We start from the raw sequence: 221,913 nt of genomic DNA, 5'->3' as shown, positions 1-221,913 counted from the left end.
GCCGCTTCCGGCTGCTGCAGGGCCGGGGCCTCAATCCCGACCAAACGTGTGGTCGGAACAACGAGGGTATGTGTCTCTTTCCATGGAGGCCTGAGAACGACGGTCCCCGGGGATCCGTGCTGCCCCAAGTTGACTTGGACGCAGGGCAGAGAAACATTGAGCGCCCGCTTGGCGGCAACGCATGTCTCCACCACGCGCCACAGGGCTCCTCGCGATGGGTCGCTCGCAAACGTCCTGCGAGCGATGAAGACAGTTGCAAGACACGCAAGAGATAGCCACAGGGCTTGTTTCAGGGACATGCACCGGAGATGGTCGATCCGACGTCCATGGCAATACAACGAATGGGCGATGGCGGCGGCAGGCGCCGCCTCCCGGCGCCGAGGCCTCCCCGGACGCGCCGATGTCCTGCTTCCTCTTGACCCTCCCCTATCGACAGAAAGGTTTTGTCATGACGCCTCTGCCTATGGCCACCCTCACGGACGTCTTCACCGAACCCAGCAACGTCGATCCGGAAACGCTCAATAATCTGGGTCCCCTGCGGCGACTGGCGGGGCGCTGGCGCGCACGCAAGGGTGTGGATCTCAACCCCAAGGCGGAAGGCCCGGAGCGGCGCGTGTTCATCGAGACCATCGATTTTCAGGCGATCGACCCGCAGACAAACGGGCCGCAACTGCTCTACGGCCTGCGCTACCACATCCACATCACGACCGAGGAGGAGGACATCACCTTTCACGATCAGGTCGGCTACTGGCTCTGGGAGCCGGCCAGCGGCCTCGTCATGCAGACCATCGCCATCCCGCGCGGCCAGGTCGCCATCGCGGCTGGCCAGGCAAGCCCCGACGCCGACGAGATCGTCGTGACGGCAACCCGTGGGCAGACCGACTATGGCATCTGCTCGACAACCTTTCTGGAGCAGGCGTTCCGCACCGACCACTACCGGATCACGATCACCTTTCATCCGGACGGGAGCTGGAGCTACGTGACCGATACCGAGTTGCTGGTGCATGGCCGGGACATGCCTTTTGCCCATCAGGACCGGAACACGCTCCAGCGAGTCGGTGAAGCCAAGCCCAATCCCTTGGCGCTCATTTTGTCCAAACGAAAGGCAGGTTGAGCGGAGCAGCCTAACGAACGTCGCTCGAGCTTGAAATCCGCCGGCAGCGTTGCATCGGTCGACTTGAGATCGATCACAGTCGCGCCCGCATGATCCGGGCGCGACCATCCGAACCGAACAAGTCCTCAGCCAACCATCGAAGGCCTGCGGCAGATGAAGAAGTGCACCTAGACGATGTTCCAGTAGTTCATGGCTGCCGCCGTCCCCGCATTGGCAATGACAATGCCGATCTCGAATGTGCCGTCCTCATCCTGGTCCGAGAAGATATAGCCCGTGTTCGCGACGCTGTTGTAGAGAAACGCATGCGTGATCGTCCCGCTGGCAAAGACGCTCTGCGCATCGAGAAGGGCAGCTTCGATCGTCGTCGCGCCGGTAGCGGCCTCACCATAGTTCGAAGCCGTTCCGTCGACGCCGAGGTCGATCCGGTCAGCCGACACGCTCCAGTCGGCGATCGTGCTGACCAGCGCGGAGGTCGTTCCCGACGAGGATGGCCCGAAGCTGAACGTGTCCGCCCCTCCGCCGCCGATCATCCAGTCGGTTCCGCGAGCGCTGCCCAAGGTGTCGTTGCCGTTCCCGCCTTCCAGCGTGTTGCGCCCGTCCCCGCCATCGAGCCGGTCATTGCCGGCCGAGCCATACAGGTGATCATTGCCGCCCGATCCCGCGACGGTATCGTTGCCCGTCCCGCCGATCACGGTATCGTCGCCGACATTGCCGTTCAGGAAATCATCTCCGCCGGCACCCATCAGACGATCATTGCCATATCCACCGGACAGGTTGTTGGCCTTGCGATCGCCCGTCAGCCTGTCATCGTACAATGAGCCGACGACAATCTCGATCCCGAAGAGACGATCCGACCCTTGGCCAAAGGCGATATTGCGACCGAGATCCACCGTCACGGCGGGGTCAAATGAAAAATCAGCCGTGTCGATGCCTGCTCCGCCATTCAGCATGTCGTCTCCGGGTCCTCCGTACAGCGTGTCGTTGCCGGCCAAGCCGTTGAGGATGTCGGAGAAGTCCGTTCCATTGAGAGGGTCTTCCTTAGGTGTTCCAATGCGAATCGCCATTGCTCGCCTCCGCAGGCTCTGGTCGGCCGAAGTCGTTTGTCGGTGAAGTGGTGCGCCACGGTCCTAATGGCCGGGAAATGACCGTGCTGAATCTTCTACAATCGTGACGGAAACTTTCACGTGAAATGATATCTTCGAGTAATGACATGTCGAACGAGGAGCTTCACCGTAGCCCGGTTCTCGGGATTCGGGCAGACGTTCAGAAGAGGTACGCTCTTCTACCTCCACTGTCTTGCGGTCGTTTTGGAACGTATGGGCTTGATGTTCATTATCGCGTTCCTGACGGGCGAGCCTCGATCCGCCGCAAGTCGGCCGGCAAGCTTTCTCCTGCGGCTCGTGCCGGTCTGCCGGGAGAATCAATGGAAGGGCCTATGCTGAAGTGCGTTTCCGGACAATTTGGAGCGCTCACGCCCGATGACGGACCGGTGCTCATCTCTCCTCTGGCAGGCCCATGCCAGATGCGTGTCGCGTTCAGCAGGCTGCATGATCCCATCGGCTGCAAGCTGCGAAACATCGGGCGACGGGGACCACAGCCGTTGCGGAGCGGATGCGGTGAGCAAAGCTGTCGCTTCACTCCTGCGGCGGTGCCATCTCGGAATAGGCCGCCTCTGGCGGAGACACCTGAAACACCACCACTTTCGCCACGTCCTGGCCCGGATTGCTGGCGCGCATCACGGTGTTGGCGGGCTCCAGGAAAGCCTCCCCGGCCTTGAACTGAGATATTCCTTGTCCCTTGATCTCGATCGCAACGACTCCATCGATGACATAGCCCACGATAGGCGTCGGATGGCTGTGCCACATGGCGTCGACCATGCCGGGTCGAACCGTGAAGGGACGCACCCGCGCCTCGAGCCGATCCGCCTTCGGAAGGTCCGGCATCGCCCCCTTGAAGAGGCCTTGAGACGGGACTGCCTCGAACCGGATCGCCTGACCCTGCTGCTGCGCCTGAGCAGGAAGCACCCAACACAGACATGCCAGCAGGAGATCGAGGTTTTTCATCGGACACCGCCTCTCGAAGCGAAGGCGGAACAGTAACACGCCCCAAGAGACGCGACAGCCTCCTCGGAGGAGTAAGATCGTTGTGGTCCGGGGCGACTGATCACAAGCGATGCGACTGGCGATCAGCGCAGCCGGTCCGGCCATCACGCCCCGCGGCTCTCCAGATAGGTCCTGGCCGCCTTGACGGCGGCGTCGCACTGGGTGGACGTGCCACTGAGGATCTCTTCGGGCTTTGTGCGGCCGGTCCAGACATCGAGCGCCGCCGTGACGACCCAGAGCGGTTCGGCCATGGCCCGGTCGGCGAGCTTCGGCAAGGAGGATGCGGCGCAAGTCCGCATTTCGGTGATGACGGCCTGAGGCGCGCGGACCTGGGACAGGCGTTCGTTCATCTCCGCCTGAAGCGGATCGACGATCAGCACGCCGACGACGGCTGCCAAAAGATCTTGAAGCATTCTCACCTCTGTGCCGGCGGTCGGATCGGGGGAGATCCGACATCACGCAGCGGCCGGCATGGCTTGCGTCAGAGGGGCCCGGATCGGGGTCATCCGGGATGTAGGAAGAGGCCGGCCGAGGTTCAAGGATGGGCCGTTTGCCCCCTCGTCCGTCCGGGTCGGCACGAGCCCCGCGGCGCCGCGGGACGCCCGGGTCTTGAGAGTAAATTCCGCTGCGACCAAACGTACTTACGCAATAGAGTGTCCGGGCCTCAAAGTTGCCTGGATTGACCCTGTATCACCGGACCTGCGTCGAAAGTGATTTGCGGATCGGATCATCAGTCTTATGAGCAGCCCGCCTCAGCCCCGAAGTGACTTCACCTTCCCCTGGTCCGTCGATCATCAGCCGCAAAGCGGACTCATCGAAAAGCTCGAATCATTCCAGAGGCTCTGCCTCCTGCGCTGGCAGTTCATCGAGACCTGCCGCGCGATGGCGCGCCCGGCGCTCGGGCGTGCCGGCACCATGGTCGACCAGACCGTTCTCGCCACGGCGCTGATCGTCATGCCCAGGGTGTTCGCCGGCTGGGACGCGCTGCGCCCCGCCCTGCTCTCGCAGACCCGGACGCTTCTACCCTTCGTGCCGCTGCCCAGCCCCGAGGACGAAGCGATCGGGTCCGATCCGGCCTGGGAGCTTCTGGCCGAGTTCCAGGCGCTCGCGCCCGACCAGCAGGACAAGGCGGCCAAGAATCTCGCGCTCCTGTGGGACCATTTCGAGCATCTGTTCGGGGGATTGAGCGGCTTCCTGTCGGAATCCCCGGTCGAGCGATCTCTTTACCTCGACAAGCTGGCGACGGCGTCACGACGGATGAGGCTCGCCCGCGGATCCGAGGTCGCCTTTCACTATGTGACGGTCGAGCTGATGCGGCTCTACGTGCATGGTCTCCAGCTCGGACGGAAAGACCGGGCCGCGCTGGCGCTCGCGTCCGCCGTATCCGACCTGATCAACCGGGGACGCATGATGACGCCGGCGCTCACCGTGGAGGTGGAATCGAGCCGGCCGCGGCACGCGGAGGCAGCCTGAGCCGATTGCACGCTCCAGGGACGCAACGATGCCCGGGAGCCGGCAGGCCACCCGGGCATGGGTCGAAAGTGTCGCCGTTTTAGCGTTAGCGGCAGCGGCGGACGCGGCGGGTCACGATGTCGCCGTCGGGCTCTTCCTCGCGGATCACCACGGTGCGGCAGCGCTCGACGCTTCCGGTGGACAGGTCGTCGCGGTCATAGACGCGACGGCGCTCGTAGCGGCGTTCATAGCGATCATTGTCCGGGCCGACGCGGACGCTCGGGCCATCGGGGCCGATGCCGAACTGCACCTGAGCCGACGAAGGCGTCGAAACGACGACGCTCGAGCCAATTAACGCGGCTGCCACGAGCCAAGCTGACTTCTTCATCATTCCATCTCCACGTATTGACGTGTATTGCGATTTGATCGTCAACGCGTTACTTCGATTTACGTTTCATGGAATGAGACGACGAAATTCGTTGCCCTCGCAGAGCATGACTGCGCGAGGAGATGGCGAGAAACAACTACAAACAACCATCGGGACATCGAGCGAATACGCAACAGGGCCGGAGCTAGCGCGCCGCCGCCTCGATCTCGCTCTGCTCGACGATGCGCTCGATCAGCTCCGCCTGGCTCTTGATGCAGTAGAGCGGCACGCCGCCTGCCGTGGATGGCAGGAGGCGCAGAACCCGGAACAGATCGTTCGGAAGGCTGTGGCAGCTGGCTCTGGGCCGCACCGCCTGGCCGACTTTGAACGCATGCTCGATCATGGCACCCTCCAGGGACCTGGGACGAAGCCATCATAGCAGGCCCGCGCCCGCGCCGTGAGGCTTCGCCGACGACGAGCGCGATTCTCGCCGGACAGGCCCTGCGGTCAGATCGGGCCTCTCGGGATGTCGTGCCAGTAATCCCGCATCTCCTGCTCGCGCTTGCGGTCCGGCCAGATCCGGTCATCGCCGTAGAAGGCGGGAGCCGCCTGCACCTGGGCCTCGGTCACGTCGGTGCGATAGCCCTCGAGTTCCCTGTCGTAGGCGAGCTTGTCCCAGGGAACCGTATGATGGTGCACGCCGATCCCCAGGAAGCCGCCGAAGGTCACATCCACATAGAGAACCCGCCCGCTCACCTTCTCGATCAGCAGGCGCTTGATGGTGCCGATCTGCGTTCCGTCCGGACCGTAGACGGCCGTGCCTTCCACCCGATCGCTCTGGATCACCGGGTGCCATTCGGTCGGCCGTTCGACCGGTCCCCAGAGATAGAACCCGTTCTCGATGATCCCGGCCGCTACCACCGCCCGGCTGACATTGAGAACCCACTCGTCATCGGGACTGATCCGCCGGTCGAGGGCCCAGGGCCCATGCTCGGCGGGCAGCGTCTCGCCCGTGGCGCTCTCCGTAAAGCCGCGCAGATCGGGCGTCCGCTCGGACTGGAACACGTAATACGTTCTCATGGGCGCCTCCCATGCGATAGGTCGATCGCTCCGCACCCCTTCCCTCGTGACGGCCGACGAACTCCATGCGCGTTCAGCGAGGTGATTGGAAGTTCAACCTCAAGCTCGTGAGGGCGGTTCCTCGCACCTGCGAAAATGTGCGCTGCCTGCTGTGCTGCGCCATGCGCTTTGCGGCGTTGGACCGCGCGCCTTTCGGTGCTAGGCTCCCCAAAGGCAAGCCTTCTGAGTTCAGGGACGGAACAAGTGGTCGCAGACTTGGCAATATCCTTGCTCGTCGTCCTGGCCGGCGCCGTCGGGATGCTCCTGCTGCTCCTCACGTGGTTCGGCGGCAGAACCATCACGCCTGAAATCGAGGATGATCTCGACCCGATCCTGGGTGCGCGGGATCCCATGGCCATCTACGAATCCCATGGCCCGTTCATCCCGATGCCGGGTCATTTGAAAACCAGCGATCAGATGGTGGAGTGGATGACCAAGGAGCTTCCCAAGCTCACGGCGGAAATCGCCAACCCGCGAGCCTGAGAAGCAGGTCGAATCAACAGGTGGGAATCGGGAGCGTCATCAATCGCAGCGACGGACCCGCCGCTCGACCGTGCGGCCCCATTCGTTCTCCTCGCGAATGATGATGTTGCGGCAGCGGCTCTCGTAGCCGTAACGGCGCTCGTCACGCATCGCATCCCGGCGGCCGGCCTCATAGGCGCGGGCGCGCTCCTCCTCACGGCGCTCGCGCCAGCGTTCCCGGCGTTCGTAACGCTCCTGCTGAGGATCGCGCACGCCGAACTGCGGACGCCCATCGGGTCCGATGCCGAGTTGGAGCTGAGGCTGAGCGAGAGAAGGCGAAGCGCTCCAGAGACCTGCGCCCATGGCAAGAGCGGACAGAAGAATGATTTTTCGCATCGGAAAAGTCCTGTTCAACAATCGCTGTCCAACGTCCGCTTTCAAGGACGGTTCCACGACAGGCCGCCGCCATCGCCGGTCGATGGCTCCATGAACAGGGATACGATCAGGACCACATCAGGGAAACATGAGGGCCGACGCCAGCACGCTCACCGCATAGGCCAGTCCGATCAGAAGCGGGACGAGCATCGCGGCTGATGCCAGCAGGAAGACCGACAGGCTGAGGCTGCGCATGATGGGGCTCCTTCAATCGCGACGCCTGCAGCCTAACCGGAACCTGGGCCGTAACATGGCACAACCTGGGCCAAAGGGCAGAAGCCCGGCATCGTCGCGCCCGGCCACGGGCTTACCGAGTGGCGATGAACGGACGCAGATCCTATCGCTCGCAAGCATCGGGCTCTGGGACATCGGGTCTGCCGCGCGGTCTCGGACGCGTGGCGATGTACAGGGCGACGCTTCCCATGATCGCCCCGAGAATCAACGGCAGGATGCGGCTTTCGGCAAGATGCAGAATCACCGCGTATGACAGGGCGAGCATCGTCAGGGCGCAGATTTTGGCCTGGAGCGGAATGGCCTTCTGATCGCGCCATGCGGTGAGCAGCGGACCGAAGCGAGGATGATTGTAGAGTTTTGCGGCCAGGGCCGGGTTCGATCGTGTGAAACACCAGGCTGCCAGGAGCACGAAAGGGGTGGTCGGCAAGACCGGCAGGAAGATGCCGGCTATCCCGAGCGCGAGGCTCGCATAGCCGAGGCAGAGGTAAAGGCGATGCATCATCCCGCTTCTCGCAAGCATCTTTCCGGAGCGGGCATAACGCTTCATTTCACGATCCTGTGCCGTGGTCAGGAGTCCGACGCCAGCACCGCCTCGACGCTCGCGGCGATGTCCAGCAGCCTCTGGTCCTGGCCGTGCCGGGCCACCAGCATGAGGCCAACGGGCCTCTCGGTGCGGGGAAGCGGCAGAGAGATCGCGGTCAGGTCGAACTGGTTCCCGAACATGGTGTTGCGCAGGATCAGCGCATCGGTCCTGTTGTAGAGCTTGTCGTCGGCTTCCAGCGGCGCGGTCAGCGGAGCCGCGATGGCGGTGGCCGGCAGCGCCAGCACGTCGATGGAAGACAACCGCGCGTCCATGGCGGCGGCGAGCGCACGCCGGCGGCGCAGCATGCGGATGTAGATCGGCGCCGGCACCGTGCCGCTGCGGGCGATCCACCAGCGCACCCGCGGGTCCATCTCGGCCGCCTTTGCGTCGAGCCAGTCCGCATGAACCTCGGATGCCTCGATGGACGCGATGGAGGCCGCGACCGTCGTGTCGGCCATGGCGTCGAGCAGATCCTCGATGGCGTGATCGGCGACCCTTGCGCCGGCCCGCGACAGGACCGCCAATGACGCCTCGAACGCCCGGTCCACCATCGGCTCGGACTGCGCGAACAGGCGTCCCCGCGGAACGCCGATCCGCAATCCGGCCAGGGGATGCGGAGCCAGCACGCGCGGCTCCTCGCCGGCCATAACCGCATCCGCGAAGGCGCAGTCCTGCACGGTACGGGCGAGCGGCCCGATGGAATCGAGGCTGGGCGAGAGCGGGAGGGTGCCGTCCAGCGGCACGCGATGCGCCGTGGGCTTGAAGCCGACGACGCCGTTGAGCGCGGCCGGAATGCGCACGGAGCCGCCGGTATCGGTGCCGATAGCGATCTCGCTCGTGCCCTCGGCCACCGAGACGCCGGCGCCCGAGGACGATCCGCCAGGAATGCGCGAGGGATCCGCCGCGTTGCCCGGCGTGCCGTAATGCGGATTGAGGCCCAACCCCGAGAAGGCGAACTCCACCATGTTGGTCCTGCCCACGATGACGGCGCCAGCCTGGCGGATGCGGCGAACGACCACCGCGTCCCTGGCGGCGGGCGGTGCATCGCGCAGGGCGATCGAGCCTGCGAGCGTGGTCTCGCCCGCCACGTCGAACAGGTCCTTGATCGACACGATCGTCCCGTCGAGCGGTCCGAGCGAAAGGCCCGCGCGACGGCGTGCATCGGCGGCATCGGCCGCAACGCGCGCCGCGTCCTCGTAGACGCGCAGGAACACCCGCTCGTCGGCCGCACGGCCGGCCAGGCGCGTCAGAATGGTTTCAAGCTTGTCTCTGATCGAGGTCATGAAGGTACCGGGTGAATGGCCAAAGGCGTGGAGCAACCTGGACGAATGGAGCGGCACCTCTCACGTCATCACCGGCCTCGTGCCGGTGATCCCGATGATGAAAAGCACATTGCTTCTCCGGATCGGGATGGCCCGGACAAGCCCGCCTTTGACGAGGAGAGCCTGTTCCCCATCGTTCTTTCAGATCGCTCCACCCTATCAGAGGGTGAGAACGAATGCTGCGGCCACGTCATCGTCGTCACGAGGCATAGCGCTCGCGCGATTCCTCCGCGTCGCTCTGATCGGGACTCATCGTCGAAAGCGGGAAGGTGATGACGCAGCGGATTCCCGCCGGGGCGAAATCGAGCTTGATCTCTCCGCCGAGCTGCTGCGCCAGGCCGCGCTGGATGAGCTTCGATCCGAAGCCCTGGCGCTCGGGCTTCTTGACGGTCGGACCGCCGCTCTCGACCCATTCCACGAGCAGCGCGGACTGGCTTGAGCCCGCAGTGAGGGCCCACATCACATGCACCTTGCCGTCCGGAACCGAAAGGGACCCGTACTTGACGGCGTTCGTCGCGAGCTCATGAACGGCCAGCCCCAGGGCGAGGACGGCGCCCGGCTGAAGATTGACCTTCGGACCCCGCAGACGGATGCGCTGGCACATGCCGTCCTGGTAGGGCTCCAGCTCGTTTTTGAGCACGTCCTCCAGAAGAGCGCCCTGCCACTGGGTCGCCGTGAGAAGGTCATGAGTCTTGGCCATGCCATGCAGGCGATCCATGAAGGCGCTCCACGCCGCAGGATCGCTGCTCGCCGCGGAGCGTCGCGTCAGGGAGGCCACGGACTGAACCGTCGCCAGCGTGTTCTTGACCCGGTGGTTGAGCTCGTGCAGCAGAAGCGCCTGCCGGTCTTCGGCGAGGCGGCGCTCGGTCACGTCCTGGGACACGCCGACCATGGACACCTGCCCGTCCGGCCCGATTCGCATCCGGCCGCTGATCCGGATCCAGTGTTCGCTGCCGTCGGGCCAGATTGCGCGATATTCCACGTGCAGGTCCGTGCGGGTCGCAAGGGCCCGGGCCATGGCCTCCGCCTGCATGGCCCGGTCGTCGGGATGGATCGACTCGATCAGGTCCGCATAGGTGAAAGGCTCGTCGGCGTCACGGCCGAAATTGGCCCGGCACAGGGCCGACGTGGTGAAGGCGCCCGTGGACGGAACGAACTCCCAGGAGCCGAGATGTCCCGCCGTGAGGGCCATGCGCAGGCGCGCCTCGCTCTCGGCCATGTGGGCGAGAACCTCCTCCCGCTCCCGCTCGTGCCTGCGGAGGCCGGTCGAGGCCTCCACGAGCGCCTTCTTGATCGTGTCGAATTCCAGCACCCGGGTGGTCGTCGGAGCCGACACCTCATGGCCGCGTCCGAGGGTCTGGGCCGCCGCCACGAGCTGGTCGACCGGTTTGGCGATGGCGCGGGAGAGCAGGACCGCCAGGAGAATGCCGCCCAGGATGACAGCACCCAGAACCGCCAGCCAGAAGAGGGAGCGCTGGGCCGACCGTGCTAGCTCCGTTTCCGGGATGCTGAGCACGAAGGACCAGCCGTAAGCCGGCGACTGACTGAAATAGGTGCGCACCGGAATGCCCTCGAGCGTCACGCTCTGGAGGCGTCCTTCCCGCGAGGCCGCGAGGGCCTCCTGAACGTTGGGACTGGCGGATTGGCCGACGAACCGCTCCGGGGCGCGGGAGCGGGCCACGATGGTCCGGCTGCGGTCGAGCACCGCGGCGTTCCACCCGCTGTCGATCCGCTGGTCGCGGATGATGGCCTGAAAGACGTCCGGCGTGATCGCGAGCGACAGGATGTAGACGACCTGCTCGTCGAGAATGACCGGGACGTCGATGGTGATCAGGCGCTGCCGGGTCAATGACCCCACATAGAGGTCGGACACATGGGGCTTGCGGGTTTCCTGAACGAGCCGCAGCGCCTCCGGACGGTTGCTGTTCGGCAAGGCGACGCCGTAAGGCACACGGGTGTTGAACAGAACGCGGCCGCCGGGTTCGAAGAGCGCGATCCACGACGGGTCGGCCAGTCCGGTGTTTTTCGTCCGCTGGTAGAATTCCTCGAGGTCGCCCTTGGCGAGGCTGGACGATTGGGCGAGCACCTGCAGGCCGACCACCGACTTCTCGATCTCGCGGTCGAGCAGCAGGCTCAGGGCACGGGCGGTTTCCTGCATGCGCAGGTCGATCGCCTGCTGCTCGGCCCGGTAGCCCGAATAGAGGCCAGCCGCCGCCACCAGAATAGTCGGCAGGGCGAGAACGAAGACCAGTCCCCACAACACCTGCCGCAGCGACGTGCGGACCCCGGCGGGACGGCCGCGATTCGCTTGTTCGGCCCTGTCTTTCGCTGCGGATCGTCGGCCCGTCATGCTAGCTGTCCTGAACCGGCATCAGGACACGCACGAGCGTGGCTGGTTCTTCCCGGGGCCAATCGACATGGGCGTCGAGCTGGCGCGCCAGGGCCTTCAGGATGGTGCCGGAGGCGCTCGTCCGCGCGGCCTCCTTCTCCTCGGGGCTGAAGGCGTCGTCGGAGATCTCGAAGAGCAGGGCCCCGTCCCGCACCTGGAGCCGGAGCTTCAGCTTTCCCTTCCGCTCCTTGTAGGCGTGGGTCAGGGCGTTGACCACGATCTCGTTGAACAGGAGCGCCATCGGGGCTGCCTTCGCGGCCTCGACCTCCACGGTCTCGATCTCGAATTCCGGCGTGATCCGCACGTCCGGAAGCGCCGCGGTCAGTTCATGGCACAAGCCCTTGGCGAAGCTCGACGCGTCGAACCGCGTCGATCCCTGCCCGTCATAGAGATCGCGATGCGCGGCGGCGAGCGCCTGCATGCGCTCCTTCACGCGCCCGAGCACGTGACGCACCTGGTCGTCCTCGGACTGGCGGATCTCGATGCCGATGAGGGAGAGCAGCAGCTGGAGATTGTTCTTCACCCGGTGGTCGAGCTCGTGCAGAAGCGCCGTTCGCTCGTCGAGCATCTGCTGCAGGGCATCCTGCGCCCGCTTCTTCTCGGCGCGCTCGCCGGCTTCGGCCAGGGCGCGCAGGATCGTGGCGGGCAGCCGGTCGAGCTTCTCCTTCAGGACGTAATCCGTCGCGCCGCGCTTCAGGGCCTCGACGGCGACCTCCTCGCCGAGGGCGCCCGACACGAACACGAAAGGCGTGGCGGGAACGATCTCCCGGGCGATCTCGAGGGCGTTCAGGCCGTTGAAGGCCGGCAGAAGGTAATCGGCCAGGATGAGGTCCCATCTCCCGTCCCGGACCGCCGCCGTGAACTCGGCGGCCGACACCACGCGCTCGATCGCGGCGGACAGGCCGGCATCGGCCAGGGCTTCCGTCATCAATTCAGCATCGAGGGCGCTGTCCTCCAGCAGGAGGATGCGCAGCCTCTGATCCGACGAGATGGCGGATGCCCGATCCATGGAGGCTCTCAGGTTCCGTTGCGCCGCGGCGGCGGCTCGTTCAGGATCGCCCAGAACACCCCGAGGTCCTGGATCGCATCGAAGAACTCGCGGAAGCCCACGGGCTTCACCACGAAGGCGTTCACCCCGAGCTCGTAGCTGCGCACCAGGTCGCTCTCCTCCCGCGACGAGGTGAGCATGACGACCGGCGTCTGCCTCAGGCGCGGGTCTGCCTTGACCTTCTCCAGCACCTCGAGCCCGTCGATCTTCGGCAGCTTGAGATCGAGCAGGACGACGGCCGGGTCGCTGGTGTTGCGGCTCTCATGGGGCCCGCGGCGGTAGAGGAAATCGAGCGCCTCCTCGCCGTCGCGCACCACGACGACCTCGTTGGCGAGCTGGCTCTGCTCGAGAGCCGCCAGGGTCAGTTCGAGATCCTTCGGGTTGTCCTCAACCAGCAGGATCGGTTTCAATTCCGGCATTCACGCCGCTCCTTCATCATGATCAGGCAGGGCGACGGAGAAGGTCGCGCCCCGGTCGAGCGCCCCTTCGGCCCAGGCCCTGCCTCCGTGCCGCTCGACGATCCGGCGAACATTGGCGAGCCCGATCCCCGTGCCTTCGAACTCTTCCATCCGGTGCAGGCGCTGGAAGACGCCGAACAGCTTGTCGATGTACTTCATATCGAACCCGACGCCGTTGTCGCGCACGAAATAGACCGTCTCCCCATTCTTTCGGCTGGAGCCGATCTCGATGCGCGCCTTCTCCCGGGTGCGGGTGTACTTTACCGCATTGTCGAGGAGGTTTTCAAAGACCAGCCGGATCAGGACCGGATCCGCGTTCACGGGAAGCAGGTCCCCGACGACCCATTGGATCCGGCGGTCGGCATGCTCGGCGGACAGCTTGTGCCTGATCTCGCCGACCAGGCCGGCCACGTCCACAGTCCGGGGCTTCAGGGCCGTTCGGCCCATCTGCGAGAAGCGCAGCAGGTTGTCGACGAGGGTTCCGGCCGTGTAGGCGGATTCGATGATGGTGTCCACGTAGCGCCGGCCCTTCTCGGACAGATCGCTCGCCTCTTTCTTCAGCAGTTCGGAATAGCCCACGATGTGGCGGAACGGGGCCCGCAGGTCGTGGGACACCGAATAGGAGAAGGCCTCCAGCTCCTTGTTGCTGCGGCGCAGCTCCTCCGACAGCGAGGCCAGTTCCTCGGCCCGGCGCAGGACGATGCCCACGATGGCGTTGCGCAGCTCCTTGACCGCCTCGATCTCGCTCCGGTCCCAGGCCAGGGAGCGGCTGCGCACCGTCTCCTTCCAGGTCTCGAAGGAGCGCCGGGGATGAAGCCTCAAGGAGCCCGCCTCCTCCTGAACGGGCTTTTGCGGATTGCCGCCCCACTTCACGGTCTGCACGACCTCGGGGCGGAACCAGAGCACGTAGCTCGAATGCACCTTGGAAATCGAGATCGAGAGCAGGCCGCTCGCCTTGTCGGCGAAGGCCTCCGCCGCCGGATAGATCGCCGCCAGGTGGTCGGTGGCGAACACGTCCTCCTGATGGTTGTCGGACAGCCAGTCGAACAGCGCCCGGACCTGATCCATTGTAGGTGCCTCGCCCAGGCACCAGCAATGGTCCTGCGTCAGGACGGCGGCGCCCTGCGCGCCGGAGAGCATCATCAGGTCGTCGGGATGGTTCACGAGGCCCGCGATGAAACGCTCCTCGGCGGCCATGTGGGCGAGAAGCCTCGTCTGCACGGCGCCGAGACGCACCCGGTTCTCGGCCAGCGTCGTGTTCTCGCGCGCCTCGAGCTGCAGGGAGAAGATCTGCGTCAGGAAATCGCAGGCGTTGCGCACCTGGAGCGAGACCCGCTTGGGCTCCTTGTTGTGGCAGGAGATCAGGCCCCACAGCTGGCCGTCGCGCAGGATCGAGATCGACATGGAGGCGAGGGTCCCCATGTTGCGCATGTATTCGAGATGGACCGGCGAGACGCTGCGCAGCACCGAGTCGCTCAGATCCAGCGGCGCGGGATCGCGCGACTGAATGGGAACCGGCGTGTAATCGGCATCGGGAATGATGCGCAGGCGGTTGCGGCGGTAGAGCTCCCGCGCCTGGGCCGGGATGTCGGAGGCGGGAAAGCGCAGGTCGAGATAGGACGGCAGGACCTCATTGCGGTCCTCGGCGATGACGGTGCCGTTCCACTGCTCGTCGAACTGATAGATCAGGACCCGGTCGAACCCGGTCATGCGGCGGATGTCCTGCGCGGCAAGATGGCAGAGGGTTTCGATCGTGGAGGCGCCCTGCAGCTGCTCGACGAACCGGCGCAGGGTGGGATAGAGCGCGTCGATGCTGGAGATCCCGCCCTGCGGCGGCTCCTCCAGCTCGAGGATCGCGCAATCGCCGGACCGGGAGACGGCCGTCTCGAAGAACCGCTCCTGCTGGGCGGTGTGGACCTGGATGGTCCGGACGAACCGGGCGTTCCCTGCCGCCGGGGGATCGTCGAGCTGCGCGGCGAATTCGGCGCTCAGGGCGGGCATCACCTCGTCGAAGGGCCGGCCGAGGGCATCGGCCGGATCGAACCCGAAGATTTCGGCCGTGTTGGCGCTGGCATAGGCGATCGTCCGGTCGGACAGCCGGATCGCGAGAAGGATCCCGTGCGGCTGGATGCTGCCGGGAATGTGGATCGGCTCCCGCTCGCAGGCGGTGAGATCGAGATCGTGCGTCTGTTGGGTCATGGGGTCTCGCACAGCCAATCGTGCATCACGGTGAAGGTATCCTGCGCGGCCCCGACGATGAGATCGTCTGCTTCCGGCGACGATGCTTCCTGAAGCATCGCTCCGAACGACTTCCACATGGCCGCGACATGGCGTCCATAGCTGCGGAAATAGGCGCAGCCCGTGTCCGCGGTGAATCCCAGTCGATGCTCCACCTGGCGCGCGATGATCGCGCCGCCGAGCGTCGAGCCCTCGACCACATACATGCTTCCCAGCACCGCCTCCGGGGCCGGCAGAGGCATCAGAGGCCGGCATTGTGGCAAACGAATGATGTCGCCGGATTTCAATCCTAGGGCCTCCAGGTCTCTGGCGAGCAGGTCCGTCTTGCGACGGCTGTCGAAGAAGGCCCGGTCGGGCGCGCGCTCGGCGGCCTCGCTCTCCCAGGCCTTGTGGAACCCGTAGAAGCGGATCAGCAGGTCCCTGTAAGCCTCCCGCGACGCGATCCGGCGATCGAGATCGATGGCGGTCTCGATCCGGTCGTGCGCCTGGCGGGTTTCGATCTTCAGTCGTTCGAGCAGTGTCATGCAACCTCGTCCACAGGGCGGCCCAGCCGTCTCGCGACAGCCCGTTCCGCCAGCCCCATTCCGTCGTGGATCAGAACCGCCAGGAGCGCAACCACCAACCCGCCCTGCAGCACGAAGGCCACGTTGTTGGACTGAAGGCCCGCGATGATGACCTCGCCCAATCCCTTGGCCGCCACCGTCGACCCGATGGTGGCGGTGCCGAGGCTGATGATCACCGAGAGGCGAATGCCGGCGAGAATCACCGGAAGAGCGAGCGGCAGCTCCACCTGGACCAGGCGCTGGCGCGGATTCATCCCCATGCCCTTCGCGGCTTCGAGGGTCTGCGGCGACACGTCCATCAGGCCCGTGAGCGTGTTCTCGAAGATCGGCAGGAGACCGTAGAGGAACAGCGCGATGAAGGTCGGCTTCTCGCCGAAGCCCACGAGCGGCACCGCGATGGCCAGAACGGCGATCGGCGGGAAGGTCTGGCCGATATTCACGAGGCTTCGCGACAGCGGCAGGAACTCGGCGCCCGACGGCCGCGTGACGAAGATGCCGAGCCCCACGGCCAGGATCGTGCTGGCGAGCGTCGCCAGGACCACGATGCGCAGATGCGACAGGGTGAGGGCGAGAAGGCTGCCCTGGTTGTAGATGGCCGGCGCGCCGTTCACGGTCAGGGGCCTGAACGCGAACGCGAAAAGCCCCGGGGCCGTGACGAAGAGCACGAGCAGGAGCAGCGCCGCCGCGCGCAGGACGAAGGCTCGTGCGCTCATGCGATGGAGCGCCCATGCGCCAGGATGCCCCGCACGCTGACGCGTCCGAGGGCGGCGCCCGTTGCATCGACCACGGGCAGGGTCTCGCGCCCGACCCAGATCAGACGCGAAAGCGCGTCGCGCAGCGACTCGGTCACGAGGATGGGTTCGCCCTCGGCGGCACCCGGCTCGAGCGCCGCCTGCACGCGCGTCAGAGAGAGAAGCCGGAAGGGCCGTTCGGCCGTTCCCACGAGCTGCTCGACGAAAGCTTCCGCCGGATGCATCAGCAGCCGGGCTGGCGTGTCGTATTGCAGGAGCCGCGCCTGATCCATCACGGCGATGCGATCGCCGAGCTGAAATGCCTCGTTCATGTCGTGCGTGACCAGCACGATGGTGGTCCCGAGGCGGCGCTGGATCGCCACGAGATCGTCCTGCGCCTTGCTGCGGATGACCGGATCGAGCGCGCCGAAGGGCTCGTCCATCAGGAGAAGGCCGGGCTTTGCCGCAAGCGCCCGGGCGACGCCCACGCGCTGCTGCTGTCCGCCCGACAGTTCATGCGGGAATTTCGTGGCGAAGTCCGCCGGATCGAGCTGGAACAGATCGAGCAGCTCCTCCACCCGGGTGGCGATCCTCCGTTTGTCCCAGCCGAGAAGGCGCGGCACCGTGGCGATGTTCTCGGCCACGGTGCGATGGGGAAACAGCCCGTAGCCCTGGATCACGTAGCCGATCCGGTGCCGCAGCTCGTCTTCCGGAATCGCCATCGTGTCCTGGCCGTCGATGAGCACGCGGCCGGCGCTCGGCTCGACGAGGCGGTTGATCATGCGCAGCAGGGTCGACTTGCCCGCCCCCGACGTGCCGACGACCACCGCGATGGTGCCCTCGTCGATCCGGAAGGACACGTCCTCGACGACGGTCGTCGCGCCATAGCGCTTGGTGAGATGCTCGATCTCGATCATCTAAGTGCCCCGCCTGGTCAGATCGATGATGGCATCGAGGGTGATGGCGGCGACGAACGCCAGGGCCACGGTGGGAATGGCGCCGAGCAGCACGAGGTCGATCGCCGTCTGGCCGATGCCCTGGAACACGAAGGTGCCGAAGCCCCCTCCCCCGATCAGCGCCGCCACGGTGGCCAGGCCGAGATTCTGGACCAGCACGATGCGGATCCCGGCCAGGATGACGGGAAGCGCCAGGGGCAGTTCGACCTGCCACAGGCGCTGGCGCACGGACAATCCCATGCCGCGGGCCGCGTCGGACACCGCGGCCGGCACCTGGTTCAGTCCGGTGACCGTATTGGCCACCACGGGCAGCAGGGAATAGAGGAAGAGTGCGATGAAGGCCGGCGCGGCCCCGATGCCGTGGATGCCCAGGGCGGCCGCCAGGGGCACGTGGGCGGACAGGTATCCCAGCGGCGCGATCAGGATGCCGAAGAGCGCGATGCTCGGGATCGTCTGGACGATGTTGAGCACCTGCAGGATCGCCGTTCGCAAAGGCCGGACGCGATGGGCCAGGATGCCGAGGGGCAGCCCGACCAGGCAGGCGGCTATCATGGAGCCCAGGGCGAGCCACAGGTGCTGGCCCGCCTCGCGCCAGAAGGTGTCCTGGCGGTTCGCATATTCCTTGAGCAGGGAAAGACCGTCCCAAGCTCCGGAGACGAGCAGAAGGGCGACCGCGCCCGCCGCAACCGCCACGGCGGCGATCCGCGCCCAGGGTCCCAGACGCAGGCGCGTCAGCGCATCGGCGGCCAGCAACGCGAAGGAGAGGGCGAGGAGCCAGAAGCCCAGGGACGGCGACACGCGCGCAAACGTGTTGCCGGGCGGCGTGACGAAACCGGCCGACCATCCGACTGCCGGAAAGATCACGCCGAGGCCCACGGACGCGGCCGCGAGGCGGATCAGCGGGCCACGGACCAATGCCGCGCACAGCGCGACGGCGAGCGCCGCGATCACCACGGTCAGCGCGCCCGGGACGGGCAACGCATCCGTCAGCATCCGCCCCTCGCCCGCCACGATGCGGTTGGCCCGGTAGATGACGAACGGACCGGCAAAGAGCGCGACGCCGATCAGGACGGCGATCACGCTCCCGAGCCGATCGAGGGACAGAGTTGGACGCAACGATGGCATGCCGGGCGCGGTCGTTCGGGAGGAGATCGTGTTCAAAAACTTCCGGCCCTTGTCGCGCCGCCTGTCGTCCCTGAAGCCGGGACTTCAGATCATTTCAGAAATCCCTTGGACTTCAAATAGTCCGTGGCCACCGCCTTCGCGGGCTCGCCGCCCACCTGGACACGGGCGTTCAGCCCCTGGAGCGTGGCGAGGTCGAGGGACGCGAAGACCGGCTTCAGGATCTCGGCGATCTTCGGGTTCTCCTTCAGGGCGGTCTCGCGGATGATCGGCGCCGGCGCGTAGACCGGCTGCACGTTCTTGTTGTCCTCCATCACCACGAGGCCCGACGGGGCGATGCCGCCATCGGTGCCGTAGACCATGGCGGCGTTGGCCCCGTTGGTCTGCTCGGCCGCCGCCTTGATGGTAGCCGCCGTGTCGCCGCCGGACAGCACAATGAGCTGTTCCGGCTTCATCTTGAAGTCATAGGTCTTCTGGAAGGCCGGCAGGGCCGCGTCCGAATTCACGAACTCGGCGGAGGCCGCCAGCACCACCTTGCCGCCCTTCGTCACCCACTGGCCGAAATCGGCGAGCGTTTTCAGCTTGTTGGAATCGGCCACGTCCTTGCGCAGCGCGATGGCCCAGGTGTTGTTGGCGGGCGCGGCATCGAGCCAGACGATCTTGTTGGCGTCGTAATCGAGCTTCTTGGCCGTCTCGAAACCCTTGGCCGCATCCTTCCAGACCGGATCGTCCGCCTTGTTGAAGAAAAAGCCCGCATTACCGGTGTACTCGGGGTAGATGTCGATCTCGCCGGCCGTGATGGCCTTGCGCACCACCGGGGTCGCCCCGAGCTGGATCCGGTCCTGGGTCTTGATGCCGTTGGCATTGAGCGCGAGCAGGATGATGTTGCCCAGCACGGAGCCTTCCGTGTCGATCTTCGACGAAACGACCACGTCGGCCCGGGCGGCCCCGGCAGCCGCCAGGGCCAGGGCAGCAGCCAATGTCAGCGACTTGAGGACGGTCTTCATGCGAACCCCCTAGAGAAACAGCGCCTTGCTCTTTCTAGGACAGTCGGGCCGTTTAGGCAGGGGGGAGGCTCCCGAAGAATGATCCGGGAAGTTAAAAACTTCGTGTGGCGGCAAAAGATCCCACCGCAAAGATCCCGCCGCAAAAGATCCCGCCGAAGGAACCATCGTCCTCCGGCGGGGCGACCGCTGCGAGCGCCTCGCGGGGCCTCGTCAGGCGCTCAGGGTCGACGGAGGCTCCTGGGCAATGGTGAACCGCACCTGCGCCTGGGGACGGTGATCCTCGGAGAGCGTGCGCCAGGTGCGCTCGGCATCCATGCGGCTCTCGAAAGGACCGACCACCCGCTCGGTGCCTTGGACGATGGTTTCGCAGTCGCAGGAGGTGTACTCGCCGCCGACCACCCAGAAACGGGACTTCATCATGATCGATCTCCATTGGTGACAAAGGTTAGGGGGCTGAATTGGGACTTGGTTGATCTCATTCGGCCGCTTGGAGCTTGGCCGGGCTCTGGAACTGCGCGGTCTCGGTCGATTCCGCCATCGCCGTCGTGGAGGACTTGCCGCCAGTGATGACCACCGAGACCTGGTCGAAGTAGCCGGTGCCGACCTCGCGCTGGTGCCGGGTGGCCGTGTAGCCGTCGGTCTCGGCGGCGAATTCGCGCACCTGCAGGTCGGAATAGGCGCCCATGCCACGGTCGCGGTAGCCGCTCGCCAGCTCGAACATGCCGTAGTTGAGCTGGTGGAAGCCCGCCAGGGTGACGAACTGGAACCGGTACCCCATGGCGCCGAGCTCGCGCTGGAACTTGGCGATGGTGGCGTCGTCGAGCTTCTTCTTCCAGTTGAAGGAAGGCGAGCAGTTATAGGCCAGCAGCTTGCCCGGATGGCGCTTGTGGATCGCTTCCGCGAACCGGCGCGCATCGTCGAGATCCGGGTGCGAGGTCTCCCACCACAGGAGGTCGGCGAGCTCCGCATAGGCCAGGCCCCGGGCGATGCAATGGTCGAGGCCGGTGCCGTCCTTCAGGCGGTAGAAGCCTTCCGGGGTGCGGCTGTCGGGCTCGATGAAGGGCCGGTCGCGCTCGTCCACGTCCGACGTGATGAGCTTGGCCGATTCCGCGTCCGTGCGGGCCATGATCAGGGTCGAGGTGCCCATCACGTCGGCCGCGAGCCGGGCGGCGATCAGGTTGCGCTCATGGGCCGAGGTCGGGATCAGCACCTTGCCGCCGAGATGGCCGCACTTCTTTTCCGACGCCAGCTGGTCCTCGAAATGCACCCCGGCGGCGCCGGCCTCGATATAGGCCTTCATGATCTCGAAGGTGTTGAGCGGTCCGCCGAAGCCCGCCTCCGCGTCGGCCACGATGGGCAGGAACCAGTCGCGTTTGGCGCCGCCCTCCGCATGCTCGATCTGGTCGGCGCGCTGGAAGGTGCGGTTGATGCGCCGGCACAGCTCGGGGCCGGAATTGGCCGGGTAGAGCGACTGGTCCGGATACATGGCGCCCGCCACGTTCGAATCCGCCGCCACCTGCCAGCCGGAGAGGTAGATCGCCTCCAATCCCGCCCGGGCCATCTGCATGGCCTGGTTGCCCGTCATGGCGCCGAGCGAATGGACGTAGGGACGCTCCTGCAGGAGCCGCCACAGGCGCTGTGCGCCGCGCTCGGCGAGCGTGTGGGCGATCGGGAAGGATCCGCGCAGCCGGGTCACGTCCTCGGCTGAATAAGGCCTGCGGATACCGTCGAAGCGCCCCTCGGGAGCGGCGGAGATCAGGTCTTGCAGCGGGCCCTGATTCGGCTGATGGGTCATGGGGATCGGTCCTTTTACATTTCTTGACAAAACCATCCCGCAGTCCAGAATTATTGCAGAGCAGCAGGACGTCTTGATTGAATAATCCGCGAAGAAGCGATTGTTTCAACGAGGGATTTCAAAAGAAAAGTCGCCCTGTAAAGCTTTGACTCGACGGGTCGTGTAAACTTGTAAAAAGATTTACAACATGGATGAGAGCAGAAAGCTTTTCGTGGGCCCCCGTCTCAAGAGGCTGCGGCGCGAGCTCAACATGAGCCAGTCGCGCATGGCCGAGGAGCTCGGGCTGTCCCCGAGCTACCTGAACCTGATGGAGCGCAACCAGCGGCCGATCACCGCCCAGGTGCTGATCCGCCTCGCCCACGCCTATTCCCTCGACCCGCGCGAATTCGCCAACGACGATCACGAGCGCACCGTGTCGGAGCTCGAGGAGGTCTTCGCCGATCCGCTCTTCCGCGCCACCCCGGTGGCGCGGCTCGAGCTGCGCGAGACCGTGGAGAGCGCCCCCTCCCTGGTCGACGCCGTCAACCGTCTCTACCGGGCCTATCAGGCCCTGCGCGGCGCCCGCGAGGCGGTCATGCCGAGCCCCAGCGACCGCGACCGGGCGGAGGACGCGTCCCAGGTCAATCCGGTCGACCGGGTGCGGGAGCTGATCCACGAGGCGAAGAACCATTTCGCCGAACTGGACGAGGCCGCCGAGACCCTGGCGTCCGACCTCTCCCTGACGGGCCACGAGCCCTTCTTCGCCATCGCCGAGCGCCTGCACGCCCGGCACGGGATCCGGGTGCGCATCATGCCGGTCGACGTGATGCCGGACAGCTTGCGCCGCTACGACCATCACCGGCGCCAGCTCCTGATCTCCGAACTGGTGGATCCTTCCGGAAGGACCTTCCAGGCTGCCTACCAATTGGCCTTCGCCGAGATGCGCGAGACCATCGACGCGCTCGCCGCCCGGCTCGAGCCCACCGACGGACCGGCGCGGCGGCTGCTGCGCGTCTCCTTCGGCAACTACTTCGCCGGCGCCCTCATGATGCCCTATGGCCGGTTCCACGCGGCCGCGGAGGCGCTCGGCTACGACGTGGAGGTGCTGGGCGCCCGCTTCGGCGCGAGCTTCGAGCAGGTGGCGCACCGGCTCACCACGCTGGCCCGCCCGGGCGCGCGGGGAATTCCGTTCTTCCTGGTGCGGGTGGATTCCGCCGGCAACGTGTCGAAGCGCTTCTCCTCGGGCCGGTTCCCGTTCTCGCAGTTCGGCGGCACCTGCCCGCTCTGGAACCTGCACTCCACCTTCCGGATCCCCGGCCAAGTGGCGACCCAGATCGTCGAGCTGCCGGATTCCTCGCGCTGGTTCTCCATCGCCCGCACGGTCAGGCGCGCCTTCAACCCATGGGGAGCGCCCGATCCGCAATTCGTCGTGGGCCTCGGCTGCGAGCTGAAATACGCCCACCGCCTCGTCTATGCCCGCGGCCTCGACCCGGCTTCCGCGGACGCGACGCCGATCGGGGTCAATTGCCGCCTGTGCGAGCGCGCCGCCTGCCCGCAGCGCGCCGCCCCGCCCCTGATGCACGCGCTTATCGTCGACGAGATGAAGCGCGGGATCTCGCCCTTCGAATTCGACGCGACCTGAATTTCAGGCCCGCAGGCGCTTCGGCAGCGGGTCGTCGAGCCAGTGATCCAGAAACCGGTCGAGCCAGCGCGAGACATGCGGGTCGTGCTGGAAGCGTCCGGCGAGCTGCCGGACCCGATCCTGCGCGCCCGGCATGGCGAGCCGCTCCGCGGCACGGACGGTCCAGCGGCACAGCATGGCGTGGGTGACCTCCGGGTGGAACTGGAGGCCGAAGGCCCGCTCGCCGACCCGGATCGCCTGGGTGGGAAAGTCGTCGCCCGTCGCCAGGGTCTCGGCCCCATGCGGGCAGTCGAATCCTTCCCGGTGCCAGTGATAGACATGGCTCGGCCAGGGAACGCCCCAGTCGCCGCTGAGGGCCTCCCCGGCAGGGGTCGGCAGCAGCGGGTAATAGCCGATCTCGGCCCGGCCTTCCGGATGGGCCCAGACCCGGGCGCCGAGATGCCTGGCCATCATCTGGGCTCCGAGGCAGAGGCCGAGAACAGGCTTGTTCTCCTTAAGCGGAACCTCGATCCAGTCGATCTCGGTCTTCACGAAATCGTCAGGATCGTTGGCGCTCATCGGACCGCCGAAGATGACGGCTCCCGTGTGTTCCGCGAGGGTCTCCGGAAGCGGGTCGCCGAACCGGGGACGGCGGATGTCGAGGGGGTAGCCGCGTTCGACGAGCAGACGCCCGACCCGACCGGGGGTCGAGTGCTCCTGGTGCAGAACGATGAGAACGGGTGCCCTGGACCGCCGCCTAGGCATGGATTTGATCCGATCCGGGAGCATTCATGGGCCGATACAGGCAATCACGCGGGGACATGGTTCGATTATTCGAGCCGGGCGGCGTTCTCCGCAAGGCCCCCAAAGGACGATCAGCCATGCTTCATCCGGATAACCGTCTAGCCGGGGATCTAGGCAGGGGCAGGGGAACGCCCTAAGATCATACCGTAACATTATCATGGGTTATGGCGGTTCTGCCCGGTTTTTGCTTGGATCTGCAAAAATGATAGAAGCGTCTGATTCTCCAGGCTTGAAGTCCAGACCATCCTGCGCATCTTGTTCCGTGCCCTGCTGAGCCATCGGCGGGCGCCCCAGCGTGAAAGAAAGTAAACCCGTGACTGACAGCGTAACCAGCGACGGCGATCTCAACGGCCTGCGCATTCTCGTCGTCGAGGACGAAGCCGCGATCTCCCTGCTCCTGGAAGACATGCTTCTCGACTTCGGCTGCGAGGTGATCGGCCCGGCCGCACGCCTGTCAGCCGCCCTGGACGCCGTGGCGCGCGAACAGGTCGATCTGGCGATCCTCGACGTGAATGTCGCCGGCGAGCCGATCTACCCGGTCGCCGAAGCCCTGGCACAGCGGTCGATCCCGTTCGTCTTCTCGACGGGCTATGGCAGCGCGGGCATCCGGGACGCCTTCCGTGACCGCCCGGTTCTGCAGAAACCCTTTGCCCAGAACGATCTGAAGCAGAAGCTGCTGATGGCACGCGGCAAGTCGGCCTGAAATCGCATCCCGCGGTCATTCCCCTCCCACCTGTTGCGGGAATGCCGCAATCGTTCACCCTGTGCTGCAAAACACATCGTCCGTGATGTGAATCGGCTTTGTTCCTGAGCGTATCCTGCTAAGTTCCAGTAACGTTAGAGCAGGTAACCTTTCGATCGAGCCGACCCTCCATGTCTTTCCGTTCCCTCAGGTTTCTGGCCGCTGCAAGCGTCCTGGCGCTGTCCCTTGCCGATGCTCAGGCGCAGGAGCCCGTGGCGCGCCAAGCCCCCGCTGCGGGCGCCATCGTGGCGGCCAAGGGCGGCGAGGAGATGCGCTTCGTGCGCGAGGACCTCTGGCGCGCCGCCCAGCTCCAGCAGAGCCTCGTGGGCGGCGACACCCTGCGCACCAACGCCATCGGCAATCTGGCGATCCTGTTCAAGGACCAGACCCAGATCCGCGTCGGCCGCAACTCGACCCTGACCGTCAACGACGTGGCCGGCGGCGGCGACGCGAACACCCAGCTCAGCCTCCAGGCCGGCAACATCTGGGCCCGCGCCGCCCGCGGCGGCTCGGGCGTCGACGTCAAGACGCCTGCCGCGGTGGCGGCGATCCGCGGCACCGACTGGTCCCTGTCGGTTGACGGCGCGGGCAAGACCTCCCTGGTGGTGCTGGAAGGCGTCGTCGAGCTCAAGAATCCGCAGGGCGCGGTGACGGTGCGTCAGGGCGAAGGCGCGGTGGCGGCCGTCGGTCAGGCGCCGACGAAATTCGTCCTCGTCAGCCCCAATGACCGCGAGCAGATGCTCTTCTACATGACGATGCGCGAGGTGTTCATCAACCTGCCGACCACGACCTTGGAGACCAGGCAGTTCAAGGCCGAAGGCGCGCGGATCCAGGCTCTACCGGCCGAAGCCCGCACGGCGGAGGATTGGCTCACCCTTGCCGAAAGCCTCATGAATTCCGGCGACAGGCGTGCGGCGGCGGCCCCCCTGGCGGAGGCCCGCAGCCGCCCGATGACTCGGGCGCAGCGTGCCCGCGCCGACTACCTGGAGGCCCTCATGGCCGGTGCAGACCGCCGCTGGCAGGACGCGATCAGGCTCTTCGAGCGCGCCAAGCCCGGTCTGGACTCCCGGCGCCGCGGCTGGGCCGAGTATGGCCGCTACGCGGCGGCCTCCCTGGCGGATCCGAAGCGGGTCCAGCCGGTCCCGAAGGTCCCGGTCAAGGATCCCAGAACGGCGGAGATCAGTGCCTATCTCACCGGTTTCCGCCAGGATCTCAAAGCCGCCGCCGCCGAGGCGGCGGCCGCCGAAAAGGCATTTCCGAACGATGCCGGCCTTGCCATTCTTTCCGCGTCCCTGGCCCAGGATCTCGACCATCGCGAGGACATGTACGCGGCCTATGAACGGGCCAAGGGCGCCGATCCGACCGATCCGAACGTGGTCGCGTTCGGGGCGACGATCAAGGCGGATTACGCCCGCGACATCGACGGCGCCCTGGCCGACCTCTACGCGGTCGTGAAGACGGAACCGAATTTCTCGCTCCTGAACCAGATCGGCCTGCTCGAACAGGGCCGCGGCGCCTTCGTCGAGGCCGAGGCCGCCTTCCGGCGCGCGCTCGCGATGGAGCCGCAGAACCCGATCCCCTATGTCAACCTGGCCCTTCTCCTCCTCGACCAGAGCCGGGTGGACGAGGCGGGCGCTCTCATCGACAAGGCGCTGGCGCTCGACCCGACCACCGCGTACACGGCCCGTGGACGCTATCTGCTGCAGAAAGGCAGGATGGCCGAAGCGATCGAGTTCATGCTGGCCGGCTCCGCCGTCAATCCGGCTCTCGCCAACGACCAGGTCACCCTGGCCGATGGCTTTTTCCAGAACGGCGATTACGAGCTCGCCTGGCAGACCCTCGACAATGCCGACAGGCTCGATCCGAGATCTCCCATCATCCCCATCCTGCGCACGGCCTTTGCCCTCGACCTTTATCTTGCCGACGAGGCGATCCTGGCCGCGCGCGAGGCCCTGAAGCGCTACCGGGACCGGGGCGGCGATTATGCCGGGATCTCGGTCAGCAAGCAGACCGGCTCCTATCCGGTCGAAGCCTATCGCTTTATCAATCTGCACGATTGGGCGCGCTTCTACGCCGACCGCACCTTCGATCCCTTCGAAGCCCAAGGCTATTTCGATCAGGCGATCGTCAGCCGCCCCGGCCTGTTCGCCACCGAACCGACGCTCGATACTGCGGAAGGCACGGACCTCAACAGCGCCGCCCTGAACCTCTCGATCCAGGGATTGCTTCTCGATCCCCTGGCCGTCGCTGGGCGCATCGGGCGCTACGATCCGATCCGCCGCCCTTTTCTCGATACGGAAATCGGCGGCGGGGCGATCGTGCGCGGCGGCCAGGTCGGCTATCAATCGGGCGTGTTGGTCAACGGCTTCGTCAACGAGCCGCTGCCCACGAGCTTCAGCCTCTCCGCGAGCGCCAACGAGGCCCGCGGCGATCTGACCGCCGACAACGAGAGGGGACGGGGCATTACCTTCAGCCTCGGCACCGCACCCAGCGCCGCTGATCGCTTCCTGTTCATGGGCTGGGCGAACGAGGGACAGCCGGGCCTGACCGATATCAACCGGATCGACCTCACACAGCATATCGAGCGGGACACGACCAACCTGTTCGGAATGGCCGGCTGGAGCCACACCTTCGGGTACCGGAACGTGCTTTCGGCCGCCGTGTTCGCGAGCCGGAACGACACGCTCGACCGCGGTGAGGTCTGGGATTACGGGTTCTACCCCGAACTCGGCAATCCCTATGCCATCCACACCCTCTGGAGCCAGAAGCAGCGCGTCGACGGCGTGGTCGGCGCCGTCAGCCACGCCATCGGGATCGGCGACTTCAACTTGCGCTACGGGCTGGAGGCGCAGGCCGGTCAATTGCGCGACAGAGGCGTCAGCAACAGCGATCTCTACTACTTCAGCGGTATCGGCAGCGACAGCGACAGCGTCGCGTCCGAGAGCCCGTTCCGCGGAGGCCGCGCGTATGCGGACGTCCTGTGGCGTCCGAACGACTGGTTCGAGGCCGAGGCCGGGATCCATCGCACCTTCCTCGACGTCAAATACGACAGGCCCGATGTCTGGGTCTCGCCCCGCTTCGGCATCGGCATCTCGCCGCTGGAAGGGCAATGGCTCCGCGCCGCCTATGTGGAGAACGCCGACACGTTCCTGAGCTACACGCTCGCGCCGACCACGACGGTCGGGTTGATCCCCAACGATACGCCCGCCAGCGGGCCGACCAAGAGCCTCGTGCTGCGCTGGGATGCGGAATGGACGCCGCGAGTCTTCACGGCCCTGGAATATCAGCGGCAGACCGTGAACGATCTCAACGTTCCCAGAATCAACACGCTGAGCAGCTTCGAGGACATCGAGGAGGCCCGCGCCGAATGGCTCGCCGCCACGATCAATGTCTGGCTCGGTCACGGGATCGGCGTCTTCGGCACCGTGGGCGGAGCGACGTCGAAGATTTTGGAAAGCTCGCGGACGGATGAGCCCACAGGCATCGGCGAGCCGGTTCCCTACATTCCGGAGCGCTTTGCCCGCTTCGGGATGACCTTCGTCCATCCGAGCCGCCTGCGGTTCACCCTGACCCAGAATTTCATCGGCGAGCGCTCGGGCTCCTACGGGAACGACCGGCTCGATTCGTACTGGACGACCGACGCCGCCCTGACCTGGGAAACGCCGGACCGGCGCTTCCAGGTCGGCGTGACGGCGCTGAACCTGTTCGACCAGAGATACGATTTCGGGTTCGACATCCCGGCTCCGGGCCGCACCGTGGCGGCGAGCGTGAAGGCGCGGTTCTGAGTGAGCGGCGGAGGATCGACAGCGAGAGACCACGCAGGAGAGCCCCTCTGGCGTCACTTCGCCATGGCCGGGCTGATCGCCGCTCTGCTGATCCCGGTTCTCGCCTTCCCGCCTTTTCGCCTGGTCGAGGCGCGGCTCTACGACATTCTCTCCGTCATCGCGCCGCCCCTGCCGGCGCAGCCGGGCGCCGTGGTGGTGGCCATCGACGAGCCGTCCATCGGCGAAGTCGGCCAGCGCTGGCCCTGGTCGCGGGAGCTTCACGCCAGGCTGGTCGAGAACCTGCGGGCCGCCGGCGCGAAGGTGATCGCCTTCGACATCATCTTCGCCGACCCGACCACAGAGGTGGCCGACACGGCCTTCGCAGGGGCGCTCGGACCGGACGTGGTGCTGGCCGCCGACGACGTGACTACGCCGCTGGCCCAGGGCGTTCAGGTCACCCGGGTCATGCCTCTCGATCCGTTCCTCGATGCCGGCGCGGCCATCGGCGTGGCGTCCGTGGATCTCGACGGCGACGCCTATCTGCGGCGCATGCCGCCATTGAACGACAGCCTGGCGGCCGAAGTGCTTCGCCTGAAGGGCGAACCGCAGGGGCCCGCCCCGGACGGCGCCCTGATCCAGTATTTCGGGCCGGCCCGCTCCTATCCGACCGTCTCCTATTACCAGGCCCTGAAGCCGGACGAGTTCCTGCCGCCCGGATTCTTCAAGGACCAAGTCGTGCTGGTGGGCCTGAGCCTGAAGCAGGCGACCTCCGCCGAGATCGGCGCGCCCGATACCTTCCCGACGCCCTATACGCTTACGGAAGGGACGCTCACGGCGGGCGTGGAGGTCCAGGCCACGATCCTCGACAATCTCAGGCACAATCTCTACGTGCTGCCCGTGCCCCGGCTCGTCATGGCGCTTCTCGTGATCGCCGGAGCCCTCCTGGCCGCCGCCTTCTCCACCCGGGGCGTGTCCTGGCGGACCGGGCTCGCGGCGGCGTTCCTGGTCGCGTTCTTCTTCGTCGGGGCATGGGCCATGCTGCGCCTCGGCCGCGTCTGGGCCCCGCCGGCCCTGCCGGCCGCCGCGGCGCTCGCCGTCTTCGGCGCGCGGTTCGGGCTCGATTACGCCCGGGAGCGCCATCTGCGCCGCACCGTGTCGGAAGCCTTCTCGCGCTACCTCTCGCCGGATCTTGTCGCTCAGCTCGCCCGTGATCCGAGCGCCCTCAAGCTCGGCGGCGAACGCCGCGAACTCTCGATCCTGTTCTGCGACGTGCGCGGCTTCACGACCCTGTCCGAGAAGCTGAAGGACGAGCCGGAGCGGCTGACCGCTCTCATCAATCGCCTGCTCGATCCGCTCTCCGAAGCGGTGCTCGCGGAAGGCGGAACCATCGACAAATACATCGGCGATTGCGTGATGGCGTTCTGGAACGCGCCGCTGCCGAGCCCGAACCATCCGCTGCGCGCGGCTAGGGCGGCCATGCGCATGCTGGAGGCGGTCGAAATCCTGAACGCCGAGCTGAGCCGGGAACAGGGCGAGGACGCGCCGCGCTTCGCCATCGGGGTGGGCATCAACACCGGCGATTGCGTGGTCGGCAACGTGGGATCGCGCTGGCGCTACGATTACTCGGTTCTCGGCGACACGGTGAACCTCGCCTCGCGCCTGGAGAGCCTGTCGAAGGAATACGGCGTTTCCATCGTGCTCGGGCCCGCGACGGCGAGCGCCCTGCAGGAGCATTTCGTGCTGATCGAACTCGACCGGATCGCCGTGAAAGGCCGCGCCGAGAAGACGGCCATCTTCACCATCCTGGCGCCCGCAACCCAACCTCAGGATCCGGCGCTGGCCGAATTGATCGAGCTGCATCCGACGGTTCTCGACACCATCGGGGCCGGACGGCGGGTGGAAGCCCTCGCGCTCGTCCGGCACTGCCAGACGCTCGCCCCTTCCCTGTCGCGCTATTACGGCAAGCTCCTGCTGAAGGCGACGGCTCTCCCGGAGTGACCCGCCGCCGGCTTCCGGCACCCGGGATCGCACCTTCGTTCTGCGCGACCAGGTCCGACGTCCGGACAAAACGTCTTTTCGAAGACCTGACTTTGCGAACGAATTGCAAGTAAAAACAAAGTGTTGCGCTTGGGAAAACAGCCTCTATAAGGTCGCCTCGTTTCCCGCAGAACTCTCTCGTCAAGCATCGCGCCATGGACAAGATTCAAAAACTTGCCCTGGGCAGCATTTTCGTCGGAACGGTTGTTCTCGTTCTGAAATATGCCGCCTACTACATTACGGGCAGCATTGCGCTTTATTCGGATGCGCTGGAAAGCATCATCAATGTGGTGACCGCGTTGGCGGCCTTCATGGCGGTGCGCCTGAGCGCTGCCCCGGCGGACGCCAACCATCCCTACGGACACCACAAGGTGGAGTATTTTTCCGCCGTCCTCGAAGGCGTTCTGATCATCGTGGCCGCGCTGGCGATCCTGCGGGAGGCCTATTTCGGCTTCCTGTCGCCGAAGATGATCGACGCCCCCATGGAGGGCCTGGCGATCAATGCCTTCGCGGGCGTCATCAACGCCTTCTGGTCCTGGCTGCTGATCAGCCGCGGACGGCGCATGCGCTCCCCGGCGCTTGTGGCCGACGGGCGCCATCTCCTGACCGATGTGATGACCTCGGCGGGAGTCCTGATCGGCCTTCTGCTGGTTCCCATCACGGGCTGGTACTGGCTCGACTCCGCCCTTGCGGCTCTGGTGGCCGTCAACATCCTCTGGTCCGGCTGGGGGCTGATGAAGGAAAGCATCGGCGGCCTCATGGACGAGGCCCTGCCGGAGGCGACGCTCGCCCGCGTGCGCGAGGTCATCGCGGTCAACGCGGAAGGCGCCATCGAAGCGCACGACCTGCGCACGCGCCATGCGGGCCGGATGACCTTCATCGATTTCCATCTCGTGGTGCCCGGCCACATGAGCGTGACCGACGCCCACGACATCTGCGACCGCCTGGAACGGGCGCTCAAGGCCGCCGTGCAGGACGCGCTCATCACGATCCATGTCGAGCCCGACAACAAGGCCAAGCACGCCGGCATCGTGGTTCTCTGACGCCCCGCGTGGCTTGCGCGGACACATCGCCCGTGGCATTCATCCGCGCATGACCGATCGTGCGACCCCGGCCGCAACCCTTTGGTGGCGCTCCTGACAGGAGCGGCACGTCGTCATGTTTTTCGCCACGACCATAGCCGCCACGTGTGGCAGGCATCGTTCGTGATCCGATCAGGCCCTCCCTCATGGCGGCTCTCATCCGGAGAAGCCCCATGTCTACAGCGATCCACGCCCCGTCATCCTGACTGGAAACCGCACGACCGGCCCGCTCCATCTCGGCCATCATGCCGGATCCCTGCGGAACCCCGTCGCCCTTCAGCACAGCCACAGGCAGTATCTGCTGCTCGCCGACAGTCAAGCGCTCACGGACAATGCGTCCGATCCCGCCAAGGTGCGCCGCAACGTTCTGGAAGTTGCCTTCGATTACCTGGCCGTCGGCATCGATCCGGCGCAGACGACGATCTGCATGCAGTCCGGCCTGCCGGCTCTGGCCGAACTCACCCTTGAGCAGCCTGGGATCGGCATCCCGTGATGCAGCGTCGAACGGAGCCGCTCCCTGGCGTCATTCGACCAGCGCTGCCGGAAGCCGGGCTTGCGGATCGGAGCCGAGGAACACGTCACACCCGCGTCGATGCCGGGAATCGGCTCGCAAAGCCGATCTCAACGAAGATTAACATAAAGTAAAAGTTCAGATCTATACTAAAATCTAGCGCGGTTTACCCTCGCTGTTGCCCGGTCTCGCATCTTACTAAGTAATATTCCGTAATGTGCGATGCAGCATGGAACGATTATAAACAAGACACCTGTTGCAAGCGCGTCGCGGGGGCGTGCGCCTCCCGCGGCGATGCGGGCAGGTCATCGAAGGACTATGCGTTTTCTCAATAACCTGAAGCTGATCGTCAAGTTAGCTATTCCCACCTTTATTCTCGTCGCCGTCAGCATTGGCCTGATCGTCATGGCCGATCGCGGTTTGAACAATATTGCCGATGACACCAGAGATCTGGTCGAGCACGACGTGGCCCGTCTGACGGTCATCCTCCAGATGAATGCCGAGGTGAACGAGGCGAGCATCCAGGAGAAGAACCTCATCCTCCTCAATTCCGGCCAGCAGGATCGCCTGAAGAGCGGCGAGACAGTCTACCAGGACTACAAGAAGCTGGCCCTGCAACACGCCAAGGAGCTCGTTGAGCTCTCGAATACGGCGGAACGGCGCAAGATCAACGAAGAGATCCAGACGACCCTGAACGCCTATTTCGACTTCATGGACAAGAGTGTCGCCTTTGCCATGCAGGACAACGACCCGGCAGCCTTGGCGATCTCCAACGGCGAAGGCCGCGACGTTCGCAAGAAGGCCCGTGAACTGCTCACCGCGCGGATCGACGCGAACAAGAAGGCTCTGGCCGAGTCGGCTGACGATGGCGCAGAGCTTGCCGATGAGACATCGACAACGCTCATCGCATCGGCGGTCGTCGGCATTCTGTCGGCTCTCGGGTTGCTCGGTGCGATCGTGATCGTCGGCATTACCCGCCCGCTCGGTGCAATGGCCGGCGCCATGGGCCGGCTGGCGGATGGCGACCTGTCGGTCGAGGTGACCGGCGTGGAGCGCAAGGACGAGGTCGGGGCGCTCGCCCGCTCGCTGCAGGTGTTCAAGGACAACGCCGTCGAGGCACGCCGCCTCGCGGCCGCCCAGGAGGCGGAGAACCAGGCCAAGATGCGCCGGGCCGAGCTGCTCGACCAGTTGACCAAGCGCTTCGAGATGAACGTCTCGGCCCTGACGCAGGGGCTGTCCTCGGCGGCCACCGAGATGGAGGCCACGGCCCAGTCCATGACGTCGATCGCCGGCCAGACCACGCAGCAATCGGTCACCGTCTCGTCGGCCGCCCAGCAGACCTCGTCGAACGTGCAGACGGTGGCGGCCGCCACCGAGGAGCTGTCGATCTCGATCCGTGAGATCGCCAGCCAGGTGGCGCAGTCCTCGCAGATCGCCGACCGGGCCGTGCAGGGCGCGCGCCGCACCGATGCGGCCGTGCAGGATCTCGCCACCACGGCGGCCAAGATCGGCGACGTGGTGCAGCTGATCAACACGATTGCGGGCCAGACCAACCTGCTGGCGCTCAACGCCACCATCGAGGCGGCGCGCGCCGGGGAAGCCGGCAAGGGCTTCGCCGTCGTCGCCACTGAGGTCAAGGAGCTGGCGAGCCAGACCGCCCGGGCCACCGAGGAGATCTCGCAGCAGATCTCGTCGGTCCAGCAGGCCACGCAGCAGACGGTCTCCGCCATCCAGGAGATCGCCCGCACGATCACCGAGATGAGCCAGATCTCGACCTCGATCGCGGCTGCGATGGAGGAGCAGGGCGCAGCCACGGCCGAGATCGCCCGCAACGTCCAGGAGGCAGCGCGCGGCACGGAAGCCGTGACCGGCAGCATCGCGGACGTGCAGCAGGGCGCCGGCGAGACCGGGGCCGCCGCCAGCCAGGTTCTGGGAGCGGCCCAGGAGCTGTCGCGCCACTCCCACGATCTCGGCCGCGAAGTCTCGACCTTCCTGCAGGACGTCAAGGCCGCCTGACACAGCCGCCACGGCATCGATCAAGGCAAGGGCCGCTGCTCCGCAGCGGCCTTATTCATTCTCGTCCCGCAAGAGGATCAAGCGTCCGCCAAGCACCTCAGGAGCAAGCACCTCAGGAGACTGACGACTGCACGGGGGAACGCCATTGTTAGCCAGCACATCATTCGGGGTCGTCGCCAAGCCTGACGCAAGCTCCAGGAGCTAATTCCTGCAGGCCTGCAAATTCCTGCGCGTCGTGGCACGCGTGCACCGTCCGCCCGAACGCGGACCGCATATCGAGACGACCATGAAAGCTCTCAACAATCTCAAGCTGATCACCAAGCTCGCCATCCCGGTGGCGCTGTTCATCGCCGTGACGATCGGGCTGATCGTCTTCGCCAAATCCAGCCTCGACATGCTGGCGAGCGAGACGCACCAGATCGTCGACGTCCATGCGGCGCGGCGCAGCACGGCGCTCAGCGCCAAGGCCAATGTCAACGACGCTGCGATCCAGGAGAAGAACCTGATCATCGAGACGCGCGTCGAGCAGATCCTGGTCTACGACAAGCGGTTCAAGGATGCGAAAGAGGCTGCTCTCAAGGACTTCGACACGCTGATTGCCCTGTCCGACTCGCCTGAGATCCGCCGCTCCAACGAGGATTTGAAGAAGGCCGTCGAAGATTACTTCGCGGTCATGGGCCGGAGCATCGCCCATACGCAGCTCAACGAGAGCGAGGAAGCCTTCAAGCTGTCGACCGGCGAGGGGCAGGCTCTGCGCGACAAGGCCATGCAGGCGCTCGATCAGAGGATCGAGGCCAACCTCCAGTCCCTGAACCAGGAAAAAGCCGAGTCGGCCGAGGTTGCCTCGAGCACGTCCATGCATCTGATGACGGCGTCCGTCGTCGGCCTGGCTCTCGCCATCGGCCTCCTGGCATCCATCATGATCTATGGGGTCGCGCGTCCCCTGAACGGCGTTGCCGGCGCCATGGGCCGGCTGGCGGACGGCGACCTGTCGGTCGAGGTGACCGGCACGGAGCGCAAGGACGAGGTCGGGGCGCTCGCCCGCTCGCTGCAGGTGTTCAAGGACAACGCCGTCGAGGCACGCCGCCTCGCGGCCGCCCAGGAGGCGGAGAACCAAGCCAAGATGCGCCGGGCCGAGCTGCTCGACCAGCTCACCAAGCGCTTCGAGATGAACGTCTCGGCCCTGACGCAGGGGCTGTCCTCGGCGGCCACCGAGATGGAGGCCACGGCCCAGTCCATGACGTCGATCGCCGGCCAGACGACCAGCCAGTCCCTCGCCGTAGCGTCCGTCGCTCAGCAGACCTCGGCCAACGTGCAGACGGTGGCGGCCGCCACCGAGGAGCTGTCGATCTCGATCCGCGAGATCGCCAGCCAGGTGGCGCAGTCCTCGCAGATCGCCGAGCGCGCGGTCGAAGGCGCTCAGCGCACCAACGGAACGGTTCAGGAACTGGCCACGATGGCCGACAAGATCGGCGACGTGGTGCAGCTGATCAACACGATTGCGGGCCAGACCAACCTGCTGGCGCTCAACGCCACCATCGAGGCGGCGCGCGCCGGCGAGGCCGGCAAGGGCTTCGCCGTCGTCGCCACTGAGGTCAAGGAGCTGGCGAGCCAGACCGCCCGGGCCACCGAGGAGATCTCGCAGCAGATCTCGTCGGTCCAGCAGGCGACCGGCCAGACAGTCTCCGCCATCCAGGAGATCGCCCGCACCATCACCGAGATGTCGCAGATTTCCGTATCCATCGCGGCCGCCATGGAGGAGCAAGGCGCCGCGACCGCCGAGATCGCCCGCAACGTCCAGGAAGCGGCGCGGGGCACCGAGCGGGTGACCGGCAACATCGTCGATGTGCAGAACGGAGCCGGAGAAACCGGTTCGGCGGCGTCCCAGGTTCTGGGAGCGGCCCAGGAACTGTCGCGCCACTCGCACGATCTCGGCCGCGAAGTCTCGACTTTCCTCCAGGACGTCAAGGCCGCCTGACACGGCCGTTCAGCGCGACGACAGGTGAGATGATCGTGGCCCAGCACTCGTTAGCCGGGCCACTTTCTTTTCCGCCACGCTGAAACAAGCCGCATGCTGAACGCTTTGTATCTCTGACGGGACGTGATCTCGCTCCTGGAGAAGAGCCCGTCGCGCAGAGCGGAGCGGCATGCTTGTTCGAGCGGGTTCCTGACCGACGCCTGCTCCGCAATATCGATGAACCGGGCACCCGCCCCGGCTTGAACGGATGGAGGCTCGCATAGCGATTTCGCCTGGGCTGAAGACCCCCTCCGCGTCGAAACGTTGAGCGCCGGAGACATCCTTCAGCTCGACATCTTGAGATTAAATGACCGGTTTACCCGGATGAACGTCGATGACGTGTGACTCAGAGTCACCGCGGGCCCTGCTCCATCCCTGGACGGGGCCCGTTTGTCTGAGCGAGGGCCTATGAACACGAAAGGCGCCCGGAGGCGCCTTGTCGATAAATGTCCCTGTTCGAAGGAACTGGAGCGGGCGAAGGGATTCGAACCCTCGACCCCAACCTTGGCAAGGTTGTGCTCTACCCCTGAGCTACACCCGCACGCTCCGTTTTCAGATCAGATTGGTGGAGCCGAGCGGGATCGAACCGCTGACCTCGTGAATGCCATTCACGCGCTCTCCCAACTGAGCTACGACCCCAGTCTGATCTGCACTGGCCTTTCGACCAATCCTTCTCTCCTCACCGTGGCGACCTGATGGGCACCGGGCGAGGTGGCAGGTCTTTAAGACCTTGCCGGACCAACCGTCAACCCCTTGGTTTTCAGGGAGAATGGATGGTGCCGCAAGAGGGATTCGAACCCCCGACCCCCTCATTACGAATGAGGTGCTCTACCAGCTGAGCTATTGCGGCATCGCAAGGTTGCGATCCGAGAGGCCGCCCTCTTACCCCCTCCCCTGCTGGTTGGCAAGGGAGGGAAAGGTCGGAATGGCTCACCAGACCGAAAAAGCGCTGCGACGTGCGGACGCCTGCTCCTTCGGCTTCGGCACGTCGGGCGGCGTGGCCGGGAAGACCACTGGTCCGGACGGTGGGGGCGGCGTTTCCGCCCGCATCTCTTCCTTGAGCGGTTCGGCGATGACGGCCTCGGTCCGAACGTCGTTCTCCGCCGGCGCGGGCCCCGGCGCAGGGACGGGTGCGCTGGAAGGAGGCTGAGAAACGGGCTCTTCGGCAGGCGCCACGGGCAGGGCCCTGACCTCGTCGTCGAGATCCGCCGTCACGTCGTCGTGCAGGGTGAGTTCGGGGGCGATCAGCACGTCGGGCGGCGCCTGCCAGACGAAAGCGTCGAGGCGGCCGGTCACGGGCGAGATCGGCGCCCAGTGATCGGACACGACCCCGTCGGCGATCCAGGCCGGATCCCGCGGCGCCCGGGTGGCGCGGGCCAGCCATTCGCGCCCCTTGCCCGTGGAGCCGTGCTCGGCCTGCTCCAGGTCGGACATGAGGAGGCAGACCCGCATGGTCGGCCGGTCCCGCAGCAGGGGCTCGAGGGCGTCACGGGCCCGGTCGAACTCGCGGGCCTCAAGGGCCGAACGCGCCACCGCGAGGCGTCCTTCCGGTGCTCCGTTGGAGAGCCGCGAGAGCGTTTCCGCGCGTTTGAGGCGATCGAGACCCGAATCGCCCGGACGGAGGTTGAGGTAGACCTCCGCCAGATCCGGATGCGGCAGGCTGCGCCAAGCGGTCTCGACCACCTTGGCGGCCCGGCGCAGATCCCCTTTCCGCGACAGGAGACGCCCGGCCAGCGCCGCGGCCGGCACGAGGTCGGGCGCGAGCTTCACCGCATCCTGGGCGCTCCTGAGTGCTCCCTCCGGATCCCGGTCGATCCGCTCCAGGGCGTCGGCCGTGAGCAGGACGGCCCGGTGGCGTCTTGCCGTCTTCTTGTCGAGGAGGCCAAGCGAGGTCCGCCGCTCGACGGTTTCGAGCGCCCCGCGCCAGTCCCGTTCGGCGCAGCGCGCTTCGAGCACCGCATCGCTTGCCCAGGCGGCCGCCGGCGCCAGGCGCACGGCCTCGGTGGCGTATTCGTGCGCCGATTCCGCGTCCCCCCGGCGGCGCGCCTCGACGAAGAGGCCGCGCAGGCCGAGGACCCGCGTCTCGTCCTCGTCCATCATTTGCCGGAAAGCGGCTTCGGCGACCTCCCGGTTGCCGGACACCTGGGCGGCCTGCGCCTTGAGCAGGAGCGTCAGGGGCTCCTTGCCCAGCAGGCGCTCGGCCTCGTTGGCGTAGCGGCGGGCCGCGATGGTGTCGCCGGCGCCGACCGCCACCATCCCTCGCGAAACGGCCTGATAGCCACGGGAGCGGCGGCGCGCCCGCGACGCGAAGGTCAGGCGGGTCGGCAGCTGGATGAGGCCGGTGACCAGGGACCAGAGCAGCGCCAGGGCCAGGGCGAGGCCGGCCAGGGAGATCGCAGCCACCGCCACCGACATCTGGATTTCATAGCCGCCGAAGGTGATCAGGACCGTGCCCGGCCGGTCGGCCAGCCAGACCGCGCCGAAGGCCGCGACGCAGAGAAGTCCGATGAAAACGAGAGCGCGCCACATGCGGGGCAGATCCTTTTATTGCGTCGTACGGTTGAGGGTGGCGAGGGCGTCGGAGCTGATCGCCTGCGCGGCCTGGCGCGCCTCGGCGACCGCCTTGACCTGCCGGCCCCAGTCCTCGGAGAGCCGCCGCGACGGCTCGGGCAGGGCCTCCCAGGAGGCGGCGGCCTCCGCCACGTCGCCGTGCTCCAGAGCTTGCCGGATGCGGGCGACGAGGCCCGGAACGCCCGCGGAGCCCGGGTCGTTCACGGGCCTGACCGTCACCACCCGGTCGGCCATGCGCAGCAACCGGTCGGTCCAGCCCTCGGCCGGGCCGCGGTTCTCGCGCAGGATCGCTGTCTCGACCGGCTCGAAGCTGCGGGTGAGCGTCTCCGCGGTCGGTGCCCCCTGCTGGGCGAAGGGCTCCAGGGGCGCCACGCGGCTCGCGTCGGCTCCGGCCTTCCTGACGCTGTCGAGTACGTCCGCATAGGGCGTCCCGCTCGTCAGCGCGTCGTTCAGGCGCCCGGCGAGCACGACCTTGGTCCCGGATTGGCCGGCCGCCTCCGCGGTGCGGGCGTTCTGCGCCGCCTGCTGGGACAGGGCCGCAAGACGCTGCTCCTGTTCGGCGAACCGCCGGTCGGTGTCCGTGAAGCGGCGATCCGTCTCGGAGAAACGCCTCTCGGCCTCGCCGAACCGACGGTCCTGGTCGGCGAGGCGCCGGTCCAGGTCCGCGATGCGGCGGTCGAGCTCCTGCGTGGCGGTCGCGGCCTTGGCCGCGGCATCGGTCGCCGCCTGGGCGTTCGCCCGGACCTGCTCGTCGAGGGCCGACAGGCGGTTCCCCAGATCGGCAAGCGCGGCCTCGTTCTGCGGCGCCGGCTGCGGAGCCTCGGGCGCGGGGCGGTTCAAGGCCTCCTGCGCCTGGCTCGCCGCCTGCTGGGCCGTGTCCTGAATGGCCTGGAGCCGCTGATCCAGATCGCCTCGGGCGGTTTCGAGCGCCTGAAGGCGGCCCTCCAGCGCCTGCGTGGCGGCCTGGGGCTGTCCGGACGGGGCCGGCTGCTGCCGCAGGGCGTTCACCCGCTGCTCCAGTTGCGCGAGCCGCGGGTCGTCCTGAGCGGGAGAGCCCTGCCAGGCCTGCAATCCGTAGAGGAGGCCCGCTCCGATCAGGCCGCCGAGCAGCCCCGAACCGAGGAGAGCGCCGGCGGAGCTGCGCCGCTCCGGAGCAGCCTGGGGAGGAGGCACGGCATCGTCCTGCCCCCGCGCCGCGGAAGATTCCTGGGGCGTGGGAGATTCCTGACTGGGAGATTCCTGGAAGGAGCTTTCAGACGACCTGGTATCCGGCTTCCAGGGCTCCTCGACGGAGGCTCCGGCCGGGAGCGTATCGGTGCCGGCTCCCGAATCGAGCGTGGCCTCCGGCGAGGCCACCACATCCTCGGCCAGAGGCGTGCTGCCGCTCGGGATGGTGTCGTCGAGAATCACCTCCGGGGCCGCGCCTGCGGCAATCGTCGTCTCGGAGGCCCCCTCCCCGACGGGGGATTCCGGGACAGGGGTGCCGGGACCAAGGGTCTCGGGACCAAGAGTGTCCAGCCCGAGGGTGTCTGGTCCGAGAGTGTCCGGCCCGACCGTATCCCGGGCGGCACCGGCATGGGCTATGCCGTCGTCGATCACGGTCGCCTTCAGGTCGAGGGTCGCCGGCTCGCGCGAAGGCTTCTTGCGGGACGATTTCGGACGTCGGGGATCAGATGAATCGGTCACGGGTCACTCTTGCATGGGTCTTGCAGGGGTCGCTTCAGGCGCGAGATCTTCGAATGGTCAGTATGAAAGGCAATTGAGGCAAGCTTGGGCGGAGCGTTTCGTTCCCTCGTTCTGTCCTCCTGGCGGTACGATCCTCGAAAACGGGCGGGCCCATCGGACCACGATCCTCCTCGTATGGCAAAGCTTCCCAACGGCAGCATCACCGGCGATGCGGCGGAGGCGGACCGAGGAGACCGAGAAGCGCGTCCTCGGACGGGTCCCCGGCCACGCGTGTCGCCGCGCCGGCGGCCGCGAGGGGCGCGGCCACGTCGGCCGACAGGCAGAGATGGGAAACGGCCCGGAGGTTCGAAGCCAGTCCCGCCTCCTCGGCCAGCCGGACGACGAGATCCGCGCTCCGCCGTGAATAATGGAGCGCGGCGCCGATTTGGCCAGTGCGCAGGGCCGCGGCGGCGGCTTCGGGCAGCGTCTCGACCGCTTTCGCCTCGTAGGCCTCCCAGGACAGGACGCGAAATCCGCCCGCATGGAGCGAGGCGGCCGGCTCGTCCTTGTGGTGGCGGCCGGTCACGTGGAGCAGAACGAGGCCCGGCGGCAGGGTTTCGCGAATCAGCCGCGCCAGCGACACCGCGTCCCCGTCCGCCACGGACACGCGGGCGAAGCCCTGGGCCCGCACCGCATCGGCCGTGCGCGCCCCGACGGCGAAGACGGGCCTGTCCCGGTCGAGGCCCGTCAGGGCATCGGCCGCGTGGGCGCTGGTCACGATGAGCCCGTCCCAGAGCGCGTCCGGCTCGGGGTCGCCGGTCGGGACGATCCGGGTCACGGGGGCGAGGCAGGCCGCATGGCCCAGGGCGGCGAGCTTCTCCGCCGTGCGCCCGGCATCCTCGGGCGATCGGGTGACGAGGACCTGCATCAGGCTTTCAGGAAATCGGCCGGCATGCGGGCGCGCAGCTCCGCCCCGGCCTCGCGCCCGAGGGCGGCTGCATCCTCCGGCGCGCCGCGGCGCACGGCCTCCAGGCTCTCCGACCCGTCGGGACGCAGCACGAGGCCGCGGATCTCGAGTTCGGGCCCGATGAGCCGGGCATGGCCGGCGATCGGGGTGCGGCAGGAGCCGTCGAGGATGGTGAGAAAGGCCCGCTCGGCGGCGAGCGCCTGCCCGGTCGGCCCATCGAGGATGGGCGCCAGCGCCTGCCGCACCCGCTCGTCCTCGGCCCGGATCGCCACCGCGATGGCCCCCTGCCCCACGGCCGGGAGGAAGTCGTCCGTCTCGAGCACGGTGGTCACGTGGCCGGTGAGCCCGAGCCGGCGCAGGCCCGCCATGGCGAGCAGGGTCGCGTCGACCTCGCCGCGTTCAAGTTTCGCCAACCGCGTCTGCACGTTGCCGCGCAAGAGTGTCACCTGAAGGTCGGGCCGCAGGCGGCGGACCTGAGCCTGCCGCCGCAGCGATGCGGAGCCCACCACGGCGCCGCGCGGAAGATCGTCCAGGCTCCGGAAGCGGTGGCTGATGAAGGCGTCGCGCACGTCCTCGCGCGGCAGGAAGCCCGCGATGGCGATGCCCTCCGGCAGGGCCGTCGGCAGGTCCTTGGCGGAATGGACCGCGAGATCGATGGAGCCCTCGAGGAGCGCGATGTCGAGTTCCTTGGTGAACAGGCCCTTGCCGCCGGCCTCGGACAGGGGCCGGTCCTGGATGGCGTCGCCCGTGGTCTTGATGATCGACAGGGGCAGGTGCTCCACGGTCCAGCCGGCCCCGGTTGAACCATGGGCAGCGACCAGCCTGTCTTGCGTCTCGTGGGCCTGGGCGAGCGCCAGGGGGCTGCCTCGCGTACCGATGACCAGGGTGGGTGAAGAGGCCATTCTGCCTGAGGTCTCCTGTCTTGAACGATCGGGTTTGATTTGATGCGGCGCGGCGGACTATAGGGGGAGGAGCGCCGGGCCGGAAGCCCGGACAACACCGGAATTGAGCAGCCCCGCCCATGCGCATCCTTGGCATCGAGACCACCTGCGACGAGACCGCGGCCGCCGTGGTCGGAATCGGCTTCGACGGACGCGGCGAGATCCTCTCCAACGAGGTGCTGAGCCAGATCGCCGAGCATGCCCGCTACGGCGGCGTCGTGCCGGAGATCGCCGCCCGCGCCCATGTGGAGGTGATCGACCGGCTCGTGGCCCGGGCGCTGAAAAGCGCCAACTGCTCCGTGAAGGACGTCAACGGCATCGCGGTGGCGGCGGGCCCCGGGCTGATCGGCGGCGTGCTCGTGGGGCTGACCACCGCCAAGGCGATCTCGCTCGTGACCCGCAAGCCCCTGATGGCGGTGAACCACCTGGAGGCCCACGCGCTCACCGCGCGGCTCACCGACGGCATCGGCTTCCCCTACCTGCTGCTGCTCGCCTCCGGGGGCCACACCCAGCTCGTGGCGGTGCGCGGCGTCGGCGACTACGTGCGCCTCGGCACCACCATCGACGACGCCATCGGCGAGGCCTTCGACAAGGTCGCCAAGATGCTGGGCCTGCCCTATCCGGGCGGCCCGCACGTGGAGCAGGAGGCCCTGAAGGGCAATCCGGAGCGCTTCTCGTTCCCGCGCCCCATGCAGGGCCGGGCGGAACCCAATTTCTCCCTGTCGGGGCTCAAGACCGCCGTGCGCATCGAGGCGGAGAGGATCGCCCCGCTCACCGCCAGCGACATCGCCGATCTCTGCGCCGGCTTCCAGGCCGCCATCGTGGACGTGGTGGTCGACCGCACCCGCGTGGGCCTGCGCGCCTTCCGGGACATCGCCGGCCACCCGACCGCCCTCGTGGTGGCGGGCGGCGTCGCGGCCAACCAGGGCATGCGCCAGGGCCTGCAGCGGCTCGCCGTGGAGGCCGGACTCAAGCTCGTCGCCCCGCCGCTGGCCCTGTGCGGCGACAACGGCGCCATGATCGCCTGGGCCGGCCTGGAGCGCATGCGGCTCGGCCTCATCGACGACATCGCGGCCCCGGCCCGCGCCCGCTGGCCCCTCGACACGAGCCGCGACGAGGCCGGGGCGAAGGCCTGACATGGCCGGGCAGGCCCCTACCATCGGCATCGCCGGCGCGGGCGCCTGGGGGACGGCGCTCGCCAATGCGGCGGCCAATGCCGGCAACGACGTGGTGCTCTGGATGCGCTCGCCCGAGCACGCGGCGGCCCTGGCGGCGACGCGCGCCAACGAGCGCTTCCTGCCGGGCGTGGCGCTGCACGAGCGCATTCGCCCGACCGCGGCCCTCGCCGATCTGGCCGGCGTCCGGGCCGTTCTCCTCGTCACGCCGGCGCAGACCACGCGCGAGATGAGCGCGGCGCTCGCCGGCGCGCTGCCGCGGGCGACCCCGCTGGTGCTCTGCGCCAAGGGGATCGAGCGCGCGAGCGGATCCTTTCTCTGCGACGTGGTGGAGGAGGTGCGCCCCGGGGCGCCCGTGGGCGTGCTCTCGGGCCCGAGCTTCGCCGACGACGTGGCCCGCGGCCTGCCCACCGCCGTGACGCTCGCCTGCCGGGACGCGGCCCTCGCGCAAGACCTCGCGACCGCCCTGTCCGGCCCGACCCTGCGCGTCTATCACCGGGGCGACGTGCGCGGCGTCGAGATCGGAGGCGCGGCCAAGAACGTGCTCGCCATCGCGTGCGGGGCCGTGGCCGGCCGGGGCCTGGGCGAGAGCGCCAAGGCGGCGCTGATCGCCCGCGGCTTCGCCGAGCTCCTGCGCTTCGCCCGCGCCTATGGCGGCGACCCGGAAACCCTGATGGGGCTGTCGGGCCTGGGCGATCTGGTGCTCACCTGCTCGTCGGCCCATTCCCGCAACTTCGCCTTCGGCCAGCGCCTCGGCCAGGGCATGAGCGTCGCCGAGGCCGCCGGCGGCAAGCTGGTGGAGGGCGCCGCGACCGCGAGCGCCCTCGTGGCGCTGGCGCGGGCAAAGACCATCGACATGCCGATCGCGGAGGCCGTCGAGCAGATCCTGTCCGGCGCATGGAGTCTCGATCAGGCGGTCGATGCGCTCATGAACCGTCCCGTCAAATCCGAACAGTAAGAGTAAGCGTCGATGGCCCACTGGCTCTACAAGTCCGAACCCTCCGTCTGGTCCTGGGACAGCCAGGTCGCCGAGGGGGCGAAAGGCACGCACTGGAACGGGGTGCGCAACCACGTGGCCAAGCAGAACCTGATGGCCATGAAAAAGGGCGAGCAGGGCTTCTTCTACCATTCAAACGAGGGCAAGGCGGTGGTCGGCATCGTCGAGGTGATCCGGGAATACTACCCGGACCACACGGACGAGACGGGCCGGTTCGGCATGGTCGACATCAAGGCGGTCAAACCCTTCAAGCGCCCGGTCACCCTCGAGGCGATCAAGAAGGAGCCCGGCCTCGACACGATGATCCTGGTCAACAATTCCCGCCTCTCGGTGCAGCCGGTCACCGACGAGGAATGGGCGATCATCTGCCGGATGGGCGGCGTGTGAGGGGTTCCCTGTCGCCCCCTCCCGTCATGGCCGGGCCTGTCCCGGCCATCCCGATACCGAAAGGCGCGGTGCTTCAAGCAAGCGGGATCACCGGCACAAGGCCGGTGATGACGGGGCAGGGTGAGCGTCCGGTTCGCGCTGCCCTTTCCCGTCATGGCCGGAAGCCCAGGCCAGGGGATGCGATCTACGCTCTCTCTTTGGTCTTCACGCCCCTGAGATCGAACGGGTCGTGCGGCGCCACGGGATCGTAGGGATAGACCGGCTGCGCCAGAAGCATGTGCGCCAGGGCGACCTGCCTGCGGCAGCGCTGCAAGCGCTGCTGATGCTCCACCCGGAGCGGGCCCACACGACGGCTTGCCAAGGCGCTGATTTCAAAACATTTGTCCAAAACGGGATCACTCATCGGGCGACAGTTGCACGTTCCCAGGCGGCTCGCCTTCAACCAAGTTAAGGGGACGCGCGCCGATCAGGGAACCGCCCGTGATCCGGTCCACGAGCGGCTGGGTTTGATCCAGCAGCTTCTTGGCCCGCGCTATGGCGTCCCACGACATGCGAAGAAGCGCGGCGTCGTACATGACGGACGGAATTCGATCTTGGGGCAGTCCATCTTGGGAATTGTCGGCCATGACGGCGCTCCTCGGCCCTGCAGGCGGGAGCGCACGTCTCTCTCAGCCACCGGCGCCTACGGATTCGTGACCGGCCGGTGATGACGGATATATGGGGCTCATCGGGCGAAAGTCCAAGCGGGGCGATTCAGATCCAATGATCGGGACGCGTGAACAAAGATGGTCGCCGATCGTTAAGGCTCGTCGGCGGGCACGGGGGTAGGCAGTGCGAGCGTTTCCATTCGATCAGGCCGCGGATTACCGCAGGCGGGCTCACGACGCCCGGGAAATGGCCGCCTGGATCTCGTTGAACGATGCCAGGCGACAGCTTCTGGAATACGCGCAGCACATGGATGCCCTGGCGACGGCCGAGGAGCAAAAGGCCCTCCAGATCGCGCCCATCCAGGTGTCTGGAGCGGAAACGTAGGGTTACAGGCCGACTCTTGTGGCCGAGCTCCGGGCCGTGGCGACGTCATCCAGGATGATCCTTCGCCGGACGTGCCACTGCTCCACGAGAGCCTCCAGCTGCCCGAGCAGGTCCTGGGCTTCGGTCGTGTCGCGGCCCGTCTCGACCATCCGCTCGATCTGGGCGATCTGCGCGGAGATCCGCAGATCCGCCTCGACGATGCATTCCTGGATCCTGGCGATGTCTGTCTGAGGGTCGGACATGAGACGATCATACTCCGGATCGACGGATCAGCCCATGTTTATCCCGCAGGCCGGACCGACGTTGCCGGCGCCCGCGCTGCTCCGGAAGGAGCAGAGACCAAAGTCCGATCCCGGCCCCGCTTGCCCGACCCCTCTCTTCTTCCGTAAACCTAGCGCTAATTTCATCGAGGATGCGTTCGGGAGAAGCGCCATGGACGAGAAGATCTACGACGTGCCGGCCGAGTGGACCCACCGTGCCTATCTGGACGACGCGGGCTACCGGGCCAAGTACGAGGCCTCGATCCGGGATCCGGAGGGCTTCTGGAGCGAGGAGGCCAAGCGCATCGACTGGTTCAAGGCGCCGACCCGGATCAAGAACACCAATTTCGGCCCCGACAACGTGGCGATCCGCTGGTTCGAGGACGGGGTCACCAACGTGGCCTATAACTGCGTCGACCGGCACCTCCACACCCGGGGCGACCAGGTCGCCATCATCTGGGAGGGCGACGACCCGTCGGAATCGAAGCAGATCACCTACCGCGAGCTGCACGCCCAGGTCTGCCGCATGGCCAACATCATGCGCAACCGCGGCGTGGAGAAGGGCGATCGCGTCACGATCTACATGCCGATGATCCCGGAGGCCGCCTACGCGATGCTCGCCTGTGCGCGGCTCGGCGCCATCCATTCCGTGGTGTTCGGCGGCTTCTCGCCCGATTCGCTCGCGAGCCGCATCCAGGACGCCAAGTCCGCCTTCATCGTCACGGCGGACGAAGGCCTGCGCGGCGGCCGCAAGGTGCCGCTCAAGGTGAACGTGGACGCGGCCATCGAGCGTGTCGGCGCCGGCGTGGTCGACCACGTGCTGGTGGTGCGCCGCACGGGCTCGGCGCTCAACATGGTGCCGGGCCGGGACGTGTACTACGACGAGGCGGCCGAACTCGTCTCCGACGAGTGCCCCGTTGAGGAGATGAATGCCGAGGATCCGCTGTTCATCCTCTACACGTCGGGGAGCACCGGAACCCCGAAGGGCGTGCTGCACACCACGGGCGGCTATCTCGTCTATGCGGCGATGACGCACCAATACGTGTTCGACTACCACGACGGCGACATCTACTGGTGCACGGCCGACGTGGGCTGGGTCACGGGCCATTCCTACATCCTGTACGGGCCGCTGGCGAACGGCGCCACCACGCTGATGTTCGAGGGCGTGCCCACCTATCCGACGATCTCCCGGTTCTGGGACGTGATCGACAAGCACCAGGTCAACATCTTCTACACCGCCCCGACCGCGATCCGCTCGCTCATGCAGGCCGGCGAGGAGCCGGTGAAGACGACCTCGCGCCGGTCGCTGCGCCTGCTGGGCTCGGTCGGCGAGCCGATCAACCCGGAGGCCTGGGAATGGTACCACCGGGTGGTCGGCGACGGCCGCTGCCCGATCGTCGACACCTGGTGGCAGACCGAGACCGGCGGCATCCTGATCACGCCGCTGCCCGGCGCGACGAAGCTCAAGCCCGGCTCGGCCACCCGGCCCTTCTTCGGCGTGAAGCCGCAGATCGTCGATGCGGACGGCAAGGTGCTGGAGGGCGCCACCGAGGGCAACCTGGTGATCGCCGATTCCTGGCCCGGCCAGATGCGCACGGTCTACGGCGACCACGAGCGCTTCGTGCAGACCTATTTCTCCACCTATCCGGGCAAGTACTTCACGGGTGACGGCTGCCGGCGCGACCAGGACGGCTATTACTGGATCACCGGCCGCGTGGACGACGTGATCAACGTGTCCGGCCACCGCATGGGCACGGCGGAAGTCGAGTCGGCGCTGGTGGCGCACCCGAAGGTGTCCGAGGCCGCCGTGGTGGGCTATCCGCACGACATCAAGGGCCAGGGCATCTACGCCTACGTGACCCTGATGGCCGGCGAGGAGCCGTCCGAGGAGCTGCGCAAGGAGCTCGTCGCCTGGGTGCGCAAGGAGATCGGCCCGATCGCGTCGCCCGACCTGATCCAGTTCGCCCCCGGCCTGCCCAAGACCCGCTCGGGCAAGATCATGCGCCGCATCCTGCGCAAGATCGCCGAGGACGAGTACGGCGCGCTCGGCGACACCTCGACGCTCGCCGACCCGGCCGTGGTCGACGACCTGATCACCAACCGGCAGAACAAGCGCACGCAGGCCGCGTGAGCCTCGCCGGCATCATGGCCGGGTCATTGGCCCGGCCATGAGTTTGGGCCATGGCTCGTCCGATGTTCGCCGCGTGACGGAGCGCACAGCTTGGCGGCAGCAAGGCCGTTGAGCTCCCTCCGGTCCGGGCGTAGGCTTCTGGCTCGTTCATCCAGGAGCCCGTCCGGAGTCCATGCCATGTCCCTGAAGCGCCTGTTCACCGAACATCCGGACTCCGTCGGCGAGAGCTATTTCGAGCACATGGCCGTCGCGCTCAGCTTCGCCGGCCCCCTGCTCATGGCCGGCCTCGCGGCCCTGGTCCATGCGGTCCTGCCCTTCCTGTGCCTCACCACGGCGAGCCGCATTGTGAAGCGGCTGCACGCCCGCATGACGAGCCGCCATCCGCACCCGGGATCGCACGATTCGCGCGAGCGCATGCTGGCCTGGGACCCGGTGATCTGAGCGGGGGGATCTGAGCAGGCTCCGGCGGACCGCGCGGGAACCTTAGCCTTATCTTTCGCGTCTCACCCTCACGGTTTCCCGGGAGGGTTCGAGACATGAGCATCCGCGCCGCCTTCGCCATCGCCGCCCTGGCCGGCCTCACCGTGACGGCCACGGCCGCCTCCGCCCGCGAGGTCGTGCCCTTCGAGGGGCGGGTCTCGCCCGGAACCGTCGTGATCCGGACGGCCGAGCGGAAGCTCTATTACGTGCGCGGCGACGGCACGGCCCTGCGCTACCGGGTGGCGGTGGGCAAGCCCGGCAAGCAATGGTTCGGCGAGGCCCGGATCGACGGCAAATACGTCCGCCCGGCCTGGTCGCCGCCGGACGAGGTCAAGCGCGACAATCCCCGCCTGCCCGACGTGATCCCCGGCGGGGCGCCCAACAACCCCATGGGGGCCAGGGCGCTCACCCTCGATCTCGACGAATACGCCATCCACGGCACCAACCGCCCGGGCTCCATCGGCACCTACGCGTCCTACGGGTGCATCCGCATGCTCAACGAGGACATCGTCGATCTCTACGACCAGGTGAGCGTCGGCACCCGGGTGGTGGTGGTGCCGTAGTGACATTCCCGAGCCTCCACGTCATCACCGGCCTTGTGCCGGTGATCCCGATGATGAAGAGCGCCACGCTTCAAACGATCGGGATGGCCGGGACAAGCCCGGCCATGACGGGAAGGGGGTCCGACTACAGCGGCTGATACAGATCCGCCCGGCTCGACGGCAGGCCCGACGGCCCGCGGGTGCGCTTGGAGGCGAGCGTCTGGTTCACGCCCACGGCCGCGCGTTCGAAGGCGAGCGAGCAGCCGGCGAGATAGAGCAGCCACATGCGGGTCTTCTCCGGCCCGACGAGAGCCTCGGCCTCCTGGCGGCGGGCGGCCAGGCTGTCCCACCACAGGCGCGTGGTGCGCTGGTAATGCTCGCGCCAGGCTTCCACATCGTGCACCTCGAAGCCGTAGCGTTCGAGATTGGCGATCGACATGCCCAGGTGATCGAGCTCTCCGCCGGGGAAGATGTAGCGGGTCAGCGCCTTGTATTCGGGCTTGAGCTTTTGGAACGCCTTGTCGCTGCGCTTGGCGCGCCGGGCGATGGTGTGATGCAGATAGAGCCCGCGCGGGCGCAGCAGCCGATGCACGGCGCTGAAATAGCCGGGATAGTTGGCGATCCCCACCTGCTCGAACATGCCGATGGAGGAAATCTTGTCGAACTCACCCTCGATCTGCGTGAAATCCTGCAGCAGAACCTCGACCCGGTCCTGCAGGCCGAGCCGGGCGATCTTCTCCCTGGCCAGCGCCGCCTGCTCCTCGGCGAGCGTCACGCCGGTGGCCTTGACGCCGTAATGCTGCGCCGCGTGGCAGATGAGTGCGCCCCAGCCGCAGCCGATGTCGAGCAGGCGCTCGCCGGGTCTGAGCCGCAGCTTGCGGCAGATCATGTCGAGCTTGTCCCGCTGCGCGCGGGCGAGGTCGTCGTGCCAGTCCGGCTGGAAATACGCGCAGGTATAGACCATCTCCGGGTCGAGGAAGAGCCGGTAGAACGCGTTCGACACGTCGTAATGGTAGGCAACGTTGCGCTTGTTGGTCTGAGGCTTGCCGTCACGGGCATCCGGCTTGTCTTCGACACGGTCGAGCGGGCGCGGCATGTCGGCGGGCGCGCGCAGGAAGTGATAGGCGACCTTCAGAGCCTTCAGCTTGCTCACGGCCTTCAGGCGCCGTCCCACCTTCTGCGGGCGCTGGGCGGCGAGGTCGAAGATCGTGCCGTTCTTGAGGTCGAGGAGCCCGGCCACATAGGCGTTGAGCGCCGTGTCGAGATTGGGCCGGCGCATCAGGGCCGCGACCACGCTCTCGCGCCGGATGACGAGCCGCATGGCGTAGGACGGCAGGTCGGCGGGAATCGTGGAGCCGTCCCACAATTCGAACCCGAACGGGAGGTCGAGCGCGCGGTGCGCGTCGCCCAACAGATCCCGGAACATCCCCAATCGCGCCGTCTCGCCCGCCCCAGCCATGAGCCTTCCCCTTTGGCCGGCAGGGTAGCGGGAGGGCGGCGTGCGGACAACCGGGGCTTTCGCCGGGCCCGCATGCCCTCGAGGTTCAGCTCGCCAGGCCGGACAGGTGTCCTAGCTTTTCCGGGTTTCGCACGATGTAGACCCCGACGATACGGCCGTCCTCGATGTCGAGGGTCGTGGTCTGGACCAGGCCGTCCGGCTCGAGGGTGACGATGCCGGGCAATCCGTTGATCAGCCCCCTGTAGAGGATCGGCGGCCGTCCGCCCCCGGTCTTGCGCGCGATGCCCAGGAACAGACCCGCCACCCGGCGCAGGCCGAAGAGCGGGTTGAGGGCCGCATTGCGGATGCCGCCGCCATCCGTATAGGCCACCACGTTCTCCGCCAGGAGGGTGCGCAACGCGGTCACGTCGCCGCTGCGCGAGGCGGCGAAGAACGCATCGGTCATGCGCTCGCCCTCCTCCCGGTCGATGGCGTAGCGCGGCCGGTCGGCGCGCACGTTCTTGCGCGCCCGTGCGGCGAGCTGGCGGCAGGCCGCGGGATCCCGGTCGAGGGTGGCGGAGACCTCGTCGAAGCCGAGCCCGAACACGTCGTGCAGGAGGAAGGCCGCGCGCTCCAGGGGCGAAAGCCGCTCCAGGGCCATCATGAGAGTGAGCGACAGATCCTCGCTCATGGCGTCCTCCTGGTCCTGGTCCAGGACCGGCTCGGGCAGCCAGGGCCCGATATAGGTCTCGCGCTTCACCCGGGCCGACTTGAGGATGTCGAGGCACAGGCGCGTCACCGTCTTCGACAGGAAGGCCCCGGGCTCGCGCACGGACGAGCGGTCCGCCTGGTGCCAGCGGATATAGGCCTCCTGCACCACGTCCTCGGCTTCCGCGATCGAGCCGAGCATGCGGTAGGCGAGGCGGACCAGCCCCGGCCTGAGGGGCTGGAACTGATCCGCCGCGGTGCCGTCAGGCGGCCGCACTTTTCGCCTCGACCGGATGGACGGACCGGAACCCGATGGCCAGGCGGTTCCAGGCGTTGATGGCGCCGATCAGCAGGGTCAGGTTGACCTGCTCGGCCGGGGTGAAGTGCCGGCTCAGCTCCTCGTAATCCTCGTCGGGCGCATGGGTCTCGGCCACGAGCGTCAGGGCCTCGGTCCAGGCGAGCGCGGCGCGCTCACGCTCGCTGTAGAGGGGGGATTCGCGCCAGGCGTTCAGAAGGTAGAGCCGCTCCTCGGTCTCGCCGGCCGAGCGGGCATCCTTGGTGTGCATGTGGATGCAGTAGGCGCAGCCGTTGATCTGCGAGGCGCGGGTCTTCACCAGCTCGATCAGGCCGTGCTCCAGGCCGCTGTTCTTGAGGGTCTTTTCCAGCTCGATCATCGGCTTCAGGGCGCCGGGAGCGACGTCGTAGGGGATCAACCGGGCTTTCATCGTCTTGGTCCTTCGTCTGTCGTGTTGCTGACGATGCTAAGACGAGACGATGATGCCCGATGTGACATGGGGCGAGAACTTTTTTCGCTTCCTTTGTCCCGGCGCGGTCAGAAGCCCAGGAACAGAACATCGAGCGCCCGCTTGACGGCGTCCTGGTCGGACGCGATGGAGCCCACGGGGCGCTGCAGCTCGCGGACGGGAACGGAGGCCAGAAGCGGGATCATCACGACGAGATCCTGCCCTTCGAGGCGGACCTGCGGGGTCAGGTCGGTGAGGATCGGAGCTTCGTCGCGCTGGAACAGGGGCGCGACGATGCGGGTGGCGAGTGGGTCCAGGATGTCGGATTGCAGATCGACCACGAGCCGGTTCGACCGGCCGATGCCGGCATAGACGTCGAACTGGCCCATCAGAACTGCCGGAACTGGTCCAAAGGCAGTTCGTCCCGCTCGACCATCCGGTTATAGGCCTCGATGGCATCCCTGTTGTCCGCGAGCCAGCGAGCCTGCCGGGCCTGCGCCACTGAGCGGGCCAATCCGCTTTCGCAGGCCTGGGATACGTTGATGTTGAGAGCCTTCGCCTCGGCCACGAGCTCGACCGGAAGGGTGACGTTGGTCGGGCGGCGGTCCCTGGCGGCTCCAAGGGGCTTGGACATGGCGGCACCTTCGGAAATCACATGCGCATACGATATGTGCATGCACCGCGGGAGTAAAGGCAGGCGCCCGGAACCGCCTCCTTGTGGAGCCGGGAGGAGATGCCTCAAAAATCGCTCGCCAAGCCCTTCACCTCCCAATCCTCGTAGCGGACGGGCTCGAGGCCGCCGCGGCCCTGGAGCTCCTTCTGCTTGGCGATCTCGGCCGCGCGGGCGTCGATGTCGAGGCGCCGCTGCGCGGCTTCCTCCAGGGCCCGCCGGGCGGCGGGAGAAAGGGTCTTGCCGGGGGCCGCGCCCTCGATGGGGACGATCGGGGGAGTATTGTCGTTCGTGATCATGAGGGGCCTTATGCCAGAATCCCGCTCCTCTTGGGAGAGAGCTGGACCGTTCCCACATAGGGGTCAGCGGATGCGATGTCGTTGACCACGAGGTGGAGACCCCGATGAACACCGTCAAGACCGGAATGCTGCTGGCGGGCCTGATGGCCCTGTTCGGCGTCGTCGGCTATTTTCTCGGCGGCGGGACCGGCATGATGATCGCCCTTGGCCTCGGCCTCGCGACCAACCTGTTCGCCTACTGGAACTCGGACCGGCTGGCGCTCGCGGCCCACCACGCGGTCGAGGTGGACGAGCGCACGGCGCCCGAGCTCGTCCACATGGTGCGCGACCTCGCTCAGCGCGCCGGCCTTCCCATGCCGCGGGTCTATCTCATCGACAACCCGCAGCCCAACGCCTTCGCGACCGGGCGCAACCCGGAGAATGCCGCGGTGGCCGCCACCACGGGGCTCCTGCACATGCTGTCCCATGACGAGGTGGCGGGCGTGATGGCGCACGAGCTCGCCCATATCAGGAACCGCGACACGCTCATCATGACGGTGAGCGCGACCGTCGCGGGGGCCATCGCGACCCTGGCGCAGTTCGGCTTTCTCTTCGGCGGCCGGGGCGACGAGCGGCCGAACCCCATCGTGATGCTCGCCACCGCGCTGCTTGCCCCGATCGCCGCCATGATCATCCAGATGGCGATCAGCCGCTCGCGGGAATACGACGCCGACCGGATGGGCGCGCAGATCTGCGGCCAGCCGCTGGCGCTCGCCTCGGCGCTGGCGCGCATCGCGGGCGGGGTGGCGCACATTCCCAACCCGGACGCGGAGCGGCGTCCCGCGACCGCCTCGCTGTTCATCATCAACCCGCTTTCGGGTCAGGGCGTGGACAACCTGTTCTCGACCCATCCCGCGACGGAAAACCGGATTGCGGCCCTGCAGGCTTTGGCCCAGGAGATGGGCGCATCGGCGCAGCCCGGCTTCGTCGCGCAGAGTTCATCGAGCCCCTGGGGATCCCTCGGGGGTTCAAGCACAGGCTCGACCGGCACCCGCCGGGGGCCATGGGGCTAGATTGCCTTGGGGATAGCATTTTGACTCAATCGGACGAACAGGCGGGCCTCGGACCGCGCCGCCTCGCCTGGCAGGCGGTGACGGAGACCCTGAAGCGGCGCGTGCCGCTCGACGACGTGATGGAGGAGCTTCTCCGTGCAGACAAGCTCTCGCCCCGCGACGAGGCGCTCGCCCGCGCCATCGCGATCGTGACCTTCCGGCGCCTCGGGACGCTCGGCCACGCCCTGCGCGAACGGCTCAACAAGCCGCCCAAGGACGAGCGCCTGATGCATCTTCTCGCCGTCGGGGCGGCGCAGATCCTCTTCCTCGACGTGCCCGACCATGCCGCCGTCGACAGCGCGGTCGAGATCGCCCAGAGCGACCCCAAGCTCCATCACGCGGGCGGCTTCATCAACGCGGTCCTGCGCCGCGTCGCCCGCGAGCGCGAGCAGATCCTCGCCCAGGACGATCCCTGGCTCGACACGCCGACCTGGCTCGAGGAGCGCTGGATCGCGCAATACGGCGAGCCGCTCGCCACCCGGATCGCGCAGGCGCACCGGTCGCTGGCCTCCGTGGACCTGACCGTGAAAGGCGACCCGCAAGCCTGGGCCGAGCGCCTCGGCGGCGTGCTCCTGCCCACCGGCAGCATCCGACTCAAAGAGCGCACGGCCATCCGCGAGCTTCCCGGCTTCGAGGCCGGTGAATGGTGGGTGCAGGATGCCGCCGCCGCCCTGCCGGCCCGCCTGCTCCAGGCCAAGGCCGGCGAGCGCGTCGTGGATCTCTGCGCGGCGCCCGGAGGCAAGACCGCGCAATTGGCCGCCGCCGGAGCCGAGGTGCTGGCGGTCGACCGTTCGGCCAAGCGCCTTCAGCGCCTCGAGGAGAACCTCGCCCGCCTGCATCTGACGGCGGACACCCGGGCCATCGACGCGGAAAAGCTCACGGCAGGTCCCTTCGACGCCGTCCTGCTCGATGCCCCCTGCTCGGCCACCGGCACCATCCGGCGCCACCCGGACGTGGCCTGGACCAAGAGCGAGGAGGACATCCGCAAGCTCGCGGGGCTCCAGAGCCGCCTGCTCGACAAGGCGGCGGCGCTCCTGAAGCCGGGCGGTCGGCTGGTCTACTGCACCTGCTCGCTCGAAGCCGAGGAAGGCGAGCGGCAGGCGGAAGGCTTTCTGGCCCGCCACCCGGACTTCACCCGCAACCCCGTCGCGCCGGACGAGATCGGGGGCCTGACCGAATGCCTCACGCCCGCGGGCGACCTGCGCACCCTGCCGAGCCAGCTGGCCCTGTCCGAGCACGACCGCAGCGGCCTCGACGGCTTCTTTGTCGCACGGTTTGTGCACAAGGGTTCGTGAACAGGGTGAACGATCTCTTACCGGTTGTTAACCAGTCAGCAGGAACTCCTCGCCTAAGTTGACTGGGATTCAAGCAGCATGAGAGGAGCGCCACGGGTGGATTTCGGGCCGGATCGCTGGCGTGTGTACAGGCTTGCCGCTCGCGAGGCAGGCCGCGCCATGCGCGAAAGCACGGTCTGGAGCCTGTCCAGGCTCTCCAGCGCGCCGATGCCCACGCGCCTGCTCTTCGCCCCGCAGGACCTGCGCACGGCGGATCCCACCATCGCGACCGACATCTATTCCGGCTTCTTCGTCTTTTCCGGCCGCGCCATCACGACGAGTGGGCGCTCGCCCTTCGCGTTCACGCCGCCGAGCCGCGCCTGGGCCGAGGCTCTCTACGGCTTCGGCTGGCTGCGGCACCTGCGGGCGGCCGGCACGGCGCTCGCCCAGGCCAATGCCCGTTCCCTGGTGGACGAGTTCGTCACCTCGAAGCTGGGCGACCGGCGCATCGCGTGCAGCCCGGAGATCACCGCGCGCCGGCTCATGTCCTTCATCAGCCAGTCGCCCTTGATCCTGGAGGGCGCCGATCACGCCTTCTACCAGCGCTTCCTCAAGATCATCGGCCAGCATGTCCGCACCCTGGAGCGCCAGGTCCGGTCCGGCGCCCTGCCGTTCCAGCAGCTCATGGCCGGCATCGCGCTCTGCTATGCAGGCCTGTGCTGCGAAGGCCTCGACCGGAACCTGAGGCGCGCGAGCCGCCTGCTCGCCCGCGAGCTCGAACGCCAGATCCTGGCCGACGGCGGGCATGTGAGCCGCAACCCGCGCATCATGGTCGATCTGCTCTTCGATCTCCTGCCCCTGCGCCAGATGTTCGCCAGCCGCGAGGTCGATACGCCGGACGCGCTGCTCCATGCCGTCGACCGCATGCTGCCGATGGTGCGCCTGTTCCGGCACGGGGACGGCACCCTGTCCCACTTCAACGGCATGGGCGTGACCGCCGCCGATCACCTGGCGACGCTGCTCACCTACGACGACATGCGCAGCCAGCCGATCCATCACGCGCCCCATTCCGGCTACGAGCGCCTGGAGGCCGGGCGCTCGCTCCTCGTGGCCGACGTGGGCGCGCCGCCGCCGCGGCCCCTGTCCCAGGATGCGGCGGCCGGCTGCCTGTCGTTCGAGTTCTCGAGCGCCGTCCAGCGCATCGTGGTCAATTGCGGCACGCCCACCATCGCCGGCCCGGCGATCATCCAGGCCGCGCGCTCCACGGTGGCCCATTCCACCGCGTCCATCGACGACGTGTCGTCCTGCCAGATCGTCGACAAGAAAGGCAACTGGCTGCAGCGCCGGATCTCCGCCTGGGTCCTGCGCCGCATGGGCCCGGTGGTCATCAGCGGGCCGGAGCACGTGCGGGCGGAGCGCAGCGAGCGCGAGCACGTCCAGCTGCTGAGCGCCAGCCATGACGGGTACAAGGCCCGCTTCGGCATCACCCACGAGCGCCGCTGGCAGCTCGCCCCCAAGGGCAACGTGCTGGAGGGCGAGGACAGCTTCTTCAGCGACGGCGGCCGGGCCGGAACCGTGCAGGCCGTCATCCGCTTCCATCTGGCGCCCGGCATCCGGGCGAGCCGCGCGCAGGGCGGCCGGGTGGTGATGCTGGTCCTGCCCAACCGCGAGGCCTGGCAGTTCTCGGCCGCGCCGGTCGAGGCGGAGCTCGAGGACAGCGTGTTCCTGGCCACCGCCGAGGGCATGCGGCGCACGGAGCAGATCGTGCTCACGGTCCGTCCGGCCGAGACGCCCACCGTGCGCTGGCGCTTCGAGCGCCTCGCCCGCACCTTCAGCCCGGGCGAGCCCCCGGATCAGGCCCCCGAGCTGATCTGATCTGTTACTCGTTGGCCTCCGGCGGCAGGAAATCGACTTCGTGCGCAGCGGAGAGCTCCAGCACGCGCGGGATGTCGGTCTGGTCGTGCAGGGCGTCGAACAGGGCCTCCAGCCGGCCCGCGGGCGAGACCCAGAACAGGGCGCGGGCCGGCGCGTCCGACTTGTTGAAATAGCCGTGCGGGACGCCCCGGGGCATGCGCACGAGGTCGCCCGCCCGCGCCTTGCTCCAGACCCCGTCGAGCTTCAGGTCGAGCTCGCCCTCCAGCATCAGGATGAACTCGTCCTGTCCGGGATGGATGTGGACAGGCACGTATTGCCCCGGCTCGCTGTTGGTCTCGAACGCGAAGGTCGAGGCGCAAGAGGCCTTCGGGACGTAACGCTGGCCCAGGATGTTCCACGCCGTGCCCCGGTAGCCTTCGCCGGCCCGCGTGATGCCCTTGTCGAGATCGCTCATGGCTGCCCTCCGCGTCTGCGTTGCGCGTTTCGCCGGGCAGCATGGCGGGAGCCCGCTTGCGCGGGCAAATGGTCAAAGGAGGTAAATGCGGATCCGTGGCAGCGGCCATTCTCCGAAGGAGCACTGACGCCGCCGCCTGCCGGTCTGCTAGAATGGCGCGGCGTTGCGTTCGATGTCCCCGACGAGCCCGGGAGCGAAGCATGTCGTCCAAGTTCCATGCGAAGAGTGCCGAGGCCTACGACCAGCTCATGGGCCGCTGGAGCCGGAGGCTGGCGAAACCCTTTCTCGACTTCGCCGGGCTCGACGCAGGCGAGCGCGTGCTCGATGTCGGGTGCGGCACGGGCAGCCTGACCTTCACCATCCCTCAGGTGGCCGAGATCGCCCGCATCGACGGGATCGACTTCTCCGACACCTATGCGGAGGCCGCCCGGGCGCGCAACACCGACCCGCGGATCACCATCGCGCGCGGCGACGTCTGCGCGCTTCCCTTCGAGGATCGCACGTTCGACCGGACCTTGGCGCTGCTCGTGCTCCATTTCGTGCCGGAATCGGAGCAGGCCCTGCGCGAGATGAGCCGCGTGACGAAGCCCGGCGGGGTCGTGGCGGCGGCGGTGTGGGACAGCTACGGCGGCATGCCCTATCAGCGCATGTTCTGGGACACGGCCGCGGCGCTCGACCCTTCCGCGGCCGCCCACAGGCGCGAGAGCTATTACAAGCCGCTGACGGGATCCGGCGAGATGCGGGCGCTGTGGACGAAGGCCGGCCTCGCCGACGTCGCCGAGGTGCCGCTGATGATCCGCATGGACTATCTCGGCTTCGAGGATTTCTGGACGCCCTATGCCGAGGGCGAGGGTCCGCTCGGGAAATACGTGACCGGGCTCGACGCCGCCATGCGGTCGGCCCTCGAGCGGGCCCTGCGCGCCGCCTACGAGGCCGGCGAGCCGGACGGCCCGCGCTCCTTCGCGGCGGTGGCCTGGGCCTGCCGCGGGGTCGTGCCCGAGGGATGGCACCAGCGCGAAGAGCCGCCATAACGGCCCGGCATCCAACCCTTGCAGCCGCGGCAGGTTCCCATGAAGAGTCTGCCGTGGTATCGCGCCCGCATCTTTTCCCTTGAATGGAGCGGCCGCCATGCCGAGCGACCTGAAGCGCGTCTCCCGCGCTCTGCTTTCCGTATCCGACAAGTCGGGTCTCGTGGACTTCGCCCGCGCGCTCTCCGAGCGCGGCATCGAGCTGGTGTCCACCGGCGGCACGCACAAGGCCCTGAGCGACGCGGGCCTGCCCGTCAAGGACGTGAGCGAGCTCACGGGCTTTCCCGAGATGATGGACGGGCGCGTGAAGACCCTGCATCCCGCCGTCCATGGCGGCCTGCTCGGCATCCGTGAGAACCCCGAGCACCAGGCCGCGATGCTCGCCCATGGCATCCAGCCCATCGACCTCCTGGTGGTGAACCTCTACCCGTTCGAGGCGACGGTGGCCGCCGGCAAGCCCTACGACGACTGCATCGAGAACATCGACATCGGCGGCCCGGCCATGATCCGCGCGGCCGCCAAGAACCACGGCGACGTGGCCGTGGTGGTCGACGGCGCCGATTATGCCGCCGTCCTCGACGACTTGTCGGCTTATGACGGCTCGGTGACGCTCGCCCTGCGCCGGCGACTCGCCCAGAAGGCCTATGCGCGCACGGCCGCCTACGACGCGGCGATCTCCAACTGGTTCGCCGGCGAGCTCGGCGAGGCGACCCCGCCCGTCCGGGCGCTCGGCGGCGCCATCGCCGAGGTGATGCGCTACGGCGAGAACCCGCACCAGAGCGCCGCCTTCTACCGCACCCCGGAGAGCCGTCCGGGCGTCGCCACCGCCCGCCAGGTGCAGGGCAAGCAGCTCTCCTACAACAACATCAACGACACGGACGCGGCCTACGAGGCCGTGGCGGAGTTCGCGCCCGAACGCTCCGCCGCCATCGTGATCGTCAAGCACGCCAACCCGTGCGGCGTCGCCGAGGGCACGAGCCTGCGCGAGGCCTACGAGAAGGCCCTGCGCTGCGATCCGGTCTCGGCCTTCGGGGGCATCGTGGCCATGAACCGGCCGCTCGACGCGGAGGCCGCCAAGGCGATCACCGAGGTCTTCACCGAGGTGATCATCGCGCCCGACGCGAGCGAGGAGGCGATCGCCATCGTGGCGGCCAAGAAGAACCTGCGCCTGCTGCTCGCCGGCGCCCTGCCCGATCCGCGTGCGGAAGGCCTGACCCTGCGCACCGTCGCGGGCGGCTTCCTGGCCCAGAACCGGGACAACGCCGTGGTCGACGCCATGGACCTGAAGGTGGTGACGAAGCGCGCCCCCACGGACCGGGAGCTGGAGGACCTGCGCTTCGCCTTCCGGGTCGCCAAGCACGTGAAGTCGAACGCCATCGTGTACGCGAAGGATCTCGCGACGGTGGGCATCGGGGCCGGCCAGATGAGCCGGGTCGATTCCTCCCGCATCGCCGCCTGGAAGGCCGCCGAGGCCGCGAAGGCAGCAGGCCTGCCCGAGACCCTCGCCCGGGGCTCCGTGGTGGCGTCCGACGCCTTCTTCCCCTTCGCGGACGGCCTGCTCGCGGCCGCGGAAGCCGGCGCCACCGCGGTGATCCAGCCCGGCGGCTCCATGCGCGACGACGAGGTGATCAGGGCCGCCGACGAGGCGGGCCTCGCCATGGTGTTCACGGGCCACCGGCACTTCCGGCACTGACGCCGTCCGTCACGGATCGTCTCCGCCACCCGCACGTCATGGCCGGGCTCGTCCCGGCCATCCCGATGCTGTGAAGCGCCGCACCTTTCCGATCGGGATCGCCGGCACAAGGCCGGTGACGACACGAGGTGCCGGTCCCGAGGACGATGACATTTCTCTCCTGCCTTCCCATCTGAAGCGGAGCAGAGGGAGACGCTCATGATCATCACCACCACGCCGTCCATCGAAGGCCGCCGCATCGGGTCCTACCGCGGCATCGTGTCGGGCGAGGCGATCCTCGGCGCCAACGTGTTCCGCGATTTCTTCGCCTCGATCCGCGACGTGGTCGGCGGACGCGCGGGCTCCTACGAGCGCGTCCTGCGCGACGGGCGCGACACCGCCCTGCAGGAGATGATCGAGGAGGCCGAGCGCCTCGGCGCCCATGCGATCGTCGGCGTCCATCTCGATTACGGCGCGCTCGGCAAGAACGAGGGCATGATGATGGTGTCGGTCAGCGGCACGGCCGTAACGCTCGAGTGACCCGCACCTAGCGCATCGTGTGGATCCCGAAAGTGCAAGCCCACTTTCGGGTCCGATGCTTTAGACGCGCTTCACGCCGCTCAGAAGCCAGAACCCCGCCACCAGGAACAGGATCAGTACCGCCGGTCCCGCGGCCTGCGTGTGGAACACGGCCGTCGCAACGGCGACCGCGAGCGGCGCGAGGAACGACGTGACCTTGCCGGACAGGGCGAGCAGGCCGAAATAGCGGCCCGCCTCATGAGCCGGCACGAGCCGCGCCAGCAGGCTGCGCGACGAGGCCTGGAGCGGCCCCGCGACGGCCCCGATGACGAGGCCGAGCCCCACGAACAGCTTTTCGGGCGCGGAGCCGTAGAGGCCGTCGTCCGGAGCGGGCGGCGCCGTCGGGATCGTGAACAGGACGTGGTCGCGCCCGAGCGACAGCACGCCGAGGCAGACGACGGCCAGGATGAGGATGGCCCCGAGGATCACGGGCTTCGCCCCGATGCGGTCGTCGAGCCGCCCGCCGACCAGGGCGCCGAGCGTGCCCGTGATGGTGAGCAGGATGCCGAAGATGCCGAGTTCGATCGCCTGCCAGCCGAAGACGCCCGCCCCGTAGATGCCCCCGAAGGCGAAGAGCGCCACCAGGGCGTCCTGGTAGATCATGTTGGCGACGAGAAAGCGGCCGACGCTCTCGTGGCGGCGCGCATCGGCGACGGTGCTTCTCACCTGCTCGAGACCCTTGCGGGCCGCCTCCTTCAGGCGCATCCCGGAACGCGGCACGTCGGGGGTGAACAGGAAGAGCGGCAGCACGAAGACGAGGAACCACAGGGCCGAGAACGGGCCCGTGATGCGGTCGCCCTCGCGGCTGGCCGGATCGAGGCCGAACAGTGGATCGAGGCCGAAGACCGTCTTCATGGACACGGGATCGGCCGCCAGGAAGCCGAGCACGATCACGAGAGACACGAGGCCTCCCAGATAGCCCATCGCCCAGCCGGTGCCCGAGAGGCGGCCGTAGCGCTCCGGCGGCACGAGATGCGGGATCATGGCGTTGTTGAACACCGCCGCCACCTCGACGGCCACCGTCCCGAAGGCGAAGCCGACGAGCGCGACCGCAATCCCCGAGGGCCGTCCCGGCGCCGCGTACCACAGGCCGAAGGACGCGATGAACAGCACGAGGCCGCAGGACGCGATCCAGGGCTTCTTCGGCCCGGTCGCGTCCGCGATGGAGCCGAGCACCGGCGACAGGACGGCGAGCACGAGCCCGGCCGCCGCCGTCGCATAGCCCCACAGGCTCTGCCCGGTCACCGGATCGGGCGCGAGCGCGGAGGCGAAATAGGGCGCGAACACGAAGGTGGTGACGAGGGTGAAGAAGGGCTGGCAGGCCCAGTCGAACAGGAGCCAGCCGAGGATCGCGGACCGGGAGGCCTTCGGCGAGGGCGCGACAGGGTTGAGGTCTCTCACGGGGCTTGGGTTTCCGGATGGTTGCTGAACGAAGGTCAAAGCTTGCCCTTCCTCGTCATCACCGGCCTTGTGCCGGTGATCTCGCTACTGTGAAGCGCCGCGCTCAAGACAATCGGGATGGCCGGCACAAGGCCGGCCATGACGTGGAGAAGGTTGACCCGACAGTGGGATGGCCGGGACAAGCCCGGCCATGACGCAGAAGTCGCACTGGGCGACCGTCATCTCCTCCGTGTGGGAAGAGTTTGCGGTCTCAGCTCATCCGCCTTAGCTCATCCGCGCGAGATCGCCGAGGAGGCTGGCCGCCACGGTGATCTTCGACAGGGTGAGGCCCGACGACACGATGCCGTCGACGGCGCTCCGGATGCGGTTGACGTCGGCGCCGCGCTTCTCGCTCCAGGCCCGCACCGCCTCGGCGCCGGACAGGTCCTGCGAGGCGACCTCCGCGGTCAGGCCGCGATGGGCATAGGCGATGCTGTCGACGGCACGGTCGAGGGCGAGACGGTCGAAGTAGTCGCTGACCGCGATGTCCTGGGCGGCCGCAATGAGCGCCCCGAGCCGGAACGACGCCTCGAGGGCGAAGTGGGTGCGGGCGATGTCGTTGACGGGCTTGCCGGTCTTCTGGGCGGTCTGCACGATGTCGGGCGCGGCCACCAGATCAGGCAGCGACGCGATGCGCCGTGCCAGCTCCTCCGGCGCGCCCTGATCCATCAGCTCCTTCGTGCGCGCCTCCCAGACGGCCCTGGCGTCCGGCGAGAGCGTCTCCTGGAGGCTGCGCTCCACCTCGGCGATCCCGGCCCTGTAGGTGCCGATGATCTCGTCGAGGGAGTGGTTGACGAAGTCCACGTTGCGGATGAACCAGACGATCCGGTTCATCAGGAGGTCCTGCAATTCGCCGTAGAGGCGCAGCTGCGCCTGACCCGGCACGACGCCGTCGAGCGCGTCGATGGCGACGTTCATCTCGGTGAGGCCGAAGGAATCGCGGGTCGCCGCATAGGCGGCCGCGATCGTCGGCGCGTCCGCGCCGGTCTGGTCGACGAGGCGCGCCACCATGGTGGGACCGCCCCGGTTGATGATCGCGTTGGCGAGCTGCGTGGCGATGATCTCGCGGCGCAGGCGGTGGCTGGCAATCGCGTCCGGGAAGCGCTCGCGCATCTCGGCCGGGAAATAGCGCTCCAGCTCCTTGCCGAGATACGGATCGTCCGGCACCGGGCTCTCCAGCAATTCGTCGTGCAGGGAGAGCTTGGCATAGGCGAGCAGCACCGCGAGCTCCGGCCGGGTCAGCGCCTCGCCGCGGCGGCCGCGCTCGGTCAGCGTGCTGTCGTCCGGCAGATACTCGACGGCCCGGTTGAGACGGCCCTGCGCCTCCAGCATGTGCATGAGCCGGCGCGCGAAGCCGAGATCGGCGACGCCGAGTTGCTCGGAGAGCGAGATCGCCAGGGTCTGCAGGTAATTGTTGCGCAGGACGAGGCCCGAGACGTCCTCGGTCATGTCGGCGAGCAGTTCGTTGCGCTGCTCCACCGTCAGGCGCCCATCGCGCTCCGGCGTGGTGAGCGCGACCTTGATGTTCACCTCCACGTCGGAGGTGTTGACGCCCGCCGAGTTGTCGATGGCGTCCGTGTTGAGGCGGACGCCGCTCTGCGCCGCCTCGATGCGCCCGCGCTGGGTGACGCCGAGATTGGCGCCCTCGCCGATCACTTTGGCGCGCACCTCCGGACCGGTGATGCGGATCGCGTCGTTGGCGCGGTCGCCCACCTGCTCGTCGGTCTCGGACGACGCGCGGATATAGGTGCCGATGCCGCCGAACCAGAGCAGGTCGACACGGGCTTTCAGGATCGCGTTCATCACCTCGGCGGGGGTCGCCTGCGGCTTGTCGATGTCGAGCAGCGCGCGCATCTCGGCCGAGAGCGGGATGGATTTCGCATTGCGCGGAAATACGCCGCCGCCGACCGAGATCAGGCTCTTGTCGTAATCCTGCCAACTCGAACGGGGCAGAGCGAAAAGCCGTTCGCGCTCGTTGAAGGAGATCTCCGGATCCGGGTTCGGATCGATGAAGATGTCGCGGTGGTCGAAGGCCGCCACGAGCTTGAGCGCCCGCGACAGCAGCATGCCGTTGCCGAACACGTCGCCCGACATGTCGCCGACGCCCGCCACCGTCACGGGCGTGGTCTGGATGTCCACGTCGATCTCGCGGAAGTGGCGCTTCACCGCCTCCCAGGCGCCGCGGGCCGTGATGCCCATCTTCTTGTGGTCGTAGCCCTGGCTGCCGCCGGACGCGAAGGCGTCGCCGAGCCAGTGGCCCTTCTCGATGGAGAGCGCGTTGGCGATGTCCGAGAAGGTGGCCGTGCCCTTGTCGGCGGCCACCACCAGGTACGAATCGTCGCCGTCGTGGCGCACGGTGTCGGCGGGCGGCACGATGCTGTCGCCGACGATGTTGTCGGTGAGCTGCAGGAGCGTGCGCACGAAGATGCGGTAGCTCTCGGTGCCCTCCGCCAGCCAGGCCTGCCGGTCGCTCGCGGGCGGCAGGTGCTTGGGCACGAAGCCGCCTTTGGCGCCCACCGGCACGATCACGGCGTTCTTGACCTGCTGCGCCTTGACGAGACCGAGCACCTCGGTGCGGAAATCCTGCGGCCGGTCGGACCAGCGCAGCCCGCCGCGCGCCACCTTGCCGAAGCGCAGATGCACGCCCTCGACGCGGGGCGAATAGACGAAGATCTCGTAGAGCGGCCGGGGCAGCGGCAGACCGTCCACCTTGGCGCATTCGAACTTGAACGCGATGGTCTGGCGCGGCAGGCCGTTGTCCTCGAGCTGGAAGAAGTTGGTCCGGATGGCCGCCTCGATGAGGTTCACGAAGCGGCGCAGGATGCGGTCGTCGTCGAGGCTCGTGACCTCTTTCAGCTTCTCCTCGATCCGCTCGCGGATCGCCGCCTCGGCGGCGGCCCGGTCCTTATCCTGGCGCGGGTCGAAGCGCGCATAGAAGAGCTGGACGAGATCGGCCGCGATCCCCCCGTGGCGGGCGAGCGTCTCGGCGATGTAGTCCTGCGCGTAGGTGACCTGGATCTGGCGCAGGTAACGGCCGAGCGCCCGCACCATGGCGACGTCGCGCCAGCCGAGGCCTGCCTCCAGCACGAGGCGGTTGAACCCGTCCGATTCCGCAAGGCCGCGGAACAGCGCGAGCAGGGCCGCTTCGATCGGGGCCTGGATCTCGTCGATCCGGATCGCTCCGCCGGAGGCGCGCTCCAGGGTCATGTCGTGCAGCCACACCCGGTCCGTGGCGCTGAACGCGACCCGGTAGGTTCTCTCGTTGACGACGCGGAAGCCGAGATTCTCCAGGAGCGGCACCCGCTCCGAGAGCGGCAGCGCCACGTTGAGCGAGAACACCTTCAGGTTCACGCGGGTCTCCTCGTCGCCTTCGCGGCGATAGAGATCGACCGCGCGCGGACGCGCCTCGGAGAGCTGCTCCAGGAGGGCGATGTCGGCAATCGCCTGTTCGGCCCCGAAGGCCTCGCGGTAGGCGGCGCTGAAGGCCTCGCCGTACCGAGACGCGAGCGCGCGTGCCCGGGCTCCGCCGACGCTGGCGTCGAGCGCGTCGCGCAGGGCGTCGCTCCAGGTGCGCACGATGGCGGCGATGCCCTTCTCCAGGGTCTCGCGCGGCACGTCCGGCGTGCCGCCCTCGTCGCGTCCGATGATGTAGTGGGTGCGCGCGAGCGGGCCTTCCGGATAATCCGGGTAGGACGCGGAGACGCGGCCCTCGTAGATGCCGGCCAGGAACTGGCCGATGCGCTGGCGCGCCTGGGTGTCGTAGCGGTCCTTGGGCACGAAGACGAGCACCGACACGAAGCGGTCGAACTCGTCCACGCGGGCGAGCGCCCGCACCCGCGGACGCTCCGACAGGTTCATGATGTCGATGGCGAAGCGGTAGAGCGTGTCCTCGTCGATCTGGAACAGCTCGTCGCGCGGATAGCTCTCGAGCACGTTGAGGAGCGCGCGGCCCGCGTAGCTCGCCGGATCGAAGCCGGCGCGGGCGACGACCTTCGCCACCTTGAGGCGCAGGTAGGGCACCTCGCCGGTCGTGTTGGTGTAGGCGCTTGCCGTGAACAGGCCGACGATGCGCAACTCGCCGCGCAGATGTCCGCTGTCGTCGAACAGCTTGACGCCCACGTAATCGAGATGCGCGCGGCGGTGGACGCGGGACTTCACGTTCGCCTTGGCGATGATCAGCGCCTGCGGGCGCGCCAGGAAGGCGCGGATTTCCGGCGTCATGGCCACCAGCTCGCGCCCGCGCCGCAGCACGCGCACGGACGGATCGCGCAACAGGCCGAGGCCCGAGCCTTCGACCGGATCGGCCGCGGTGTCGCCGGAGGGCAGACGGTATTCGCGCAACCCCAGGAAGGTGAAGTTGTCCCGGGAGATCCAGTCGAGGAACGCGATGGCCTCCTTCACCTCGTCCTCCGGCAGAGGCGGAGGATTGAGGCGGTAATTGTGCACGATCTCGGCGATCCGGGCGCGCATGCCCGGCCAGTCGTGCACCGCCACCGACACGTCCCGGTGGACGAGACGCATGGTCTCGATCAACCGGGTGCGGGTCTCGGCATCGTCGATGCGGGGCAGGTGGATGTGGATGAAACTTTCCCGCTTCACCCCGAGGCGCAGGGCGGCCGTGGCCTCGCCCACGAGGCGCACGAGGGCTCCTCCCGAATCCCGCTCCACGGCCAGGATCGGATGGGCCACGAGCAGCGGCTCATAGCCCTGGTCCACGACCTCGGCGAGGGTCGAATCGAGCAGGAACGGCATGTTGTCGTTGACGATTTCGAGCACCGTCACGTCCTGGCGCCGGCCGTCGCGCTCGATCTCGAAGTCGAAGAGGCGGATATCCGCCCCGTCGGCGGTGCGCGAGGCCTTGAGATGCTCGAAGGCTTCCGCAGCGAGAGCCGCCAGGGTCTGGGGCGAATAGGGAACCAGGTCCTCGGGCGGGACACGTCCGAACAGATCGCGCACGAAGGTGGGCGGCGTGGCCTTGTGCCCGGATTCCAGCACGGCGACGGCTTCCGCCGTCAACTCGCTTCCGCTGGTCGGTGTATCCAGCTTCATGCGCGCATCCTCTTATCTGTTTGGTTGCGGGAGCGTTGCCACAGTGTGGCAGGTTGCGCAACAAAAGCATAAGGGTCCGAGCAAAGTACGGTAAAGTTGCTGCGCCGCACAGGCACTTTACGCTGCTTCGGCCTCCACGGACGACAGATTCGCGTCTCCCCATTCCTTCATGGCCATCAGCACGGGCTCCAGGGACCGGCCGCGCCCGGAGAGCGTGTATTCGACCCGGGGCGGCACCTGGGCATAGACGGTCCGGACGATGAGGCCGTCGGCCTCGAGCTCGCGCAGCTGATGGGTGAGCATGCGCTGGGTGATCGACGGGATGAGCCGGCGCAACTCGTTGAACCGCAAGGTCCCGCGCAGGAGCTTGTAGAGGACGATGATCTTCCATTTGCCGTCGATCAGGCTCATCGTCCGCTCGACGGAACATCCCTGAACCCTCTGCGCCTTCTGCGGCATTACGGTATCCTTTTCGACACTATGGGCTGTTTTTGTGCGTTCTTGCGAACTCCAACACTATGCTCAAGTATCGTCCCGTCAACAGGAGACATGCCATGCGCGCCGTCGGATACCAGCAATCCCTCCCCATCGACCAGGACGCCTCCCTCACGGACGTCGAGCTGCCCCGCCCCGAGCCCGGACCGCGCGACCTGCTCGTCGAGATCAGGGCCGTGGCCCTCAACCCGGTCGACACCAAGGTGCGCATGCGCGCTCAACCCGAGCCGGGCGGCGTGAAGGTTCTGGGCTTCGACGCGGCCGGGATCGTCAGGGGCGTCGGCAAGGACGTCTCCCTGTTCCGGGAAGGCGACGAGGTGTTCTATGCGGGCGCCATCACGCGCCAGGGCACCAACGCGGAGTTCCACGTGGTCGACGAGCGGCTGGTGGGCGCCAAGCCGAAGACCCTCTCGTTCGAGGAGGCCGCGGCCCTGCCGCTCACCACGCTGACCGCCTGGGAAACCCTGTTCGACCGGCTCGAGGTCAAGCGCCCGGTCAAGGGCGCGGCCAATGCCATCCTGATCGTGGGCGGCGCCGGCGGCGTCGGATCCATCGCGGTCCAGCTCGCGCGGCAGCTCACCGATCTGACCGTGATCGCCACCGCGTCGCGTCCGGACACGCAGGCCTGGGTGAAGGAGCTCGGCGCCCATCACGTGATCGATCACGGCAAGCCGCTGGCCGCGCAGGTGGAAGCCCTGGGGATCGGTGCGCCGGCCTTCGTGTTCTCCATCACGCACACGGAGAACCATTTCGCCGAGATCGCCAAGGCCATTGCGCCGCAAGGGCGCTTCGCCCTGATCGACGACCCGAAGGCGCCGCTCGACATCAGCCTCCTGAAGGGCAAGAGCGTGTCGATCCACTGGGAATCCATGTTCACCCGCTCCACCTTCCAGACCGCCGACATGGAGCGGCAGCACGAGATCCTGAACGAGGCGTCGCGTCTGGTCGATGCGGGCACCATTCGCACCACGCTGGCGGAGATCGTCGGGACGATCAACGCGGCCAATCTCAGGCGCGCGCACGCCCTCATCGAGAGCAACCGCACGCGCGGCAAGCTCGTGCTGTCGGGATTCTAGAGCATCGGACCCAAAAGTGGACCCACTTTTGGGTCCGATGCTCCCACCTCTTTGACGAGCGCATCGTTCATGCGGAAAACCGGATCCACTTTTCCGCACGATGCGCTAAGGGTGTTCCGATCCACTTCCGTCATCACCGGGCTTGTCCCGGTGATGACGGGAAGAGGGTGTGAATGTTTGTGGAGCATCGCTTGCTGTCACGTGCGATGTGTTAAGCGAACGTTAACGGCAAAAAAGAAGGGCTTTGCGATCTGGACCATCGCAAAGCCCTTTAAACAGAAGAAAAGGCTGCCTTGAAGGGCAGCCCTGTGCCTCGAGGGTGGCCCGGCCCGTCGCGCGACTCAGAGGGCTGGGGGGCTGACGTGTCCAAGCCGTTCGATGAGCCGGGCCGTCGAGGCAACTTGAGCATTTACGGCATTCAGTGCGGCTCCATCACGGCGCGATTGAGGCAGGAATAAGATTTGCAGAAGAAGCCGTGATTCATCCTGTCGCCCTGGGTTGATCCCTTAGCCGCCGAAGCCCATCATCAGGGCATGTTTTGCGAGTTATGGGAGGCGTCATGAGCGAAGGTGACATCGCAGAGCCGCTGCGCGGCGGCTCGATGCAGGGTTCGGCCCACATCGTTCCTTTTCCCGCCGCGCCGAAACAGGTGTCCTTCGACCGTGCCGAGTTGCAGGCCATTCTCAATCTCTACGGCCGCATGGTGGCGGCCGGCGAATGGCGCGATTACGCCATCGATTTCCTGCCCGACAAGGCGGTCTTCTCCATCTTCCGACGCACATCCGAAATGCCCCTCTACCGGATCGAGAAGGATCCCAAGCTCGCCAAGAAGCAGGGCGCTTATTCGGTCATCGTGTCGACGGGGCTGATCCTCAAGCGCGGACATGAACTCGCCCGCGTGCTGCGGGTGCTCGACAAGCCGAAGGTCGTGTCGGCTTAAGGCTCTCGGCTGCTCGCGGCGAACGCTCCGCCGCCCGGAACACCCCATCGCGCCTCGCGTTGCCGGAACGATGCCGCGACAGCCGGCCGGGCCTTTGCGGCCACGACGGCAGCGATGAGGAACCCCGATGACGCGCGACCTTTCCGGCCTTTCCGTGGTGATCACCGGCGCGTCGAGCGGGATCGGCCGCGCCGCGGCGCTCGCCTTCGCCCGGCAGGGCGCCCATGTGGCCCTCGCGGCGCGACGGTCGGACCTGATCGAGGAGGTCGCCCAGGCGTGCCGGGACCTGGGCGCGCGGGCCATCGCGGTCCCCACCGACGTAACCGATGCCGACGCCGTCGACGACCTCGCCCAGGCGGCCCGGCGGGACTTCGGCACCATCGACGTCTGGATCAACAATGCCGGAACGGGCGTGTTCGGCCCCTACCAGGACGCGGACATCGCCCTCCACCGGCGCACCATCGAGGTCAACCTGCTCGGGTCGATGCACGGCGCCTATTCGGCCTTGCCCGTGTTTCTCGCACAGGGGCACGGCATCCTCATCAACACCATATCCCTGGGCGGCTGGGCGCCGAGCCCATATGCTGCCGCCTACACGGCCTCCAAATTCGGCCTGCGGGGGTTTTCCGCGAGCCTGCGCCAGGAATTGGGTGATCATCCCGACATCCATGTCTGCGGCGTGTTCCCGGCCATCGTCGACACGCCAGGCCTCGATCATGGGGCGAACGTGTCGGGCCGGCAGATCAACCCGGGATCGCTGATCTATGCACCCGAGGATGTGGCCGAGACCTTCGTGGCGCTGGTGCGCCATCCGCTCGACGAGGTGGCCGTGGGCTGGCCCGCCCGAGCCGCCCAGGTCGCCTACGCCCTGGCGCCGGGCCCGACCGAGCACCTGGCGGGCGCCTTCATGCGCCGGGCGCTCGAACGCGCCGCCCCGGCGCCACGGACGGAAGGCGCCCTGCTGCAGCCGGTCCCCGCAGGCCGGGGCGTGAGCGGCGGCTGGCGCGCCCGCAAGGGCCTGCCCCGTTCCGCCCGCCAGCCGAGCCGCATGGCCGGCGCCGTCCTCCTCGCCGGATTGGCGCTTCTGCTGGGCACGAGGGCCGCGGCGCGGGTTCGGCGCTAAAGCATCGGACCCAAAAGTGGACTTGCACTTTTGGGATGAATCCGATGCTTTCTTCTTGAACGAGAGCATCGGTCAACACGGAAAACCGGATCCACTTTTCCGTCCGATGCTCTAAAGCATCGGACGGACCCAGAGGGCCGGGTCAGGAAACCAGCTTTCATGAGGGGATGCTGTCAGATCGGCCGGGTCGGTGCCTCGCCCGTGCCGCGTCCGAGCGGCCGCTGCATCAGCACGGTGGAGAGCCAGCGCCCGTGCTTGTAGCCGATTCCCTTCAGGATCCCGACAGGCTCGAAGCCCAGGCTCCGGTGCAGGCCGATGGACCCCTTCGAGTCCTCGTCGCCGATGACCGCCACCATGAGCCGGAAATCCCGCGCCTCGCAGTCCTCGATCAGCGCGGCGAGCAGCAGGCGCCCGACACCCTGCCCCTGCGCGGCCGGCGCGACATAGATCGAATCCTCCACCGTCGAGCGATAGGCCGGCCGCGTGCGATAGGCGCCTGCATAGGCATATCCCAGGATCTCCCCGTCCCTCTCGGCCACCAGATAGGGATAGCCGCCCTCCAGAAGGGCGGCGCGGCGGCGCGCCATCTCGCCGAGATCGGGAGGGTCGAGTTCGAACGAGGCGGTGCCGTGCGTGACCGCATGGGCGTAGATTGGCGTGATGGCCTCGAGATCGGAATCAGCGGACGGGCGGATGAGGATGCTCATGAGGGCTGTCTCAAACAGATCGAGGTCGGAACGGAACAGGATCCCAGAAGTGGATCCACTTTTAGGTGCAATGCTCTAGCATGGACGGCATGAGAAAGGCACGCCCGTGAACGATCTCGGCGCCGGCAGAACCCGGCCATCCGCCGATGCCAGGACGCGGACCATGGTGGTCTGGTCGGCGATCCTGGCCTCCAGCATGGTCTTCGCCGACGGGGCCATCGTGACCGTGGCGATGCCGCAGATGCGCATGAGCCTGCAGGCGTCGCTCGCCGAGATGCAATGGGTCACCAATGCCTATGCGCTGACCCTGTCGGCCTTCCTGCTGCTGGGCGGCGCGGCCGGCGACGCCTATGGCCTCAGGCGGGTCTTCATGATCGGAATCGCGTGCTTCGGCCTGACCTCCCTCTGGTGCGGCCTGTCGGGGACGCCCGGGATGCTGATCGCCGCCCGGGCCTTCCAGGGCATCGGTGGCGCCTTGCTGGTGCCGGGCTCGCTTGCCCTGATCAGCGCCCATTTCCCGAAGGAGGCGCGCGGCAAGGCCATCGGCACCTGGGCGGCCGCCTCGGGCATCGCGGCGGCCCTGGGGCCGATCCTCGGCGGCTGGCTGATCGATATCGGCCCCTGGCAGGCGATCTTCTGGATCAACGTCCCCATCGCGGCCCTGGCGCTCTGGCTGTGCGCGACGCATGTCCCGGAGAGCCCCGTGGCGCGGGCGACCGCCATGGACTGGCTCGGTGGCGTTCTGGCCGTCGCCTCCCTCGGCCTGCTGGCCTATGGCCTGACGGCTTTGGGCGAACGGGAGAGCCACAAGGGCTTCGCCGCGCTGCTGGCGCTCGGCGGCGCCATGACGCTCGGCCTCTTCATCCGGCACGAGACGCGCGGGGCCGCCCCGATGATGCCCCTCGACCTGTTCCACGCGTCCGCCTTCGCCAACGTCAACGCCCTGACGCTGCTGCTCTATTTCGCACTGAGCGGCGCCCTGTTCTTCCTGCCCACCGCGCTGATCGAGGCCCATGGCTATTCGGCCGCCAAAGCCGGGTCGGTGTTCCTGCCCTTCACGGTCCTGATGGCCGTGCTGTCCCGGCTCGGCGGCACGATGGCCGACCGGTTCGGCACCCGCATGCTCCTGACCGCCGGCCCCCTGATCACGGCCTTGAGCTTCGCGCTCCTGGCCCCGGCGGTGCTGCATGGCGGCTACTGGATCGCGATCGTGCCCGTGATGGCCCTCATGGGGCTCGGCATGGGGATCACGGTCGCGCCGCTCTCGACCACGGTGATGAACGCCGTTCCGGACGCGCGCATCGGCGTGGCGTCCGGCATCAACAACGCGGTCTCCCGCGTCGCGGGGCTGGTTGCCGTGGCCGGCCTCGGCGTCGTCGCCACGGTCGGGTTCCGGCGGACCGCCGCCTGGTCGGGTCCCGAGCTGGCGGACCGCTTCGCGGAGGCGACCTTCGGGGCGCTTCCGTCGTCCGTCGCATCGGACGGCATTGTGCAGGATCTCTATGCCACGGCGACGATCGGGGGGTTCGGCCTGGTGGCGCTGATCTGCGCCGCCGCGGCCTCTGCCAGCGCCTGGTTCGGCTCTCGCTCGGCTCTGAAGGAACGTCCCTGAGCCGATGGCCGTCCCGGCTTTGTTCCTGCGACGAACCCCTCTGTGCAAAGGACTCGCAGCTCCCCTGGTTTGGGCGTTAACTGCGTTCGCTGGGGCCGAACTCCGACGGACGAGGTGAGCCATGGCCATGTATCTTACACGCTTCAGCTATACGCCCGAGACCTGGGCACGCCTGATCGAGAACCCCGAGGATCGACGTATAGCGGCTCGTTCCTACATCGAGTCGGTGGGGGGAAGGCTGCACGGGTTCTGGTACGCCTTCGGCGAGCACGATGGCTGGAACTTATGGGAGGCGCCGGACAACGTGTCGATGGCCGCCGTCGTGCTTGCGATCGGCGCGGGCGGCGCGCTTCGCTCGAGCGAGACGACTGTCCTCCTCGGCGTCGAGGACCTGATGGAAGCCCTCGGAAAGGCGAAGGCGGTCCGGTACCGTCCACCGGGAACATGAATAAAAAAGCCCCGGCCTTTCGGCCGGGGCTTCGAGAGCGTCTGCTCCGCTCGTTCTTACTGGTTGCGGTTGCCCACGAGAGCCAGCAGGAACTGGAACATGTTGATGAAGTCCAGGTACAGGGTCAGGGCGCCCAGCACCGAGGCCTTGCCGGCCGCCTCGGAGTCGAGGTTGCCGTAAAGGTACATCTCCTTCAGCTTCTGCGTATCGTAGGCGGTGAGGCCCGCGAAGATCAGAACGCCGATCACGGAAATGCCGAACTGCAGGGCGCTCGACGCGACGAAGATGTTCACGATCGAGGCCAGGATCAGACCGACGAGGCCCATGATCAGGAACGAGCCCATGCCCGACAGGCTGCGGTTCGTGGTGTAGCCCCAGAGCGACAGCGAGCCGAAGGCCGCCGCCGTGATGAAGAACACCTGCACAACGCTCGCGCCCGTGTAGCGGATGAGCAGCGTCGAGAGCGAGGCGCCCATCACCGCCGCAAAGGCGAAGAAGGTGCCGCGGGCGGAAGCCGCCGACATCCGGTCCATGCGGAACGAGAAGAAGAAGATGAACGCCAGAGGCGCCAGCGCCACGATCCACATCAGAGGCGTGGTGTAGAGGGTGACGCCGAACTGGGTCAGGCCGACGCTGCCGATCCGGGCGACCGCCTGAGACGGATCGCTCGTCGTGGCCAGCATGTTCACGCCGAGTGCGACCAGGGCCGAGATCGCCAGGCCCAGGACCATGTTGTTGTAGACGCCGAGCATGAAGGCGCGCAGGCCCTGGTCGACCTGAGCCGCCGTCCGGGCAAAGCCGGTGCCATAGGCGTTTTGGTTTTGCTCATACGGTTGCATCGGAGTCCTTTCTCGCGGTGTCCCGTGTGTTCCCTCGAAAGGCTGGGAAGTCAGCCCTCGGCCGCCGCATGTGCGACGACATGCAAAATATGAGGGGCGGGCCTGCGTTGCGCAAGAGGCAGCGCCAAGCTTCAACTCTTCGTGACAAAGAAAAAGGAGGAGCAGAGTTGCTGCTCCTCCTCACGCGCGTTCGTCGGCGCCTCTAGAACGGCCTCGCGAAAACAGGCCGTTAAAGATTTCTCAAGTAGAGCGCCGGCTTTTGACTTAAGATCCGCCACGTTCCGATCAGCCCTAATCCGACGCTCACGAGAACCGCCAGCATCGAGGCCAGGACGGCGCCCGACAGATCCAGGGTAAAGCTTAGGTTCATCACGCGGGTGATGATGAAATAAGCCGCGAGCGTTCCCGCCAGCAGCCCGAACACCGCCGTGGCGAGGCCCAGAAGCCCGTATTCGAGCGCATAGGCGGAGAGCAGCCGCGCCCGGGTGGCGCCAAGCGTCTTGAGCACCACCGCATCGTAGAGCCGAGCCCGGTGACCGGCCGCAAGCGCGCCGGCCAGGACCAGGAGGCTCGCGATCAGCGCGATGGAGCTCGCGCCGCGGATCGCCATGACGAGCTGCGAGACCACGTCGTTCACCGCCTCCAGGGCATCCTTCACCCGCACGCTCGTCACCATCGGGTACGCCTGGGCGGAGCTTCTCAGGATCCTGGCGTCGAGCGCCGCATCCGAGCCGTTCGGGAAGGTGACGGTGGCCAGATGCGTGTGCGGCGCGCCCGCGAAGGCGTTGGGCGAGAACACCATGACGAAGTTGATGCCCATGGAGCGCCATTCGATCTCGCGCAGGTTCCCGATGGTGGCGCTGATGTTGCGGCCGAGCACGTTGACGGTGATCTCGTCGCCGATCTTGAGGCCGAGTCCCTCGGCGATCTTGCGGTCGAAGGACACGAGCGGCCGGCCGCGATAGCCTTCGGGCCACCACTCGCCCTGCACCACCTTGGAGCCTTCCGGGGGCTTGGCCGCGTAGGTGATGCCGCGGTCGCCCTCGAGCACCCAGGACACGTCCTCGGGCGCCTTGACCTCGGCCACGGGACGTCCGCCGAGGGTCACCAAACGACCGCGCATCATGGGCACGCGCTCGATCTGGGCGTCGCCGGCCTGACTCTTGAGGAAGCCCTCGAAGGCATCCGCCTGCTGGTTCGGGATGTCGAGGAAGAAGAAGCTCGGCGCCCGCTCCGGCAGGCTCTGGGTGAGCTGGCGGGTCAGGTTGGTGTCGATGAGCGCCAGGGTGACCAGGAGCGTGATGCCCAGGCCCAGCGACAGCACCAGGGAGGGCGTGAGCGCGCCGGGCCGGTGGATGTTGGCGAGCGCGAGCCGCGGCGCCGTCCGGCGGGGGCGCGGCAGGCGGCGGGCGAGCGCCATGATGCCCAAAGCCACGACGCGCAGGAGCAGGAAGGACCCGGCGGCCGCGCCCACGAACATCAGGGCGATGCGCCGGTCGTAAGCCGCGAGCAGGGACAGCCCGACGAGCGCCGCGACCGAGAGCACGAGGGCCGCGATGTAGCGCTTGCGCGGCCAGCGCCGCTCGGGGTCGATCTGGTCGCGGAAGAGGCCCGAGACCGGCACGTCGTGGGCCCGACCGAGAGGCGCCAGCGCGAAGACCAGGGCGGTGAGCACCCCGTAGAGCAGCGCGATGCCGAGCTCGCTCCAGGCGAGCGTCGGCTGGATCGGGATCGGCAGGAGGTGGCCGAAGAGCCCGGTCACCACGAAGGGCAGCACAGCCCCGAAGGCGAGCCCGATACCGATGCCGACGACCGCGATCAGCATCACCTGGATGAGATAGAGCAGCACCACCTGCCCGCCTGGCGCGCCCAGGCTCTTGAGGGTCGCGATGGAGGCGCGCTTGCGGTCGACGAAGCCGCGCACCGCATTGGCGACTCCGACGCCGCCGACGAGGAGCGCGGTGAGGCCGACGAGCGTGAGGAACTGGGTGAAGCGCTCGATGTTTCGGGCGAAGCGCGGATCCGCGTTGAGGCGCGTGCGGATGTTCCAGCCGGCCTCCGGCAGGACGCGGTTCGCCTCGGCCTCGATCCGGGTCAGCCCCTCCTCGGTGGATTGCTCGGGCGGCAGGGTGAGCCGGTAGGTCCAGCGCACGAGGCTGCCCGGCTGGACGAGGTCCGTGGCCTTCAGGGCCTCCTGCGACAGCAGGAGCCGCGGCCCGAAGCCGATGCCGTCGGCGATCTTGTCCGGCTCCGACACGAGGCGGGCCCGCAGCTCCACGGTCGCGGCGCCGACCGTGACCCGGTCGCCCACCTTCAGGTCGAGCCGGGCGAGGAGCGCCGGATCGACCGCGGCCCCGAAGGCGCCGTCGCGCGCGGCGAAGAGGTCGGCAGGCGGGAGGGCCGGATCGGTCTCGAGTGCCCCGACGGTGGGATAGCCCCCGTCGACGGCCTTCATCTCCACCAGCCCCGAGCCCTTCTCGCCGGCCAACGCCATGGCCCGCATGGTGGCGATCACGTTGACCCGGCCTTGCGACTCGAGGAACGCCCGCTCGGGCGCCCCGGCCTCGCGCTGGAGCAGGGAGAAGGCCATGTCGCCGCCCAGGATCCGCCGGCCCTCGCGGGAGATGCCCTCGGTCAGGGAGCGGGACAGGGACGATACGCTGGCGATCGCCGCGACGCCGAGCGCGATGCAGGCGAGAAAGATGCCGAAGCCTCTCAGGCCCCCGCGCAGCTCGCGGACGGCAAGGCGCAGCAGGAGCGGCAGGCGCGACGCGGAGGCGGACCGTCGCTGCGGCGTGGCGGGAAGGGAGCCGTGCATGACCGAGATCCCTTACGCCACGGCGGAGGCCGCGCCGGCCTCCACCTGCCCCGAACGCAGGCGCACCATGCGGTCGCACAGGCGGGCGAGGTTGAGATCATGGGTCACGAGGACCAGGGTGGCGCCCCGGTCGCGTTTCAGGGCGAAGAGCAGGTCGACGATGGACTGCCCGGTGGTCTCGTCGAGATTGCCGGTGGGCTCGTCGGCCACCAGGATCGCCGGGTTGGGCACGATGGCGCGGGCGATCGCCACGCGCTGCTGCTCGCCGCCCGAGAGCTGCGCCGGATAATGGTGCAGGCGGTGGCCGAGCCCCACGGCCTGCAGTTCGGCCTCGGCCCGTTCGAAGGCCTCGCCCTCGCCGGCGAGCTCCAGCGGGAGCGCCACGTTCTCCAGGGCCGTCATGGTCGGGACGAGGTGGAAGGACTGGAACACGATGCCGATGCGCCGGCCGCGAAAGCGCGCCAGCGCGTCCTCGTCGAGCCCCGACAGGTCGGTGCCGTCGACGATCACCCGGCCCGAATCGGGCCGCTCGAGCCCGGCCATGGTCATGAGCAGGGTCGACTTGCCCGAGCCCGACGGTCCGACCAGTCCCACCGCCTCGCCCCTGCCGACCTCCAGGGAAATGCCCTTGAGGATATGGACCCGTGCGGCTCCGCGCCCGAGGCTCAAATCGACGTCGTGCAGCGCGATGGCCTTGTCCTGCATGCCCATTCACCCGATCTGTTGGAAAATCCGAAGTTGCCCGGTTCTAGTCCGGTAGAGATGGGAAGCCTATCGATGAAGCGCCAATCCGGCCCGTTCATGACGATCATTTTTGCGTGTGCGGCGGCCCTGGCCGCCATGATCGCCCCGGTCTTCGCTCCCTTGCCGGCGGCCCAGGCGCAAGGGCGGACCATCCGCCTCGTGGCCCTCGGCGACAGCCTCAGCGCCGGCTACAACCTGCCGCAGGAGGCGGCCTTCCCGGTGGCCCTGGAGCGGGCGCTCAAGGCCAAAGGCTACAAGGTGGAGGTCGCCAATGCGGGGGTGTCCGGCGACACGTCCTCGGGCGGCCTCGACCGGCTCGACTGGTCCGTGCCGGACGGCACCGACGGGGTGATCCTGGAACTCGGCGCCAACGACATGCTGCGCGGGCTCGACCCGGCCGGGACCCGCAAGAACCTGGAGGCCATCGTCGAGCGCCTCAAAAGCCGCAATATCCCGGTCATGCTCGCGGGCATGTATGCCTCGCGCAATCTCGGGCCGGATTACGTGCAGAAATTCGACAGCATCTATCCGGACATTGCGAAGAAGCACGACCTTGTGCTCTATCCCTTCTTCCTGGACGGAATCGTCGGTGAAAAATCCCTCAACCTGCCCGACGGGATGCACCCGACGGCCAAGGGCGTGGAGATCATCGTCGAGCGCATTCTGCCCAGCGTCGAGAGCTTTCTCGCCCGTCTTTCTCAGCGCTGATCCTCGTCGGCGCCTCATTCTCGCCTGAACGCGGGGGATCATGTCCCCGCGAGGAGCTTACCCATGGAATACCGCCGCCTCGGCCGCACGGATCTCAATGTCAGCCTCATCTGCCTCGGCACCATGACCTGGGGCCAGCAGAACACCGAGGCCGATGGCCATGCGCAGATGGATTACGCCCTCGACCAGGGCATCAACTTCTTCGACACGGCCGAGCTCTACTCGATTCCGCCCCGGCCCGAGACGCAGGGCTCGACCGAGCGGATCATCGGATCCTGGTTCAAGGCGCGGGGCTCGCGCGACAAGGTGATCCTCGCCACCAAGGTGATCGGCCGCTCCGACAACACCTGGTTCCGGGACGACGGCTCCAAGGGCGAGCTCTCGCGCGCCCAGGTCGAGGAGGCGGTGAACAAGAGCCTGAAGCGGCTCGGCACCGACTATATCGACCTCTACCAGATCCATTGGCCCGACCGGCCCATGGCCTGGGGCTCGAACCCGACTGTCTTCCGCCACCAGGACGGACCCTCGCACCCGATCAACGAGACGGTCGAGATCATGACCGACCTGGTGAAGGCCGGGAAGATCCGCCATTTCGGCCTCTCCAACGAGAGCGCCTGGGGCACCATGACGTTCCTCAAGCACGCGGACGCCAAGGGCCAGGCCCGGGTGCAGTCGGTGCAGAACGCCTACAGCCTCCTCAACCGCACCTACGAGGTCGCGCTGGCGGAGGTCTCGATGCGCGAGAACGTGAGCCTGCTCGCCTATTCGCCGCTGGCCCAGGGCTATCTCACGGGCAAGTACCTCGACGGCGCCCGTCCAGCGGGCGCGCGCACCACCCTGTTCAACCGCGGCCAGCGCTACGAGAACCCCACCGCCGAGGCGGCGATCCGCAAATATATCGCGCTTGCCAAGGAATTCGGCCTGGATCCGGCCCAGATGGCGCTGGCCTTCGTCAATTCCCGCCCCTTCGTCGGCTCGACCATCATCGGGGCGACCTCGATGGAGCAGCTGAAGACGGACGTCGCGTCCATCGACGTGACGATCACGCCGGAGCTCGAGGAGCGCATCGACGCGATCCACGTCGAGCACTGCAATCCGTGCCCGTGAGATCACGCTCTCGCGTCATGGTCGGCCTCGTGCCGGCCATCCCGATGCGGTGAGGCGCGGCGTTCATCGAGAGGGGACCACCGGGACAAGCCGTGTCGCGACGGACGAATGACCCCGTCGGAACAAACGCCCGCCACCGATCGTCTGAACACCATCAACCCGGGAGGTGCCGCATGCCCCGCCTCTTCACCGGCATCGAGATCCCGGCTGAGATCGGCCTCGCCCTGGCGAGCTTCCGCGGCGGACTTCCGGGCGCCCGCTGGATCGATCCCGAGAACTATCATCTGACCCTGCGCTTCATCGGCGACATCGACGAGCGCATGGCGGACGACGTCACGTCGATCCTCGGCGAGCGGCGCCAGCGGGCGCCGCTGACCATCGTCATCGACGGGCTCGACACCTTCGGCGGCGGCAAGCCCCGGGCGGTCTTCGCCCGCACGTCCGGCAACGGCGAGCTGATCGAGGTGCAGGCCGAGCAGGAGCGCCTCCTGCGCCAGGTCGGCCTGCCCCCGGAAACCCGCAAGTTCACCCCGCACGTGACCCTGGCGCGCCTGCGCAACGTCTCGCCCATCGACGTGGCGGATTACATCGCGACCCGCGGCCATTTCCCGAAACTGACATTTCCGGCCGACCGTTTCGTCCTGTATTCCTCCCGGAACTCGGTCGGCGGCGGACCCTACATCGTCGAGGCGGCCTATCCCTTGGGCTGACTCGACGGGCGGATGGGAGGCCGGTACAGCATCCCGATGGCCTCGCTCATCTTCATCACCCATCCCGAAGTGGTCATCGACCCGGACCAGCCCATTCCCGAATGGCCCCTGAACGCCACCGGGCGCGCCCGCATGGAGCGCTTCGCAGCGATGCTCGCGGACAGGGACGTGTCGGCCGTCTATGCCAGCACCGAACGCAAGGCCATGGACGGCGCCGCCATCGTGGCGGAGAGCCTCGGCCTGTCCTACGGGACCGACGAGGATCTGGGCGAGAACGACCGCTCGTCGACGGGCTTCATCGCGCCGCCGGAATTCTGGGACGTGGTGGCGGAATTCTTCGGCCGCCCGCACGAGAGCATCCGCGGCTGGGAACGCGCCATCGACGCCCAGACCCGGATCGTCGGCGCCGTCGGCCGGATCCTGCGCGGGGACGAGACCGCGGGCGATATCGTCGTGGTGTCTCACGGTGGGGTCGGATGCCTGCTCACGGCCCATCTGCAGGGAGTCGCCATCGGCCAGGAAAGCCGCCCGTCCCATCCGGGCGGCGGCTGCTTCATCGCCATCGACCGCGATTCCTTCACGCTGACGCAGGACTGGCGCGCCATCGAGGACGGGTTTTCCGCCTGAGGACGATCGCGTCGTCGGTCGCGGTGCCGGAGATGCCCCCTTCCGTCATAGCCGGCCTTGTGCCGGCCTCCCGCCACGGAAGGGCTCGGCGCCTCACGTCATCGGGATCACCGGGACAAGCCCGGTGATGACGTGAAGAGCGACCTGGAGACGACGTGGAGACCATCGATGCCCCCAGCCGGCCCGCATGCCCGGGACCATGCCCGGCCCGTTTGAGCTTGCATCCGCGGCGCCTTGGGACTAGCCCCTGAGCCGAAGACCCAGGACTGACATAAGCCCCATGATCCGCACCCGCATCGCGCAATCAGCGCCCGGCACCGCCTTGTGCGCGGGGATCGCCCTGGCCGCTATGGGGCTGCAATGGGTGGAGGAGCACTGGACCGGGCGGCCCTGGCTCGAGGCCCTCGTCATCGCGATCCTGCTCGGCACCCTGGTCCGGACCCTCTGGACGCCGGACCGGCGCTGGACGCCCGGTATCGGCTTTTCCGCCAGGACCCTACTCGAGATCGCCGTGATGCTTCTCGGCGCGTCGATCAGCTTCCAGGCGGTTCTCGACGCGGGGCTCGGCCTCATCCTCGGCATCGCCATCGTGGTGGCGCTCGCCATCGGGGCGAGCTACGGGCTCGGACGCTGGCTCGGCCTGCCGAAGCGCATGGCCATGCTGGTAGCCTGCGGCAACTCGATCTGCGGCAACTCGGCCATCGCCGCTGTGGCGCCGGTCATCGGGGCGAAGCCCGAGGACGTCGCCTCCTCGATCGCCTTCACGGCCATTCTCGGGGTGATCGTCGTGCTCACCCTGCCCCTGCTGGTGCCGCTGCTCGGCCTGTCGATGACGCAATATGGCGTGCTCGCGGGACTGACCGTCTATGCGGTGCCGCAGGTGCTGGCCGCCACCGTGCCGGTGAGCCTCGTCAGCACGCAGCTCGGCACCCTGGTGAAGCTCGTGCGCGTGCTGATGCTCGGCCCCGTGGTGATCGGCCTGTCCCTGGTCGCCCGCCGGGGCACGGGGAGCGCGAAGCCCACCTTCGCCTGGAGCCGGCTCGTGCCGTGGTTCATCGTGGGCTTCCTGAGCTTCGCCCTGCTGCGCTCACTCGGGCTCATTCCGGACGTGATCGTGCGCATGATCGTGCCGGTCGCGACGCTGCTCACCGTCATCGCCATGGCGGCCCTGGGCCTCGGGGTGGATCTCAGGGTTCTGAGCCGCGTCGGCGCCCGGGTGACTCTCGCTGTGACGCTCTCGCTCCTGGTGCTCGTCGCCATCAGCCTGGGGTTGATCCGGCTGCTCGGCGTCGCGTGAGGCCTTGAAACCTCGCCGGCGCGCCTCATCACTAGGGCAGTCCCCTCCTGCCCCCGACATGCGCCCATGCCCCGCCTCACCGACGCCGAACGATCCGAACTCCTGCCCGCCCTCGACGGCTGGACCCTCGTCGAAGGGCGCGACGCGCTCCACAAGCGCTTCGTCTTCGACGATTTCAACGCCGCCTTCGGGTGGATGGCCCGCGTGGCGCTCGCCGCCGAGGCCATGAACCATCATCCGGAATGGACCAACACCTACAACCGGGTCGAGGTCACCCTCGCCACCCATGACGCCAAGGGCATCACGCGCCGAGACGTCGAGCTGGCGCAGCGCATGGACCGCATGGCCGCCGGGTTGGTGAAGGGATAGGCCATGGGCGCAACACGCATCCGCACGGGCGGCTGTGCCTGCGGGCAGCTGACCTTCGAGGCCCGGGGCGAGCCGAAGCGCGTCGGGCTCTGCCATTGCATGACCTGCCGCAAGATCAGCGGCGCGCCGTTCAACGCCTACGTGATCTATCCCCGGGATGAAGTGACGGTCTCGGGCGAGTTCCGGGGCTGGTCGGCGACGCCCGAGAGCGAGCGCTGCTTCTGTGTCGTATGCGGCTCGCAGGTCTTCGACCGGGATTCCGACACCGAGATCGAGATCAAGCTCGGGGCCTTCGACGAGCCCGATCTCTTCACGCCCACCTACGAGGCCTGGGCCCGGCGCCGGGAGCACTGGCTGTGCACCCCGGATCTCGAGAGCTTCCCAGAAAACCGCGGTTCCTGAACGTGAGCCGGGATGAGGCGCTGTCGGCCCTCGCGTGAACGAACCTCGACGTCATGGCCGGGCTTGTCCCGGCCATCTCCATCACGAAAAGCGCTGCGCCTCACCTGATCGGGATCACCGGCACGAGGCCGGCGATGACAGGCGCGGCGACGATACGCCTTCCCTATTTCGGCTGCATCCTCAACGCGCCGTCGAGGCGGATTCCCTCGCCGTTGAGCATGTCATTCTCGATGATAGCCTTGACCAGCGCGGCGTATTCCTCGGATCGGCCGAGGCGCGAGGGGAACGGCACGTTGGCCTCCAGGGCCTTGCGGTAATCCTCCGCGATGCCCTCGAAGAGCGGCGTGTGGAACAGGCCCGGCATGATCGTCATCACCCGGATGCCGAAGCCCGACAGGTCGCGGGCGACGGGCAGCGTGAGCCCCAGCACGCCGCCCTTGGAGGCCGCATAGGCGGCCTGCCCGATCTGCCCGTCCTGGGCGGCCACCGACGAGGTGTTGACGATGACCCCGCGCCCGCCGTCGGGCGTGACCGGATCGAGCCCGGCCATGGCGGTGGCGCATTTCGCGATCATCGCGTAGGTGCCGATCAGGTTGATCTCGACCGCTCGGCGGAAGCTCGCCACGTCGTGGGGGATCAGTTCTCCGGTCTCGCGCTTCTTCGACACGGTGCGCTTGCCGGGCGCGATGCCCGCGCAATTGACGAGAACCCGCTCGATGCCGTTGGCCGCACGGGCGGCGGCAAGGGCGGAATCGATCGACGCCTCGTCGGTCACGTCGGCCTTGCAGAAGACGGCGCCGATCTCCCGGGCAACCTCCTCGCCGCGCTCGGCGTTCATGTCCAGGATGGCGACCTTCGCACCGCCGGAGGCCAGCATTCGGGCCGTGGCCTCGCCGAGGCCGGACGCCCCTCCGGTGACGACGGCTGCCATCAATTTGTCGAGCTTCATCGCTTTTCTCCCTTCAGCCGGAGATGTCTTAAGCTATCCCCGAGCCAGCGGGAACGCATCCCATGGAAGGAGTCTGTTGAATGAGTGAACCCTTCATGAAGCCTTTCTCCAAGGCCGAGATGGAGGCCATCCGCAAGGAGACCCGGGACGAGGAAGGCCTGAAGCGCCGGTTCTGGGTCAAGCTGAAGCGGGTTGCGGTCAGAATTCCGTTCGCCGATGACCTCGTGGCGGCTTTCTTCTGCGCGACGGATCCGTCGACGCCCAGCCGCGTGAAGCTCATCCTCCTCGGCGCCATCGCGTATTTCGTCTTTCCGGCCGACGCCATCACCGACCTGCTGCCCCTGTTCGGCTTCGCCGATGACGCAGCTGTCCTGGCGGCCGCGATCACGCAGGTTGCCGGCTCCATAACGGAAGAGCACAAGGACAGGGCCCGCAAGGCTCTCAGAGACACGATGGAACACGCCTGAAAGCTTCGTTCTAGGACCATATTCAGAACAAAGAAAATTGACTTATTGCAATGTTATTATAGGTGACGTAAGGATGAGTCGTTCGCAACAAAGTCACCTTATTCCTCCGGCTTTTAAAGACGAACAAGCTTTGCAGAACCACCTTGGGTCGCCCGAAAGGCGGCCCTTTTTCGTAAGCGGCCGCGCGGCCGGTGCCGGGCGATGACACCAAGCGCCACGTTTCGACGCATCGCCAATCGGCTGGCGCGGCCTTAACGGAGATGGTGAAGAGTTCTTAACCATCCGCCTGTATGGTCCGCCCCATGATATCTGCATCTCTCCAGCGCGGCATCGCCGCGGGCATCCTTTCCGCCATCGTGGTCATCGGAACCGGGCCTGCAGCTCTGGCTCAGTCCGGACGTTCGACGCAGCAATCGACCCGCGGGACGCCGGCCAAGCCGGCCCCGGCGACCAAGCCCAATCCCGCTCCGGCGGCCAAGACCAATGCGGCCAAGCCTGCCGCGGCCGCCGCAGGGGCCGCAGGCGCGGCAGCCGCCGCCAGGCCGGCCCAGGCGGCCACGGGCCCGGGGGGCGCCTCGCTGCTGACCTCGTACGGCGATTGGGGCGTCTACACGGCCCAGACCGGCCGTTCGAAGATCTGCTATGCCCTGAGCCAGCCCAAGGACCGGCTGCCGAAGAACGTGAACCGCGACCCGGCCTATCTCTTCGTGTCCTTCCGCCCGGCGGAGAACGTGAGGAACGAGGTCGCCCTGGTGCTCGGCTTCACGGCCAAGGAGAACGGCCCGGCGGAAGCCGCCGTCGGCAACGCGTCCTACGCGCTGATCACCAAGGCGGCCAATGCCTGGCTCAAGAATCCCGCCGAGGAAGGCCAGGCGATCGCCACCATGGCCCGCAGCGGGACCGTGACCGTGAAGACCCAGTCGGCCCGCGGCTCCAGCCTGACCGACCGCTATTCCCTGAACGGCTTCGGCAAGGCCCTCGAACACGCCCGCAAGGAATGCGCTTCCTAAGCCCCCCGCACGGTTGAAAATCAGTACCTCGATGAGCATGTTCCGGGTCTCGCGCCCGGAATTTTGCGTTTGAAGGCTCACGGTTTCGGCGCAATCGTGCTATAGGCACGCCGATTCCCAACAACGAGGCTTGAGATTTCCCATGGCGACGGTGCTCGACATCGCCAAGCGCAACCCCAATGCGGCCACCGTGGCCGTGAGCGATGCCGCGCGCGCGGCCGGGTTCATCGAAAAGACCGCGGAGCTGAACGTCGTGGCCGGCGCCGCTCCGGGCGGCGCGTCCCTCGTCGGCCTCACCCGGGACCAGCTCAAGGAGTCTCTGGCCGCCATCGGGGTGCCGGAGCGCGAGCACAAGATGCGCGTCGCCCAGCTCTGGCACTGGATCTATTTCCGCGGGGCGAAGGACTTCGCCGAGATGACCAATGTGGGCAAGGAGCTGCGCGCGAAGCTCGCCGCCGCCTACACGCTCGCCCGCCCGCAGGTGGTGTCCGAGCAGGTCTCGAAGGACGGCACCCGCAAATGGCTGATCCGCATGGCCTCGACGGGTCCGCTCGACAAGGGCGCGGAGATCGAGTGCGTGTACATCCCTGAGGTCGACCGCGGCACCCTGTGCGTGTCGAGCCAGGTCGGCTGCACCCTCACCTGCTCGTTCTGCCACACGGGCACCCAGCGCCTGGTGCGCAACCTGACCTCGGCCGAGATCGTGGCACAGCTCATCGTGGCCCGCGACGCCATCGGCGACTGGCCCGACGCCACCCCGCCGGAGGGCGCCTTCGTGCCGACCGACGGCGGACGCTTCGTGTCCAACATCGTGTTCATGGGCATGGGCGAGCCGCTCTACAACATCGGGGACGTGATCGCGGCCATCGACGTCATGTCGGACGGCGAGGGGCTGACCCTGTCCCGCCGCCGCATCACCGTATCCACGTCCGGCGTCGTGCCCCAGATGGAGCGGCTGGGCGCGGAGGCCAACACCATGCTGGCGATCTCGCTGCATGCGGTGCGCGACGAGCTGCGCGACGAGCTGGTGCCGATCAACCGCAAATACGACATCAAGCAGCTGCTCGATGCCTGCCGGGCCTATCCGGGCCTGTCGAACGCCCGCCGCATCACGTTCGAATACGTGATGCTGAAAGGCGTGAACGATTCCGACGCGGATGCGCGCGAACTCGTGCGCCTTCTCAAGGGCATCCCGGCCAAGATCAACCTGATCCCGTTCAATCCCTGGCCGGGCTCGAAATACGAGTGCTCGGACTGGGAGCGGATCGAGCGCTTCTCGGAGATCGTCTACCGGGCCGGCTATGCCTCGCCGGTGCGCACCCCGCGCGGCCGTGACATCCTGGCCGCCTGCGGCCAGCTCAAGAGCGAGACCGAGAAGCTGCGCGCCCGCGCCCGCATGATGGCCGAACAGGGCATCGGGGCCGAGGGCGTCTATGCGGTGGGCAACGGGGAGTAGTCTCCGAGGCTCGCTCCTCGCTGCCGGCGGGGAATGACACCCTCTCCCGTCATGGCCGGGCTTGTCCGATCGAGATCACCGGCACGAGGCCGGTGATGACGGCAGTGCGGCGGACGTCCGCACCATTCTCTAGGCGTTGTCCCGCGCCGCCTGGGCGCGCTTGCCGGCCTGCGAGACGCGACCGGCACCCATCGGATTGACGATCCGGTCGCGGCGGTCGCTCGCGTTCTTGCGCATGCCCTTCCGGGGCGTCCTGCCGGAATCCGGCCGCGCCGGCGTCTCCGCCTCCTGCCGCATCGCATAGGCCCGGCGGGCTTTGGCGCGCAATTCCTCGGCTTTCCGGTGCGTGCGCTCGCTGTTGATCCGGGTCAGCGCCTCGGCCAGGACACGCGCCTTCTGGCGGTTGCCGGCATCCTGCTTCTCGAAGGTCGTCGTCTGCCGGCCCTTGCCGCGCACCTCCCGGCGCTGGCGACGGGCGATGTCCCGGGCCCGGTCGCGCCGCTCGCGCAGGCGCCGGGTCAGGTCCGCGAGCGCCGAATCCTCCAGCTTGCCCAGCACCGGATACCGGGTCTGCTCGACGAGGGTGAACTCCTCGTCCGACATGAGCCGCCGCTCGTCCAGCTTCGACGTCGCCATGGCGTCCTCCTCCTGCATGGATGCCCGCCGCCCGAGACCGAGACTAGCACAATCTTGAGAACCGGACCGCTCCGCAGCCATGACACTCCCAAGAACTGGCGTGCCTTCACTGGCGGACCAAGGATCGGAACCGACGTCCCTCTAGCCGCTGTGGACGCGAGCTCCTTCGACAAGCTTCCCTGGCTTTACAGTATGAGATAACGTTTTACCGTCTTTTTCTGCCGAGAACCAGCATCCATGAGGCACCTCCTTGTCAGCCTGATCGCCGTCGGCCTAGCGAATGTCGTCGCGCCACTCTTGACTGGCTTTCTATCACTTCTTCTGGGAATCGCCTTGAATCCCCAGACGTTCTCTTACAGGTCGGCTTTCGAAGGGCTGGCGCTTTTCGCATTATTCGGTGTCCCGCTTGTTTTCATGAGCATTTTTCCCGTCTCGTTGATTCTGGCACTGCTCGGACTCTTCTTCAGATGGCGCTCGCTCTGGATCCACGCCGTCGGGGGAGCCGCTCTCGGCCTGGGGTTTGCCTTCCTCGCCTATGATTGGAGCTTTCCCAGAGGACTGAACGATCAGCGCTTCTTCCCGGCGGCGACGTTCGCTGGTGCTCTCTGTGGCTGGGTCTACTGGCGGATCGCCATCACGCAGACGCCTGACAGGCCGCATGCTATAGACGCCGCATGATCCGCTGGCTTCTCCTGATCCCCTTTGCGCTTCTCATCGCCATCGGCGCGAGCGGCACCTTCTTCCTCATCGCGTCCATCGTCGATCCCGTCATGGCGGTGCTCACGGGCGACACGCTGTTCGTCGGCTTCTGGTCCCTGGTGGATGCGGTGTTCGCCGCCGAGGATCCCGGGCCGATCGTGGAGGGCGCGTTCCTGACTGTCGGCCGGATCGTCTTCACCCTGCTGGTCCTGCCCCCGCTCATGATCGCGGTCGTGAGCGAGGTGCTGGGCATGCGCAGCCTCCTCTGGCATGCGCTCGCCACCGCCACCCTGACGGCAGCCGTGCCCTTCATCCTGCGCGGATCCGCCCGGATCGCCTCGCCGGCGGAACTGCATGTGAGCCTCGTGCTCGGCCTCACCGGGGCGGTCGCCGGCCTCGTCTACTGGGCGATCATCGGAGGGCGGAAGACAGGCCCCGCCGGGATCGACGGAAAGATCTCCTGAGGCCAAAGAAAGCGGAGGCAGCATGCCCCCATGCCACCTCCGAAGTTTCGGGAGGACCTGGCCGCTAAAGCCAGTATCGATACTGTGTATCGCTTCGGATTCCCGCGCAATTCGGCCGGTTGGATGAATGACCGCCTAGGCCGTCCGGACGATGCGGGCCTGCCGCGCCGGCAGGATCCAATCCGATGTGCACGGCTGACCGAAAGCGGCTTGTTGAAAGAGCGTGCCTGCCCCATGTGTTGATCCCAGCAAAGGTTCCCGGACCCGAATCGCGAGAAGGACAGACATGACAGCCCTGCTTTTACCGGCCCGGATCCGCGTCGCCCTCACCGGCATGCTTCTGGCGTTCGGGCTGTCGGCCTGCGGCATCAACAATGTTCCGACCCTGCAGGAGCAGGCCAAAGCCGCCTGGAGCGAGGTGCAGAACCAGTATCAGCGCCGGGCCGACCTGATCCCCAACCTGGTCGAGACCGTGAAGGGCTTCGCCCAGCAGGAGCGCGAGGTGCTGACCCAGGTGACGGAGGCCCGCGCCCGGGCCACGCAGGTCCAGGTCGACGCCTCCACGATCACGGATCCCGAAAAGTTCCGTCAGTTCCAGGAGGCCCAGAACCAGCTCTCCGGGGCGCTGGGCCGGCTGCTCGCCACCGTCGAGCGCTATCCGGAGCTGAAGTCGAACGCCAATTTCCTTGCCCTGCAGTCCCAACTCGAAGGCACCGAGAACCGCATCGCGGTGGCCCGGCGCGACTACATTTCGACCGTGCAGGCCTACAACACGGAACTGCGCACGATCCCCGGCCGCTGGATCGCCTCCATCGTCTATCCGGACGCCAAGCCCATGGAGACCTTCACGGCCACGGCCGGCTCCGACCGTCCGCCCGAGGTGAAGTTCTAGACGGATGATCACTCCACCCCGTCATCACCGGCCCGGTGCCGGTGATCCCGATCACGAAGAGCGTGGCGCTTTTCAGCATCGGGATGGCCGGCACAAGCCCAGCCATGACGGAGAGTCTCCGCCGGATTGCTCCATCTCCACCGCGTCCTCTTCGCGCAGCGGGGGAAGACGATGGGCGGCGCTCTTCCTCTCTCTCCTCATCCTTCTCGGGTCTCTCCCCGCTCTCGCCCAGACCTTCCCCCAGCTGACCGGCCGCGTCGTCGATGCGGCGAACCTTCTCAAACCCGAGGAGCGGACGGCCCTCGAGGCCAAATTGAAGGCCCACGAGGACAAGACCACCGACCAGGTAGTGGTCGCGACCGTGCCCTCGCTGGAAGGCTATCCGATCGAGGATTACGCCAACCGCCTCTTCCGGCACTGGCAGCTCGGCCAGAAGCAGAAGGACAACGGCGCCCTCCTCGTCGTGGCCCCGCAGGAGCGGAAGGTGCGCATCGAGGTGGGCTACGGGTTGGAGGGCGCGCTCACCGACGCGCTGTCCAAGGTCATCATCACCACGGCGATCGCGCCGCAGTTCCAGAAGGGCAATTTTTCCGGCGGCATCGATGCGGGCGTCGATGCCATGCTGTCAATTCTGACCGGGGACGCGGAGGAATGGCACCGCCGGGCCGAGGTGCGTGAGGACGGCGCCACGAGCATCGACCCGGTAATCGCTTTCGTGTTCCTGCTGATCCTGTTCTTCCTCATCTCGCGCATGATGGGGGCCGGCCGGACGCAGGGCGTCAGACGGGGGCGGCGCGGCCCCTGGATCGTCACCACCGGCGGCTGGCCGGGTGGTGGCGGGTGGTCCGGCGGAGGCGGCGGATGGTCCGGCGGGGGCGGCTTCTCCGGAGGCGGCGGCTCGTCGGGCGGCGGCGGCGCCTCGGGGAGCTGGTAGATGATTTCACCCGACGATCAGGCGCGCCTCGCCCAGGCGATCAGCGACGTGGAGGACGACACCTCCGGGGAGATCGTGCTCGTGCTCGCCGAGCAGGCGGGGCATTACCGTGAAATCCCGCTGCTCTGGGCGCTTCTCGCCGCCCTGGTCACGCCCTGGCCGCTGATCTGGCTCACGTCGATCAGCACGTCGCGGATCTTCCTGATCCAGCTCGCGGTGGCGCTCGCCCTGGGCCTCGTCCTCTCCTGGCCGAAGCTGCGCTACGCCCTCGTGCCGCGCTCCCTCAAGCAGGCTCAGGGTCATGAGGCCGCCTCTCGCGAATTCCTGCGCCGGGGGCTCACCCGGACCCGGGAGAAGACGGGGGTGCTGATCTATCTGGCGCTCGCCGAGCACCACGCCGAGATCCTGGCCGATACGGGGATCGCCGACCGGGTCGACGCGACCGTCTGGGCCGACATCGTCGCCGACCTGACCCGGACGATCCGGGACGGGCGCATGACCGAAGGCCTGATCGTGGCGATCCGGCGCACGGGGGCGATCCTGGCCGAGCACGCCCCACCCCGCCTCGACGACGTGGACGAACTGCCCAACAAGGTCATCATCCTGCCCTGAGGGAGGCGCCCTTCGGAGACGTGGAAGCCGAACTAGAACCCGGGACCCCTGGCCGCCCCGAGAATGATCCCGGGTCGTGCGGCATCGGTGCTCTGCAGAAGCACCACATAGGCATCGCCGCCGCTGCGCGCGGTCTCGAGCGGCACCTCGAACCGCGCCGAGCCGCCGAGCCATTCGCCGACCCTGGTCAGGCCGCGCACCACATTGGCGTAGGTGATCGTCTTGCCCCGGTTCTCGCCGCGCTCGATCGGCACCGTCTTGGCCTTCAGGACCGGCAGCACCCACAGTTCGGCCGCACGCTGCGTCGTGTCCTGGGTCTCCTCGACGACGATCGTCACCTGACCGTTCTGCTCGTTGACGGTCACGTTCACCGGCAGGGTCTTGCGGCCTTTCGACGTGGCCTGAATGGCCTGTTCGACCTGGTCCCGGTCGGAGCCGATGCAGGACTTCTTGCCGTTGACGATGATCTGCGGGGTGAAGACCTGCCGGTCCTTGCGCGAATGGGCATAGGCCTTCTGGCGCTCGGTGAAGGACACATGGGCGAGCGTGTCCTTCCAGCCGAGATAATCCCAGTAATTGACCGGCAGGGAGAGCGCGATGATGTCCGGCTGGCGGGAATATTCCACGAGGAGCTCGTCGGCCGGCGGGCAGGACGAGCATCCCTGGCTGGTGAACAGCTCGACGACCGCGCGCGGCGGGTCCGCCAGAGCAGGCTGAAGAAGAGCGGCGAGACCGAGGGCCGCCAGAGTCAGTGTCAAACGGGACGCCATGGTGCCGCTATCGAACACGAAATCAGCCTCGAGGGGAACTCACGTTACTTTGAACGCGAGCGCATTATACGAACCAGGAACCGCGTCAATGAGAAGGAGATCCCGCTTTCGGGTCCGATGCCCGAGCAGGCACCCGCCAGCGGCGGTGCATCCACAGCCATTGCTCCGGATGCTCCTTCACCCATTCCTCGACCACGGAGGTCATGGCCTGCATGGCGCCCTGCACGTTGATCTGGCCGTCCGGATCACGGGGCAGGTCGAGCGGCGGGGTGAGCTGCAGGCGGAAGCGGTGGTTGGGCAGACGGATCACCCGCACCCCGTGGACCGGGCAGTCGAACCGGCGGGCGAATTTTCCCAGAATCGGGTTCACCAGGGCCGGGCGTCCCATGAAATCGACGATCACCCCGCGGGTGAAATGCTGGTCGATGAGCATGCCGAGATGACCGCCCTTCTCCAGCGCCCCCTGCATGGCGAAGGCCGCGCCCTGGCGGGCCGCCTCCAGGTTGCCCATGGTCTCGCTGCGGATCTCGTGCAGGACGCGGGCGATGGCCGGATCGTTGGGCGCGCGGAACACCGCCGTGGTGTCGAGCCCGAAGCGCGCCGCGCAGATGGCGGGCAATTCCCAATTGGCCAGATGGGCGGAGAAGATGAGTCCCGGCCGGCCGTCGTCCCTGAGGCTCAGGAAGTGATCGATGCCGTCGACCTCGGTGCGGCCCGGCACGGTGCTGTCGGGGTCGAAGTCGAACAGCCGGCCGAGATGGGGATACTCGCCGCCCGTGCGGCCGAGATTGTCCCAGGCGGCGAGCGCCAGGGCCTTCACCTCGGCGTCGGATTTCTCCGGGTAGGCGGCCCGAATGTTGGCCAGCGCCGTCTTGTGCGCCTTCAGCAGCGGGCCGAAGGTGCGGGTGATCGCGGCGCCGACAGCGCCGGACCGCTCCGGGCCCAGAGCGCGCGCAAAGGCGAAGACGCCACGGACGACGCCGACCATGACGGTTCCGATAAGACGCGACACGAAATTGCGGGACCGGTGGGGCTGCTGCACGGGGTTCTGATCCTGGCACGGTGAGCCGGCTCGAGGCCGGCGATGGAAAAAGAAGGTGAAGAAGAAAAAGTCCCGCGTCTTTTTCGAAGGCAGCCTGGTTCGTCAAGACCGACGGTCGCGGCGAATTGCTCCCGCGGCCGTGCTTGGTTCAGAACGTCACGATCACCTTGCCGAAGACTTTCCGGCCTTCGAGCCGCTCCAGGCCGTGTCGGAACTCGTCGAGCGGGAAGACCGCGTCGATGACCGGGTTCATGCCCCCGGCCATCTTGTCCAGCGACTGCGCGATGTTCTCGATCCGGCAGCCGAAGGAGCCGAAGATCCGGTACTGCTGCTGAAAGAGCTGCATCAGGTTCATGGTGGTGGACACCCCCGAGGTCGACCCGCAGGTCACGAGGCGCCCGCCGCGCTTGAGGCAGAGGAGCGAGCCGTTCCACGTCTCGGCGCCCACATGCTCGAACACCACGTCGACCCCTTTTCGCTTGGTCAGGCGGCGCACCTCGCCCTCGAAGCGTTCGGTGCGGTAGTTGACGACGTGATCGGCCCCGAGTGCCTTCGCCTTCTCGCCCTTCTCGTCGTCGCCGACGGTCGTGTAGACCGTGCAGCCGATGGCCTTGGCCATCTTGATCGCCGCGGTGCCGATCCCGGAGCCGCCCGCATGGACGAGGATCGATTCGCCCGGCTCCAGCCTGGCATTGTCGAACAGCATGTGCTGCACGGTGCCGAACCCGATCGGCGCGCAGGCGGCCTGCTCGAAGGACACGCCCTGCGGCACCGGGATCACGAGCCGCTCGGGCCGGTTGATCAGCTCGCGGGCGAAGCCGTCGATATGAAAGCCCATGATGCCGGCGACGTTCTCGCACAGATTGTCCCAGCCTTTCCGGCAGGCCTTGCAATGGCCGCAGGTCTCGGCCCCGTACATGGAGACCGGATCGCCCGCCTTGAACCGGGTGACGCCCTCGCCGACGGCCGCGATCTCGCCCGAGGCCTCGACGCCGACGGCCTGCGGCATCTTGCGCTTGGCGAAGGCCATGCCGCGAAAGCCCCAGACGTCGAGGTAGTTGAGGGCGAGCGCCTTGACCCGCACCTGCACCTCGCCGGGCGCCGGCGGCGGCGGAGGCTCGATCTCGGTGATGCGGAGATCACGGTCGCCGAAGAGCTGAAGGGAGCGCATGAAAGCCAATCCTGGTCGTGTGTCTGCCTGCATCTCAAGGCGCGGCGATCACGGAGACAATCGTTCCCGGCGGCTTAAAGGGCCGAGGCGCCGATGACAAGTTTTGTGTCGTTGCCGAAGGACGCGTGGGGGGACGAACGGCCTCTCCTGTCGTCCCGCCCTCCGCCTGTCATGGCCGGCCCTGTGCCGGTGATGACGGCGAGAGCGTCATCCTCCGGCGAAGCAACGGCGCGGAGGATCGCAGGGCAGCCTACCGATGCACGCCCAGCATCGACGTGAGCCCGCCGTCGATGGGCAGGACCGCGCCGGTGATGTAGGCGGCCGGTTCGGACAGGAGAAAGGCCGCGAGGCCCGCGATCTCCTCCGGCTTGGCGAAGCGGCCGGCCGGGATCTGCTTCTCCATACTGTCGCGATAGGCCGCATAAGGGGCCATCATGTCGGTGTCGATGAAGCCCGGCGCGATCACGTTGACCGTGACGCCCCGCTTGGCGGTCTCGATCGAGAGGGTGCGGCAATAGGAGATCAGCGCTCCCTTGGACGCCGCATAGGCGGCATTGCCGGGATTGCCCTGGAGCGCCGCCACCGACCCGATGGCCACGATGCGGCCGGCCTTGGCCCGGATCATGCCGCGCATGAGCGCTTTCGCAATCCGGGTGAGCGACCAGAAGTTCACCTGCATGGCCGCTTCGGCCTTGTCCTGCTGCATCATGGCGGCGAGCGCGTCGTAGGGCTGGCCGGCATTGTGGACGAGCCCGAAGAAGCTCTCGCCCTCGACCGCCTCGCAGAAGGCCTCCAGGGCCGCCTTGTCGGCGAGGTCGACCTCATGGGCCCGGATGGTGCGGCCGGGGCTCGTCTGCATCAGCTCGTCGGCCAGCGTCCTGGCGGCCTCGCCCGAGGACCGGTAGGTGAAGTCGACATCGTGGCCGCCCGCGACCAGCGCCCGCACGATGGCGGCGCCGACGCCCTTGGCTCCGCCCGTCACCAGAACCCGGGTCATGGTCTCACGCTCCTCATGGCCTCAGGCTCCCTTCGGCTCGGCCCCGAAGACGAGGCAGGTATTCTGGCCGCCGAAGCCGAACGAGTTCGAGAGCACGTAGTTCACCTCGGCATCCCGGGCGACGTTCGGCACAACATCGAGCGGGATCGCCGGATCCGGCACCTGGTAGTTGATGGTCGGCGGGATGCGGCCCGTGGCGATGGTCATGAGCGACATCACGGCCTCGACGGCACCGGCCGCGGTGAGCGTGTGGCCGATCATCGACTTGTTCGAGGAGATCGGCAGGCCGGCCATGCGCTCGCCGAACACGGCGGTGCAGCTCATGGCCTCCATCTTGTCGTTCTCCGGGGTCGAGGTGCCGTGGGCGTTGATGTAGTCGATGTCCTCCGGGACGACACCGGCATCCTCGAGCGCCTGGCGGATCGCCGTGATGGCCGGCATGCCGTCCGGGGACGAGCGGGTGCGGTGGAAGCCGTCGCCCTTCTCGCCGCAGCCGAGCACGTAGCCCAGGATCGTGGCGCCGCGCGCCTTCGCGCTGTCGGCGTTCTCGAGCACCAGGGCCGCGCCGCCCTCGCCCATGACGAAGCCGTCGCGGTTCTTGGAGAAGGGCTTCGATGCCCCTTCCGGGTTCTCGTTCTGGGTCGAGAGCGCCGAGAGCAGCGAGAAGCGGATGAGCGATTCCGGGTTCACGGACCCGTCGGTCCCGATGCAGAGCGCCGCCTCGGTCTCGCCGCGGCGGATCGCTTCGACGCCGAGCTGGATCGCCGTGGCGCCGGACGAGCAGGCGGTCGACAGGGAGATGGGCGAGCCCCGGGTGCCGAAGCGATCGGCCACCCGGTCGGCCACCGTGCCGAAGATGAAGAGGTCGTGCCAGGGCCTGAAACGGCCTGTGGCGGCTGCCTTGAGGAGATCCTTGTAGGTGACGTCCCCGTCCTGGCCCGAGGCCTGGGCCAGCGCCTCGCGCTGCGGCCATTCCATCTCGACCGGGGGCACGGCGATGAAGAGCGCTCCCGGAAAGTCCTCCTGGGCCAGCCCCGACTGCCCGACCGCCTCCTCGGCGGCCAGCATGGCGAGGCGCTCGGACAGCATGGGCGCGCAGAAGGGCTCCACGTCGACCGAGTCGATGGTGCCGGCAATCGTGGTGCGCAGACCCTCGGTCGGGAAGCGGTTGATCCGGTGGATGCCGGACCGGCCGGCCGTGAGAGCCGCCCAGGTGTCGTCCTTGCCCTGCCCGAGAGACGTGACCGTGCCGATGCCGGTCACGGCGACGAGCGGACGGCCCTGTGTGTCGCGAAGCGCCATTGCCTTCTCCTCAAGCCTTGGTGAGCCGGATGGCGCCTTCGCCGCGCCAATGGCCGATGGAGGTGACGAGCGCCTCGCCGGCCTTGCCGCCGGCGATCAGCCCTGCGGCGAGGGCCACGCCGGTGGCCGCCTGGGCTTCCATCGTGTGGCCCACGAGATCCCCGGTGGCGTGAACCGCCGCCTCGGGCGCGACGTCCTTGAGCGCCGCCTGCTCCTCGTCCGTGATGCCCTTGATCCCTGTGGCGCCGGAGATCACCAGGTCCGGCCGGGCGTTCAGCTGCCGCGACAGGGCGTGCAGCGAGGCCTCGACGCTGCCCGCCTTGCGGCGGGAGCGGTCCGAGGCGATCCCCGCCAGGGTGGCGATCGGCGCCGCCCCGCGGGACGCGGCATGCTCGCGGGATTCCAGTACCAGGAAACACGCCCCGGAACCGAGGATCATGCCGCCGCCGTCGGCCGGGCGATCCCAGACGGGTCGGTAGGGCTTCTTCCAGAGGAACCCGCCCATCTCGTAGATGAGGAGCACGTCCGGCCGCTGCGCGTTGTAGGCGCCGCCCACGAGAAAGATGTCGTCCTGGCCCGAGGCGATCCGTTCGCGGGCGATCCGCAGGGCATCGACGCCGCTCGATTCCTCGCCCATGAAGGTCCGGGAGGCGCCGGTGACGCCATGGACGATGGAGATGTTGCCGGCCAGCAGATTCGAGAGCTGCGCCAGGAACAGGGTTGGGCGCAGATCGCCCATGAGGCGCTCGTTGAGGAAGACGCCCGGGTTGTCGGCCTTGGCGAGGCCGGTGAGCACCTGCCCGTCGACCGCGTAGTCCCGCTCGCCGCCTCCGGCCGAGACGATGAGCTGCATGCGAGCCTTCAGGGCCGCATCGTCCTTGGCCCCCGCGGCGTCCAGAGCAAGGCCCGCGGCATAGCAGCCGAGCTTCTGCCAGGCTTCCATCTGGCGCTGATCGGACTTCTTGGGGATCTGCCGGTCCCATTCGAGAGCCCCGACGGGATGGACCGGAAAGGGTTCGAACGTGGCCGCATCGATGGTCGGGGCGCCGCCCTGCGCGAGCGCGGTCAGATGCGCCTCCAGGCCTTCCCCGGCACTGGAGACGAGGCCGATCCCCGTAATGACGACATCCCGCATCAAACCGTCTCCTCCAGGAGGCCGATGCGCTTGGCTTGCGCCCGCATCAGGCCGTCCATGCCTTCCGGGAAGGGCATGATCCGGAAGCGCAGCTCCGCGTCGCAGATCGGCTTGCCCTCGGCGGCGATCTTGGCCTTGGTCACCGCATAGCCCGAGCCTTCATGCTCCAGCGTCGCCGTGACGGTGAGCACCGTACCCGGTCCGACGAAGGTGCGGAAGCGCGCCTTGTCGACGCCCATTAGGAACGGCATGTGGGTGAAGCCCATGAGGCCGAGCACGAGATAGCCGGAGGCTTGGGCCATGGTTTCGGTCAGAAGGACGCCGGGCACGAGGGGGTGGCCGGGGAAATGCCCTTCGAACACCGGGCTCTCCTGAGGAACCGTGGAGGAGACCTCGATCCGCCTGGTCTCGCGGTCGAGGCTCGTCACCCGGTCGATCATTTCAAAGTATTCGAGGCGCATCCGGGTCTCTTACCCTCTTGCTCCCGGCAGGTTCAATGGGAAGAGAATCCATGAGGCGGAGCGCTGATGGATCGCCTCTTCGAACCAGCCTCGTTGGCCGGCCCGCCGGGATGGTTTGTTCGTCAGGCCTGCTTGGCGGCCACGAGGGCGTCGATGCGCGCCACGAGGTTCTTCAGGACGAAGTACTCCTCGGCGGGCGCCTTGCCCTCGTTCACTTCCTGCGTCCACTGCTCCAGCGGCAGCTTGATCCCGAAAGCCTTGTCGATCGCGAACGCGATGTCGAGGAAGGCGAGCGAGTCGATGCCGAGATCCTCGATGGCATGGCTCTCGGGGGTGATCTGCTCGCGCGGGATGTCGGCGGTCTCTGAAATGATGCCGGCGACGGTCTCGAAGGTGGACGACATGACGCCGCTCTCCTGAACTGCTTGTGGGTCTCAACGATCCAGCGCCGGCAAGCTCTCGAGGCCCGGTGTCCAGCCGCTCGTTTCGTCAAGGAGGGTTGTTTCGAAACGCACCCCTTACACGAGAGGCGGCAGACCGGCAACCGATTGGTTGCGTCCCGCCGAATTCCATCCGACCGAACCTTGGGAATTCGGCCTGCGGCAACTACCTATGGGACAGGCGATTGATTAATCGGCCTTCATCGTCGATAAGAGCCGCCTTCGGCCGCAAACCGAATGATCTTACATTGACGACAGATTGCTTGGATCGACGTGTTCAACAGGTTCCTCAAGCCTGAAATCCGCTATGCCCGCCGCATGGCCCGCATCGCGCGCTGGGACAGGCCCGTCGAGGGGCTGTCCGGACGCCTGCGCGCCTGGGCGCATATGCTGGTCGCCGACCACGGGGTCTTTCGCCTCTTCTACCTGAACAAGCACCAGGTGACCGATCGCCTGTGGCGCTCGGCCCAGCCTGCGCCCCACCAGATCGCCGCCCTTCAGGCCGAGGGTGTCCGCACCATCGTCAACCTGCGCGGCGGGCGCGAGCACGGTTCCTGGCAGTTGCAGAAGGAGGCCTGCGAGCGCCTCGGCATCCATCTGGAGGAGTTCGTCGTCCGCTCCCGGGGGGCGCCCGACCGGGAAACGCTGCTGTCGGCCAAGGATTTCTTCGACAAGATCGAGTACCCGGCCGTCCTACACTGCAAGTCGGGCGCGGACCGGGCGGGCTTCGTGGCCGCCCTCTATCTCGTGGTCTTCGAGGGCCGGTCCATCGACGAGGCCCAGCGCCAGCTCTCCATGCGATACGGCCATTTCCGCTTCTCGAAGACGGGCATCCTCGACGAATTCTTCGATCTCTACCGCCGGGAGGGCGAGGCCAGGGGCATGCCGTTCCTGACCTGGATCGAGACGCAATACGATGCCGAGGCCCTGGAGCGGAGCTTCCGCCCGAGCTTCTGGTCGAGCCTTCTCGTCGACAGGATCATGCGGCGGGAATAGGCCCAGAGCCCAGGCGATCTGTCAGGACAACGCCGCCAGGCTGTGCTCGTCGTCGGAGAGCTGCAGGCGATGGAGGCGAGCGTAAACCCCTCTCTTCGCCATCAGGGCCTCATGCGACCCGGTCTCGACGATGCGACCGTTCTCCGTCACCACGATCTGATCCGCGTTGCGCACGGTCGATAGCCGGTGCGCGATGACCAGGGTGGTGCGCCCCTTCATGAGGCGCCGGATGGCATCCTGCACCAGACGCTCCGATTCGGAGTCGAGGGCGCTGGTCGCTTCGTCGAGGAGCAGGATCGGGGCGTCTTTCAGGAACGCGCGGGCGAGCGAGATGCGCTGGCGCTCGCCGCCCGACAGGCGTCCGCCTCCGGGGCCGACCAGGGTGTCGTAGCCGTCCGGCTGCTTCAGGATGAAATCATGGGCGGCCGCCGCCTTGGCGGCCGCAACGATGTCCTGCTCCGACGCGTCCGGGCGCCCGAAGGCGATGTTGGCCCGGATGGTATCGTCGAAGAGGATCACGTCCTGGCTGACCACCGCAATGGCATGGCGCAGGCTCGCCAGGGTCACGTCCCGCACATCCTGCCCGTCGATCAGAACGGCCCCCTGATTGACGTCGTAGAGGCGCGGGACGAGGGACAGGAGGGTCGATTTGCCCGAGCCGGAGCGGCCGACCAGGGCCGTGGTCCGGCCGGCCTCGGCCACCAGGTCGACATGGTCGAGGGCCACGGCCTCGCCGTCATAGGAGAAGGTGAGGTTCGAAAACGCGATCTCGCCGCCATCGAGCGCGAGCGGCCTCGCCCCGGGCTTGTCCTGGATCCGGGGCGCCTCGTCCATCACCGTGAAGGTCCGGTGGAGGGCCGACGCCGCCTCCTGCACGATGGCGTTGAGGTTGCCGAGCGCCCGGATCGGCTGCGCCGCCATGACGAGGGCGCTGACGAAGCCGGTGAAGTCCCCGACCGTGCTGTTGCCCGACAGGATCCGGTGGCCGATCAGCATGAGCACGATCGCCACGGCCAGACCGCCGCCGGTCTCGAGGATGGGGTCCATCCGGCCGCGGGCATTGGCGGCCTTCATCTTGAGGTCGCGCACGTCGTCGAAGGTCCGGGCCGCCTTGGTCTTGAGGTAGCGCTCGAGCCCATAGGTCTTGGCGATGCGGGTTCCGGCCAGGCTCTCGGCGATGAGGCTTGCCATCAGGCCCGTCTGCTCCTGGGTCGAGATGGCGACCCGGCGCAGCTTCCGGCCGATCTGATTCACCGGATAGGCGAAGACGGGCGAGATGACGGCCGCCACCAGGGTCAGGACCGGGTCGATCCAGAGCATCGCCGCCACGAGCGCGATGATCGTCGTGACCTCGCGCAGGAACACCGTGGACAGGCGGGTCAGCGCTTCGCGGATGAAGGCGAAGTCCGTGGTGAAGCGCTGGGTCAGGGCGGCCGGGCTCTCGCGCCCGATCTGGGCGAGGTCGGCCTCGATCAGGTGCCCGTAGAGCGCGGTCTGCATGTCGGCCTCGATCCGGGTCACCACCTTGTTGGTGAGGATCGTCAGGGCGAGGAGCGAGAAGCCCTTCACGGACGTGACGGCGATCACGAAGAGCGGCGCCAGCATGATGGCCTGGGCGTCCTTGGCGTCGAAGGCGTCGAAGGCCGCCTTGATCAGCACCGGGTAGAGCCCGGTGGCGCCCGAGACCAGGGCCACGAGCACGAGCACCAGGGCCAGCGTCTTCTTGTGCGGACGCATCCAGTCCCGCCACAGGCGGCGGATCAAGGGAAGGGTATCGCCTTGAAGGAGGCTTTTGCGGGCCATGCTCTGTCTTAGGGTTCTCGTCACGGAAGAGCACGCGGTTAGCATGCCAGGCCCCTCGGCGGCAAATCCTCAGCGGGTCAGGAGCCCCGAGAGCGCCGCTTTGCCGCTTTCGGGCCCTCCCCTCGACACCGGGTCGAATCCATGGCTGCATGGCCCTCCCATCGCAGAGGAACCGCCATGACGCTCGAGACCTGGCTCGCCTTCGCGGCCGCCTCCGCCGTGCTGCTCGTCATCCCGGGGCCGACCATCCTGCTGGTCGTGTCCTACGCTCTCGGGCAGGGCTGGCGGACCGCCCTGCCCATGGCGATCGGCGTCGCGCTCGGCGATTTCACCGCCATGAGCCTGTCGCTCCTCGGCCTCGGCGCTCTGCTTGCCGCCTCGGCGACCCTGTTCACGGCCCTCAAGTGGATCGGGGCGGCCTATCTGGTCTGGCTCGGAATCAAGCTGTGGCGGGCCGGGGGAGCCCTCGACGCGAGGCCACGCACGGACGCGACCTCGGCGCTCAGGATGCTGGGCCACGCCTGGCTGGTGACGGCGCTCAATCCCAAGGGGCTGACCTTCTTCATCGCCTTCCTGCCGCAGTTCATCGACCCGAGGCTCGCCCTCCTGCCGCAGGTGAGCGTCTTCGCCGCGACCTTCCTGATCCTGGCCTTCGCGAATGTCCTCACCTACGCGCTCATCGCATCGCGGGCCCGCCGGGTCGTGCAGAGCCCGCGGACCATGCGGGTGATCAACCGGACCGGCGGCAGCCTCCTGATCGGGGCCGGCGTCGCGACAGTGGCTCTGCGAGCCGGGCAAGCCTAAAGCATCGGACCCAAAAGTGGACCCACTTTTGGGATTGGATCCGATGCTTCGTCATTGATGTGTGCATCGTTGATGCGAAAAACCGGGTCCACTTTTCCACACGATGCACTAGAAGCCGGCGAGCCGACCGGCTCCCGACGCCTCTCCGTCATGGCCCGTCCCGGCCACCCCGATCGGAGAAGCGCTGCGCTCGACAGGATCGGGACCCCCTGCATGTGGCCTGTCATGACGTGAGAGGGTGAATTCCGGCCTGCTCAGGCTCCGACCGCTCACACCGCCTTCAGGTAGCGCATCGGCCGCCCGGGCGCGATCATCTCGGCGGCCGAGATGATCCCTTGCGCGTCGATGCCGAAATGCCGGTAGAGGTCCTTGATCGTGCCGGTCTGGCCGAAATGCTCGACGCCCAGCGAGCGGGTGCGGTGGCCCATGACGGAGCCCATCCAGGCCAGCGTCGCCGGATGTCCGTCGATCACCGTCACCAGGCCGCAATGGGCCGGCACGTCGGCGAGCAGGCGCTCCACGTGGGACCGGGCATGGACGAGGCCGCGCTCGCGGGCGCGCTGCGCCGCCGTCCAGCCGGCATTGAGCCGGTCGGCGGACGTGATGGCGAGCAGGCCGATGTCGCGCCGGTCCTCGGCCATGAGGCCGACGGCCTCGATGGCCTCCGGGGCGACAGCTCCCGTATAGGCGACGATCACCTGGGCGTTCGGCCCGGGCTTGCGGAGCCAATAGGCGCCGGCCATGACGTCGTCGGCGAGCTGGGGCGTCATCTCGCGCTGGGGCTGCTCCAGGCTGCGGGTCGACAGGCGCAGGTAGACCGAGCCGCCGGTCTCGTCGCGCAGCCAGGTCTTCTCGTCCGCCTCGCCCTCGCCGTCGCGCTGCATGTAGTCGAAGGCCCAGCGCATGATCACGGCAAGCTCGTCGACGAAGGCCGGCTCGAAGGAGGCGAGCCCGTCCTGCGCCAGGCCGACGAGCGGCGTGCCGATGGATTGGTGAGCGCCGCCCTCGGGCGCCAGCGTCACGCCGGACGGCGTGGCGACGAGCAGGAAGCGGGCATCCTGGTAGCAGGCGTAGTTCAGGGCATCCGCGCCGCGATAGATGAAGGGATCGTAGAGGGTGCCGATGGGCAGGATCCTCTCGCCGAACAGGGAATGCGACAGCCCCAGGGCCGAGAGCACGATGAACAGGTTCATCTCGGCGATGCCGAGCTCGATATGCTGGCCCTTGGGCGAGAACTCCCAGTTGTAGGTCGAGGGAATTCGCTCCTTCTTGAAGGTATCGACGAGGCTCTCCCGGGCGAACAGGCCGCGCCGGTTGACCCAGGCGCCGAGATTGGTCGAGACCGTCACGTCCGGCGCCGTGGTGACGACGCGGGAGGCCAGCGCGTGATCGGACCGGGCCAGCTCGTTGAGGATGAGGCCGAAGCCCTGCTGGGTCGACATAGCCGGATTGGCCGGAAACACGAGCCTGTCCGGCACCGGCACCTGCGGGGCGCTGTAGCGCCGGGTGCCCTTCTGGATGAACGGGACCTCGCTCAGGAAGCGCTCGATCTCTCCTTGAGAGATCCCGAGGCCCTCGAACTTGTCCCATTCGTGCCCGGCCCGCACCCCCTGGGTGGCTTTCCAGGCCTCCATCTGGGTCGGCGTCAGCATGCCGGAATGATTGTCCTTGTGGCCGGCGAGCGGCAGGCCGAAGCCCTTGATCGTATAGGCCAGGAAGCAGACCGGCCGGTCGTGCTGCCGGGCCTTCTCGAACGCATCGAGCAGGCTCGGCAGATCATGGCCGCCGAGATTGGACATGAGCCGCGCCAGCTCCTCGTCGGAACGCTTCTCGATCAGCCGGGTGACCGGCCCCTGGTCGCCGAGATCGTCGAGGAGGCGCCTGCGCCAGGCGGCCCCGCCCTGGAAGGTCAGGGCCGAATAGAGCTGGTTGGGGCACGAATCGATCCAGTCCCTCAGCCGTTCGCCGCCGGGTTCCCGGAACGCCTCCTGCATCAGGGAGCCGTGCTTGAGGATCACCACGTCCCAGCCGAAATTGCGGAACAGCGCCTCGAAGCGCTCCCACAGCCCCTCCCGGATCACCGCGTCCAGGCTCTGGCGGTTGTAGTCGATGATCCACCACGTATTGCGGATGCCGTGCTTCCAGCCCTCCAGGAGGGCCTCGAAGATGTTGCCCTCGTCCATCTCCGCGTCGCCCACCAGCGAGATCATGCGGCCTTCGGGGAGGTCCTTCGCCCAGCCATGGGCCTTGACGTAATCCTGCACGAGGCTGGCAAACAGCGTCTGCGCGACACCCAGGCCTACGGAGCCCGTGGAGAAATCCACGTCATCGATGTCCTTGGTGCGGGACGGGTAGGATTGCGCGCCCTTATAGCCGCGGAAATTCTCGAGCTTCTCGCGGGTCTGGCGGCCGAAGAGATACTGGATGGCGTGGTAGATCGGACTGGCATGGGGCTTGACCGCCACCCGGTCCTCGGGCCGCAGCACCGAGAAGTAGAGCGCCGTCAGGATCGTGGAGAGGGATGCCGAGGAGGCCTGGTGGCCGCCGATCTTCAACCCGTCCTCGCTGGCCCGCAGGTGATTGGCGTTGTGGATCGTCCAGGTGGACAGCCAGAGCACCTTGCGCTCGAGTTCCTTCAGAATGCTCAGGTGCCGTGCATCGGCCATCGTGTCGTCTCCCCGGTTTTGCCGAGATATACGCCCGAAGCTTCAGAGAGGCGAGGCCGAAGCCTCCGGCTCTGGATTGGCATTTCGGAGGAGCCCGCGAAAACGAAAAGCCCGCCAAGCGGCGGGCCTTCGTGATGCTCTCGATCATGAGAGAAACTGGAGCGGGCGAAGGGATTCGAACCCTCGACCCCAACCTTGGCAAGGTTGTGCTCTACCCCTGAGCTACACCCGCACGCTCCGCGATGCGCGAGGCATCGTTGCGAGGCCGTTGATGTGCCCCAAAACGCGACGCATTGCAAGAGGGGCCTTGAGATCTTTTCCGGCAAACCCTTGAGCCTGCTTCATCCGGTCGCTAGAGTATCCGTATTGATCAAGCGGGTTTTGGGGACCAGTTTCGCTGATCTCGCAAGAGCGCATTGGCCAGGATGATGAGCTTGCGCATGATGGCCGTCAGGGCGACCTTGGCCGGCTTGCCCGCCGCGAGCAGGGCCTGGTACTTGGCCTTCAGATCCGGATTGAAGCGGGCCGCCACCAGCGCTGGCATGTACAGCGCCTGACGCAGATGGGCGCGGCCGCCCCGGATCGTGCGGCGACCGCGCGAGGTTCCGCTGTCGCGCGCCACCGGAGCCAAGCCGGCGAGGCTGGCCACCTGGCTCTGATCGAGGCTGCCGAGTTCAGGCATCTCGACGAGCAGGCTCACGGCCGTGGCTTGAGCAATGCCGGGAATGCTCATGAGGATGGCCAGACGCGGGGCGAGATCCGCATCCGCCTGACACAGGCTGAGAAGTTGGGCGTCGACCGCAGCCAAGTGGCGGACTATCTGGCGCAGCCGCTGGTCGAGCTGACGTCGCAACAAGGGAGAGCGGACCACCTTCTGCCGGTTGAGAGCGGCCGTGCGGTCCTTGATCAGCGCCTGCCGCGCCACCACCAGCTCCTTCATGGCATCCAGAGTGGGACTGAGCACGGGCCGGGTGGGAGGCTCGAGCAGGGCTCCAAAACGCGCCAGCAGGGCCGCATCGAGCCGATCGGTTTTGGCGAGCTGTCCCAGGGCTTCCGCGAAGCGGCGGGCGTGGCGGGGATTGATCTTCGCCAGCGGCAGGCCGGCACTGGCAAGACTGCGCTCCAGCCCGCGGTGATAGGCGCCGGTCGGCTCGAAGACCACGCGCTGAATGGCGTACGCGGCCAGCCAAGCGATGAGGGCGCGATGGCCTTTGGCGTCGTTGGGGAAGTGGCGCGTGGCCCCGTCGGGGCAGAGACAGACATCGAGCTGATCTTTGGCAATGTCGATGCCGGCGGTCTGTGGTATAGGATGATCCATCTTTTCCGCGTCCTTGGCTTGTCATGCGGGCCATCACGCCCGGGTATCCGTTCAGGCCACGAGGAAAAGAGAGGGGCGGTCTGACTCTAGCTCGACCCGCTCCGGTCTGCGTCGGAACGACCCGTCCCCTCCCACCGCCAGCGAGCTCGCGACCCGCTGGCGGTGTCCTCATCTTGCTCGATCAGGACGCGAAAATCATAAGACAAGCGTCGGACCCAGAAGTGGTCCCACTGTTGAGGTCGATCCGATGCTCCACCCTTTGAAGGGCGCATCGTGCGGAAAACCGGGGTCCACTTTTCCGCACGATGCGCTAGAAGCGCGGCAGATCTGGAGGATCATCTTGGCCCATCTGTCCCCTCAGGAACTCCTGGAGCGCCTGTCCTCGCTTGGCATCAGGACCGAGACGGTCGAGCACGAGCCGGTCTTCACGGTGGCGGAATCGCAGCACGTCAAGGAGCGGATCCCCGGAGCTCACACCAAGAACCTGTTCGTGAAGGACAAGAAGGGGCGCTTCTTCCTGATTTCCGCCAAGCACGACACGGCTATCGACCTCAAGCGTACCCACGAGGTCCTCGGGGCCTCGGGGCGGCTCTCCTTCGGGTCCGCCGAGCAGTTGCGCGCCCTCCTGGGCGTCGAGCCCGGCTCGGTCACCGCCTTCGCCGTGGTGAACGATACGGAAGGCAAGGTCACGATGGTGCTCGATGCCAACCTGATGGAGCACAGGCGGGTCAATTTTCACCCCCTGGTCAATTCCATGACCACCGGGGTGTCGCGGGAGGATCTGGTGACGTTCCTGAGGGCCACGGGACACGATCCGCTCATCCTGCGCCTGCCGGAGCCGCCGGCGGAATTGCCAGACGACGCTCAAGCTCCCATGTAAGGTTTCGTCCTTCCCAACGCCTCTCACCTTTCGAGGATCGCATGCTGTCCGATACCCCCGTCCCCGGAACCTCCTCCGACGATCTCGTGAAGGACACCACCACGGCGGCCTTCCGCCAGGACGTGCTCGCCGAATCCATGCAGCAGCCTGTCCTGGTGGATTTCTGGGCTCCCTGGTGCGGCCCCTGCAAGCAGCTCACCCCGATCCTCGAGAAGGCCGTGCGCGCGGCCGGCGGCAAGGTGAAGCTCGTGAAGATGAACATCGACGAGCATCCGCAGATCGCCGGCCAACTCGGCGTGCAGTCGATCCCGGCCGTCTTCGCCTTCCAGCGCGGGCAGCCGGTGGACGGCTTCATGGGGGCCCTGCCGGAAAGCCAGGTCAAGAGCTTCATCGAGCGCCTGACCGGTCCCCTTGGTCCGAGCGCGGCGGAGGAAATCCTGGCCGAGGCCGACCGCCTGCACGCGGAGGGCGATATCGGCGGCGCGGCCGAGCTCTATTCCGCCGTTCTCGCCCAGGACCCGGAGAACGTGCCGGCCCTGGCGGCTCTCGTGAAGCTGCACGTGGAGGTCAGCGACCTGGAAGGCGCCAAGCGCTTCCTCGCCATGGCCCCGGCGGCGAAGGCCAACGATCCGGCTCTTGCGGGCGCCCGGGCGGCGATCGAGCTCGCCGAACAGGCGGGTTCCCTGGGCGACCTGGCGGACCTTCAGCGGCGGGTCGAGGCCGATCCCATGGACCATCAGGCCCGCTTCGACCTGGCCGTGGGCCTGAACGCCCGCGGACGGCGGGAAGAAGCTGCCGATCACCTCCTTGAAATCGTCCGCCGCGACCGCAATTGGAACGATGACGGCGCACGCAAGCAGCTCGTCCAGTTCTTCGAGGCCTGGGGTCCGATGGACGCGATGACGCTGGCAGGGCGGCGGAGGCTCTCCTCGCTCCTGTTCTCTTGACGCTGTCCAACGCGGTTTAGGAGATCAGGATGGGAATGAACGCGGTATACCGAGGGCCGGAGGATTGCCCATCGGTCGTTCCCGTCTTTCCGCTTCCCGGCGCCCTCCTCCTGCCCCGCGGCCAGATGCCCCTCAACATCTTCGAGCCACGTTACCTGGCGATGGTCGATGAAGCGCTGAAGACCGACCGGATCATCGGCATGGTGCAGCCCGATGCGGACAACGATCCCCTGACGAACGTGCCGAAACTCTACCGGATCGGCTGCGCCGGCCGCATCACCCAGCTCGCCGAGACCGGCGACGGGCGGTACCTCATCACGCTCATCGGCATCTCGCGCTTCCGCATCGAGGAGGAACTGCCGCCGGTAAGCCCGTTCCGCCGGTGCCGGGTGACGTTCGAGCCCTTCACCGACGACTTCACGGCCCGTGCCGGCGAGAACGACGTGGATCGTGCCGGCGTGGTCAAGGCGCTGCGCGACTTCGTCAACGCGGTGCATGTGAAAGTCGATTGGCGGGGCATCGAGGAGGCTCCCAACGAGGCCCTGGTCAACGCTTTGTGCATGATGAGCCCCTTCGGCGTGCGCGAGAAGCAGGCGCTGCTCGAAGCCCCCAACCTGAAGAGCCGGGCCGAGGTGCTGATCGCGCTCACCGAGATCGAGCTCGCCCGCGGCGGCGTCGGGTCCGACTCGACCCTGCAATAGGCAAGCCCATCTTAGGAATGACCACATGGTTCCCGACACCCCGCAATCCGAGACGCCCCAGCCCGTGGAGGCGACGCGGATCGACCCCAAGCTCCTGGAGCTTCTCGTCTGCCCGCTCACCAAGGAAACGCTCGAATACGACGCCGCCCGGCAGGAGCTGATCAGCCGCCGCGCCAAGCTCGCCTATCCGATCCGCGACGGCATCCCGATCATGCTGCCGGAGGAAGCGCGGCAACTGACGGACTGAGTTGTCCGTCGTCCCGGGCGGCGCAAGCGGATCTCGAAACGGGGCCGGCCTCAAGCGCTCTTCAGCATCGACTCCCGGACACCCGTCGCGCCACGTCCGCCCTGACAATCACACGGGCCGGGCGGCAATCGCGTCCGCCAGCGCCAGCGTCCGTTTCGCCATCTCGGCATGCAACCGTTCGACCATGCGGCCATTCAGGCTGATGGCTCCCTTGCCCGCATTCTCCGGCTCATCGAAGGCCTCGACGATGGTCTTCGCCGTCTCGACCTCGTCGCGGGATGGCGCGAAGATGTCATTGGCGGTGGCGATCTGGTCGGGATGGATCAGCGTCTTGCCGTCGAAGCCGCCGTCGCGGCTCTGCTCGCATTCCGTACGGAAGCCCTCCGGGTCGGACAGGCCGTTGTAGACCCCGTCGAGGATGTCGATGCCGTGCGCCCGGGCGGCTGCGAGCGCCGTCATCAGCCAGGGCAGCATCGCGGCGCGCCCCGGCAGAAGACGCGCGCGGGTATCCTTGGCGAGATCGTTGGTGCCCATGACGATGCAGTCCAGCCGCGTGTCGACGTCGCGAGCCGCGCTCGCGATCGACTCGGCCCGAAGGATGGCGAGCGGCGTCTCGATCATGGCCCAGACCCTGGTGCGCTCCGCGGCACCGAGCTTGCGAAGGCGCAGGCCGACCGCCGCGAGCGTCTCGGCCGTGGAAACCTTCGGCACGAGAATCGCGTCGGGCGCCGCCGCGACGGCGGCCGCGAGATCGGCCTCGCCCCAGGGTGTGTCGAGCGCGTTGATGCGGATCACGAGCTCCCGCCGGCCGTAGCCGCCGGCCTGCACGGCCGCGCAGACCTGCTCGCGCGCCTGTGTCTTCAGATCGGGCGCGACCGCATCCTCGAGGTCGAAGATCACCCCGTCGGCGGCGAGCGTCTTCGCCTTCTCGAGCGCGCGGAGATTCGAACCGGGCATGTACAGCGCGCTGCGGCGCGGGCGAATCGGGGTCATGGCTTTGTCCTCGGGCGTCCGATCGGTTGTAATGCTCCCGAGGGTGTCGGCAAAGGAGAAGCCGGAGCATGTGGGTCGCAGGAGTCGATGGCTGCCGGGCCGGATGGATCGCCGTGCTGATGCGGGCGGACGATCCGAACGCCCATCGCATCATCACGGTCCCGGCCTTCGCCGCCATCGCGGATGCGCCCGAGCGGCCGGCCGTGATCGCCGTCGACATGCCTGTCGGCCTGCCGGAGCGGACCGAAGGCTCGGGCCGCCTGCCGGAGCAGCTGATTCGCCGCCTCCTCGGCGAACGCCAGTCCTCCGTCTTCGCCATCCCGTCGCGCCGTGCCGTGGAAGCGATGGACTACGCCGAGGCCTGCGCGGTCGCCGCCGCCACCTCGACCCCGGCGCGGAAGGTGTCGCGGCAGGGCTTCGCCATCTTCCCGAAGATCCGCGAGATCGACGCGCTGCTGCGGGCCCGTCCCGATCTGGTGTCCCGCGTCTTCGAGGTGCATCCGGAGCTTGCGTTCTGGGCTCTGAACACGGGCCGGGCGCTCCGCGAGCCGAAGAAGGTGAAGAGCACGCCTCATGGGCCCGGCATGGCGCTTCGCCGCGCTCTTCTCCGGCGATCCGGTCTCCTTCCCGAACCCCTCGTCGCCGCCTCCCCTCCCCGCGGAGCGGCCGAGGACGACCTCCTCGACGCGCTTGCGGGGTTGACGGTGGCGCTCGATCTCGCGACAGGTGGGGGACGATCCTTTCCCGACCCGCCCGGCCGTGACGCGCACGGCCTGCCGGTCGCCATCTGGACGCTCCGCAGGCAGCCCCAAGGTTCAACCATGCCCATCTCCCGCGCCGACATCGAAGCGGCCCATGCCCGCATCGCCCCGCATATCCGCCGCACGCCGGTCCTGAACCTGGGGAGGGCTTTCGGCCACGACGGCCCGGTGAGCCTGAAGCTGGAGTTCCTGCAGCATGCGGGCTCGTTCAAGACCCGTGGCGCTTTCAACACCCTGCTGTCGAACGAGGTGCCGGCCGCGGGCGTCGCGGCGGCCTCCGGCGGCAATCATGGGGCGGCGGTCGCCTATGCGGCGAAGCAGCTGGGCGTGAAGGCGCGCATCTTCGTGCCGGAGATCTCGAGCCCCGCCAAGATCGCCGTCATCCGCTCGCACGGAGCCGACGTGGTGATCGGCGGCGCCCGCTATGCGGACGCGCAGGCCGCCTGCGACCTGTTCGTCGAGGAGAGCGGAGCGCTCCGCGTCCACCCCTTCGGGGCGACGAGCACCATCGTCGGCCAGGGCACGGCGGCTCTCGAATGGGAGCAGGATGCTCCAGGCCTCGATACTGTCCTGGTCGCGGTGGGCGGCGGCGGCCTCATCAGCGGCGTGGCGAGATGGTGGGCCGGGCGCGTGAAGGTGGTGGGCGTCGAGCCGGAGGGCTCGCGCGCTCTCCATGCCGCGCTCGCAGCCGGGCAGCCGGTCGACGTGGACGTCGATTCGGTCGCGGCCGATTCCCTGGGCGCCAAGAACACGGGCGACCTCGTCTATTCGATCTGCCGCGGGACGGTCGACCACGTGGCGCTCGTCACGGATCCGGCGATCCGCGATGCGCAGCGGCTGCTCTGGCGCGACTACCGCGTCGCGTCCGAGCCCGGTGGCGCGGCGGCACTGGCCGCGCTGGTCTCGGGGGCCTATAAACCGCGCTCAGGCGAGCGCGTCGGCGTGCTGCTCTGCGGCGCCAATGTCGAGCTCGCCAAGCTTGCCGAAATCACCCATCCGTAATGGAAGGACGCCCATGTTCCCGCAACGTCTGACCGAAGGCTACCGCGCATTCCTCGACGAACGCTTCCCGCGCGAGAAGAACCGCTTCGAGACCCTGGCCGAGAAGGGCCAGGCGCCCGAGGTGATGGTGATCGGCTGCTGCGACAGCCGCGTCTCCCCCGAGGTCATCTTCGATGCGAGCCCGGGCGAATTGTTCGTGGTGCGCAATGTGGCGAACCTGGTGCCGCCCTTCGAGACCGGAGGCGATTACCACGGCACCTCGGCGGCGCTCGAATTCGCCGTGCAGGCCCTGCGCGTGAAGCACATCGTGGTGCTGGGCCATGCCCGCTGCGGCGGCATCCGGGCCTTCGCGGACGAGACCGCCCCCCTGTCGCCGGGCGACTTCATCGGCCGCTGGATGAACCTGATCAAACCCGCGGGCGAGCGCTTGGGGCCTCCCGCCGGCGACATGGACGAGTACCTGCCGCGCCTGGAACTCGCGGCCATCGAGAACAGCCTCAAGAACCTGATGACTTTCCCCTGCGTCCGCATTCTGGTCGAGCGCGGCAAGCTGCAGTTGCATGGCGCCTATTTCGGGGTCGCGACGGGCGTATTGCTGGTGCGCGATCCGGAGACGGGGGATTTCAAACCGGCGGTCGAGGACATGCCCGAGAAAATCTCCATGTTCACCGCCCGCCAGGTCGACGCGCCCTAGGCGCGTCTGCCATCCGGTCGACAGGGATCCGCCTTCCTCAGCGACCGTTCAGCATTGCCGATTGACGCCCTATGGATATGTAATAACATGTCCATAATCTTTAGGGGGCGTCATGCCGACTTCATTCATTTCCACCGCGCAGACTACCGCGGTCCATATTGGTTCGACATTTGAAACGCTTAATGTCACGCAAAGCGGATCAATCACGGTCAACACCGGCAATGCAGCGGTTACCGGAGAGCCGGGATCGGAGGTCGTTGTCGACGGTTCGATCCGCTCAGCGACCAATGCGATTGATTTTTGGGGATTTGGTTGTGCCATCACCGTCGGCAGCACCGGGACCGTCCGCGGTGGCACAAACGGCATATTCCTAGGGGACGATTCCAACGTAGTCGTCAACAACGGACAGATTTCCGGTTCGTTGGGAATTGCCAACGCTGCCGCCATCCTCCTCGACGGTTCCGACAATCATATTTTAAACAACGGACTTCTGTCGGGCTATTATGGCATCAGCGGCACTGTCGACGCGGTCAACGGTAGCCTCGACCATATCGCCAATACCAGCAGGATCGAGGCAGCCGATACCGGGATTTTCCTCCTGGGAGCGGCGAGTCTCGTTCCTTTCGCCGCATCTCCCGATTCTCCCTATGGCGTGTTCAACAGCGGCACGATCGTAGCCGGCGTCATGGGGATCTATGTCGAGTCCTCCGGCAACGTCACCAATAGCGGCCTGATCCAGGCCGGCAGCTCCGGGGTCACCTTTGCGAGCGGCGATTCCTTCCTGAGCAACACCGGCACCATCGTAGCGCAGACTGCAGTTTTCGGCTCCTTCGACCGGGACACTCTGCTCAATCAAGGGACCATCCAGGGCGACATCCTCCTCAACGAGGGTGACGATCTCTATGACGGACTGACCGGAATGGTGACCGACGTCGTGAACCTGGGCAGAGGCAATGACATCGCCTATGGCGGCAGCGGGATCGAAACTCTCGTCGGCGGCGACGGCAAGGACTCGCTGTTCGGCAATGGCGGCGACGACAGCCTCGTTGGCGGCTTCGGGATCGATTATCTCGACGGCGGCGAAGGCGCCGATCTGATGGTCGGCGGCGAGGGCGATGACACCTTCGTGATTGACGATTCCAACGACGTTGCGATGGAAGCATCCGGTGGCTTTGAAGGGATCGATCTCGTCCGCGCGTCGATCTCTTACGCGCTCGGCGCGAACCTCGAAAACCTCTGGCTGACGGGCGACGACGATCTCACCGGCACGGGCAACGCACTGGCCAACAGGATTACCGGCAATGCCGGCAGCAACGTGCTCGACGGCGGCGCAGGCGCGGATGAACTCGCCGGCGGCCAGGGCAATGACGTCTACGTCGTGGACCATCAGAACGACCAGGTGACCGAGGCAGCTGGCGAGGGTATCGACACCGTGCGGGCTTCCGTGTCTCACACGCTCGGCAGGAACGTGGAGAACCTCGTCCTCACCGGAGGCGACGACATCGACGGCGCGGGCAATGAACTGGGGAATTCGCTCACCGGAAACGCCGGCAAAAACCGGCTCGACGGCGGTGCAGGCGCGGATCAACTCGCCGGCGGCGATGGCGACGACACCTACATGGTCGATCACGAGGGCGACCTGGTGGCGGAGCGGGCCGGCGAAGGCGCCGACACGGTGCGGGCCTCAGTGTCCTACGCCCTCGGCGCGCATGTGGAGGACCTCGTCCTCACCGGATTCGGCGACATCAGGGGTACCGGCAACGATCTCGCCAACAGGATCACCGGCAATACCGGCCATAACATCCTCGACGGCGGCGCGGGCGCGGACCGGATGGCCGCCGGGGATGGGAACGACACCTATGTCGTGGACGATGCGAACGACCTCGTCGACGAGACATCGGACCAGGGCCTCGATACGGTGCGCGCATCGGTGTCCTACACCCTGGCCAACGATGTCGAGAACCTCGTCCTCACCGGTGCCGGCGACAACGGAGGCACGGGCAACTACCTCGGCAATGCCATCACGGGCAACGGCGGCGCCAACCGCATCGAAGGCGGCGGCGGCGACGACTGGCTCGACGGGGGCGCCGGCCAAGACATCGCGGTGTTTACGGGCCTCCTGGCGGAGTACACGATCACCCGCAATCCCGACGGCACCCTGACGGTCATCGACACCATGGGCGATGCCCGCGACGGGACCGACACCCTGAAGAACATCGAATTCCTGCAATTCCAGGACGGCACGGTGGCGCTGCCGACCCGGGCGCCCGTCGCGCCGGCTGTGCAGGGATCCGTGACCCCGATCAGCGAGAACGCGGCGCCGTTCACGCCCGTTGCGAACGTGAGGAGCCCCGGTCTCGCAGACGGAGGTGCGGTCTATTCGCTGACCGCCAATCCCGGCGGCAAGTTCATGATCGACCCGACGAGCGGCCTGATCAGCCTCGTGGGCGCGGTCGACTACGAATCGGCGGAGGATGTCGACCTGCAGACCGAGATGGTCGGCTCGCTGGTGCGCAAGTTCTACCTTCTCGCCGTCAAGGCCACCGAGACGCTCACCGGCTGGTCCTCAGGATCGACCCCGGTGAAGGTCTACGTGACCGACGTGAACGAGGCCGCGACGGGCCTGTCCTTCACGGACGGGACGACCAAGGCCGCGATTGGCGAGGACGCGCCCGACGGGACGCTCATCGGAGCTCTGCAGGCCCTCGATCCGGAAGGCGATACGGGCCTCGTCTACGCCTTCGACACCACGGGTGCCAACGGGACGAGCGGCGCCGGCAATGCGGGCGGGCGGTTCAAGATCGAGAACGGCCAGCTGAAGGTGGCGGCGCTCACCGACGTGACCAAGACCGAGACCTACACGATCACCTTGAAGGTCACGGACAGGAACGGCGGTCCCGGATCGGTCTCGGCCTACAAGGATTTCCACATCACGGTGAATGCGGCGGGCGACGGGAACACCGCCCCGACGAACCCGACCTTGCAGGGCACAGTCGCGCTGCTCAGCGAGAATGGCGGGCCGGTCGCGACCGTCGCGACGGTGCAATCGACCGATGACGGTTTCGGCGGGACGACAATCCTCTACGACCTCGTCGGCAATCCCGGCAGCCTGTTCTCCATCGACCCCGACACCGGGGTGATTTCCTTCGCGGGCGGCGCCAATTACGAGGCCGCGAGCAGCGGGCTTCAGACCGAGAATGCCGGCGCGCCTGGCGAGAAGAAATACTTCAACGTGGTGGTGCGGGCCCGTGAGAGCGGCCAGGATGGCAAGGTTTCCGGCAACACGACCGTGAAGATCTACCTCGACGACGTGAACGAGCGGCCGACCGGCGCGACCTATGCGGTCAACGTGGCGACGAAGACCACGCAGCCCGGCACCACCCTGGCGACCCTGCAGGGCGTGATCGATCCGGACACGCGGTCGGATTTCCGCACCTACTCCTATGCGCTCGTGAATGCCGACGGCAGCGCCTATGCGGGCAGCGAGTTCTCGATCGACGCCGACGGCAACGTGAAGGTCGGCACGGGCGGGCTGCGCGACGTGGCCGGTTCGACCGTCGTCCCGGTTTATGTCAAGATCACCGATCAGAAGGATGCGTCCCTGTCCGTGATCCAGCAGGTCGACCTGACGATCGGATCGGTCAACCACGCCCCGACCGACGTCACCCTGACGAACAAGACGATCCGGGAGTTGTCGTCCGCGGGCGATTTCGTCGGCAGCCTCGGCGCGGCCGACCCGGATGCGGGCGACACGTTCACCTACGAGCTCGTGGATACCGCCGGCGGCCGTTTCAAGATCGTCAACGGCCACGATCTCGTGGTGGACAACGGCTTCCGGCTCGATTTCGAGCAGGCGCCCGCCCACACGATCAAGGTGCGCGTGACGGACAAGGCCGGGGCGTCCTCTGTCAAGGACCTCACCATCGTCGTCATCGACTGGAATCCCGAAACCACGCCCGGCTCCGCCGCCGATGACGTGTTCTACGGCGGTGCGCTCGCGGACTCACTCTCGGGCAGCCTCGGCAACGACCGGCTGGTCGGCGGAGCGGGTGCCGACATCCTCAAGGGCGATGGCGGCAATGACATCCTCTCGGGAGGCGCCGGCAAGGACAAGCTCTACGGCAGCACCAGCGCGACCAAGGGCCTCAAGGATGCCGACGTCTTCCTCTTCGACACCGACCTGAAGAACAACAGAGCCGAAGCGAACAGGCACAAGGACATCGTCTACGGCTTCGAGCACAAGAAGGATGCCATCTGGCTCGACGGCGACGTCTTCAGGCCGAAGGCGTTCATGAGTCTGGACAAGAAGGGCGGCGACGTGAAGGCCCAGAAGATCGGCAAGGCCTATGTGGCCCTCGGCAGTGCGAAGGACGCAAACGACTACATCATCATCAAGAAGATCGGAGCCAAGAAGGCGCAGATCCTCTTCGACCCGGATGGCAGCGGCCGCAAGGCCGCCGTCGAGATCGCGACGATCAATTACGAGCCCAATGCGAAGAAGATGGGCGGAGCGCTCGACCACACCGACTTCTTCATCATCTGATCGCGGGCTCTTCACGATGGAAGAGCCTCCGCCAGGCCTGCCGGATGGGACGGGAGGCCGCCGTCGGGAGGGCTGCCGGCGTGACAAGAGCCGCTGTCGCATCCGACAGCGGCTCTTTGCGTTCATGCATGAGGCCGCGACGCGGCGCGTCCGGCCTCCAGGGGCTCAGGCCGCCTGCTTCTTGGGCTTCAGCAGGCCGCGATTGGCCATGGCCTCGGCGATCTGCACGGCGTTCAGGGCCGCGCCCTTGCGCAGGTTGTCGGACACGCACCAGAAGGACAGGCCGTTCTCGACGGTGATGTCCTCGCGGATCCGCGAGATGTAGGTGGCGTCCTCGCCGGCCGCCTCGTGGGGCGTGATGTAGCCGCCGGGCTCGCGCTTATCGACCACCATGATGCCGGGGGCGGCCCGCAGGATGTCGCGCGCCTCGTCGGCCGTGATCGGCTTCTCGAATTCGACGTTCACCGCCTCCGAGTGGCTGATGAAGACCGGCACGCGCACGCAGGTGGCCGTGAGCTTGATCTTCGGGTCGAGAATCTTCTTGGTCTCGGCCGTCATCTTCCACTCTTCCTTCGTGTACCCGTCCTCCATGAACACGTCGATGTGCGGGATCAGGTTGAAGGCGATGCGCTTGGGAAACTTCTTCTCCTGCACGTCCTGGAGCGAGTAGAGCGCCTTGGTCTGACGGTCGAGCTCGTCCATGCCGTCCTTGCCGGCACCGGAGACCGACTGATAGGTGGCCACCACCACGCGCGTGATGGTGGCGGCGTCATGGAGCGGCTTGAGGGCCACGACGAGCTGGGCCGTGGAGCAGTTCGGGTTGGCGATGATGCCCTTCTTCATGTCGCGCAACGCCTCGGCATTCACCTCGGGCACCACGAGCGGCACGTCGGCGTCGTAGCGCCAGGCGGATGAATTGTCGATCACGACCGCGCCTTGGGCTGCGATCTTCGGCGACCACTCCTTGGAGACCTCGCCGCCCGCCGACATGAGGCAGATATCGACATCGGAGAAATCATAGGTGTCGAGAGCCTTCGTCTTGAGCGTCTTGTCGCCGTAGGAGACTTCCGACCCCTGGCTGCGGCGGGAGGCCAGCGCCACCACCTCATCGGCCGGAAAGGCCCGTTCGGCGAGGATGCTCAGCATCTCGCGGCCCACATTGCCGGTCGCACCGACGACGGCGATCTTGAAACCCATATGACTTCTCCTGTTGCGGCTCTCCCCGGAAAACTTGAAAACCCTGCTCGGGTGCTGCCTCTCGCCCCGTGGGAGAGAGGACCGGGGACGACGAGGCTTATTCGGCTGTTTTCACAGCCGTCGTGGCGGTTTTCGTTTTGCTCGTCGTCTGAGTGAGCAGCGCCATTGCCATCGTCCATCCAAAAGCCTGAAGGCGGCTTTGGTGCCGCCAGAAACACACCAAAGTCGCGCTTCCGTCAAGCATTTCCTTGGGCTCAGTGCGTTCAGTCGCCCGTCAGCACATCGGTCGAGAGGTTGAACCGGTAGAAGACCTTGTCCATCCGCTCGGCTCCGAGGCGCTCGTAGAACGCCTGCGCGCCCGTGTTGGTGCCATCCGTGGTGAGGTCGATTCGGGTGAGACCCTGCGCCCGGGCATGATCCGCCAGCCAGCGCATCAGCAGGGCCCCGACCGCATGGCCACGCGCAGGTTCGGCGACGAAGAGCTCCTTGACGAAGAGAAGGCCGGTGAGCCTGAAGCCGGGCCGCAGGATGGCGAAGCAGGCAAGGCCCACGGCCTGCCCGTCCCGGACCGCGAGGGCATAGCGCGTGCCCTCCGCCTCCCGCATGGAGCGTTCGACCATCGCAAGGGTCGGCTCGAGGGGCCGGGCCACTTCCGGGCCGCCGTAATGCAGGTCGAGCGCCCGGACCAGGGCCGCGACCTCGGCGGCATCCTCCAGGGTGGCGAGGCGGACGACGGTCTGGGGCATGGTGGGGCTCGGGGTGTTAAGCTTTGATTGACCATGCTTAGCAAAACCTTTCGAACCCTGGCCAGTGTCACGGTAGAACATGGGGATGACGGGATCAGCAGGGTTGATGGGTTCAAAGGATGCCGCGGGCGGTTTATGCCGAATGGGACGAGGATGACGTCGCCGACTGGGTCGACGAACGCCCCTCCCGTCGACTCCGCCGGAAGTCCCTGCCCTGGCTGCGCATGGTCCTGATCTCGACCTGCACCATCGCGGGCCTCGTCTATGTCGCGCTGGAACAGGAGCAGAATGTCACGCCGGCCGAGCGGCGGAAGGCGGTTCCGTCCTCGGTGCTGGTCGCCCCGGCACCGGCCTGGAAGCCCCTGCCCGCCTCCCCGTCCGTCTATGCCCTGGCTGGCGTCTCAGGTCCCGTCGTGTCCGAAGCGCGCGAGCATGCGGATGGAGCGCGGGAAGACACCCTGACCGTTGGGCGCTTCGGCGATTTCCGGTATGCGCAGTTGGCTCTCGTCCAGGGATCGGCCGAATCTCCGGGAAGTTTCTACATCGACACGGTTCGGCGGGCGGCCCGCTCGGGCCTTGCGGTCGCGCATCTGGGCCAGAGCCGCATGGTCGCAACCAAATTCGGCTCCATGGAAGCCGCTCCCATGACCCTGGCGAACAAGGGCGAGCAGAGCTGCCTGGCCTTCCGGTTTTCCGATCCGGCGGCCATGTTCGGCTTCCAGGGCTGGCTGTGCGGCTCCACGGCTCCCGACGATGGGCCGCTCGCCTGCTTCATCGACGGCATCGCCCTGACCGGCAGCAGCAATCCGTCCCTGAAGGCCGTCTTCGCCCAGGCCGAGCGTGGCCGAGCCGATTCGTGCGGGCCTGGGGCTCGCACCGCCCCGGGAGCCGTCAGGCCTCCGGCCCGACCATGATCGCCACCCGGTGCATGACGTTGCAGCCGTAGCCGTTGGGATTCCATCCAGCAGCCCGGAAGGGCTGGCTACGACCCCTCGAGTCCGTCGCCCGCGCGAAGATCTCGTAATAGCCGTCGCCCGGCAGCGTCAGCGTGGCTTGCCAGCGCACCCAGTCGTAGCGGTTGCGCGGGGGCGTCATGGCGGCCTCGGTCCAGGTCGCACCGCCGTCGAGGGTGACTTCGACCCGCGCCACCTCGTCGTCGCCCGCCCAGGCGGCGCCCCGGACCGCGATGGAGCGCGTGCCCTCGGGATAGCGGCGGCCGTCGGCGGGCGCCGTGACGATGCTGCGCACGGGCATCGATTCGAGGATCCGGGTCTGCACCCCCGTGCCGTCCGAACCGGGCGTCAGGGGCCGGACCGGCAGGCGGTAGGACAGGCCGGTCATGCCCGGACCGTCGTGTTCCCGGTCGCGGATCCACACCCGCGTGAGCCATTTCTGGCTCAGCGAGCCGGGCCAGCCCGGCACGACAAGGCGCAAGGGACCACCATGGATGAAAGGGAGCGGCTCGCCGTTCATGGCCCAGACGAGCAGGGTGTGCTCCTCCAGGGCCTTGGCGAGCGGCACGCCACGGGACATGGCCTGCCGCTCACGGCTGCCGTGCTTGTCTGGATCGGCGCCGAAATGACCCGTGAAGCATGCCGTGTCCTTGAGGCCTGCCGCGTGCAGGACGTCGCCGAGCGAGACACCGGTCCATTCCGCGCAGCCGACACCGCCATGGGTCCAGGGGTTTCCCTCCGCGGCGGGCTCGAAGAAGGACCGGCCGTTGCCGCCGCATTCGAGCACCATGCGGAACGTCTTGTGCGGGAAGCGGCTCTTCAGCTCCGCGACCGTCAGGCGGAGCGGGCGCTCGACCTCCCCGTCGACGACGACGCTCCAGGCCTCGGGGTCGGCCGTCGGACCGGGCAGCAATCCGTTGTTACGGATGAAGAAGCGCGCGACCGGCGTCGTCTCGTCGTCGAGAAGCTCTTCGGGCGTTTCGGCCACCAGCGGGGTGTCGCTCAGCAGGCTCAAGCCCTCCTTGCCTGAGAGATCGAAACCCGCCTTCCTATCCTGCATCGGCTGCTGTCCTTCTCACCTTGTGTGAAATGTCACGCTTCGTCGGAACCATTTTTAGGGGGGCGGCCTTGTTTCGATATCATCGCACGCGATGATCGCGCACAGCACAAGGCACTGAGCGCCGTTCTTGGAGGATTACCCATGCGCCGCTTCGCATTGTTGGGTTTGATATCATTGGCTGCGCTTACGTCCGTCTCAGTGATGGCGGAAGCGCAGACCAGAAACCGTCCTCTCGTTCTCCGGGTTCAACCGCGCAGCTTCCTTGATCCGGGACCGGTCGTCCCGGTCGGCTCGATCAATCCGGGCTATACCGGCTATGGGCAGGCGCAGTCCTATCTGCTGAGTCCGCCCTATGCGCCGAACGGAGAGCGGTTCGGCGTCGGGATACTGCCCGATCCGATCACCAACGGGCCCTTTGTCGGCTCCCGCAATCCGTTCCCCATGTTCGGCGGCCCGGACGTCGAGGCGACGGGCTCGATCCGCTGAATTCTCCGCCGAGACGGAAGGCCCCGGGCGTGGCCCGGGGCTTTTGCCGTCACGACTGGGCTTCGAGCTCCTTGACGATCGCATCGCCCACATCCTGCGTGCCCACCGCGTTGGCGCCGGGAGCCGCGATGTCCTTCGTGCGGGTGCCGGAGGCGAGCACGTTGGCGATCGCCCGGTCCAGGCGATCCGCCTCGTCGAGGAGGCCGAAGGAATAGCGCAGGGCCATGCCGAAGGAGCCGATCATGGCGATCGGATTGGCCAGTCCCTTGCCGGCGATGTCCGGGGCGGAGCCGTGCACGGGCTCGTAGAGCGCCTTGCGCTGGCCGGTCACCGGATCCTCGGCCCCCAGGGAGGCGGAGGGCAGCATGCCGAGCGAACCGGTGAGCATCGCGGCGATGTCCGACAGGATATCGCCGAACAGGTTGTCGGTGACGATCACGTCGAACTGCTTGGGCCAGCGGACGAGCTGCATGGCGCAGTTGTCGGCGAGCACATGCTCCAACTCGACGTCGGAGAACTCGGCCTTGTGGATGCGGGTGACGACCTGGCGCCAGAACACGCCGGTCTTCATCACGTTCATCTTCTCGGCCGACGAAACCTTGTTGCGGCGCTTCCTGGCGAGATCGAACGCGACGCGCGCGATGCGCTCCACCTCGTGGGTATGATAGAGCTGCGTGTCGACGGCGCGCTGGGAGCCGTCCTCGAGGGTCACGATCTCCTTCGGCTCGCCGAAATAGACGCCGCCGGTGAGCTCGCGCACGATCATGATGTCGAGGCCTTCCACCACCTCGCGCTTGAGCGAGGAGGCATCGGCCAGCGCCGGATAGCAGATCGCCGGGCGAAGGTTGGCGAAGAGGCCGAGGTCCTTGCGCAGGCGCAGCAGGCCCGCCTCGGGGCGCACCGTGTAGGGCACGCTGTCCCATTTCGGGCCGCCCACCGCGCCGAAGAGCACCGCGTCGGCCTCCTGCGCACGGTTCATGGCGGCATCCGAGATCGCCGCCCCATGGGCATCGTAGGCCGAGCCGCCGACGAGATCGGTCTCGGTCTCGAAGCCCAGCCCCCGCTTGCGGAACCAGCCCACAATCTTCTCGACCTCGCGCATGACCTCCGGGCCGATGCCGTCGCCAGGGAGAAGGAGGAGCTTGTGCGTTGCCATGGGAAGACCCCTGTTCTGTCGTGATCAAATGCAGGGCCCTTAAAGAGCCGAATGCGCGGCTTGGCAAGCTCTCGTCGTGTTGGCCGTTAGGCGGAGGCGGCTCCCCCGTCCTCGGCCCGTCGGTCTTTCGGGGTCCTGACGACGGTGACCGAACAGGGGGCCTCCGCGACGACGCGGGACGAGACGCTCCCCAGGTAGCGGCGCAGGGCGGATGAGGCCCGGGCGCCGACCACGATATGGTCGACGTTGTTGTGCCGCGCGTAATCCACGAGGGCGGCGGCCGGATCGGGCGCTTCCAGCACGCTGTAGGTGATCCGATCCGACGGGATCTGGAGCGAGCCGCCCCAGTGCCGGAGCTGCACCAGGCGCTGGACGTGGAGGCTCCTCCCCTCCTCGTCCTCCAGGATGTCGACGGCGATGCGCGAGGTCTTCAGGACGTTGACGCAGGCAATGCGCGCCTCGCCCTCGATGGACAGGATGCCGCCGATCATCATGCGCTGGGCTTCGGCGAGATCCTCGCTGCCCGGTGACAGATCGATGGCCACCAGCACGATGGGGGCCCGGGACAGCTGCCCGGCGATGTTCGGTGCCTCGAGCGGCTGCGCCCGGCGGGCCTTGAGCCAGCGCCGGAACGTCTTCACGCCGCTGTCGCGTTCGAGCCGTCCGGCCCGTTCGGTGAGCCGCACCTGGTCCGGGTTCTCGAGATCGAGGGCGAGCTGAGCGGCCGTGGCGTAGCGCTCGTCCGGGTCGACCTCCAGGCAGCGCAGGATGATCTCCTGCAGCCACGGTGGACATTCCGGGTTGAGCGCCCGCGGCGGCACCGGATCGCGCCAGAGGCGGCGGCGGATCTGGCCGCCGCGCGGATTGCCGAAAGGACGTTCCCCGGTGGCGAAGAAATACAGCATCACGCCGAGCGCGAAGAGATCGCTGCGGGGATCGGCCCGATCCTGCAGCACCTGTTCCGGCGCCATGTAGGGCGTGGTGCCGAACGGCTCGCGAAATTCCTCGGCCAGAAGGTCGGGCAGGCGTTCGTGCCGGGCGAAACCGTAATCAATGAGAACGGCCTCGCCGGTCTCGCGGATCATCACGTTGCTCGGCTTGATGTCGAGATGGATCACGTGCTGGAGATGCAGGTCGTGCAGGGCGCGCGCCACCGTCGCGCCGATCGCGACGACCTCGGGCCAGGGCAGCGGAACCTGGTCGAGCCGCGCCTTCAGCGACTGTCCGGGAATCCGCTCCATGACGATGTAGGGCATGGGATCGAGCGGACCCGTGGCGACAAAGCGCGGCACATGCGGGCCGGCGAGGCGCGGCATGATCATCTGCTCGGTCTCGAAGCACACGATGGGCAGCGGGTCGTCGCTGTCGATCAGCATCGGAACCTTCATGATCAGCGGCGTCGAATCGTCTTCCCGGGTGACGGCCCAGAGCTGCGCCATGCCGCCGGTGCCCAGATTTTCCTGGAGGGTGAAACCGTCGATCACCTGGCCGCGATGCAGGCGCCAGCGCATCCGTCAGCGACCCTGTTCGAGACGCAGCGCCAGCTTCTCCGGCAGGCCGGCCTCGCGCACCTTCCGGGCGGCTGTGGCCGTGTCGTAGGGCACGCGCAGGTAGCGCAGGGTCTGCCGCGCGGTATCGAAGACCGCGTAATTCGCCGCCGCCACCCCGTCCCGCGGCTGCCCGACGGCGCCGATGACCGCCAGCCAGGTGCGAGTCGGCAGGAGCGGGATGTCGTTGTTGGCCACGGGCGTGAAGGTGCCGACCTTGGCGGTCGTGCTCATGTGATAGAGCATCGGCACATGCACATGCCCGCAGAAGGTGATGTGGGCATCGACCCGGCTGAAATGCCGGATCGCCTCCATGGGCCCGGCCATGTAGTCCCAGGTGCGAGGCGCGTAGCCGTTGGCGTGGACATAGAGGACGCTGCCCTCCTCGTGGGTGAGGGGAAGGTCCGCCAGGAAGCGCCGCTGCTCCATGCCGAGCTGGTTGCGGGTCCAGCGGATCGCCTCCTGGGCAACGCTGTTCATGTCTTCGTCGGAGCCGTCGATGGCCGCGTCGTGATTGCCCAGGAGCGCCACGGCGCCCTGGTCCACGAGGCTGCGGACCGTATCGACCACCCAGGCCGGATCGGCCCCGTAGCCCACGTAATCGCCGAGAAAGATCAGGCGGTCGACACGGAGCAGGCGTGCATGGGCGAGACAGGCCGACAGGGCCTCGCGGTTGCCGTGGATATCCGTGAGAAGGGCGATGAGCATGGAGTCAGTACAACTCCAAACCCAGCGCCACTGCAACTAGCTGATGATGGCCATTGGGGTGAGCAAGCCTACCCCCGGAGCGCTTGCAGCACCTTGCCGCCGGGCCGGCCGCGCGGCTCGAGGCCGATGCGGCGCTCCACGTCCTTGATGGCCTCGCGGGTCTTGGCGCCGATCTTGCCGTCCGGCTCGCCCACGTCGTAGCCGCGGGCGGTCAGGAGCTGCTGCAGCTCGCGGCGCTGGGCGCGCGAGAGCGGCGGATCGTCGGTCGGCCAGGCGGTCTGGATGCCGGGCTGGCCCTTGAGGCGGTCGCCGAGCAGCGCGATGGCGAGCCCGTAGGATTCCGCCGCGTTGTAGGAATAGACCGCATCGAAATTCTTGGTGACCAGGAAGGCCGGGCCGTTGATGCCCGCCGGGATGATGATGCCGGCCGCGTAACTGCCCGAGAGCGGACGTCCGTCGACGCGCCGCACCCCCATGGCCGCCCAGGTGGCGAGCGGCTTCTTGTTCTTGCGCCCGGCGAGGTTCGCGTTGAAGCCTTCCGGCAGGCGCACCTCGTAGCCCCAGGGCAGGCCGTTCACCCAGCCGGCCTTCTTGAGGAAGTTGGCCGTCGAATGCACCGCGTCCGGCACGGAGGTCATGATGTCCCGGTGCCCGTCCCCGTCGCCGTCGACGGCGAGGCGCTGAAAGGTCGACGGCATGAACTGGGTGTGGCCGAAGGCCCCGGCCCAAGAGCCGCGCAGGTTCGCCGGGTTGATGTCCCCGTCCTGGACGATCTTCAGGGTCGCCATCAGTTCGCCCTTGAAATACTCGTTCCGGCGCGGCGCGTAGCAGACCAGGGTCGTCAGCGACTGGATCAGCGGCCTTCCGCCGATATCCTTGCCGAAATTGGATTCCACGCCCCAGACGCCCGCGATGGCATGGCGATCCACTCCGAAACGCGCCTCGGCCGCAGCCAGCGCCTGCCCCCATTGGCGCATGGCGGTGCGGCCGTCCTGCACCCGCTCCTCGTCGACGAGCGCCGAGAGATAGTCCCAGATCGGCGTCTTGAACTCGGGCTGGTTGCTCATGAGGTCGAGGATCGTCAGATCCGGCGCGACACCGCGGGTCGCGGCGTCGAACGCCTGGCCCGAAATGCCCTTGGCGGCCGCCTGGCCGCGGAGCGATGCGAGGCAGGAGCCGAAATCCGCCTGGGCGACGGCCGGTGTCGCAGCGGCAAAGCCGGCGAGAGCGAAGAGAGCGGGGGCGATAAGGTTCTTCATGCTCGCGAACTTGCAGGCAATTTGGTTAATCTTATGGAAACGGGGCCTTAAACCGAGGCCACACGAAAGCGTGAGGGGAGCGATGGGCGACCAGCAGGACGACACCCGGCTCATGGCACGACGGTCCTATTCCACGTTCGCGGACCGCTACTCCGCCCTCGCGCCGATGAAGCCGCATAACGGCCTCTACGAGCGCCCTGCGACGTTGAACCTGCTGGGAGACGTGGAGGGGCTGCGCGTGCTCGATGCAGCCTGCGGGCCTGGGATCAACAGCGAGATCCTGGCTCGGCGGGGAGCAACGATCCACGGCTTCGACATCACGCCGGAGATGATCGATCTGGCCCGGCAGCGCTGCGATGGACTGCCGGCGGAGTTCAGGGTCGCCGACCTGACGGAGCCGCTCGGCTGGCTCGGGGGATCATCCTTCGACAAGATCCTCTGCGCCCTGGCCCTCGATTATGTGGAGGACCTGACGCCGGTTCTGCGGGAACTCAGACGGGCCTGCCGCCCGGGAGGCACCCTGGCCTTCTCCATGGCTCACCCGATGGCCGACTGGATGCATCCCGAGATCCGCCAGGAGAGCATCTATTACGAACGGTCCCGGTTCGGGATGCATTGGACGGGCTTCGGCGAGCCCCGCCCCTATGTCGAAGCGTATCGGCGTCCCTTGGCCGACATCATGAACGGGCTGGTGGAGGCGGGCTGGGTTTTCGACCGGCTCGTCGAACCCAAGCCCCTGCCGGAGATGAAGGAGGTGTCGGAGCGCCTCTACGAGCAGTTGTCGCGCGCCCCGGCCTTCATCTGCGTGAGGGCGCGCTGCTGAACCCGACTTAAGCCCAGGCGCGCTCGGCGAGCTTCTCTTCGAAGCTGTCGATGGCCGCGCCCTTTTCCATGGTCAGGCCGATGCCGTCGAGGCCGTTGAGCAGGCAGTGCTTCTTGAACGGGTCGATGTCGAAAGTGACCGAACCGCCGTCCGGCCCGCGGATCTCCTGTTTCTCCAAATCGACGGTCAGGGTAGCGTTGGCGCCGCGCTCCGCGTCGTCGAAGAGCTTTTCCAGGTCCTCCGGCGAGACCTTGATCGGCAGGATGCCGTTCTGGAAGCAGTTGTTGTAGAAGATGTCGGCGAAGCTGGTGGAGATCACGCAGCGGATGCCGAAGTCGAGCAGCGCCCAGGGGGCGTGCTCGCGGGAGGAGCCGCAGCCGAAGTTATCGCCCGCCACCAGAATCTGGGCATTGCGATAGGCCGGCTGGTTGAGGACGAAGTCCGGGTTCTCGGAGCCGTCCTCGCGGTAGCGCATCTCGGAGAAGAGGCCCGTGCCGAGCCCCGTGCGCTTGATCGTCTTCAGGTACTGCTTGGGGATGATCATATCGGTGTCGATATTGATGATCCGCAGCGGCGCCGCGACGCTTTCCAGCACGGTGAACTTGTCCATGGTCCTCACATCCCTTCAGGCGGCCATGCAGCCGCTGTCAGGTGCCTCATATCAAAGGCTTTCAGGAACGGCTAGGCCAACGATCGTCGCGGCGGGCGGAAACCTCCTCAGCGCCAGAGGTTCGTCCGGGCCAGGTCATAGACCTCGTCGGCGCGGCCGTTCAGCACCGCCTTCACCATGTAGAGGGTGAAGCCCTTCGCCATGTCGAGGGTGACCGAGGGCGGCATGGCGAGCTCCGTCCGGTTCACCACCGCGTCGACCAGGACCGGCCCGTCATGGGCCAGGGCGGCGGCGATCCCCTCGTCCACCTCGGCCGGATCCTCGAGCCTGATGCCGCGGATGCCGACGGCCTCAGCCATGGCGGCGAAATTCGGGTTCCGGAGCTCCGTGCCGAAATCGAGGAAGCCGGTGGATTTCTGCTCGAGTTCGACGAAGCCCAGCGTGCCGTTGTTGAACACCACGACCTTCACGGGAAGGCGCTGCTGCGTCAGGGTGAGGAGATCCCCCATCAGCATGGAGAAGCCGCCATCGCCCGACAGGGAGATCACCTGCCGGCCCGGAAAAGCCGCCTGGGCGCCGATGCCCTGGGCCATCGCGTTGGCCATCGAGCCGTGCCAGAACGACCCGACGAGGCGCCGCCGTCCGTTCATGGCGAGATAGCGGGCCGCCCAGACGACGGGAAGGCCCACGTCGCAGCTGAACACGGCATCGTCCGCCGCCTGGTCGCTGATCGCCTTGGCGACCTGCTGCGGATGGATCGGCCGCCGGCCCGGGGTTCCGGCCGCGAGTTCGTCGAGCGCCTGGCGCGCTTTCGCGTAATGCTCGCGCGCCCGGGCGAGATGCGTGGCGTCGGTCTTCCGATCGAGCCGGGGCAGCAGGGCCGTCAGGGTGGCGCGGACATCGCCGACCACGCCCACATCAACCGCGGCGCGGCGGCCGATATTCTCGCCCCGCAGGTCCACCTGCGCGATGCGGACCCCCGCATCCTCCGGGTAGAACTGACGATAGGGAAAGTCGGTGCCGAGCATCAGCAGGACGTTGCAGTCGCGCATGGCGTAGTAGCCGGACGAGAAGCCGATCAGCCCAGTCATGCCGACATCGTAGGGGTTGTCCCACTCCACATGCTCCTTGCCGCGCATGGCGTGCACCATGGGGGCCTGCAGGCGCTCGCCCAGAGCCAGCAATGCGTCATGCGCGCCCGCACATCCCGCCCCGCACAGGATCGTGATGCGGTTGCCGCCGTTGAGGAGCTCGGCGAGGCGATCGAGATCGTCCGGCGCCGGGGTGACGACAGGCGCCTGCGGCAGCAGTCCGGCAGGCTTGGCCGGAGGCGCCGCGGCGGCCGGCTGCAGGGCGACGTCGCCGGGGATCACCAGCACCGACGCGCCGCGCTTCACCGTCGCCTCCCGGATGGCGATCTCGAGCATGCGAGGCATCTGGTGGGCGCTCGAGACCAGCTCGCAGTAATGGCTGCATTCCCGGAACAGGGTCTCCGGGCGGGTCTCCTGAAAGTAGCCGCTGCCGATCTCGGGCGAGGGAACATGGGCCGCGATGGCCAGCACCGGCACGCGCGAGCGGTGGCAGTCGAACAGCCCGTTGATGAGATGGAGATTGCCCGGCCCGCAGCTCCCGGCGCAGACTGCAAGCGCGCCCGTCAGATGCGCCTCGGCGCCGGCCGCGAAGGCCGCGACCTCCTCGTGCCGGACGTGGATCCACTCCATGTCGTCCCGGCGGCGGATCGCGTCCGTCAGACCGTTGAGGCTGTCGCCGACGATGCCGTACACGCGTCTGACACCCGCAGCCGCCAGGATCTCGACGAATTGTTCGGCCACCGTCTTTGCCATGAGGCCTCTCCTGGTTGGGGACGGCCCGCATCCGAGAGGGCGAGCCAGCTTGTCCTCGGGTAGGGCTTAATCTGGCGTAGCGTCCAGCCGTTGCCAGCCTGCAAGGCTCACCCCGCCGCCGCTTCGATGGCCTCCATGTCCTCGTCGGAGAGGCCGACATGGTGGCCGATCTCGTGGACCAGCACATGGGTGACGATGTGCCCGAGGCTCTCCTCGTGCTCGGCCCAATAATCGAGGATCGGCCGTCGATACAGCCAGACCATGTTGGGGAACTGGCCGGTCTGCATCTGGCCGCCCCCCTGCGCGAGGCCGATGCCGCGGAAGAGGCCGAGGAGATCGAAGGGCGTCTCGCAACCCATCTCGGTCATCGTCTCGTCGTCGGGGAAATCCTCGACCCGGATCACCACGCCCTCGCAGAGCCGCCGGAACGCCTCCGGCAGGCGCGCATAGGCGTCCTGCGCCAGGGCTTCGAGATCGTCGAGGCTGGGGGCTTGGAGATTGGCCAGGGCCGTCATGGGTCAGAGGATCCTCAGCTGGACCAGGAGCCAGATGGCCAGAATGACGACACCCACGAGCGACAGGGCGCGGCCGATGCGCCGGCCCCAGAGCTCGACCGGGTCGGTGCCGCCGTCCTCGGCCGAGCCGACCGCATCCTTCGCGCCGAAATGGTCGCCCGCCCGGCGGCCCATGCGGGCGAGCGCCGACGCGCCGAGGGTGTCCGAATCCCGCTGGACGCGCTCCAGCGCCTCGCGCGCCGCGTCGGCGTCGCGGGCTTCCCGGTCCCGATCGGTCATGAAACCCTCCTCGCAGCCTTTACCGTTGCTTTACCATGGCGACTCAATGGCGACTTCGCAACGGAACGCCTGGCCCGCTTGGCCGTTAACAGGCCCGGAACAACACAAGCTCACGAGGCAACAATGCGTAAAGTGTTTGGTATCCTGGCTGCGGCCGGGCTGGTGGTTCTCGGCGCCGGTGCGGCATCGGCCCAGGGCGTCGACGTGCGGATCGGTCCGTCGGGCGTCCGGGTCGCGCAGGAGCGGCATTACGGCCATCATTACCGCGATCGGGTCGTCGAGCGCCGCGTGGTGCGTCCGGCCCGGACCCGCACCGTATGCCGCACGGTGATGGAAGAGCGCGTCCGCCCGAGCGGCGTGGTCGTCCGCCGTCCGGTCGAGCGGTGCCGCCAGGTGGTGGCCGGCGGTCGCCGGGTCTATGTGGACTAAGCCCACAGGCCCTTAGCATGAAAAAAGGCCGCGGCTTGCAGGAGCCGCGGCCTTTTTTCATGCGTCTGAGGCTGCCAATCAGCCGAAGGTTCGGATATCCACGAACCGGCCCGCGATCGCCGCCGCCGCCGCCATGGCGGGCGACACGAGGTGGGTGCGGCCCTTGAAGCCCTGGCGGCCCTCGAAGTTGCGGTTCGACGTGGAGGCGCAGCGCTCATGGGGCGCGAGGCGGTCGGCGTTCATGGCCAGGCACATGGAGCAGCCGGGCTCGCGCCAGTCGAAGCCGGCCTCCCTGAAGATCTTGTCGAGACCTTCGGCCTCCGCCTGCATCTTCACGATGCCGGAGCCGGGCACGATCATGGCGCTGACGCTCTCGGCCACGCGCCGGCCCTCGACCACCTTGGCCACTTCGCGCAGATCCTCGATGCGGCCGTTGGTGCAGGAGCCGATGAAGACCCGGTCGAGGGCGATGTCGGTGATCTTCGTTCCCGGCGTCAGGCCCATGTACTCAAGCGCCCGCCACTTGGAGCGGCGCTTGTTCTCGTCCTGGATATCGTCCGGGTTCGGCACGACGCCGGCGATCGACACCACGTCCTCCGGGCTCGTGCCCCAGGTGACGATGGGCGGCAGGTTCGCCGCGTCGAGACGGATCTCGGTGTCGAAGAACGCGCCCTCGTCGGTGCGCAGGGAATCCCAGTACCGCACGGCCGCGTCCCAGGCCTCGCCCTTGGGGGCCTTGGGGCGGTCCTTCAGGTAGGCATAGGTCTTCTCGTCGGGCGCCACCATGCCGGCCCGGGCCCCGCCCTCGATCGACATGTTGCAGATCGTCATGCGGCCTTCCATCGACAGGGACCGGATGGCCTCGCCGGCATATTCGATCACGTGGCCGGTGCCGCCGGCGGTGCCGATCTCGCCGATGATGGCCAGGATGATGTCCTTCGCGGTGACGCCTGCGGGCAGCTGCCCGTCCACGGTCACGCGCATGTTCTTGGCCTTCTTCTGGATCAGCGTCTGGGTGGCGAGCACGTGCTCGACCTCCGAGGTGCCGATGCCGTGGGCGAGCGACCCGAAGGCCCCGTGGGTGGAGGTGTGGCTGTCGCCGCACACGATGGTCATGCCGGGCAGGGTGAAGCCCTGTTCCGGGCCCACCACGTGGACGATGCCCTGACGGGTGTCGAGCTCGTTGTAGTACTCGACGCCGAAATCCTTGGCGTTCTGGGCCAGCGCCGCCACCTGGGTGGCGGCTTCGGGATCCTCGATGCCGTGCGAGCGGTCGGAGGTCGGCACGTTGTGGTCGACCACCGCCAGGGTCTTCTGCGGCTGGCGCACCGCGCGGCCGGTCATGCGCAGGCCCTCGAAGGCCTGCGGGCTCGTCACTTCATGGACCAGGTGGCGGTCGATGTAGAGAAGGCACGTTCCGTCATCCTGCTGATCGACGACGTGGTCGTCCCAGATCTTGTCGTAGAGGGTGCGGGCTTTGGCCATGGTTCTCTTCCAGCGGTCGAAAAATAACGGTTCGGCGTGTTTAGCGGGCCGGCGCCCGGACGGGAAGATGTCCTGAGCGCACACCGCCTTGAAACGATCGCATAGCAGACGGCATTCATGACGCAATTATATTTTTGTCGTGTTGGCCTGCCGCCAAGCCTGGATCGTCAGCAAAAAGGCGCGGGTTGAACCGCGCCTTTGCAAATTCCGAAGAGGGAGGCGAGAGCCTTACTCGGCCGCAGCCGGGGTCTCGGTCTTCTTCTCGACGCGCTCGGCGATACGGGCCGACTTGCCGCGACGGTCGCGCAGGTAGTACAGCTTGGCGCGACGGACGGCGCCGCGGCGCACGACCTTGATAGACTCGACCAGCGGCGAGTAGAGCGGGAACACGCGCTCGACACCTTCGCCGTAGGAGATCTTGCGGACCGTGAAGCTCTCGTGGAGGCCGCCGCCGGAGCGGGCGATGCAGACGCCCTCATAGGCCTGCACGCGGGTGCGCTCGCCTTCCTTCACCTTCACGTTGACGATCACCGTGTCGCCGGGCTGGAAGTCCGGAATAGTCTTGGCGAGCTTGGCGATCTGCTCCTGCTCGAGCTGCTGAATGAGGTTCATCGTAATACTCCTGCCGTTGCGTGGCCCTGAGCGATCTCAAAACCCGCGGGATTTCGGCGTCCTGTTTTAAGTTGAGGCCGCGCCTATACAGGAGTTTCGCGGGATTGTCGAGCCTCTCGCATCGGCGGCCGGGGCTCCCGTTCCACTCTCCCCGACATCACGGGCTCGTCCCGGTGATCCTGATCCGAGAAGCGCCGCGATGTTCCGATCGAGATGGCCGGGACAAGCCCGGCCATGACGTGATGGAAAAGCACGCGCACCAAGGGCTCAAACCGATGGAGCAGGCGCGACCCCGGCGAACAGATATCGCTCGAACCAGTTGGGAAACGTCCGCACCAGAGCCTTCGGCCCTTCCACCTGGAACCCCATTCTCTGCGCCTCGGCGAACGTCGCGTCACCCCGCCACCAGGCGATCAGCGCCGGCAGGCGGGCTCGGACGCAGAGAGGCTCCGGAAAGCCCGGGTTCTGGGTGCAGAACGAGACCTCGGCCTCCTTCAGGAGCAGGAAGCGCGGCTGGCGCTGCCCCTCGATCTCGAAGCGGACGACGAGGGGCTCGGGCGGGAGAGCATGGATGCGGACCCGCCGCTGCATGTCGACGAGGAGCGGTTCGAGGTCGAGATCCTCGTCCTCGGCCCGCCGCGGCAGCCAGCGCTGGCCCCAGGTGCCGAGCGCGCCGACGATCCCCATCAGCTCGCGGCCCGAATCGGTGAGCGCATATTCCGGTCCGTGCTCGCCCTCGACGCGCGAGACCGCTCCGACATGCACCAGATCCTGCAGGCGCTCGGACAGCATGGTGCGGGAAATACGCGGGATGCCCCGGCGGATGTCGTTGAAGCGCCGGCTGCCGCACAGGAGTTCGCGCACCACGAGAAGGGTCCAGCGCCCGCCGATGGCCTCATGGGCTCGCGCCACCGAACAGAATTGACCGTAATCTGCCATGGGTGAAGCGCTACCATGCCCGGGCATGCGGCAGAAGTCCGGATTCCGGACCTGACACAATGCCCAGCCTGACCTATCGAGGCGGGAGTTTCCCGGATGATCCCATGACCGCACCACCCCGCACCATCCTCGACCGCATCGGCAACACGTCCTTGATCGCCCTGCGGCATGTCAGGCCCGCCCGCGGCGCCCGCATCCTCCTGAAGCTGGAAAACGAGAACCCCACGGGCAGCATGAAAGACCGGATGGCGGTCGCCATGATCGAGGCGGCGGAAGCCGACGGGCGCCTGAAGCCGGGCGGCCCGGTGGTCGAATATACCGGGGGCAGCACGGGCGTCTCGCTGTCGCTGGTCTGCGCCGTGAAGGGCTACCCGCTCGACATCGTGACGTCCGATGCGTTCAGCAGGGAAAAGCTCGATCACATGCGGCTTCTCGGGGCGGCCCTGCACATTGTCGAAAGCGATGGCGGGCGCATGACCGAGGCGCTGACGAAGGCCATGATCGCCCAGGCCGGAATCATCGCGCAGGCGAAGGGCTCGTTCTGGACCGACCAGATGAAGAACCGGGACCAGATCGCCGCCTATCACCGGATGGCCGACGAGATCTGGCGGCAGACGGACGGCCGGATCGACGGCTTCGTCCAGAGCGTCGGAACGGCCGCGTCCCTGCGCGGCATCGCGGAACGCCTTCGGCACCATTCCGATGCTCTGACCATCGTGGCAGTGGAGCCGGCGGAATCGCTCGTCCTGTCGGGCGGCCCGTCCGGGGCGCACAGGATTGACGGGATCGGCGCCGGCTACGTGGTGCCGCTCTGGCAGGACGGCATTGCCGACGAGATCGACCGCGTCTCGACCGAGGAGGCCACCGCCATGGCGTTCCGGCTCGCCCGCGAGGAGGGCCTGTTCGCCGGAACGTCCACGGGCGCCAACGTCATCGCGGCCCTGCGCCTCGCCGAACGGCTGGGCCCCGACGCCACGGTGGTCACCGTGATGTGCGACACCGGGATGAAGTATCTGAAGACCTTTGGGGCGGCGCTTGCGGCGGATGCCTGACGCGCGCGGCGATCACACGCGCTCCAGGAACTCCACGATGATGCCATCGGGGTCTTTGCAGAACGCCACCTTGCGGATCAGTTCCGCATTCGCCGCCTTGCGCGGCGCGACGGTGAACGCCACGCCGGCCGCGCGGAGCGTCTCGTAGACCGCCTCGACGTCCTCGACCCGGAACGTGATGTGGCGGATGCCGGCCTCCGTGACGGGCACCTCGCGCGCCGGCGTCTCGATCGATGCGGCCGGCTCGACGATCTCGAGCATGACGCCGCCGGTCTCGAGAAACGCGATGCGTCCGCCCTCCCCGGTGCGCTTGATAAGAATCTCCTTCAGGCCGAGCAGCCCGCTATAGAACGCGATGGTCCTGTCGAGATCGCTGCTCGTCATCCCGACATGCTCGAAACCCTGCACCACGCCCGCGTCTCCCGTTCATCGCCTGAAGGACTTCGGGCGAAGCGGAGCACAGATGGTGCGCGGTTGCAATGCGACCGTGCCGCGACCCGGCCGCATGCGGAAAAGTGAGCGCGTGGCTCTACTTGGTGGCCGGCGGAGCCGTGGCGCCGATCCGGCCGACCATGTCCATGCATTCGGCCTCTTTGCCCTGCTGATCGAGCTGCTTGGCCTGTTGGATCATCTGCATGGACTGGTTATGGCCCTGACTCTGTCCCGTGACGTTCGCCCCCGGCCCTTGGCCCGGGGTTGAGCCCTGCGTGGCGGACCCTGTGGTCGCGGGCGCGTCCAGGGTCGGGCCTGCGCCCTCCTGCCTGGCCGAGATGGATTTCTCCAGATCGGCGAGCCGCTGCGTGCAGGGTCCCGCGAAGACGGGACCGGCGAGGATGACGGCAAAGGTCGTGCTGAGGAGAAGGTGGCTGACCATATCGACCTCCTTTGATCGAGGTGCCGCCCTTTAAACCCCCGGCCGTGTCCGGCGTTCCGCATCGGGCCGATGCTGGAGCATCGGCCCCGAAAGTGGAATGCACTTTTGGGATCCATCCGATGCTCTGCACCTCGAAGAGCGCATCGTCCGGGACCGCACGACGCGCTAGCGCTCCAGCAGATCCGGCCGGCGCTCGCGGGTGATCCGCTCCGATTCCTCACGACGCCAGCGCTCGATCAGGGCGTGGTTGCCGGAGAGCAGCACGTCCGGAATCGGCCGTCCCTCCCACTCGCGCGGCCGCGTGTAATGCGGATATTCGAGACGATTCGACTCGAAGCTCTCCTCGGTGCCGGAGGCCTCCTTGCCCATGACACCGGGCAACAGCCGCACGCAGGCATCGAGCACGATCATCGCGGCCATCTCGCCGCCGGAGAGCACGTAGTCGCCGATGGAGACTTCCGTCAGGCCGCGCGCCTCGATCACGCGCTCGTCCACGCCCTCGAAGCGCCCGCACACGATGACGACGCCGGGACCGGCCGCGAGCTCACGGACATGGGATTGTGTCAGCGGCCGTCCGCGTGGGCTCATGAGCAGCTTCGGGCGCGGATCGTCGGCCGGAACGTTGGCGTCGATCGCGGCGGCCAGCACGTCGCAGCGGATCACCATCCCGGGACCGCCGCCGGCCGGGCTGTCGTCGACCGTGCGATGACGGCCGAGGCCGTGGTCGCGGATGTTCCTCGCCGCAAGCGACCAGACGCCGCGCGCGAGCGCATCGCCCGACAGGGACATCCCGAGGGGGCCAGGGAACATGTCGGGATAGAGAGTCAGGACGGTGGCGGAAAAACTCACGCCTCGTCCTCGGGTGCGGATTTGGCCGGCTCGAACAGGTCGTCCGGCGGCACGGCCACGATACGCTTGCCCGCGACGTCCACCACCGGCACGAAGGCCTTGGTGAACGGCAGGAAAGCGGTCGGACCCTTGTGCGCCGGTGCGATCTCGAGAAGATCGCCGCCGCCGTAATTGGGCACGTCGATCACGGTGCCGATCACGTCGCCCGCTTCGGTTTGGACCGACAGACCAATCAGGTCGGCGAGCAGGAATTCGTCGTCCTCATCGGGCGGCGGAAGCTTGTCGCGCTCGACGAAAAGCTGCACGCGGTTGAGCGCCTCGGCGGCCTCGCGCGTGGTCACCCGGTCGACGACCGCGATGAGAAGATCGGGCGCGCCGCCGGGGGCGGGCCGCACGGACTTGAGAGAGAAGGTTTGGCCGTCGCCGGCGATCAGGGGCCTGTAGCCGGCGATCGCCTGCGGGGCGCCCGTATGGGATTTCAGCCGCACCTCGCCTTTCAGGCCATGGGCGCGACCGAACTCGCCCACGAGGACGAGATCGTCCCGAACGGGCGCAGGTTTCGGCTCTTCGCGGCGGGGAAGAGGTTTGGACGAGGGAGCCTGCGCGACCTTGGCTCGGTTGACGCCGGCACCCCCACCCCGGTCTTTTTCCAGTCCGGAAAAAGGCGAAGTGGAGCGCTGGTTGGAGCGCTCCTTCTTCATGGTGCTTACGCAGCCTCGCCTTCGCCGGCGGCAGCTGCGGCGGCCTTGGCGTCGGCGCGCTCCTGGGCCTTCTTGCCCGGGACGGCCTTCTGCGGGTTGTTGCGGGCCGGACGCTTCAGGAGGCCGGCGGCATCGAGGAAGCGCAGGACGCGGTCGGTCGGCTGGGCGCCCTTGGCGAGCCAGGCTTGGACCTTCTCGGTCTCGAGAACGACGCGGCCGGCATCGTCCTTCGGCTTCATCGGGTCGTAGGTGCCGACCTTCTCGATGAAGCGGCCATCGCGCGGGGAGCGCGAGTCGGCGACGACGATGCGGTAGTAGGGACGCTTCTTCGCACCACCACGGGTGAGACGGATCTTCAGGGACATGGGAAACTCCTTTTTGGTGTCCTGTGATCAAACTTCTTCCGATGCCATTCCCGCCTGGGCGGGGCTGACGAAACCTATTTCTTCTTCCCGAACGGGAAGCCGCCGATGCCGGGCAGGCCCGGGATCTTAGCCCCGCCCAGACCCGGCAGGCCGGGCATGCCCTTGGGCATGGCCGGAAGGCCGCCGGCGCCGCCCGGGAAATCGGGCAGCTTGCCGCCCATCTGCTTCTGCAGCGCCTCGATCTGCTCCGGCGTCGGCTGGGGCATGCCGCCTCCGCCGAGCCCGAACATCTTGCCGAGCGCTCCCGCCATGCCCTTGCCCTTGCCGCCGCCCATCATCTTCATGACGTCGGCCATCTGGCGGTGCATCTTCAGGAGCTTGTTGATCTCCTCGACCTTGGCGCCGGCGCCGGCCGCGATGCGCTTCTTGCGCGAGGCCTTGAGGATGTCCGGGTTGCGGCGCTCGGCCGGGGTCATGGAATCGATGATGGCGCGCTGGCGCTTGATGATCCGGTCGTCGAGATTGGCGTTCTCGAGCTGCGACTTCATCTTGGCTACGCCCGGCAGCATGCCGAGCATGCCGTTCAGGCCGCCGATCTTCTCCATCTGGGCGAGCTGGTCGCGCAGGTCCTCCAGGTCGAACTTGCCCTTGCGCATCTTCTCGGCCATGCGCTGGGCCTGCGCCTGGTCGAAGTTCTCGGCGGCCTTTTCGACCAGCGAGACGATGTCGCCCATGCCGAGGATGCGGTTGGCGACGCGGCTCGGGTGGAATTCCTCGAGTGCATCGACCTTTTCGCCCGTGCCGATGAGCTTGATCGGCTTGCCGGTGACGGCGCGCATGGACAAGGCCGCGCCGCCGCGGGCGTCGCCGTCCATCCTGGTGAGCACGATGCCCGTAACGCCGAGGCGCTGATCGAAGGCACGGGCGGTGTTGACCGCGTCCTGGCCGGTGAGCGCGTCGGCCACGAGGAGAACCTCGTGTGGGCCGGTGGCGGCGCGCACCTCGGCGGCCTCCACCATGAGCGCCTCGTCGACGGTCACGCGGCCGGCCGTGTCGAGCATCACCACGTCGTAGCCGCCGAGACGGGCGGCCTCCATGGCGCGGCGGGCGATCTGCACGGCCGACTGGCCGGCCACGATCGGCAGGGTGTCGACGTCGACCTGCTTGCCGAGCACGGCGAGCTGTTCCATGGCGGCCGGGCGGCGGGTGTCGAGCGAGGCCATGAGCACGCGACGGTTCTCGCGGTCCTTCAGGCGCCGTGCGATCTTGGCCGTGGTGGTCGTCTTGCCCGAGCCCTGGAGGCCGACCATGAGGATGCCGACGGGCGGAACCGCGTTCAGGTCGATGATTTCCGCGTCCGAGCCCAGCATCTCCACGAGCTGGTCATGGACGATCTTGACCACCTGCTGGCCCGGGGAGACGGACTTGACCACCTCGGCGCCGACCGCCCGGGAGCGCACCTTGTCGGTGAAGGAGCGCACCACCTCGAGGGCCACGTCGGCCTCGAGCAGGGCGCGGCGGACCTCACGCAGGGCCGCGTTGACGTCCTCCTCGGTGAGCGCGCCGCGGCGCGTCAGCGAGTCGAGGATGGTGGAAAGCTTCTCGGAAAGGCCTTCGAACATGATCACTCAATTCCTTTTGCGATGAGAGGTACATCGCTCTTCGCAAGGGCCTTTTCAAAGTGGTCGATCGCCGCCTTGAACTTGTCGCGGCAGCCGGGATTGCAGAATCCGACCACCTCGCCGCGATAGAGGGTGAGCGAATCCGCCGCGATCGGCTTCCCCGACCACGGGCAGGTCTCGTTGACCGCGTCCTCGATGCGCAATGCGTCGTCCGACATCCGTTCATCCTCATGCGTCGTGATCCGGCGAGTGCGGTCATGACGGCGTAAAGCAAACCCAAGGAGAAACGCGCCCGAGGGCGCATCGCGCTGTCGGACGTTGACCTCCAGCCTCGCGGGCTGGTCGGCGGCTCAGAAGGGCTCGCTCTACAGATTTGCGGTCAGCCCCTAAGGGGAAAAGACCAAGAAGTCAAGGAAAAGGCAGACGATGGAGGATCTTGAGGCTTCGATCGGCTGTCCTCCGGGATCACGCGAAGGCGAGTGTCCCTTCGCCACCAGCATGGGCCCGGCCATGACGCGGCGGATGGTCCGGTGGAACGGCACCGGGACCTCTTGCCGATCAGGCCCGCCGTCCCCACGCTTAAAGCTTCGCCGAGGATTCCTGCTTCCATGAACCGCCGCACCCTTCTCAAAGTCCTTGGGCTTCCTGTCGTGGCCGCAACCGGAGCCCTGGGCTGGATGACCGCCGCCCGGGCGACGAACCGCTATTACCAGGGGCCGGTCACCGACCATTTCGACGGGGTCCGGTTCTTCCTGGCGAACCAGCCGCAGGACAAAGGCTTCCTGGAGCTGGCCCGCTGGCAGCTCGGCGGCGGGCGCAAGGACTGGCCGGACAGCTTCCCGAGCCCGTTCCGGGACAAGCCCCCGGCCGAGGTGCGGGACCTGCGCTCGACCCTGATCGGCCACGCCTCGTTCCTGATCCAGGTAGCAGGGCTCAACATCCTGACCGATCCGGTGTTCTCGGAGCGCGCGAGCCCGGTCTCCTTCGCCGGGCCCAAGCGGGTCAACCCGCCGGGCATCGCCTTCGACGACCTGCCGCAGATCCATGCGGTGCTGATCACGCACAACCATTACGACCATCTCGACACGGACACCCTCGGCCGCCTCTGGCAGCGGTACCGCCCGACAGTGGTCGCGCCGCTCGGCAACGATGCGGTGATCCGGGCCGAGCACCCGGAGATCCCCGTGGAGACCCGGGATTGGGGCGGATCCTTCGATCTGGGGAACGGCGTCACGGCCCATGTCGAGCCCGCCTACCATTGGTCGGCGCGGGGCATCAACGACCGGCGCATGGCGCTCTGGTGCGCCTATGTGCTGACCACGCCGGCCGGCACGGTCTACCACGTCGGCGATACCGGCTTCGGCGACGGAAAAATCTTCCGGGCCGTGCGCGAGCGCTTCGGCAGGCCACGCCTCGCCCATCTGCCCATCGGGGCCTATGAGCCGCGCTGGTTCATGGAGCCGCAGCACATGAACCCGGAGGATGCCGTGAAGGTGCTGGAGATCATCGAGGCCGAGCAGGCGCTGGGCCACCATTGGGGCACGTTCCGGCTCACCAACGAAGGCGTCGACGAGCCGCCGCAGGAACTGGCGGCCGCCCTCCAGGTGGCCGAGATCCCGGAGGCCCGGTTCAGGCCGTTGCGGCCGGGCGAGGCGTGGCCCCCGTCAGCCTGAGGATCGGCGCTTCGAGCCCCTGCGGATCCTCCGCGAGGCAGGCCGCGCCCGCGTCCAGCAGCTCTTGCCGGGACCCGTAACCCCAGGTGACGCCGATGGCCGTGATGCCATTGGCCCTGGCCCCGAAGACGTCGTGCTCCCGGTCGCCGATCATGACGGCTCGAGCCGGATCGAAGCGCTCCTGCTCGACGAGGTGCCGGATGAGATCCCGCTTGTCGGCATTCCGGTTGTCGAGCTCGGAGCCGTAGATCGCGGTCAAGAACCGCGAGAGATCGAAATGGTCGAGGATCCGCCGCGCATAGACATGCGGCTTCGAGGTCGCGACAAAGAGGCGGACATCCTTCTCCCGAAGATCCTGGAGCAGATCCGGGATGCCGGCATAGACCTCGTTCTCGAACAGGCCGACGTCGCTGAACCGCTCCCGGTAGAGGCGCAGGGCCTCCGGGGCGTCCCCCGCTCCGCCCAGCAGCTTGGCGAAGCTTGCGATCAGCGGCGGGCCGATCATCCAGGTGAGGTCGTCGACGGCCGGGATGGGCTGTCCGAGCCGCTCGAGGGCGTATTGGATCGACCGGGTGATGCCCGTTTTGGGATCGGTCAGAGTCCCGTCGAGGTCGAAGAGCGCGATCACTCCTTGGGCTGAACGTAGATGTTCACCTCGAAATTGGTGTCCTGCGAATCGGTGAAATCACTCACGTATTCCTCGATGAACGCGTCCTTGGCGACGATCTCCTTGATGTCGAGATAGGCCGTGATCGTCTCGTAGGTGCCGTCGATCTCGTCATAGGCGTCCTTGTGCACGAAGCGGAAGGACTTGCCCTCCGGCGTCTTGCCGAACTTGATCTCGGGCGTGAGCTCGGTCTTGCCCTCCGGCACCCGGGCGATCGGCACCATCGCGTCGTACTTGAAACCGTCGTCGTCGGTGTCGACGAAGATCGTCACCGGCCGGCCCGCCGGCGCGATCCCGGCCTTCTTCAGCTCACCGTCGATCTTGGCGAAGGCATTTTTCAGATTGGTGAAGGCATCGTCCCAGGTGCTGGTGCCCGAGAGCACCACCGTGGGCTTCGACACCAGGACGCCCTCCTCCACACCGGACGGATCGCTCGGGTTTGGAAACAGGGTCGTGCGGCCCGCCTCCTGCGCGGGCGCAGGTGCGGCGGGAGCGGGAGCGGCCGGCGCGGGGGTGACCGGCGTCTGTGCGCCCTGCGCCTGCGGCACAGCTGGAGAAGGGGCCGGAGCGGCAGGAGCGGCCGGCGTCTCCGTGGCGGCCGGGGGGCTTGCTGGCGGGGGCGTCTGCGCGAGGGCGACGCCTGAGCAAAGGGCGAAAACGAGGAGAAGACCTGAAGAGCGCAGCCGCATGAGAAGGACGCCTTACCCGCGAATCAAGAAGAGAGACGGTGCAGCACCATAGGGGTGTTTTGTTGCAGCGGCGAGGCTGTCCGCGAGCTTCCATGGAGGACGGATTGCAGCAGGCCATCCCCTCATAAGCTGCACAAAAAATCCTCTGGCCGGGAGCCCCGGTCACTCTCGCAACGTCATGCCCTTGGCCTATGCTCAAGCCCCCGTTCGTCTCCGTCGAGGCTGCTCCAGGAATGGAAGACTTTCTGATCTTTGCGCTGATCGGCTTCGGAGCCCAGCTCGTCGACGGGGCGCTCGGCATGGCATTCGGGGTGCTGTCGACCACGAGCCTTCTCGCCTTCGGCGTGCCGCCCGCCACGGCCAGTGCCGTGACTCACGTGACGGAAATCTTCACCACCGCGGCCTCGGGCGCCTCGCACGTGCTCCACCGCAACGTGAACTGGCGCCTCGTGGCCCGACTCGCGCCGGCCGGCATGCTCGGCGGAGCCGTCGGGGCCTTCATCCTGTCCAGCATCGACGCGAAGACGATTCAGCCCCTGGTGTCCGCCTACCTGATGGCGATCGGCCTCTACATCACGTTCAAGGCGTTCCGCCCGCTCTGGCCCCGGGAGGTCCGGGACTGGATGGTGCCGTGGATCGGCGCCGGCGGTGGCCTGCTCGACGCCATGGGGGGCGGCGGCTGGGGCCCGGTCGTCACGAGCTCGCTGATCGGGCGCGGCCATGCCCCCCGGCAGGTGATCGGCTCCGCGAACCTGACGGAGTTCCTCGTCACATCCGTGGTGTCCGCCACCTTCATCCTCAACCTGGGCTGGTCGGAGCTGAGTTCGGCCGCAGGCCTCATCGTGGGCGGTGTGCTGGCGGCCCCGTTGGGCGGATTCGTGGTCAGCCGGGTGCCGACCCGGCCCCTGATGGTCGCGGTCGGCCTGCTCATCGTGGCGACCAGCATCCCCCGGATCGTGCAGGCCTTCTAGACGATATTGCCGCAGAATTGCCCAGACGCGCGCGACCCCTCTCGCGGTTTCGGGCATTTTGAGCCATATACGCCCCCATGAGTGCCCTTTCGAACAGCCGCTTCCTGAAAATGAACGGTCTCGGCAACGAGATCACCGTGCTCGACCTGCGCGGCTCCGCCCACCGCGTAAGCGCTTCGGAAGCGCGCGCCATCGCGGCCGACCCGCGCTCGCGCTTCGACCAGCTGATGGTGCTGCACGATCCGGTGACGCCGGGCACCGACGCCTATATGCGGATCTACAACACCGACGGCTCGGAATCCGGTGCCTGCGGCAACGGCACCCGCTGCGTCGCCTGGGCGATGACGACGGATCCGATCATGAGCCGCCCGGTCGAGGGTGACCTGGTGCTGGAAACCAAGGCCGGGCTGCTGCCGGTGGAGCGCGTCTCGGACACGGTCTTCACCGTCGACATGGGCCCGCCGCGCCTTGCCTGGAACGAGATTCCCCTGCGGGATCCTTTCCCCGATACCCGAACGATCGCCGTTGACACGACCCTGCCCGACGCACCCGAGCTGCGGGCCCCCTCGGCGGTCGGCATGGGCAATCCGCACGCGATCTTCTGGGTCGAGAACGCCCAGGCCTACGATCTTTCCGCCATCGGCCCGGTGTTCGAGCACGACCCGGCCTTCCCGGAGCGCGCCAACATCTCCTTCGCCCAGGTGACCGGCCCGGAACACATCAGCTTGCGGGTCTGGGAGCGGGGAGCGGGCGCCACCCGGGCCTGCGGGTCCGCGGCCTGCGCGACCCTCGTGGCGGCTTCCCGCAAGGGGCTGACAGGCCGCAAGGCCGTGATCGCGCTTCCCGGCGGCGACCTCGTCATCGAATGGCGGGAGAGCGACGACCATGTCCTGATGACCGGCCCGACCGAGCTGGAACACGAGGGCACCTTCTCCCCGTCCCTGTTCACCGAGGTGGCCTGATGGCGGTCGAGGTCGTCACCTTCGGCTGCCGGCTCAACACCTACGAGTCGGAGGCCATGCAGCGCCATGCGGAGGATGCGGGCCTCGGCGAGGTCGTGATCGTCAACACCTGCGCGGTGACCGCCGAGGCGACCCGCCAGGCGCGCCAGTCGATCCGCAAGCTCGCCCGCGAGAAGCCGGAAGCCCGCATCATCGTGACGGGCTGCGCCGCCCAGGTCGAGCCCGAAACCTTCGCGGCCATGCCGGAGGTCAGCCAGGTCGTCGGCAACCACGAGAAGATGAAGGCCGAGACCTGGACCGGAATGCGCGACTTCGGCTTAGGCGCGAGCGAGAAGGTCCTCGTCAACGACATCATGGCCGTGAAGGAAACCGCCGTGCACCTCATCGACGGCATGCGCGGGCGCACGCGCGCCTTCGTGCAGGTGCAGAACGGCTGCGACCACCGCTGCACCTTCTGCATCATCCCGTACGGCCGCGGCAATTCCCGCTCCGTGCCCATGGGAGCCGTGGTGGAGCAGGTGCGCACCCTCGTGGAGCACGGCTCCCGCGAGGTGGTGCTCACCGGCGTCGACATCACGAGCTACGGCCGGGACCTGCCCGGCGAGCCGAAGCTCGGCACCCTGGTGAAGGGCCTGCTGCGCCACGTGCCGGAGCTGGAGCGCCTGCGCATCTCGTCGATCGATTCCGTGGAGGCGGATGACGATCTCCTTGACGTGATCGCCGGCGAGAGCCGCCTGATGCCGCATCTGCATCTGTCGCTTCAGGCCGGCGACGACATGGTGCTCAAGCGCATGAAGCGCCGCCATCTGCGCAACGACGCCATCGCGTTCTGCGAACAGGTGAAGCGCCTTCGGCCCGACATGGTGTTCGGCGCCGACATCATCGCGGGGTTCCCGACCGAGACCGAGGAGATGTTCTCGCGCTCCCTCTCCATCGTGGACGAATGCGGTCTCACCCACCTCCACGTCTTTCCGTTCTCGCCCCGTCCCGGCACCCCGGCCGCACGCATGCCGCAGGTGGCGCGCGATGTGGTGAAGGACCGGGCACGGCGCCTGCGCGAGAAGGGCGAGGCCGCCCTGCTGAGGCATCTCGGCAGCGAGATCGGGGCGCGCCGCAACGTGCTGATCGAGACCAACCAGCTCGGCCGCACGGAAGGGTTCACCCTGGTGCGCTTCGACAGGCCCGTGACGCCGGGCGCGATCGTGCCGACCACGATCGCCGGCCACGACGGCAAGGACCTGCTGGCGGCCTAGGGTTCCCGTTCAGACCGATCGTCGTCATGGTCGGGCCTGTCCCGGCCATCCCGATCGCTCGAAGCGGGGCGTCTCACCGCATCGGGATCACCGGCACGAGGCCGGTGATGACACGTGGAGGATGTCAGGTCGGACGGCCCGCGCCGCCGACCAAGATGCCGCAAGCCTCCACCCGCTCCCGCATATGCTCCGGCACCGGCGCCTCGACGGTGATCGGCGTCTTCTTCGGATAGAGCGGCACGCTCACGCTGCGGGCGTGCAAATGCAGGCCCGGGCCGCCGAAGCGCGGGGCAGAGCCGTAGATGGGATCGCCCAGGATCGGAAAGTTCATCGCCGCGCAATGGACCCGCAGCTGATGGGTACGGCCGGTGACGGGTCGCAGCTCCAGGAGAGCCAAGCCCTCGCCCCGCCCCAGCACCCGCCACCGGGTCAGCGAGGGCTGGCCCTTGGGGTCCACCTTCATCCACCAGCCGCGGTCCGGCGATTTCGGCGCGAGCGCCAGGTCGATCTCGCCCTCGTCGTGCGGTCCGCCCTCGACCACGGCCCAGTACACCTTGTCGACCTCGTTCATGCGGAAAAGCTCGTTGAGGCGGGCGATGGCCTTGGGGTGGCGGCCGAGCACCAGGCAGCCCGATGTGTCCTTGTCGAGGCGGTGCGCGGCCTCCGGGCGGCGCGGCAGACCGAAGCGGAGGGCGTCGAGGTGATGGAACAGGGTTTCGCCGCCCTTGGGCCCGGGATGCACCGGCAGGCCGGCAGGCTTGTCGATCACGAGCATCAGGGCATCGCGATACAGCAATCGGCTTACTATCTCTTCCGCATTCATGAGGCCTCGACTAGAGCATCGGTTCCAAAAGTGGAACCCGCTTTTGGCATTGATCCGATGCTTACGCTTCATGCAGACGCATCGTTTGGTGCGGAAAACCGTTTTCCACTTTTCCGCACGATGCGCTATCGAGGCGGCAGCGCTCAATCAAGCACAAGAACGAAAAGGCACAGCAGCACCCATGGCTGACACCAAGCCCGACAAGCCCGGATTCCTCTCCCGTCTGTTCGGGCGCAAGGCCGAAACCCCTGCGGCGGCCCAGCCGGAGACGCAGCAGCCGGCGCCGGAGACGCCGCAGGCCGGAGGCCATCCCGAGACGATGCCCTCCCCGCCGGCGAACGCGGCGGACGACCTGACGGCCGCTCCTCCGACCGTGACGGAGGCCTCCCCTGATACGCCCGAGGAGGCCAAGGCGGCGCCGGAACTGGCCGGGGCGGACCTCCAGCCCGTGGAGGGTCTCGATCCCGAAGGCACCAACCCGCAGGAGCCGCTGCCGCGCATCCTGACCGAGACGGGCCCCGAACTGCGCCCCGACATCACGGCCGCGGACCTGCCGGCCCCCGACCCGGCGCCCGCCGAGGTGCTCCCTGATCCGGTCCCCGACGCTATGCCGGCAGCACCGCGCGGCTGGTGGCAGCGCCTGACGGACGGCATGCGCCGCACCTCCTCGTCCCTGTCGGACAGCGTCACCGGCCTCTTCACCAAGCGCAAGCTCGACGACGCGACCCTCGAGGAGCTCGAGGATGCCCTGGTCCAGGCGGATCTCGGCGTTCCGGCCGCCATGCGCATTACGGCGGCGATCGCATCGGGCCGCTACAACAAGGAGATCTCGCCCGGGGAGGTGAAGGCGATTCTCGCCAGCGAGGTCGAGAAGGCGCTCCAGCCGGTCGCCCAGGCGCTCGCCATCGACCGGACGAAGAAGCCCTTCGTGATCCTCATGATCGGCGTGAACGGGGCGGGCAAGACCACGACCATCGGCAAGCTGAGCCAGAAGTTCCGCCAGCAGGGCCTCAAGGTGATGCTCGCCGCCGGCGACACCTTCCGGGCCGCCGCCATCGAGCAGCTCAAGGTCTGGGGCGAGCGGGTCGGCGCGCCGGTTCTTGCCCGCGCGCAGGGCGCCGATGCGGCGGGCCTTGCCTATGACGCCCTGCAGGAGGCGAAGGCGAACGGCTCCGACGTGCTCCTCATCGACACGGCGGGCCGCCTGCAGAACAAGGCCGGGCTGATGGCGGAGCTGGAAAAGATCGTTCGCGTGGTCAAGAAGTTCGACCCGACCGCCCCCCACGCCACCCTCCTGGTGCTCGACGCGACGGTGGGCCAGAACGCCATCAGCCAGGTCGAGCTGTTCCAGAAGGCGGCCGGCGTGACGGGCCTCGTCATGACCAAGCTCGACGGCACGGCCCGCGGCGGCATCCTGGTGGCGCTCGCCGAAAAATTCCGCCTCCCCGTCCACTTCATCGGCGTGGGCGAAGGAGTCGAGGACCTGGAGCCTTTCACCGCACGGGATTTCGCAAAAGCCATTGCCGGGTTAGAAGCAACCTCATGACCGACGACAAGCGCCTCCCGCCCCTGCTCAAGCTCGCCCTCGAGCTCGGCCCGCTCGCCCTGTTCTTCCTCGGCAACGCCTATGGGGACCGGTTCGGCTTCCCGGAAGACCACCGCATCTTCGCCGCCACGGGGGTCTTCATCGTGGCGACCGTGATCGCGCTCGGCATCAGCTACGGGCTCACCCGCAAGCTGCCGATCATGCCGATGGTGTCGGGCATCGTCGTGGTGGTGTTCGGCGGGCTCACCCTGTTCCTGCAGGACGAGACCTTCATCAAGCTCAAGCCCACGATCGTGAACACCATGTTCGGGCTGGTGCTCCTCGGCGGCCTCTATTTCCGCAAGCCCCTGCTGCAGATCGTGCTCGACAGCGTGTTCGAGCTCGACGAGGAGGGCTGGCGCAAGCTGACGCTCCGCTGGGCCCTGTTCTTCTTCGCGCTCGCCGCGCTGAACGAGATCGTCTGGCGCACCCAGACCACGGATTTCTGGGTCAGCTTCAAGGTCTTCGGCATCATGCCGCTCACCATCGCGTTCGCGCTGGCGCAGACGCCGCTGCTGCTGCGGCACGAGATCAAGAAGGCGGAAGAGGTCTAACGCTACGCTCTTCCGTTATGGCCGGGCTTGTCCCGGCCATCCGATGCCTTCAAGCGCCATGCCTCGCCAATCGGGATCACCGGCCCAAGGCCGGTGATGACAAGGTGGTGCCGCCCCTCACCCGGCCGGCTTCATCAGCACCATCTTGCGCGTGACGCCCGGCAGCGGATCGCACGCGACCTCGGTCCAGTTGTCGTCCTCGCCGGCCGCCGTGACGGTTTCCTGCGAGGCCAGGAGCTCGCAGCCGGCGCCTTTCGTCGCCTGCTCGATGCGGGACGCGATGTTGACCGTCTCGCCCACCACGGTGAATTCGAGCCGGCTCTCGTCGCCCACCACGCCGCAGAACACGTCGCCCGTATGGATGCCGATGCCCAGGCGCACCGGCGGGTTGAAGCCGCGCTTGGCGTTCCAGCGCTCGATCAGGGTGAGAAGCGTGCGCCCGCAGGCGAGCGCCCGGCCGGCATCGTCCGGGCGCGCGCCCGGCACCCCGAAGAGGATGAGCGCTCCGTCGCCGGTGAACTTGTCGATGACGCCGCCATGGCGGCTCGCCGCCCTCAGGACCCGCCGCCGGAACGACGTGATGAAGACCGCAAGCTGCGCCGGCTCCATGGTCTCGCCGAAGGTGGTCGAGGCGCGGATGTCGACGAAGAGCAGCGTCACGGGGATGCGCCGTCCCTGGCGCAGGGACGCGAAGGCCTGGTCGGTGAGGATTGGCGCGAGCTCGCGCGGCAGGTAGCGGGTCAGCGTCACCCGCAGGGTGGTCTCGCGCACCGCCCGCTCCAGCATCAGCCGTCCCTGGCGCGCCACCAGGATCAGGATCAGGGCGGCGGCAAAGACCATGACGAGGCGGACCATGTTGGCCTGGGCGGAGAACACGCCGATGATCTCGGACAGGTCCTGCTGGCGCTCGGCGGGGCTCAAGTATCCGCTGCCGAAGGCGAGGAGCGACAGGCCGATCACATAGATGGCGGCCACGAAGGCCTGGAGCCGCGGCTGGTAGTGGATTGCCGCCGCCGCCATGGTGATGGGCACCACCCAGGCGACCGGAAAGACCGAGAAGAGGCTGCCGGGGATCCCCAGGCCCCAATGGGTGTAGGCCAGGTTTCCGAGAACCAGGCAGGCATCGAGGATGGCCGTGATGACCGGCAGCCTCTCGATGGCGATGCGCTTCGAGGCGAGCCAGGCGCCGGTCCAGCCGAGAGCGCCGAACAGCACCAGGGTCAGCTCCGCGGCCCAGATCTGCTTGAGCGCCATCGGGTTGGCGAGCTCGACGCTCGCCGTGGTGACCAGGACGGCCATGAGCAGCAGCCCGGCCGTGACCATGCGCGCGAGCCCGGCCCGTTGCAGGGCGCCGGTATCGGCTTCGCGGATCAGCCGGTGCGTGGCATCGCTCAGCACCGGGGTCGTGCGGAGGGAGTCGATCAGGCCCAGGGCGGCACGGATGCGGGATCGAGGGGTCACGGGTTCTTTTTGCTCCCGGAGGGGTTGATCTTGCAGGCCGACACGTGCCTCAACGCCGATGACCAAATGGTTACGCCGTCACGGCCTGCCGGGAGGACCCGGCGGCATCCCCGCATCCCACAGGAATATAGGGACCATGAGCGAGACGTTCCAACCGATCATCCTCTACGTGGATGCGGATGCCTGCCCGGTGAAGCCGGAGATCTACCGGGTCGCCGGGCGCCACGGGGTCAGGGTCTTCGTGGTGTCGAACGCCTTCCTGCAGGTCCCCCAGGATCCCCTGATCGAGCGGGTCGTGGTGAGCGCCGGGTTCGACGCGGCCGACAACTGGATCGCCGAGCGCGCCGGGCGCGGCGCCATCGTGATCACGGCCGACATCCCGCTGGCGAGCCGCTGCGTCAAGGCCGGCGCCGAGGTGATCGGCCCGACCGGAAAACCCTTCACGGAGTCCTCGGTCGGCATGGCGCTCGCCACCCGCAACCTGATGGAGGATCTGCGCGCCATGGGCGAGGTCACGGGCGGGCCGAGGCCGTTTTCGCAGAAGGACCGCTCGGCCTTCCTGTCGGCGCTCGACGTGGCGATCAACCGGCTCAAGCGCGCGGGATTTGTGCCAGGCGCTCCTTGAAGGCAGAAAAATTCTCGGGCGTCAGCGGCCCGATATGCTTGTACCGGATGGTGCCGTCGGGTCCGACGATGAAGGTCTCGGGAACGCCGTAGACGCCCCAGTCGATGGAGGCGCGGCCGTTCGGATCGACGCCCACGGCCGCGTAGGGGTTGCCGAGCGCCCCGAGGAAGCGGCGGGCGTTGTCCGGATTGTCCTTCTGGTTGATCCCGACCACGCGGACCGAGGGATTCTTTGCCAGCTCTACCAGCAGCGGGTGCTCCTGCCGGCAGGGCGCGCACCAGGACGCCCAGACGTTCACCACCGTGACGCGGCCCTTCAGATCCTGGTTCGAGAAGCCGGGTACCGGCCGACCATTGGCCTGAAGGCCTTCGAGCGGCGCCAGATCGAAGATCGGGACGGGCTTGTCGATCAGGACCGAGGGAACCTCGGCCGGGTTGCGGCCGGAGATCAGCTGCACACCGAACAGCCCCACCAGGGCGACGAAGATGAGGGCGGGCAGCAGGAAGAGGAAGCGGGAGCGCGGGCGTTCGGCGGCTTCAGCCACGGCGGGACCTCCGGCCGATGCCGCGGGCTTCGAGCTCGGCCAGCGCGCGGACCTGGATGCGGTGATCGATGACCGCGCGCAGGATCAGGCCGGTCACCACGAGGGCCGTCAGGATGTAGGAGAACGCGATGAAGAACGTGTGCGACATGGGCGTCAGGCCGCCTGTGCGTCGAGGCGCTCGGCCTCGAGGATGGTGAGCGTGCGCACCCGGCGGCGCAGGATCTCCGTGCGCATGCCCGACAGGTGCAGGGCGATTCCCAGCAGGGTGAAGGCCGCGGCCATGACCAGGAGCGGCACGAGCATGGAGGAATGGATCGTCGGCCCGCCGAGGCGGAACACGGAGGCCGGCTGGTGCAGGGTGTTCCACCAGTCGACGGAGAATTTCACGATCGGCACGTTCACGGCCCCTACCAGGGTCAGGATCGACACCGCGCGGGCCGCCCGGTTGGGCTCCTCGATGGCGCGCCAGAGCGCGAGAATGCCGAGATAGATCAGCAGCATCACCAGCATGGAGGTCAGCCGCGCGTCCCATTGCCAGTAGGTGCCCCACATGGGCTTGCCCCAGAGCGACCCGGTGACGAGGCAGATCAGCGTGAACGCCGCCCCGATGGGCGCGGCCGCCTTCTGCGACACGTCCGCCAGCGGATGGCGCCAGACGAGCGTGCCGAGCGCCGAGGACGCCATGATCATGTAGAAGAACAGGGACAGCCAGGCCGCCGGGACATGGATGTACATGATCTTGACCGTCTCGCCCTGCTGGTAATCGGCGGGCGCCGTGAACCAGACCATGTAGAGCCCGGCCGCCATGAGAAGCGCCGTGAGACCGCCCACCCACGGCAGCAGCGTGCCGCTGAGGCTCATGAAGCGGGTCGGATTGGCAAGGTCTCGGATCATGGTGTCGATTTAGCGGTCCAGGGCTGCGCCTGCAACGGAGACATCGCCGCAAGCCGCATAACGTTTTCGCCAGAACCAGGCTTTTAGAGGCTTCGCGCTCCATCGCCATTCCGGAAATATGCGTAGGAGCTTGGCATTATCGTCCCTAGGCGTCATTACCGGCTCGTGCCGGTGATGACGTGAGCGTGAGATCCTGTCGCCCTTCATCAGCCTTCATGGCGACCTATATCCCGGCATCGATGTTGCGGAGCGATCATGCGTCTGGGACCTTCAAGCCTCGTCGGCCTCGCCCTGGCTCTTCCCGCCGCCGCGCAGGAGATCAGCTTGCGCCTGCCGGTCACCTGCGAGATCGGACGTACCTGCTTCATCCAGCATTACGTGGATCGGGACCCCTCGCCGGCCGCGAGCGACTACCAATGCGGCACCCTCACCTACGACACCCATGACGGGACCGACATCCGCGTGCCGACCATGGCGGCGCAGAAGGCCGGGATCGACGTGGTCGCGGCCGCCGACGGAAAGGTGGCCAGCACCCGCGAGGGCGTTGCCGACGTGGCCGTGACCCCGCAGACCCGCGAGGCGATCAGCCGGATCGGCTGCGGCAACGCAGTGGTGATCGATCACGGCAACGGCTGGCGCACGGCCTATTGCCACATGGCGAAAGGCAGCGTCACAGTGCGCTCGGGCCAGGAGGTGAAGGCCGGCGACAGGATCGGCCGGATCGGCCTGTCCGGACTGACCGAATTCCCGCATCTGCATTTCACGCTGATCAAAGACGGCAAGCCGGTCGATCCCTTCGCATACGGGGCGCCGGAGAAATCCTGCGGCGGCGGCACGTCGCTGTGGGAGGCCTCGCTCCAGCGCGCGCTCGCCTATCAGGGCGGCAGCGTCCTCAACAAGGGCTTCGCCCCGGGGCCGGTGACCATGGAGGCGATCGAATCCGGCGCCGCCGACCAGGACACGCCCACGACCCGGTCGCCGGCGCTCGTGGCCTATGTGCGGGCCATCGGGTTGAAAGGCGGCGATGTCCAGACCCTCACCCTGTTCGATCCCGACGGCAAGCCGCTCGCCCAGAACAAGGCGCCGCCCCTCGACCGCGACAAGGCCCAGTGGATGGCCTTCTCGGGCGTGAAGCAGCCGCCCGGCGGCTTCCGGCCGGGCCTCTACCGCGCCGTCTACCGGGTCGAGCGGGACGGCAAGCCGGCCATCGAGCAGGCCTTCGGGATCAGCCTTCGGCCGTGAGCCCATCATGAACCGCGCGGCTGTCCGTCGGCGCCTCGGCGCGTTCGTTCAGGCCATAATCGCGGATCACCGCGGCGACGCGCAGGCGGTAGTCCCTGAAGGTGCCGGCGCGGCCGGCCTCTTGAGTCGCCCGATGAGACGGGAGGTTGCGCCAGGCCCGCACCGCCTCCTCGTCGCGCCAGAACGACAGCGACAGCATCTTGCCCGGCTCGGTCAGGCTCTGGAAGCGCTCGACCGAGATGAAGCCGTCCATGGCCGTGAGGTCGGAGCGCAGGGCGGCCGCAAGGCCGAGGTAATGCTGCCGTCCATCCTCTCCGTCCGGCCAGACCTCGAAGATCACCGCAATCATGGCTTGATCAGCTCCGCGTGAGGGGCCGAGGCCAACCGGAGAAAGATCCGGTCTTCCCGGCGGATGAATTGTTCCCGTTTCGCAAACTCGTAATTGGCCCGTCCCATTGGATCATCGCGCAGGCGCTCGCGATAGGCCTCGTATTCGGCGAGGCTCCGAATGGTGTAGACCCCATAGGCCGTGGTGGCGGAGCCCTCGTGCGGGGCGTAGTAGCCGATGAGATCCGCCCCGCAGCGGGGGATGGCCTGGCCCCAGTTGCGGGCATATTCGTTGAACGCCTCCTTCCTGAAGGGATCGATCTCGTAGCGGATGAAGCAGGTGATCATGGTTGCAGCCGTCCTGTTGCCGAAGACCCGTCCTTCTTAGCCGATTGATCGACACCAATGGTTCGGCTATGATCGAAGTATGAAAGAAGGTCCCGTCATCGCGTCCGTGGCCGCCCTGCTGGGCGATCCGGCCCGTGCCAACATCCTCACCGCCCTGATGGACGGCCGGGCATTGACCGTGAGCGAGCTCGCGCGAGCCGCCGGCGTCACCCTCCAGACCGCGAGCGGCCATCTCGCCAAGCTCGACGCGGCTAACCTTCTGATCGCCGAAAAGCAGGGACGGCACCGCTATTTCCGGCTTTCGGGGCCCGATGTGGCGCAGGTCCTGGAAGCCCTGATGGGCCTGGCCCAGCGCACGGGAGCGACCCGGGTCAGAACCGGCCCGAAGGATGCGGCCTTGCGCTCGGCCCGGATCTGCTACGACCATCTCGCCGGCGAGCGCGGCGTCGCGCTGCTGAATGGTGCCCGGCGGCAGGGCCTGATCGCGGGCGGGCAGGATCTCGCGCTCACGGACAAGGGCCGCACCTTCTTCGCGGATTTCGGCATCGATCTGACCAAGCTGGAAAAAGGCCGCCGCCCCGTGTGCCGGGCCTGCCTCGACTGGAGCGAGCGGCACAGCCATCTCGGCGGTGCGCTCGGCGCCGCAATCCTCGACCGGCTGATCGAGAAGCAATGGGTCCGGCGGGATGCGGGCCGCGTCCTCACCTTCACCTGCGAGGGCGCCGAGGGGTTCGACGCCCTGTTCGGGCGGGTCCCCGACGAGGACACACGGGCTGCCTGACGGTCAGGAGAGCCGATAGGACTCGACTTCGTCGAACCCGAGCGAGCGGTAAAGCCGCAGGGCCCCGGAGGGGTTGTCGGCGTCGACCTTGAGATCCACGAAGGCGGCTCCGCGACCCTGCAGGGCTCGGAAGGCCTGGCGCAGCAGGGCTGATCCCAGGCCCTGCCGGCGCATGGCCGGCGCGACCGCGAGGTCCTTCACGAAAGCGCTCGTCCAGCACTGCGCCACGCCGACGATCTCGTCCTGCGCGTTCACCGCGACGACGACCAGGGCCGGATCGAATTCGGAATCGTCTCGCAGGCTCGGCCACCAGATCGTGAAGGGCTCCACATAGCCGCCCCCGCGGGAATAGGCTTCCACGAGCAGCGCGTGAACCTGCCTCGCATGACGGTCCGGCTCGAACGGAACCGGCCGGATCCCGGCCGGCCAGACAGGCTCCGGCAGGGGCCCTGTCAGAGCGCGGCGCAGGCGCAGGACGAGACGGTCTCCCATCGGCCTGCCTACTCCCCCGAGCGCAGGGCGGCGGCGGCCCCGACCGTGCCGACGACGGCCGCGATCAGCGACAGGGCGATCAGGATCAGGAATGGGGTCGCGAAGGGAATCGTCCCGCCCAGCGCCGCATTGGCGGCCGAAACCCCGAAGATGAGGGTCGGGATCATGAAGGGCACGACCAGGATCGCCAGGATCAGGCCGCCGCGCCGCAACGAGGCGGTCAGAGCCGCACCGACCGCTCCGATGAAGGTGAGCGCGGGCGTCCCCACCAGCAGGGTCGCCACCATGGCGAGCATGCCCTCCGGCGAGAGCGCGACCAGGAGACCGAGGAAGGGCGCGGCGACCGCGAGCGGCAGGCCGGTGACGAGCCAATAGGCCACGACCTTCGCCAGCACGACCACCTCCATGGGCGCATGCGACAGGCGCAGGAGATCGAGGGATCCGTCCTCCTGATCGGCCTGGAACAGGCGGTCGAGGCCGATCAGGGTGGCGAGCAGGGCGGCGATCCAGAGAATCGCCGGGCCGATGCGCGAGAGCAGGTTGAGATCGGGCCCGAGCGCGAAGGGGATGAGCGTCACGATCATCAGGAAGAAGATGAGGCCCATGACGCCCGACCCGCCCACGCGCGCGGCGAGCTTCAGGTCGCGGACCAGGAGGGCGCGGAAGGAGCGAATCATGCGGGCTCCTCGTCCAGTTCTTCAACGCGCGGAGACCTGCGCTCGATCCGGATCTCCTTGGAATCCGTCAGGAACAGGGGCGAGTGGGTCGTGGCCGCGATCATGCCGCCGCTTCCCCGATGCTGCTCGAGGAGGAGGCGCAGAATGTCCTGGGAGGCGGTGTCGAGGGCCGAGGTCGGCTCGTCGAGGAGCCAGAGAGGCCGGTGCGCCACCAGGAGGCGGGCAAGCGCCACCCGGCGGCGCTGCCCGGCCGAGAGATAGGCCACCGGCAGGCGGGCCGCATGGGCGAGGCCCACGGCCTCCAGGGCCTCGGGGGGCTTCATCGCGGGACTGCCGAGAAAGTCGCGGGCGAAGGCGAGGTTCTCCTGGGCCGTGAGCGCCGCCTTGAGGGCATCGCGATGCCCCACGTAGTGCAGGCATTCGGCCAAGGTCCGCTCGCCCGCCTGCTCGAGGAGAATCACCCCGGCGGCCGGACGCAGGCGGCCGGCCAGGATCTCGAGGAGCGAGGACTTGCCGGCCCCGTTGCGGCCGGTGATCACCAGGGCCTCGCCGGCCCGCAGGGTGAACGAGACGCCCTCGAAGATCCGGCGCTCCCCCCGCTCGCAGGCCAAATTGTTAACGCTCAGACGCAAACCCGAAGACCTCTGCCCTGATTGCACCCCGGAATGGTTCTAATCCGTGTAGCGGGATGGTTCGAAATGATCTATAGCACCCCTGGCTGCGCCGCGCGCCAAGGCGTCCAATCCGCCTCGCGCGCTTTCTCCCCTGTCCGGGCGCCCCCGGAGCGGCGCGCGCTTATCGCGCTTTCGGCCGAACACATGTTCGTAACCCAAATGCACGCGAGGATTCGCCGTGACGCTCAACAACAGCTTCAATGCTCGCCAGACCCTCAAAGTCGGTGACAAGTCCTACACCTATTACTCCCTCGTGGAGGCCGAGAAGAACGGCCTCACGGGCGCCTCGAAGCTGCCCTTCTCCATGAAGGTGCTGCTCGAGAACCTGCTCCGCTACGAGGACGGCCGCACGGTCACCAAGGCCGATATCGAGGCCGTGGCCGCCTGGCTCGACAACCGGGGCAAGGACGAGAAGGAAATCGCCTACCGCCCGGCCCGCGTCCTGATGCAGGACTTCACCGGCGTTCCGGCCGTGGTGGATCTCGCCGCCATGCGCGACGCCATGAAGAACCTCGGCGGCGACCCGCGCAAGATCAACCCGCTCGTGCCCGTCGACCTGGTCATCGACCATTCGGTGATCGTGGACGAGTTCGGCACCCCGAAGGCCTTCGACCGCAACGTGGAGCTGGAATACCAGCGCAACGGCGAGCGCTACCGCTTCCTCAAGTGGGGCCAGACCGCCTTCGAGAACTTCTCCGTCGTGCCCCCGGGCACCGGCATCTGCCACCAGGTGAACCTGGAATTCCTGTCGCAGGCCGTCTGGACCCGCAAGGACACGGCGACCGGCGAGGAGACCGCCTATCCGGACACCCTGGTGGGCACCGATTCGCACACCACCATGGTCAACGGCCTCGCGGTCCTGGGCTGGGGCGTGGGCGGCATCGAGGCGGAGGCCGCCATGCTGGGCCAGCCGGTCTCCATGCTGATCCCCGAGGTGATCGGCTTCAAGCTCACCGGCAGGCTCAAGGAAGGCGTGACCGCCACCGACCTGGTGCTCACGGTCACCCAGATGCTGCGCAAGAAGGGCGTGGTCGGCAAGTTCGTGGAATTCTACGGCCCCGGTCTCAACGACATGTCGGTCGCCGACCGCGCCACCATCGGCAACATGGCGCCCGAATACGGCGCGACCTGCGGGTTCTTCCCGATCGACGACAAGACCATCGCGTATCTGCGCACCACCAGCCGCACGGACGAGCGCGTCGCCCTCGTCGAGGCCTACGCCAAGGCGCAGGGCATGTGGCGCACGGCCGAGACGCCGGACCCGGTCTTCACCGACAGCCTCGAGCTCGACCTGAACGACGTGGTTCCCTCGCTGGCCGGCCCGAAGCGCCCGCAGGACCGCGTGACGCTCGACACCTCCAAGACCGAGTTCCTCGGCGCCATGGAGAAGGAGTTCCGCAAGGCCGGCGAGATCGGCAAGCGCGTGAAGGTGGAGGACGCCAACTACGATCTCGGCCATGGCGACGTGGTGATCGCGGCGATCACCTCCTGCACCAACACCTCGAACCCGAGCGTGATGATCGGCGCAGGGCTCCTCGCCCGCAACGCGGTCGCCAAGGGCCTGACCTCCAAGCCGTGGGTGAAGACCTCGCTCGCGCCCGGATCGCAGATCGTCGAGGAATACTTCAGGAAGGCCGGCCTCCAGGGCGACCTGGATGCGCTGGGCTTCAACCTCGTCGGCTTCGGCTGCACCACCTGCATCGGCAATTCGGGCCCGCTGCCGGAGAACGTCTCGAAGGCTATCAACGACAACGACCTCGTGGCCGTGTCGGTGCTCTCGGGCAACCGTAACTTCGAAGGCCGCGTGAACCCGGACGTGCGCGCGAACTATCTCGCCTCGCCCCCGCTGGTGGTGGCCTACGCTCTCGCCGGCTCCATGCTGGTGGATCTCACCACGGATCCGCTCGGCACGGGTTCGGACGGCCAGCCGGTCTACCTCAAGGACATCTGGCCCTCCTCGGCCGAGGTGCAGGATTTCATCGACCGCACGATCACGAGCGAGCTGTTCAAGTCGCGCTACGCCGACGTGTTCTCGGGCGACGAGAACTGGAAGAAGGTCACCTTCGAGCCGGGCCTCACCTACGAGTGGCCTGCGGGATCCACCTACGTGCAGAACCCGCCCTATTTCGAGGGCATGACCAAGGATCCGAAGCCGGTCACGGACATCGTGAACGCCCGCATCCTCGGTCTCTTCCAGGACTCGATCACCACCGACCACATCTCGCCCGCGGGCAACATCCGGGCGGCCTCGCCGGCCGGTGAATACCTGCAGTCGCACCAGGTGCGCGTCGCCGACTTCAACCAGTACGGCACCCGTCGCGGCAACCACGAGGTCATGATGCGCGGCACCTTCGCCAACATCCGCATCAAGAACCAGATGGTGAAGGACGAGAGCGGCCACGTGGTCGAGGGCGGCTACACCATCCACCAGCCCTCCGGCGAGCGGATGTTCATCTACGACGCCGCCATGCGCTACAAGGACGAGGGCGTTCCGCTCGTCGTTCTGGCCGGCAAGGAATACGGCACCGGCTCGTCCCGCGACTGGGCGGCCAAGGGCACGGTCCTGCTCGGCGTGCGCGCGGTGATCGCCGAGAGCTTCGAGCGCATCCACCGCTCGAACCTGGTCGGCATGGGCGTGGCCCCGTTCGTGTTCGAGCAGGGCACGTCCTGGGAGACGCTCGGCCTGAAGGGCGACGAGACCATCACGATCAAGGGTCTCGCCGGCGAGCTGAAGCCGCGCCAGCGCATGGAGATGGAAGTCACCTCGGCCGACGGCTCGGTGCGCAAGGTGCCGGTGCATTGCCGCATCGATACGCTCGAGGAGGTCGAGTACTTCCGCAACGGCGGCATCCTGCACTACGTCCTGCGCCAGCTCGCGGCGTAAGATACGCGACGAAAAAGGCGCCCGCTCTTCGGATGAGGAGCGGGCGCCTTTTTCATTACTGACTGTCCCAGAGAGATCCGTCACGCCGTGCAGGGAAAGCGCATCGGTACAACCCGGGGGTGACGCCCTCATATACGCCCGGGCAGGCGCCGCAGAATGGCCGATCTGAAAGCCTCTAAGGTGGATGGTCGACGGATATCCTCTCGAGCGAGGCCTGACAGCTCCCCCGCAAGGATCACGTGCGATACGGAGCAACCTTCGACAGGATGGGAGAAGCGCCCCTTCCGCGCCGCTTCTTCCACGACAGCCTTGGCCTCTTCCAGATAGCTTCTTGGAAAGAAGCCTGTTCTGCCCATGGTGTCGTAATGCGAGAGAAAATCATCCCGAAGCAGGTGGAGTGCTTTCTGTTTCGTGAAATCCCCACTGGCCGCATGCTCTGACGCCGCTGCGAAGACCCGCCCGCTCGTGCGGGCAGAGCCGATGGCATCCGAGGCGTCGATCACCTCGTCAAAATGACTCGCAACGAAGGACTTTTTCGGAGTGTCGAAAGGCATGGATGCGAGTTCGCGGCTCGCATTGATGAGGATATCGGCGACGACCTGTCTGCGGTCGAGCTGATCAGGGGTGCATAGGGACGACGTTCTCCTCAAGGAGGCGCTGGAGAGAGGCGAAAGCAGGTTCGTGTATTGCGGCGTGCGACCGCCATGACATCGATCCCGAAAATGCCGGTAGTGCAGGACCAGGGGATCGACAGAAACCTCAGGTCCTTGTTGCAGGAACGCGAGATCCTCGGCGATGGCGTTCTTCAGCGTCCTGAAATGAGCAGCGGAAGGAATATGGTTTCGGTGAAGCGCGAGGAACCTGTCCAATCCGATGTCGGGGTAAAAGCGCCGATGCCCCTCGCCGCCGGAGCCCCCGAAGACGATTGAGGTCGGAACCGGGCGCCTTCGCGGGAAATAGCTAGGCGCATAGACTCCGAGGCAGAGCGACTTCCATTTTTCGTAGGCTTCGACGAGTCCGAGCAGTGGGGGGCTGCGCCGGTCGTCGCTCCACGTCATGAAGCGCAGGTGAAATCTTTCCGCAATCTCGCGCGCGACCGCAAAATCGTTCGTTTGACCTTCGTTGCTCGTGAAATTGATCCGCCGGATCGAATCGACCCCGACCAGCCGGGCCGCCGCGAGCATCAGGGCCAGTACGGCCCGTGAATCCTGGCCTCCCGTCAGTTCACTGCTCATGGACAAATCCGATTGGAGCACCGTGGCCATGCGGCCGACCCACAATCTTAGATACTCGCGCAACGCCGCACCGTAGCGGGTCTCTCCTTGCGCCATCCGGGTGGCGGGCGTTAGCCGCAAAGTCGGGTTGCTCTTGAGGGAGACCCGAGGGACGACAACTTCCATCGTCGCGGGAACCAGCCGGATTTCCTTCACGCTGGTGCGCAGGGACGTGAGTTGATTTCCGAACGCTCCCTTGATGAAGAAGCTGGCCAGATGGCTTTCGTCGATGGTGACCGGCAACCCTTTGGCTGCGGCGAAGCGTGCCGTTTCGATGAGCGAGTTGGAGAGAATCCAATGGTCGGCATGCTGGTAGAGAAAGAGCTTGTGATAGCCGCTGAAGTCGGTCCCTATGACGGTCTCGCGTTCCGTGCTGTTGGCGACGATGTAGGCGCCGTCCTGGCCCGCCTGAATCGTGGCGTTCCTGACAGCGCGGTACCGCGCGTATCCCCCATCGGCAAGGATGAGATCCTCGTCTTGCCAGCAGGTCCCATGCAGATAATGCTGCGGCATCGGATCAAGGCTGGAGATCAGGAAATGATGGGGGACCACTTTTAGATCCTGCATGGGCTGTAGTTTGAAGCACCGTAAGCGACCGCGAACCAATGAGCCCGCCCCTGCGAGGGGGCGGGCTTTTCCTCGACACGTCCTTGTTCGGGCGAAGGGGAGATCGCCGGCTTCTCGGGATGAGGGCCCGGCGAACGTCTCCTTCGCTCAAATGAAGAAGAAGTCCTTGTAGGTGAGTGCGGTGCCCTCGCCCTTCTGGAGCTTCACGGTGCCGATCTCCAGCATGGCCTTCGAGCCGGAACCGTCCGCATCCCAGTACAGCTTATATTCGGTCGATTTGATCTTCTTGGCGATGAAGAAGTCGTCCCGGTCGAGAGCCTTGTCGCCGACGCGGAAGAAGCTGCTCTTCATCTTGAAGGCATGGTCGAGCGCCGCGCCTTTTCCTTTCAGGTAATTGGCGATCGTCCGGTTGGAGAAGGCCGCATCGTCGAGATAGATCGAATCGTATTTCGGCCCGAAATCGACGATCGTGTCCTTGTTCCTGGCGGCCACGCCCTTGCTGGTGAGCCGGGTATCGAACACAAAGGCGTCCCGGCTGCCTGAGCCCTTCGTGCCAGTGAGCTTGTCGAGCCCCGCGCCGCCCCCGATCGTGTCGTTGCCGGCCTCGCCCTTGAGCGTGTCGTTGCCCGCCCCGCCGAACAGGCGGTCGTGGCCGGCATTGCCGAGCAGAACGTCGTTCATCGCGCCGCCGTGGAACACGTCGTCCCGCGCCGTGCCGGCGGTGAATTCCGGATCGATGTTGCCGACCTCGATAGTGAAGGCTTGGCTTGCGACGCCGCCCCGGCCGTCCGACGCCTGCACGGCGATCGTGTGCGAGCGCGCCTGTTCCCAATCGAGGCGGAACCCGTCGGCCACCAGGATCCGGTTGCCGGAGAGCATGAAGCGGCCGCCGGCATCGTCGAGGAGCGCATAGGACACGGGATCGCCATTGGCGTCCGTGGCCGACAGGGTGCCGACCTCGCGACCGGCCGGGGCGTATTCGGCGGCCGAGCGTCCGGACAGCGTCACGCCGGTCGGCGCCTGGTTCGGCGGCGTCTCGTCCAGATCGGCGACGGCGATCTTGAAGCCTTGCAGGGCGCTGGTCCCGCCCGGCTTGCCGTCGGACGCGTTCAGGTAGACCATGAGGTATTTCTGGCCGGCCGGCAGAGCCTCGTAGTCGATCCCGGCCTTCAGTTTGAGAAGCTTGTTGCCGGTGCCCGTGTTGTCGATCTCGAACAGGCCGTTGGCGTTGCCGACGATGCCGTCGACGAAGCTCCAGGTCAGATTGTCGCCGTCCGAATCCTGCGCCGACAAGGTGCCGGCAAAGGCTGCGTTCTCGTTGATCGAAACATCCGTGCCGCCGTTGAGGCGAAGCGTCGACGGGGCATGGTTGCCGTTCACCACGGGATTGCTGACGATGGTGAAATCCTTCACCAGCGCGCCGCCGTGGCCGTCGGACACCCGCACCTTCACCGTGTAGGTGCCGGCGTCCAGCGTGCCCGAGGCGACGGACAGCCTGTTGCCGTTCGTGATCGTGAACCTGCCCTGGTTCGCGTCGGACAGGTCGATCGCGAAGGTCAGGGTCTGGCCGGTATCCGGGTCGTGCCCCTTGAGCTCTCCGAGCACCGGGGCGACGGCGTCCGCGTTAACGCTCGCCGTGGTGCCGTCGTCCAGGAAGGTGAGGCGATCCGGATCATGGTTCTCTGTCCCGGCCGTGAGGGTCTCGGTGACGTCGTCGAACTGCACGAACTCGATATTCGTGAGCCTGTCGACGCCGTCGAGGCCCGTGACCGTGAAGGTGCCGTCGTGGTTGTCGGTGATCGTGTAGGCGCTGCGCTGGCCGGAGAACACGGCCGTGTCGCTGTCGGCGCCGCCGTCGAGGACGTCGCCGCCGCCGGCGCCCCGCAGGATGTCGTTGCCCGCTTCGCCAAAGAGCCGGTCGCCGCCGCCCTTGCCGGTGAGGGTATCAGCCCCGCCGGCTCCGTGCAGCTCAGCGCCGTTGCCGCCGCCCCGGTCGATGCTGATCAGCGTGTCGGCCTGGTTGGTGCCCTGCACGACCTCGATGCCGGACAGCGTGTCGCCCAATGCGCCGCCGGCATTGTTGGCTTGGCTCGAGAGGTCGACCGTCACGCCTTGGCCGGTGGTGTTGATGTAGGTGACGACATCCCAACCGATGCCGCCGTCGAGCACGTCGCTGCCCGCGCCGCCCTCCAGGACGTCATCGCCGGCTTCGCCATACAGCCGGTCGCCGCCGCTCTTGCCGATGAGGGTGTCATTGCCGCCGGCTCCGTGCAGTTCTGCCCCGGTGCCGCCGCCCCGGTCGATGCTGGTCAGCGTATCGGCCTGGTTGGTGCCCTGCACCACGTCGACCCCGGTCAGCGTGTCGCCCGCCGCCCCGCCGCCGTTCTGGTTGGTGGTGAGGTTGACAATCACCCCCTGGCCTGTGGTGTTGATGTAGGTGACGAGATCCCAGCCGTCGCCGCCATCCAAGATGTCGGCGCCGGCGCCACCCTCCAGGATATCGTCGCCCGCTTCGCCATACAGCCGGTCGCCGCCATTCTGGCCTTTGAGGACATCGCTCCCGCCGGCGCCGTGCAGTTCCGAGCCGCTTCCGTTCGGCCCCCCCTGGATGCTGGTGAGGGTGTCGCCCTGATTGGTGCCCTGCACGCTTTCGATGCCGATCAGAACGTCCCCGGCCGCCGCGCCGCCATTGTTCGAATTGTCGGAGAGATCGATGATCACGCCGCCCTGCGCGTCCGGCGTGTCGATGTAGGTGGCGAGATCCCACCCGTCACCGCCGTCGAGGACATCGCTGCCTGCGCCTCCGTTCAGGTTGTCGTTCCCGTCCGACCCGAACAGCTTGTCGTTGCCGCCGGCGCCGCGCAGATTGTCGCCGAACCGCGTTCCGCCGTATTGCTGAGCGTTATCGTCGCCGGTCCAATTCACGCGCTGATCGCGCGGATCGAGGATCAACGCTCGGATATTGTGAGCGTCGTTCCAATTGGCTATCAAGCGGCCGTCCTTAAGGCTTGTCAGAGCCGGTGTGGGAGCCAAGCCAACGTGACTTGTGGTCGAACTGCTTTCAACCTGTCCCGCAGCGTTGATCACATTGACGAACATGGTTCCGCCTTCGGCGTAACCAATGGCAAATTTCCCGCCAGGGACTGCGGCTAGATTGAAATTGGTAGAACTTGAGATTGCATCGTCAATGACCAATACGGCGCCGGCGGGGCTTCCTCCTCCGTCGAAGATCTGCCCGACGAGTTTATTATCGGGCGAAATCCACACGATGGCAAACTGGCCCGTGCTCAACGCAACCACTTTGGCCGCGCCCGATTGATTGCCGGTAGAGGCAGAAACGGTCCTGTAATTCCCGATGGTGGTTCCATTGCTCAGACGGATATCGAAACCGATCGTCGTCCCATTGTTGAAGTAATGGTTTACGAGAGTGATATACGTACCGTTGGAAAGAGCTTCCGTATCCCGAAGGGAAAAGACGTTTGTCCTGTCGGAATTCGGCGGATAGAAAAGGGATTCGGTCGTGTTCCCCAGAGCATCGACCACGATCTGGCCTAACCCGTGGGAAGAGCCGCCGGCCCCTTCGTTGACGTAGGTAATGACGAATCCACCGCTGTTCGTCGCCACGACTCTTTCATCAGGAGAAATGCTCTCATTTTTCTGAATGGCCGCCTCCCCGAGAGAGACGCCGTCGGCCGTGAACCGGTGCCAAACAAGGTTCCAGGCGGTGGTGGGATTCCTCTGACTGTAAACGACCACGAAGTCGCCGTTGCTGAGAACGACCGGTTCCGGAGTTCGGGCGGTGTCCTGCCGTCCACTCACAGTGAAGGCCGGCGTTGCGACCGATCCATCGGCATTCAGGATCGACGCTCGCACGGTGTCGACGTCCGCCCATGTCAGAAGGATGCGGCCATCCTGCAGCTGCGTCTGCCTCGCGCTGCCTTTTGGGAAGGATAATTGTGGACCCCACGTCGCCAGCTCAGCCATGACTGTCTCCTCTTCGATTGGATCGACCGGGCTTTAGCCATTGCCGCGTGAGCGGTCGGTGCGCCGGAACACAATCGTTATAACGTTTCGAATGACGAGACTATGTATCGATCTATCCCGGGTTTTCAACCCTTCATTTCTTTAGGGAAGGTGACGCGGGTCAGATCATTGATCGCCGGCAGCAAGCCCGCTTGGGCGTCCTAATCCCAGACCACCCATCAAAACGAGAGCCACATCGGACCGGACGATGTGATCCTCCTTGCGTCCTTTTGCCCACCCCAGGCATCCGGCCAACCGCCTATAAAGCCTAGGTTTCGCAGCCAAACGGGAGCCGCCGTTAAGGCCCCGTTAACCCTGCCGGGCGGACACTCGGTCCTGACCTTCCTCTCGCCGCCTTCGTGTCCATGAGCGACCTTCTCGTCAGTATCCGTCACGCCAAGCCCGATGACGCCCCGGCCCTCTCGCGGGTCTTCGACGCAGCCTGGCGGGAGGCCTATCTCGGGATCATTCCGGGCGTGACGCTCGACAAGATGTTCTCCCGGCGCAGCCCGCGCTGGTGGCGCTCCACCGTGTCGCGCGGTCGCCCGCTCGTGGTGCTCGACATCGGCGAGGGCGCGGTCGGCTATGCCTCCTACGGCCGCTGCCGCGACCGGTCGCTGCCCGCGAACGGCGAGATCGACGAGCTCTATCTGCTGCCCGAATACCAGGGCATCGGCTTCGGCCGGCGCCTGTTCAATGCGGTGCGCAACGATCTCAAGGATCGGGGGTTGGACCGGGTCGTCGTCTGGGCGCTCGAGGACAACGAGCGCGCCTGCGCGTTCTACGAGAGCATGGGCGGACGCACGGTCGCCCACGTCGAGGAGCGCATCGGCCAGAAGCCGCTCGCCAAGGTCGCGTACCTCTTTCGCTGACGACGTCCGAGGCCGCCGGCGCGATACCCTGTTTCAGGATCTCAGGACCGGTCCCGGTTTCGCGATACACGGCGCGTCCCGTCGCGCCTGAAAATGGGTTCCCCTTTTGAACCCAATGCTCTAGTGAGGCATCCAGGCTCCAGAAAGCGGTCGTCCGGCCTATCGGTTCGAGCCGCTCTCGAGACGATCTTCTGCCCCGTTGTTCCGGCGTGACGGCCTCCTCCCCTGGGAGAGAGCCTCGACCGGGACGATGCTTCAAGCCTTGTTCCGGAGAACAGCTCTATGCGCCTTGATGCGATCAAGATTGGAAAGAACCCGCCGGACGACGTGAACGTCGTGATCGAAGTGCCGCTCGGCGGCGAACCCATCAAGTACGAGATGGACAAGGAATCCGGCACGCTCTTCGTCGACCGCTTCCTCTACACGTCGATGCGGTATCCCGGGAATTACGGCTTCATCCCCCACACGCTCTCGGGCGACGGCGACCCCTGCGACGTGCTCGTCGCCAACACCCGCGCGATCGCGCCGGGCGCCGTCATGAACGTGCGGCCCGTGGGCGTTCTCGTGATGGAGGACGACGGCGGCCAGGACGAGAAGATCATCGCGGTTCCGTCGAGCAAGCTGACCCAGCGCTACGACCGGGTGGCCACCTACACGGACCTGCCGGAGATCACCATCAAGCAGATCGAGCACTTCTTCGAGCACTACAAGGATCTCGAGCCCGGCAAATGGGCCAAGATCATCCGCTGGGGCGATGCCGAAGAGGCCCGCCGCCTGATCATCGAGGGAATCGAGCGCGCAAAGGCGGACGCGAAGCGCTGATCCACGCAAGCGCCGGCCCTTTCGTCGGTCGTGAGGCATCGGGCCCGGCTCACAGGGTGAGCCGGGCTTTTTCGTCGCCAGCCCTCAGACGATGAAGAAATCCTTGTGGGAGATCGGGATCTTCCTCGTGATGGTGGCGAACTGAACCGCCTTCGCGGGACCCGACCCGTCCGGATCGTAGAAGAGCGCGCCGGCGCTCTTGAGGTACAGGACCCGGTCGTCCTTGTCCTTGAAGTGATCCCCGACGACAAAGGCCTTCTTCGACAGGGTGCCTTTGGAGATCTTGGAGAAGGCGTGCCGCGACAGGTGAATGACGTCGTCCTTCGGCACGAAATCCTGGATGTAGTCGAGGTTCGACTTCACGTTCGGCTTCTTGTCGAACAGGAAGACGTCGCTCCCGTCTCCGCCGACGAGGGTGTCGTTGCCCGCGCCGCCGATGAGCGTGTCGGCGCCGATTTCGCCGAAGAGCGTATCGTTGCCCGCCAGGCCCGAGAGCCGATCGTTGCCCGATTCTCCCGTCAGCTGGTCCGCTGCCGCCGTACCTGACCTGGTGATCGGCATCGTCTCGGTCGTGTTGTTCCTGACGGAAATCGTCAGGCTCCTGGTGAACTCGCCGCCCCAGGCATCGGAAGCCTTGACGGTGACGACGTGCTGCGTCGCGGTCTCGTAGTCGAGGGCATTTCTGACGACGAGCTTGCCGTCGCTGATGCCGAACAGGCCTCCTGCATCCGCCAACAGGGTGAAGGTCAGGCTGTCACCGTCTGGATCCGAGCCGAACAAAGTCGCCACCGTTGCGCCAATGACAGCGCTTTCGGAGACGCTGGCACTGGAAGGCGAGATGCTCGTCGGGCTGCCATTGACGAGCGCAACCGTCTGGTCACCGAACTTGGCGAACCGGATGTCCTTGAGGAGGTCGGCACCGTCCTGTCCGGTCGTGTCGGTGATTATGACCCCTTCGGGGCCGGTTACGATGCTGTAACTGGCCCTTGCGCCGGAGAATTGCGCCGTATCCGTGCCGCTGCCGCCGTCGAGCGTGTCGTTGCCTGCGCCGCCCTCGAGCGTGTCGTTGCCGGCTTCGCCCAAGAGCGTGTCGTTGCCCTCCCTGCCCGCGAGCGTATCGTTGCCGCTTTTGCCGTCGAGCCGGTTGGCATGCTGGTCGCCCGTGAGCTGATCGCCGCCCGAGGCGCCTTCCAGGTTTCGGATGTTGATCAGCTTGTCGTTGCCGTATCCCGTATTCTGCGGATCCACTTTCGAGAGGTCTGCAGTCACCGCGGTCGACCCCGTGAAACGGAGGGTGTTGTTGCCGTCACCGCCGTCCAGGGTATCGTCGCCGGTCCCTCCGTCCAGCGTATCGTCGCCATTGCCCCCGATGATGCTGTTGGCGAGAAAATTGCCCGTGATCGTGTCGGCGAAAGCGCTTCCAATGACATTCTCGATGCTGCTGAGCACGTCGGAAGTCCCGTTGCCGTAGGACGAACCGGACGTCAGATTGATGGTGAAGCCGCTCTGCGGAGTCGTGGTCGACGTCGCGTTCGAATAATCGACCGTGTCTGTGCCGCTGGCGCCATTGATGGTGTTGTATCCGTCCCCGACGATAAAGCTGTCGTTACCGTCGCCACCGTCGACGACATTGCTTCCTTTTCCGCCGGAAATCGTCTCGTTTCCGGCCCCGCCATAGGCAACGTCGTTGTCGTCTCCCAGCTTGACGATCCCACCCACCGTTCCGGACCGGCCGTCATAGAGGTCATCGCCGGCTCCCAGGTCAAGGGCGATCCCATTCGTGGCGGTGGTCCTGAGGGTGCCGGTGTTGACGATCCGGTCGCCTCCGTGGGCGCCGACAACGGCAAGCCCTGTGGTCTCGATCATGCCGGAATTGATCAGCTCCAGCTTGGCCGCAGTCGATGTCGAAGCGATCTCGATGCCGATGGCGCCCTTGATGACCTGGAGGTTGGTGACCGAGCCCGGTCCGGCGCCGGAAAACCGGATGCCGACATCGGTCGTGAAATCGCTTGTCGGGGTGGCGATCTGGCCGATCACCCCGTCGTTGATCACCGTGCTGCCGAGCCCCTGGAGGTTCAGGCCGTAAATGTCTCCCCGGATGGAGCCGTTGCTCCCGATGGTGACGCGCTGCTTGCTCGCGGCCTGGAAGATGGTTCCGGTGACGGCCTCGAGCGTCATGTCGATGATCGTGCTCCCGGTGATCGTATCCGTCAGCTGGATCAGCGCGTCGGTGCCAGGTGTCGGCAGATCGTCGATCGAGTCGTAAATGTGATTGGTCATGAATGTGCCCCGGCGGTCTGAAATGGCGGCCTGGAGCATGTGTTTATGTTATTACGTATAAAAAAGGAAGGCCGGTGTCCCGTGGCCTTCCGCTGACCGCCTGCCCGGCCCTCCTCATTTCACTCGGCCGGAGCCGGGGCGACCGCGCCGGCATCCCGGTACTCGGCCCAGGCTTGGCGCAGGATCTGCACCGCCGAGGACAGGAACAGGCCGGCCATGAGGCCGGCCACGATCAGATCGGGCCAGGCGCTCGCGGTGCCCCAGACCGCGAGGGCGGCCGCCATGACCACCCCATTGCCGATGGCATCGTTGCGCGAGCACAGCCAGACCGAGCGCACATTGGCGTCCCCGTCCTTGTAGCGCATCAGCAGGAGCACGCTGGCGAGGTTCGCGGCGAGCGCCAGAATCCCGATCCCGCCCATGATCTCGGCCCGGGGAAGGCCAAGAATCAGCACATGGTAGATCGTGGAGCCCAACACCCAGGCGCCCATGAGCGACAGGCTCATCCCCTTGAACAGGGCCGCGGTGGCGCGAACCCGCAGGGACGCGCCGATGACCGCGAGACTCAGGCCATAGGTGACCGTGTCGCCGAGGAAGTCGAGGGCGTCGGCCTGCAGGGCCTGGGAACGGGCGAGGTGGCCGGCCACGATCTCCGTGACGAACAATGCGGCGTTGATCGCGATCACGGTCCAGAGGATCCGCTTGTAGCGGGGGTCGACCCCGTCGAAGACCGGCACGCCGCCATGGCAGCCGCAGGCGGCCTCCGCATGTTCGTGCGCCCGCGCCGGATGAGCGGCGGACTCTTGCTCATGGTGCTCATGAGAGGAGCAGCAGGCTCCGTGCCGATGGTCGTGACGATCGCTCATCCGAATCTCCTTTTCGTCTGATCGGGAGAGCCGTACAATCTCTAGCGACTAGAGGTTCAAGGGAAAAATGACGGATCTGTCGATCGGGGAACTGGCGCGCCGGGTCGCGGTAAAAGTACCGACCATCCGCTATTACGAGCAGATCGGCCTTCTCCCGGCCCCGCCACGCACGGAGGGACGGCAGCGCCGCTACGGGTCCGATCACGTGGCGCGGCTCGGCTTCATCCGGCATGCGCGGGAGCTCGGCTTCGAGGTCGAGGCCATCCGCGAGCTCCTGAGCCTGAGCGCCAGGCCGGAGCAGCCCTGCGAGCCGGCGGACCGGATCGTCATCCGGCATCTGGAGGGCGTCGAGCGCCGCATCGCCCAGCTCGAGCTGCTCCGGTCCGAGCTGCGGCACATGCTGGACGATTGCCAGCACGGTCAGGTGGGCGAGTGCCGGATCATCCAGGTACTGGCCGATCACGACCTGTGCCGGAACGATCACGGCAGGACGGGGTAAGGGCGGGGTAAGGGCGGGGTAAGGGCGGGCGCCGTCCTACAGCGCCTCGCCCCGCAGCAGCCTGGGCTGCCGTTCGCTGACGCCGGCCGCCTCGCGGATGAAGAAGCGCTTCAGGCCCGGCATCCGGTCGACGAGGCCCAGCCCCAGGTCGCGGATCAGGCGCACGGGCAGGGCGTCGTTGGAGAACAGCCGGTTGAGGCCGTCGGTCATCATGCCCATGGCGGTGATGTCGGCGCGGCGCGCCCGCTCGTACCGGTCGAGCACGTCGGCCGCCCCCGGATCCATGCCGAGGCGCATGGCGTCGGTGACGATCTCGGCCAGTGCGGCCGCGTCGTGCAGGCCGAGATTGAGCCCCTGGCCGGCGATGGGATGGATCACATGGGCGGCGTCCCCTAAGAGCGCGAGGCGCTCGGCCACGAAGGACCGGGCCACGCCGAAGGACAGGGGAAAGGCCTGGGGCCGGGTCTCGAAGGCGAGCTTGCCGAGCTGGAGGCCGAAGCGGCGTTCGAGCTCGATGAGCAGGTCTTCCGGGTGCGACTCGAGCAAGGCGGGCACGTTTTGCGCACGCTCGGTCCAGACGATCGAGGAGCGGTGCCGGAACGAACCATCGGCCTGCGGCTCCGGTTTGAGCGGCAGGATCGCGAAGGGCCCGGAGGGCAGGAAGTGCTCGACCGCCCTGCCCTCGTGGTCACGCTCATGGACGATCGTCGCGACGATGCCGGACTGGCGGTAGGGCCAGGAGATCCAGCCGATGCCCGCCTGCTCGCGCAGGCGCGAGCGTGCCCCGTCGGCCGCGACGAGGAGCGAGGCCGCAAGGCTGCCCCCCTCCGCCAGCACGACATCCGTGCGCGCGCCCTGAACGGCAAAGCCCCTCACGCCCTCGGCGCGCAGGTCGACGCCGCTGTCGCGGCAGGCCTCCAGCAGGGTGGCGGTCAGATCGCCCGCCGTGACCATGTGGGCGAAGGGCTCATGGCCGTCGACCTCGCCCGCGAAGGTCAGGAAGGTCGGGCGCACCGGGTCCTGCAGGCGGCTGTCGGTGATCACCATGTCGAGAATGGGCTGCGCCCTGTCGGCGATCCCGGCCCAGATTCCGAGCGCCTCCAGCATCCGGCGCGCCGCCGCCGCGATGGCGTAGGAGCGCTTGTCGCCATGGGGATCGCGCCGGAGGGCCGGATCGCACATGACCACGTCGATTCCCTCGGCGAGCGCCCGCTTCAGCGCCAGGGCCAGGGACAGCCCGGCGAGTCCTCCGCCCGCGATGACGATGCGCGGTCGCTCCATCCCGGTTGCTGCGCTCATCGGTCTTTCTCCATGCCTTCGACGTTATAGGTGGGTGTCAGCGATCCATCGACCAGCGTCAAGCTTGACCTTCCTGCGCCTCTCACCGATGGATGGCTGTTGCCGATCGAAGGACCTTGAACCCCATGTCCCGTGCCGTTTCCGATCTCCTGTCCATTCTCGACCTCGAACCCCTCGAGGTGAACCTGTTCCGCGGGCAGAGCCCGAAGAGCGGATGGCAGCGCGTGTTCGGCGGGCAGGTGATCGGCCAGGCGCTGGTGGCCGCGACCCGCACGGTCGACGGGCGTCCGCCCCATTCGCTCCACTGCTACTTCATGCTGCCGGGCGATCCCAGGATCCCGATCATCTACGAGGTGGAGCGCATCCGCGACGGCAAGAGCTTCAGCACCCGGCGCGTGCTCGCGATCCAGCACGGGCAGGCGATCTTCGCCATGTCGGCCTCGTTCCACCGCGAGGAGGAGGGCTTCGAGCACCAGGCCGAGATGCCGAAGGTGCCCGGACCCGACGAGCTCCCGAGCGAGGAGGACGTGAAGGGCCGGCTTCTCCTGCAGATGCCCGAACCCATGCGCACCTATTACGAGCGCGAGCGGCCGCTCGAGATCCGTCCCGTGGAGATCAAGCGCTACACCTCCCGCGAGCCGGGAGAGCCGCGGTTCCATGTCTGGATCAAGACCACCGGCCGGCTGCCGGACGATCCGGCGATCCACCAATGCGTCCTCGCCTATGCGTCGGACATGACGCTCCTCGACACGTCGCTCTTTCCGCACGGCCGGTCCGTGTTCGACCCGGCGATCCAGCCGGCGAGCCTCGACCACGCCATGTGGTTCCACCGGCCGTTCCGGGCCGACGAATGGCTGCTCTACGCGCAGGACACCCCCAGCGCCGGCGGGGCGCGCGGCTTCTCGCGCGGACTCATTTTTAAGCAGGACGGCACCCTGGTCGCGTCCGTTGCCCAGGAAGGGCTCATCCGCGAACGTCGGACCTGACCAGTTCTGCCTAAAATTTGATCAATAAGATCGTTTTATAGCCCAGCTGAGCCTGCCTAGGAAAGAGGCAGCGCCCGTGCGCCTCTGGCGACAAAGCCTGGCATGTTTCTTGCGTAGATGCCCCCGACACCCGTCCGACAGGCCGGGTTCGATTGGAAACCGCTGCCTGGTTGGTCGGGCAGACGTCTCAAAAAGGGGGCCAGACCCATGAAAATCGTGATGGCGGTCATCAAGCCGTTCAAGCTGGAAGAGGTGCGCGACGCGCTCACCGCTCTCGGCGTGCACGGCCTCACCGTGACCGAGGTGAAGGGATACGGACGGCAGAAGGGCCATACCGAAATCTATCGCGGGGCCGAATACGCGGTGAGCTTCCTGCCCAAGCTGAAGATCGAGGTCGCGGTGGCGACCGAGCTGGTCGGCCAGGTGATCGACGCGATCACGGCGGCCGCCCGCACGGGCCAGATCGGCGACGGCAAGATCTTCGTCACCTCGCTCGAGAAGGCGGTCCGCATCCGCACGGGCGAGACCGACATCGACGCCCTTTGATCCCATTCATTCAATGATTTTCCGGAGTTCAGATCCGATGAAGTTCCGTCCTCTCCTCCTTCCGGCGCTCGCCGCGCTCGGACTGGGCCTTGCGGCCCTCGATCCCGCCCTGGCGCAGGACGCCGCCGCGGCCGCCCCCACGGTCAACAAGGGTGACACGAGCTGGATGCTCGTCTCCACCATCCTCGTGATCCTCATGACGATCCCGGGCCTCGCCCTGTTCTATGGCGGCCTCGTGCGCACCAAGAACATGCTCTCGGTGCTCATGCAGGTCTTCGCGGTGTTCAGCCTGGTGTCCATCCTGTGGGCCTTCTACGGCTACTCGCTCGCCTTCACGTCCGGCGGCGAGGGCATCGGCGCGTTCATCGGCGGCTTCTCCAAGGCGTTCCTGGCCGGCGTGACCACGGATTCCACCGCCGACACCTTCACCAAGGGCGTGGCGATTCCTGAATTCACGTTCGCGGCCTTCCAGCTCACCTTCGCGTGCATCACCCCGGCCCTGATCGTCGGCGCCTTCGCCGAGCGCATCAAGTTCTCCGCCGTGATGCTGTTCACCGGCCTGTGGCTGACCTTCGTGTATCTCCCGATCGCCCACATGGTGTGGTTCTCGGAAGGCTACCTGTTCGGCCTCGGCGCCCTCGACTTCGCGGGCGGCACGGTGGTTCACATCAATTCGGGCGTGGCGGGCCTCGTCGGCGCCCTGCTGATCGGCAAGCGCATCGGCTACGGACGCGACCTGCTCGCCCCGCACTCGCTGACGCTCACCTTCGTGGGCGCGTGCCTTCTGTGGGTCGGCTGGTTCGGCTTCAACGCCGGCTCGAACCTGGAAGCGACGGGCGGCGCGGCCCTCGCGCTGATCAACACCATCCTGGCTCCGGCCGCCGCCGGTCTCGCCTGGATGACCGTGGAGGCTCTTGGGAAGGGCAAGGCCTCGCTGCTGGGCATCGCGTCGGGCGCGGTCGCCGGCCTCGTGGCCATCACGCCGGCCGCCGGCCTGTCCGGCCCCATGGGGGCCATCGTGCTCGGCCTGGTGGCCGGCGCGGTCTGCTACTTCGCCGTGACCAGCGTGAAGAACGCCCTCGGCTATGACGACGCCCTGGACGTCTTCGGCATCCACGGCGTCGGCGGCATCATCGGGGCCATCGGCACCGGCGTCGTGGCGGCCCCGTCGCTGGGCGGTTACGGGGTCGGCGAGTACTCGATCGGCGGCCAGGTCTGGACCCAGATCATCGCCGTGGTGGTCACCCTGGTCTGGACCGGCATCGGCTCCGTGGTGCTGTACAAGATCACCGACATGATCGTCGGCCTGCGCGTCACGCAGGACCAGGAGCGCGAAGGCCTCGACCTCGCGGACCACGGCGAGCGCGCCTACAACTACTGAAACGAGCCACTCGCTCGAACGGAAAAGCCCCGGACCGAAAGGCCGGGGCTTTTTTATGCGCGGTCAAAGGATCTCGCCGCGTCATGGCCGGGCTTGTCCCGGCCATCCGGATCATGTGAAGCGCGGCGCTTTTCCGATCGAGATCACCGGCACGAGGCCGGTGAATGCCATGGCAGGGAGCGTGGATGCGCCTCACCCGTTCTTGATCAGCTGCCGCAGCTTGGCGCGGCGGGTCTCCTCGGGCTCCTGGAAGTTCGACGTGCCGTAGAACTCGCCCTTGCTGTCCATCAGGAACAGGGTGGCCGAGTGGTCCATGGTGTAGCCGTCATCGGTCGGGACCTTGCGGTAATAGATCTTGTAGGCGCGCGCCGCGGCCGCGATCTCCTCCTCGGTTCCCGACAGGCCGACGATGCGCGGATCGAAGGACGAGAGATAGGTTTTCATCAGCTCCGGCGTGTCGCGGGCCGGATCGACCGTGATGAAGGCGGCCTGGAGCCTGTCGGCATCCGGGCCGAGCGCCGCCATGTCCTGGGTGAGATCGTAGAGCGTGGTCGGGCAGACCTCCGGGCAATGGGTGAAGCCGAAGAAGACCACGAAGGGCTTGCCCTTCAGGTTCTCCTCGGTGTACGGCCGGCCCTCGTGGCTCGTGAGCCGGAACGGGCCTCCGATCGGCACCTTGCCGGCGCTCTGCGGCGGCTGCGACGGGAACAGGAGCAGGCCCGCCGTCACCAGCAGCACCAGCAGGCCCGTGGTGAAGACGAGAAGCGGCACGAGAAGACGCTTGATGGTCATCGCCGATCTCCCGCGCTAGTGCTGATGCTCGGCCGGGGCGCCGCCCATGCCGCGCACCGCGTATTCCACCTCGACGCGGCCCGCCTTCTCGAAGACGAGCGTTCCCTTGACCGTCTGGCCTTCCTTCAGGGGCTCCTTCAGGTCCATGAACATGAGATGCAGGCCGCCCGGCTTCAGTTCGACCGTGGCGCCCGGCTTGATCTCGAGACCACCTTCGACCGGCTTCATGCGCATGACGTCGCCGTCCATGCGCATCTCGTGCACCTCGACCTTGGAGGCGAGCGGGAACGAGCCGCCGACCAGGCGATCGGGCGCCGTGCCGGTGTTGGTGATGCGCAGGTATCCGCCGCCGACCTTGGCGGCCCCGGGGGTCGCCCGCGACCAGGGCTGTTCGAGGGTGAGCGGTCCGGCCTTCACGACCTGAGAGCCCGTGGCGGCAGCGCCCGCGACGCGCACGCCGGGCGCGGGTGATTTGAGGCTGTGCGGATCCTCGCCGGCCGCCGGCACCTGGGTCCATTCCTCGGTCGCGCCGTCGCATTCCTGCACGACCGGAAAATAGACCGTCGCGCCCGGCTGGTAGGCCTCGGTGAAGCGGGCCTGGAACACGAACTCGTCGTAATAGGCGTCGTCCAGGGAACCGGACCAGACGATGTCCGTGACCCCTTCCGACACGGCCTCGCCGTTGACCTGGTAAGCCTTCACGTAGGCGCCCTTGGCGGTTTCCAGCTTCCAGCCGGCCTTCGGCATCGGCTTGACCGCCACGATGCCCTCGGGGATGCGCACGCGCACCTTGAGGGTCGCCTTGCCGTCGCAGCCATGGGGGATGCGCAGCACGGCCTTGTAGGTGGCGTTCGGGGTCGCCTGCCCGTTCTCGAACGAGACATGGGCGAGGGCCGGCGAGGCAATCATGAGGGCGGCGGCAGTCAGCGCGCCGCCGAAGCGTGACGAAGTCATCGGGAACGTCCTTGAGAGAGTAGGGGAATCGAAGCGGGCGGCACTCAGCCGCGGTGCGGCGGCGCGCGCGATCCCAGGGGCAGGACGTCCGAGGTGAGGCGCAGATGCGACGCCCCGGCGGATGGATCGACCGTTGCGGCGACCGGCGCGATCGGCTCGATGATGGCCGGGGCCGGGGCCGGTCCTGCCGCAGTCGAGCCGTGACAGCTCAGGGTGCAGCAGAGGGTCTCGTGGGCTTTCTTCGGTCCATGGTCGGGCGCCGAGGACCCGTCCTGGAGACAGATGATCCCCTGGGCCTCCGCGGCCGCAGCGGCATGGAAGGCGCCGCCGACCGACAGGAGCAGGGCCTGCAGCACGAACGCATAGGCCATCGCGGCCACGATGGCGGCGCGCGTCCAGGCGGATTTCGGGCCTCTGCGGGTCATGGCCGGGACACTGATCGTTCGAAGGCCCAACGTCAACAACGGAAAACCGCCGCACCTTTTCCCTGCCCGATGCGCTTACGGTTAAAGGACCCTTAACCCGGCCCGGCTAGCATCCAGGCAATAATGTCCCGTCCCGTGGTTTTTTAGAGTGGTTTGATGCGTACGGCCCGCCGTTCTTCTTCCGCCTATGATGGCCTCTTCAGCGCCTTTCGAGCCTTCCTGGCCCGCCGGGCGCAGGAGCTGACGGGCCTGTGCCTGATCACGGTCGCCGGCGCGGTCGCGGTGGCCCTCGCCACCTGGTCGGTCGACGATCCGAGCCTCAACAACGCCACCGATCTTCCGGTCCGCAATCTCCTCGGCTGGCCCGGCGCCATCGTGGCCGACCTGCTGATGCAGCTTCTCGGCCTCGGCGCCATCGCGGCGCTGCTTCCCCTGGCGCTCTGGGGCTGGCGGCTCATGAAGTCGGGCGATCTCGGCCGTCTGCAGCTGCGCCTGGCGCTCTGGGTGATCGGCGCGGGCGCCGCGACGGCTCTCGCCAGCGCCCTGCCGCCGACGCAGAGCTGGCCGCTGCCCACGGGGCTCGGCGGCGTGGTCGGCGATGCGGTGCTCGCCGGAGCCAAGGCCATCACGGGCCTGTCGAGCGGCTCGGCCAGCGCCGTCCTGGGCGCCCTGTTCGCCGGGATCGCGATCTTCAGCCTCACGGCCGCCTGCGGCCTCGGCCCGCAGGAGGAGCGCCACCACGACGATCCCGAGGAGCTCGAGGAGAGCCCGCCGGTCCGGCGGCGTAAGATCCAGGATTGGGACGAGGCCGAAGAGGCCGGCCAGGACGAGCCCGGCTGGGGCATCGTGTCCCTGGGAGCCCTCGCCCATGGCGTCATGAGCCTGCGTGCCTCGGCCCGGCGCTGGAAGGAGAACCGCCGCTCCGCCCTCGTGGAGGAGGTCGAGGACCTTCCCGCACCGGCGCGGCGCCCGTCCCGGCAGCCCGGCCTGCGGCGCGAGCCCGTTCTCGACGGCGCCCCGGCGCGTCCGCGCCCTGCCCCGGCCTCCATGCCGATGCATGACGAGGACGAGGCCGGATGGGACGCCGACGAGCCGCATCTCCCCCCGCTGCACCCTGCCGCAAGGCCGGAGCCCGCCCCGTCCCGCGTCGCCCCGGCGCCCGCCGCGCCGAAGCCCGGCAAGCGCATGGCCCGCGAATCGCAGCCCTCCCTGCTCGACGAGGAGAACTACCAGCTGCCGCAGCTCAACCTGCTCGCCGAGCCCAAGCGCCCGTCGGTCCCTTCGGTCTCGGCCGAGGCCCTGGAGCAGAACGCCGCCCTGCTCGAGGGGACGCTCGAGGATTTCGGCGTGCGCGGCGCCATCACCAAGGTCAATCCCGGTCCTGTTGTGACGTTGTACGAGCTTGAGCCTGCGCCTGGGACGAAGTCGTCGCGGGTGATCTCGCTGGCGGACGACATCGCGCGCTCGATGAGCGCGGTCTCGGCCCGGGTGGCGGTGGTGCAGGGCCGCAACGCCATCGGCATCGAGCTGCCCAACCACAAGCGCGAGACCGTGTACCTGCGCGAGCTGCTCGCCTCCCAGGACTTCGAGGCCACCAAGCAGAAGCTCGCCCTGTGCCTCGGCAAGACCATCGGCGGCGAGCCGGTGATCGCCGATCTCGCCCGCATGCCGCACCTGCTGGTGGCCGGCACCACCGGGTCGGGCAAGTCGGTGGCGATCAACACCATGATCCTGTCGCTGGTCTACCGGCTCTCGCCGGCCGAGTGCCGGCTGATCATGGTCGATCCCAAGATGCTCGAACTCTCCGTCTACGACGGCATCCCGCACCTGCTCACCCCGGTGGTCACCGACCCCAAGAAGGCCGTGGTGGCGCTCAAATGGGCGGTGCGCGAGATGGAGGACCGCTACCGCAAGATGTCCAAGCTCGGCGTGCGCAACATCGACGGCTTCAACGCCCGGGTGGTCGAGGCCAAGGCGAAGGCCGAGACCATCACGCGCACGGTGCAGACCGGCTTCGACCGCGAGACCGGCGAGGCGATCTACGAGGACGAGGTGATGGATCTCGATCCCTTGCCCTACATCGTGGTGATCGTCGACGAGATGGCCGACCTGATGATGGTGGCCGGCAAGGAGATCGAAGGGGCGATCCAGCGCCTGGCCCAGATGGCGCGCGCCGCCGGCATCCACGTGATCCTGGCCACCCAGCGCCCGTCGGTGGACGTGATCACCGGCACGATCAAGGCGAACTTCCCGACCCGGATCTCGTTCCAGGTCACCTCGAAGATCGACAGCCGCACGATCCTGGGCGAGATGGGCGCCGAGCAGCTCTTGGGGCAAGGCGACATGCTGTACATGGCCGGCGGCGGGCGGATCACGCGCGTGCACGGGCCGTTCTGCTCGGACGAGGAGGTCGAGAAGGTGGTGGCGCATCTCAAGCGCCAGGGCCGGCCGCAGTACCTGGAGGCGGTCACGGCCGAGGAGGACGAGGGCGGGGCGGCTCCCGACGCGGCCGTGTTCGACCAGGGCGAGTTCGGGGCGCCGGGCGGGGACCTGTACGACCAGGCGGTGGCGGTGGTGCTGCGCGACAAGAAAGCCTCGACCAGCTACATCCAGCGCCGCCTCCAGATCGGCTACAACCGCGCCGCCTCGCTCATGGAGCGCATGGAAAACGAGGGCATCGTCGGACCCGCCAACCACGCCGGTAAACGCGAAATTCTGCTTGAAACTCCGGGCATGGGAGAGGATTAAGGCGGTCTCGGAACCTTGGCCGCGGCCCTGCGTCATTCCTGGGCCATTCCCAATGGCCGGGCAGCGTCCATGATGATGGTCCGAAGGAGACCGATTCGGATGCGTCCCGTCCTTCTTGCCGGCCTGGTGACGGCGCTCATCGCGGGCGCCCTGCCGGCCGTGGCCCAGACGGTTCCGATCGACCTGTTCCTCCCGCCCGTCCGTCCGATGGTCGCGCAGGGCTTCGGCCCGTCGCTCCCGCATCTGCCGACCGCCTCGTTCCACCGGGCGACGCCCGCAGCGGCCGAGACCCAGCCGTCCCGCCCGGTCATCCCGAGGCCGGCCAATGCGGAACAGGTCCTGGCCGTCACCGCGCCGCTCCCGCCGAGCCGCCCCGCGACCGCGGATCCCCGCCACACGCCCGAATCGGAGCCCGTCGTCATCGCGTCCCGGCCGGTGGCCGCCGCCGCGGCGACGCCCGTGGCCCTGCGCCAGCCGCTGCCGAACGGCGAGGTGGTGGCGCGGGCGAATGCCTATTTCACGAACCTGACCACCCTGGTGGCCGATTTCAACCAGATGGGCGGCGACGGGCGCCGGCAGGGCGGCACCCTCTATCTCCAGCGCCCCGGCCGGGTGCGGTTCGAATACGATCCGCCCGCCACCCTCGAGGTGATCGCCGACGGACGCTCGGTCGCCGTGCGCGACCGCAAGCTCGCGACGCAGGACCTCTATTCCATCTCGCAGACGCCGCTGAAATTCCTGCTGCGCGAACAGGTGAATCTCGGCCAGGACATCCGGATCACGGGCATCGCCAACGACGGCGACGGCGTGCGCATCAGCCTGGAGGATTCGTCGACGCTCGGCGGAACCTCGCGCATCGTCCTCGTGTTCGACGGCCAGGTGGAGACCCTGAACCAGTGGCGCATCGTCGATGCGCAGGGCTTCCAGACGGTGGTGATGCTGGGCAAGAGCGAGCGCGGCCGCCGCATCGACCAGGATCTGTTCAAGATCCAGTACGACATCCTCGTCGGCGGGAACAAATGAGGCCGCCGTGGATGTGACACTCTCGGCGTTATGGCCGGGCCTGTCCCGGCCATCTCGATATGGAAAAGCGCCGCGCCTTACGGAATCGGGCTCACCGGCACAAGGCCGGTGATGACGAGGGGCTGTTATTTCCGGTGATCGTCGCCCTTCCCTCGGGCCGGAATCTGTCGTAGCCGAAGGGGATCTTCCGAAGGGCTTCCTCCCGTGCAACTGACCGTCTCGACCTGGAACATCAATTCCGTTCGCCTGCGCATCGACCAGGTGGGCCGCTTCCTGAAGGAGCGCCGCCCCGACATCCTGTGCCTGCAGGAGACCAAGTGCCCGAACGACAAGCTGCCCCTGAAGGACCTGCAGGCCTTCGGCTATCCCTTCGTGGTCCATATGGGCCAGAAGGGCTACAACGGGGTCGCGATCCTGTCCCGCTACCCGTTCTCCGAGACCGGCGTGATGGAGATGTGCGGGCGCCAGGACGCGCGCCACATCACCATCACCCTGAGCCGGGAGGCCAAGGCGGCGGCCGGCCTGACGATCCATAACTTCTATGTGCCGGCCGGCGGCGACATTCCCGATCCGGAGCTCAACGAGAAATTCCGGCACAAGCTCGACTTCATGGCCGAGATGCGCTCCTGGGGCGGCCGCGCGAAGCCGACCTCCGGACCGGCCATTCTCGTGGGCGACCTCAACGTGGCGCCCCTCGAGCACGACGTGTGGAGCCACAAGCAGCTCCTCGACGTGGTGAGCCACACCCCGGTCGAGACCGCAATGCTGGAGGAGCTGCGCCAGGAGGCGGAGTGGATCGACGCCATGCGGATCCTGCGGCCGGAGCCGGAAAAGATCTATTCCTGGTGGAGCTACCGCTCGCCCGACTGGGCGGCCGCCGACAAGGGCCGCCGCCTCGACCATGTCTGGCTGTCGAAGGGCCTGCAGGGCACCCTGCGCTCCATCGACGTGACCCGGGAGACCCGCGGCTGGGAGCGTCCCTCGGACCACGCCCCCGTGACGGCCGTGCTGGAGCTGTAGAAAAGCCGCCCTGCCCGTCGCCCTTTGACACCTTTTTAACCGGTTTTTGCGAAGGCTTCTGCACGACTTTCCCTAAGGTAAATACCCGTGCAGTTCCTCGCCAACCGGAAGCTTTCCCACCTCACGACGGCCGCCATGGTGGCGTTCGTCGTTGTGACCGCCGCCGCGCTCTTCGCGGTCGTCTCCCTTCAGACCCGCCAGGACGTCGAGACCAAGGCGCTCGCCCAGCTGCAGTCCAACGTGCGGACCTTCGTGGGCATCCTGCGCGGCTCCATCGACAGCCTGAGCGTGAAGAAGGACGCCGCCGGGGCGGTCACGGGCATCACGGTGAACGACGACGCCGTGTTCTACAGCGACGAGCTCGCCGACCGCATCGCCGAGGCCACGCAGGCCCCCGCGACCCTGTTCGTGAAGGACAAGGCCAGCGGCAACCTCATCCGGCGCGCCACCAACATGCGCAATCCCGACGGGTCGCGCGCGGTCGGCACGGCCATGGACCGCAACGGGGTGATCTTCCCCATCGTATCGGCGGGCGGCACCTATGTGGGCAAGGCCAAGATCCTCGGGGCCGACTATCTCCTGGTGAATCTTCCGGTCTTCGGCCAGAGCGGACAGGTGCTGGGCGTGCTCGGCAGCGGATTCCAGGTCACCGCCCTCGAAGCCTCGGCCCATGAGCTCATGTGGCAGATGGGGATGGTCTCCCTGGCGGTCGTGCTCCTGCTGACGCTCGCCGCGATCCTGGCGGGCCGCATGCTGTTCCGGCCGATCCCGAGGCTCGCCGAGGCCATGAAAAGCCTCGCCCATGGCGAGACCGCCCTGACGGTCCCCTACACGGCCGCCAGGAACGAGATCGGCGAGATGGCCCGCGCCGTGGAGATCTTCCGCGAGAACACCGTCGAGCGCCAGCGGCTCTCCGTCGAGCAGGCCACCGAGAGCGACGCGAAGCTGCAGCGCGCCCTCAAGCTCGACGAGCTGACCCGCCGGTTCGAGGCCAATGTCTCGGCCCTGACCCAGGGGCTCGCCGCCGCGGCCTCGGAGATGGAGGCGACCGCCCAGACCATGACGAGCACGGCCGACCGGACCAACCGGCAATCCGTCAGCGTGGCGGCGGCCGCCGAGCAGACCTCGAGCAGCGTGCAGACCGTCGCGGCGGCCACCGAGGAGATGTCGATCTCGATCCGCGAGATCGCCCGTCAGGTCACGCAATCGTCCCAGATCTCCTTCGAGGCGGTCGAGAGCGCCAAGCGCACCAACGGCATCGTGCAGGCGCTCTCCAGCAGCGCCGAGCGCATCGGCGACGTGATCACCCTGATCAACAACCTGGCCGCCCAGACCAACCTTCTCGCGCTCAACGCCACCATCGAGGCGGCCCGCGCCGGCGAGGCCGGCAAGGGCTTCGCGGTCGTCGCCTCCGAGGTGAAGAACCTCGCGACCCAGACGGCCAAGGCCACCGACGAGATCGGTTCGCAGATCGCCCAGATCCAGGGCGCCACCCAGGAGGCCGTGGGGGCGATCCACGGCATCCAGACCATTATCGACCAGATTTCGGCCATTTCGACCGGGATCGCGGCCGCCATGGAGGAACAGGGCGCCACCACGGGCGAGATCTCCCGCAGCGTCCAGGAGGCCGCCCGCGGCACCGGCCAGGTGACGGACAGCATCGAGAGCGTGAAGCACGGGGCCGGCGAGACGGGGGCTGCGGCCACGCAGGTTCTGGGCGCCGCCCAGGAGCTCGCCCGCTACGCCGAGAACCTCAGCCGCGAAGTGGATGTGTTCCTGTCAGACGTGAAGGCCGCGTGAGAGGTTCAACCTCTCACGTCTCATCCGGCGCTTTCGCGGAAATCTCCCCGCCGTCGATGGCGATGAGCTGCTGGCGGACGCGCTCCAGGCCCTCCGTGAGGCGGGCCAGCTCGTCCGCCATCGCGTCCTGGATGGCCGCGGCCGCGTCCGGGAACTCCTCCAGCACCCGGCGCATGAGGCTCGGGGTCACCCGGATGATGGCCGAGGGCTCGCGGGCCGTCGCGGTGGCGCGGCGTTCGATGCGTGCGAACAGGGCCGCCTGCCCGATCAGGGCACCGGGACCGGCGAGAAAGGCCTCGGGCGAGCCGTCGTCCTTGGCGTCGAGCGCGATGGCGCCGCGGCTCACCACGTAGCCGCCGTCCGAGCGGTCGCCCTTCTTGAACAGCACGTCGCCCTCCCGGTAGGTCCGGCTCTCCGACGCGAAGGCCACGAGGCGTAGGGCGTCGCGCTCCAGCAGGTTGAACAGCGGAGCCCGGCTGAGCGTGGCGATGTCGTCGTCGAGCGCCATGGCCGGTCAGGGAATCAGTTTGTAGCCGCCGGGCTCGGTGACCAGGATGGTGGCGTTGGACGGGTCCGACTCGATCTTCTGGCGCAGGCGGTAGATATGCGTTTCCAGCGTGTGGGTGGTGACGTTGGAATTGTAGCCCCACACCTCCGTGAGCAGGGTGTCGCGCCCGACCACGGACTGACCGGCGCGGTAGAGATAGCGCAGGATGGCGGTTTCCTTCTCGGTCAGCTTGAGCTTGGAGCCCTTGTCGGTGGTGAGCAGCTTCGAGCCCGGGCGGAAGATGTAGGGCCCGATCTGGAACACCGCATCCTCGCTCGCCTCGTACTGGCGCAGCTGCGCCCGGATCCGGGCGAGCAGCACGGCGAACTTGAACGGCTTGACCACGTAATCGTTGGCGCCGGCCTCCAGGCCCATCACCGTATCGCTGTCCGACCCCTGGGCGGTGAGCATGATGATCGGGCTGCGGAAGCCGTTCTGGCGCATGACCTTGACCGCCTCGCGCCCGTCCATGTCGGGCAGGCCCACATCCATGATGGCAAGATCGATCCGGTCCCCTTTCACCGCATCGATAGCGCCCGTGGCGTTCTCGGCGGTCGCAACCTGAAACTCGTCATAGAATCCGAGCTGTTCGGCTAGGGTGTCGCGCAGGTCCTGATCGTCATCGACGACGAGGAGGCGGCTGGCATTCGACATCTCAAACCCTTCAACACGATGGACTGCGAAAGTCGCGAGAGCGGTCTTCGAACAGCGAAGAACCCGGACATCTCCGGGCCGGTCCGTTCGCCTCCTGTCACCGCTCATGATCCGGATCGAAAATCGCCGCCTGACGCGAGAGCATCGTTCGGCAAAACCGGGTTCGGGTTTTCGACGATGCGCCCGCGGGCGCGAGCCTTGAGCTTTGGATCATGCTCGATGCATAAGAGTAGTCATTCCCAGCTTGACAACAAGAGGGACCTTCCGTCCCTTCCACTGCCCATGAAACCGTCCCGCGTCAATGTCATCCGTGTGTTCCGCTCCCCGCTCGACCACAGGCGCGGGCGTCTCGAGGCCGGCAATCTCGTCATGCCGTGCGCGCTGGGCCGCTCCGGCACGGCCCGGGCCAAGCGCGAGGGCGACGGCGCCTCGCCGGTCGGGCGGTTCCGGATCCTGCAGGCTTTCTACCGCCCGGACCACGGCCCGCGCCCCCGGACGGGCCTGCCCCTGAGGCGCATCCGCCCCGCCGACGGCTGGTCGGACGACGTGAGGGACCGGCGCTACAACCGCCTCGTTCCCCTGCCCTGCCCGACCGGTCACGAGACGATGTGGCGGGACGATCATCTCTACGACGTGGTGCTCGACATCGCCTGGAACCGCGGCCCGGTCGTGAAGGGCCGCGGCAGCGCCATCTTCCTCCATCTCGCCCGTCCGGGATTCCGGCCCACGGAGGGCTGCGTGGCCGTCGACAGGCGCATGATCCGCCGCCTCATGGAACGGATCGGGCCGGATACGCGGATCGAGATCGTCGGGTGAGCCGCCGTCGCCCTCCCCGCCCGTCATGGCCGGGCTTGCCCCGGCCTTCCCGATCCTGAGAAGCGCAGAGCTCTTCCAGTCGAGATCACCGGGATAGGCCCGGTGACGACGGGGTGGGCATCATCCGCCACATCGCTCACCGGGCCACGCTCTCGTAAAACGCCTCCGGCCCATCCACCTCGCGCAGCCGGCCCCGGTCGATGAGCAGGAAGCGGGTGCCGACGGCTTTCACGAAGCTGCGGTCGTGGGACACGAGGATGCAGGTGGCCTGTGCATCGAGGATTTCCGCTTCCAGCTGCTCGCGACCCGGGATGTCCACGTGGTTGGTGGGCTCGTCCATGAGGTAGACATTGGGCTCGGAGAGGCGCAGCGCGAGGAGGCCGAGCCGCGCTTTCTGGCCGGGCGACAGCCTGGCGATGGGAAGCCCCTGCCTGTCGACGGGAAAGCCCGCCTCCGCCAGAACCGCGCGGCTGCGCTGATCGCCGAGGCGAAAGCGCGACAGGATGAAGTCGTGCGCCGTGCTCGTCTGCGGCAATTGTCCCATGTCCTGGTCCACATAGCCCAGAGCGAGGCTCGGGCTCGTGCGGATGCCCGGGAGGCCGTCCGGGCGGGTCATCGCCGCGTGCAGCAGCCGGACGAGCTGCGACTTGCCGGCGCCGTTGCGGCCGAGCACCACGACGCGGTCGCCCTGCGCCACCTCGAGCTTGGGGATCGTGAACAGCCTGCGCCCGTCCGGCGCCTGAACGCCAACGTTGTCGAGCCCGAGGAGCACCCGCGCATGGGTGCCCCGGTTGCCGAGTCGGATCTCGCCCGGCCGCTCCCGGTGCACGACGCGCGCGCGCTGCTCCAGCGCATCGGCGCGGCGCCTGATCTGGGCGGATTTGATCTGCGCCGCGTCGCTGCCGCTGTTGAGGCCCACATTGCGCAGCTCCTGGGCGCTCTCGCGCAGGCGCTTGACCTCGCGCAGGGTCTTGTCGCGCTGCGTCCGGGCGGCCTCGTCATGGGCGTCGAGCAGCGCGCGGGCGCGCCGGTAGGGATGGGCGAAGGAGACGGATTCCTCGGGCCGCAGGAACAGGGTTTTCGTCGTGCAGGCATCGAGGAAGTCGCGGTCGTGGCTCGCCACCACGATAGGCGCGGTGAAACCCGCCAGGGTGATCCAGGCCTCCAGGGTGAAGAGCTTTTCGAGATCGAGATGGTTCGTGGGCTCGTCGAGGAGCAGCAGGTCGGGCTCGGTGATCCACGCGCGGGCGATCAGCGCGAGCCGCTGCCAGCCGCCGCTCAGCGCCTGCACAGGCAGGGTACGCAGATCGGCCGGAGTGTCGAATTCGTCGAGCACCATGTCGACGCGCCATTCCTGGCTCTCGCGCTCGCCTGCCGGCAGGGCCTGCAGCAGCACGTCGTGCAGCGACAGATCGGCGAGACCGGCGGGCACGTCCTGCTCGACGAGGGCGACGCGCAGGCCACGCGAGCGCATGATGTCGCCCTCGGTCGGCTCGATGAGGCCGGCGAGGCATTTCAGAAGGGTCGACTTGCCGGCCCCGTTGGCCGCCACGAGGCCGAGGCGGTCGCCCTGGCCGATGACGAGGTTCAGGTTCCGGAACAGGGGAGTTTGGGCAATGAAGCTGACATTGCGAAGGCTCAAGGAGGCCATGGGAGGATCTCACGGGTGCGGCGCGCCCGGGCGAAGGCCGTCGGCGCGAACAATCTGGAACGTGTCAGACGCGCCGGATCCTTGCGGAGCCACGGGCGCGGGTGAGCCGTTCAGAGCTGACCGGAGTGAGATGAGGACGGAGAAAAGCCGTCAGATCCGCTCGATGGCCGGCCCTGCAACAAGCTGCTGCAGGGCGTGCCCGGGGCCGAACGTGCGTTGATGCATCGCTTCAATCATGCAGCCCTCCCCGGTTCGACATGGTGGATCGAGACGGTAGGCTTAACCGGAAACGCCCGCGGATGCAATCTCGGGTGCCGGCCGGCGTTTGACGAAGTCCACGAAGGCGCGCAGGGGCGCGGGCATGTGGCGGCGGCTCGGATAATAGAGGAAGGGTCCTGAAAAGGGCTGCTGCCAATCCTCCAGCACCGGCTCGAGGGCGCCACTCGCGAATTCGCTCTCCAGAAATCCCGCGAAGGTGGCGATCAGCCCGAGGCCCTGCAGGGCGGCGGCGATCTCCAGGTCGATGCTGTTGGCGACGACCCGGGCGGTGGGCGTGATTTTCACGACCTCGCCGTCGCGCTCGAACTCCCAGGGATGCATGATGCCGCTGGCGAAGCGGTGCCGGATGCAGGCGTGGTTCAGGATGTCCCTCGGGTGCGAGGGCCGGCCATGGGCGGCGAAATAGGCCGGCGCTCCCGCCACCGCGAAGCGCTGGGTGCGCGGGCCGATCGGCACGGCGATCATGTCCTTCTCCAGACGCTCGTCGTAGCGGATGCCTGCGTCGAAGCCCGCCGCCAGCACGTCGACGAAGCTGTCGTCGGTGGCGACCTCCAGGGTGATGCCCGGATGGGCGTCGAGGAACGGCCCGATGAGCCGCGGCAGCACCAGGCGGGCCACCGCCGTGGGAACGTTGAGCCGCAGGGTGCCGGTCGGCGAGTCCCGAAAGCCGTTCACCGCGTCGAGGGCGGCTGCGACCTCGCTCAAGGCCGGCCCCAGGCGTTCCAGGAGGCGCTGGCCGGCCTCGGTCGGCGTGACGCTGCGGGTGGTCCGGTTGAGCAGACGCACGCCGAGCCGCGCCTCCAGCCGCCGCAGGGCCTCGCTCAGGGACGAGGCCGAGACGCCGCGCAGCCGCGCCACGCTGCGGAAGCTGCGCGCCCGCGCGACCGCCGCGAAGGCTTCGAGATCCGCTAGATCCACATCGCTCATTGTTCGAAAATCCAAACAGCCTGTTCCGGTTATGCCGGATTATCGCACGAACCGGAAGCGGGCATGATCCGTTCATGCCGGCAGGACAGCCGGCCGCCATTTTTCAGGAGATCAGACAATGCAACACCGCCGCTTGGGGCAAACCGGCCCCTCCGTGTCCGCCCTCGGCCTCGGCTGCATGGGCATGTCGGGCATGTACGGTCCGGCGGACCGGGCCGAGAGCATCGCGACCATCCATGCGGCGCTTGACGCCGGCATCACCCTGCTCGACACGGGCGACTTCTACGGCATGGGCCACAACGAGATGCTGATCGGCGAGGCCCTTGAGGGCCGCAACCGGGACCAGGCCGTGATCAGCGTCAAGTTCGGCGCCATGCGCGAGCCGTCCGGCGCCTGGCTCGGCTACGACGCCCGGCCGCAGGCGGTCCAAAGCTTCCTCGCCTATACGCTCCAGCGCCTGAGGGTCGATCATATCGACATCTACCGGCCGGCGCGGCTCGATCCGAACGTGCCGATCGAGGACACGATCGGGGCCATCGCCGACATGGTGAAGGCCGGCTATGTGCGCCAGATCGGCCTGTCCGAGGTCGGGGCCGACACGATCCGCCGGGCGGCGGCCGTGCATCCGATCTGCGACCTGCAGATCGAGTATTCCCTCATCTCCCGGGGCATCGAGGACGCGATCCTGCCGGCCTGCCGCGAACTCGGCATCGGCATCACGGCCTATGGGGTGCTCTCCCGCGGGCTGATCAGCGGCCATTGGCGCAAGGATCAGGCGGGAGCCGGCGATTTCCGCGCCCACAGCCCGCGCTTCCAGGACGGCAACGTGGACAGGAACCTGGCGCTGGTCGACGCGCTCAAGAGCGTGGCGGAGCGCAAGGGCGTCAGCGTGGCACAGATCGCCATCGCCTGGGTGGCCGCTCAGGGCGACGACATCGTGCCGCTCGTGGGCGCCCGCCGCCGGGATCGGCTGCAGGAAGCGCTCGGATCCCTCGACGTGCGGCTGACGCGCGACGATCTCGCGGCCATCGAGCAGGCCGTGCCCAAGGGCGCCGCCGCGGGCGACCGCTACGCTGCGCCCCAGATGGCCATGCTGGACAGCGAACAGGGGTAAGATCCCCCGGTCATCACCGGGCTTGTGCCGGTGATCCCGATCGTTTGGAACGCCGAGCCTCACCGGATCGGGATGGCCGGGACAGGCCCGGTGATGACGGAAACGTGTGGCTGGTCAGGCCGCCTCACCCCTCCCCGGTCTTTCCTGCCCGGTCTTCGGCCCGACCCGTTCGCGCATGAAGGCGAGATACGCGTCCTCCGAGGTTTCTCGGCGGGCGGCGACCAGGGGCTTGATGTCGTCGGTGGCCACATAGCGCAGCCGGTCGCTGCCGTCCGTGGCGGCCGTCCAGATCACCTCGGCCACCTCGTCGCTTGTCGCATCGGCCCGGGCGGCGCGCAGGCCGGCGAAGACCTCCTGGGCGGCCGTCACGAAGGGCTCGTAATCGGCCGGGACGGCAGCCCGAGCGGCCTCGCCGCCGCTGCGCTCGCCGAACCGGGTGCTGGTGACGCCGCCGGGCTCGACGACCTTCACGGCGATCCCGAGGCTCGCGAGCTCATAGGACAGGGATGCGGAGAACCCCTCCAGGGCGAACTTGGATGCGCAATAGAGCGAGATCATCGGCAGGGCGAAGACGCCGGCGCCCGAGCTGACATTGACGATCACGCCCGCCCGGTGGGCGCGGAAATGCGGCAGCACCGCCCGGGTCACGTCCATGAGCCCGAACAGGTTGACGTCGAACTGCTCCCGGATCTTGTCGCGCGACGTTCCCTCGAACACCCCGAACAGGCCGAAGCCCGCATTGTTCACGAGCACGTCGAGGCGCCCGAAGCGCTCGATCCCGGCCGCCAATGCGGCGTCGATGCTGGCCTGGTCCTGAACGTCGAGCCGCGTGACGAGGACATTATCGAGACCGGCCAGGGCCGCTCCCTCCTCGGGACGGCGCATGGTCGCGACGACGTTCCACCCTCGGGAGGCGAAGAGGCGGGCGGTGGCCTCGCCGAAGCCGGTGGAAGTGCCTGTGATGAGAACGGTACGGGTCATGGGAAAAGCTCCTGTGCTGGAGCTTCCATATGGATCCATGCGATTAGTGTGATAAGCCGTTCAATTCTACACGGGATGATGAAGGATTTCGCACAATGGCGGATCTGGGCCTCAACGATCTCAAGGCTCTGGCGGCCGTGGCGGCCCATCGCAGCTTCCGGGCGGCGGCGCTCGACCTCGGCCTGTCGCCCTCCTCCCTGAGCCATACGGTGGCGAGCCTTGAGAGACGCCTCGGCGTGCGGCTTTTCAACCGCACGACCCGCAGCGTTTCCGTCACCGAAGCCGGCGAGGCCTTCCTGGCCCGGGTGCAGCCGGCCCTGCGGGAGCTCGAGGATGCCGTCGAGACGATCAACAACTACCGGCAGACGCCGGCAGGCCTCCTGCGCCTGAACACCTCCGAGGGCGGAGCCATGCGGGTCCTGCCGATCCTCCTCGACTTCCTGCAGGCCTATCCCGACATGCGGGTCGACGTGGTCTGCGAGGGACGGATGGTCGACATCGTGGCGGGCGGCTTCGATGCCGGCCTTCGCATCGCGGAGGCCGTGCCGCAGGAGATGGTGTCCATAGCGTTGGGGCTCGACGAGGAGTTCGCCGTGGTGGGAGCACCCGATTATGTTTCGGCCCACGGCCTGCCGCAGAACCCGGCCGATCTGTTCGAGCACGAATGCATCCGCACCCGCCTGCCGAGCGGGACCATCTACCGCTGGGAGTTCGAGCGCTCGGGCGAGGCGATCCGCCTCGACGTTCCGGGCCGCCTGACTCTGGGAACCCACGATCTCGGCCTGCAGGCGGCCCGGGCCGGCGCCGGCCTTGCCTATGTCAACCGGCGCTCGGCGGAAGCGGATCTCGCGACCGGGCGCCTGGTGCGCGTCCTGGCTGACTGGACGCCGCCCTTTGCGGGCATCTGCCTCTATTATCCGCGCCAGCGCCTGCCTTCGGCGGGCCTCAGGGCCTTCATCGACCATTTCCAGGCCGCGCGAAGGCGCTGACGGATCCTTCGCTCCGATGCAGGCTCAGGCCTTCGACGGCCTTGCTCCGAAGATCGCGCTGCCGACCCGTACATGGGTCGCGCCGAGCTGGATCGCCGCATCGAAATCGGCACTCATGCCCATGGACAGCACGCCAAGCCCGTGACGCTTCGCGATGGTGTGGAGCAGGGCGAAATGAGGCGACGGCGGGTCCTCGGCCGGCGGGATGCACATGAGGCCCTCGATCTGCAATCCGTACCGTTCGCGGCACGCCTCGAGGAAGGCGTCGACCTCGGTCGGAACCACGCCGCCCTTCTGCGGCTCCTCGCCGGTGTTCACCTGAACCAGCAGGCGGGGCGTCCGGCCCTGCCGGGCGATCTCCTTGGCGAGCGCCTCGGCGAGCGACGGGCGGTCGAGGGTGTGGATCACATCGAAGAGCTCCACGGCCTCGCGGGCCTTGTTGGACTGGAGCGGGCCGATCATGTGGAGCTCCACATCCGGAAAGCGTGCGCGCAGGCCCGGCCATTTCGTCTTGGCCTCCTGCACGTAGTTCTCGCCGAAGACGCGCTGGCCCACAGCGAGCACCGGCTCGATGGCCTCGGCGGGAAAGGTCTTCGAGACCGCCACGAGGGTGATGCCGGACGGGTCGCGCCCGTAATCGGACGCCGCGCGCCGGATGCTCTCCTGCACCTGCCTCAGGCCGTCGACCGCGTGGTTGTCGCTCATGGGATCCTCTTAAAGCCGCCTCGCGCGCGCGAAACCGTTGACCGCGCGGGAGAGCTGTGTCCTAGTCCGCCGCAACCCGGCGGCGCAAGCCGCTTCGCACCATTCACGACGGATATAGACGAGACATGAGGCCCGAGCGCTACAACGCCAAGGAAGCCGAGCTGAAATGGCGGAAGGTCTGGAACGACCAGGACCTGTTCAAGACCAACAACGACGACCCGCGTCCGAAATACTACGTGCTCGAGATGTTCCCCTATCCGTCGGGGCGCATCCACATGGGCCATGTGCGCAACTACACCATGGGCGACGTGGTGGCGCGCTACAAGCGCGCCCGCGGCTTCAACGTGCTCCATCCCATGGGCTGGGACGCCTTCGGCATGCCGGCCGAGAACGCCGCCATGCAGAACAAGGTCCACCCGAAGGAATGGACCTATGCCAACATCGCCACGATGCGCGCCCAGCTGCAGAGCATGGGCCTGGCCATCGACTGGAGCCGCGAGATCGCAACCTGCGATCCGAGCTATTACAAGCACCAGCAGCGCATGTTCCTGGACTTCCTGGAGGCCGGCCTCGTCGACCGCAAGACCGCCAAGGTGAACTGGGACCCGGTCGACCATACGGTGCTCGCCAACGAGCAGGTGATCGACGGGCGCGGCTGGCGCTCCGGCGCCCTGGTCGAGCAGCGCGAGTTGACCCAGTGGTTCCTGAAGATCACCGATTTCGCGCAGGATCTCGACGACCGGCTCGACACCCTGGACCGCTGGCCCGAGAAGGTGCGCCTGATGCAGCGCAACTGGATCGGCCGCTCGGAAGGCCTGCTGGTCCGCTTCGCCCTGAAGCCGGAAACGGTGCCGAACGGCGAGACCGAGCTGCAGATCTACACGACGCGGCCCGACACCCTGTTCGGCGCCAAGTTCATGGCCGTCGCGCCCGATCATCCGCTGGCGAAGGCCGCGGCCGAGAAGAACCCGGAGCTGGCCGCCTTCATCGAGGAGGCCAAGCGCATGGGCACGGCCCAGGAAGCCATCGACAAGGCCGAAAAACTCGGCTTCGACACGGGCATCCGCGCCGAGCATCCGTTCGATCCGAACTGGACCCTGCCGGTCTATGTGGCGAATTTCATCCTGATGGAATACGGCACCGGCGCCATCTTCGGCTGCCCGGCGCACGACCAGCGCGACCTGGACTTCGTCAACAAGTACGGCCTGGGCAACACCCCCGTGGTCTGCCCGCCGGACGTCGACCCGGCCAGCTTCGTGGTGACGGACGTGGCCTATGACGGCGACGGTCGGATGATCAATTCCCGCTTCCTCGACGGCCTGACCATCGCGGAGGCGAAGGAGGAGGTCGCCCGGCGCCTGGAGGCCGAGACCCGGGGCAATCACGCGGTGGCCGAGCGCAAGGTGAACTTCCGCCTGCGCGACTGGGGCATCTCGCGCCAGCGCTACTGGGGCTGCCCGATCCCGGTGATCCATTGCGATGCCTGCGGGGTCGTGCCGGTGCCGAAGGACCAGCTGCCCGTGGTGCTGCCGGAGGACGTGTCCTTCGACGTGCCGGGCAACCCGCTCGACCGCCATCCCACGTGGAAACACGTGGACTGCCCGCAATGCGGCGGCAAGGCCCGGCGCGAGAGCGACACCATGGACACCTTCGTGGATTCGTCCTGGTACTTCGCACGCTTCACGGACCCGACCCTGACGGACGAGCCCACCGACCCGGCGACCGTGGACCGCTGGCTGCCGGTCGATCAGTATATCGGCGGCATCGAGCACGCGATCCTGCACCTGCTCTATTCGCGCTTCTTCACCCGGGCGATGAAGAAGACCGGTCATGCCGGCCTGGACGAGCCGTTCGCCGGCCTGTTCACGCAGGGCATGGTGGTGCACGAGACCTACAAGGACGCCACTGGCGGCTGGGTGCTGCCCGCCGACGTGCGCTTCGAGGTGCAAGGCGCAACCCGCAAGGCCTTCCATGTGGAGACCGGCGCCCCGATCGAGATCGGCTCCATCGAGAAGATGTCGAAGTCGAAGAAGAACACGGTCGATCCCGACGAGATCATCGCGTCCTACGGGGCCGACACGGCGCGCTGGTTCATGCTGTCCGACTCGCCCCCTGAGCGCGACGTGATCTGGACCGAGGAGGGCGTGCAGGGCGCAGGCCGCTTCGTGCAGCGCGTGTGGCGCCTGATCGGCGAGATCGCGGACCGTATGGACGGCGGCAACGGCGCCGCGGCCGAGGGTCCGATCGCGCTCGCCGTGCGCAAGGCCGCACATAAGGCCCTGGCGGCCGTCGAGGACGACGTGGAGCGCCTGCGCTTCAACCGCTGCGTGGCTCATCTCTACGAGCTCGCCAACGCCCTGCAGGATCTGGCGAACAAGGCGAAAAGCAGCGACGAGCAGGGCCTGGGCCAGGCTTTCACCGAGGCCGGGCGCATCTTCGTGCAGCTGCTCGCCCCGATGATGCCGCACCTGGCCGAGGAGTGCTGGGCGTCCTTGAGCCAGCCCGGCCTGGTGTCCGACACGGCCTGGCCGGCGGTCGACCGGTCCCTGCTGGTGGAGGACACGGTCACCCTGCCGGTGCAGGTCAATGGCAAGAAGCGCGCCGACGTGACGGTTGCCCGCGATGCCGATCAGGCTACCATTGAGGCGGCTGTGCTCTCGCTTGACGGCGTGCAAAAGGCTATGGAAGGCAAGCCCGCCCGCAAGTTCATCGTGGTTCCCCAAAGGATCGTGAATGTCGTCGTTTAACCTGAAAGGTCTCGCCTCGGTCGTTCTCGTGGCGAGCCTGTCTCTCGGCCTGTCCGCCTGCTTCCGGCCCCTCTACGGCCCGACGGCTTCGGGCGAGTCCCTCCAGACGGTGCTGGCCTCCATTGACGTGCCGGAGGTGAAATGGCCGCCGGCCCTCGCGAATTCGGGGCATTATCTGCGCAGCGAGCTGGTCTACCTGCTCAACGGCTCGGGATCGGACACGCCCAAGCGCTACAACCTGAAGCTGGCGTTGCAGGAAAGCCGGTCGAGCCCGGTGGTCGACACCGAGACCGGCACGGCGAGCTCCGTGATCGTCGGCGGGACCCTGACCTATACCCTGACGAGCCTCGACGGGAAGACCGTGGTCACCCAGGGCACGGCGACCTCCACGACGAGCTTCGACCGCTTCCCGCAGCGCTTCGCCAACATCCGGGCAGGACGCGATGCGGAGATCAGGCTCGCCAGGGACCTGGCGCAGCAGGTGAGAACCCGGCTGTCGGCGGCGCTCGCCACCGCCGGCTGACGCCGATGGTCGCCGTCAAAGCCGGTGACGTCGACGGGGCGCTGCGGCGCCCCGATCCCCGCGTCGGCGTGTTCCTGTTCTACGGGCCCGATATGGGGCTGATCAACGAGCGCGCCCGCATGGTGGCCGAGCGCGCCGTGGACGATCCGTCCGACCCGTTCCAGCTCATCCGCATCGACGGCGACGATATCGCGGCCGACCCGGCTCGCCTCGCGGATGAGGCCGGCACCATGGGGCTGTTCGGGTCGAAGCGCGCCATCTGGGTGAAGTCCACCTCGCGCAACATCGCCCCGGCCGTCGATGGCGTCCTGAAAGGAGAGCTGCAGGATACGGTGATCGTCATCGAGGGCGGCGACATCCAGAAATCGTCCCCCCTGCGGACCCTCTGCGAGCGCTCGCAGAAGGCGCTGGCCCTGCCCTGCTATGCGGATACGGGCCGGGATCTCGGCACGGTGGTCGACGAGACCCTGAAGGCGAACGGCTTCTCGATCCAGCGCGAGGCCAGGACCGCCCTGATCGCGAGCCTCGGCGGCGACCGGCTCGCCACCCGGGGCGAACTCGCCAAGCTGATGCTTTACGCCCATGGCCAGAGCGAGATCACGCTCGCGGACGTGGACGCGATCATGAGCGACGTCTCCAGCCTCGCCATGGACGCGGTGATCGATGCCGCCTTCGCCGGCGAGGGCACGGGTCTCGAGGTGGGCTCGCGGCGTCTCGCCGCCGAGGGGGTGAACGCATCCGTGCTGCTGGGCGCCGCGCTCCGACATGCCCTGATGCTGCTGACGGCGCGCCTTTCCGTTGAGGAAGGACGCCCGATCCCGGCCGTGATGGAGACCCTGCGCAGCCTGCATTTCCGGCGCAAGCCCCTTGTGGAGCGTCATCTGCAGCGCTGGACCGGCGGCAGCCTCAGGAACGCGATCGCCCTCCTGCAGGCCAGCCTCCTTCAGACCCGCCGCCTGGCCGATCTCGATGATACGATCGCGGCGAAGACCCTGCTCGACATCGCCCGGGCGGCGCGGCGGTAGAGTCCTTCCCGCTTCATCCTGGCCGGGCCTGTCCCGGCGGTGCCGATGCGGAGAAGTACCGCGCTGTGCACAAACGAAATCACCGGCACGAGGCCGGTGATTCCATGCCATGCGAGCCTGCCGCCCGTCCTTTTATGGATTGAGCCTCCGGCACAAGCCGTCGAGCTGATCCAGCGTCTTGTACTTGATGCGCAATTCGCCGCCCTTGCCCTTGTGGTCGATGCTGACCGTGAGGCCCAGCACGTCCTGCAGGGCCTTTTCGAGGGCGCGGGTGTCCGGATCCTTCTCGGCTTTGACCGACTTGGCCGCCTTGGCCTCCGCCTTCTCCGGATCGGCGTTGTCGCTCTGGGCAATCTCCTCGACCTGGCGCACGCTCAGGCCCTCGTCGAGAATCCGCTTGGCCACCTGCACCGGATCCTTCACGGACAGGAGCGCGCGGCCATGGCCGGCGGTGAGCTTGCGCTCCATCATGAGCTTGCGCACGCCGACGGGCAGGTCGGCGAGGCGCAGCATGTTGGCGATGTGGCTGCGGCTCTTGCCGATGATCTTCGACAGGTTCTCCTGCGTGTAGGAGAACTCGACCATGAGCCGGGAATAACCTTCCGATTCCTCGATGGGGTTGAGGTCGGCGCGCTGAACATTCTCGAGGATGGCGTATTCGAGCGAGGTCTTGTCGTCGATCGACACGATCACGACCGGCACCTTGTGCAGGCCGGCCTTCTGCGCCGCGCGCCAGCGCCGCTCGCCGGCGACGATTTCATAACGCTCCGTATTGGTCGGCAACGAGCGCACCACGATGGGCTGAATGATGCCGCGATCCTTGATCGACTGGGTCAGCTCCTGCAGATCCTCCTCGTCGAATCGCTTGCGAGGATTGCGCGGGTTCGGCTGCAGGAACTCTACAGGGACATGGCGCGGGACGAAGCCCTTGCGCTCGAGATTGCCCATCTCGTCCCCGACTTCGCCGATCAGGGCGGCCAGTCCCCGGCCCAGGCGCGACTTACCTTCTTCTGCCATTGTCTCTCTCAAACTGTTCAAGCCGCGCGCAGGGCGCGTTCACGCTGAATGACTTCCGAGGCCAAGCGGAGATAGGCCTGCGAGCCGGCGCATTTCAGATCGTAGAGCAACACCGGCTTGCCGTGCGACGGCGCTTCCGACACCCGGACATTGCGGGGGATCATGGTCTCGTACACCTTGGCGCCCATGAACTCGCGCACGTCGGCCACGACCTGTCCCGACAGGTTGTTGCGCGGGTCGAACATGGTCAGCACGACCCCGTGGATCGACAGGTCCGGGTTGAGGGCCGACCGGACCTGCTCGACCGTCTTGAGCAACTGGCTGAGGCCTTCCAGAGCAAAAAATTCGCATTGGAGGGGCACCAGAACCGCGTCAGCGGCCACCAACGCATTGATGGTCAAAAGATTGAGCGATGGCGGGCAATCGATCAAAATATAGGTAAAAGGTTCGCTTACCTCGACGGCTGAAAGGCTCGCGATCGCCGACCGGAGCCGGTGGGAGCGATTCCGCTCGTTGGCGATCTCCAGTTCAACGCCGAGCAGGTCGAGCGTCGAGGGGGCCACGGACAATCCGGGCACGACAGTCTCGGTGATCGCCTCGGCCAGCGACGATTCGCCGGCGAGCACGTGATAGGTCGAGATCTGGCGGCTCTTCCGATCGATGCCCAGGCCCGTCGAGGCATTGCCCTGCGGGTCGAGATCGATGATCAGCACCTTCTCGCCGATGGCCGCGAGCGCGGTGCCGAGGTTGATCGCCGTCGTGGTCTTGCCGACGCCCCCCTTCTGGTTGGCGAGCACGAGAACGCGCGGCTCCACGCCACGCGCGCCTGCTTCGGGTCCGTTGCGGTCGGTCATCATGAATGGCTCTCGATGGAGGTTATGCGCAGAATCCTGGCTTCGGAATCGGTCAGGCTCGGCAGGATCTCTGCCTCGAATGTCCACTTTTTCCGGGCCTCGGTCAATTCGGTCTCGGCATCGCGCCCCTTGGGAAAGAGGCCGATTGTCCCCGATTTCAACAAGGGTGCGGTCCAGTCCAGCAGCTGGTCGAGCGCTGCCAGAGCCCGGGCAGAGACCACATCGGCTTGGCCCAGAAAGTCCGGCACGACGGTTTCCAGCCGCGCCTCGCGGATGGTCGCCGAGACGCCCGTCAGCCGGGCGATGTGCCGGAGGAACGCGCATTTGCGCGAGTTGCTTTCGACCAGATGGACGCTGAGTCCCCTCTCCGCGCCCGCAATGGCGAGCACGAGACCCGGGAACCCGGCACCCGATCCCAGGTCGAGCCAGGTCTTGGCCTCCGGTGCGAGATCGAGAAGCTGGAGAGAGTCGACGATGTGACGCTGCCAGATCTGGTCCAGGGTCGCAGGACCGACGAGGTTCTTGATCGCCTGCCAGCGCCGAAGCTCCCGTTCGAGCAATTCGAGCTTCTCGAATGTTTCACGTGAAACATTGAGGTCGGAGGCCGTGACCATGCTGGGCTTCGTCACGACAAGACCTCAGCCGAACCGGCGCGATGCCCAAGAGATCTGCGGGCGTGAGCCGCCAGCAGGGTCAGCGCTGCCGGCGTGATACCCTCGATCCGGGCAGCCTGGCCAAGGGTCTTAGGGCGGACCAGATCGAGCTTGGCCTTGATTTCGTTCGACAGCCCAGGAAGCCCCTGGAAATCGATCGTGTCCTCCAGAACCACGCTCTCGTCCCGTCGGTAGGCCGCGATATCCGCCTTCTGGCGGTCGAGGTAAACCGCATAGGTGGCGTCCGTCTGCAGCCGCTCCCGCACCGATTGGCTGACGCTTTTCAGGTCAGGCCAGACCCGCTCCAGGTCCTCCCACACGATCGTCGGATAGGACAGCAGCTGATAAGCCGTGCGGCGAATCCCGTCCTGGTTCAGGTCCAGGCCATGGCGCGACGCCTCCCTGGGGGTCACGGCGAGCGCCTGCAACTGCTGGCGCGTCGCGCGGATCTCGTCCTGGGACCGCCCGAAGTGAGCCGCGCGTTCGCTGCCGACGCAGCCGATCTCCAGGCCCTTGCCGGTCAAGCGCTCGTCCACATTGTCGATGCGCAGGCTCAGGCGATACTCGGAGCGTGAGGTGAACATGCGATAGGGCTCGCTCACCCCACGGGTGACCAGGTCGTCGATGAGGACGCCGAGATAGGACTCCGCCCGATCGAACACGATACCGTCCTGGCCCGAGGCGCGACGGGCGGCATTCAGCCCCGACGCCAGCCCCTGGGCGGCCGCCTCCTCATAGCCGGTCGTGCCATTGATCTGGCCGGCCAGGAACAGGCCGGCGACCGCCTTCGTTTCGAGCGTGGCCGTGAGATTGCGCGGATCGACATAGTCGTACTCGATCGCATAGGCCGGCTGGATCATCCGGACCTTCTCCAGGCCCGGAATGTGCTTCAGGAAGGCCAGCTGCACGTCCTCCGGCAGCGACGTCGAAATCCCGTTAGGATAGACCGTAAAGTCGTCGAGCCCCTCCGGTTCCAGGAAGATCTGATGACCGTCCCGGTCGCCGAAGCGGACGACCTTGTCTTCGATCGACGGGCAATAGCGCGGTCCCCTGCCCTGAATCTCGCCCGAATACATGGCCGAACGGTGCAGGTTGTCCCGGATCAGGCCGTGAACCTGGGCCGTGGTACGGGTGATGCCGCATTCGATCTGCGGGTTCGTGATGCGGGTGGTCAGCAGGGAGAACGGCACGGGCTCGTCATCGGCTGCCTGCTTGTCGACGCCGGCCCAATCGATTGTGCGGCCGTCGAGGCGGGGCGGGGTTCCTGTCTTAAGACGCCCGAGGGTGAAGCCGAGCCGCGCAAAGGTCTGTGGCAGGCCGAGCGACGGCCGCTCTCCCATGCGGCCCGCTGGAATCTTCCTCTCGCCGATATGAATAAGGCCCGACAGGAAGGTGCCGGTCGTAATGACGACGGCTCCGGCGGCCAGCACGCGCCCATCCGTGAGCCGCAGACCCGTGACGCGACCATCCTGGACCAGGAGATCGTCGGCCTCCCCCTCCACGATGGCGAGGTTTTCTGTTTGCAGGAGCTCGGCCTGCATGGCACGGGCATAGAGCTTACGGTCCGCCTGGGTGCGCGGTCCGCGTACGGCAGGACCCTTACGGCGGTTGAGCAGGCGGAACTGGATACCGGCCCGGTCGGCGATGCAGCCCATGACCCCGTCCAGGGCATCGATCTCGCGCACGAGATGCCCCTTGCCGAGCCCCCCGATGGCCGGGTTGCACGACATGGCGCCGATGGTCGCCAGCTTATGCGTGACGAGGGCCGTACGCGCGCCCATGCGGGCCGAGGCCGCGGCCGCTTCGGACCCGGCATGGCCGCCGCCTACGACAATCACATCGTAAAGGTCACCCATCCATCTTCTCCATGCGGCAAGGCCGGCTTCAGGCAATAGCCTGACGTCCGCTCCGCTGCCGTCATTCCCGCCGGACGCTTGACCTGGGACGGGAGCGTCGGATTGCTGTCTGTTCGGATGCATCTGGCTCTAAGCCGCCGCGCAGCGAAGGTCAAAAGGGCAAAATGTTTCACGTGAAACATTCCGAGCCAAACCTCGGTTCTGCACGTCCCGTTCACAGGTTGTGCCGCGATGATTCAGCATTGTTCCACCGATTCGTGAACCGGAAAATGGGACCCGACCCCGTTCGACCGATGGGGAGTGCAGCCTGCAATCACTTGCCGATGCAGAAGCTCGAAAACAAGCGATCGAGCATGTCCTCCACGTCGACCCGACCGGTGATCTCACCGATCGACCTCGCGGCAAGGCGGACCTCTTCAGCGGCAAGTTCGAGCGGGCCCCCGTCCACCAGGAGAGCACGCGCCCGTACAAGCGAGTCCTGTGCTCGTTCAAGGGCCCTGCGGTGACGCTCGCGGGTCACCAAGGCATCGCCCTGCCCCATCAGAGCGCCGGCCTCCTGCTCAAGCCGGGCGATCAAGCCGGGCAGGCCTTCGCCGGTCGCCGCCGCGATCATCAGGTCGCAATCCTGCCGGGACCCCGGCAGATCGGCCTTCGTGCCCACCCGCAGCAGGTGCCGCGCCTGGGGCGGTTCTCCCGGCTGGTCGTCCGGCGGCACGAGCCAGAGCACGAGATCCGCATCCTGCGCCCGGGCGCGGGCGCGGGTGACGCCCTCCTGCTCGATGAGATCGAGGCTCTCCCGCAGGCCCGCCGTGTCGACGATGATCACCGGGAGGCCGCCGAGATCGCAGTGCACCTCGATCACGTCACGCGTGGTTCCGGCAACCGGCGACACGATGGCAACATCCCGGCGCGCCAGGGCATTGAGCAGGGTCGACTTGCCGGCATTGGGCGGGCCTGCCAGAACGACGGTCAGGCCCTCGCGCAGGCGCTCGCCGCCACGATCGGCCACGGCACGGCCGATCTCGTCCCGCACCCCGTCGATCATTCGCAGAATGTCCGCTTCGAGATCCTCCGGCACGTCGCCCTCGTCGGAAAAGTCCAGGCTCGCTTCGAGGAGGGCGAGAACCTGCAGGACGGTGTCGCGCCAGCCCTCGGCGGCGTTCCCGAGCCGCCCTCCGAGCTGGCGCATGGCCTGCCGGCGCTGGGCCTCGGTCTCGGCGTCGATGATATCCGCCAAACCCTCGACCTGAGCCAAATCCATCCGCCCATGGAGGAACGCCCGGCGGGTGAACTCGCCCGCCTGGGCCGGGCGGCAATGGCCCAAGGACCCGAGGGCCCGCAGCACGGCGGCCCGGGTCGCCAGGCCGCCATGGATATGGAGCTCCGCCTGATCCTCGCCGGTGAAGCTCTCCGGCCCCGGCATCCACAGGACCAGGGCCTGATCGAGGGGTTCTCCGCTCGAAGGATCCTTCAGGATCCGCACCACGGCGCGGCGCGGCGCCGGCAGCCCTCCCGCCATCCGCTCCAGAACCCTGCCGCTCTCCGGCCCGCTGATCCGGATCAGGCACACGGCGGCGCGGCCGTGACCCGAGGCGATGGCGAAGATGGTGTCGTCCGAACGCATGAGGGTGAACCCTGTGAGACCGAAGAGGCGTTATGGTTGATGACGTCTTAAGACCGTGAGGCGCGGCCGGGATCCGTGCCGGCCGGTCAGCCCGACTTGGGAGCAGGACCCATGAACCGCCTGAACGAGGCCAGTTCCCCGTATCTTCTGCAGCACCGGGACAATCCTGTCCATTGGTGGGAATGGGGACCCGACGCCCTGGCCGAGGCCCGGCGGCTCAGCAGGCCGATCCTGATCTCGATCGGCTATGCCGCCTGCCACTGGTGCCATGTGATGGCCCACGAGAGCTTCGAGGATCCTGACGTGGCCGCGGTCATGAACGAGCACTTCGTCAACATCAAGGTCGACCGCGAGGAGCGCCCCGACGTGGACCACGTCTATATGAGCGCCCTTCATCTGCTCGGCGAACCCGGCGGCTGGCCCCTCACCATGTTCCTGACCCCCGACGGCGAGCCGTTCTGGGGCGGCACCTACTTCCCCAAGGAGCCACGCTTCGGCCGGCCGGGCTTCACGGCGGTGCTGCGGGAGGTCAGCCGCCTGTACCACGCGGAGCCCGAGCGGATCCTCAAGAACCGGGACGCGATCAAACAACACCTCGCGCGGGCCGAACGGAGCGATGGCGGCACGCTCGGCCTCGCCGATCTCGACCGCATGGGCTCGCGGCTCGCCGGGCTGATCGACCCGGAGAACGGCGGCCTGCAGGGCGCACCGAAATTCCCCAACCCGCCGATCCTCGAGTTCCTCGCCCGCTATGTCCGCCGCACCGGGGACGACGAGGCGGAGAAGGGCTTCCTCCTGACCCTGGAGCGGATGGCGCTCGGCGGCATCCATGATCATCTCGGCGGCGGCTTCGCTCGCTACTCCGTCGACGAACGCTGGCTCGTGCCGCATTTCGAGAAGATGCTCTACGACAATGCGCAGCTCCTGGAGCTCTACGCCCTGGCCTTTGCCGAGACAGGCCGGTCCATCTTCCGGGATGCCGCCGCCGGCATCGTCGCATGGCTCGAACGGGAGATGACCACGCCGGAAGGCGCCTTCGCGTCGAGCCTCGATGCGGATTCGGAAGGCGAGGAGGGTCGCTTCTATGTCTGGAGCCTGTCCGAGATCCAGGAGACCCTGGGCGACGGGGATGCGGCCTTCTTCGCGAAGGTCTACGACATCACCGAGGGCGGAAACTTCGAAGGCCGGAACATCCCCAACCGGCTCCTCTCCGGCGAGGCCCCGCCCGCCGTGGAGGAGCGGCTGTCCCTCATGCGGGCGACGCTTCTGGAGCGCCGCGCCGGGCGGGTGCGGCCCGGCCTCGACGACAAGGTGCTGGCGGACTGGAACGGGCTGATGATCGCGGCCCTCGTGCGCGCCGCCGCCCTGCTCGACCGGCCGGACTGGATCGGCCTCGCGGCCAGGGCCTACCGGTTCGTCCGTGACGCGATGAGCCGGGATGGGCGGCTCGGCCATTCCTGGCGTGGCGGCGCTCTGATCTTCCCGGGCTTTGTCCTCGATCAGGCAGCCATGATGCGGGCCGCGCTCGCCCTCTTCGAGGCGACCTGCGAGCCCGCCTATCTCCGGGACGCGGAAATCTGGCGCGACGGTCTGCTCACCGACTTCATGGTCGCCGAGACCGGCAGCCTCGCCATGACCGCCCGGGGGGCGGATCCTCTCGTCGTCCGTCCGCAGCCCACCCAGGACGACGCGGTGCCCAATGCCAACGGGGTCTTCGCCGAGGCGCTGGTTCGGCTGGCGCAGATCACCGAGGCGCAGGACGATCTCCGGCGCGCCTCGGACGTGCTGAGCGCGCTCGTGGGAATCGCCCGGTCGGCGCCGCTCGGCCATACCTCGATTCTCAACGCCCTCGACCTGCACCTGCGCGGCCTGAGCATCCTCGTGACGGGTCATGATTCCGACGCCCTGTACGCGGCCGCTTTGGCCCTCCCCTATCTCGATCGCAGCGTCCGCCGGCTGCGTCCCGATGAGGCCCTCGACGACGATCATCCGGCCAAGGCACTTGCCAACAAGGGCCCGGGCGCCCGGGCCCTCGTCTGCGCCGGCATGCGCTGCTCCCTTCCGGTCACGGATGCCGAGGAGCTGAGAGCCACAGTGGCCGAGATGCTGGCCGTACGGACAGCGGAATGAGCGGAGTCCATGTTCTCACGTCATCACCGGGCCTGTCCCGGTGATCCCGATGCGAAAGACGCGGCGCTTCATGCAATCGGGATGGCGGCACAAGGCCGGCCATGACGTGGCGAATATCGCTCACCTGTCCATTTCGACAAGGAGAGAAACCGCCCTCAGCAATCCGGCTCCCGCCCGGGCGTCTCCCGCTTCAGGTGGGTCAGCGGCAGGGCTGCGTCGGATTTTACCCGAGTGAGGGCGAAGTTCGACCGGATATCGCCGATCATCGGCAGGACCAGGAGCCTGTCGGTCAGAAGCCTCTCGTACGCCTTGAGGTTGGCCACCACGATCTCGGCCATGAAGTCGGCTGTACCGGACACCATGTGGCAGGCCACCACCTCCGGCATCGAGACCAGGGCCTGCTGCAACGCCTGGGCATTGTCGCGGGAATGCTTCTCGACCTTGATCTCGACGAAGACCGTAAGTCCGAGGCCGACCGAATCCCGGTCGAGCACGGCCCGGTAGGTGCGGATGAAGCCGTCGCGCTCCAGCCGCCGCACCCGGCGCAGGCAGGGTGAGGGCGAGAGCCCGACCTGATCGGCCAGTTCCTGGTTGGTCAGCCGCCCGTCGGATTGCAGGGCGGACAAGATCCGCAGGTCGATGGCGTCGAGTTCAATGAACGGCATGGCAGCGACAAACCCCGCTTCGACGCAATCTTCTGCCAAGAATGTGCCGTCATCAAGTCGATCTTCGCAAGGACATGCCCTCGCCTGCCAGCTTATGCTCCGGATCCTGGAGGCTCGCCATGTCCGATCTCGCCGGTTCCCCGTCTCGAACCCGCCTCGACCTAACCGGATGGCTTGCCGCCTTCGCCACGGTGACGATCTGGGCCGTGTGGGCGGTCGCCACCCGCCACGCGGTCACGCACGATCTGCCGCCGGCCGCAATCGGCCTGCTGCGATTCGGGGTTCCCGCCCTCCTGCTCCTCCCGATCAGCGCACGGACCGGCCTGTTCCCGAAAGGCCTCGGCATCGTTAAAAGTCTCGGGCTCCTCGGCTCCGGCGCCCCCTTCTTCCTGATCGTGGCGCTCGGCATGCAATATGCCCCGGCGGCGGAGATCGGGCCGCTCCTGCCCGGCACCATGCCGCTCTTCGTCGCGCTCGTTGGGTGGCTCGTCTTCGGCGAGCGCCTCGCGCGCCTCCGGGTCGCCGGCTTCGGTCTCATCCTCCTGGGCATCGTGTGCATCACCGGCCATGGCCTGCTGTTGTCCGGAACCGGCGCCTGGCGCGGTCATCTGCTGCTGCTCGCCGGTGCCGGCCTGTGGGGGATCTACACCCATGCCTATCGCCGCAGCGGCCTGTCGGCCCTTCAGGCGGCATCCCTCATCGGCCTGTGGTCCTTTCTCCTCCTCCTGCCCTTCGGGGCTCCGGCCCTGGTCCAGGCGCTCGGGGACGGCCAGGCCGGACCCGTGATCGTGCAGGCGGTCGTGCAGGGTTTTGCCTCGGGCGTCGCCGGCATCGTCCTCTACGGCATCGCCGTGGACCGGCTCGGCGCCTCGCGCGCGGCCGCCGTCTCGCCCCTGTCGATCGTGCTCGCGGCCCTGCTGGCGGTTCCGATTCTGGGCGAGATCCCGGACATGGCCGCTCTGGTCGGGATCATCGTGGCGACGCTCGGCGTTGTGCTGGCAAGCGGCGTCTTCGGTTCTGCCCGGACGGGGTGAGGCGAACGTCCGCCATGGCACAGGAGCCGGGATGTTCTTTGTCTTCTCGAACCGGCTGGGCTGCGCGGGCTCGCTTCTGATCTCCGCCGTCCTGACCGTGATCGTGCTCGCTCTCATGGGGGTGTTCTGACGGCAGGAGGAGACCGGGCAAGAAAAAACCCCACCCTCTCGGGCCGAGAGGATGGGGCTGACGATCGGAAGCTCTGTTTCCGCCTCAGGTGTTCATCGAGTCGAAGAATTCCTGGTTGGACTTGGTCTGGCGCAGCTTGTCGAGCAGGAACTCGATGGCGTCGACCGTGCCCATCGGGTTGAGGATGCGGCGCAGCACGTACATCTTCTTGAGCGTGTCGCTCGGCACCAGCAGCTCCTCCTTGCGGGTCCCCGAGCGCGTGATGTCGATGGCCGGGAAGGTGCGCTTGTCGGCGACCTTGCGGTCCAGGATGATTTCCGAGTTGCCGGTGCCCTTGAACTCCTCGAAGATCACCTCGTCCATGCGCGACCCGGTGTCGATCAGCGCGGTCGCGATGATGGTGAGCGAACCGCCCTCCTCGATGTTGCGCGCCGCACCGAAGAAGCGCTTCGGGCGCTGCAGGGCGTTGGCGTCGACACCGCCGGTGAGCACCTTGCCGGAGGACGGCACCACCGTGTTGTAGGCGCGGCCCAGGCGGGTGATCGAATCGAGCAGGATGACCACGTCGCGGCCGTGCTCCACAAGGCGCTTGGCCTTCTCGATCACCATCTCGGCCACCTGCACGTGGCGGGTCGCCGGCTCGTCGAAGGTGGAGGCCACGACCTCGCCCTTCACGGAGCGCTGCATGTCGGTCACCTCCTCCGGGCGCTCGTCGATGAGCAGCACGATGAGGTAGCACTCGGGATGGTTGGTGGTGATCGACTGCGCCACGTTCTGCATCAGCACGGTCTTGCCGGTGCGCGGCGGCGCCACGATGAGGGCGCGCTGGCCCTTGCCGATGGGCGACACGATGTCGATGATCCGCGGCGAGAAATCCTTGCGGGTCGGATCGGCGATCTCGAGATTGAAGCGCTCGTGCGGGAAGAGCGGCGTCAGGTTGTCGAAATGAACCTTGTGCCGGATCTTCTCGGGATCCTCGAAATTGATGGTGTTGACCTTGAGCAGCGCGAAATAGCGCTCGCCTTCCTTCGGGCCGCGGATCGGGCCGTCCACCGTGTCGCCGGTGCGCAGGCCAAACTTTCGGATCTGCGAGGGCGAGACATAGATGTCGTCGGGGCCGGGCAGGTAGTTGGAATCGGCCGAGCGCAGGAAGCCGAAGCCGTCCTGGAGCACCTCGACGACGCCGGCGCCGATGATCTCCACCTCGCGCGCCGCCAGCTGCTTGAGGATCGCGAACATGAGCTCCTGCTTGCGCATGGTGCTCGCGTTCTCGACCTCGAGCTCCTCGGCGAACGCGATGAGTTCGGTGGGCGTCTTGGATTTCAGGTCTTGAAGTTTGATTTCCCTCATCGGGGAACACTCTCGGGGTAAAGTCGCGGTCAGATGGGGCTGTACGCGGGGGAGATCGGGGAAACGTTCGACAGGGCCGCTCAGTTCACGGGAGTGACTTGAGAGAGCCCTAAGGGCCCCGTGCAGCGCACCTGTCTTTGAGGAAGAGACCTCTTATCTAGCCGTTTTCTCCGGAAATCACAAGAGCCTTCGTCACCTCTCCCCGGAACGGAACGTTGCGAACAGGGGTTGTCGGTGACCGATCAAGGAGACGCCTGTGAGTCAGCTCACTCTCGCCGACCTGTCCGACAAGATGCGCGACATCGATTTTGCCATGCTCTAGACCCATACGGAGGGAGGCGAGATCGCGGGACGTCCCATGAGCAACAACGGAGATGTTGCCTACGAGGGTGATTCGTATTTCTTCTCCTACGAGGAGACGCGGACCGTCGACGACATCAAGCGTGATCCGAAGGTGTCCCTGTCCTTCCAGGGCAGCAAGGGTCTCCTCGGCAAGCCCCCGATCTTCATCGCGGTCGAAGGGCGCGCCGAGCTGATCCGCGACAGAAAAGCCTTCGAGGAGCATTGGACGAAGGATCTTGAAGTCTGGTTCAAGGACGGTGTCGATACTCCGGGCCTCGTCCTGATCAAGGTCCACGCAACCCGCATCCACTACTGGCACGGCATGGACGAGGGCGAGGTGAAGGTCTGAGGAGACGTCAGAACGGCTTCACGATCACCAGGATCACGATGCCGATCATGAGCACCGTCGGCACCTCGTTGATCATCCGGTAGAATTTCGCCGGGCGGGTGTTCCGGTCGGCGGCGAAATCCTTCACGGTGCGCGACAGGAATCCGTGCACGCCGGACAGGACGAGCACCAGGAGCACCTTCGCGTGCAGCCAGCCGGAGGTGAGCCAGCCGCCCTGCCAGACGAGGATCAGGCCGAGAACCCAGGCCAGGATCATGGCCGGGTTGATGATCGCCTTGAGCAGGCGCCGCTCCATGATCTTGAAGGTCTCGGACTGGATCGAGCCCTTGGGCACGTCGCAGTGATAGACGAAGAGGCGCGGCAGATAGAGCATGCCGGCCATCCAGGCGATGATGGCGATCACGTGGGCCGCCTTGATCCACAGATACAGCATGTCAGCCCCCCCGCACGCGAGCGATCATCTGCGCCACGTGGTCGACCGGGGTCTCCGGCAGGATGCCGTGCCCGAGATTGAAGATGTGCGGGCGCCCGCGCACCGCGTTCAGGATGTGGTCGACGCCCAGGGTCAGGGCCTCGCCGCCGGCGATCAGCGCCAGCGGATCGAGGTTGCCCTGGGTCGCGACCGTGCCGGGCAGGGTCGGCAGAACCAGGGCGGGATCGAGCGTCCAGTCGAGTGCCAGCGCGTCGCCGATCCCGGCGGCCGCGAAGCGGTGGAGATTGGCCCCGCCCCCGCGGACGAAGACGATCGCCTTCGCGTGCGGGCGCGCGCTTTTGAGGCCCTCCACCATCCGGCGGATCGGGTTGAGGGATAGCCGGTCGAACAGGGCGGGCGGCAGGGCCGAGCCGAAGCTCTCGAAGATCTGGACCGCCTCGGCGCCCGCGTCGATCTGGCGGACCAGATAGGCCGTGGAGGCCCGCACCAGACGGTCGATCAGGGCGTCCATGAAAGCCGGATCGCGATAGGCCGTGAGCCTGGCCGGCGCCTGGTCGGGGGTGCCCTTGCCGGCGATCATGTAGCTCGCCACCGTCCAGGGCGCCCCGCAGAAGCCCAGCAGCGTCGTTTCCCCGGGAAGGCTCTTGCTGAGGCGGTCCAGGGTCTCGAAGACCGGATCCAGCCGCTCCAGCGGCAGCTCGTCGGCGAGCCTGGAGAAATCGGCCTCGGAGGTGACCGGATCGAGCTTGGGCCCCTCGTTCTCGACAAAGCGCACGTCCTGGCCCAGGGCATGGGGGATGACCAGGATGTCGGAGAACAGGATCGAGGCGTCGAAGCCGAAGCGGCGGATCGGCTGAAGGGTCACTTCCTCCGCAAGCCTCGGATTGTAGCAGAGATCGAGGAAGGAGCCGGCTTGCTTCCTCGTCTCGCGGTATTCCGGCAGATAGCGGCCGGCCTGGCGCATGATCCAGATCGGCAGCGGCCAGACCGGCTCGCCGTTCAGCACGCGCAGGATCGCTTTGGTGGGACGCTCGCTCACAGGCCCTCTCTTAAAAGATAATCTTTGAATCTAAGAATCTGATGTTTCTCTTGGGCCGTGAATCACAAAGCCGCAACCCCGTCCACAGCCGGTCCACACGGGCCCGGCCGTTAACGGGTCGTTAACGGTTGGGGCGGGCGTGCCACAATCCTTTCCGATTTGTTAAACCTTAACAGCCCGTTAACGAAGCTTAACCAAAACTGAATCGAAAACTTGTCGGTGATTCGTGCCGGATTCTCCCAATTCGACATCACGAGAGTCGCACAACGACGAGCCCTGTTGATGGCTCGAGGCGAATCCCACAGGCCTCCTGGCTGGACCTGCGCGCGACGGCGTTTTATCCACACTGATCGACTCCTGTTCCTGGAGGGCCTCCGCCGTGGGACGCAGCTATTTCCATCTCCATCTCGTCTCGGATTCGACCGGCGAAACCCTCATCACGGTCGCCCGCGCGGTGGTCGCGCAATACGAGGGCGTCGCCGCCATCGAGCATGTTTATCCGCTCGTGCGCTCGAACACGCAGCTCGAGCGGGTGATCAGCGAGATCGAGACCGCGCCCGGCATCGTGCTCTACACCCTGGTCGAGCAGGATCTCGCCCATCGGCTCGAGGAGGTCTGCCGCGCCACCGGCTCGCCGCACCTCTCCGTGCTCGAGCCGGTCCATGCCCTGCTCTCCTCCTATCTCGGCACCCATTCGACGGCGCGACCCGGCGCGCAGCACATGCTGAACGCGGAATATTTCAAGCGCATCGACGCGATGAACTTCACGCTTCTCCACGACGACGGGCATCTGCCGCACGATCTCGACGAGGCGGACGTGATCCTGGTCGGCGTGAGCCGCACCTCGAAGACCCCGACCGCGATCTATCTCGCCAATCGCGGCCTGAAGACGGCGAATATTCCCCTCGTGCCTGGCGTGCCGCCGCCGGCCGTTCTCGAAACGGCCCGGAAGGCCCTGATCGTCGGCCTCGTGGCGACGCCGGAGCGCATCGTGCAGATCCGGCAGAACCGGCTGCTCAGCCTCAACGCCGACGACGACACGTCCTATGTGGACCGCGACGCGGTGGCGGAGGAACTCGCGGCGTCGCGGCGGCTATTCGCCCGCAACGGCTGGCCGGTCATCGACGTGACCCGCCGCTCCATCGAGGAGACGGCGGCGGCGATCATCGACCTCTACCGCGACCACCGTCTGCGCTTCATTGCGGAATAAGCCCATGCCGGCACTCTGGACCCCTTCCGACAAGCTCCTCCTCGCGTCCATGAGTGCGACGCGGCTCGCCCTGCTCGTGAGCGCAGGCCTGCCGGTCGAAACTCAGGATTCCGCCATCGACGAGCGGGCCGTCGAGCACGCGGCCGTCCATGAGGGCCTCGATCCGCCGGCGCTCGCCGCCCGCCTCGCCGAGGAAAAGGCGCTCGCCGTCAGCCGCCGCCATCCGGACCGGGTGGTGATCGGAGCCGACCAGGTGCTCGCCTGCGAGGGCCGGGTGTTTCACAAGCCGGCGGATCGCCCGGCCGCGGAGGCCCAGCTGATGGCCCTGTCCGGGCGGCGCCACGCGCTCCATTCCGCGGGCGCTCTCGCGATCGGCGGCCAGGTGGTCGAGCGCATTCTCGGCACCGCCCATCTGACCATGCGGCCTCTGACCGAGGAGGCGGTCGAGCTCTATCTCGACCTCGCCGGGCCCGACGTGCTCAGGAGTGTCGGGGTTTACCAGCTCGAAGGATTCGGGGTTCATCTGTTCGAGGCGGTCGAGGGGGACCATTCGACCATCCTGGGGCTCCCTCTCCTGCCGCTTCTCGCCTCCCTGCGCCGCCTCGGCTGCCTCGCCCTTTAAGGACCCTGTTCCATGACGAAGGCCTTCGTCGTCGGCCATCCGATCAAGCATTCCCGCTCGCCCCTGATCCATGGCTACTGGCTGAAGCGGTACGGGCTCGACGGCTCCTATGAGCGCATCGACGTGGCGCCTGTGGATTTCGGGGATTTTCTGAAGGACTTCCCGTCCCGGGGCTTTGCCGGCGGCAATGTCACCATCCCGCACAAGGAGATGGCTTTCCTGAATGTGGAGCGCCGCACCGCGCAGGCGCAGCGCGTGGGCGCCGTGAACACCCTCTGGATCGACGACGGGGTGCTCTGGGGCGACAACACGGACGTCGCCGGCTTCATGGCCCATCTCGACGGGAGCCTGGGGACGGGCTGGGAACAGGAGGTGGAAACTGCTCTCGTGCTCGGCGCCGGCGGAGCCGCGCGGGCCGTGGTGGCCGGCCTCCAGGACAGGCCCCTGAAGCGCATCTTCGTGGCGAACCGCACCTCGTCCAAGGCCGAGGATCTGGTCGCCGATCTCAGGCCCGGGAGTCCGGTCGGACTTGAGACCTCGGCCTGGGAAGCGCTGCCGCGGGTGATCCCCCATGCCCGGCTGATCGTCAACACCACGTCGCTGGGCATGGCCGGCCAGCCGCCGCTCGCCCTCGATCTCGCCCGGGCCCCGCGCAACGCCGCCGTGGCCGACATCGTGTACGTTCCGCTCGCGACCCCCCTGCTCGCGGCCGCGGCGGCGCAGAACCTGAGAACGGTCGACGGTCTCGGCATGCTGCTGCACCAGGCCGTGCCGGGCTTCCGGCGCTGGTTCGGCGTGACCCCCGAGGTGACGCCGGAGCTGCGGGCCCTGATCCTCGCCGACATCGAGGGACACCGATGACCTTCGTGCTCGGCCTCACCGGTTCCATCGGGATGGGGAAATCGGCCACGGCCGATCTCTTCCGGCGGCTCGGCGTGCCGGTTCACGACGCGGACGCCACCGTGCACAGGCTCTACCGGGGCCGCGCTGTGCCGCTGATCGACCGGGCCTTTCCCGGCACCGTGACCGACGGCGCGGTCGACCGTGCGCGGCTCGGCGCGGCCGTCCTCAACGATCCGGCCCGCATGAGGCAGCTCGAGGCCATCGTGCATCCGCTGGTGCGGGGCGAGGAGGAGGCCTTCCTTGCGCGGGTCTCGGCCCAGTCGCCGCTCGCCGTGCTGGACATCCCGCTCCTGTTCGAGACCGGCGGCGAGAGGCGCTGCGACGCGGTTCTCGTGGTCACGGCGCCTGCGTCCGTTCAGCGCGCCCGGGTGCTCGCCCGGCCCGGCATGACGGACGAAAAGTTTCATGCCATCCTGGACAAGCAGATGAAAGACGGGGACAAACGGGCCAGGGCCCATTTCCTGGTCGATACCAGCCGCGGCTTCGCCTCCGCCGAGGCGCAGGTGCGGTCGGTTCTCGCCTGTCTCGCCGGCCGCCCGGGCCGGCGGCGCCCTTTCGAGTCAGAGTGAGCCATCCATGTTGCGTGAAATCGTTCTCGATACCGAAACCACCGGCACCAGTCATGCGAACGGCGACCGGGTGATCGAAATCGGCTGCGTCGAGCTTCTCAACCACATCCCCACGGGCAAGAGCTACCACGTCTACATCAACCCCGAATGCCCGGTCTCGCCCGGCGCCTTCGCGGTGCACGGGCTCTCCGACGAATTCCTCAAGGACAAGCCGGTCTTCGCCGCCGTGGCCGACGAGTTCGCGGCGTTCGTCCGCGACGCCCGCCTGGTCATTCACAACGCGGCCTTCGACATCGGCTTCCTCAATGCGGAATTCGCCCGCACCGGGCACCCGCAGTTCGTCCTGTCCGACGCGGTCGACACGCTCTCGATGGCCCGGCGCAAGCACCCGGGTGCTGCGAACAACCTGGATGCGCTCTGCTCCCGCTACGGGATCGACAATTCCCGGCGCACCAAGCACGGGGCGCTCCTCGACGCCGAGATCCTGGCCGAGGTCTATATCGAGCTGATCGGTGGGAAACAGGTGGGCTTCGACCTGTCGCTGCAGCCCGCCGCCCGGGCCGGTGCGGCCCTGGCGGGGACGACCTCGGATCGCGATGCGCGTCCGCGCACCCTGATCTCACGTCTGACCGAGGCCGAGCGCGCGGCGCACGAGGCCTTCATCCAGTCGCTGGGGCCCAGCGCCCTCTGGCGCGAGTATCTCGGAGAAACGACACCCGAGGCGTCCTCCTGATCTCAATGCGAGCTCGATCCTCGACGTCATGCCGGCCTTGTGCCGGTGATGAGGAACGGGGTCGACGTTCGGCCGATCTCTGAAGGGGTACGCGGCACAAAAAGGGCGAGGCGGTCGCCCGCCTCGCCCGATCCACATGGTGGAACGCGACCGACCGCTTACGACAGGGTCTGGCCGCCGTTCTGCTGGCCCTGCACCTCGGCGGCGCGCTGGCGATAGAGAGCGACGAAGTCGATCGGGTCGATGTAGAGGGGCGGGAAGCCGCCGTTGCGCACCGCGTCGGCCACCATCTGGCGGGCGAACGGGAAGAGCAGGCGGGGGCATTCGATCATCACGACCGGGTGCAGCTGCTCCTGCGGGATGTTCTGGATCCGGAACACGCCCGAATAGGTCAGCTCGAAGGCGAACAGCACCTCCTTGCCGCCGATCTTGGCATCGCCCTCGAGGGTGAGGTCGACCTCGAAATCGGCCTCGGCGAGCTGCTTGGCGTTTACGTTGACCTGCAGGTTGATCTGCGGGCCTTCCGATTGCTGCTGCAGGGAGCGGGGCGCGTTGGGGTTCTCGAAGGAAAAGTCCTTGCAGTACTGCGCAAGGGCGTTGAGCGCGGGCGCTCCGTTGTTTGCCGGGTTCTCGGCCATGGGTTCATGCTCCCTCAGGGGTGTCTTGTGGGGCCCGGACGGAACACGTCGTCAGGCAAAGCGCCGGCTCGCTTCGGGCCATGGGTCTTCGCGCTATCAGCTTCTCCTACACGAAGCAAGATTTCAGCCGACTCATTTGCTTGTCGGGGCCGGAGGTGGATGTTACGACCTCAAGACCCCATATGCGAAGGATGACACCTTCACCTCCTCGACACAACGCCCGGCGACAACCGGGCGCGGGCAGGCTCACAACGGATCGACGATGCAGGATTCCTTCGACATCACGACCCTCATTTTCATTGTACTGGCCGTTTTCGTGATCTGGCGTCTGCGCTCCGTTCTCGGACAGAAGACCGGCAACGAGCAGCCCCCCTTCGACCCGATGTCGCGCCGGGATGCGCCGCTTCGCCCCGGCAATGCGCCGGCCGAGCCCGATCACAATGTGGTGCGCCTGCCCGGCGCCAACGGAGCCCGTCCCGCCGCCGAGGTTCCGGCCGCCGAGCGCTGGAAGGGCATTGCCGAGCCCGGTTCGACCACGGCCCAGGCGCTGGACGGCATTGCCCGCGCCGAGCCGAATTTCGACCCGGCTCAGTTCCTCGAAGGGGCCAAGTCGGCCTATGAGATGATCGTCACGGCTTTCGCGCAGGGCGACCGCCGGACTCTGAAGGATCTCCTCTCCCGCGACGTCTACGAGGGCTTCGAGCGGGCCATCACCGAGCGCGAGCGCCGGGGCGAGACGGTCGAGACCACCTTCGTGTCCATCGACAAGGCCGAGATGGCCGGAGCCGAGCTTCAGGGCAAGACGGCCCAGATCGTGGTCCGCTTCCTGTCCAAGCTGATCACCGCGACGCGCGACGCTTCGGGAACCGTGGTCGACGGCAGCCCGGAGACCGTGGCCGACGTCACCGACGTGTGGACCTTCGCCCGCACGCTCGGCAGCCGTGATCCCAACTGGCAGCTCGTGGCCACCGAAGCGGGGCAATGAGGCATGCCGCGCGGGCTCTCCTCGCCTGTTCTCTCGCCTGGGGCTTAAACATGTCCGCCGGAGCGGCTGCGGCGCTGCAGGATCAGGCGCGCCTGGAGCCCCTGCCCTTCGCGGCGCTTGCCGGCTGGGAAGCCGACGATCATGCGGCCGCGTACCGGGCCTTTCTCCGCTCCTGTCGCGCCCTGGACGGCGCTGCCGCCGCCCTGCGCCCGGCCCAGCCGCCGCAGCACGACCTTCTGACCGTCTGCCGCGCGGCCCTGAGGAACCCCGAGCCGTCGCCCGCCGAGGCGCGCCGATTCTTCGAGGCCCATTTTCAGCCCGTCGCCGTCACGCCCCGTTCCGGCGGCGGTTTTCTCACCGGTTATTACGAGCCTGAATTCCAGGGTTCGCGCGCGCCCGACGCCGTTTATCGGGTGCCCCTGCTCGACCGGCCCGCGGATCTCGTCACCGTTCCTCAAGGGGAAACCTTGCCGGGTCTGGACAAAGGCCTCCAGGCCGCGAGGCTTACGAAGAACGGATACGAGCCCTATCCGGACCGCGCCGCCATCGAGGCGGGCGCCCTGGGCGCCCGCGCGAGGCCCATCGTGTATCTGCGCGAGCCCGGGGAGGCCTTCATCATCCATGTCCAGGGCTCCGCCCGCATCAGGCTCTCCGACGGCACGGTGATGCGCGTCGCCTATGCGGGACGCAACGGGCGGCCCTACACGTCGATCGGTCGCCTGCTGGTCCAGCGGGGCGAGATGGATCTGGAGACCATGACGCTCGACAGGCTCATGGGCTGGCTGAAGGACCATCCGGAGCCCGCCAAGGCCCTGATGCGGCAGAATCAATCCTACATCTTCTTCCGCGAGGCGAGCGAGCTTGCGCCCGCGGACGGGCCGATCGGCGGGGCCGGCATCCCGCTCGTGCCCGGCCGCAGCCTCGCGGTCGACCGGTCCCTCTGGGCCTACGGCCTGCCCGTCTGGCTCGACGGAGAATTGCCCCTCGCCCTCGACAGGACCGAACCCCTGCGGCGGCTGATGATCGCCCAGGATACGGGCTCGGCCATCGTCGGCCCGGCGCGGGGCGACTTCTTCTTCGGCAGCGGCGCCGAGGCGGGGCGCCGCGCCGGCCTCCTGCGCCATCCCGTGCGCTTCGTGGTCCTGCAGCCCAAACCCCGTTCATGACCAGAAAAAGCCGCACGCGCCAGCTCAGCCCCGAGGAGAAGCGGCTCTGGTCCCATGTGGCCCGGCACGTGAAGCCCATGGCGGGCAAGCGCCTGACGCCCGAGCCGGGGGACCGAGCCGCCCCGGCCCCGCAGGTCGCCGCTCCCGCGCCCGTTCCGGCCCCGCTCCCGCCTCCGAAGCCGGCCCTGCCGCCGCTCGCTCCGGTGGAGCGCAGGACCCTCCAGGCCCTGCGGCGCGGCCGCAAGGACGTGGACAGCGTCATCGACCTGCACGGGATGCGCCAGGAGGAGGCCCATTTCGCTCTTCTGCGCTTCCTCCATCGGGCGCAGGGCTCCGGCCACGGGCTCGTGCTCGTGATCACCGGCAAGGGGGGCGCGGCCGTCAGTTCCGGCCTCGTCGAGGAACGGGGCGTGCTGCGGCGCATGGTGCCGCATTGGCTGCGCCTGCCAGACCTGCGCTCCCTGGTGGTCGGCTTCGAGGAGGCCTCTCCCCAGCACGGCGGATCCGGTGCACTCTATGTCAGGCTCCGCCGCCGGCGGGGCGCGGGATAGACGGATGACTCCCTTCGGCGAACGAGTACGGCAGCTGCGCCAGGAGCGCGGGCGGATGTTGAAGGACATGGCCGCCCATCTCGGCGTGTCGAGCGCCTATCTCTCGGCCCTCGAGCGCGGCGAGCGCGGCAAGCCCACCTGGGCGCTGATCCAGGGCGTCCTGCAATATTTCCACATCATCTGGGACGAGGCCGACGAACTGACGCGCCTCGCCGACCTGTCCGACCCCCGGGTGAAGATCGACACGGCTGGCGGCGACCCTCGGGCGACCCTGCTCGCCAACCGCCTCGCCCGTGAGATCCGCTCCCTCTCGGAGGCCGAACTCGAGCAGATGCTGGCCATTCTCGACCGGGCGCAGACCCGGGAGCGGCGCGCCCCGGTGCCGATCCAGGCGGTGCAGGACAAGGTTTAGCGGACGCCCGCCTTGACCTCCCCTGCCCCGGATGCGAAAGCGCCCCGTCCTTTCTCAATCCCGGTGGCTCATGTCCCAGACCCGCATCGACGTCCTCACCCTCGGCAACGCCATCGTTGACGTGCTCGCCCACACGGACGAGGCCTTCCTCCTCCAGAAGAAGGTCCACAAGGGCGCCATGCAGCTGATCGACGAAGCCCGTGCCGAGGAGCTCTACGGCGACATGGGTCCGGCGGTCATCGTGTCGGGCGGCTCCGGGGCCAACACGGCGGCGGGCGTCGCCTCCTTCGGGGTCAAGGCCGGCTTCATCGGCAAGGTGAAGAACGACGAGACGGGCCGGCTTTTCGCCCACGACCTCAAGGCCATCGACGTTCATTACGACGTGACCCCGGCCGAGGACGGCCCCGCCACGGCCCGCAGCTTCATCCTGGTGACGCCGGACGGCGAGCGCACCATGAACACCTATCTCGGCGCCTGCCAGAACCTCACCCCCGACGACGTGAACCCGGACACGGTGCGCGCCTCGTCCATCGTCTATCTCGAAGGCTATCTCTGGGATCCGCCGGCCGCCAAGGAGGCCTTCCGCAAGGCGGTCAGGATCGCCCACGAGGCCGGCAACAAGGTGGCGCTCACCCTCTCCGACGCCTTCTGCGTCGACCGCTACCGCGACGAGTTTCTGGGCCTGATGCGCGACGGCAGCCTCGACATCCTGTTCGCCAACATCCACGAGCTGCAGAGCCTCTACGGCACGTCCGATGCCGACACGGCGCTCGCCGCCCTGCGCGAGGAGAACGTGCTCGGCGCGATCACGCGCTCGGCGGACGGCGCGCTCATCGTCAGCCGGGGCGAGACCAGGGCCGTCCCGGCCTTCCCGGTGGAGCGCGTGGTCGACACCACGGGCGCCGGCGACCTCTTCGCGTCGGGTTTTCTGGCCGGCCTCGTGAAGAACCTCGACCTCACCGACTGCGCCCGGCTCGGGGGCCTCGCGGCCGCCGAGATCATCAGCCATCTCGGCGCCCGCCCTCAGGCGAACCTGCGCGGGCTCGCCGAGCAGGAAGGGCTGCTGTCCTAAGAACCGCCCTGCCCCTTTATCGGCAATACTCTCCCCGTCGGGGCCGGGCCTGTCCCGGCCATCCCGATCCGAAGTGCGCCGCGACTCACAGCATCGAGATCACCGGCACGAGGCCGGTGATGACCCGATAGGGTGATCGCTTCACCCGCCCGTCCGCCCGAACCACAGGCCGAACAGGGCCGCGAGCGAGACGAGCGCGAGAAAACCGTTGAACAGCACCAGCAGGAACGGCGGGAGGCGCTGCACGTCCGGGTGTGGCGGCTGCGAGCCCGTAAAAATCTGGCGCCACACGGCCGAGCCGAAGCAGAAGGCGCTGAACAGCACCAGGATCGATCCGGTCGAGACGATCATCCAGTCCGGCACCACGCCCTCCAGGAGCTTCTTCGCCCCGATCCCGGAGGCGAGCGCGGCGAGACCCGTGCGCACCCAGGCCGCGTAGGTGCGCTCGGCGGCAAAGACCGTGCGGTTGGCGGCCAGCTCCGTGCGCCGGTCCGCGCTGTCCTTCATCTGCACGCTGGCCTTGGCGGTGGTCTTGGCGGCTTCCTGCGTGTGCGCGGCCGCTTCCTGCGTCTGCTCGGCGGCCTCCTGGCTCTGCTCCGCCGCTTCCTGGGCGTGCTCGGCGCTGCGCTTGAGCTTTTCGTCGACCGGGTGCGTCGTCATGGCTCCTCCCCTCATCCGGAGGCACAACGCTCACGGTTGAGAAATGGTTGGACCCGTTAGAGCCGTCTCAGCGCCACCGTCTCGATCCGGTGGCTCGGGCCCTTCTTCAGGATCAAGCTCGCGCGCTGGCGGGTGGGCACGATGTTCTCCTGCAGGTTCACCAGGTTGATGCGGCTCCACAAGCCGTCCGCGATGGTGATGGCTTCCGACTCCGACAGTTCCGCATAACGCCGGAAATAGGACAGCGGATCGCGGAAGGCGGTGTGGCGCAGGCGCAGGAAGCGGTTCACGTACCAGCGGTGCAGGTCCTCCTCGTCGGCGTCGATATAGACCGAGAAGTCGAAGAAGTCGGACACGAACGGAATGGCCGTGCCGTCCTTGGGCATGCGCGCGGGCTGGAGCACGTTGAGGCCCTCGACGATCAGGATGTCCGGCCGGTCGACGGTGGTCTCCTCGCCGGGCACCACGTCGTAGACGAGGTGGGAGTAGAGCGGCGCCTTCACGTTGCGCTTGCCGGCCTTGATGTCGGCCAGGAAGTGCAGGAGCTTGCCGGTGTCGTAGCTCTCCGGAAAACCCTTGCGCTCCATGAGGTTGAGCCGGGTCAGCTCGGCATTCGGCAGGAGGAACCCGTCCGTGGTGACGAGGTCGACCTTCGGGGTGTTGGGCCAGCGGGCCAGCAGCGCCTTGAGCACGCGGGCCGTGGTGGACTTGCCGACCGCCACCGATCCCGCCACGCCGATGATGTAGGGCACCTTCTCCTGCTGCTCGGCCAGAAGGAAGCGCTGAGTCGCCTTGAACAGGCCCTGCGTGGCCGCGACGTAGAGGGAGAGCAGGCGCGAGAGCGGCAGGTAGATCGCCGCGACCTCGTCGAGGGAGATCGGATCGTTGAGGGATTGCAGCTGCACCACCTCGTCGGCGGTGAGCGTCATGGGCGCGTCGGCGCGCAGGCGGGCCCATTCGTCACGCGAGAAGATGCGGTAGGGCAAGAGGCCGTCATCGTCCTCGTCGGCGGACATCAGGTTGGGCTGGTCCATGCGAACCACCTCTTTTCCAGGTTTTAGGTCTTGCGCGCGGCCTTCTCGGCAAGACCCGACTGCGCCGTGCGGCGCTCCAGTTCGGCCATGACGTCACTTAGAGGAATGTTTGCGCCCTGCAACACGACCAAAAGATGATACAGCACGTCCGCGGCTTCCGCCGTCAGGTTCTTCCGGTCGCGCTCGACGGCCGCGATGGCCGCTTCGACGGCCTCCTCGCCCAGCTTCTTGGCCGCCTTGGCCGGCCCGCCGGCAATGAGCTTGGCCGTGTAGGATTCGGTCGCCGGCGCGGCCGCGCGCTCGGACACGATGCGGGCGAGGTCGTCGAGGGTGAAGGTGGTCATGATGGAACTAACCCGGCAATGTGACGACGAGAGGACCGTTTCGGGTGGCGACGACCGTATGCTCGTACTGGACCGTCGGGGCGCGGGGATCGCTGAGCAGGGTCCATTCGTCCTCGCCGTCCGTTGCCCAGTTCGCCCCCAGGGACAGGAAGGGCTCCACGGTGAAGACCAGGCCCTCGGCCATGATACGACGCTCGGAGCGGTCCGGCCACGTGGCGATTTCCTTCGGCTCCTCGTGCAGGGAATGGCCGATGCCATGGCTCGCCAGGTTGCGCACCAGGGTATAGCCGTTCTTCTCGGCGAATTGTCCGATGGCCTGCCCGATGCCGGCCATCGGCCGGTTCGCACCGACCTGGCGCAATCCCACCCACATGGCGCGACGGCCGTCCCGGCAGAGCCGCTTGGTCGCGTTCGTGACCGGCGGGACCGCGAAGGACGCACCGGTATCGGCGAAAACGCCGTTCTTTTCCGCCGAGATGTCGATGTTGACGAGGTCGCCCGCTTCGATGCGCCGGGGGCCGGGAATGCCGTGAGCCACCTCCTCGTTCACGCTGATGCAGGTTGCCCCGGGAAAATCGTAGACGAGTTCCGGGCCGGAGCGGGCGCCGGCCTTCTCGAGCAGCCGGCGGCCGATCAGGTCGAGCTCCGCCGTGGTCATGCCCGGCTCGAGGGCCGCCGCCATCGCCTCGAGGGTATTGGCGACGATCCGGCCGATGTCCTGGAGCTTGGTCAGATCGTCCTCGTTGGAGACCGTCATTCGCTGAATCCCTTCAACTGGGGGTCATGATCGGGCACGCGCGTCGTGACGGCCACG

215 protein-coding genes, 4 tRNA genes and 1 pseudogene (1 of these 220 only partly in view) are annotated in these 221,913 nt (G+C 67.3%); 97 read left to right on the top strand and 123 right to left on the bottom strand.

The window, feature by feature from the left end:
* A protein-coding gene (locus HPT29_RS02150) for a CDP-diacylglycerol diphosphatase (RefSeq protein WP_259060427.1) crosses the window boundary here: on the bottom strand, positions 1-299 show its 5' portion. 514 nt of this gene lie to the left of the window's left edge; only the first 299 of its 813 coding nucleotides appear in the window; its start codon is at positions 297-299; its stop codon lies off the left edge, out of view.
* Between the two features lie 149 nt (positions 300-448).
* Here HPT29_RS02150 and HPT29_RS02145 point away from each other — a divergent pair, with 149 nt between their 5' ends.
* Positions 449-1,114, top strand: a complete 666-nt coding sequence (locus HPT29_RS02145; RefSeq protein WP_173949014.1) for an FABP family protein — start codon at positions 449-451, stop codon at positions 1,112-1,114.
* 167 nt (positions 1,115-1,281) lie between these two features.
* On the opposite strand, the gene HPT29_RS02140 is transcribed toward HPT29_RS02145, so the two are convergent.
* From HPT29_RS02140 to HPT29_RS02130, 3 genes are all read right to left on the bottom strand, one after another.
* On the bottom strand, positions 1,282-2,178 hold the full coding sequence (locus HPT29_RS02140; RefSeq protein WP_173949015.1) for a calcium-binding protein: 897 nt from the start codon (positions 2,176-2,178) through the stop codon (positions 1,282-1,284).
* A 570-nt stretch (positions 2,179-2,748) separates the two neighbouring features.
* Positions 2,749-3,177: a cupin domain-containing protein gene (locus tag HPT29_RS02135; protein WP_173949016.1), complete on the bottom strand. Its 429-nt coding sequence runs from the start codon at positions 3,175-3,177 to the stop codon at positions 2,749-2,751.
* Positions 3,178-3,320: 143 nt separating this feature from the next.
* Entirely contained in the window at positions 3,321-3,629 is a 309-nt protein-coding gene (locus HPT29_RS02130) for a hypothetical protein (RefSeq protein ID WP_173949017.1), read from the bottom strand.
* A 325-nt stretch (positions 3,630-3,954) separates the two neighbouring features.
* Here HPT29_RS02130 and HPT29_RS02125 point away from each other — a divergent pair, with 325 nt between their 5' ends.
* Positions 3,955-4,689 carry a hypothetical protein gene (locus tag HPT29_RS02125; protein ID WP_173949018.1) on the top strand — a complete coding sequence of 245 codons (735 nt, stop codon included), beginning with the start codon at positions 3,955-3,957 and terminating at the stop codon, positions 4,687-4,689.
* An 85-nt stretch (positions 4,690-4,774) separates the two neighbouring features.
* Here the strand turns inward: HPT29_RS02125 and HPT29_RS02120 are convergent, their stop codons facing one another.
* From HPT29_RS02120 to HPT29_RS02110, 3 genes are all read right to left on the bottom strand, one after another.
* Positions 4,775-5,056, bottom strand: coding sequence for a hypothetical protein (locus HPT29_RS02120; RefSeq protein ID WP_173949019.1), 282 nt, complete (start codon positions 5,054-5,056; stop codon positions 4,775-4,777).
* A gap of 184 nt (positions 5,057-5,240) precedes the next feature.
* Positions 5,241-5,438, bottom strand: a complete 198-nt coding sequence (locus tag HPT29_RS02115) for a hypothetical protein (RefSeq protein ID WP_173949020.1) — start codon at positions 5,436-5,438, stop codon at positions 5,241-5,243.
* 104 nt (positions 5,439-5,542) lie between these two features.
* A complete protein-coding gene (locus HPT29_RS02110; protein WP_173949021.1) occupies positions 5,543-6,115 on the bottom strand; it encodes a PRC-barrel domain-containing protein in 573 nt (190 codons plus the stop codon).
* Positions 6,116-6,370: 255 nt separating this feature from the next.
* Here HPT29_RS02110 and HPT29_RS02105 point away from each other — a divergent pair, with 255 nt between their 5' ends.
* Complete coding sequence (locus HPT29_RS02105) at positions 6,371-6,637, top strand: hypothetical protein (RefSeq protein WP_173949022.1); 267 nt, start codon at positions 6,371-6,373, stop codon at positions 6,635-6,637.
* A 39-nt stretch (positions 6,638-6,676) separates the two neighbouring features.
* On the opposite strand, the gene HPT29_RS02100 is transcribed toward HPT29_RS02105, so the two are convergent.
* The 14 genes from HPT29_RS02100 to aceA all read right to left on the bottom strand — a co-directional run bounded on the left by HPT29_RS02100 (position 6,677) and on the right by aceA (position 21,497).
* Complete coding sequence (locus HPT29_RS02100) at positions 6,677-7,012, bottom strand: hypothetical protein (protein WP_173949023.1); 336 nt, start codon at positions 7,010-7,012, stop codon at positions 6,677-6,679.
* 376 nt (positions 7,013-7,388) lie between these two features.
* On the bottom strand, positions 7,389-7,832 hold the full coding sequence (locus tag HPT29_RS02095; protein ID WP_259060426.1) for a YbaN family protein: 444 nt from the start codon (positions 7,830-7,832) through the stop codon (positions 7,389-7,391).
* Between the two features lie 20 nt (positions 7,833-7,852).
* Positions 7,853-9,151 (bottom strand): amidase, encoded by a 1,299-nt coding sequence (locus HPT29_RS02090; RefSeq protein ID WP_173949024.1) that lies wholly within the window; start codon positions 9,149-9,151, stop codon positions 7,853-7,855.
* A 238-nt stretch (positions 9,152-9,389) separates the two neighbouring features.
* The gene (locus HPT29_RS02085) at positions 9,390-11,540 is read right to left on the bottom strand and encodes a sensor histidine kinase (RefSeq protein WP_173949025.1); all 2,151 of its coding nucleotides are present in this window, start codon (positions 11,538-11,540) and stop codon (positions 9,390-9,392) included.
* A 1-nt stretch (position 11,541) separates the two neighbouring features.
* On the bottom strand, positions 11,542-12,588 hold the full coding sequence (locus tag HPT29_RS02080; protein WP_173949026.1) for a sensor histidine kinase: 1,047 nt from the start codon (positions 12,586-12,588) through the stop codon (positions 11,542-11,544).
* 8 nt (positions 12,589-12,596) lie between these two features.
* The gene (locus HPT29_RS02075; protein WP_173949027.1) at positions 12,597-13,046 is read right to left on the bottom strand and encodes a response regulator; all 450 of its coding nucleotides are present in this window, start codon (positions 13,044-13,046) and stop codon (positions 12,597-12,599) included.
* Positions 13,047-15,284: an ATP-binding protein gene (locus tag HPT29_RS02070; protein ID WP_173949028.1), complete on the bottom strand. Its 2,238-nt coding sequence runs from the start codon at positions 15,282-15,284 to the stop codon at positions 13,047-13,049.
* On the bottom strand, positions 15,281-15,847 hold the full coding sequence (locus HPT29_RS02065) for a biliverdin-producing heme oxygenase (RefSeq protein WP_173949029.1): 567 nt from the start codon (positions 15,845-15,847) through the stop codon (positions 15,281-15,283). Before HPT29_RS02065 ends, HPT29_RS02070 begins: the two co-directional genes overlap by 4 nt.
* Entirely contained in the window at positions 15,844-16,599 is a 756-nt protein-coding gene (locus tag HPT29_RS02060; RefSeq protein WP_173949030.1) for an ABC transporter permease, read from the bottom strand. Before HPT29_RS02060 ends, HPT29_RS02065 begins: the two co-directional genes overlap by 4 nt.
* Positions 16,596-17,534 (bottom strand): ABC transporter ATP-binding protein, encoded by a 939-nt coding sequence (locus HPT29_RS02055; protein WP_173949031.1) that lies wholly within the window; start codon positions 17,532-17,534, stop codon positions 16,596-16,598. Before HPT29_RS02055 ends, HPT29_RS02060 begins: the two co-directional genes overlap by 4 nt.
* The gene (locus HPT29_RS02050; RefSeq protein ID WP_173949032.1) at positions 17,535-18,698 is read right to left on the bottom strand and encodes an ABC transporter permease; all 1,164 of its coding nucleotides are present in this window, start codon (positions 18,696-18,698) and stop codon (positions 17,535-17,537) included.
* Between the two features lie 89 nt (positions 18,699-18,787).
* Entirely contained in the window at positions 18,788-19,702 is a 915-nt protein-coding gene (gene osmF, locus HPT29_RS02045) for a glycine betaine ABC transporter substrate-binding protein OsmF (protein WP_173949033.1), read from the bottom strand.
* A gap of 210 nt (positions 19,703-19,912) precedes the next feature.
* On the bottom strand, positions 19,913-20,122 hold the full coding sequence (locus tag HPT29_RS02040) for a DUF4170 domain-containing protein (protein WP_247654339.1): 210 nt from the start codon (positions 20,120-20,122) through the stop codon (positions 19,913-19,915).
* A 55-nt stretch (positions 20,123-20,177) separates the two neighbouring features.
* Positions 20,178-21,497 (bottom strand): isocitrate lyase, encoded by a 1,320-nt coding sequence (aceA, locus tag HPT29_RS02035; protein ID WP_173949034.1) that lies wholly within the window; start codon positions 21,495-21,497, stop codon positions 20,178-20,180.
* A 187-nt stretch (positions 21,498-21,684) separates the two neighbouring features.
* Between aceA and HPT29_RS02030 the strand changes: the two genes are divergently transcribed.
* Entirely contained in the window at positions 21,685-23,118 is a 1,434-nt protein-coding gene (locus tag HPT29_RS02030) for a helix-turn-helix domain-containing protein (RefSeq protein ID WP_173949035.1), read from the top strand.
* A gap of 3 nt (positions 23,119-23,121) precedes the next feature.
* Here HPT29_RS02030 and HPT29_RS02025 read toward each other — a convergent pair whose 3' ends face one another.
* Positions 23,122-23,862, bottom strand: a complete 741-nt coding sequence (locus HPT29_RS02025; protein ID WP_173949036.1) for a glutamine amidotransferase — start codon at positions 23,860-23,862, stop codon at positions 23,122-23,124.
* A gap of 352 nt (positions 23,863-24,214) precedes the next feature.
* On the opposite strand from HPT29_RS02025, the gene HPT29_RS02020 reads away from it, so the two are divergent.
* From HPT29_RS02020 to HPT29_RS01990, 7 genes and pseudogenes are all read left to right on the top strand, one after another.
* The gene (locus tag HPT29_RS02020) at positions 24,215-24,604 is read left to right on the top strand and encodes a response regulator (protein WP_173949037.1); all 390 of its coding nucleotides are present in this window, start codon (positions 24,215-24,217) and stop codon (positions 24,602-24,604) included.
* Positions 24,605-24,774: 170 nt separating this feature from the next.
* Positions 24,775-28,428 carry a FecR domain-containing protein gene (locus HPT29_RS02015; protein WP_173949038.1) on the top strand — a complete coding sequence of 1,218 codons (3,654 nt, stop codon included), beginning with the start codon at positions 24,775-24,777 and terminating at the stop codon, positions 28,426-28,428.
* 63 nt (positions 28,429-28,491) lie between these two features.
* Positions 28,492-30,405 carry a CHASE2 domain-containing protein gene (locus tag HPT29_RS02010; RefSeq protein ID WP_173949039.1) on the top strand — a complete coding sequence of 638 codons (1,914 nt, stop codon included), beginning with the start codon at positions 28,492-28,494 and terminating at the stop codon, positions 30,403-30,405.
* A 194-nt stretch (positions 30,406-30,599) separates the two neighbouring features.
* Positions 30,600-31,487, top strand: a complete 888-nt coding sequence (locus HPT29_RS02005; protein ID WP_173949040.1) for a cation diffusion facilitator family transporter — start codon at positions 30,600-30,602, stop codon at positions 31,485-31,487.
* Between the two features lie 238 nt (positions 31,488-31,725).
* Positions 31,726-31,992, top strand: a pseudogene (locus HPT29_RS02000) (tryptophan--tRNA ligase); the annotation flags it as partial.
* A gap of 363 nt (positions 31,993-32,355) precedes the next feature.
* Positions 32,356-34,053 carry a methyl-accepting chemotaxis protein gene (locus tag HPT29_RS01995; protein WP_173949041.1) on the top strand — a complete coding sequence of 566 codons (1,698 nt, stop codon included), beginning with the start codon at positions 32,356-32,358 and terminating at the stop codon, positions 34,051-34,053.
* Positions 34,054-34,339: 286 nt separating this feature from the next.
* Complete coding sequence (locus HPT29_RS01990) at positions 34,340-36,031, top strand: methyl-accepting chemotaxis protein (protein ID WP_173949042.1); 1,692 nt, start codon at positions 34,340-34,342, stop codon at positions 36,029-36,031.
* Positions 36,032-36,536: 505 nt separating this feature from the next.
* Here HPT29_RS01990 and HPT29_RS01985 read toward each other — a convergent pair.
* From HPT29_RS01985 to hemC, 7 genes are all read right to left on the bottom strand, one after another.
* A tRNA-Gly gene (locus HPT29_RS01985) sits at positions 36,537-36,611 on the bottom strand.
* Between the two features lie 22 nt (positions 36,612-36,633).
* A tRNA-Ala gene (locus HPT29_RS01980) sits at positions 36,634-36,709 on the bottom strand.
* A 135-nt stretch (positions 36,710-36,844) separates the two neighbouring features.
* Positions 36,845-36,920 (bottom strand) — tRNA-Thr (locus HPT29_RS01975).
* A gap of 80 nt (positions 36,921-37,000) precedes the next feature.
* On the bottom strand, positions 37,001-38,599 hold the full coding sequence (locus tag HPT29_RS01970; RefSeq protein ID WP_173949043.1) for a heme biosynthesis protein HemY: 1,599 nt from the start codon (positions 38,597-38,599) through the stop codon (positions 37,001-37,003).
* Between the two features lie 15 nt (positions 38,600-38,614).
* Positions 38,615-40,327 (bottom strand): COG4223 family protein, encoded by a 1,713-nt coding sequence (locus tag HPT29_RS01965; protein WP_173949044.1) that lies wholly within the window; start codon positions 40,325-40,327, stop codon positions 38,615-38,617.
* A gap of 199 nt (positions 40,328-40,526) precedes the next feature.
* Positions 40,527-41,234, bottom strand: coding sequence for a uroporphyrinogen-III synthase (locus tag HPT29_RS01960; RefSeq protein ID WP_173949045.1), 708 nt, complete (start codon positions 41,232-41,234; stop codon positions 40,527-40,529).
* A complete protein-coding gene (hemC, locus tag HPT29_RS01955) occupies positions 41,234-42,175 on the bottom strand; it encodes a hydroxymethylbilane synthase (protein WP_173949046.1) in 942 nt (313 codons plus the stop codon). The genes HPT29_RS01960 and hemC overlap by 1 nt, the downstream gene beginning before the upstream one ends.
* A gap of 119 nt (positions 42,176-42,294) precedes the next feature.
* On the opposite strand from hemC, the gene tsaD reads away from it, so the two are divergent.
* From tsaD to HPT29_RS01940, 3 genes are read left to right on the top strand one after another with little or no spacing between them, the layout of a single operon-like run.
* Positions 42,295-43,350 (top strand): tRNA (adenosine(37)-N6)-threonylcarbamoyltransferase complex transferase subunit TsaD, encoded by a 1,056-nt coding sequence (gene tsaD, locus HPT29_RS01950; RefSeq protein WP_173949047.1) that lies wholly within the window; start codon positions 42,295-42,297, stop codon positions 43,348-43,350.
* A gap of 1 nt (position 43,351) precedes the next feature.
* Positions 43,352-44,347, top strand: coding sequence for an NAD(P)H-dependent glycerol-3-phosphate dehydrogenase (locus tag HPT29_RS01945; RefSeq protein WP_173949048.1), 996 nt, complete (start codon positions 43,352-43,354; stop codon positions 44,345-44,347).
* 12 nt (positions 44,348-44,359) lie between these two features.
* Positions 44,360-44,773, top strand: coding sequence for an EVE domain-containing protein (locus HPT29_RS01940; RefSeq protein WP_173949049.1), 414 nt, complete (start codon positions 44,360-44,362; stop codon positions 44,771-44,773).
* A 184-nt stretch (positions 44,774-44,957) separates the two neighbouring features.
* On the opposite strand, the gene HPT29_RS01935 is transcribed toward HPT29_RS01940, so the two are convergent.
* Positions 44,958-45,134, bottom strand: a complete 177-nt coding sequence (locus HPT29_RS01935) for a hypothetical protein (RefSeq protein ID WP_173949050.1) — start codon at positions 45,132-45,134, stop codon at positions 44,958-44,960.
* A gap of 34 nt (positions 45,135-45,168) precedes the next feature.
* Positions 45,169-45,399: a hypothetical protein gene (locus HPT29_RS01930; protein ID WP_173949051.1), complete on the bottom strand. Its 231-nt coding sequence runs from the start codon at positions 45,397-45,399 to the stop codon at positions 45,169-45,171.
* Positions 45,400-45,604: 205 nt separating this feature from the next.
* Here HPT29_RS01930 and HPT29_RS01925 point away from each other — a divergent pair, with 205 nt between their 5' ends.
* Entirely contained in the window at positions 45,605-45,805 is a 201-nt protein-coding gene (locus HPT29_RS01925) for a hypothetical protein (protein WP_173949052.1), read from the top strand.
* 2 nt (positions 45,806-45,807) lie between these two features.
* Here the strand turns inward: HPT29_RS01925 and HPT29_RS01920 are convergent, their stop codons facing one another.
* Positions 45,808-46,047 (bottom strand): hypothetical protein, encoded by a 240-nt coding sequence (locus tag HPT29_RS01920; protein ID WP_173949053.1) that lies wholly within the window; start codon positions 46,045-46,047, stop codon positions 45,808-45,810.
* Between the two features lie 190 nt (positions 46,048-46,237).
* Here HPT29_RS01920 and acs point away from each other — a divergent pair, with 190 nt between their 5' ends.
* The 3 genes from acs to HPT29_RS01905 all read left to right on the top strand — a co-directional run bounded on the left by acs (position 46,238) and on the right by HPT29_RS01905 (position 49,239).
* Positions 46,238-48,196 carry an acetate--CoA ligase gene (acs, locus tag HPT29_RS01915; protein ID WP_173949054.1) on the top strand — a complete coding sequence of 653 codons (1,959 nt, stop codon included), beginning with the start codon at positions 46,238-46,240 and terminating at the stop codon, positions 48,194-48,196.
* Positions 48,197-48,373: 177 nt separating this feature from the next.
* Complete coding sequence (locus HPT29_RS01910) at positions 48,374-48,637, top strand: DUF6356 family protein (protein WP_173949055.1); 264 nt, start codon at positions 48,374-48,376, stop codon at positions 48,635-48,637.
* 95 nt (positions 48,638-48,732) lie between these two features.
* Positions 48,733-49,239 carry a L,D-transpeptidase gene (locus tag HPT29_RS01905; protein ID WP_173949056.1) on the top strand — a complete coding sequence of 169 codons (507 nt, stop codon included), beginning with the start codon at positions 48,733-48,735 and terminating at the stop codon, positions 49,237-49,239.
* Between the two features lie 124 nt (positions 49,240-49,363).
* Here the strand turns inward: HPT29_RS01905 and HPT29_RS01900 are convergent, their stop codons facing one another.
* The 6 genes from HPT29_RS01900 to HPT29_RS01875 all read right to left on the bottom strand — a co-directional run bounded on the left by HPT29_RS01900 (position 49,364) and on the right by HPT29_RS01875 (position 53,076).
* Complete coding sequence (locus HPT29_RS01900) at positions 49,364-50,677, bottom strand: class I SAM-dependent methyltransferase (RefSeq protein ID WP_173949057.1); 1,314 nt, start codon at positions 50,675-50,677, stop codon at positions 49,364-49,366.
* Between the two features lie 85 nt (positions 50,678-50,762).
* Positions 50,763-51,641, bottom strand: a complete 879-nt coding sequence (locus tag HPT29_RS01895) for a sigma-70 family RNA polymerase sigma factor (protein ID WP_173949058.1) — start codon at positions 51,639-51,641, stop codon at positions 50,763-50,765.
* Entirely contained in the window at positions 51,628-52,089 is a 462-nt protein-coding gene (locus HPT29_RS01890; protein ID WP_173949059.1) for a carboxymuconolactone decarboxylase family protein, read from the bottom strand. The genes HPT29_RS01895 and HPT29_RS01890 overlap by 14 nt, the downstream gene beginning before the upstream one ends.
* Positions 52,090-52,196: 107 nt before the next feature.
* Positions 52,197-52,496: a CcdB family protein gene (locus HPT29_RS01885; protein WP_173949060.1), complete on the bottom strand. Its 300-nt coding sequence runs from the start codon at positions 52,494-52,496 to the stop codon at positions 52,197-52,199.
* On the bottom strand, positions 52,496-52,741 hold the full coding sequence (locus tag HPT29_RS01880) for a type II toxin-antitoxin system CcdA family antitoxin (RefSeq protein WP_173949061.1): 246 nt from the start codon (positions 52,739-52,741) through the stop codon (positions 52,496-52,498). Before HPT29_RS01880 ends, HPT29_RS01885 begins: the two co-directional genes overlap by 1 nt.
* Before the next feature lie 104 nt (positions 52,742-52,845).
* The gene (locus tag HPT29_RS01875; protein WP_173949062.1) at positions 52,846-53,076 is read right to left on the bottom strand and encodes a DUF1674 domain-containing protein; all 231 of its coding nucleotides are present in this window, start codon (positions 53,074-53,076) and stop codon (positions 52,846-52,848) included.
* 104 nt (positions 53,077-53,180) lie between these two features.
* On the opposite strand from HPT29_RS01875, the gene htpX reads away from it, so the two are divergent.
* The 3 genes from htpX to HPT29_RS01860 all read left to right on the top strand — a co-directional run bounded on the left by htpX (position 53,181) and on the right by HPT29_RS01860 (position 57,316).
* A complete protein-coding gene (htpX, locus tag HPT29_RS01870) occupies positions 53,181-54,128 on the top strand; it encodes a zinc metalloprotease HtpX (protein ID WP_173949063.1) in 948 nt (315 codons plus the stop codon).
* Positions 54,119-55,462 carry an RsmB/NOP family class I SAM-dependent RNA methyltransferase gene (locus HPT29_RS01865; RefSeq protein ID WP_173949064.1) on the top strand — a complete coding sequence of 448 codons (1,344 nt, stop codon included), beginning with the start codon at positions 54,119-54,121 and terminating at the stop codon, positions 55,460-55,462. Before htpX ends, HPT29_RS01865 begins: the two co-directional genes overlap by 10 nt.
* 78 nt (positions 55,463-55,540) lie before the next feature.
* Positions 55,541-57,316: a heparinase II/III family protein gene (locus HPT29_RS01860; protein WP_210272249.1), complete on the top strand. Its 1,776-nt coding sequence runs from the start codon at positions 55,541-55,543 to the stop codon at positions 57,314-57,316.
* Positions 57,317-57,320: 4 nt separating this feature from the next.
* On the opposite strand, the gene HPT29_RS01855 is transcribed toward HPT29_RS01860, so the two are convergent.
* Complete coding sequence (locus HPT29_RS01855; RefSeq protein WP_173949065.1) at positions 57,321-57,770, bottom strand: cupin domain-containing protein; 450 nt, start codon at positions 57,768-57,770, stop codon at positions 57,321-57,323.
* 200 nt (positions 57,771-57,970) lie between these two features.
* Here HPT29_RS01855 and HPT29_RS01850 point away from each other — a divergent pair, with 200 nt between their 5' ends.
* The 3 genes from HPT29_RS01850 (at position 57,971) to HPT29_RS01840 (ending at position 61,010) form a co-directional block, all read left to right on the top strand.
* Positions 57,971-58,801 carry a class I SAM-dependent methyltransferase gene (locus HPT29_RS01850; protein ID WP_173949066.1) on the top strand — a complete coding sequence of 277 codons (831 nt, stop codon included), beginning with the start codon at positions 57,971-57,973 and terminating at the stop codon, positions 58,799-58,801.
* Positions 58,802-58,898: 97 nt separating this feature from the next.
* Positions 58,899-60,491 (top strand): bifunctional phosphoribosylaminoimidazolecarboxamide formyltransferase/IMP cyclohydrolase, encoded by a 1,593-nt coding sequence (gene purH, locus HPT29_RS01845; RefSeq protein WP_173949067.1) that lies wholly within the window; start codon positions 58,899-58,901, stop codon positions 60,489-60,491.
* Between the two features lie 198 nt (positions 60,492-60,689).
* Positions 60,690-61,010, top strand: a complete 321-nt coding sequence (locus HPT29_RS01840; RefSeq protein ID WP_173949068.1) for a heavy metal-binding domain-containing protein — start codon at positions 60,690-60,692, stop codon at positions 61,008-61,010.
* 60 nt (positions 61,011-61,070) lie between these two features.
* Here HPT29_RS01840 and HPT29_RS01835 read toward each other — a convergent pair whose 3' ends face one another.
* The 3 genes from HPT29_RS01835 to HPT29_RS01825 form a co-directional block, all read right to left on the bottom strand.
* Positions 61,071-62,450 (bottom strand): MFS transporter, encoded by a 1,380-nt coding sequence (locus HPT29_RS01835; RefSeq protein WP_173949069.1) that lies wholly within the window; start codon positions 62,448-62,450, stop codon positions 61,071-61,073.
* Between the two features lie 264 nt (positions 62,451-62,714).
* Complete coding sequence (locus tag HPT29_RS01830) at positions 62,715-67,538, bottom strand: NAD-glutamate dehydrogenase (RefSeq protein WP_173949070.1); 4,824 nt, start codon at positions 67,536-67,538, stop codon at positions 62,715-62,717.
* A gap of 117 nt (positions 67,539-67,655) precedes the next feature.
* The gene (locus HPT29_RS01825) at positions 67,656-67,997 is read right to left on the bottom strand and encodes a winged helix-turn-helix transcriptional regulator (protein WP_173949071.1); all 342 of its coding nucleotides are present in this window, start codon (positions 67,995-67,997) and stop codon (positions 67,656-67,658) included.
* A 95-nt stretch (positions 67,998-68,092) separates the two neighbouring features.
* Here HPT29_RS01825 and HPT29_RS01820 point away from each other — a divergent pair, with 95 nt between their 5' ends.
* The 3 genes from HPT29_RS01820 (at position 68,093) to HPT29_RS01810 (ending at position 71,172) form a co-directional block, all read left to right on the top strand.
* On the top strand, positions 68,093-69,109 hold the full coding sequence (locus HPT29_RS01820) for a zinc-binding alcohol dehydrogenase family protein (protein ID WP_173949072.1): 1,017 nt from the start codon (positions 68,093-68,095) through the stop codon (positions 69,107-69,109).
* A 559-nt stretch (positions 69,110-69,668) separates the two neighbouring features.
* The gene (locus HPT29_RS01815) at positions 69,669-70,049 is read left to right on the top strand and encodes a DUF2794 domain-containing protein (RefSeq protein ID WP_173949073.1); all 381 of its coding nucleotides are present in this window, start codon (positions 69,669-69,671) and stop codon (positions 70,047-70,049) included.
* Positions 70,050-70,176: 127 nt separating this feature from the next.
* Positions 70,177-71,172: an SDR family oxidoreductase gene (locus tag HPT29_RS01810; RefSeq protein WP_173949074.1), complete on the top strand. Its 996-nt coding sequence runs from the start codon at positions 70,177-70,179 to the stop codon at positions 71,170-71,172.
* Positions 71,173-71,345: 173 nt separating this feature from the next.
* On the opposite strand, the gene HPT29_RS01805 is transcribed toward HPT29_RS01810, so the two are convergent.
* Positions 71,346-71,879 (bottom strand): GNAT family N-acetyltransferase, encoded by a 534-nt coding sequence (locus HPT29_RS01805; RefSeq protein WP_173949075.1) that lies wholly within the window; start codon positions 71,877-71,879, stop codon positions 71,346-71,348.
* Positions 71,880-71,985: 106 nt separating this feature from the next.
* Between HPT29_RS01805 and HPT29_RS01800 the strand changes: the two genes are divergently transcribed.
* Entirely contained in the window at positions 71,986-73,491 is a 1,506-nt protein-coding gene (locus HPT29_RS01800) for an MFS transporter (RefSeq protein WP_259060423.1), read from the top strand.
* 121 nt (positions 73,492-73,612) lie between these two features.
* Positions 73,613-73,939 carry a GYD domain-containing protein gene (locus tag HPT29_RS01795; protein ID WP_173949076.1) on the top strand — a complete coding sequence of 109 codons (327 nt, stop codon included), beginning with the start codon at positions 73,613-73,615 and terminating at the stop codon, positions 73,937-73,939.
* A 56-nt stretch (positions 73,940-73,995) separates the two neighbouring features.
* Here the strand turns inward: HPT29_RS01795 and HPT29_RS01790 are convergent, their stop codons facing one another.
* From HPT29_RS01790 to HPT29_RS01780, 3 genes are all read right to left on the bottom strand, one after another.
* Positions 73,996-74,778: a Bax inhibitor-1/YccA family protein gene (locus HPT29_RS01790; RefSeq protein WP_173949077.1), complete on the bottom strand. Its 783-nt coding sequence runs from the start codon at positions 74,776-74,778 to the stop codon at positions 73,996-73,998.
* Between the two features lie 229 nt (positions 74,779-75,007).
* Complete coding sequence (locus tag HPT29_RS01785) at positions 75,008-77,596, bottom strand: ABC transporter permease (protein WP_173949078.1); 2,589 nt, start codon at positions 77,594-77,596, stop codon at positions 75,008-75,010.
* 12 nt (positions 77,597-77,608) lie between these two features.
* On the bottom strand, positions 77,609-78,301 hold the full coding sequence (locus HPT29_RS01780) for an ABC transporter ATP-binding protein (RefSeq protein WP_173949079.1): 693 nt from the start codon (positions 78,299-78,301) through the stop codon (positions 77,609-77,611).
* 72 nt (positions 78,302-78,373) lie between these two features.
* Between HPT29_RS01780 and HPT29_RS01775 the strand changes: the two genes are divergently transcribed.
* The 7 genes from HPT29_RS01775 to HPT29_RS01745 all read left to right on the top strand — a co-directional run bounded on the left by HPT29_RS01775 (position 78,374) and on the right by HPT29_RS01745 (position 83,560).
* A complete protein-coding gene (locus tag HPT29_RS01775) occupies positions 78,374-79,048 on the top strand; it encodes an arylesterase (RefSeq protein ID WP_173949080.1) in 675 nt (224 codons plus the stop codon).
* Positions 79,049-79,111: 63 nt separating this feature from the next.
* Positions 79,112-80,155 (top strand): aldo/keto reductase, encoded by a 1,044-nt coding sequence (locus HPT29_RS01770; protein ID WP_173949081.1) that lies wholly within the window; start codon positions 79,112-79,114, stop codon positions 80,153-80,155.
* 173 nt (positions 80,156-80,328) lie between these two features.
* A complete protein-coding gene (gene thpR, locus HPT29_RS01765; RefSeq protein WP_173949082.1) occupies positions 80,329-80,865 on the top strand; it encodes an RNA 2',3'-cyclic phosphodiesterase in 537 nt (178 codons plus the stop codon).
* 36 nt (positions 80,866-80,901) lie between these two features.
* A complete protein-coding gene (locus HPT29_RS01760) occupies positions 80,902-81,492 on the top strand; it encodes a histidine phosphatase family protein (protein ID WP_173949083.1) in 591 nt (196 codons plus the stop codon).
* Positions 81,493-81,772: 280 nt separating this feature from the next.
* Positions 81,773-82,789 carry a YeiH family protein gene (locus HPT29_RS01755; RefSeq protein ID WP_173949084.1) on the top strand — a complete coding sequence of 339 codons (1,017 nt, stop codon included), beginning with the start codon at positions 81,773-81,775 and terminating at the stop codon, positions 82,787-82,789.
* Between the two features lie 66 nt (positions 82,790-82,855).
* Positions 82,856-83,158, top strand: coding sequence for a 4a-hydroxytetrahydrobiopterin dehydratase (locus HPT29_RS01750; RefSeq protein ID WP_173949085.1), 303 nt, complete (start codon positions 82,856-82,858; stop codon positions 83,156-83,158).
* 3 nt (positions 83,159-83,161) lie between these two features.
* On the top strand, positions 83,162-83,560 hold the full coding sequence (locus HPT29_RS01745; protein ID WP_173949086.1) for a GFA family protein: 399 nt from the start codon (positions 83,162-83,164) through the stop codon (positions 83,558-83,560).
* Between the two features lie 163 nt (positions 83,561-83,723).
* Here HPT29_RS01745 and HPT29_RS01740 read toward each other — a convergent pair whose 3' ends face one another.
* Complete coding sequence (locus HPT29_RS01740; RefSeq protein WP_173949087.1) at positions 83,724-84,509, bottom strand: SDR family NAD(P)-dependent oxidoreductase; 786 nt, start codon at positions 84,507-84,509, stop codon at positions 83,724-83,726.
* A gap of 80 nt (positions 84,510-84,589) precedes the next feature.
* Here HPT29_RS01740 and HPT29_RS01735 point away from each other — a divergent pair, with 80 nt between their 5' ends.
* From HPT29_RS01735 to rlmN, 3 genes are all read left to right on the top strand, one after another.
* Positions 84,590-84,976 carry a YkvA family protein gene (locus tag HPT29_RS01735; RefSeq protein ID WP_173949088.1) on the top strand — a complete coding sequence of 129 codons (387 nt, stop codon included), beginning with the start codon at positions 84,590-84,592 and terminating at the stop codon, positions 84,974-84,976.
* A 302-nt stretch (positions 84,977-85,278) separates the two neighbouring features.
* Positions 85,279-85,986, top strand: coding sequence for a hypothetical protein (locus HPT29_RS01730; RefSeq protein ID WP_173949089.1), 708 nt, complete (start codon positions 85,279-85,281; stop codon positions 85,984-85,986).
* Between the two features lie 142 nt (positions 85,987-86,128).
* Positions 86,129-87,442, top strand: coding sequence for a dual-specificity RNA methyltransferase RlmN (rlmN, locus tag HPT29_RS01725; RefSeq protein WP_210272251.1), 1,314 nt, complete (start codon positions 86,129-86,131; stop codon positions 87,440-87,442).
* A gap of 129 nt (positions 87,443-87,571) precedes the next feature.
* Here the strand turns inward: rlmN and HPT29_RS01720 are convergent, their stop codons facing one another.
* A complete protein-coding gene (locus HPT29_RS01720; protein WP_173949090.1) occupies positions 87,572-88,078 on the bottom strand; it encodes a hypothetical protein in 507 nt (168 codons plus the stop codon).
* Between the two features lie 237 nt (positions 88,079-88,315).
* On the opposite strand from HPT29_RS01720, the gene HPT29_RS01715 reads away from it, so the two are divergent.
* From HPT29_RS01715 to HPT29_RS01695, 5 genes are all read left to right on the top strand, one after another.
* Positions 88,316-88,756 (top strand): hypothetical protein, encoded by a 441-nt coding sequence (locus HPT29_RS01715; RefSeq protein WP_173949091.1) that lies wholly within the window; start codon positions 88,316-88,318, stop codon positions 88,754-88,756.
* A complete protein-coding gene (locus tag HPT29_RS01710; protein WP_173949092.1) occupies positions 88,753-89,241 on the top strand; it encodes a hypothetical protein in 489 nt (162 codons plus the stop codon). The genes HPT29_RS01715 and HPT29_RS01710 overlap by 4 nt, the downstream gene beginning before the upstream one ends.
* A 286-nt stretch (positions 89,242-89,527) precedes the next feature.
* Positions 89,528-90,133, top strand: a complete 606-nt coding sequence (locus HPT29_RS01705) for a LemA family protein (protein WP_173949093.1) — start codon at positions 89,528-89,530, stop codon at positions 90,131-90,133.
* Between the two features lie 4 nt (positions 90,134-90,137).
* Positions 90,138-91,067 (top strand): TPM domain-containing protein, encoded by a 930-nt coding sequence (locus HPT29_RS01700; RefSeq protein WP_210272252.1) that lies wholly within the window; start codon positions 90,138-90,140, stop codon positions 91,065-91,067.
* Entirely contained in the window at positions 91,068-91,679 is a 612-nt protein-coding gene (locus HPT29_RS01695) for a TPM domain-containing protein (RefSeq protein ID WP_173949094.1), read from the top strand.
* Positions 91,680-91,711: 32 nt separating this feature from the next.
* Here HPT29_RS01695 and HPT29_RS01690 read toward each other — a convergent pair whose 3' ends face one another.
* The 8 genes from HPT29_RS01690 to HPT29_RS01655 all read right to left on the bottom strand — a co-directional run bounded on the left by HPT29_RS01690 (position 91,712) and on the right by HPT29_RS01655 (position 98,961).
* The gene (locus HPT29_RS01690) at positions 91,712-92,467 is read right to left on the bottom strand and encodes a DUF1223 domain-containing protein (RefSeq protein ID WP_259060417.1); all 756 of its coding nucleotides are present in this window, start codon (positions 92,465-92,467) and stop codon (positions 91,712-91,714) included.
* A 67-nt stretch (positions 92,468-92,534) separates the two neighbouring features.
* Entirely contained in the window at positions 92,535-93,437 is a 903-nt protein-coding gene (locus HPT29_RS01685; RefSeq protein WP_210272255.1) for a lipid A biosynthesis lauroyl acyltransferase, read from the bottom strand.
* A 202-nt stretch (positions 93,438-93,639) separates the two neighbouring features.
* A complete protein-coding gene (locus HPT29_RS01680) occupies positions 93,640-94,662 on the bottom strand; it encodes a zinc-binding dehydrogenase (protein ID WP_173949097.1) in 1,023 nt (340 codons plus the stop codon).
* Positions 94,663-94,912: 250 nt separating this feature from the next.
* A complete protein-coding gene (locus HPT29_RS01675; RefSeq protein WP_173949098.1) occupies positions 94,913-95,659 on the bottom strand; it encodes an SDR family NAD(P)-dependent oxidoreductase in 747 nt (248 codons plus the stop codon).
* A 21-nt stretch (positions 95,660-95,680) separates the two neighbouring features.
* Positions 95,681-96,961, bottom strand: coding sequence for a beta-ketoacyl-ACP synthase (locus HPT29_RS01670; RefSeq protein WP_173949099.1), 1,281 nt, complete (start codon positions 96,959-96,961; stop codon positions 95,681-95,683).
* A 10-nt stretch (positions 96,962-96,971) separates the two neighbouring features.
* The gene (locus tag HPT29_RS01665; RefSeq protein ID WP_173949100.1) at positions 96,972-98,096 is read right to left on the bottom strand and encodes a beta-ketoacyl-ACP synthase; all 1,125 of its coding nucleotides are present in this window, start codon (positions 98,094-98,096) and stop codon (positions 96,972-96,974) included.
* Complete coding sequence (locus HPT29_RS01660) at positions 98,096-98,557, bottom strand: 3-hydroxyacyl-ACP dehydratase FabZ family protein (protein ID WP_173949101.1); 462 nt, start codon at positions 98,555-98,557, stop codon at positions 98,096-98,098. Before HPT29_RS01660 ends, HPT29_RS01665 begins: the two co-directional genes overlap by 1 nt.
* A gap of 122 nt (positions 98,558-98,679) precedes the next feature.
* On the bottom strand, positions 98,680-98,961 hold the full coding sequence (locus tag HPT29_RS01655) for an acyl carrier protein (RefSeq protein WP_009490841.1): 282 nt from the start codon (positions 98,959-98,961) through the stop codon (positions 98,680-98,682).
* A 309-nt stretch (positions 98,962-99,270) separates the two neighbouring features.
* Between HPT29_RS01655 and HPT29_RS01650 the strand changes: the two genes are divergently transcribed.
* Positions 99,271-99,993 (top strand): fused DSP-PTPase phosphatase/NAD kinase-like protein, encoded by a 723-nt coding sequence (locus HPT29_RS01650; RefSeq protein WP_173949102.1) that lies wholly within the window; start codon positions 99,271-99,273, stop codon positions 99,991-99,993.
* A 21-nt stretch (positions 99,994-100,014) separates the two neighbouring features.
* On the opposite strand, the gene HPT29_RS01645 is transcribed toward HPT29_RS01650, so the two are convergent.
* Positions 100,015-101,796 (bottom strand): ABC transporter ATP-binding protein, encoded by a 1,782-nt coding sequence (locus tag HPT29_RS01645; RefSeq protein WP_173949103.1) that lies wholly within the window; start codon positions 101,794-101,796, stop codon positions 100,015-100,017.
* Positions 101,797-101,973: 177 nt separating this feature from the next.
* Between HPT29_RS01645 and HPT29_RS01640 the strand changes: the two genes are divergently transcribed.
* Positions 101,974-102,600, top strand: coding sequence for a LysE family translocator (locus HPT29_RS01640; protein ID WP_173949104.1), 627 nt, complete (start codon positions 101,974-101,976; stop codon positions 102,598-102,600).
* Between the two features lie 269 nt (positions 102,601-102,869).
* Here the strand turns inward: HPT29_RS01640 and HPT29_RS01635 are convergent, their stop codons facing one another.
* From HPT29_RS01635 to HPT29_RS01625, 3 genes are all read right to left on the bottom strand, one after another.
* A complete protein-coding gene (locus HPT29_RS01635; protein WP_173949105.1) occupies positions 102,870-105,266 on the bottom strand; it encodes a thiamine pyrophosphate-binding protein in 2,397 nt (798 codons plus the stop codon).
* Between the two features lie 157 nt (positions 105,267-105,423).
* Positions 105,424-105,498, bottom strand: a tRNA-Gly gene (locus HPT29_RS01630).
* Positions 105,499-105,636: 138 nt separating this feature from the next.
* The gene (locus tag HPT29_RS01625) at positions 105,637-106,584 is read right to left on the bottom strand and encodes an IS110 family RNA-guided transposase (protein WP_173944981.1); all 948 of its coding nucleotides are present in this window, start codon (positions 106,582-106,584) and stop codon (positions 105,637-105,639) included.
* Positions 106,585-106,924: 340 nt separating this feature from the next.
* On the opposite strand from HPT29_RS01625, the gene HPT29_RS01620 reads away from it, so the two are divergent.
* From HPT29_RS01620 to HPT29_RS01605, 4 genes are read left to right on the top strand one after another with little or no spacing between them, the layout of a single operon-like run.
* Positions 106,925-107,464 carry a prolyl-tRNA synthetase associated domain-containing protein gene (locus tag HPT29_RS01620; RefSeq protein WP_173947721.1) on the top strand — a complete coding sequence of 180 codons (540 nt, stop codon included), beginning with the start codon at positions 106,925-106,927 and terminating at the stop codon, positions 107,462-107,464.
* Positions 107,465-107,505: 41 nt separating this feature from the next.
* Positions 107,506-108,411, top strand: coding sequence for a thioredoxin (trxA, locus tag HPT29_RS01615; RefSeq protein ID WP_173947722.1), 906 nt, complete (start codon positions 107,506-107,508; stop codon positions 108,409-108,411).
* Between the two features lie 29 nt (positions 108,412-108,440).
* Positions 108,441-109,112 carry an LON peptidase substrate-binding domain-containing protein gene (locus HPT29_RS01610; protein ID WP_173947723.1) on the top strand — a complete coding sequence of 224 codons (672 nt, stop codon included), beginning with the start codon at positions 108,441-108,443 and terminating at the stop codon, positions 109,110-109,112.
* A gap of 25 nt (positions 109,113-109,137) precedes the next feature.
* Positions 109,138-109,359, top strand: coding sequence for a Trm112 family protein (locus tag HPT29_RS01605; protein ID WP_173947724.1), 222 nt, complete (start codon positions 109,138-109,140; stop codon positions 109,357-109,359).
* 108 nt (positions 109,360-109,467) lie between these two features.
* On the opposite strand, the gene HPT29_RS01600 is transcribed toward HPT29_RS01605, so the two are convergent.
* Positions 109,468-110,352: an HpcH/HpaI aldolase/citrate lyase family protein gene (locus tag HPT29_RS01600; RefSeq protein WP_173947725.1), complete on the bottom strand. Its 885-nt coding sequence runs from the start codon at positions 110,350-110,352 to the stop codon at positions 109,468-109,470.
* Positions 110,353-110,420: 68 nt separating this feature from the next.
* Between HPT29_RS01600 and HPT29_RS28685 the strand changes: the two genes are divergently transcribed.
* The gene (locus HPT29_RS28685) at positions 110,421-112,115 is read left to right on the top strand and encodes a serine/threonine dehydratase (protein WP_349774709.1); all 1,695 of its coding nucleotides are present in this window, start codon (positions 110,421-110,423) and stop codon (positions 112,113-112,115) included.
* Between the two features lie 13 nt (positions 112,116-112,128).
* A complete protein-coding gene (locus HPT29_RS01585; protein ID WP_173947726.1) occupies positions 112,129-112,809 on the top strand; it encodes a carbonic anhydrase in 681 nt (226 codons plus the stop codon).
* Positions 112,810-112,878: 69 nt separating this feature from the next.
* Here HPT29_RS01585 and HPT29_RS01580 read toward each other — a convergent pair whose 3' ends face one another.
* Positions 112,879-113,145, bottom strand: coding sequence for a hypothetical protein (locus HPT29_RS01580; protein ID WP_173947727.1), 267 nt, complete (start codon positions 113,143-113,145; stop codon positions 112,879-112,881).
* An 85-nt stretch (positions 113,146-113,230) separates the two neighbouring features.
* Here HPT29_RS01580 and HPT29_RS01575 point away from each other — a divergent pair, with 85 nt between their 5' ends.
* Positions 113,231-117,352: a hypothetical protein gene (locus HPT29_RS01575; RefSeq protein ID WP_173947728.1), complete on the top strand. Its 4,122-nt coding sequence runs from the start codon at positions 113,231-113,233 to the stop codon at positions 117,350-117,352.
* A gap of 165 nt (positions 117,353-117,517) precedes the next feature.
* Here HPT29_RS01575 and HPT29_RS01570 read toward each other — a convergent pair whose 3' ends face one another.
* Complete coding sequence (locus HPT29_RS01570; protein WP_173947729.1) at positions 117,518-118,549, bottom strand: aspartate-semialdehyde dehydrogenase; 1,032 nt, start codon at positions 118,547-118,549, stop codon at positions 117,518-117,520.
* A gap of 263 nt (positions 118,550-118,812) precedes the next feature.
* Positions 118,813-119,295, bottom strand: a complete 483-nt coding sequence (locus HPT29_RS01565) for a GNAT family N-acetyltransferase (protein WP_173947730.1) — start codon at positions 119,293-119,295, stop codon at positions 118,813-118,815.
* Between the two features lie 119 nt (positions 119,296-119,414).
* Here HPT29_RS01565 and HPT29_RS01560 point away from each other — a divergent pair, with 119 nt between their 5' ends.
* Positions 119,415-120,209 (top strand): hypothetical protein, encoded by a 795-nt coding sequence (locus HPT29_RS01560; protein WP_173947731.1) that lies wholly within the window; start codon positions 119,415-119,417, stop codon positions 120,207-120,209.
* On the opposite strand, the gene HPT29_RS01555 is transcribed toward HPT29_RS01560, so the two are convergent.
* The gene (locus HPT29_RS01555) at positions 120,187-121,308 is read right to left on the bottom strand and encodes a sulfite oxidase (protein ID WP_173947732.1); all 1,122 of its coding nucleotides are present in this window, start codon (positions 121,306-121,308) and stop codon (positions 120,187-120,189) included. The two genes, HPT29_RS01560 and HPT29_RS01555, sit on opposite strands and share 23 nt — an antisense overlap.
* 141 nt (positions 121,309-121,449) lie before the next feature.
* Between HPT29_RS01555 and HPT29_RS01550 the strand changes: the two genes are divergently transcribed.
* Positions 121,450-121,794 carry a hypothetical protein gene (locus HPT29_RS01550; RefSeq protein ID WP_173947733.1) on the top strand — a complete coding sequence of 115 codons (345 nt, stop codon included), beginning with the start codon at positions 121,450-121,452 and terminating at the stop codon, positions 121,792-121,794.
* 49 nt (positions 121,795-121,843) lie between these two features.
* On the opposite strand, the gene leuB is transcribed toward HPT29_RS01550, so the two are convergent.
* The 4 genes from leuB to HPT29_RS01530 all read right to left on the bottom strand — a co-directional run bounded on the left by leuB (position 121,844) and on the right by HPT29_RS01530 (position 126,464).
* Positions 121,844-122,950, bottom strand: coding sequence for a 3-isopropylmalate dehydrogenase (gene leuB, locus HPT29_RS01545; protein ID WP_173947734.1), 1,107 nt, complete (start codon positions 122,948-122,950; stop codon positions 121,844-121,846).
* 86 nt (positions 122,951-123,036) lie between these two features.
* Positions 123,037-124,461, bottom strand: coding sequence for a serine/threonine protein kinase (locus HPT29_RS01540; protein ID WP_173947735.1), 1,425 nt, complete (start codon positions 124,459-124,461; stop codon positions 123,037-123,039).
* A 3-nt stretch (positions 124,462-124,464) separates the two neighbouring features.
* The gene (locus HPT29_RS01535) at positions 124,465-125,205 is read right to left on the bottom strand and encodes a metallophosphoesterase family protein (protein WP_173947736.1); all 741 of its coding nucleotides are present in this window, start codon (positions 125,203-125,205) and stop codon (positions 124,465-124,467) included.
* 68 nt (positions 125,206-125,273) lie between these two features.
* The gene (locus HPT29_RS01530) at positions 125,274-126,464 is read right to left on the bottom strand and encodes a lytic murein transglycosylase (RefSeq protein ID WP_173947737.1); all 1,191 of its coding nucleotides are present in this window, start codon (positions 126,462-126,464) and stop codon (positions 125,274-125,276) included.
* Positions 126,465-126,546: 82 nt separating this feature from the next.
* Between HPT29_RS01530 and HPT29_RS01525 the strand changes: the two genes are divergently transcribed.
* A complete protein-coding gene (locus HPT29_RS01525) occupies positions 126,547-127,287 on the top strand; it encodes a class I SAM-dependent methyltransferase (protein ID WP_173947738.1) in 741 nt (246 codons plus the stop codon).
* 7 nt (positions 127,288-127,294) lie between these two features.
* Here the strand turns inward: HPT29_RS01525 and leuD are convergent, their stop codons facing one another.
* From leuD to HPT29_RS01505, 4 genes are all read right to left on the bottom strand, one after another.
* The gene (leuD, locus tag HPT29_RS01520) at positions 127,295-127,897 is read right to left on the bottom strand and encodes a 3-isopropylmalate dehydratase small subunit (protein WP_173947739.1); all 603 of its coding nucleotides are present in this window, start codon (positions 127,895-127,897) and stop codon (positions 127,295-127,297) included.
* A gap of 107 nt (positions 127,898-128,004) precedes the next feature.
* Positions 128,005-129,741, bottom strand: coding sequence for a ubiquinone-dependent pyruvate dehydrogenase (poxB, locus tag HPT29_RS01515; RefSeq protein WP_173947740.1), 1,737 nt, complete (start codon positions 129,739-129,741; stop codon positions 128,005-128,007).
* A gap of 107 nt (positions 129,742-129,848) precedes the next feature.
* Positions 129,849-130,256: a metallopeptidase family protein gene (locus HPT29_RS01510; RefSeq protein WP_173947741.1), complete on the bottom strand. Its 408-nt coding sequence runs from the start codon at positions 130,254-130,256 to the stop codon at positions 129,849-129,851.
* Positions 130,257-130,259: 3 nt separating this feature from the next.
* Positions 130,260-130,535, bottom strand: coding sequence for a hypothetical protein (locus HPT29_RS01505; RefSeq protein ID WP_173947742.1), 276 nt, complete (start codon positions 130,533-130,535; stop codon positions 130,260-130,262).
* 123 nt (positions 130,536-130,658) lie between these two features.
* Here HPT29_RS01505 and HPT29_RS01500 point away from each other — a divergent pair, with 123 nt between their 5' ends.
* Positions 130,659-130,964 (top strand): hypothetical protein, encoded by a 306-nt coding sequence (locus HPT29_RS01500; protein ID WP_173947743.1) that lies wholly within the window; start codon positions 130,659-130,661, stop codon positions 130,962-130,964.
* 78 nt (positions 130,965-131,042) lie between these two features.
* On the opposite strand, the gene leuC is transcribed toward HPT29_RS01500, so the two are convergent.
* The 3 genes from leuC to HPT29_RS01485 form a co-directional block, all read right to left on the bottom strand.
* On the bottom strand, positions 131,043-132,449 hold the full coding sequence (gene leuC / locus HPT29_RS01495) for a 3-isopropylmalate dehydratase large subunit (protein ID WP_173947744.1): 1,407 nt from the start codon (positions 132,447-132,449) through the stop codon (positions 131,043-131,045).
* 228 nt (positions 132,450-132,677) lie between these two features.
* Positions 132,678-133,061, bottom strand: a complete 384-nt coding sequence (rplS, locus tag HPT29_RS01490) for a 50S ribosomal protein L19 (RefSeq protein WP_173947745.1) — start codon at positions 133,059-133,061, stop codon at positions 132,678-132,680.
* A 267-nt stretch (positions 133,062-133,328) separates the two neighbouring features.
* Positions 133,329-134,000 carry a winged helix-turn-helix transcriptional regulator gene (locus HPT29_RS01485; protein ID WP_173947746.1) on the bottom strand — a complete coding sequence of 224 codons (672 nt, stop codon included), beginning with the start codon at positions 133,998-134,000 and terminating at the stop codon, positions 133,329-133,331.
* Positions 134,001-134,104: 104 nt separating this feature from the next.
* Between HPT29_RS01485 and HPT29_RS01480 the strand changes: the two genes are divergently transcribed.
* A complete protein-coding gene (locus HPT29_RS01480; RefSeq protein ID WP_173947747.1) occupies positions 134,105-135,052 on the top strand; it encodes a PLP-dependent cysteine synthase family protein in 948 nt (315 codons plus the stop codon).
* 12 nt (positions 135,053-135,064) lie between these two features.
* On the opposite strand, the gene HPT29_RS01475 is transcribed toward HPT29_RS01480, so the two are convergent.
* From HPT29_RS01475 to HPT29_RS01445, 7 genes are all read right to left on the bottom strand, one after another.
* On the bottom strand, positions 135,065-135,463 hold the full coding sequence (locus tag HPT29_RS01475) for a VOC family protein (protein WP_173947748.1): 399 nt from the start codon (positions 135,461-135,463) through the stop codon (positions 135,065-135,067).
* A 118-nt stretch (positions 135,464-135,581) separates the two neighbouring features.
* Positions 135,582-135,926, bottom strand: coding sequence for a hypothetical protein (locus HPT29_RS01470; RefSeq protein WP_173947749.1), 345 nt, complete (start codon positions 135,924-135,926; stop codon positions 135,582-135,584).
* Positions 135,927-136,091: 165 nt separating this feature from the next.
* Positions 136,092-136,736: a tRNA (guanosine(37)-N1)-methyltransferase TrmD gene (trmD, locus tag HPT29_RS01465; protein WP_259060818.1), complete on the bottom strand. Its 645-nt coding sequence runs from the start codon at positions 136,734-136,736 to the stop codon at positions 136,092-136,094.
* 35 nt (positions 136,737-136,771) lie between these two features.
* The gene (gene rimM / locus HPT29_RS01460; RefSeq protein WP_173947751.1) at positions 136,772-137,476 is read right to left on the bottom strand and encodes a ribosome maturation factor RimM; all 705 of its coding nucleotides are present in this window, start codon (positions 137,474-137,476) and stop codon (positions 136,772-136,774) included.
* A gap of 5 nt (positions 137,477-137,481) precedes the next feature.
* Positions 137,482-137,841, bottom strand: a complete 360-nt coding sequence (rpsP, locus tag HPT29_RS01455) for a 30S ribosomal protein S16 (protein WP_173947752.1) — start codon at positions 137,839-137,841, stop codon at positions 137,482-137,484.
* A gap of 74 nt (positions 137,842-137,915) precedes the next feature.
* Positions 137,916-139,463 carry a signal recognition particle protein gene (gene ffh, locus HPT29_RS01450; RefSeq protein WP_173947753.1) on the bottom strand — a complete coding sequence of 516 codons (1,548 nt, stop codon included), beginning with the start codon at positions 139,461-139,463 and terminating at the stop codon, positions 137,916-137,918.
* Positions 139,464-139,465: 2 nt separating this feature from the next.
* On the bottom strand, positions 139,466-139,681 hold the full coding sequence (locus tag HPT29_RS01445) for an eL24 family ribosomal protein (protein WP_173947754.1): 216 nt from the start codon (positions 139,679-139,681) through the stop codon (positions 139,466-139,468).
* Between the two features lie 390 nt (positions 139,682-140,071).
* Between HPT29_RS01445 and HPT29_RS01440 the strand changes: the two genes are divergently transcribed.
* Positions 140,072-141,136: an MBL fold metallo-hydrolase gene (locus tag HPT29_RS01440; RefSeq protein WP_173947755.1), complete on the top strand. Its 1,065-nt coding sequence runs from the start codon at positions 140,072-140,074 to the stop codon at positions 141,134-141,136.
* On the opposite strand, the gene HPT29_RS01435 is transcribed toward HPT29_RS01440, so the two are convergent.
* The gene (locus HPT29_RS01435; protein ID WP_173947756.1) at positions 141,093-141,764 is read right to left on the bottom strand and encodes an HAD family hydrolase; all 672 of its coding nucleotides are present in this window, start codon (positions 141,762-141,764) and stop codon (positions 141,093-141,095) included. The two genes, HPT29_RS01440 and HPT29_RS01435, sit on opposite strands and share 44 nt — an antisense overlap.
* On the bottom strand, positions 141,761-142,492 hold the full coding sequence (locus HPT29_RS01430; protein ID WP_173947757.1) for a GyrI-like domain-containing protein: 732 nt from the start codon (positions 142,490-142,492) through the stop codon (positions 141,761-141,763). Before HPT29_RS01430 ends, HPT29_RS01435 begins: the two co-directional genes overlap by 4 nt.
* 233 nt (positions 142,493-142,725) lie before the next feature.
* Here HPT29_RS01430 and HPT29_RS01425 point away from each other — a divergent pair, with 233 nt between their 5' ends.
* From HPT29_RS01425 to mtaB, 3 genes are all read left to right on the top strand, one after another.
* On the top strand, positions 142,726-143,463 hold the full coding sequence (locus tag HPT29_RS01425) for a sulfite exporter TauE/SafE family protein (protein ID WP_173947758.1): 738 nt from the start codon (positions 142,726-142,728) through the stop codon (positions 143,461-143,463).
* A 77-nt stretch (positions 143,464-143,540) separates the two neighbouring features.
* Complete coding sequence (dapF, locus tag HPT29_RS01420) at positions 143,541-144,425, top strand: diaminopimelate epimerase (protein ID WP_173947759.1); 885 nt, start codon at positions 143,541-143,543, stop codon at positions 144,423-144,425.
* Positions 144,425-145,678: a tRNA (N(6)-L-threonylcarbamoyladenosine(37)-C(2))-methylthiotransferase MtaB gene (gene mtaB / locus HPT29_RS01415; RefSeq protein WP_173947760.1), complete on the top strand. Its 1,254-nt coding sequence runs from the start codon at positions 144,425-144,427 to the stop codon at positions 145,676-145,678. The genes dapF and mtaB overlap by 1 nt, the downstream gene beginning before the upstream one ends.
* Positions 145,679-145,802: 124 nt before the next feature.
* Here mtaB and HPT29_RS01410 read toward each other — a convergent pair whose 3' ends face one another.
* Positions 145,803-146,501, bottom strand: coding sequence for an RluA family pseudouridine synthase (locus tag HPT29_RS01410; RefSeq protein ID WP_173947761.1), 699 nt, complete (start codon positions 146,499-146,501; stop codon positions 145,803-145,805).
* Between the two features lie 181 nt (positions 146,502-146,682).
* Here HPT29_RS01410 and ftsY point away from each other — a divergent pair, with 181 nt between their 5' ends.
* Together ftsY and HPT29_RS01400 are read left to right on the top strand one after the other, a co-directional pair.
* Positions 146,683-148,047, top strand: coding sequence for a signal recognition particle-docking protein FtsY (gene ftsY, locus HPT29_RS01405; RefSeq protein ID WP_173947762.1), 1,365 nt, complete (start codon positions 146,683-146,685; stop codon positions 148,045-148,047).
* The gene (locus HPT29_RS01400; protein WP_173947763.1) at positions 148,044-148,640 is read left to right on the top strand and encodes a septation protein A; all 597 of its coding nucleotides are present in this window, start codon (positions 148,044-148,046) and stop codon (positions 148,638-148,640) included. Before ftsY ends, HPT29_RS01400 begins: the two co-directional genes overlap by 4 nt.
* A 117-nt stretch (positions 148,641-148,757) precedes the next feature.
* On the opposite strand, the gene HPT29_RS01395 is transcribed toward HPT29_RS01400, so the two are convergent.
* Entirely contained in the window at positions 148,758-150,101 is a 1,344-nt protein-coding gene (locus tag HPT29_RS01395; protein WP_173947764.1) for an adenylate/guanylate cyclase domain-containing protein, read from the bottom strand.
* Between the two features lie 136 nt (positions 150,102-150,237).
* Here HPT29_RS01395 and HPT29_RS01390 point away from each other — a divergent pair, with 136 nt between their 5' ends.
* Positions 150,238-150,726 (top strand): YaiI/YqxD family protein, encoded by a 489-nt coding sequence (locus HPT29_RS01390; RefSeq protein WP_173947765.1) that lies wholly within the window; start codon positions 150,238-150,240, stop codon positions 150,724-150,726.
* On the opposite strand, the gene HPT29_RS01385 is transcribed toward HPT29_RS01390, so the two are convergent.
* The 3 genes from HPT29_RS01385 to HPT29_RS01375 are packed head-to-tail and all read right to left on the bottom strand — an operon-like array spanning position 150,692 to position 152,164.
* A complete protein-coding gene (locus HPT29_RS01385; protein ID WP_173947766.1) occupies positions 150,692-151,270 on the bottom strand; it encodes a DsbE family thiol:disulfide interchange protein in 579 nt (192 codons plus the stop codon). The genes HPT29_RS01390 and HPT29_RS01385 overlap by 35 nt on opposite strands.
* A complete protein-coding gene (ccmD, locus tag HPT29_RS01380; protein WP_173947767.1) occupies positions 151,263-151,418 on the bottom strand; it encodes a heme exporter protein CcmD in 156 nt (51 codons plus the stop codon). The genes HPT29_RS01385 and ccmD overlap by 8 nt, the downstream gene beginning before the upstream one ends.
* A gap of 5 nt (positions 151,419-151,423) precedes the next feature.
* On the bottom strand, positions 151,424-152,164 hold the full coding sequence (locus tag HPT29_RS01375) for a heme ABC transporter permease (protein WP_173947768.1): 741 nt from the start codon (positions 152,162-152,164) through the stop codon (positions 151,424-151,426).
* A 255-nt stretch (positions 152,165-152,419) separates the two neighbouring features.
* Here HPT29_RS01375 and HPT29_RS01370 point away from each other — a divergent pair, with 255 nt between their 5' ends.
* Positions 152,420-153,406: a M23 family metallopeptidase gene (locus HPT29_RS01370; protein ID WP_173947769.1), complete on the top strand. Its 987-nt coding sequence runs from the start codon at positions 152,420-152,422 to the stop codon at positions 153,404-153,406.
* Here the strand turns inward: HPT29_RS01370 and HPT29_RS01365 are convergent.
* Positions 153,390-153,755 (bottom strand): antibiotic biosynthesis monooxygenase family protein, encoded by a 366-nt coding sequence (locus tag HPT29_RS01365; RefSeq protein ID WP_173947770.1) that lies wholly within the window; start codon positions 153,753-153,755, stop codon positions 153,390-153,392. The two genes, HPT29_RS01370 and HPT29_RS01365, sit on opposite strands and share 17 nt — an antisense overlap.
* Positions 153,752-154,081 carry an NIPSNAP family protein gene (locus HPT29_RS01360; RefSeq protein ID WP_173947771.1) on the bottom strand — a complete coding sequence of 110 codons (330 nt, stop codon included), beginning with the start codon at positions 154,079-154,081 and terminating at the stop codon, positions 153,752-153,754. Before HPT29_RS01360 ends, HPT29_RS01365 begins: the two co-directional genes overlap by 4 nt.
* 79 nt (positions 154,082-154,160) lie before the next feature.
* Between HPT29_RS01360 and HPT29_RS01355 the strand changes: the two genes are divergently transcribed.
* Entirely contained in the window at positions 154,161-154,862 is a 702-nt protein-coding gene (locus HPT29_RS01355; RefSeq protein ID WP_173947772.1) for an ArsR/SmtB family transcription factor, read from the top strand.
* 3 nt (positions 154,863-154,865) lie between these two features.
* On the opposite strand, the gene HPT29_RS01350 is transcribed toward HPT29_RS01355, so the two are convergent.
* Genes HPT29_RS01350 through ccmA form a run of 3 tightly spaced genes read right to left on the bottom strand, consistent with a single transcriptional unit; the run spans position 154,866 to position 156,663 of the window.
* Positions 154,866-155,354: a GNAT family N-acetyltransferase gene (locus HPT29_RS01350; protein ID WP_173947773.1), complete on the bottom strand. Its 489-nt coding sequence runs from the start codon at positions 155,352-155,354 to the stop codon at positions 154,866-154,868.
* A gap of 8 nt (positions 155,355-155,362) precedes the next feature.
* Positions 155,363-156,031 carry a heme exporter protein CcmB gene (gene ccmB / locus HPT29_RS01345; RefSeq protein WP_173947774.1) on the bottom strand — a complete coding sequence of 223 codons (669 nt, stop codon included), beginning with the start codon at positions 156,029-156,031 and terminating at the stop codon, positions 155,363-155,365.
* Entirely contained in the window at positions 156,028-156,663 is a 636-nt protein-coding gene (gene ccmA, locus HPT29_RS01340) for a heme ABC exporter ATP-binding protein CcmA (protein WP_173947775.1), read from the bottom strand. The genes ccmB and ccmA overlap by 4 nt, the downstream gene beginning before the upstream one ends.
* Before the next feature lie 220 nt (positions 156,664-156,883).
* Between ccmA and acnA the strand changes: the two genes are divergently transcribed.
* Positions 156,884-159,589 carry an aconitate hydratase AcnA gene (acnA, locus tag HPT29_RS01335; RefSeq protein ID WP_173947776.1) on the top strand — a complete coding sequence of 902 codons (2,706 nt, stop codon included), beginning with the start codon at positions 156,884-156,886 and terminating at the stop codon, positions 159,587-159,589.
* A 128-nt stretch (positions 159,590-159,717) separates the two neighbouring features.
* On the opposite strand, the gene HPT29_RS01330 is transcribed toward acnA, so the two are convergent.
* Positions 159,718-161,469 carry a hypothetical protein gene (locus HPT29_RS01330; RefSeq protein WP_259060404.1) on the bottom strand — a complete coding sequence of 584 codons (1,752 nt, stop codon included), beginning with the start codon at positions 161,467-161,469 and terminating at the stop codon, positions 159,718-159,720.
* Positions 161,470-161,577: 108 nt separating this feature from the next.
* Entirely contained in the window at positions 161,578-165,414 is a 3,837-nt protein-coding gene (locus HPT29_RS01325; protein ID WP_173947778.1) for a beta strand repeat-containing protein, read from the bottom strand.
* A gap of 404 nt (positions 165,415-165,818) precedes the next feature.
* Here HPT29_RS01325 and HPT29_RS01320 point away from each other — a divergent pair, with 404 nt between their 5' ends.
* Together HPT29_RS01320 and ppa are read left to right on the top strand one after the other, a co-directional pair.
* Positions 165,819-166,325: a GNAT family N-acetyltransferase gene (locus tag HPT29_RS01320; RefSeq protein WP_173947779.1), complete on the top strand. Its 507-nt coding sequence runs from the start codon at positions 165,819-165,821 to the stop codon at positions 166,323-166,325.
* Between the two features lie 282 nt (positions 166,326-166,607).
* On the top strand, positions 166,608-167,147 hold the full coding sequence (ppa, locus tag HPT29_RS01315) for an inorganic diphosphatase (protein WP_173947780.1): 540 nt from the start codon (positions 166,608-166,610) through the stop codon (positions 167,145-167,147).
* A gap of 84 nt (positions 167,148-167,231) precedes the next feature.
* On the opposite strand, the gene HPT29_RS28595 is transcribed toward ppa, so the two are convergent.
* Entirely contained in the window at positions 167,232-169,427 is a 2,196-nt protein-coding gene (locus tag HPT29_RS28595; RefSeq protein WP_173947781.1) for a beta strand repeat-containing protein, read from the bottom strand.
* A gap of 119 nt (positions 169,428-169,546) precedes the next feature.
* Positions 169,547-170,293 carry a cation efflux transmembrane domain-containing protein gene (locus tag HPT29_RS01300; protein WP_173947782.1) on the bottom strand — a complete coding sequence of 249 codons (747 nt, stop codon included), beginning with the start codon at positions 170,291-170,293 and terminating at the stop codon, positions 169,547-169,549.
* Positions 170,294-170,360: 67 nt separating this feature from the next.
* Here HPT29_RS01300 and HPT29_RS01295 point away from each other — a divergent pair, with 67 nt between their 5' ends.
* On the top strand, positions 170,361-170,792 hold the full coding sequence (locus tag HPT29_RS01295) for a MerR family transcriptional regulator (RefSeq protein ID WP_173947783.1): 432 nt from the start codon (positions 170,361-170,363) through the stop codon (positions 170,790-170,792).
* A 36-nt stretch (positions 170,793-170,828) separates the two neighbouring features.
* On the opposite strand, the gene HPT29_RS01290 is transcribed toward HPT29_RS01295, so the two are convergent.
* Positions 170,829-172,091: a ubiquinone biosynthesis hydroxylase gene (locus tag HPT29_RS01290; protein ID WP_173947784.1), complete on the bottom strand. Its 1,263-nt coding sequence runs from the start codon at positions 172,089-172,091 to the stop codon at positions 170,829-170,831.
* A 125-nt stretch (positions 172,092-172,216) separates the two neighbouring features.
* Here HPT29_RS01290 and tesB point away from each other — a divergent pair, with 125 nt between their 5' ends.
* From tesB to HPT29_RS01275, 3 genes are all read left to right on the top strand, one after another.
* Complete coding sequence (gene tesB, locus HPT29_RS01285) at positions 172,217-173,077, top strand: acyl-CoA thioesterase II (protein WP_173947785.1); 861 nt, start codon at positions 172,217-172,219, stop codon at positions 173,075-173,077.
* 207 nt (positions 173,078-173,284) lie between these two features.
* Positions 173,285-173,623 (top strand): P-II family nitrogen regulator, encoded by a 339-nt coding sequence (locus HPT29_RS01280; protein ID WP_173947786.1) that lies wholly within the window; start codon positions 173,285-173,287, stop codon positions 173,621-173,623.
* A gap of 37 nt (positions 173,624-173,660) precedes the next feature.
* Positions 173,661-175,004: an ammonium transporter gene (locus HPT29_RS01275; protein ID WP_173947787.1), complete on the top strand. Its 1,344-nt coding sequence runs from the start codon at positions 173,661-173,663 to the stop codon at positions 175,002-175,004.
* A gap of 192 nt (positions 175,005-175,196) precedes the next feature.
* Here HPT29_RS01275 and HPT29_RS01270 read toward each other — a convergent pair whose 3' ends face one another.
* The 3 genes from HPT29_RS01270 to HPT29_RS01260 are packed head-to-tail and all read right to left on the bottom strand — an operon-like array spanning position 175,197 to position 177,175.
* Positions 175,197-175,796 carry an SCO family protein gene (locus HPT29_RS01270; protein ID WP_173947788.1) on the bottom strand — a complete coding sequence of 200 codons (600 nt, stop codon included), beginning with the start codon at positions 175,794-175,796 and terminating at the stop codon, positions 175,197-175,199.
* A gap of 15 nt (positions 175,797-175,811) precedes the next feature.
* A complete protein-coding gene (locus tag HPT29_RS01265) occupies positions 175,812-176,750 on the bottom strand; it encodes a DUF1775 domain-containing protein (protein ID WP_173947789.1) in 939 nt (312 codons plus the stop codon).
* A gap of 44 nt (positions 176,751-176,794) precedes the next feature.
* Positions 176,795-177,175, bottom strand: coding sequence for a hypothetical protein (locus tag HPT29_RS01260; protein WP_173947790.1), 381 nt, complete (start codon positions 177,173-177,175; stop codon positions 176,795-176,797).
* Positions 177,176-177,331: 156 nt separating this feature from the next.
* Between HPT29_RS01260 and HPT29_RS01255 the strand changes: the two genes are divergently transcribed.
* From HPT29_RS01255 to HPT29_RS01240, 4 genes are all read left to right on the top strand, one after another.
* On the top strand, positions 177,332-179,923 hold the full coding sequence (locus HPT29_RS01255) for an FtsK/SpoIIIE family DNA translocase (RefSeq protein ID WP_259060396.1): 2,592 nt from the start codon (positions 177,332-177,334) through the stop codon (positions 179,921-179,923).
* A 99-nt stretch (positions 179,924-180,022) separates the two neighbouring features.
* Positions 180,023-180,946: an outer-membrane lipoprotein carrier protein LolA gene (locus HPT29_RS01250; protein ID WP_173948706.1), complete on the top strand. Its 924-nt coding sequence runs from the start codon at positions 180,023-180,025 to the stop codon at positions 180,944-180,946.
* 204 nt (positions 180,947-181,150) lie between these two features.
* Entirely contained in the window at positions 181,151-181,966 is an 816-nt protein-coding gene (locus tag HPT29_RS01245) for an exodeoxyribonuclease III (protein WP_173948707.1), read from the top strand.
* An 87-nt stretch (positions 181,967-182,053) separates the two neighbouring features.
* Positions 182,054-183,766, top strand: coding sequence for a methyl-accepting chemotaxis protein (locus HPT29_RS01240; RefSeq protein ID WP_173948708.1), 1,713 nt, complete (start codon positions 182,054-182,056; stop codon positions 183,764-183,766).
* A gap of 13 nt (positions 183,767-183,779) precedes the next feature.
* Here HPT29_RS01240 and HPT29_RS01235 read toward each other — a convergent pair whose 3' ends face one another.
* Together HPT29_RS01235 and HPT29_RS01230 are read right to left on the bottom strand one after the other, a co-directional pair.
* The gene (locus tag HPT29_RS01235) at positions 183,780-184,274 is read right to left on the bottom strand and encodes a cyclic nucleotide-binding domain-containing protein (protein WP_173948709.1); all 495 of its coding nucleotides are present in this window, start codon (positions 184,272-184,274) and stop codon (positions 183,780-183,782) included.
* Between the two features lie 6 nt (positions 184,275-184,280).
* Positions 184,281-184,967, bottom strand: coding sequence for a response regulator transcription factor (locus HPT29_RS01230; RefSeq protein ID WP_173948710.1), 687 nt, complete (start codon positions 184,965-184,967; stop codon positions 184,281-184,283).
* 282 nt (positions 184,968-185,249) lie between these two features.
* On the opposite strand from HPT29_RS01230, the gene HPT29_RS01225 reads away from it, so the two are divergent.
* Positions 185,250-185,783 carry a L,D-transpeptidase family protein gene (locus HPT29_RS01225; protein WP_173948711.1) on the top strand — a complete coding sequence of 178 codons (534 nt, stop codon included), beginning with the start codon at positions 185,250-185,252 and terminating at the stop codon, positions 185,781-185,783.
* 136 nt (positions 185,784-185,919) lie between these two features.
* On the opposite strand, the gene HPT29_RS01220 is transcribed toward HPT29_RS01225, so the two are convergent.
* On the bottom strand, positions 185,920-187,434 hold the full coding sequence (locus HPT29_RS01220; protein WP_173948712.1) for an ABC-F family ATP-binding cassette domain-containing protein: 1,515 nt from the start codon (positions 187,432-187,434) through the stop codon (positions 185,920-185,922).
* 279 nt (positions 187,435-187,713) lie between these two features.
* Positions 187,714-188,640 (bottom strand): LysR family transcriptional regulator, encoded by a 927-nt coding sequence (locus tag HPT29_RS01215; RefSeq protein WP_173948713.1) that lies wholly within the window; start codon positions 188,638-188,640, stop codon positions 187,714-187,716.
* A 118-nt stretch (positions 188,641-188,758) separates the two neighbouring features.
* Between HPT29_RS01215 and HPT29_RS01210 the strand changes: the two genes are divergently transcribed.
* Positions 188,759-189,754: an aldo/keto reductase gene (locus HPT29_RS01210; protein ID WP_173948714.1), complete on the top strand. Its 996-nt coding sequence runs from the start codon at positions 188,759-188,761 to the stop codon at positions 189,752-189,754.
* Between the two features lie 114 nt (positions 189,755-189,868).
* Here HPT29_RS01210 and HPT29_RS01205 read toward each other — a convergent pair whose 3' ends face one another.
* Entirely contained in the window at positions 189,869-190,735 is an 867-nt protein-coding gene (locus HPT29_RS01205) for an SDR family oxidoreductase (RefSeq protein WP_173948715.1), read from the bottom strand.
* Between the two features lie 95 nt (positions 190,736-190,830).
* Between HPT29_RS01205 and HPT29_RS01200 the strand changes: the two genes are divergently transcribed.
* Positions 190,831-191,724: a LysR family transcriptional regulator gene (locus tag HPT29_RS01200; protein ID WP_173948716.1), complete on the top strand. Its 894-nt coding sequence runs from the start codon at positions 190,831-190,833 to the stop codon at positions 191,722-191,724.
* Positions 191,725-191,748: 24 nt separating this feature from the next.
* Here the strand turns inward: HPT29_RS01200 and HPT29_RS01195 are convergent, their stop codons facing one another.
* The gene (locus tag HPT29_RS01195) at positions 191,749-192,429 is read right to left on the bottom strand and encodes a YggS family pyridoxal phosphate-dependent enzyme (RefSeq protein WP_173948717.1); all 681 of its coding nucleotides are present in this window, start codon (positions 192,427-192,429) and stop codon (positions 191,749-191,751) included.
* Positions 192,430-192,554: 125 nt separating this feature from the next.
* Here HPT29_RS01195 and leuS point away from each other — a divergent pair, with 125 nt between their 5' ends.
* From leuS to holA, 3 genes are read left to right on the top strand one after another with little or no spacing between them, the layout of a single operon-like run.
* On the top strand, positions 192,555-195,176 hold the full coding sequence (leuS, locus tag HPT29_RS01190; RefSeq protein ID WP_173948718.1) for a leucine--tRNA ligase: 2,622 nt from the start codon (positions 192,555-192,557) through the stop codon (positions 195,174-195,176).
* Positions 195,163-195,699 carry an LPS assembly lipoprotein LptE gene (gene lptE / locus HPT29_RS01185; RefSeq protein WP_173948719.1) on the top strand — a complete coding sequence of 179 codons (537 nt, stop codon included), beginning with the start codon at positions 195,163-195,165 and terminating at the stop codon, positions 195,697-195,699. Before leuS ends, lptE begins: the two co-directional genes overlap by 14 nt.
* 5 nt (positions 195,700-195,704) lie before the next feature.
* Positions 195,705-196,724, top strand: a complete 1,020-nt coding sequence (gene holA / locus HPT29_RS01180; protein WP_173948720.1) for a DNA polymerase III subunit delta — start codon at positions 195,705-195,707, stop codon at positions 196,722-196,724.
* Positions 196,725-196,856: 132 nt separating this feature from the next.
* Here the strand turns inward: holA and HPT29_RS01175 are convergent, their stop codons facing one another.
* The 5 genes from HPT29_RS01175 to mnmE form a co-directional block, all read right to left on the bottom strand.
* Entirely contained in the window at positions 196,857-197,741 is an 885-nt protein-coding gene (locus HPT29_RS01175) for a ParB/RepB/Spo0J family partition protein (RefSeq protein WP_173948721.1), read from the bottom strand.
* 17 nt (positions 197,742-197,758) lie between these two features.
* Complete coding sequence (locus tag HPT29_RS01170) at positions 197,759-198,598, bottom strand: ParA family protein (protein WP_173948722.1); 840 nt, start codon at positions 198,596-198,598, stop codon at positions 197,759-197,761.
* Positions 198,595-199,209, bottom strand: coding sequence for a 16S rRNA (guanine(527)-N(7))-methyltransferase RsmG (rsmG, locus tag HPT29_RS01165; protein ID WP_173948798.1), 615 nt, complete (start codon positions 199,207-199,209; stop codon positions 198,595-198,597). The genes HPT29_RS01170 and rsmG overlap by 4 nt, the downstream gene beginning before the upstream one ends.
* An 11-nt stretch (positions 199,210-199,220) precedes the next feature.
* Complete coding sequence (gene mnmG / locus HPT29_RS01160; RefSeq protein ID WP_173948723.1) at positions 199,221-201,104, bottom strand: tRNA uridine-5-carboxymethylaminomethyl(34) synthesis enzyme MnmG; 1,884 nt, start codon at positions 201,102-201,104, stop codon at positions 199,221-199,223.
* A 313-nt stretch (positions 201,105-201,417) separates the two neighbouring features.
* Positions 201,418-202,728 carry a tRNA uridine-5-carboxymethylaminomethyl(34) synthesis GTPase MnmE gene (mnmE, locus tag HPT29_RS01155; RefSeq protein ID WP_173948724.1) on the bottom strand — a complete coding sequence of 437 codons (1,311 nt, stop codon included), beginning with the start codon at positions 202,726-202,728 and terminating at the stop codon, positions 201,418-201,420.
* A gap of 111 nt (positions 202,729-202,839) precedes the next feature.
* On the opposite strand from mnmE, the gene HPT29_RS01150 reads away from it, so the two are divergent.
* Positions 202,840-204,858: a thioredoxin domain-containing protein gene (locus HPT29_RS01150; RefSeq protein WP_173948725.1), complete on the top strand. Its 2,019-nt coding sequence runs from the start codon at positions 202,840-202,842 to the stop codon at positions 204,856-204,858.
* A gap of 155 nt (positions 204,859-205,013) precedes the next feature.
* Here the strand turns inward: HPT29_RS01150 and HPT29_RS01145 are convergent, their stop codons facing one another.
* Positions 205,014-205,523 (bottom strand): Lrp/AsnC family transcriptional regulator, encoded by a 510-nt coding sequence (locus HPT29_RS01145; protein WP_173948726.1) that lies wholly within the window; start codon positions 205,521-205,523, stop codon positions 205,014-205,016.
* A 119-nt stretch (positions 205,524-205,642) separates the two neighbouring features.
* Between HPT29_RS01145 and HPT29_RS01140 the strand changes: the two genes are divergently transcribed.
* Positions 205,643-206,557 (top strand): DMT family transporter, encoded by a 915-nt coding sequence (locus HPT29_RS01140; RefSeq protein WP_173948727.1) that lies wholly within the window; start codon positions 205,643-205,645, stop codon positions 206,555-206,557.
* Between the two features lie 214 nt (positions 206,558-206,771).
* On the opposite strand, the gene rho is transcribed toward HPT29_RS01140, so the two are convergent.
* A complete protein-coding gene (rho, locus tag HPT29_RS01135) occupies positions 206,772-208,037 on the bottom strand; it encodes a transcription termination factor Rho (RefSeq protein ID WP_173948728.1) in 1,266 nt (421 codons plus the stop codon).
* A 358-nt stretch (positions 208,038-208,395) separates the two neighbouring features.
* On the opposite strand from rho, the gene HPT29_RS01130 reads away from it, so the two are divergent.
* Positions 208,396-208,728, top strand: coding sequence for a pyridoxamine 5'-phosphate oxidase family protein (locus tag HPT29_RS01130; protein ID WP_349774708.1), 333 nt, complete (start codon positions 208,396-208,398; stop codon positions 208,726-208,728).
* A 7-nt stretch (positions 208,729-208,735) separates the two neighbouring features.
* Here the strand turns inward: HPT29_RS01130 and hemJ are convergent, their stop codons facing one another.
* Together hemJ and hemE are read right to left on the bottom strand one after the other, a co-directional pair.
* Positions 208,736-209,161 (bottom strand): protoporphyrinogen oxidase HemJ, encoded by a 426-nt coding sequence (gene hemJ / locus HPT29_RS01125; protein WP_173948729.1) that lies wholly within the window; start codon positions 209,159-209,161, stop codon positions 208,736-208,738.
* 1 nt (position 209,162) lies between these two features.
* Complete coding sequence (gene hemE / locus HPT29_RS01120; protein ID WP_173948730.1) at positions 209,163-210,200, bottom strand: uroporphyrinogen decarboxylase; 1,038 nt, start codon at positions 210,198-210,200, stop codon at positions 209,163-209,165.
* Positions 210,201-210,579: 379 nt separating this feature from the next.
* Between hemE and HPT29_RS01115 the strand changes: the two genes are divergently transcribed.
* From HPT29_RS01115 to dnaQ, 5 genes are read left to right on the top strand one after another with little or no spacing between them, the layout of a single operon-like run.
* Positions 210,580-211,410 (top strand): pyruvate, water dikinase regulatory protein, encoded by an 831-nt coding sequence (locus HPT29_RS01115; protein WP_173948731.1) that lies wholly within the window; start codon positions 210,580-210,582, stop codon positions 211,408-211,410.
* A gap of 4 nt (positions 211,411-211,414) precedes the next feature.
* Positions 211,415-212,032 (top strand): Maf family protein, encoded by a 618-nt coding sequence (locus HPT29_RS01110; RefSeq protein WP_173948732.1) that lies wholly within the window; start codon positions 211,415-211,417, stop codon positions 212,030-212,032.
* Between the two features lie 12 nt (positions 212,033-212,044).
* Entirely contained in the window at positions 212,045-212,893 is an 849-nt protein-coding gene (locus HPT29_RS01105; protein ID WP_173948733.1) for a shikimate dehydrogenase, read from the top strand.
* Entirely contained in the window at positions 212,890-213,504 is a 615-nt protein-coding gene (gene coaE / locus HPT29_RS01100; protein WP_173948734.1) for a dephospho-CoA kinase, read from the top strand. Before HPT29_RS01105 ends, coaE begins: the two co-directional genes overlap by 4 nt.
* A 7-nt stretch (positions 213,505-213,511) precedes the next feature.
* Positions 213,512-214,237, top strand: a complete 726-nt coding sequence (dnaQ, locus tag HPT29_RS01095; RefSeq protein WP_173948735.1) for a DNA polymerase III subunit epsilon — start codon at positions 213,512-213,514, stop codon at positions 214,235-214,237.
* A gap of 158 nt (positions 214,238-214,395) precedes the next feature.
* Here the strand turns inward: dnaQ and secB are convergent, their stop codons facing one another.
* Entirely contained in the window at positions 214,396-214,875 is a 480-nt protein-coding gene (gene secB / locus HPT29_RS01090; RefSeq protein ID WP_173948736.1) for a protein-export chaperone SecB, read from the bottom strand.
* A 262-nt stretch (positions 214,876-215,137) separates the two neighbouring features.
* Between secB and HPT29_RS01085 the strand changes: the two genes are divergently transcribed.
* The 5 genes from HPT29_RS01085 (at position 215,138) to HPT29_RS01065 (ending at position 219,061) form a co-directional block, all read left to right on the top strand.
* A complete protein-coding gene (locus tag HPT29_RS01085; protein ID WP_173948737.1) occupies positions 215,138-215,860 on the top strand; it encodes a Tim44/TimA family putative adaptor protein in 723 nt (240 codons plus the stop codon).
* A gap of 50 nt (positions 215,861-215,910) precedes the next feature.
* Positions 215,911-217,026, top strand: a complete 1,116-nt coding sequence (mltA, locus tag HPT29_RS01080; protein ID WP_247654657.1) for a murein transglycosylase A — start codon at positions 215,911-215,913, stop codon at positions 217,024-217,026.
* Positions 217,023-217,577 carry a Smr/MutS family protein gene (locus HPT29_RS01075; RefSeq protein WP_173948739.1) on the top strand — a complete coding sequence of 185 codons (555 nt, stop codon included), beginning with the start codon at positions 217,023-217,025 and terminating at the stop codon, positions 217,575-217,577. The genes mltA and HPT29_RS01075 overlap by 4 nt, the downstream gene beginning before the upstream one ends.
* Positions 217,578-217,581: 4 nt before the next feature.
* On the top strand, positions 217,582-217,989 hold the full coding sequence (locus HPT29_RS01070; protein WP_173948740.1) for a helix-turn-helix domain-containing protein: 408 nt from the start codon (positions 217,582-217,584) through the stop codon (positions 217,987-217,989).
* A gap of 70 nt (positions 217,990-218,059) precedes the next feature.
* Positions 218,060-219,061 carry an adenosine kinase gene (locus HPT29_RS01065; protein WP_173948741.1) on the top strand — a complete coding sequence of 334 codons (1,002 nt, stop codon included), beginning with the start codon at positions 218,060-218,062 and terminating at the stop codon, positions 219,059-219,061.
* 141 nt (positions 219,062-219,202) lie between these two features.
* Here the strand turns inward: HPT29_RS01065 and HPT29_RS01060 are convergent, their stop codons facing one another.
* The 4 genes from HPT29_RS01060 to map are packed head-to-tail and all read right to left on the bottom strand — an operon-like array spanning position 219,203 to position 221,856.
* Entirely contained in the window at positions 219,203-219,721 is a 519-nt protein-coding gene (locus HPT29_RS01060; RefSeq protein ID WP_173948742.1) for a YidH family protein, read from the bottom strand.
* 56 nt (positions 219,722-219,777) lie between these two features.
* Positions 219,778-220,755 carry a type I pantothenate kinase gene (gene coaA / locus HPT29_RS01055; protein ID WP_173948743.1) on the bottom strand — a complete coding sequence of 326 codons (978 nt, stop codon included), beginning with the start codon at positions 220,753-220,755 and terminating at the stop codon, positions 219,778-219,780.
* Between the two features lie 23 nt (positions 220,756-220,778).
* Positions 220,779-221,099 (bottom strand): phosphoribosyl-ATP diphosphatase, encoded by a 321-nt coding sequence (locus HPT29_RS01050; protein WP_173948744.1) that lies wholly within the window; start codon positions 221,097-221,099, stop codon positions 220,779-220,781.
* A 7-nt stretch (positions 221,100-221,106) separates the two neighbouring features.
* The gene (map, locus tag HPT29_RS01045) at positions 221,107-221,856 is read right to left on the bottom strand and encodes a type I methionyl aminopeptidase (protein WP_173948745.1); all 750 of its coding nucleotides are present in this window, start codon (positions 221,854-221,856) and stop codon (positions 221,107-221,109) included.
* Between the last annotated feature and the right edge of the window lie 57 nt (positions 221,857-221,913).

The sequence above is a fragment of the Microvirga terrae genome, from assembly GCF_013307435.2.
Classification (GTDB): Bacteria; Pseudomonadota; Alphaproteobacteria; order Rhizobiales; family Beijerinckiaceae; genus Microvirga; species Microvirga terrae.
Note: the sequence above shows the minus strand (reverse complement) of the source record. Positions and strands in the feature narration are given on the sequence as shown.

What these genes read in the sequence shown, in the direction of transcription:
- HPT29_RS01570 (WP_173947729.1), bottom strand. Translation starts at nt 118,549, where the DNA reads ATGGGTTTCAAGATCGCCGTCGTCGGTGCGACCGGCAATGTGGGCCGC.
- HPT29_RS01250 (WP_173948706.1), top strand. Translation starts at nt 180,023, where the DNA reads ATGCGTCCCGTCCTTCTTGCCGGCCTGGTGACGGCGCTCATCGCGGGC.
- HPT29_RS01670 (WP_173949099.1), bottom strand. Translation starts at nt 96,961, where the DNA reads ATGGCGCTTCGCGACACACAGGGCCGTCCGCTCGTCGCCGTGACCGGC.
- HPT29_RS01220 (WP_173948712.1), bottom strand. Translation starts at nt 187,434, where the DNA reads ATGGCCTCCTTGAGCCTTCGCAATGTCAGCTTCATTGCCCAAACTCCC.
- HPT29_RS01525 (WP_173947738.1), top strand. Translation starts at nt 126,547, where the DNA reads ATGGGCGACCAGCAGGACGACACCCGGCTCATGGCACGACGGTCCTAT.
- HPT29_RS02075 (WP_173949027.1), bottom strand. Translation starts at nt 13,046, where the DNA reads ATGCCGGAATTGAAACCGATCCTGCTGGTTGAGGACAACCCGAAGGAT.
- aceA (WP_173949034.1), bottom strand. Translation starts at nt 21,497, where the DNA reads ATGACCCATCAGCCGAATCAGGGCCCGCTGCAAGACCTGATCTCCGCC.
- HPT29_RS02135 (WP_173949016.1), bottom strand. Translation starts at nt 3,177, where the DNA reads ATGAAAAACCTCGATCTCCTGCTGGCATGTCTGTGTTGGGTGCTTCCT.
- HPT29_RS01280 (WP_173947786.1), top strand. Translation starts at nt 173,285, where the DNA reads ATGAAAATCGTGATGGCGGTCATCAAGCCGTTCAAGCTGGAAGAGGTG.
- HPT29_RS01605 (WP_173947724.1), top strand. Translation starts at nt 109,138, where the DNA reads ATGGTTCCCGACACCCCGCAATCCGAGACGCCCCAGCCCGTGGAGGCG.
- HPT29_RS01910 (WP_173949055.1), top strand. Translation starts at nt 48,374, where the DNA reads ATGTCCCTGAAGCGCCTGTTCACCGAACATCCGGACTCCGTCGGCGAG.
- HPT29_RS01710 (WP_173949092.1), top strand. Translation starts at nt 88,753, where the DNA reads ATGATCCGCTGGCTTCTCCTGATCCCCTTTGCGCTTCTCATCGCCATC.
- HPT29_RS02100 (WP_173949023.1), bottom strand. Translation starts at nt 7,012, where the DNA reads ATGCGAAAAATCATTCTTCTGTCCGCTCTTGCCATGGGCGCAGGTCTC.
- HPT29_RS01640 (WP_173949104.1), top strand. Translation starts at nt 101,974, where the DNA reads ATGACGCTCGAGACCTGGCTCGCCTTCGCGGCCGCCTCCGCCGTGCTG.
- HPT29_RS01875 (WP_173949062.1), bottom strand. Translation starts at nt 53,076, where the DNA reads ATGATCACGAACGACAATACTCCCCCGATCGTCCCCATCGAGGGCGCG.
- HPT29_RS01815 (WP_173949073.1), top strand. Translation starts at nt 69,669, where the DNA reads ATGAGCGAAGGTGACATCGCAGAGCCGCTGCGCGGCGGCTCGATGCAG.
- HPT29_RS02090 (WP_173949024.1), bottom strand. Translation starts at nt 9,151, where the DNA reads ATGACCTCGATCAGAGACAAGCTTGAAACCATTCTGACGCGCCTGGCC.
- poxB (WP_173947740.1), bottom strand. Translation starts at nt 129,741, where the DNA reads ATGGCAAAGACGGTGGCCGAACAATTCGTCGAGATCCTGGCGGCTGCG.
- coaE (WP_173948734.1), top strand. Translation starts at nt 212,890, where the DNA reads ATGACCTTCGTGCTCGGCCTCACCGGTTCCATCGGGATGGGGAAATCG.
- HPT29_RS01225 (WP_173948711.1), top strand. Translation starts at nt 185,250, where the DNA reads ATGAAACCGTCCCGCGTCAATGTCATCCGTGTGTTCCGCTCCCCGCTC.
- hemC (WP_173949046.1), bottom strand. Translation starts at nt 42,175, where the DNA reads ATGGCCTCTTCACCCACCCTGGTCATCGGTACGCGAGGCAGCCCCCTG.
- HPT29_RS01995 (WP_173949041.1), top strand. Translation starts at nt 32,356, where the DNA reads ATGCGTTTTCTCAATAACCTGAAGCTGATCGTCAAGTTAGCTATTCCC.
- leuS (WP_173948718.1), top strand. Translation starts at nt 192,555, where the DNA reads ATGAGGCCCGAGCGCTACAACGCCAAGGAAGCCGAGCTGAAATGGCGG.
- HPT29_RS28685 (WP_349774709.1), top strand. Translation starts at nt 110,421, where the DNA reads ATGTGGGTCGCAGGAGTCGATGGCTGCCGGGCCGGATGGATCGCCGTG.
- HPT29_RS01820 (WP_173949072.1), top strand. Translation starts at nt 68,093, where the DNA reads ATGCGCGCCGTCGGATACCAGCAATCCCTCCCCATCGACCAGGACGCC.
- HPT29_RS01695 (WP_173949094.1), top strand. Translation starts at nt 91,068, where the DNA reads ATGATTTCACCCGACGATCAGGCGCGCCTCGCCCAGGCGATCAGCGAC.
- HPT29_RS01625 (WP_173944981.1), bottom strand. Translation starts at nt 106,584, where the DNA reads ATGGATCATCCTATACCACAGACCGCCGGCATCGACATTGCCAAAGAT.
- holA (WP_173948720.1), top strand. Translation starts at nt 195,705, where the DNA reads ATGGTCGCCGTCAAAGCCGGTGACGTCGACGGGGCGCTGCGGCGCCCC.
- HPT29_RS01720 (WP_173949090.1), bottom strand. Translation starts at nt 88,078, where the DNA reads ATGGCGACGTCGAAGCTGGACGAGCGGCGGCTCATGTCGGACGAGGAG.
- HPT29_RS02005 (WP_173949040.1), top strand. Translation starts at nt 30,600, where the DNA reads ATGGACAAGATTCAAAAACTTGCCCTGGGCAGCATTTTCGTCGGAACG.
- HPT29_RS02050 (WP_173949032.1), bottom strand. Translation starts at nt 18,698, where the DNA reads ATGCCATCGTTGCGTCCAACTCTGTCCCTCGATCGGCTCGGGAGCGTG.
- HPT29_RS01540 (WP_173947735.1), bottom strand. Translation starts at nt 124,461, where the DNA reads ATGCGCTGGCGCCTGCATCGCGGCCAGGTGATCGACGGTTTCACCCTC.
- dnaQ (WP_173948735.1), top strand. Translation starts at nt 213,512, where the DNA reads ATGTTGCGTGAAATCGTTCTCGATACCGAAACCACCGGCACCAGTCAT.
- HPT29_RS01700 (WP_210272252.1), top strand. Translation starts at nt 90,138, where the DNA reads ATGATCACTCCACCCCGTCATCACCGGCCCGGTGCCGGTGATCCCGAT.
- HPT29_RS01790 (WP_173949077.1), bottom strand. Translation starts at nt 74,778, where the DNA reads ATGCAACCGTATGAGCAAAACCAAAACGCCTATGGCACCGGCTTTGCC.
- HPT29_RS01300 (WP_173947782.1), bottom strand. Translation starts at nt 170,293, where the DNA reads ATGAGCGATCGTCACGACCATCGGCACGGAGCCTGCTGCTCCTCTCAT.
- HPT29_RS01400 (WP_173947763.1), top strand. Translation starts at nt 148,044, where the DNA reads ATGACCGACGACAAGCGCCTCCCGCCCCTGCTCAAGCTCGCCCTCGAG.
- HPT29_RS01945 (WP_173949048.1), top strand. Translation starts at nt 43,352, where the DNA reads ATGGCCGGGCAGGCCCCTACCATCGGCATCGCCGGCGCGGGCGCCTGG.
- HPT29_RS01745 (WP_173949086.1), top strand. Translation starts at nt 83,162, where the DNA reads ATGGGCGCAACACGCATCCGCACGGGCGGCTGTGCCTGCGGGCAGCTG.
- HPT29_RS01410 (WP_173947761.1), bottom strand. Translation starts at nt 146,501, where the DNA reads ATGAATGCGGAAGAGATAGTAAGCCGATTGCTGTATCGCGATGCCCTG.
- thpR (WP_173949082.1), top strand. Translation starts at nt 80,329, where the DNA reads ATGCCCCGCCTCTTCACCGGCATCGAGATCCCGGCTGAGATCGGCCTC.
- HPT29_RS01105 (WP_173948733.1), top strand. Translation starts at nt 212,045, where the DNA reads ATGACGAAGGCCTTCGTCGTCGGCCATCCGATCAAGCATTCCCGCTCG.
- HPT29_RS01960 (WP_173949045.1), bottom strand. Translation starts at nt 41,234, where the DNA reads ATGCAGGTCCTCGTCACCCGATCGCCCGAGGATGCCGGGCGCACGGCG.
- HPT29_RS01085 (WP_173948737.1), top strand. Translation starts at nt 215,138, where the DNA reads ATGCAGGATTCCTTCGACATCACGACCCTCATTTTCATTGTACTGGCC.
- HPT29_RS01350 (WP_173947773.1), bottom strand. Translation starts at nt 155,354, where the DNA reads ATGGGAGACCGTCTCGTCCTGCGCCTGCGCCGCGCTCTGACAGGGCCC.
- HPT29_RS01375 (WP_173947768.1), bottom strand. Translation starts at nt 152,164, where the DNA reads ATGATCCGAGACCTTGCCAATCCGACCCGCTTCATGAGCCTCAGCGGC.
- htpX (WP_173949063.1), top strand. Translation starts at nt 53,181, where the DNA reads ATGAACACCGTCAAGACCGGAATGCTGCTGGCGGGCCTGATGGCCCTG.
- HPT29_RS01810 (WP_173949074.1), top strand. Translation starts at nt 70,177, where the DNA reads ATGACGCGCGACCTTTCCGGCCTTTCCGTGGTGATCACCGGCGCGTCG.
- HPT29_RS02015 (WP_173949038.1), top strand. Translation starts at nt 24,775, where the DNA reads ATGTCTTTCCGTTCCCTCAGGTTTCTGGCCGCTGCAAGCGTCCTGGCG.
- HPT29_RS01645 (WP_173949103.1), bottom strand. Translation starts at nt 101,796, where the DNA reads ATGGCCCGCAAAAGCCTCCTTCAAGGCGATACCCTTCCCTTGATCCGC.
- ccmD (WP_173947767.1), bottom strand. Translation starts at nt 151,418, where the DNA reads ATGTCGCACACGTTCTTCATCGCGTTCTCCTACATCCTGACGGCCCTC.
- HPT29_RS01655 (WP_009490841.1), bottom strand. Translation starts at nt 98,961, where the DNA reads ATGTCGTCCACCTTCGAGACCGTCGCCGGCATCATTTCAGAGACCGCC.
- HPT29_RS01440 (WP_173947755.1), top strand. Translation starts at nt 140,072, where the DNA reads ATGAACCGCCGCACCCTTCTCAAAGTCCTTGGGCTTCCTGTCGTGGCC.
- HPT29_RS01705 (WP_173949093.1), top strand. Translation starts at nt 89,528, where the DNA reads ATGACAGCCCTGCTTTTACCGGCCCGGATCCGCGTCGCCCTCACCGGC.
- HPT29_RS01505 (WP_173947742.1), bottom strand. Translation starts at nt 130,535, where the DNA reads ATGACCGATCGGGACCGGGAAGCCCGCGACGCCGACGCGGCGCGCGAG.
- HPT29_RS01470 (WP_173947749.1), bottom strand. Translation starts at nt 135,926, where the DNA reads ATGGTCAGCCACCTTCTCCTCAGCACGACCTTTGCCGTCATCCTCGCC.
- HPT29_RS01680 (WP_173949097.1), bottom strand. Translation starts at nt 94,662, where the DNA reads ATGCGCTCCCTTCAGCTCTTCGGCGACCGTGATCTCCGCATCACCGAG.
- HPT29_RS01755 (WP_173949084.1), top strand. Translation starts at nt 81,773, where the DNA reads ATGATCCGCACCCGCATCGCGCAATCAGCGCCCGGCACCGCCTTGTGC.
- rho (WP_173948728.1), bottom strand. Translation starts at nt 208,037, where the DNA reads ATGAGGGAAATCAAACTTCAAGACCTGAAATCCAAGACGCCCACCGAA.
- HPT29_RS02080 (WP_173949026.1), bottom strand. Translation starts at nt 12,588, where the DNA reads ATGGATCGGGCATCCGCCATCTCGTCGGATCAGAGGCTGCGCATCCTC.
- HPT29_RS01795 (WP_173949076.1), top strand. Translation starts at nt 73,613, where the DNA reads ATGGCCATGTATCTTACACGCTTCAGCTATACGCCCGAGACCTGGGCA.
- lptE (WP_173948719.1), top strand. Translation starts at nt 195,163, where the DNA reads ATGTCGTCGTTTAACCTGAAAGGTCTCGCCTCGGTCGTTCTCGTGGCG.
- HPT29_RS01510 (WP_173947741.1), bottom strand. Translation starts at nt 130,256, where the DNA reads ATGACGGCCCTGGCCAATCTCCAAGCCCCCAGCCTCGACGATCTCGAA.
- HPT29_RS01130 (WP_349774708.1), top strand. Translation starts at nt 208,396, where the DNA reads ATGAGCAACAACGGAGATGTTGCCTACGAGGGTGATTCGTATTTCTTC.
- HPT29_RS01850 (WP_173949066.1), top strand. Translation starts at nt 57,971, where the DNA reads ATGTCGTCCAAGTTCCATGCGAAGAGTGCCGAGGCCTACGACCAGCTC.
- HPT29_RS01430 (WP_173947757.1), bottom strand. Translation starts at nt 142,492, where the DNA reads ATGCGGCTGCGCTCTTCAGGTCTTCTCCTCGTTTTCGCCCTTTGCTCA.
- HPT29_RS01550 (WP_173947733.1), top strand. Translation starts at nt 121,450, where the DNA reads ATGCGCCGCTTCGCATTGTTGGGTTTGATATCATTGGCTGCGCTTACG.
- HPT29_RS01370 (WP_173947769.1), top strand. Translation starts at nt 152,420, where the DNA reads ATGCGTCTGGGACCTTCAAGCCTCGTCGGCCTCGCCCTGGCTCTTCCC.
- HPT29_RS02060 (WP_173949030.1), bottom strand. Translation starts at nt 16,599, where the DNA reads ATGAGCGCACGAGCCTTCGTCCTGCGCGCGGCGGCGCTGCTCCTGCTC.
- rimM (WP_173947751.1), bottom strand. Translation starts at nt 137,476, where the DNA reads ATGAAGAAGGAGCGCTCCAACCAGCGCTCCACTTCGCCTTTTTCCGGA.
- HPT29_RS01990 (WP_173949042.1), top strand. Translation starts at nt 34,340, where the DNA reads ATGAAAGCTCTCAACAATCTCAAGCTGATCACCAAGCTCGCCATCCCG.
- HPT29_RS01535 (WP_173947736.1), bottom strand. Translation starts at nt 125,205, where the DNA reads ATGCTCATCGCCCTTCTCACGGATATCCACGGCAACCGCGAGGCCCTG.
- rlmN (WP_210272251.1), top strand. Translation starts at nt 86,129, where the DNA reads ATGGCGACGGTGCTCGACATCGCCAAGCGCAACCCCAATGCGGCCACC.
- HPT29_RS01270 (WP_173947788.1), bottom strand. Translation starts at nt 175,796, where the DNA reads ATGACCATCAAGCGTCTTCTCGTGCCGCTTCTCGTCTTCACCACGGGC.
- HPT29_RS01665 (WP_173949100.1), bottom strand. Translation starts at nt 98,096, where the DNA reads ATGCGGGATGTCGTCATTACGGGGATCGGCCTCGTCTCCAGTGCCGGG.
- HPT29_RS01780 (WP_173949079.1), bottom strand. Translation starts at nt 78,301, where the DNA reads ATGCAGGACAAGGCCATCGCGCTGCACGACGTCGATTTGAGCCTCGGG.
- HPT29_RS01275 (WP_173947787.1), top strand. Translation starts at nt 173,661, where the DNA reads ATGAAGTTCCGTCCTCTCCTCCTTCCGGCGCTCGCCGCGCTCGGACTG.
- HPT29_RS01295 (WP_173947783.1), top strand. Translation starts at nt 170,361, where the DNA reads ATGACGGATCTGTCGATCGGGGAACTGGCGCGCCGGGTCGCGGTAAAA.
- HPT29_RS01685 (WP_210272255.1), bottom strand. Translation starts at nt 93,437, where the DNA reads ATGGTCGGCGTCGTCCGTGGCGTCTTCGCCTTTGCGCGCGCTCTGGGC.
- HPT29_RS02030 (WP_173949035.1), top strand. Translation starts at nt 21,685, where the DNA reads ATGGATGAGAGCAGAAAGCTTTTCGTGGGCCCCCGTCTCAAGAGGCTG.
- HPT29_RS01320 (WP_173947779.1), top strand. Translation starts at nt 165,819, where the DNA reads ATGAGCGACCTTCTCGTCAGTATCCGTCACGCCAAGCCCGATGACGCC.
- map (WP_173948745.1), bottom strand. Translation starts at nt 221,856, where the DNA reads ATGACGGTCTCCAACGAGGACGATCTGACCAAGCTCCAGGACATCGGC.
- HPT29_RS01260 (WP_173947790.1), bottom strand. Translation starts at nt 177,175, where the DNA reads ATGACCCGCAGAGGCCCGAAATCCGCCTGGACGCGCGCCGCCATCGTG.
- HPT29_RS02070 (WP_173949028.1), bottom strand. Translation starts at nt 15,284, where the DNA reads ATGACCCAACAGACGCACGATCTCGATCTCACCGCCTGCGAGCGGGAG.
- HPT29_RS01635 (WP_173949105.1), bottom strand. Translation starts at nt 105,266, where the DNA reads ATGGCCGATGCACGGCACCTGAGCATTCTGAAGGAACTCGAGCGCAAG.
- HPT29_RS01050 (WP_173948744.1), bottom strand. Translation starts at nt 221,099, where the DNA reads ATGACCACCTTCACCCTCGACGACCTCGCCCGCATCGTGTCCGAGCGC.
- coaA (WP_173948743.1), bottom strand. Translation starts at nt 220,755, where the DNA reads ATGGACCAGCCCAACCTGATGTCCGCCGACGAGGACGATGACGGCCTC.
- HPT29_RS01170 (WP_173948722.1), bottom strand. Translation starts at nt 198,598, where the DNA reads ATGATGACCGACCGCAACGGACCCGAAGCAGGCGCGCGTGGCGTGGAG.
- HPT29_RS01855 (WP_173949065.1), bottom strand. Translation starts at nt 57,770, where the DNA reads ATGAGCGATCTCGACAAGGGCATCACGCGGGCCGGCGAAGGCTACCGG.
- HPT29_RS02120 (WP_173949019.1), bottom strand. Translation starts at nt 5,056, where the DNA reads ATGAAGAAGTCAGCTTGGCTCGTGGCAGCCGCGTTAATTGGCTCGAGC.
- HPT29_RS02010 (WP_173949039.1), top strand. Translation starts at nt 28,492, where the DNA reads ATGGCCGGGCTGATCGCCGCTCTGCTGATCCCGGTTCTCGCCTTCCCG.
- HPT29_RS01880 (WP_173949061.1), bottom strand. Translation starts at nt 52,741, where the DNA reads ATGTCCAAGCCCCTTGGAGCCGCCAGGGACCGCCGCCCGACCAACGTC.
- dapF (WP_173947759.1), top strand. Translation starts at nt 143,541, where the DNA reads ATGAGTGCCCTTTCGAACAGCCGCTTCCTGAAAATGAACGGTCTCGGC.
- HPT29_RS01920 (WP_173949053.1), bottom strand. Translation starts at nt 46,047, where the DNA reads ATGTCCGACCCTCAGACAGACATCGCCAGGATCCAGGAATGCATCGTC.
- HPT29_RS01730 (WP_173949089.1), top strand. Translation starts at nt 85,279, where the DNA reads ATGATATCTGCATCTCTCCAGCGCGGCATCGCCGCGGGCATCCTTTCC.
- HPT29_RS01860 (WP_210272249.1), top strand. Translation starts at nt 55,541, where the DNA reads ATGAGAGGAGCGCCACGGGTGGATTTCGGGCCGGATCGCTGGCGTGTG.
- purH (WP_173949067.1), top strand. Translation starts at nt 58,899, where the DNA reads ATGCCGAGCGACCTGAAGCGCGTCTCCCGCGCTCTGCTTTCCGTATCC.
- osmF (WP_173949033.1), bottom strand. Translation starts at nt 19,702, where the DNA reads ATGAAGACCGTCCTCAAGTCGCTGACATTGGCTGCTGCCCTGGCCCTG.
- HPT29_RS01195 (WP_173948717.1), bottom strand. Translation starts at nt 192,429, where the DNA reads ATGAGCGACAACCACGCGGTCGACGGCCTGAGGCAGGTGCAGGAGAGC.
- acs (WP_173949054.1), top strand. Translation starts at nt 46,238, where the DNA reads ATGGACGAGAAGATCTACGACGTGCCGGCCGAGTGGACCCACCGTGCC.
- HPT29_RS01150 (WP_173948725.1), top strand. Translation starts at nt 202,840, where the DNA reads ATGAACCGCCTGAACGAGGCCAGTTCCCCGTATCTTCTGCAGCACCGG.
- rsmG (WP_173948798.1), bottom strand. Translation starts at nt 199,209, where the DNA reads ATGGTCACGGCCTCCGACCTCAATGTTTCACGTGAAACATTCGAGAAG.
- HPT29_RS02130 (WP_173949017.1), bottom strand. Translation starts at nt 3,629, where the DNA reads ATGCTTCAAGATCTTTTGGCAGCCGTCGTCGGCGTGCTGATCGTCGAT.
- HPT29_RS02025 (WP_173949036.1), bottom strand. Translation starts at nt 23,862, where the DNA reads ATGCCTAGGCGGCGGTCCAGGGCACCCGTTCTCATCGTTCTGCACCAG.
- mltA (WP_247654657.1), top strand. Translation starts at nt 215,911, where the DNA reads ATGTCCGCCGGAGCGGCTGCGGCGCTGCAGGATCAGGCGCGCCTGGAG.
- mtaB (WP_173947760.1), top strand. Translation starts at nt 144,425, where the DNA reads ATGGCGGTCGAGGTCGTCACCTTCGGCTGCCGGCTCAACACCTACGAG.
- HPT29_RS01355 (WP_173947772.1), top strand. Translation starts at nt 154,161, where the DNA reads ATGAAAGAAGGTCCCGTCATCGCGTCCGTGGCCGCCCTGCTGGGCGAT.
- ccmB (WP_173947774.1), bottom strand. Translation starts at nt 156,031, where the DNA reads ATGATTCGCTCCTTCCGCGCCCTCCTGGTCCGCGACCTGAAGCTCGCC.
- HPT29_RS01770 (WP_173949081.1), top strand. Translation starts at nt 79,112, where the DNA reads ATGGAATACCGCCGCCTCGGCCGCACGGATCTCAATGTCAGCCTCATC.
- HPT29_RS28595 (WP_173947781.1), bottom strand. Translation starts at nt 169,427, where the DNA reads ATGACCAATCACATTTACGACTCGATCGACGATCTGCCGACACCTGGC.
- HPT29_RS01610 (WP_173947723.1), top strand. Translation starts at nt 108,441, where the DNA reads ATGGGAATGAACGCGGTATACCGAGGGCCGGAGGATTGCCCATCGGTC.
- leuD (WP_173947739.1), bottom strand. Translation starts at nt 127,897, where the DNA reads ATGGACAAGTTCACCGTGCTGGAAAGCGTCGCGGCGCCGCTGCGGATC.
- HPT29_RS02055 (WP_173949031.1), bottom strand. Translation starts at nt 17,534, where the DNA reads ATGATCGAGATCGAGCATCTCACCAAGCGCTATGGCGCGACGACCGTC.
- HPT29_RS02085 (WP_173949025.1), bottom strand. Translation starts at nt 11,540, where the DNA reads ATGACGGGCCGACGATCCGCAGCGAAAGACAGGGCCGAACAAGCGAAT.
- ffh (WP_173947753.1), bottom strand. Translation starts at nt 139,463, where the DNA reads ATGTTCGAAGGCCTTTCCGAGAAGCTTTCCACCATCCTCGACTCGCTG.
- HPT29_RS01360 (WP_173947771.1), bottom strand. Translation starts at nt 154,081, where the DNA reads ATGATCACCTGCTTCATCCGCTACGAGATCGATCCCTTCAGGAAGGAG.
- HPT29_RS01715 (WP_173949091.1), top strand. Translation starts at nt 88,316, where the DNA reads ATGAGGCACCTCCTTGTCAGCCTGATCGCCGTCGGCCTAGCGAATGTC.
- HPT29_RS01235 (WP_173948709.1), bottom strand. Translation starts at nt 184,274, where the DNA reads ATGGCGCTCGACGACGACATCGCCACGCTCAGCCGGGCTCCGCTGTTC.
- HPT29_RS01660 (WP_173949101.1), bottom strand. Translation starts at nt 98,557, where the DNA reads ATGCGCCTCGAATACTTTGAAATGATCGACCGGGTGACGAGCCTCGAC.
- ftsY (WP_173947762.1), top strand. Translation starts at nt 146,683, where the DNA reads ATGGCTGACACCAAGCCCGACAAGCCCGGATTCCTCTCCCGTCTGTTC.
- HPT29_RS02110 (WP_173949021.1), bottom strand. Translation starts at nt 6,115, where the DNA reads ATGAGAACGTATTACGTGTTCCAGTCCGAGCGGACGCCCGATCTGCGC.
- HPT29_RS01905 (WP_173949056.1), top strand. Translation starts at nt 48,733, where the DNA reads ATGAGCATCCGCGCCGCCTTCGCCATCGCCGCCCTGGCCGGCCTCACC.
- rpsP (WP_173947752.1), bottom strand. Translation starts at nt 137,841, where the DNA reads ATGTCCCTGAAGATCCGTCTCACCCGTGGTGGTGCGAAGAAGCGTCCC.
- HPT29_RS02095 (WP_259060426.1), bottom strand. Translation starts at nt 7,832, where the DNA reads ATGAAGCGTTATGCCCGCTCCGGAAAGATGCTTGCGAGAAGCGGGATG.
- HPT29_RS01865 (WP_173949064.1), top strand. Translation starts at nt 54,119, where the DNA reads ATGGGGCTAGATTGCCTTGGGGATAGCATTTTGACTCAATCGGACGAA.
- HPT29_RS01255 (WP_259060396.1), top strand. Translation starts at nt 177,332, where the DNA reads ATGCGTACGGCCCGCCGTTCTTCTTCCGCCTATGATGGCCTCTTCAGC.
- HPT29_RS01890 (WP_173949059.1), bottom strand. Translation starts at nt 52,089, where the DNA reads ATGAAAGCCCGGTTGATCCCCTACGACGTCGCTCCCGGCGCCCTGAAG.
- tsaD (WP_173949047.1), top strand. Translation starts at nt 42,295, where the DNA reads ATGCGCATCCTTGGCATCGAGACCACCTGCGACGAGACCGCGGCCGCC.
- HPT29_RS01900 (WP_173949057.1), bottom strand. Translation starts at nt 50,677, where the DNA reads ATGGCTGGGGCGGGCGAGACGGCGCGATTGGGGATGTTCCGGGATCTG.
- secB (WP_173948736.1), bottom strand. Translation starts at nt 214,875, where the DNA reads ATGGCCGAGAACCCGGCAAACAACGGAGCGCCCGCGCTCAACGCCCTT.
- HPT29_RS01290 (WP_173947784.1), bottom strand. Translation starts at nt 172,091, where the DNA reads ATGAGCGCAGCAACCGGGATGGAGCGACCGCGCATCGTCATCGCGGGC.
- HPT29_RS01200 (WP_173948716.1), top strand. Translation starts at nt 190,831, where the DNA reads ATGGCGGATCTGGGCCTCAACGATCTCAAGGCTCTGGCGGCCGTGGCG.
- HPT29_RS01500 (WP_173947743.1), top strand. Translation starts at nt 130,659, where the DNA reads ATGCGTAAAGTGTTTGGTATCCTGGCTGCGGCCGGGCTGGTGGTTCTC.
- leuC (WP_173947744.1), bottom strand. Translation starts at nt 132,449, where the DNA reads ATGGCCAAAGCCCGCACCCTCTACGACAAGATCTGGGACGACCACGTC.
- HPT29_RS01735 (WP_173949088.1), top strand. Translation starts at nt 84,590, where the DNA reads ATGAGTGAACCCTTCATGAAGCCTTTCTCCAAGGCCGAGATGGAGGCC.
- HPT29_RS01585 (WP_173947726.1), top strand. Translation starts at nt 112,129, where the DNA reads ATGTTCCCGCAACGTCTGACCGAAGGCTACCGCGCATTCCTCGACGAA.
- HPT29_RS01560 (WP_173947731.1), top strand. Translation starts at nt 119,415, where the DNA reads ATGCCGCGGGCGGTTTATGCCGAATGGGACGAGGATGACGTCGCCGAC.
- rplS (WP_173947745.1), bottom strand. Translation starts at nt 133,061, where the DNA reads ATGAACCTCATTCAGCAGCTCGAGCAGGAGCAGATCGCCAAGCTCGCC.
- HPT29_RS01145 (WP_173948726.1), bottom strand. Translation starts at nt 205,523, where the DNA reads ATGCCGTTCATTGAACTCGACGCCATCGACCTGCGGATCTTGTCCGCC.
- HPT29_RS01740 (WP_173949087.1), bottom strand. Translation starts at nt 84,509, where the DNA reads ATGAAGCTCGACAAATTGATGGCAGCCGTCGTCACCGGAGGGGCGTCC.
- HPT29_RS01600 (WP_173947725.1), bottom strand. Translation starts at nt 110,352, where the DNA reads ATGACCCCGATTCGCCCGCGCCGCAGCGCGCTGTACATGCCCGGTTCG.
- HPT29_RS01075 (WP_173948739.1), top strand. Translation starts at nt 217,023, where the DNA reads ATGACCAGAAAAAGCCGCACGCGCCAGCTCAGCCCCGAGGAGAAGCGG.
- trmD (WP_259060818.1), bottom strand. Translation starts at nt 136,736, where the DNA reads ATGTTCCCTGGCCCCCTCGGGATGTCCCTGTCGGGCGATGCGCTCGCG.
- HPT29_RS01365 (WP_173947770.1), bottom strand. Translation starts at nt 153,755, where the DNA reads ATGATTGCGGTGATCTTCGAGGTCTGGCCGGACGGAGAGGATGGACGG.
- HPT29_RS01175 (WP_173948721.1), bottom strand. Translation starts at nt 197,741, where the DNA reads ATGGCAGAAGAAGGTAAGTCGCGCCTGGGCCGGGGACTGGCCGCCCTG.
- HPT29_RS02065 (WP_173949029.1), bottom strand. Translation starts at nt 15,847, where the DNA reads ATGACACTGCTCGAACGACTGAAGATCGAAACCCGCCAGGCGCACGAC.
- HPT29_RS02125 (WP_173949018.1), top strand. Translation starts at nt 3,955, where the DNA reads ATGAGCAGCCCGCCTCAGCCCCGAAGTGACTTCACCTTCCCCTGGTCC.
- HPT29_RS01230 (WP_173948710.1), bottom strand. Translation starts at nt 184,967, where the DNA reads ATGTCGAATGCCAGCCGCCTCCTCGTCGTCGATGACGATCAGGACCTG.
- HPT29_RS01325 (WP_173947778.1), bottom strand. Translation starts at nt 165,414, where the DNA reads ATGGCTGAGCTGGCGACGTGGGGTCCACAATTATCCTTCCCAAAAGGC.
- HPT29_RS01210 (WP_173948714.1), top strand. Translation starts at nt 188,759, where the DNA reads ATGCAACACCGCCGCTTGGGGCAAACCGGCCCCTCCGTGTCCGCCCTC.
- leuB (WP_173947734.1), bottom strand. Translation starts at nt 122,950, where the DNA reads ATGGCAACGCACAAGCTCCTCCTTCTCCCTGGCGACGGCATCGGCCCG.
- HPT29_RS01825 (WP_173949071.1), bottom strand. Translation starts at nt 67,997, where the DNA reads ATGCCGCAGAAGGCGCAGAGGGTTCAGGGATGTTCCGTCGAGCGGACG.
- HPT29_RS02140 (WP_173949015.1), bottom strand. Translation starts at nt 2,178, where the DNA reads ATGGCGATTCGCATTGGAACACCTAAGGAAGACCCTCTCAATGGAACG.
- HPT29_RS01565 (WP_173947730.1), bottom strand. Translation starts at nt 119,295, where the DNA reads ATGCCCCAGACCGTCGTCCGCCTCGCCACCCTGGAGGATGCCGCCGAG.
- HPT29_RS01140 (WP_173948727.1), top strand. Translation starts at nt 205,643, where the DNA reads ATGTCCGATCTCGCCGGTTCCCCGTCTCGAACCCGCCTCGACCTAACC.
- HPT29_RS01885 (WP_173949060.1), bottom strand. Translation starts at nt 52,496, where the DNA reads ATGGGCCAGTTCGACGTCTATGCCGGCATCGGCCGGTCGAACCGGCTC.
- HPT29_RS01760 (WP_173949083.1), top strand. Translation starts at nt 80,902, where the DNA reads ATGGCCTCGCTCATCTTCATCACCCATCCCGAAGTGGTCATCGACCCG.
- HPT29_RS01530 (WP_173947737.1), bottom strand. Translation starts at nt 126,464, where the DNA reads ATGAAGAACCTTATCGCCCCCGCTCTCTTCGCTCTCGCCGGCTTTGCC.
- HPT29_RS01070 (WP_173948740.1), top strand. Translation starts at nt 217,582, where the DNA reads ATGACTCCCTTCGGCGAACGAGTACGGCAGCTGCGCCAGGAGCGCGGG.
- HPT29_RS01390 (WP_173947765.1), top strand. Translation starts at nt 150,238, where the DNA reads ATGAGCGAGACGTTCCAACCGATCATCCTCTACGTGGATGCGGATGCC.
- HPT29_RS01110 (WP_173948732.1), top strand. Translation starts at nt 211,415, where the DNA reads ATGCCGGCACTCTGGACCCCTTCCGACAAGCTCCTCCTCGCGTCCATG.
- HPT29_RS01265 (WP_173947789.1), bottom strand. Translation starts at nt 176,750, where the DNA reads ATGACTTCGTCACGCTTCGGCGGCGCGCTGACTGCCGCCGCCCTCATG.
- HPT29_RS01785 (WP_173949078.1), bottom strand. Translation starts at nt 77,596, where the DNA reads ATGCACGGCTCCCTTCCCGCCACGCCGCAGCGACGGTCCGCCTCCGCG.
- HPT29_RS01425 (WP_173947758.1), top strand. Translation starts at nt 142,726, where the DNA reads ATGGAAGACTTTCTGATCTTTGCGCTGATCGGCTTCGGAGCCCAGCTC.
- HPT29_RS01205 (WP_173948715.1), bottom strand. Translation starts at nt 190,735, where the DNA reads ATGACCCGTACCGTTCTCATCACAGGCACTTCCACCGGCTTCGGCGAG.
- HPT29_RS01215 (WP_173948713.1), bottom strand. Translation starts at nt 188,640, where the DNA reads ATGAGCGATGTGGATCTAGCGGATCTCGAAGCCTTCGCGGCGGTCGCG.
- HPT29_RS01930 (WP_173949051.1), bottom strand. Translation starts at nt 45,399, where the DNA reads ATGGCCGACAATTCCCAAGATGGACTGCCCCAAGATCGAATTCCGTCC.
- HPT29_RS02115 (WP_173949020.1), bottom strand. Translation starts at nt 5,438, where the DNA reads ATGATCGAGCATGCGTTCAAAGTCGGCCAGGCGGTGCGGCCCAGAGCC.
- HPT29_RS01485 (WP_173947746.1), bottom strand. Translation starts at nt 134,000, where the DNA reads ATGGCAGATTACGGTCAATTCTGTTCGGTGGCGCGAGCCCATGAGGCC.
- HPT29_RS02040 (WP_247654339.1), bottom strand. Translation starts at nt 20,122, where the DNA reads ATGATGAAGTCCCGTTTCTGGGTGGTCGGCGGCGAGTACACCTCCTGC.
- HPT29_RS01970 (WP_173949043.1), bottom strand. Translation starts at nt 38,599, where the DNA reads ATGTGGCGCGCTCTCGTTTTCATCGGACTTCTCTGCGTCGCGGCCTTC.
- HPT29_RS01840 (WP_173949068.1), top strand. Translation starts at nt 60,690, where the DNA reads ATGATCATCACCACCACGCCGTCCATCGAAGGCCGCCGCATCGGGTCC.
- HPT29_RS02145 (WP_173949014.1), top strand. Translation starts at nt 449, where the DNA reads ATGACGCCTCTGCCTATGGCCACCCTCACGGACGTCTTCACCGAACCC.
- mnmE (WP_173948724.1), bottom strand. Translation starts at nt 202,728, where the DNA reads ATGCGTTCGGACGACACCATCTTCGCCATCGCCTCGGGTCACGGCCGC.
- ppa (WP_173947780.1), top strand. Translation starts at nt 166,608, where the DNA reads ATGCGCCTTGATGCGATCAAGATTGGAAAGAACCCGCCGGACGACGTG.
- tesB (WP_173947785.1), top strand. Translation starts at nt 172,217, where the DNA reads ATGTCCCGTGCCGTTTCCGATCTCCTGTCCATTCTCGACCTCGAACCC.
- hemJ (WP_173948729.1), bottom strand. Translation starts at nt 209,161, where the DNA reads ATGCTGTATCTGTGGATCAAGGCGGCCCACGTGATCGCCATCATCGCC.
- HPT29_RS01060 (WP_173948742.1), bottom strand. Translation starts at nt 219,721, where the DNA reads ATGACGACGCACCCGGTCGACGAAAAGCTCAAGCGCAGCGCCGAGCAC.
- HPT29_RS01805 (WP_173949075.1), bottom strand. Translation starts at nt 71,879, where the DNA reads ATGAGCATCCTCATCCGCCCGTCCGCTGATTCCGATCTCGAGGCCATC.
- trxA (WP_173947722.1), top strand. Translation starts at nt 107,506, where the DNA reads ATGCTGTCCGATACCCCCGTCCCCGGAACCTCCTCCGACGATCTCGTG.
- HPT29_RS01555 (WP_173947732.1), bottom strand. Translation starts at nt 121,308, where the DNA reads ATGCAGGATAGGAAGGCGGGTTTCGATCTCTCAGGCAAGGAGGGCTTG.
- HPT29_RS01775 (WP_173949080.1), top strand. Translation starts at nt 78,374, where the DNA reads ATGAAGCGCCAATCCGGCCCGTTCATGACGATCATTTTTGCGTGTGCG.
- HPT29_RS01940 (WP_173949049.1), top strand. Translation starts at nt 44,360, where the DNA reads ATGGCCCACTGGCTCTACAAGTCCGAACCCTCCGTCTGGTCCTGGGAC.
- HPT29_RS01675 (WP_173949098.1), bottom strand. Translation starts at nt 95,659, where the DNA reads ATGACCCGGGTTCTGGTGACGGGCGGAGCCAAGGGCGTCGGCGCCGCC.
- mnmG (WP_173948723.1), bottom strand. Translation starts at nt 201,104, where the DNA reads ATGGGTGACCTTTACGATGTGATTGTCGTAGGCGGCGGCCATGCCGGG.
- HPT29_RS01480 (WP_173947747.1), top strand. Translation starts at nt 134,105, where the DNA reads ATGACCGCACCACCCCGCACCATCCTCGACCGCATCGGCAACACGTCC.
- HPT29_RS01445 (WP_173947754.1), bottom strand. Translation starts at nt 139,681, where the DNA reads ATGTCGGACGACGCATTGCGCATCGAGGACGCGGTCAACGAGACCTGC.
- HPT29_RS01065 (WP_173948741.1), top strand. Translation starts at nt 218,060, where the DNA reads ATGTCCCAGACCCGCATCGACGTCCTCACCCTCGGCAACGCCATCGTT.
- HPT29_RS01830 (WP_173949070.1), bottom strand. Translation starts at nt 67,538, where the DNA reads ATGAAGCTGGATACACCGACCAGCGGAAGCGAGTTGACGGCGGAAGCC.
- HPT29_RS01750 (WP_173949085.1), top strand. Translation starts at nt 82,856, where the DNA reads ATGCCCCGCCTCACCGACGCCGAACGATCCGAACTCCTGCCCGCCCTC.